235 protein-coding genes, 18 tRNA genes and 1 riboswitch (1 of these 254 running past the window's edge) are annotated in these 230,686 nt (G+C 39.2%); of the genes, 85 read left to right on the forward strand and 168 right to left on the reverse strand.

The annotated features are described in order from the left end of the window. The 20 genes from PF327_RS00270 to gyrA form a co-directional block, all read right to left on the reverse strand. On the reverse strand, positions 1-353 hold the beginning of the coding sequence (locus PF327_RS00270; RefSeq protein WP_289400816.1) for an NAD-dependent epimerase/dehydratase family protein. The gene continues 682 nt to the left of window position 1, outside the view; 353 of the gene's 1,035 nt are visible here — the first part of the coding sequence; its start codon is at positions 351-353; the stop codon falls past the left edge of the window. Further along, a complete protein-coding gene (gene tviB, locus PF327_RS00275; protein ID WP_289400818.1) occupies positions 353-1,612 on the reverse strand; it encodes a Vi polysaccharide biosynthesis UDP-N-acetylglucosamine C-6 dehydrogenase TviB in 1,260 nt (419 codons plus the stop codon). The genes PF327_RS00270 and tviB overlap by 1 nt, the downstream gene beginning before the upstream one ends. Before the next feature lie 272 nt (positions 1,613-1,884). Then, positions 1,885-2,313 (reverse strand): UDP-N-acetylglucosamine 2-epimerase, encoded by a 429-nt coding sequence (locus PF327_RS11440; RefSeq protein WP_353049137.1) that lies wholly within the window; start codon positions 2,311-2,313, stop codon positions 1,885-1,887. Beyond that, the gene (locus PF327_RS11445) at positions 2,229-2,786 is read right to left on the reverse strand and encodes a UDP-N-acetylglucosamine 2-epimerase (protein WP_434481326.1); all 558 of its coding nucleotides are present in this window, start codon (positions 2,784-2,786) and stop codon (positions 2,229-2,231) included. Before PF327_RS11445 ends, PF327_RS11440 begins: the two co-directional genes overlap by 85 nt. A gap of 134 nt (positions 2,787-2,920) precedes the next feature. Further along, positions 2,921-4,066 carry a GDP-L-fucose synthase family protein gene (locus tag PF327_RS00285; RefSeq protein ID WP_289400820.1) on the reverse strand — a complete coding sequence of 382 codons (1,146 nt, stop codon included), beginning with the start codon at positions 4,064-4,066 and terminating at the stop codon, positions 2,921-2,923. Positions 4,067-4,074: 8 nt separating this feature from the next. Next, on the reverse strand, positions 4,075-5,199 hold the full coding sequence (gmd, locus tag PF327_RS00290; protein WP_289400822.1) for a GDP-mannose 4,6-dehydratase: 1,125 nt from the start codon (positions 5,197-5,199) through the stop codon (positions 4,075-4,077). After that, a complete protein-coding gene (locus PF327_RS00295; protein WP_289400823.1) occupies positions 5,200-5,691 on the reverse strand; it encodes a GDP-mannose mannosyl hydrolase in 492 nt (163 codons plus the stop codon). Then, positions 5,678-7,024 carry a mannose-1-phosphate guanylyltransferase/mannose-6-phosphate isomerase gene (locus tag PF327_RS00300; protein WP_289400824.1) on the reverse strand — a complete coding sequence of 449 codons (1,347 nt, stop codon included), beginning with the start codon at positions 7,022-7,024 and terminating at the stop codon, positions 5,678-5,680. Before PF327_RS00300 ends, PF327_RS00295 begins: the two co-directional genes overlap by 14 nt. A gap of 10 nt (positions 7,025-7,034) precedes the next feature. Next, complete coding sequence (galU, locus tag PF327_RS00305) at positions 7,035-7,874, reverse strand: UTP--glucose-1-phosphate uridylyltransferase GalU (protein WP_289400826.1); 840 nt, start codon at positions 7,872-7,874, stop codon at positions 7,035-7,037. Further along, positions 7,856-8,878, reverse strand: a complete 1,023-nt coding sequence (gene galE, locus PF327_RS00310) for a UDP-glucose 4-epimerase GalE (RefSeq protein ID WP_289400827.1) — start codon at positions 8,876-8,878, stop codon at positions 7,856-7,858. Before galE ends, galU begins: the two co-directional genes overlap by 19 nt. Before the next feature lie 397 nt (positions 8,879-9,275). Next, on the reverse strand, positions 9,276-9,965 hold the full coding sequence (locus tag PF327_RS00315) for a hypothetical protein (RefSeq protein WP_289400828.1): 690 nt from the start codon (positions 9,963-9,965) through the stop codon (positions 9,276-9,278). Next, a complete protein-coding gene (locus PF327_RS00320) occupies positions 9,965-10,441 on the reverse strand; it encodes an ORF6N domain-containing protein (protein WP_289400830.1) in 477 nt (158 codons plus the stop codon). Before PF327_RS00320 ends, PF327_RS00315 begins: the two co-directional genes overlap by 1 nt. Before the next feature lie 12 nt (positions 10,442-10,453). Beyond that, on the reverse strand, positions 10,454-10,588 hold the full coding sequence (locus PF327_RS00325) for an ORF6N domain-containing protein (RefSeq protein ID WP_289400832.1): 135 nt from the start codon (positions 10,586-10,588) through the stop codon (positions 10,454-10,456). Between the two features lie 182 nt (positions 10,589-10,770). Next, positions 10,771-10,845: transfer RNA gene (locus PF327_RS00330), tRNA-Asn, on the reverse strand. Between the two features lie 76 nt (positions 10,846-10,921). After that, positions 10,922-11,878, reverse strand: a complete 957-nt coding sequence (locus PF327_RS00335) for a radical SAM protein (RefSeq protein WP_289400833.1) — start codon at positions 11,876-11,878, stop codon at positions 10,922-10,924. Further along, a complete protein-coding gene (locus tag PF327_RS00340) occupies positions 11,868-13,241 on the reverse strand; it encodes an HD domain-containing protein (RefSeq protein ID WP_289400835.1) in 1,374 nt (457 codons plus the stop codon). Before PF327_RS00340 ends, PF327_RS00335 begins: the two co-directional genes overlap by 11 nt. A gap of 19 nt (positions 13,242-13,260) precedes the next feature. Next, the gene (gene hemE, locus PF327_RS00345) at positions 13,261-14,307 is read right to left on the reverse strand and encodes a uroporphyrinogen decarboxylase (protein ID WP_289400836.1); all 1,047 of its coding nucleotides are present in this window, start codon (positions 14,305-14,307) and stop codon (positions 13,261-13,263) included. Between the two features lie 2 nt (positions 14,308-14,309). Continuing rightward, the gene (locus PF327_RS00350) at positions 14,310-14,816 is read right to left on the reverse strand and encodes a YqhA family protein (RefSeq protein ID WP_008243704.1); all 507 of its coding nucleotides are present in this window, start codon (positions 14,814-14,816) and stop codon (positions 14,310-14,312) included. Next, positions 14,816-15,853, reverse strand: a complete 1,038-nt coding sequence (locus PF327_RS00355) for an aspartate-semialdehyde dehydrogenase (protein WP_289400839.1) — start codon at positions 15,851-15,853, stop codon at positions 14,816-14,818. The genes PF327_RS00350 and PF327_RS00355 overlap by 1 nt, the downstream gene beginning before the upstream one ends. Position 15,854: 1 nt before the next feature. Next, on the reverse strand, positions 15,855-18,347 hold the full coding sequence (gyrA, locus tag PF327_RS00360) for a DNA gyrase subunit A (protein WP_289400843.1): 2,493 nt from the start codon (positions 18,345-18,347) through the stop codon (positions 15,855-15,857). Between the two features lie 184 nt (positions 18,348-18,531). Between gyrA and exbB the strand changes: the two genes are divergently transcribed. Together exbB and PF327_RS00370 are read left to right on the forward strand one after the other, a co-directional pair. Continuing rightward, positions 18,532-18,960: a TonB-system energizer ExbB gene (exbB, locus tag PF327_RS00365; protein ID WP_289401301.1), complete on the forward strand. Its 429-nt coding sequence runs from the start codon at positions 18,532-18,534 to the stop codon at positions 18,958-18,960. After that, a complete protein-coding gene (locus tag PF327_RS00370; RefSeq protein ID WP_289400845.1) occupies positions 18,957-19,334 on the forward strand; it encodes an ExbD/TolR family protein in 378 nt (125 codons plus the stop codon). Before exbB ends, PF327_RS00370 begins: the two co-directional genes overlap by 4 nt. A 460-nt stretch (positions 19,335-19,794) precedes the next feature. Here PF327_RS00370 and PF327_RS00375 read toward each other — a convergent pair whose 3' ends face one another. The 3 genes from PF327_RS00375 to PF327_RS00385 all read right to left on the reverse strand — a co-directional run bounded on the left by PF327_RS00375 (position 19,795) and on the right by PF327_RS00385 (position 22,487). Then, on the reverse strand, positions 19,795-20,112 hold the full coding sequence (locus tag PF327_RS00375; RefSeq protein ID WP_289400846.1) for a thioredoxin family protein: 318 nt from the start codon (positions 20,110-20,112) through the stop codon (positions 19,795-19,797). Next, complete coding sequence (locus PF327_RS00380; protein WP_289400848.1) at positions 20,109-20,987, reverse strand: hypothetical protein; 879 nt, start codon at positions 20,985-20,987, stop codon at positions 20,109-20,111. Before PF327_RS00380 ends, PF327_RS00375 begins: the two co-directional genes overlap by 4 nt. A 63-nt stretch (positions 20,988-21,050) precedes the next feature. Beyond that, positions 21,051-22,487 carry a protein adenylyltransferase SelO gene (locus PF327_RS00385; RefSeq protein ID WP_289400850.1) on the reverse strand — a complete coding sequence of 479 codons (1,437 nt, stop codon included), beginning with the start codon at positions 22,485-22,487 and terminating at the stop codon, positions 21,051-21,053. 85 nt (positions 22,488-22,572) lie between these two features. Between PF327_RS00385 and PF327_RS00390 the strand changes: the two genes are divergently transcribed. Beyond that, positions 22,573-23,310 carry a YebC/PmpR family DNA-binding transcriptional regulator gene (locus tag PF327_RS00390; RefSeq protein WP_008243715.1) on the forward strand — a complete coding sequence of 246 codons (738 nt, stop codon included), beginning with the start codon at positions 22,573-22,575 and terminating at the stop codon, positions 23,308-23,310. Positions 23,311-23,377: 67 nt separating this feature from the next. Here PF327_RS00390 and PF327_RS00395 read toward each other — a convergent pair whose 3' ends face one another. From PF327_RS00395 to lolA, 7 genes are all read right to left on the reverse strand, one after another. After that, positions 23,378-23,515, reverse strand: a complete 138-nt coding sequence (locus PF327_RS00395; RefSeq protein WP_155993785.1) for a hypothetical protein — start codon at positions 23,513-23,515, stop codon at positions 23,378-23,380. A 21-nt stretch (positions 23,516-23,536) separates the two neighbouring features. After that, complete coding sequence (locus PF327_RS00400; protein ID WP_289400853.1) at positions 23,537-23,671, reverse strand: hypothetical protein; 135 nt, start codon at positions 23,669-23,671, stop codon at positions 23,537-23,539. Between the two features lie 126 nt (positions 23,672-23,797). Beyond that, a complete protein-coding gene (locus PF327_RS00405) occupies positions 23,798-25,393 on the reverse strand; it encodes an ABC-F family ATP-binding cassette domain-containing protein (RefSeq protein WP_008243717.1) in 1,596 nt (531 codons plus the stop codon). A 108-nt stretch (positions 25,394-25,501) separates the two neighbouring features. Beyond that, a complete protein-coding gene (gene arsC, locus PF327_RS00410; protein ID WP_289400855.1) occupies positions 25,502-25,852 on the reverse strand; it encodes an arsenate reductase (glutaredoxin) in 351 nt (116 codons plus the stop codon). Next, positions 25,827-26,675: a polyphosphate kinase 2 gene (ppk2, locus tag PF327_RS00415; RefSeq protein WP_289400856.1), complete on the reverse strand. Its 849-nt coding sequence runs from the start codon at positions 26,673-26,675 to the stop codon at positions 25,827-25,829. Before ppk2 ends, arsC begins: the two co-directional genes overlap by 26 nt. After that, positions 26,668-28,218, reverse strand: a complete 1,551-nt coding sequence (locus PF327_RS00420; protein ID WP_289400857.1) for a DNA recombination protein RmuC — start codon at positions 28,216-28,218, stop codon at positions 26,668-26,670. The genes ppk2 and PF327_RS00420 overlap by 8 nt, the downstream gene beginning before the upstream one ends. A gap of 2 nt (positions 28,219-28,220) precedes the next feature. Next, the gene (lolA, locus tag PF327_RS00425) at positions 28,221-28,742 is read right to left on the reverse strand and encodes a LolA-like outer membrane lipoprotein chaperone (RefSeq protein ID WP_289400858.1); all 522 of its coding nucleotides are present in this window, start codon (positions 28,740-28,742) and stop codon (positions 28,221-28,223) included. A 200-nt stretch (positions 28,743-28,942) separates the two neighbouring features. On the opposite strand from lolA, the gene secA reads away from it, so the two are divergent. Further along, entirely contained in the window at positions 28,943-31,582 is a 2,640-nt protein-coding gene (secA, locus tag PF327_RS00430) for a preprotein translocase subunit SecA (protein ID WP_289400860.1), read from the forward strand. After that, positions 31,582-32,808 carry an ABC transporter permease gene (locus tag PF327_RS00435; protein ID WP_289400861.1) on the forward strand — a complete coding sequence of 409 codons (1,227 nt, stop codon included), beginning with the start codon at positions 31,582-31,584 and terminating at the stop codon, positions 32,806-32,808. Before secA ends, PF327_RS00435 begins: the two co-directional genes overlap by 1 nt. Positions 32,809-32,836: 28 nt before the next feature. Here the strand turns inward: PF327_RS00435 and PF327_RS00440 are convergent, their stop codons facing one another. Then, a complete protein-coding gene (locus PF327_RS00440; protein ID WP_289400862.1) occupies positions 32,837-35,428 on the reverse strand; it encodes a YhdP family protein in 2,592 nt (863 codons plus the stop codon). Here PF327_RS00440 and mltG point away from each other — a divergent pair. Further along, on the forward strand, positions 35,364-36,308 hold the full coding sequence (mltG, locus tag PF327_RS00445; protein ID WP_289400863.1) for an endolytic transglycosylase MltG: 945 nt from the start codon (positions 35,364-35,366) through the stop codon (positions 36,306-36,308). The two genes, PF327_RS00440 and mltG, sit on opposite strands and share 65 nt — an antisense overlap. A gap of 1 nt (position 36,309) precedes the next feature. On the opposite strand, the gene PF327_RS00450 is transcribed toward mltG, so the two are convergent. Both PF327_RS00450 and PF327_RS00455 read right to left on the reverse strand, forming a co-directional pair. Next, positions 36,310-37,953: a bifunctional protein-serine/threonine kinase/phosphatase gene (locus PF327_RS00450; RefSeq protein WP_289400864.1), complete on the reverse strand. Its 1,644-nt coding sequence runs from the start codon at positions 37,951-37,953 to the stop codon at positions 36,310-36,312. Between the two features lie 236 nt (positions 37,954-38,189). Continuing rightward, positions 38,190-39,470, reverse strand: a complete 1,281-nt coding sequence (locus tag PF327_RS00455) for an MFS transporter (protein ID WP_289400865.1) — start codon at positions 39,468-39,470, stop codon at positions 38,190-38,192. A 230-nt stretch (positions 39,471-39,700) separates the two neighbouring features. Here PF327_RS00455 and cobA point away from each other — a divergent pair, with 230 nt between their 5' ends. From cobA to PF327_RS00470, 3 genes are read left to right on the forward strand one after another with little or no spacing between them, the layout of a single operon-like run. Then, on the forward strand, positions 39,701-40,963 hold the full coding sequence (cobA, locus tag PF327_RS00460; protein WP_289400866.1) for a uroporphyrinogen-III C-methyltransferase: 1,263 nt from the start codon (positions 39,701-39,703) through the stop codon (positions 40,961-40,963). Then, positions 40,960-42,882: a nitrite/sulfite reductase gene (locus tag PF327_RS00465; protein ID WP_289400867.1), complete on the forward strand. Its 1,923-nt coding sequence runs from the start codon at positions 40,960-40,962 to the stop codon at positions 42,880-42,882. The genes cobA and PF327_RS00465 overlap by 4 nt, the downstream gene beginning before the upstream one ends. Beyond that, a complete protein-coding gene (locus PF327_RS00470) occupies positions 42,883-44,898 on the forward strand; it encodes a molybdopterin oxidoreductase family protein (protein WP_289400869.1) in 2,016 nt (671 codons plus the stop codon). A gap of 16 nt (positions 44,899-44,914) precedes the next feature. Here PF327_RS00470 and PF327_RS00475 read toward each other — a convergent pair whose 3' ends face one another. After that, positions 44,915-45,763: a DUF234 domain-containing protein gene (locus tag PF327_RS00475; protein ID WP_289400870.1), complete on the reverse strand. Its 849-nt coding sequence runs from the start codon at positions 45,761-45,763 to the stop codon at positions 44,915-44,917. A 138-nt stretch (positions 45,764-45,901) separates the two neighbouring features. Between PF327_RS00475 and PF327_RS00480 the strand changes: the two genes are divergently transcribed. The 6 genes from PF327_RS00480 to PF327_RS00505 all read left to right on the forward strand — a co-directional run bounded on the left by PF327_RS00480 (position 45,902) and on the right by PF327_RS00505 (position 50,843). Then, positions 45,902-46,636, forward strand: a complete 735-nt coding sequence (locus PF327_RS00480) for a helix-turn-helix domain-containing protein (protein WP_289400872.1) — start codon at positions 45,902-45,904, stop codon at positions 46,634-46,636. Then, complete coding sequence (locus PF327_RS00485; protein WP_289400873.1) at positions 46,617-47,318, forward strand: hypothetical protein; 702 nt, start codon at positions 46,617-46,619, stop codon at positions 47,316-47,318. The genes PF327_RS00480 and PF327_RS00485 overlap by 20 nt, the downstream gene beginning before the upstream one ends. Before the next feature lie 97 nt (positions 47,319-47,415). Beyond that, a complete protein-coding gene (locus PF327_RS00490) occupies positions 47,416-48,723 on the forward strand; it encodes an ammonium transporter (protein ID WP_289400876.1) in 1,308 nt (435 codons plus the stop codon). 37 nt (positions 48,724-48,760) lie between these two features. After that, positions 48,761-49,102: a P-II family nitrogen regulator gene (locus PF327_RS00495; protein WP_008243759.1), complete on the forward strand. Its 342-nt coding sequence runs from the start codon at positions 48,761-48,763 to the stop codon at positions 49,100-49,102. Between the two features lie 215 nt (positions 49,103-49,317). Further along, the gene (locus tag PF327_RS00500; protein WP_289400878.1) at positions 49,318-50,490 is read left to right on the forward strand and encodes an ammonium transporter; all 1,173 of its coding nucleotides are present in this window, start codon (positions 49,318-49,320) and stop codon (positions 50,488-50,490) included. A gap of 11 nt (positions 50,491-50,501) precedes the next feature. Continuing rightward, entirely contained in the window at positions 50,502-50,843 is a 342-nt protein-coding gene (locus PF327_RS00505) for a P-II family nitrogen regulator (RefSeq protein WP_008243763.1), read from the forward strand. Between the two features lie 36 nt (positions 50,844-50,879). On the opposite strand, the gene PF327_RS00510 is transcribed toward PF327_RS00505, so the two are convergent. Together PF327_RS00510 and hemH are read right to left on the reverse strand one after the other, a co-directional pair. Beyond that, on the reverse strand, positions 50,880-51,494 hold the full coding sequence (locus tag PF327_RS00510; RefSeq protein WP_289400882.1) for an IMPACT family protein: 615 nt from the start codon (positions 51,492-51,494) through the stop codon (positions 50,880-50,882). Further along, positions 51,445-52,449, reverse strand: a complete 1,005-nt coding sequence (gene hemH, locus PF327_RS00515; RefSeq protein ID WP_008243767.1) for a ferrochelatase — start codon at positions 52,447-52,449, stop codon at positions 51,445-51,447. Before hemH ends, PF327_RS00510 begins: the two co-directional genes overlap by 50 nt. A gap of 77 nt (positions 52,450-52,526) precedes the next feature. Between hemH and kdsB the strand changes: the two genes are divergently transcribed. Continuing rightward, positions 52,527-53,246, forward strand: coding sequence for a 3-deoxy-manno-octulosonate cytidylyltransferase (kdsB, locus tag PF327_RS00520; protein ID WP_289400883.1), 720 nt, complete (start codon positions 52,527-52,529; stop codon positions 53,244-53,246). Positions 53,247-53,288: 42 nt separating this feature from the next. Here kdsB and PF327_RS00525 read toward each other — a convergent pair whose 3' ends face one another. The 12 genes from PF327_RS00525 to rplI all read right to left on the reverse strand — a co-directional run bounded on the left by PF327_RS00525 (position 53,289) and on the right by rplI (position 65,630). Beyond that, on the reverse strand, positions 53,289-54,536 hold the full coding sequence (locus tag PF327_RS00525) for a type II secretion system F family protein (RefSeq protein ID WP_289400885.1): 1,248 nt from the start codon (positions 54,534-54,536) through the stop codon (positions 53,289-53,291). A gap of 1 nt (position 54,537) precedes the next feature. Beyond that, positions 54,538-56,277 (reverse strand): GspE/PulE family protein, encoded by a 1,740-nt coding sequence (locus tag PF327_RS00530; RefSeq protein ID WP_289400888.1) that lies wholly within the window; start codon positions 56,275-56,277, stop codon positions 54,538-54,540. A gap of 51 nt (positions 56,278-56,328) precedes the next feature. Next, entirely contained in the window at positions 56,329-57,066 is a 738-nt protein-coding gene (locus tag PF327_RS00535; RefSeq protein WP_289400891.1) for a CDC27 family protein, read from the reverse strand. Beyond that, positions 57,059-57,871 carry an ATP-binding protein gene (locus PF327_RS00540; protein WP_289400892.1) on the reverse strand — a complete coding sequence of 271 codons (813 nt, stop codon included), beginning with the start codon at positions 57,869-57,871 and terminating at the stop codon, positions 57,059-57,061. Before PF327_RS00540 ends, PF327_RS00535 begins: the two co-directional genes overlap by 8 nt. Next, entirely contained in the window at positions 57,861-59,513 is a 1,653-nt protein-coding gene (gene mshL / locus PF327_RS00545; RefSeq protein ID WP_289400894.1) for a pilus (MSHA type) biogenesis protein MshL, read from the reverse strand. Before mshL ends, PF327_RS00540 begins: the two co-directional genes overlap by 11 nt. 4 nt (positions 59,514-59,517) lie before the next feature. Then, positions 59,518-59,922 carry a hypothetical protein gene (locus PF327_RS00550; RefSeq protein ID WP_289400896.1) on the reverse strand — a complete coding sequence of 135 codons (405 nt, stop codon included), beginning with the start codon at positions 59,920-59,922 and terminating at the stop codon, positions 59,518-59,520. After that, complete coding sequence (locus tag PF327_RS00555; protein ID WP_289400898.1) at positions 59,922-60,578, reverse strand: hypothetical protein; 657 nt, start codon at positions 60,576-60,578, stop codon at positions 59,922-59,924. Before PF327_RS00555 ends, PF327_RS00550 begins: the two co-directional genes overlap by 1 nt. After that, entirely contained in the window at positions 60,575-62,107 is a 1,533-nt protein-coding gene (locus PF327_RS00560) for a hypothetical protein (RefSeq protein ID WP_289400899.1), read from the reverse strand. The genes PF327_RS00555 and PF327_RS00560 overlap by 4 nt, the downstream gene beginning before the upstream one ends. Before the next feature lie 184 nt (positions 62,108-62,291). Beyond that, positions 62,292-63,200: a GTPase Era gene (gene era, locus PF327_RS00565; RefSeq protein WP_289400900.1), complete on the reverse strand. Its 909-nt coding sequence runs from the start codon at positions 63,198-63,200 to the stop codon at positions 62,292-62,294. A gap of 115 nt (positions 63,201-63,315) precedes the next feature. Then, a complete protein-coding gene (hslU, locus tag PF327_RS00570) occupies positions 63,316-64,644 on the reverse strand; it encodes an ATP-dependent protease ATPase subunit HslU (RefSeq protein WP_289400901.1) in 1,329 nt (442 codons plus the stop codon). A 9-nt stretch (positions 64,645-64,653) separates the two neighbouring features. Beyond that, the gene (gene hslV, locus PF327_RS00575) at positions 64,654-65,184 is read right to left on the reverse strand and encodes an ATP-dependent protease subunit HslV (RefSeq protein WP_008243785.1); all 531 of its coding nucleotides are present in this window, start codon (positions 65,182-65,184) and stop codon (positions 64,654-64,656) included. A 2-nt stretch (positions 65,185-65,186) separates the two neighbouring features. Then, positions 65,187-65,630 (reverse strand): 50S ribosomal protein L9, encoded by a 444-nt coding sequence (gene rplI, locus PF327_RS00580; protein WP_008243788.1) that lies wholly within the window; start codon positions 65,628-65,630, stop codon positions 65,187-65,189. Between the two features lie 138 nt (positions 65,631-65,768). Here rplI and PF327_RS00585 point away from each other — a divergent pair, with 138 nt between their 5' ends. The 5 genes from PF327_RS00585 to PF327_RS00605 all read left to right on the forward strand — a co-directional run bounded on the left by PF327_RS00585 (position 65,769) and on the right by PF327_RS00605 (position 72,336). Next, a complete protein-coding gene (locus tag PF327_RS00585) occupies positions 65,769-66,605 on the forward strand; it encodes an MlaA family lipoprotein (protein ID WP_289400906.1) in 837 nt (278 codons plus the stop codon). 19 nt (positions 66,606-66,624) lie between these two features. Then, the gene (locus tag PF327_RS00590) at positions 66,625-67,188 is read left to right on the forward strand and encodes a Tgt2/MlaC family protein (RefSeq protein ID WP_289400908.1); all 564 of its coding nucleotides are present in this window, start codon (positions 66,625-66,627) and stop codon (positions 67,186-67,188) included. 42 nt (positions 67,189-67,230) lie between these two features. Then, positions 67,231-69,720, forward strand: coding sequence for an efflux RND transporter permease subunit (locus PF327_RS00595; protein WP_289400909.1), 2,490 nt, complete (start codon positions 67,231-67,233; stop codon positions 69,718-69,720). Positions 69,721-69,809: 89 nt separating this feature from the next. After that, on the forward strand, positions 69,810-71,759 hold the full coding sequence (locus PF327_RS00600; RefSeq protein ID WP_289400911.1) for a M3 family metallopeptidase: 1,950 nt from the start codon (positions 69,810-69,812) through the stop codon (positions 71,757-71,759). Between the two features lie 61 nt (positions 71,760-71,820). Beyond that, positions 71,821-72,336, forward strand: coding sequence for a hypothetical protein (locus PF327_RS00605; protein WP_289400913.1), 516 nt, complete (start codon positions 71,821-71,823; stop codon positions 72,334-72,336). A 6-nt stretch (positions 72,337-72,342) separates the two neighbouring features. On the opposite strand, the gene PF327_RS00610 is transcribed toward PF327_RS00605, so the two are convergent. The 3 genes from PF327_RS00610 to PF327_RS00620 form a co-directional block, all read right to left on the reverse strand. Then, entirely contained in the window at positions 72,343-73,614 is a 1,272-nt protein-coding gene (locus PF327_RS00610) for an argininosuccinate synthase (RefSeq protein WP_289400914.1), read from the reverse strand. Positions 73,615-73,699: 85 nt separating this feature from the next. Beyond that, entirely contained in the window at positions 73,700-74,263 is a 564-nt protein-coding gene (locus PF327_RS00615; protein WP_289400916.1) for a hypothetical protein, read from the reverse strand. 164 nt (positions 74,264-74,427) lie between these two features. Next, positions 74,428-74,769 (reverse strand): thioredoxin family protein, encoded by a 342-nt coding sequence (locus PF327_RS00620; RefSeq protein WP_289400918.1) that lies wholly within the window; start codon positions 74,767-74,769, stop codon positions 74,428-74,430. A gap of 94 nt (positions 74,770-74,863) precedes the next feature. Between PF327_RS00620 and PF327_RS00625 the strand changes: the two genes are divergently transcribed. Together PF327_RS00625 and pdxA are read left to right on the forward strand one after the other, a co-directional pair. Further along, positions 74,864-75,646: a pyridoxine 5'-phosphate synthase gene (locus PF327_RS00625; protein ID WP_289400920.1), complete on the forward strand. Its 783-nt coding sequence runs from the start codon at positions 74,864-74,866 to the stop codon at positions 75,644-75,646. A 1-nt stretch (position 75,647) separates the two neighbouring features. After that, positions 75,648-76,568 (forward strand): 4-hydroxythreonine-4-phosphate dehydrogenase, encoded by a 921-nt coding sequence (gene pdxA / locus PF327_RS00630; protein WP_289400922.1) that lies wholly within the window; start codon positions 75,648-75,650, stop codon positions 76,566-76,568. Positions 76,569-76,760: 192 nt separating this feature from the next. On the opposite strand, the gene PF327_RS00635 is transcribed toward pdxA, so the two are convergent. Together PF327_RS00635 and PF327_RS00640 are read right to left on the reverse strand one after the other, a co-directional pair. Next, positions 76,761-76,985: a hypothetical protein gene (locus PF327_RS00635; protein WP_008243813.1), complete on the reverse strand. Its 225-nt coding sequence runs from the start codon at positions 76,983-76,985 to the stop codon at positions 76,761-76,763. Next, on the reverse strand, positions 76,978-77,622 hold the full coding sequence (locus PF327_RS00640; RefSeq protein ID WP_289400928.1) for a tetratricopeptide repeat protein: 645 nt from the start codon (positions 77,620-77,622) through the stop codon (positions 76,978-76,980). The genes PF327_RS00635 and PF327_RS00640 overlap by 8 nt, the downstream gene beginning before the upstream one ends. Before the next feature lie 93 nt (positions 77,623-77,715). Between PF327_RS00640 and msrB the strand changes: the two genes are divergently transcribed. After that, the gene (gene msrB, locus PF327_RS00645) at positions 77,716-78,114 is read left to right on the forward strand and encodes a peptide-methionine (R)-S-oxide reductase MsrB (protein WP_289400930.1); all 399 of its coding nucleotides are present in this window, start codon (positions 77,716-77,718) and stop codon (positions 78,112-78,114) included. A 1-nt stretch (position 78,115) separates the two neighbouring features. Here the strand turns inward: msrB and PF327_RS00650 are convergent, their stop codons facing one another. After that, positions 78,116-78,385, reverse strand: a complete 270-nt coding sequence (locus PF327_RS00650) for a hypothetical protein (protein ID WP_008243818.1) — start codon at positions 78,383-78,385, stop codon at positions 78,116-78,118. A 48-nt stretch (positions 78,386-78,433) separates the two neighbouring features. On the opposite strand from PF327_RS00650, the gene PF327_RS00655 reads away from it, so the two are divergent. Then, on the forward strand, positions 78,434-78,877 hold the full coding sequence (locus PF327_RS00655; protein WP_289400931.1) for a GatB/YqeY domain-containing protein: 444 nt from the start codon (positions 78,434-78,436) through the stop codon (positions 78,875-78,877). Between the two features lie 153 nt (positions 78,878-79,030). On the opposite strand, the gene trpC is transcribed toward PF327_RS00655, so the two are convergent. The 4 genes from trpC to PF327_RS00675 are packed head-to-tail and all read right to left on the reverse strand — an operon-like array spanning position 79,031 to position 82,190. Then, positions 79,031-79,825, reverse strand: a complete 795-nt coding sequence (gene trpC, locus PF327_RS00660; RefSeq protein ID WP_008243823.1) for an indole-3-glycerol phosphate synthase TrpC — start codon at positions 79,823-79,825, stop codon at positions 79,031-79,033. Between the two features lie 57 nt (positions 79,826-79,882). Beyond that, entirely contained in the window at positions 79,883-81,136 is a 1,254-nt protein-coding gene (locus PF327_RS00665; RefSeq protein WP_289400932.1) for a tetratricopeptide repeat protein, read from the reverse strand. Further along, a complete protein-coding gene (locus PF327_RS00670) occupies positions 81,118-81,492 on the reverse strand; it encodes a YkgJ family cysteine cluster protein (RefSeq protein WP_289400933.1) in 375 nt (124 codons plus the stop codon). The genes PF327_RS00665 and PF327_RS00670 overlap by 19 nt, the downstream gene beginning before the upstream one ends. A gap of 2 nt (positions 81,493-81,494) precedes the next feature. Continuing rightward, on the reverse strand, positions 81,495-82,190 hold the full coding sequence (locus PF327_RS00675; RefSeq protein WP_038000195.1) for a tRNA1(Val) (adenine(37)-N6)-methyltransferase: 696 nt from the start codon (positions 82,188-82,190) through the stop codon (positions 81,495-81,497). Between the two features lie 50 nt (positions 82,191-82,240). Between PF327_RS00675 and PF327_RS00680 the strand changes: the two genes are divergently transcribed. Then, positions 82,241-82,996, forward strand: a complete 756-nt coding sequence (locus PF327_RS00680; protein WP_289400934.1) for an arginyltransferase — start codon at positions 82,241-82,243, stop codon at positions 82,994-82,996. On the opposite strand, the gene mnmC1 is transcribed toward PF327_RS00680, so the two are convergent. The 8 genes from mnmC1 to PF327_RS00720 form a co-directional block, all read right to left on the reverse strand. Beyond that, positions 82,988-84,112: an FAD-dependent 5-carboxymethylaminomethyl-2-thiouridine(34) oxidoreductase MnmC1 gene (gene mnmC1 / locus PF327_RS00685; RefSeq protein WP_008243834.1), complete on the reverse strand. Its 1,125-nt coding sequence runs from the start codon at positions 84,110-84,112 to the stop codon at positions 82,988-82,990. The two genes, PF327_RS00680 and mnmC1, sit on opposite strands and share 9 nt — an antisense overlap. 1 nt (position 84,113) lies before the next feature. Then, on the reverse strand, positions 84,114-84,428 hold the full coding sequence (locus tag PF327_RS00690; RefSeq protein WP_289400935.1) for a hypothetical protein: 315 nt from the start codon (positions 84,426-84,428) through the stop codon (positions 84,114-84,116). Then, positions 84,428-86,476: a glycine--tRNA ligase subunit beta gene (gene glyS / locus PF327_RS00695; RefSeq protein WP_008243838.1), complete on the reverse strand. Its 2,049-nt coding sequence runs from the start codon at positions 86,474-86,476 to the stop codon at positions 84,428-84,430. The genes PF327_RS00690 and glyS overlap by 1 nt, the downstream gene beginning before the upstream one ends. A 387-nt stretch (positions 86,477-86,863) precedes the next feature. Continuing rightward, positions 86,864-87,355, reverse strand: coding sequence for a tRNA (cytidine(34)-2'-O)-methyltransferase (locus tag PF327_RS00700; RefSeq protein ID WP_008243842.1), 492 nt, complete (start codon positions 87,353-87,355; stop codon positions 86,864-86,866). Next, positions 87,355-88,191 (reverse strand): formyltetrahydrofolate deformylase, encoded by an 837-nt coding sequence (gene purU, locus PF327_RS00705; protein WP_008243845.1) that lies wholly within the window; start codon positions 88,189-88,191, stop codon positions 87,355-87,357. Before purU ends, PF327_RS00700 begins: the two co-directional genes overlap by 1 nt. 36 nt (positions 88,192-88,227) lie before the next feature. Next, positions 88,228-89,376 (reverse strand): tRNA nucleotidyltransferase/poly(A) polymerase-related protein, encoded by a 1,149-nt coding sequence (locus tag PF327_RS00710; protein WP_008243847.1) that lies wholly within the window; start codon positions 89,374-89,376, stop codon positions 88,228-88,230. Between the two features lie 73 nt (positions 89,377-89,449). Then, on the reverse strand, positions 89,450-90,520 hold the full coding sequence (gene leuB, locus PF327_RS00715; RefSeq protein WP_008243849.1) for a 3-isopropylmalate dehydrogenase: 1,071 nt from the start codon (positions 90,518-90,520) through the stop codon (positions 89,450-89,452). Between the two features lie 4 nt (positions 90,521-90,524). Next, complete coding sequence (locus PF327_RS00720; protein ID WP_008243853.1) at positions 90,525-91,028, reverse strand: 3-isopropylmalate dehydratase small subunit; 504 nt, start codon at positions 91,026-91,028, stop codon at positions 90,525-90,527. 241 nt (positions 91,029-91,269) lie between these two features. Here PF327_RS00720 and rpoD point away from each other — a divergent pair, with 241 nt between their 5' ends. The 4 genes from rpoD (at position 91,270) to PF327_RS00740 (ending at position 95,783) form a co-directional block, all read left to right on the forward strand. Beyond that, positions 91,270-93,123 carry an RNA polymerase sigma factor RpoD gene (gene rpoD, locus PF327_RS00725; protein ID WP_289400936.1) on the forward strand — a complete coding sequence of 618 codons (1,854 nt, stop codon included), beginning with the start codon at positions 91,270-91,272 and terminating at the stop codon, positions 93,121-93,123. Positions 93,124-93,236: 113 nt separating this feature from the next. Continuing rightward, positions 93,237-93,986 carry a competence/damage-inducible protein A gene (locus PF327_RS00730; protein WP_289400937.1) on the forward strand — a complete coding sequence of 250 codons (750 nt, stop codon included), beginning with the start codon at positions 93,237-93,239 and terminating at the stop codon, positions 93,984-93,986. A gap of 5 nt (positions 93,987-93,991) precedes the next feature. Then, positions 93,992-95,188 carry an MFS transporter gene (locus PF327_RS00735; protein WP_289400938.1) on the forward strand — a complete coding sequence of 399 codons (1,197 nt, stop codon included), beginning with the start codon at positions 93,992-93,994 and terminating at the stop codon, positions 95,186-95,188. After that, positions 95,175-95,783, forward strand: a complete 609-nt coding sequence (locus PF327_RS00740) for a tRNA-uridine aminocarboxypropyltransferase (protein WP_051002498.1) — start codon at positions 95,175-95,177, stop codon at positions 95,781-95,783. Before PF327_RS00735 ends, PF327_RS00740 begins: the two co-directional genes overlap by 14 nt. Positions 95,784-95,798: 15 nt before the next feature. On the opposite strand, the gene PF327_RS00745 is transcribed toward PF327_RS00740, so the two are convergent. The 9 genes from PF327_RS00745 to PF327_RS00785 form a co-directional block, all read right to left on the reverse strand. Then, the gene (locus PF327_RS00745) at positions 95,799-96,695 is read right to left on the reverse strand and encodes an AEC family transporter (protein ID WP_289400939.1); all 897 of its coding nucleotides are present in this window, start codon (positions 96,693-96,695) and stop codon (positions 95,799-95,801) included. A 66-nt stretch (positions 96,696-96,761) separates the two neighbouring features. Continuing rightward, positions 96,762-98,717 carry an acetate--CoA ligase gene (gene acs, locus PF327_RS00750; protein WP_289400940.1) on the reverse strand — a complete coding sequence of 652 codons (1,956 nt, stop codon included), beginning with the start codon at positions 98,715-98,717 and terminating at the stop codon, positions 96,762-96,764. A 19-nt stretch (positions 98,718-98,736) separates the two neighbouring features. Beyond that, entirely contained in the window at positions 98,737-99,351 is a 615-nt protein-coding gene (locus PF327_RS00755) for a 3'-5' exonuclease (protein ID WP_008243868.1), read from the reverse strand. Then, positions 99,352-101,178, reverse strand: coding sequence for a putative nucleotidyltransferase substrate binding domain-containing protein (locus tag PF327_RS00760; protein ID WP_289400941.1), 1,827 nt, complete (start codon positions 101,176-101,178; stop codon positions 99,352-99,354). A 42-nt stretch (positions 101,179-101,220) separates the two neighbouring features. Then, on the reverse strand, positions 101,221-102,888 hold the full coding sequence (locus tag PF327_RS00765) for a cation acetate symporter (protein WP_289400942.1): 1,668 nt from the start codon (positions 102,886-102,888) through the stop codon (positions 101,221-101,223). Further along, the gene (locus PF327_RS00770) at positions 102,888-103,208 is read right to left on the reverse strand and encodes a DUF485 domain-containing protein (RefSeq protein ID WP_008243874.1); all 321 of its coding nucleotides are present in this window, start codon (positions 103,206-103,208) and stop codon (positions 102,888-102,890) included. Before PF327_RS00770 ends, PF327_RS00765 begins: the two co-directional genes overlap by 1 nt. Positions 103,209-103,269: 61 nt before the next feature. Continuing rightward, entirely contained in the window at positions 103,270-104,658 is a 1,389-nt protein-coding gene (locus tag PF327_RS00775; protein ID WP_008243876.1) for an OprD family outer membrane porin, read from the reverse strand. 149 nt (positions 104,659-104,807) lie between these two features. Next, positions 104,808-105,470, reverse strand: coding sequence for a response regulator transcription factor (locus tag PF327_RS00780; RefSeq protein WP_289400943.1), 663 nt, complete (start codon positions 105,468-105,470; stop codon positions 104,808-104,810). Next, positions 105,451-107,091 (reverse strand): cache domain-containing protein, encoded by a 1,641-nt coding sequence (locus PF327_RS00785; RefSeq protein WP_289400944.1) that lies wholly within the window; start codon positions 107,089-107,091, stop codon positions 105,451-105,453. Before PF327_RS00785 ends, PF327_RS00780 begins: the two co-directional genes overlap by 20 nt. 206 nt (positions 107,092-107,297) lie before the next feature. On the opposite strand from PF327_RS00785, the gene ppa reads away from it, so the two are divergent. Continuing rightward, complete coding sequence (ppa, locus tag PF327_RS00790) at positions 107,298-107,816, forward strand: inorganic diphosphatase (RefSeq protein WP_008243882.1); 519 nt, start codon at positions 107,298-107,300, stop codon at positions 107,814-107,816. Positions 107,817-107,867: 51 nt separating this feature from the next. Here ppa and PF327_RS00795 read toward each other — a convergent pair whose 3' ends face one another. The 17 genes from PF327_RS00795 to fabD form a co-directional block, all read right to left on the reverse strand. Next, a complete protein-coding gene (locus PF327_RS00795) occupies positions 107,868-108,638 on the reverse strand; it encodes an N-acetylmuramoyl-L-alanine amidase (RefSeq protein WP_008243884.1) in 771 nt (256 codons plus the stop codon). A gap of 32 nt (positions 108,639-108,670) precedes the next feature. Further along, entirely contained in the window at positions 108,671-109,840 is a 1,170-nt protein-coding gene (locus PF327_RS00800) for an N-acetylmuramoyl-L-alanine amidase (protein ID WP_008243886.1), read from the reverse strand. Beyond that, complete coding sequence (locus PF327_RS00805; RefSeq protein ID WP_008243889.1) at positions 109,824-110,933, reverse strand: nitronate monooxygenase; 1,110 nt, start codon at positions 110,931-110,933, stop codon at positions 109,824-109,826. The genes PF327_RS00800 and PF327_RS00805 overlap by 17 nt, the downstream gene beginning before the upstream one ends. Continuing rightward, a complete protein-coding gene (gene tyrS, locus PF327_RS00810; RefSeq protein ID WP_008243891.1) occupies positions 110,933-112,132 on the reverse strand; it encodes a tyrosine--tRNA ligase in 1,200 nt (399 codons plus the stop codon). The genes PF327_RS00805 and tyrS overlap by 1 nt, the downstream gene beginning before the upstream one ends. A 16-nt stretch (positions 112,133-112,148) precedes the next feature. Next, positions 112,149-114,302: a RelA/SpoT family protein gene (locus PF327_RS00815; protein ID WP_008243893.1), complete on the reverse strand. Its 2,154-nt coding sequence runs from the start codon at positions 114,300-114,302 to the stop codon at positions 112,149-112,151. A gap of 6 nt (positions 114,303-114,308) precedes the next feature. Continuing rightward, entirely contained in the window at positions 114,309-114,515 is a 207-nt protein-coding gene (locus PF327_RS00820) for a DNA-directed RNA polymerase subunit omega (RefSeq protein ID WP_038000277.1), read from the reverse strand. Positions 114,516-114,543: 28 nt separating this feature from the next. Beyond that, positions 114,544-115,251 (reverse strand): UMP kinase, encoded by a 708-nt coding sequence (gene pyrH, locus PF327_RS00825; protein ID WP_008243898.1) that lies wholly within the window; start codon positions 115,249-115,251, stop codon positions 114,544-114,546. 70 nt (positions 115,252-115,321) lie between these two features. Then, positions 115,322-116,689 (reverse strand): murein hydrolase activator EnvC family protein, encoded by a 1,368-nt coding sequence (locus PF327_RS00830; protein ID WP_008243899.1) that lies wholly within the window; start codon positions 116,687-116,689, stop codon positions 115,322-115,324. Next, the gene (locus tag PF327_RS00835) at positions 116,686-117,501 is read right to left on the reverse strand and encodes a cell division protein FtsX (RefSeq protein WP_289400945.1); all 816 of its coding nucleotides are present in this window, start codon (positions 117,499-117,501) and stop codon (positions 116,686-116,688) included. The genes PF327_RS00830 and PF327_RS00835 overlap by 4 nt, the downstream gene beginning before the upstream one ends. Beyond that, positions 117,488-118,162: a cell division ATP-binding protein FtsE gene (locus PF327_RS00840; RefSeq protein WP_008243902.1), complete on the reverse strand. Its 675-nt coding sequence runs from the start codon at positions 118,160-118,162 to the stop codon at positions 117,488-117,490. The genes PF327_RS00835 and PF327_RS00840 overlap by 14 nt, the downstream gene beginning before the upstream one ends. Before the next feature lie 3 nt (positions 118,163-118,165). Beyond that, a complete protein-coding gene (gene trmB, locus PF327_RS00845; protein ID WP_008243903.1) occupies positions 118,166-119,350 on the reverse strand; it encodes a tRNA (guanosine(46)-N7)-methyltransferase TrmB in 1,185 nt (394 codons plus the stop codon). 9 nt (positions 119,351-119,359) lie between these two features. After that, positions 119,360-120,025, reverse strand: coding sequence for a fibronectin type III domain-containing protein (locus tag PF327_RS00850; RefSeq protein WP_289400946.1), 666 nt, complete (start codon positions 120,023-120,025; stop codon positions 119,360-119,362). Then, positions 119,976-120,929, reverse strand: a complete 954-nt coding sequence (locus PF327_RS00855; RefSeq protein WP_289400947.1) for an RluA family pseudouridine synthase — start codon at positions 120,927-120,929, stop codon at positions 119,976-119,978. Before PF327_RS00855 ends, PF327_RS00850 begins: the two co-directional genes overlap by 50 nt. A gap of 17 nt (positions 120,930-120,946) precedes the next feature. After that, complete coding sequence (locus PF327_RS00860; RefSeq protein ID WP_008243906.1) at positions 120,947-121,300, reverse strand: SH3 domain-containing protein; 354 nt, start codon at positions 121,298-121,300, stop codon at positions 120,947-120,949. After that, positions 121,297-122,109 carry a tRNA lysidine(34) synthetase gene (locus PF327_RS00865; protein ID WP_289400948.1) on the reverse strand — a complete coding sequence of 271 codons (813 nt, stop codon included), beginning with the start codon at positions 122,107-122,109 and terminating at the stop codon, positions 121,297-121,299. The genes PF327_RS00860 and PF327_RS00865 overlap by 4 nt, the downstream gene beginning before the upstream one ends. Next, positions 122,099-122,800, reverse strand: a complete 702-nt coding sequence (locus PF327_RS00870) for a 5'-methylthioadenosine/adenosylhomocysteine nucleosidase (RefSeq protein ID WP_289400949.1) — start codon at positions 122,798-122,800, stop codon at positions 122,099-122,101. Before PF327_RS00870 ends, PF327_RS00865 begins: the two co-directional genes overlap by 11 nt. Before the next feature lie 2 nt (positions 122,801-122,802). Next, complete coding sequence (fabD, locus tag PF327_RS00875) at positions 122,803-123,744, reverse strand: ACP S-malonyltransferase (protein ID WP_008243909.1); 942 nt, start codon at positions 123,742-123,744, stop codon at positions 122,803-122,805. A 503-nt stretch (positions 123,745-124,247) separates the two neighbouring features. Here fabD and PF327_RS00880 point away from each other — a divergent pair. Both PF327_RS00880 and rd read left to right on the forward strand, forming a co-directional pair. Continuing rightward, positions 124,248-124,724, forward strand: coding sequence for a nucleoside deaminase (locus tag PF327_RS00880; RefSeq protein WP_289400950.1), 477 nt, complete (start codon positions 124,248-124,250; stop codon positions 124,722-124,724). 170 nt (positions 124,725-124,894) lie between these two features. After that, the gene (gene rd, locus PF327_RS00885) at positions 124,895-125,065 is read left to right on the forward strand and encodes a rubredoxin (RefSeq protein ID WP_008243911.1); all 171 of its coding nucleotides are present in this window, start codon (positions 124,895-124,897) and stop codon (positions 125,063-125,065) included. Between the two features lie 9 nt (positions 125,066-125,074). Here rd and PF327_RS00890 read toward each other — a convergent pair whose 3' ends face one another. From PF327_RS00890 to tolB, 6 genes are all read right to left on the reverse strand, one after another. Beyond that, the gene (locus tag PF327_RS00890; RefSeq protein WP_289400951.1) at positions 125,075-126,373 is read right to left on the reverse strand and encodes a hypothetical protein; all 1,299 of its coding nucleotides are present in this window, start codon (positions 126,371-126,373) and stop codon (positions 125,075-125,077) included. 193 nt (positions 126,374-126,566) lie between these two features. Further along, positions 126,567-127,082 (reverse strand): FKBP-type peptidyl-prolyl cis-trans isomerase, encoded by a 516-nt coding sequence (locus PF327_RS00895; protein ID WP_008243913.1) that lies wholly within the window; start codon positions 127,080-127,082, stop codon positions 126,567-126,569. A gap of 207 nt (positions 127,083-127,289) precedes the next feature. Continuing rightward, on the reverse strand, positions 127,290-127,874 hold the full coding sequence (locus PF327_RS00900; protein ID WP_289400952.1) for a L,D-transpeptidase: 585 nt from the start codon (positions 127,872-127,874) through the stop codon (positions 127,290-127,292). A gap of 4 nt (positions 127,875-127,878) precedes the next feature. Further along, positions 127,879-128,691: a tetratricopeptide repeat protein gene (locus PF327_RS00905; RefSeq protein WP_289400953.1), complete on the reverse strand. Its 813-nt coding sequence runs from the start codon at positions 128,689-128,691 to the stop codon at positions 127,879-127,881. Positions 128,692-128,698: 7 nt separating this feature from the next. Then, the gene (locus PF327_RS00910) at positions 128,699-129,214 is read right to left on the reverse strand and encodes an OmpA family protein (RefSeq protein ID WP_289400954.1); all 516 of its coding nucleotides are present in this window, start codon (positions 129,212-129,214) and stop codon (positions 128,699-128,701) included. A gap of 66 nt (positions 129,215-129,280) precedes the next feature. Then, positions 129,281-130,534 (reverse strand): Tol-Pal system protein TolB, encoded by a 1,254-nt coding sequence (tolB, locus tag PF327_RS00915; protein WP_008243917.1) that lies wholly within the window; start codon positions 130,532-130,534, stop codon positions 129,281-129,283. A 133-nt stretch (positions 130,535-130,667) separates the two neighbouring features. On the opposite strand from tolB, the gene amrA reads away from it, so the two are divergent. After that, the gene (amrA, locus tag PF327_RS00920) at positions 130,668-131,222 is read left to right on the forward strand and encodes an AmmeMemoRadiSam system protein A (RefSeq protein WP_289400956.1); all 555 of its coding nucleotides are present in this window, start codon (positions 130,668-130,670) and stop codon (positions 131,220-131,222) included. Between the two features lie 5 nt (positions 131,223-131,227). Here the strand turns inward: amrA and PF327_RS00925 are convergent, their stop codons facing one another. The 16 genes from PF327_RS00925 to obgE form a co-directional block, all read right to left on the reverse strand. After that, a complete protein-coding gene (locus tag PF327_RS00925; RefSeq protein ID WP_289400957.1) occupies positions 131,228-132,031 on the reverse strand; it encodes a TonB C-terminal domain-containing protein in 804 nt (267 codons plus the stop codon). Then, the gene (locus PF327_RS00930) at positions 132,028-132,414 is read right to left on the reverse strand and encodes a biopolymer transporter ExbD (RefSeq protein ID WP_008243920.1); all 387 of its coding nucleotides are present in this window, start codon (positions 132,412-132,414) and stop codon (positions 132,028-132,030) included. Before PF327_RS00930 ends, PF327_RS00925 begins: the two co-directional genes overlap by 4 nt. Positions 132,415-132,416: 2 nt before the next feature. Next, positions 132,417-132,992 (reverse strand): MotA/TolQ/ExbB proton channel family protein, encoded by a 576-nt coding sequence (locus tag PF327_RS00935; RefSeq protein WP_008243921.1) that lies wholly within the window; start codon positions 132,990-132,992, stop codon positions 132,417-132,419. Position 132,993: 1 nt separating this feature from the next. Further along, on the reverse strand, positions 132,994-133,380 hold the full coding sequence (gene atpC / locus PF327_RS00940; RefSeq protein WP_008243922.1) for an ATP synthase F1 subunit epsilon: 387 nt from the start codon (positions 133,378-133,380) through the stop codon (positions 132,994-132,996). A gap of 29 nt (positions 133,381-133,409) precedes the next feature. Continuing rightward, positions 133,410-134,810: a F0F1 ATP synthase subunit beta gene (atpD, locus tag PF327_RS00945; protein WP_008243923.1), complete on the reverse strand. Its 1,401-nt coding sequence runs from the start codon at positions 134,808-134,810 to the stop codon at positions 133,410-133,412. Between the two features lie 14 nt (positions 134,811-134,824). After that, entirely contained in the window at positions 134,825-135,712 is an 888-nt protein-coding gene (gene atpG / locus PF327_RS00950; protein ID WP_008243924.1) for an ATP synthase F1 subunit gamma, read from the reverse strand. 12 nt (positions 135,713-135,724) lie between these two features. Then, entirely contained in the window at positions 135,725-137,239 is a 1,515-nt protein-coding gene (gene atpA / locus PF327_RS00955; protein ID WP_289400958.1) for a F0F1 ATP synthase subunit alpha, read from the reverse strand. Positions 137,240-137,262: 23 nt separating this feature from the next. Next, on the reverse strand, positions 137,263-137,787 hold the full coding sequence (locus PF327_RS00960) for a F0F1 ATP synthase subunit delta (RefSeq protein ID WP_289400959.1): 525 nt from the start codon (positions 137,785-137,787) through the stop codon (positions 137,263-137,265). Continuing rightward, positions 137,787-138,329, reverse strand: coding sequence for a F0F1 ATP synthase subunit B family protein (locus tag PF327_RS00965; RefSeq protein WP_289400960.1), 543 nt, complete (start codon positions 138,327-138,329; stop codon positions 137,787-137,789). The genes PF327_RS00960 and PF327_RS00965 overlap by 1 nt, the downstream gene beginning before the upstream one ends. A 12-nt stretch (positions 138,330-138,341) precedes the next feature. Then, a complete protein-coding gene (locus tag PF327_RS00970; RefSeq protein ID WP_008243928.1) occupies positions 138,342-138,764 on the reverse strand; it encodes a 50S ribosomal protein L20 in 423 nt (140 codons plus the stop codon). Between the two features lie 123 nt (positions 138,765-138,887). Further along, positions 138,888-139,763: a ParB/RepB/Spo0J family partition protein gene (locus PF327_RS00975; RefSeq protein WP_289400961.1), complete on the reverse strand. Its 876-nt coding sequence runs from the start codon at positions 139,761-139,763 to the stop codon at positions 138,888-138,890. A 2-nt stretch (positions 139,764-139,765) separates the two neighbouring features. Beyond that, on the reverse strand, positions 139,766-140,551 hold the full coding sequence (locus PF327_RS00980) for a ParA family protein (protein ID WP_008243930.1): 786 nt from the start codon (positions 140,549-140,551) through the stop codon (positions 139,766-139,768). Then, positions 140,548-141,183 carry a biotin--[acetyl-CoA-carboxylase] ligase gene (locus PF327_RS00985; protein ID WP_008243931.1) on the reverse strand — a complete coding sequence of 212 codons (636 nt, stop codon included), beginning with the start codon at positions 141,181-141,183 and terminating at the stop codon, positions 140,548-140,550. The genes PF327_RS00980 and PF327_RS00985 overlap by 4 nt, the downstream gene beginning before the upstream one ends. Further along, complete coding sequence (gene fmt / locus PF327_RS00990; RefSeq protein ID WP_289400962.1) at positions 141,164-142,078, reverse strand: methionyl-tRNA formyltransferase; 915 nt, start codon at positions 142,076-142,078, stop codon at positions 141,164-141,166. Before fmt ends, PF327_RS00985 begins: the two co-directional genes overlap by 20 nt. Positions 142,079-142,107: 29 nt before the next feature. Then, positions 142,108-142,869, reverse strand: coding sequence for a glutamate 5-kinase (proB, locus tag PF327_RS00995; RefSeq protein WP_008243933.1), 762 nt, complete (start codon positions 142,867-142,869; stop codon positions 142,108-142,110). A 9-nt stretch (positions 142,870-142,878) separates the two neighbouring features. Beyond that, entirely contained in the window at positions 142,879-143,994 is a 1,116-nt protein-coding gene (obgE, locus tag PF327_RS01000) for a GTPase ObgE (RefSeq protein ID WP_289400963.1), read from the reverse strand. A gap of 136 nt (positions 143,995-144,130) precedes the next feature. Between obgE and PF327_RS01005 the strand changes: the two genes are divergently transcribed. Continuing rightward, positions 144,131-144,442, forward strand: coding sequence for a hypothetical protein (locus PF327_RS01005; protein WP_289400964.1), 312 nt, complete (start codon positions 144,131-144,133; stop codon positions 144,440-144,442). Positions 144,443-144,470: 28 nt separating this feature from the next. Here the strand turns inward: PF327_RS01005 and rpmA are convergent, their stop codons facing one another. The 13 genes from rpmA to ileS form a co-directional block, all read right to left on the reverse strand. After that, entirely contained in the window at positions 144,471-144,725 is a 255-nt protein-coding gene (rpmA, locus tag PF327_RS01010) for a 50S ribosomal protein L27 (protein ID WP_008243936.1), read from the reverse strand. A 9-nt stretch (positions 144,726-144,734) separates the two neighbouring features. Continuing rightward, a complete protein-coding gene (gene rplU / locus PF327_RS01015; RefSeq protein WP_008243937.1) occupies positions 144,735-145,040 on the reverse strand; it encodes a 50S ribosomal protein L21 in 306 nt (101 codons plus the stop codon). A 112-nt stretch (positions 145,041-145,152) separates the two neighbouring features. Then, a complete protein-coding gene (locus PF327_RS01020; RefSeq protein WP_008243938.1) occupies positions 145,153-145,542 on the reverse strand; it encodes a RidA family protein in 390 nt (129 codons plus the stop codon). A gap of 13 nt (positions 145,543-145,555) precedes the next feature. Continuing rightward, complete coding sequence (locus PF327_RS01025) at positions 145,556-145,891, reverse strand: hypothetical protein (RefSeq protein ID WP_008243939.1); 336 nt, start codon at positions 145,889-145,891, stop codon at positions 145,556-145,558. A 40-nt stretch (positions 145,892-145,931) separates the two neighbouring features. Then, on the reverse strand, positions 145,932-146,606 hold the full coding sequence (locus PF327_RS01030; protein WP_289400965.1) for a HesA/MoeB/ThiF family protein: 675 nt from the start codon (positions 146,604-146,606) through the stop codon (positions 145,932-145,934). Positions 146,607-146,659: 53 nt separating this feature from the next. Then, positions 146,660-147,463, reverse strand: coding sequence for a carbon-nitrogen hydrolase family protein (locus tag PF327_RS01035; RefSeq protein WP_289400966.1), 804 nt, complete (start codon positions 147,461-147,463; stop codon positions 146,660-146,662). Next, entirely contained in the window at positions 147,463-147,672 is a 210-nt protein-coding gene (gene xseB, locus PF327_RS01040; protein WP_289400967.1) for an exodeoxyribonuclease VII small subunit, read from the reverse strand. The genes PF327_RS01035 and xseB overlap by 1 nt, the downstream gene beginning before the upstream one ends. Further along, the gene (gene metX / locus PF327_RS01045; RefSeq protein ID WP_008243947.1) at positions 147,669-148,763 is read right to left on the reverse strand and encodes a homoserine O-acetyltransferase MetX; all 1,095 of its coding nucleotides are present in this window, start codon (positions 148,761-148,763) and stop codon (positions 147,669-147,671) included. The genes xseB and metX overlap by 4 nt, the downstream gene beginning before the upstream one ends. Before the next feature lie 183 nt (positions 148,764-148,946). Then, on the reverse strand, positions 148,947-150,209 hold the full coding sequence (locus PF327_RS01050; protein WP_008243949.1) for an O-acetylhomoserine aminocarboxypropyltransferase/cysteine synthase family protein: 1,263 nt from the start codon (positions 150,207-150,209) through the stop codon (positions 148,947-148,949). Positions 150,210-150,345: 136 nt separating this feature from the next. Beyond that, positions 150,346-151,791 carry an IMP dehydrogenase gene (gene guaB / locus PF327_RS01055; RefSeq protein ID WP_289400969.1) on the reverse strand — a complete coding sequence of 482 codons (1,446 nt, stop codon included), beginning with the start codon at positions 151,789-151,791 and terminating at the stop codon, positions 150,346-150,348. 16 nt (positions 151,792-151,807) lie between these two features. Further along, positions 151,808-153,151, reverse strand: a complete 1,344-nt coding sequence (gene gatA, locus PF327_RS01060) for an Asp-tRNA(Asn)/Glu-tRNA(Gln) amidotransferase subunit GatA (RefSeq protein ID WP_289400970.1) — start codon at positions 153,149-153,151, stop codon at positions 151,808-151,810. After that, positions 153,148-153,273: a hypothetical protein gene (locus tag PF327_RS01065; protein WP_008243956.1), complete on the reverse strand. Its 126-nt coding sequence runs from the start codon at positions 153,271-153,273 to the stop codon at positions 153,148-153,150. Before PF327_RS01065 ends, gatA begins: the two co-directional genes overlap by 4 nt. Continuing rightward, positions 153,273-156,026, reverse strand: a complete 2,754-nt coding sequence (ileS, locus tag PF327_RS01070) for an isoleucine--tRNA ligase (protein WP_289400971.1) — start codon at positions 156,024-156,026, stop codon at positions 153,273-153,275. The genes PF327_RS01065 and ileS overlap by 1 nt, the downstream gene beginning before the upstream one ends. Before the next feature lie 81 nt (positions 156,027-156,107). On the opposite strand from ileS, the gene PF327_RS01075 reads away from it, so the two are divergent. From PF327_RS01075 to PF327_RS01155, 17 genes are all read left to right on the forward strand, one after another. Next, positions 156,108-156,590 carry a CinA family protein gene (locus PF327_RS01075; RefSeq protein ID WP_289400972.1) on the forward strand — a complete coding sequence of 161 codons (483 nt, stop codon included), beginning with the start codon at positions 156,108-156,110 and terminating at the stop codon, positions 156,588-156,590. An 89-nt stretch (positions 156,591-156,679) separates the two neighbouring features. After that, positions 156,680-156,755: transfer RNA gene (locus tag PF327_RS01080), tRNA-Lys, on the forward strand. A gap of 18 nt (positions 156,756-156,773) precedes the next feature. Further along, positions 156,774-156,850 (forward strand) — tRNA-Asp (locus tag PF327_RS01085). Positions 156,851-156,861: 11 nt separating this feature from the next. After that, positions 156,862-156,934, forward strand: a tRNA-Lys gene (locus tag PF327_RS01090). A 109-nt stretch (positions 156,935-157,043) separates the two neighbouring features. After that, positions 157,044-157,119: transfer RNA gene (locus PF327_RS01095), tRNA-Lys, on the forward strand. Positions 157,120-157,225: 106 nt separating this feature from the next. Next, a tRNA-Lys gene (locus PF327_RS01100) sits at positions 157,226-157,304 on the forward strand. Between the two features lie 103 nt (positions 157,305-157,407). Next, positions 157,408-157,483, forward strand: a tRNA-Lys gene (locus PF327_RS01105). Positions 157,484-157,501: 18 nt separating this feature from the next. After that, positions 157,502-157,578 (forward strand) — tRNA-Asp (locus tag PF327_RS01110). Between the two features lie 11 nt (positions 157,579-157,589). Beyond that, positions 157,590-157,665: transfer RNA gene (locus tag PF327_RS01115), tRNA-Lys, on the forward strand. Positions 157,666-157,680: 15 nt separating this feature from the next. Beyond that, positions 157,681-157,756: transfer RNA gene (locus PF327_RS01120), tRNA-Val, on the forward strand. Positions 157,757-157,787: 31 nt separating this feature from the next. Next, a tRNA-Glu gene (locus tag PF327_RS01125) sits at positions 157,788-157,863 on the forward strand. Between the two features lie 27 nt (positions 157,864-157,890). Continuing rightward, positions 157,891-157,966: transfer RNA gene (locus PF327_RS01130), tRNA-Val, on the forward strand. A gap of 31 nt (positions 157,967-157,997) precedes the next feature. Next, positions 157,998-158,073 (forward strand) — tRNA-Glu (locus PF327_RS01135). Between the two features lie 27 nt (positions 158,074-158,100). Continuing rightward, positions 158,101-158,176: transfer RNA gene (locus PF327_RS01140), tRNA-Val, on the forward strand. Between the two features lie 61 nt (positions 158,177-158,237). Then, positions 158,238-158,308: transfer RNA gene (locus PF327_RS01145), tRNA-Val, on the forward strand. 61 nt (positions 158,309-158,369) lie between these two features. Next, positions 158,370-158,440, forward strand: a tRNA-Val gene (locus PF327_RS01150). A gap of 56 nt (positions 158,441-158,496) precedes the next feature. Next, positions 158,497-158,573: transfer RNA gene (locus PF327_RS01155), tRNA-Asp, on the forward strand. A gap of 307 nt (positions 158,574-158,880) precedes the next feature. Here PF327_RS01155 and hisD read toward each other — a convergent pair. From hisD to PF327_RS01185, 6 genes are all read right to left on the reverse strand, one after another. After that, positions 158,881-160,173 carry a histidinol dehydrogenase gene (hisD, locus tag PF327_RS01160; RefSeq protein ID WP_289400973.1) on the reverse strand — a complete coding sequence of 431 codons (1,293 nt, stop codon included), beginning with the start codon at positions 160,171-160,173 and terminating at the stop codon, positions 158,881-158,883. Beyond that, positions 160,170-161,054 (reverse strand): 1-aminocyclopropane-1-carboxylate deaminase/D-cysteine desulfhydrase, encoded by an 885-nt coding sequence (locus tag PF327_RS01165; protein WP_289400975.1) that lies wholly within the window; start codon positions 161,052-161,054, stop codon positions 160,170-160,172. Before PF327_RS01165 ends, hisD begins: the two co-directional genes overlap by 4 nt. Positions 161,055-161,096: 42 nt before the next feature. Next, positions 161,097-162,170: a class II fructose-bisphosphate aldolase gene (fbaA, locus tag PF327_RS01170; protein ID WP_289400976.1), complete on the reverse strand. Its 1,074-nt coding sequence runs from the start codon at positions 162,168-162,170 to the stop codon at positions 161,097-161,099. Positions 162,171-162,192: 22 nt separating this feature from the next. After that, complete coding sequence (locus PF327_RS01175) at positions 162,193-162,678, reverse strand: hypothetical protein (RefSeq protein ID WP_289400977.1); 486 nt, start codon at positions 162,676-162,678, stop codon at positions 162,193-162,195. Between the two features lie 72 nt (positions 162,679-162,750). Further along, positions 162,751-163,356, reverse strand: coding sequence for a hypothetical protein (locus PF327_RS01180; protein ID WP_008243967.1), 606 nt, complete (start codon positions 163,354-163,356; stop codon positions 162,751-162,753). A 28-nt stretch (positions 163,357-163,384) separates the two neighbouring features. Continuing rightward, a complete protein-coding gene (locus tag PF327_RS01185; RefSeq protein WP_289400978.1) occupies positions 163,385-164,230 on the reverse strand; it encodes a peptidylprolyl isomerase in 846 nt (281 codons plus the stop codon). Positions 164,231-164,345: 115 nt separating this feature from the next. Between PF327_RS01185 and nth the strand changes: the two genes are divergently transcribed. After that, on the forward strand, positions 164,346-164,996 hold the full coding sequence (gene nth, locus PF327_RS01190; RefSeq protein WP_008243969.1) for an endonuclease III: 651 nt from the start codon (positions 164,346-164,348) through the stop codon (positions 164,994-164,996). A 19-nt stretch (positions 164,997-165,015) separates the two neighbouring features. Here the strand turns inward: nth and PF327_RS01195 are convergent, their stop codons facing one another. Continuing rightward, positions 165,016-166,308 (reverse strand): M20/M25/M40 family metallo-hydrolase, encoded by a 1,293-nt coding sequence (locus tag PF327_RS01195; protein ID WP_289400979.1) that lies wholly within the window; start codon positions 166,306-166,308, stop codon positions 165,016-165,018. 55 nt (positions 166,309-166,363) lie between these two features. Here PF327_RS01195 and PF327_RS01200 point away from each other — a divergent pair, with 55 nt between their 5' ends. Next, positions 166,364-166,546, forward strand: coding sequence for a zinc ribbon domain-containing protein (locus PF327_RS01200; protein ID WP_008243971.1), 183 nt, complete (start codon positions 166,364-166,366; stop codon positions 166,544-166,546). Here PF327_RS01200 and PF327_RS01205 read toward each other — a convergent pair. Then, entirely contained in the window at positions 166,543-166,761 is a 219-nt protein-coding gene (locus PF327_RS01205; protein WP_289400980.1) for a DUF1653 domain-containing protein, read from the reverse strand. The two genes, PF327_RS01200 and PF327_RS01205, sit on opposite strands and share 4 nt — an antisense overlap. Before the next feature lie 104 nt (positions 166,762-166,865). On the opposite strand from PF327_RS01205, the gene PF327_RS01210 reads away from it, so the two are divergent. Then, positions 166,866-167,450, forward strand: a complete 585-nt coding sequence (locus PF327_RS01210) for a cytochrome b/b6 domain-containing protein (protein ID WP_289400981.1) — start codon at positions 166,866-166,868, stop codon at positions 167,448-167,450. An 81-nt stretch (positions 167,451-167,531) separates the two neighbouring features. Here the strand turns inward: PF327_RS01210 and metH are convergent, their stop codons facing one another. Beyond that, a complete protein-coding gene (gene metH, locus PF327_RS01215; protein ID WP_289400982.1) occupies positions 167,532-171,038 on the reverse strand; it encodes a methionine synthase in 3,507 nt (1,168 codons plus the stop codon). Positions 171,039-171,160: 122 nt separating this feature from the next. Next, positions 171,161-171,236: riboswitch (cyclic di-GMP riboswitch) on the forward strand. Between the two features lie 78 nt (positions 171,237-171,314). Between metH and PF327_RS01220 the strand changes: the two genes are divergently transcribed. Beyond that, positions 171,315-171,767 (forward strand): PAS domain-containing protein, encoded by a 453-nt coding sequence (locus PF327_RS01220; protein ID WP_289400983.1) that lies wholly within the window; start codon positions 171,315-171,317, stop codon positions 171,765-171,767. A gap of 39 nt (positions 171,768-171,806) precedes the next feature. Here the strand turns inward: PF327_RS01220 and PF327_RS01225 are convergent, their stop codons facing one another. The 6 genes from PF327_RS01225 to ilvA all read right to left on the reverse strand — a co-directional run bounded on the left by PF327_RS01225 (position 171,807) and on the right by ilvA (position 177,465). After that, positions 171,807-172,037 (reverse strand): hypothetical protein, encoded by a 231-nt coding sequence (locus PF327_RS01225; protein ID WP_008243976.1) that lies wholly within the window; start codon positions 172,035-172,037, stop codon positions 171,807-171,809. A gap of 49 nt (positions 172,038-172,086) precedes the next feature. After that, a complete protein-coding gene (gene lpxD / locus PF327_RS01230) occupies positions 172,087-173,046 on the reverse strand; it encodes a UDP-3-O-(3-hydroxymyristoyl)glucosamine N-acyltransferase (protein WP_289400984.1) in 960 nt (319 codons plus the stop codon). A gap of 73 nt (positions 173,047-173,119) precedes the next feature. Further along, complete coding sequence (gene ilvN, locus PF327_RS01235; RefSeq protein WP_289400985.1) at positions 173,120-173,599, reverse strand: acetolactate synthase small subunit; 480 nt, start codon at positions 173,597-173,599, stop codon at positions 173,120-173,122. Continuing rightward, complete coding sequence (locus tag PF327_RS01240) at positions 173,599-175,293, reverse strand: acetolactate synthase large subunit (protein WP_289400986.1); 1,695 nt, start codon at positions 175,291-175,293, stop codon at positions 173,599-173,601. The genes ilvN and PF327_RS01240 overlap by 1 nt, the downstream gene beginning before the upstream one ends. 52 nt (positions 175,294-175,345) lie before the next feature. After that, positions 175,346-176,254, reverse strand: a complete 909-nt coding sequence (locus PF327_RS01245; RefSeq protein ID WP_008243983.1) for a Ppx/GppA phosphatase family protein — start codon at positions 176,252-176,254, stop codon at positions 175,346-175,348. Further along, a complete protein-coding gene (gene ilvA, locus PF327_RS01250) occupies positions 176,254-177,465 on the reverse strand; it encodes a threonine ammonia-lyase (protein WP_008243985.1) in 1,212 nt (403 codons plus the stop codon). The genes PF327_RS01245 and ilvA overlap by 1 nt, the downstream gene beginning before the upstream one ends. Positions 177,466-177,518: 53 nt before the next feature. Here ilvA and PF327_RS01255 point away from each other — a divergent pair, with 53 nt between their 5' ends. The 3 genes from PF327_RS01255 to PF327_RS01265 all read left to right on the forward strand — a co-directional run bounded on the left by PF327_RS01255 (position 177,519) and on the right by PF327_RS01265 (position 181,335). After that, positions 177,519-177,950: a CoA-binding protein gene (locus PF327_RS01255; RefSeq protein WP_289400987.1), complete on the forward strand. Its 432-nt coding sequence runs from the start codon at positions 177,519-177,521 to the stop codon at positions 177,948-177,950. A gap of 11 nt (positions 177,951-177,961) precedes the next feature. Further along, positions 177,962-178,642: a toxin-antitoxin system YwqK family antitoxin gene (locus tag PF327_RS01260; RefSeq protein ID WP_289400988.1), complete on the forward strand. Its 681-nt coding sequence runs from the start codon at positions 177,962-177,964 to the stop codon at positions 178,640-178,642. Positions 178,643-178,971: 329 nt separating this feature from the next. After that, positions 178,972-181,335, forward strand: coding sequence for a hypothetical protein (locus tag PF327_RS01265; RefSeq protein WP_008243991.1), 2,364 nt, complete (start codon positions 178,972-178,974; stop codon positions 181,333-181,335). A gap of 145 nt (positions 181,336-181,480) precedes the next feature. On the opposite strand, the gene PF327_RS01270 is transcribed toward PF327_RS01265, so the two are convergent. Next, a complete protein-coding gene (locus PF327_RS01270; RefSeq protein WP_008243994.1) occupies positions 181,481-182,128 on the reverse strand; it encodes a lipid-A-disaccharide synthase N-terminal domain-containing protein in 648 nt (215 codons plus the stop codon). After that, complete coding sequence (locus tag PF327_RS01275; protein WP_289400989.1) at positions 182,125-182,850, reverse strand: glycosyltransferase; 726 nt, start codon at positions 182,848-182,850, stop codon at positions 182,125-182,127. The genes PF327_RS01270 and PF327_RS01275 overlap by 4 nt, the downstream gene beginning before the upstream one ends. A gap of 306 nt (positions 182,851-183,156) precedes the next feature. Between PF327_RS01275 and PF327_RS01280 the strand changes: the two genes are divergently transcribed. Next, positions 183,157-184,737, forward strand: coding sequence for an ArnT family glycosyltransferase (locus PF327_RS01280; RefSeq protein ID WP_289400990.1), 1,581 nt, complete (start codon positions 183,157-183,159; stop codon positions 184,735-184,737). Position 184,738: 1 nt separating this feature from the next. Here PF327_RS01280 and trmA read toward each other — a convergent pair whose 3' ends face one another. Further along, positions 184,739-185,860 carry a tRNA (uridine(54)-C5)-methyltransferase TrmA gene (trmA, locus tag PF327_RS01285; RefSeq protein WP_289400991.1) on the reverse strand — a complete coding sequence of 374 codons (1,122 nt, stop codon included), beginning with the start codon at positions 185,858-185,860 and terminating at the stop codon, positions 184,739-184,741. Positions 185,861-185,936: 76 nt separating this feature from the next. Here trmA and glmU point away from each other — a divergent pair, with 76 nt between their 5' ends. The 7 genes from glmU to PF327_RS01320 all read left to right on the forward strand — a co-directional run bounded on the left by glmU (position 185,937) and on the right by PF327_RS01320 (position 192,065). After that, positions 185,937-187,229 carry a bifunctional UDP-N-acetylglucosamine diphosphorylase/glucosamine-1-phosphate N-acetyltransferase GlmU gene (glmU, locus tag PF327_RS01290; protein WP_289400992.1) on the forward strand — a complete coding sequence of 431 codons (1,293 nt, stop codon included), beginning with the start codon at positions 185,937-185,939 and terminating at the stop codon, positions 187,227-187,229. A gap of 1 nt (position 187,230) precedes the next feature. After that, complete coding sequence (coaBC, locus tag PF327_RS01295) at positions 187,231-188,478, forward strand: bifunctional phosphopantothenoylcysteine decarboxylase/phosphopantothenate--cysteine ligase CoaBC (RefSeq protein WP_289400993.1); 1,248 nt, start codon at positions 187,231-187,233, stop codon at positions 188,476-188,478. Beyond that, on the forward strand, positions 188,471-189,160 hold the full coding sequence (locus PF327_RS01300) for a di-trans,poly-cis-decaprenylcistransferase (RefSeq protein ID WP_008244011.1): 690 nt from the start codon (positions 188,471-188,473) through the stop codon (positions 189,158-189,160). Before coaBC ends, PF327_RS01300 begins: the two co-directional genes overlap by 8 nt. Continuing rightward, positions 189,157-189,894, forward strand: coding sequence for a prepilin peptidase (locus PF327_RS01305; protein ID WP_289400995.1), 738 nt, complete (start codon positions 189,157-189,159; stop codon positions 189,892-189,894). Before PF327_RS01300 ends, PF327_RS01305 begins: the two co-directional genes overlap by 4 nt. Further along, complete coding sequence (locus PF327_RS01310) at positions 189,887-190,909, forward strand: LptF/LptG family permease (protein WP_289400996.1); 1,023 nt, start codon at positions 189,887-189,889, stop codon at positions 190,907-190,909. Before PF327_RS01305 ends, PF327_RS01310 begins: the two co-directional genes overlap by 8 nt. Before the next feature lie 10 nt (positions 190,910-190,919). Further along, positions 190,920-191,645: a tRNA pseudouridine(38-40) synthase TruA gene (gene truA / locus PF327_RS01315; protein ID WP_289400997.1), complete on the forward strand. Its 726-nt coding sequence runs from the start codon at positions 190,920-190,922 to the stop codon at positions 191,643-191,645. Positions 191,646-191,711: 66 nt separating this feature from the next. Continuing rightward, complete coding sequence (locus tag PF327_RS01320; protein WP_008244019.1) at positions 191,712-192,065, forward strand: c-type cytochrome; 354 nt, start codon at positions 191,712-191,714, stop codon at positions 192,063-192,065. Between the two features lie 16 nt (positions 192,066-192,081). Here the strand turns inward: PF327_RS01320 and PF327_RS01325 are convergent, their stop codons facing one another. The 3 genes from PF327_RS01325 to PF327_RS01335 all read right to left on the reverse strand — a co-directional run bounded on the left by PF327_RS01325 (position 192,082) and on the right by PF327_RS01335 (position 194,939). Continuing rightward, complete coding sequence (locus PF327_RS01325; RefSeq protein ID WP_289400998.1) at positions 192,082-192,831, reverse strand: DUF2231 domain-containing protein; 750 nt, start codon at positions 192,829-192,831, stop codon at positions 192,082-192,084. A 114-nt stretch (positions 192,832-192,945) separates the two neighbouring features. After that, positions 192,946-193,380 carry a protoporphyrinogen oxidase HemJ gene (hemJ, locus tag PF327_RS01330; protein ID WP_038000202.1) on the reverse strand — a complete coding sequence of 145 codons (435 nt, stop codon included), beginning with the start codon at positions 193,378-193,380 and terminating at the stop codon, positions 192,946-192,948. Between the two features lie 2 nt (positions 193,381-193,382). Beyond that, the gene (locus PF327_RS01335; RefSeq protein WP_289400999.1) at positions 193,383-194,939 is read right to left on the reverse strand and encodes an endonuclease/exonuclease/phosphatase family protein; all 1,557 of its coding nucleotides are present in this window, start codon (positions 194,937-194,939) and stop codon (positions 193,383-193,385) included. A gap of 249 nt (positions 194,940-195,188) precedes the next feature. Between PF327_RS01335 and PF327_RS01340 the strand changes: the two genes are divergently transcribed. After that, on the forward strand, positions 195,189-195,584 hold the full coding sequence (locus tag PF327_RS01340; RefSeq protein WP_289401000.1) for a hypothetical protein: 396 nt from the start codon (positions 195,189-195,191) through the stop codon (positions 195,582-195,584). A gap of 113 nt (positions 195,585-195,697) precedes the next feature. On the opposite strand, the gene PF327_RS01345 is transcribed toward PF327_RS01340, so the two are convergent. From PF327_RS01345 to dsbD, 3 genes are all read right to left on the reverse strand, one after another. Beyond that, the gene (locus tag PF327_RS01345) at positions 195,698-196,144 is read right to left on the reverse strand and encodes a YidB family protein (RefSeq protein WP_289401001.1); all 447 of its coding nucleotides are present in this window, start codon (positions 196,142-196,144) and stop codon (positions 195,698-195,700) included. Positions 196,145-196,177: 33 nt separating this feature from the next. After that, complete coding sequence (locus tag PF327_RS01350) at positions 196,178-197,038, reverse strand: CvfB family protein (RefSeq protein WP_289401002.1); 861 nt, start codon at positions 197,036-197,038, stop codon at positions 196,178-196,180. Positions 197,039-197,330: 292 nt separating this feature from the next. Beyond that, complete coding sequence (gene dsbD / locus PF327_RS01355; protein ID WP_289401003.1) at positions 197,331-199,118, reverse strand: protein-disulfide reductase DsbD; 1,788 nt, start codon at positions 199,116-199,118, stop codon at positions 197,331-197,333. A 100-nt stretch (positions 199,119-199,218) separates the two neighbouring features. Between dsbD and PF327_RS01360 the strand changes: the two genes are divergently transcribed. Continuing rightward, positions 199,219-201,150, forward strand: coding sequence for a thioredoxin domain-containing protein (locus PF327_RS01360; RefSeq protein ID WP_289401004.1), 1,932 nt, complete (start codon positions 199,219-199,221; stop codon positions 201,148-201,150). Further along, positions 201,150-202,196, forward strand: a complete 1,047-nt coding sequence (locus PF327_RS01365) for an FAD:protein FMN transferase (RefSeq protein WP_289401006.1) — start codon at positions 201,150-201,152, stop codon at positions 202,194-202,196. The genes PF327_RS01360 and PF327_RS01365 overlap by 1 nt, the downstream gene beginning before the upstream one ends. Here the strand turns inward: PF327_RS01365 and PF327_RS01370 are convergent. The 4 genes from PF327_RS01370 to PF327_RS01385 are packed head-to-tail and all read right to left on the reverse strand — an operon-like array spanning position 202,082 to position 204,800. Continuing rightward, positions 202,082-202,525, reverse strand: coding sequence for an Aq_1264-related membrane protein (locus tag PF327_RS01370; RefSeq protein ID WP_289401007.1), 444 nt, complete (start codon positions 202,523-202,525; stop codon positions 202,082-202,084). The two genes, PF327_RS01365 and PF327_RS01370, sit on opposite strands and share 115 nt — an antisense overlap. After that, positions 202,522-202,995, reverse strand: a complete 474-nt coding sequence (locus tag PF327_RS01375) for an Aq_1264-related membrane protein (RefSeq protein WP_289401008.1) — start codon at positions 202,993-202,995, stop codon at positions 202,522-202,524. The genes PF327_RS01370 and PF327_RS01375 overlap by 4 nt, the downstream gene beginning before the upstream one ends. A 6-nt stretch (positions 202,996-203,001) precedes the next feature. Continuing rightward, the gene (locus tag PF327_RS01380; RefSeq protein ID WP_289401009.1) at positions 203,002-203,529 is read right to left on the reverse strand and encodes an FMN-binding protein; all 528 of its coding nucleotides are present in this window, start codon (positions 203,527-203,529) and stop codon (positions 203,002-203,004) included. Positions 203,530-203,543: 14 nt separating this feature from the next. Continuing rightward, positions 203,544-204,800: a porin gene (locus PF327_RS01385; protein WP_008244063.1), complete on the reverse strand. Its 1,257-nt coding sequence runs from the start codon at positions 204,798-204,800 to the stop codon at positions 203,544-203,546. A 326-nt stretch (positions 204,801-205,126) separates the two neighbouring features. On the opposite strand from PF327_RS01385, the gene PF327_RS01390 reads away from it, so the two are divergent. From PF327_RS01390 to PF327_RS01405, 4 genes are all read left to right on the forward strand, one after another. Continuing rightward, a complete protein-coding gene (locus tag PF327_RS01390) occupies positions 205,127-205,324 on the forward strand; it encodes a YgaP family membrane protein (protein ID WP_289401010.1) in 198 nt (65 codons plus the stop codon). 115 nt (positions 205,325-205,439) lie between these two features. Then, a complete protein-coding gene (locus PF327_RS01395; RefSeq protein ID WP_008244068.1) occupies positions 205,440-206,975 on the forward strand; it encodes a DUF1538 domain-containing protein in 1,536 nt (511 codons plus the stop codon). After that, complete coding sequence (locus PF327_RS01400) at positions 206,972-207,322, forward strand: hypothetical protein (RefSeq protein ID WP_008244070.1); 351 nt, start codon at positions 206,972-206,974, stop codon at positions 207,320-207,322. Before PF327_RS01395 ends, PF327_RS01400 begins: the two co-directional genes overlap by 4 nt. An 11-nt stretch (positions 207,323-207,333) precedes the next feature. Then, complete coding sequence (locus PF327_RS01405; RefSeq protein ID WP_289401012.1) at positions 207,334-207,726, forward strand: CBS domain-containing protein; 393 nt, start codon at positions 207,334-207,336, stop codon at positions 207,724-207,726. Between the two features lie 2 nt (positions 207,727-207,728). Here PF327_RS01405 and PF327_RS01410 read toward each other — a convergent pair whose 3' ends face one another. Both PF327_RS01410 and PF327_RS01415 read right to left on the reverse strand, forming a co-directional pair. Further along, the gene (locus PF327_RS01410; RefSeq protein ID WP_289401013.1) at positions 207,729-208,859 is read right to left on the reverse strand and encodes a sensor histidine kinase; all 1,131 of its coding nucleotides are present in this window, start codon (positions 208,857-208,859) and stop codon (positions 207,729-207,731) included. Between the two features lie 34 nt (positions 208,860-208,893). Continuing rightward, a complete protein-coding gene (locus PF327_RS01415) occupies positions 208,894-209,547 on the reverse strand; it encodes a response regulator transcription factor (protein ID WP_289401014.1) in 654 nt (217 codons plus the stop codon). A gap of 123 nt (positions 209,548-209,670) precedes the next feature. Between PF327_RS01415 and PF327_RS01420 the strand changes: the two genes are divergently transcribed. Next, positions 209,671-209,859, forward strand: coding sequence for a DUF6726 family protein (locus PF327_RS01420; protein ID WP_289401015.1), 189 nt, complete (start codon positions 209,671-209,673; stop codon positions 209,857-209,859). Here the strand turns inward: PF327_RS01420 and PF327_RS01425 are convergent. Further along, a complete protein-coding gene (locus tag PF327_RS01425; RefSeq protein ID WP_289401016.1) occupies positions 209,856-210,155 on the reverse strand; it encodes a chorismate mutase in 300 nt (99 codons plus the stop codon). The genes PF327_RS01420 and PF327_RS01425 overlap by 4 nt on opposite strands. Before the next feature lie 112 nt (positions 210,156-210,267). Between PF327_RS01425 and PF327_RS01430 the strand changes: the two genes are divergently transcribed. After that, a complete protein-coding gene (locus tag PF327_RS01430) occupies positions 210,268-211,548 on the forward strand; it encodes a BamA/TamA family outer membrane protein (RefSeq protein WP_289401017.1) in 1,281 nt (426 codons plus the stop codon). A 143-nt stretch (positions 211,549-211,691) separates the two neighbouring features. Here the strand turns inward: PF327_RS01430 and dnaK are convergent, their stop codons facing one another. The 3 genes from dnaK to rpsO all read right to left on the reverse strand — a co-directional run bounded on the left by dnaK (position 211,692) and on the right by rpsO (position 214,692). After that, positions 211,692-213,566, reverse strand: coding sequence for a molecular chaperone DnaK (gene dnaK, locus PF327_RS01435; protein ID WP_289401018.1), 1,875 nt, complete (start codon positions 213,564-213,566; stop codon positions 211,692-211,694). A gap of 33 nt (positions 213,567-213,599) precedes the next feature. Next, positions 213,600-214,145: a nucleotide exchange factor GrpE gene (gene grpE / locus PF327_RS01440; RefSeq protein WP_289401019.1), complete on the reverse strand. Its 546-nt coding sequence runs from the start codon at positions 214,143-214,145 to the stop codon at positions 213,600-213,602. A 277-nt stretch (positions 214,146-214,422) separates the two neighbouring features. After that, a complete protein-coding gene (rpsO, locus tag PF327_RS01445) occupies positions 214,423-214,692 on the reverse strand; it encodes a 30S ribosomal protein S15 (protein WP_008244083.1) in 270 nt (89 codons plus the stop codon). A gap of 162 nt (positions 214,693-214,854) precedes the next feature. On the opposite strand from rpsO, the gene PF327_RS01450 reads away from it, so the two are divergent. Together PF327_RS01450 and PF327_RS01455 are read left to right on the forward strand one after the other, a co-directional pair. After that, a complete protein-coding gene (locus tag PF327_RS01450) occupies positions 214,855-215,253 on the forward strand; it encodes an RrF2 family transcriptional regulator (RefSeq protein WP_289401020.1) in 399 nt (132 codons plus the stop codon). Between the two features lie 101 nt (positions 215,254-215,354). Then, a complete protein-coding gene (locus PF327_RS01455; protein ID WP_289401021.1) occupies positions 215,355-216,398 on the forward strand; it encodes a DHH family phosphoesterase in 1,044 nt (347 codons plus the stop codon). Positions 216,399-216,418: 20 nt separating this feature from the next. On the opposite strand, the gene recR is transcribed toward PF327_RS01455, so the two are convergent. Both recR and PF327_RS01465 read right to left on the reverse strand, forming a co-directional pair. Further along, a complete protein-coding gene (gene recR / locus PF327_RS01460) occupies positions 216,419-216,988 on the reverse strand; it encodes a recombination mediator RecR (protein WP_008244089.1) in 570 nt (189 codons plus the stop codon). Between the two features lie 80 nt (positions 216,989-217,068). Next, entirely contained in the window at positions 217,069-217,362 is a 294-nt protein-coding gene (locus PF327_RS01465) for a Dabb family protein (RefSeq protein WP_289401022.1), read from the reverse strand. 91 nt (positions 217,363-217,453) lie between these two features. On the opposite strand from PF327_RS01465, the gene dnaJ reads away from it, so the two are divergent. Continuing rightward, on the forward strand, positions 217,454-218,590 hold the full coding sequence (dnaJ, locus tag PF327_RS01470; protein WP_289401023.1) for a molecular chaperone DnaJ: 1,137 nt from the start codon (positions 217,454-217,456) through the stop codon (positions 218,588-218,590). Between the two features lie 3 nt (positions 218,591-218,593). Here dnaJ and PF327_RS01475 read toward each other — a convergent pair whose 3' ends face one another. Continuing rightward, positions 218,594-219,283 (reverse strand): hypothetical protein, encoded by a 690-nt coding sequence (locus tag PF327_RS01475; protein WP_289401024.1) that lies wholly within the window; start codon positions 219,281-219,283, stop codon positions 218,594-218,596. A gap of 142 nt (positions 219,284-219,425) precedes the next feature. Between PF327_RS01475 and PF327_RS01480 the strand changes: the two genes are divergently transcribed. Further along, on the forward strand, positions 219,426-219,941 hold the full coding sequence (locus PF327_RS01480; protein ID WP_008244102.1) for a ferritin-like domain-containing protein: 516 nt from the start codon (positions 219,426-219,428) through the stop codon (positions 219,939-219,941). A 74-nt stretch (positions 219,942-220,015) separates the two neighbouring features. After that, positions 220,016-220,852 carry a zinc transporter ZupT gene (gene zupT, locus PF327_RS01485; protein ID WP_289401025.1) on the forward strand — a complete coding sequence of 279 codons (837 nt, stop codon included), beginning with the start codon at positions 220,016-220,018 and terminating at the stop codon, positions 220,850-220,852. On the opposite strand, the gene PF327_RS01490 is transcribed toward zupT, so the two are convergent. The 4 genes from PF327_RS01490 to PF327_RS01505 form a co-directional block, all read right to left on the reverse strand. Continuing rightward, complete coding sequence (locus tag PF327_RS01490) at positions 220,847-221,647, reverse strand: DUF5718 family protein (protein ID WP_289401026.1); 801 nt, start codon at positions 221,645-221,647, stop codon at positions 220,847-220,849. The two genes, zupT and PF327_RS01490, sit on opposite strands and share 6 nt — an antisense overlap. Before the next feature lie 125 nt (positions 221,648-221,772). Continuing rightward, a complete protein-coding gene (locus tag PF327_RS01495; RefSeq protein ID WP_008244108.1) occupies positions 221,773-222,054 on the reverse strand; it encodes an HU family DNA-binding protein in 282 nt (93 codons plus the stop codon). Positions 222,055-222,504: 450 nt separating this feature from the next. Further along, a tRNA-Leu gene (locus tag PF327_RS01500) sits at positions 222,505-222,589 on the reverse strand. Positions 222,590-222,689: 100 nt separating this feature from the next. Then, positions 222,690-223,001 (reverse strand): F0F1 ATP synthase subunit C, encoded by a 312-nt coding sequence (locus PF327_RS01505; protein ID WP_008244110.1) that lies wholly within the window; start codon positions 222,999-223,001, stop codon positions 222,690-222,692. A gap of 319 nt (positions 223,002-223,320) precedes the next feature. Here PF327_RS01505 and PF327_RS01510 point away from each other — a divergent pair, with 319 nt between their 5' ends. Genes PF327_RS01510 through PF327_RS01525 form a run of 4 tightly spaced genes read left to right on the forward strand, consistent with a single transcriptional unit; the run spans position 223,321 to position 230,671 of the window. Beyond that, entirely contained in the window at positions 223,321-225,369 is a 2,049-nt protein-coding gene (locus PF327_RS01510; protein WP_289401027.1) for a glycosyl transferase family protein, read from the forward strand. Beyond that, positions 225,366-227,795, forward strand: coding sequence for a tetratricopeptide repeat protein (locus PF327_RS01515; RefSeq protein WP_289401028.1), 2,430 nt, complete (start codon positions 225,366-225,368; stop codon positions 227,793-227,795). The genes PF327_RS01510 and PF327_RS01515 overlap by 4 nt, the downstream gene beginning before the upstream one ends. A gap of 56 nt (positions 227,796-227,851) precedes the next feature. Further along, entirely contained in the window at positions 227,852-229,594 is a 1,743-nt protein-coding gene (locus PF327_RS01520; protein ID WP_289401029.1) for a DUF2334 domain-containing protein, read from the forward strand. Positions 229,595-229,615: 21 nt separating this feature from the next. Further along, the gene (locus PF327_RS01525) at positions 229,616-230,671 is read left to right on the forward strand and encodes a glycoside hydrolase family 26 protein (RefSeq protein WP_289401030.1); all 1,056 of its coding nucleotides are present in this window, start codon (positions 229,616-229,618) and stop codon (positions 230,669-230,671) included. The last annotated feature ends 15 nt before the right edge of the window (positions 230,672-230,686 follow it).

Consider the following 230,686-nt stretch of genomic DNA (forward strand, 5'->3'; position numbering starts at 1 on the left):
ACATTGGAACGATTGGAAGTCACAGGATCATCGATGGAACGTGGTACTGAACCAAGTGCTGCTTGATGTAGTACAATGTCTACACTTTCACATGCTTTTGCACAGGTATCAAAATCAGCGATGTCACCCTCTATAAAAGTAAAGTTCTTCGCCGCTTCCTCCCCGACTTGTGCCAGTACATCATCGATGTTATGCTGATAGCCTGTAGAAAAGTTATCTACACCAACTACCTTTTGGTTATGTGAAAGTAAGAACTCTGCTAAATTTGAACCTATGAAACCGGCATTTCCTGTTACTAACCACATTTTTTGCTCTGTTTTAAAACGTTCTAAGAGTTGTTCAAATGCTGTCATTAAAGTTTCCCATCACTCTCTTCAAGCTTTGATTTAATATCATAAACGACAGTACCATTACCATTTTTAAGTTTATCAATATCCAATCCATTAAACTTATCATGTGCAACAGCAAGTACAACAGCATCATAATGAGTAGCATATATATCTTCAATGAGAGAAATATTGTACTCTCTTTGTACTTCCTCTGCATCAGCCCATGGATCATAAACACTCACATCTGTACCAAACTCTTGCAATTCTCTGATCACATCTATCACTCTAGAATTTCTTATGTCTGGACAGTTCTCTTTAAATGTGATCCCCAAAACTAAAACTTTTGCACCAGCAACTTTATGTTCTTTTTGTATCATCAGTTTGAGTACCTGATTGGCTACATACATACCCATGTTGTCATTGAGACGACGACCGGCAAGAATGATCTCAGGGTTGTATCCTACTTCTTGAGCTTTGTGCGTCAAGTAGTATGGATCCACACCGATGCAGTGACCACCTACCAGACCCGGACGGAAAGGAAGAAAATTCCACTTCGTTCCTGCTGCTTGAAGTACAGCTTCTGTATCTATGCCAAGTTTGTTAAAAATGATCGCAAGTTCATTGACAAAAGCGATGTTGATATCTCTTTGAGAGTTTTCGATGACCTTTGCTGCTTCAGCCACTTTAAGAGAAGGAGCCAAATGTGTTCCTGCAATGATCACGCTTGCATAAAGCTCATCTACTTTTTTCCCGATCTCAGGAGTAGACCCCGAAGTCACTTTTAAGATCTTTGTAACCGTATGCTCTTTATCTCCCGGATTGATACGTTCAGGAGAGTATCCACAGAAGAAATCTTCGTTAAACTTTAAACCAGAGAACTTTTCAAGTACTGGCACACAATCCTCTTCTGTCGCACCAGGATAGACAGTAGACTCATAGATAACGATATCATCTTTTTTCAGTACTTTACCAATGGATTCACTGGCTTTAAGCAGTGGTGTTAAGTCTGGACGTTTATGCTCATCAATAGGAGTTGGTACAGTGACCACATAAATATTACAATCAGCTATCTCATCCAAAACATTGGTGAATTTCATACCATTTGCTAATGCTTCATTGACTTGATCTCCACTGAGCTCCAACGTGCGGTCCACACCGGAGTTAAGCTCATCAACACGCCACTGAGCGATATCAAAACCAACGACCTCATATTTCTCTGAAAATGCATGCGCCAGTGGCAAACCAACGTAACCAAGTCCGATAACTGCTATCTTATATGCCATATTTATAATTCCTGATTTAAATTGATGATATTGTATCGAAAAAGGGTTAGAGTCTATTGACCTGACACCTAAAACAAGCTTCACTTTTTTATAAAAATGAAAGTATAGTAAAAAGATGTCACATTCTTATAACATCTATTTCATATGAATGATAATTAGCTTTAAAGTTGCTCAGTTCCAGAAGATACTTCTGACATTTTAAAGACAAAGTAAATTCTCGGTTTTTGACATGTATGCCATCACCATAAGGGTTGCTTGCTTTGCTCATATGCTTATAAGATTTTTAATTGTCTATAAGCTTTTGTGCCGATGAGCTCAGTATCTGTTCCAACAAGTTTGACTATACCTGCATCTAATGCTTCAGGACGTTCCGTCGTATCCTTCATTACTAACACCGGCTTACCTAAAGAAGGTGCTTCCTCCTGCACTCCACCACTGTCTGTAATGATGAAATATGACTTCTCCATCATATAGACAAACTCTTCATACAACCATTGCAGTATGAGGTAGATATTTGGTACATCTGAAAGCGGCTCTTTTACCGGTTTTTGTACATTTGGGTTTAAATGGACAGGATAGACAATATCGATATTTGGATTGGAAATAGCGATCTTTTTCAATGCATTGCAAATATTGATAAAACCTTGACCAAAGTTTTCTCTTCTGTGGCCCGTAACGAGAATGAATTTTGAATGCTGAATGTTGAACTATCGATGGCCTTCTCTATGGTAGAGACAATTTCTTGTTCTAGCTCAGGATTGTTCTGAATCTTCTTTAAGGCTAAGAACAGTGCATCAATAACGGTTTTGCCTGTGACTTCTATATTGCGTTCATTCACATTCTCTTTAAGCAAGTTCTCTTTGGATGTAGCAGTAGGTGCAAAGTGGTGGGCAGTGATCTTTGTTGTCAGTTGGCGGTTTGCCTCTTCTGGCCAAGGTGAGTAAATATCTCCCGTTCTAAGACCTGCTTCAATATGTGCAACACTGATCTGTTGATAGAATGCTGCCAGAGCTGCAGTAAAAGTCGTCGATGTATCACCATGGACAAAAACCACATCAAGTTTAAAATCCGTAAGTATAGACTTCATACCAAGAAGTACATTAGATACCACATCATAAAGATCTTGCCCCGGTTTCATGATATTAAGATCATGATCTGGCACGAGATCAAACAATTCCAAAACCTGGTCAAGCATCTCACGGTGTTACGCAGTCACACACATTTTAGTTTCAAAAGTATCAGAATATTTCTAAAACTTTTTCACAAGCGGCGTCATTTTAATAGCTTCAGGACACGTCCCAAATACAATTAATAATTTTTCTTATACCACTGGTACATTTTCTCAATTCCTTCTTTTAAATCAACACTATGTTCCCATCCAAGTCCATGGAGTTTAGAGACATCTGTCAGTTTCTTCATCGTACCGTCAGGCTTATCGGCATTGAAGTAGAGTTCACCTTGGAATCCAATAATTTCTTTGATAGTCTCAGCAAGTTCTTTAATGGAAATATCAACACCAGTACCAATGTTGATATGGGTATTACGAACTTCCAGGTTTTGTACTTCGTTCGGTGTGCAAGTAGTGTTTGAACCATCAGTTAGTGTGTACGTATCGGCAAAGTCTCTATTTTCCATGAGGAAGACACAGGCATCTGCCATATCTTCTGACCAAAGGAATTCACGCATAGGCTTACCTGAGCCCCAGATCTCTATTTGAGTAGCGTTAAGCGTTGAGCGTTGAGCGTTAAGAGCCTTGATTCCGTATTTATTTAATACATCTATAATTGTTTCCTCTGAAGCTGATCCATCGATGCCTTCAATAGGTAACTTATTTAGATCAGCTCTAATCGTTTTCCAATCGTTATTTTCTAATGCTTTTCCAAGATGGATCTTTCTTATCAGTGCAGGAAGTACATGAGACTTTTCAAGGTCAAAATTATCGTTAGGGCCATAAAGATTTGTCGGCATGACTGAGATGTAGTTGGTGCCATACTGTAAATTGTAACTCTCACACATCTTGATGCCTGCTATCTTGGCTATGGCATATGGTTCGTTAGTGTACTCAAGGGTATCAGTAAGCAAACAATCTTCAGGCATGGGTTGTGGTGCATTTTTTGGGTAGATGCATGTTGAACCTAAAAACATTAGTTTCTTGACACCATTTTTATAACTTTGGTGGATGATGTTGTTCTGTATCTGCAGATTTTCATAGATAAAATCTGCACGATAAGTGTTGTTGGCTACGATGCCCCCTACTTTTGCTGCTGCGAGGAACACATACTCCGGCTTTTCGCTTTCAAAGAAAGAAGCCACTGCCTGTTGATCTAATAGATCAAGTTCAGCATGTGTCTTTCCGATGACATTAGTGTAGCCTTTGGCCTTAAGGTTCGAGACAATAGCAGAGCCTACCAATCCTCTATGACCGGCTACATATATCTTAGCATCTTTATTCACTATACTGCCTACTCGAAGTAATTCATGATAGTATAACCACCATCTTTAAGATACTGGTCTTTTGTCATTAGTTTAAGATCTGATGCCATCATATCATTGACAAGTTCTTCTAATTTATACTCTCTTTTCCAGCCCAGTTTTTTCTCTGCTTTGGATGGATCACCAATAAGAAGATCAACTTCTGTCGGACGGAAGTAACGAGGATCAACACCAACCACCTCTTTGCCAATCTCAACCTGATACTCTGGGTTAGAACAAGAGACTACATAAGCTTTTTCATCTACACCTTCCCCTTTGAACTCCAACTCTATTCCTGCATAAGCAAATGCCATACGTACAAACTCTCTTACTGGAGTCGTAACACCTGTAGCGATGACCCAATCTTCTGGTTCATCTGCCTGTAGGATCATCCACATCATTTTGACATAATCTTTCGCATGACCCCAATCACGTTTAGCATCAAGGTTTCCAAGATAGAGTTTGTCTTGAAGACCAAGGGCTATCTTAGAAGCTGCGCGGGTGATCTTACGTGTTACAAAAGTCTCTCCACGTACCGGTGATTCATGGTTGAACAAGATACCGTTACATGCGAACATATCATACGCTTCACGGTAGTTCACCGTGATCCAGTAGGCATACATTTTTGCTACGGCATAAGGAGATCTTGGGTAAAAAGGAGTAGTTTCTGTTTGAGGTACTTCTTGTACTTTTCCATACAGTTCTGAAGTGGATGCCTGGTAGATCTTTGTCTTTTTTTCAAGTCCAAGGAGTCTGACTGCTTCCAAGATACGTAAAGTTCCTGTAGCATCTGCATTAGCAACATATTCAGGTGTTTCAAATGACACGGCAACATGACTCATCGCAGCAAGGTTGTAGATCTCGTCTGGCTGTGTCTCCTGAATAATACGAGTAAGGTTCATAGAGTCAGTCATATCTCCATAGTGTAAGATAAGGTTTCTATTTTCTACGTGAGGATCTTGATAGAGGTGATCGATACGGTCTGTGTTAAAGAGTGATGCTCTTCTTTTGATACCATGTACTACATATCCTTTTTTGAGCAGGAATTCTGCCAGGTAAGAACCATCTTGACCTGTGATCCCTGTAATTAGTGCTACTTTTTTATTTTCTGCCATTTAACTCTCCTTTTGCTGTGGGACTGTACCCTTTGATACTATAAAATAATCTTTGACATACTTGTGTACTTCATCGCTTTGTATCAGTTCTTCAAGACCAAACCAACGATACTCGTTGTGCTGATCTTCTGGCAGATCTTCAAGACCTGATACTTCTATCTCATAAGCAAGATTTACATAGTGTGTTGAAACATCATCAAAAATGCCATCGTTATAGAGATGTTCAAATACACCTATAAACCTTGGATTTTCAGGTAGAATCATACCTATTTCCATATTACAGATACGATGTATGGCACTCTTAATAGGCTCATTTTTGAGTACCCTGCCACCCAATGTAAACCAGTACCCTTGGGCTGGTTTATTGACCCTTTTCCCAAGTAAAACTTTACCATTATGTTTCACAATAATATCAACAGAGACAAGTGGGGTATTCTCAATAATAGTTTTAAACAGATCCCCTTTAAGATACCCTGGATTATTTTCTTTCAAAATCATCCTCTATACGTACAATATCATCTTCACCCACATACTCGCCTACCTGTGCTTCGATCATCACAAGGTCAATCTTCCCAACATTCTCAAGACGGTGGACTTCACCTATAGAGATATATGTTGATTCATTTGAAGTCACAGTAAACTCTTCTGTACCTTTTGTGACCATTGCTGTACCGCTTACCACCACCCAGTGTTCAGAACGGTGATGGTGCTTTTGTAAAGAAAGACGTTTACCTGTTTTCACAACGATACGTTTCACTTTATAGCCATTAGACTCATCCAGTATGGTATAGGTACCCCAAGGGCGATGTGCCGTGACATGGATATTCGGCAGTTCAGAGTTTTGTTCTTTAAGTGATTTGACTACCTCTTTGACCTTTTGGCTACTCCCTTTTTTAGAAACAAGCAGTGCATCTGCTGTATCGATAATGATCAAATCATCTACATCTATTGTTGCTACTTGCTTAGGTGAGAGAACAAGGTTATTGGTTGAACCAATATTGATAATATTATCACTTGATGCTATCTCTTCATCCAAAGATTCAAAACTTCCTAGGTCACTCCATGCAATGTCTGAAGGTATGACTTTTACCTTGCTACTTTTTTCCATGACGGCATAGTCTATACTGTCTTCTGGAATAGCCAACATATCTTCATAAGTTATACGGATCATCTCATCTTTCTTTGCATTGTTAAATGCTGACAAAGAAGCCTCGTAGATCTCAGGGGAGTCTTGTTTTAACTCTTCAAGAAAGACACCTGCTTTAAAACAGAACATTCCAGAGTTCCAGTAGTAATTTCCTGCATCAAGGTAAGCTTGAGCTGTAAGGGCATTAGGTTTCTCTTTAAACGAAAGCACTGACTCACCATTTGCCTCAATGTAGCCAAACCCTGTCTCTGGGTATTGCGGTGTGATACCAAAAGTCACAAGATTGTCTGATTGTGCTAATATTTTTGCCTTCTCTATAGCTTCGAGATACGCTTGCTCATTTTTAATAAGGTGATCCGATGGTGTCACAAGGACAATCTCTTCTGCATTCAACGCAAAACAAGCAAGTGCTATAGCTGGTGCCGTGTTTCTTCCTACTGGTTCTAAAAGATACCTAGATGTATTAATATTGAGTTCTTCTATCTGATCCACTGCAAGAAAATACTGTTCAGCATTAGATACGATGAACTGTGAGTCACATGCTTTCTGATTACGGGAAACTGTCTTTTGGAAAAGAGATTCACCTTCAAAAAGCTTAACAAACTGTTTTGGCATGAGTGTACGGCTAAGTGGCCAAAGTCTTGTCCCACTCCCTCCACATAATATGATATTTGTCATCGATTTACCCTCACATCTTGTTATAAAAGTGGTTCGTCGCTGCAACAAACCCATCCACAGAACCACAATCAAAACGTTGCCCATCAAATTTATAAGCGATCACCTTACCCCTCTTCGCCTGCTCAAGAAGAGCATCTGTGATCTGGATCTCACCATTTTTTCCTGGTTTTGTCTCTCTAAGTATATCAAAGATGTCAGGAGTCAGGATGTAGCGTCCGATGATGGCCATGTTCGTTGGTGCATCTTTTGGATCTGGTTTTTCCACCATATCTGTCACTCTGTAGGTATCGTCCGTATTATCGACCAGTTTTCCGGCTATGATACCATACTTATATGTCTCTTCCTTAGGAACTTCTTCGATAGCTACAACAGAACATTGATACTTTTCAAAAACTTCGATCATCTGTTTAAGTACACCATCATTCACATTGGTACAGAGATCATCTGCGAGAATCACAGCAAATGGTTCATTTCCTATCAGCGTTTCACCTGTAAGAATAGCATGTCCCAAACCTTTCATCTCTACTTGTCTTGTGTATGAGAAGGTGCATTGGGTGATAAGAGAACATATCTCATCAAGGAGGTGCTCCTTGCTTGTACCTTTGATCTGATGTTCAAGTTCATACATGATGTCAAAATGGTCTTCGATGGCACGTTTACCACGACCTGTAATGATCGCCATCGTATTCAGACCCGCTTCAAGTGCTTCTTCTACCCCATACTGGATAAGTGGTTTAGTGAGGACCGGTAGCATCTCTTTTGGGGTGGCTTTGGTCGCTGGTAAGAAACGGGTACCGTATCCTGCAGCGGGAAATAGACATTTTCTGATTCTCAAATTTTTTTCTCCCATTCGAGTGTTGTTTTGCAGATGACTTCCAGATCATCATATCGCGGTTGCCAATGCATGGTATTTTTGATCTTTGTATTATCAGAGATAAGGATAGCAGGATCTCCTGCACGTCTCTCTTTGATCTCCACCGTAAAATCAATGCCGGAGACTTTTTTCATGGTATCAATGACCTCTTTGACCGAAAAGCCTCGACTATACCCTACATTGAACACATCACTATCATGATCTTCAAGATACTCCAAAGCCTCTATATGTGCCTGAGCAAGATCTACTACGTGGATATAGTCTCGGATACCCGTACCATCATGTGTAGGATAATCGTCTCCAAAGATATACATCTTTTCACGCTTGCCTATGGCAGTTTCTGCAGCTACTTTTATGAGCAGTGTAGCATTTTTGGTGGACTGACCGATACGGCCATCAGGATCAGAACCCGCGACATTAAAATAACGCAGTGCTGCATACTTGAAATCATCATAAGCAAAGGCTGTGTCTTTGAGTACTCTTTCACTCATGAGTTTACTCATCCCGTACGGGTTGATAGGATCTGTTGGATCACTCTCTTTAAGTCCAGTTTCCAAGTTTACAACAGTAGCATCAGGCTCTCCATACGTTGCTGCTGTTGAGGAGAAGATAAATTTCTTTACTCCATTTTCTGTGGCACACTTTATGAGGTTAGCCGTATTGGCAGTATTGTTAAGATAATATTTTAAAGGATTTTCAACACTTTCTGGTACCACAAGTGAAGCAGCAAAATGGATGATCGCATCAAACTGATTTTCATGCATGATATTTTCAATCTTGCTAAAATCGGAAAGGTCTTCTTCCATGAAATTCAAAGTGACATTGTTTTCTTTTGCAATAACAGTTAATGTATCAATAGTCGCTTGAAATCCAGTCACAAGGTTATCTAAAATAGTAATTTTATGATTACTATTTTCAAGCAAAAGTTTTACAATATGGCTACCAATGTACCCTGCACCACCAGTAACAAGAATATGCATTACTTATGTTCCTTCTTCCCAATCCTCTTAGTATGCACTATGCGATATAAAAGGCCTAATTTAAAATTGTTATATTATATCTTAACTTCATTAAGTGCTATGAATGAAAGAGAGATAACCGTCGTATTTACATTCAAGGCAGGATTTTAGTATAAAAATGTCACATCTATGTCATATTGCTTATATAAATTATCAAATAAACCTTCTCATGAAAAAAGGAAATATCACCATTATCTTTTTATCTATAGAGTACTTTTTTATAGAAATCAATCTTATCTTTGTTTCTCTATTGAGCCCACTGCACAATATCGTTCACTGTAATCTAAGAGATTACTTGAATATCCTTACGTTCATCCTCCACATTTGCTTCATTTCTCCTCTTTTCATTTATTTTTCATTACCATCCATCTTTGATATACAGTGAATCCAAAGTTCTTTTAGCTCTTTTTTTTAGATCTTGGTAGGTGTATTGCTTTGCTAATTTTGGATCTTTTGGTTTGTTGTAGGTCAGAGAGATCGATACATACTTGATTTTCGTTTTTATCTCATTAACTTTGAAACATCCATAACTTATTCGCTTTTTTCTATATTTGCTATGGGTTGAAGTTCTTTCGGTACAAGAATAATTTTCTTTTCCAGCACGAAAAGTTTTCAGAGAAATATCCATAATTTCTCCATTATTTTTAACTCTTTTGGGCATTCGAGTTCTTAGATACTCTACATCATTATTTTCTATTACTCTTTCTCGTTCTCCATATTTTAGAACATTTCCAGATGTAGATACTGCAATATGATAAACTATAGAATTTTTAAATCCAAATGCTATCGTTCTACCATCGCGCATACTCATTCCACTCCATCCACCCATTTTAGAAAAATCTGATTGTTTAGCGGTTGGGAATTGAAAAGAAAAACCTTTTCCTTCAAAAACGTAATTTTTCATCGTCTCTACATTGGCAACAGTAAAAAATGCAGGGGGTTTGTTACCACTCATGGCTATTTGTGTCTTAGTAATATTATCTGCTATTTTTGCTCCACTACACCCAGAAATGAAAAGCATTGTTATACATACAATTAAAAATTTCATTATTTACCTCCTGTTATATCTAGTACTGTTTGTTGTTTGCTCTCTATGTCACTTTTTCTTTGAACGTTAGGTAGTAAGTCCAGCTTGACATCTACCTTATCATTACCATTTTCATCTTTGATTCTAAAGTTAGTTTCATAATAGTGTTCTACAGGGAACTCTCTAGGTTCTACAGACTCATTTGGGTTAGCATAGTTTCGAATATCTGGTGTAAAGTTCTCTTCTCCACACCCAATGACGCAGCCGTAGTAGGAGTGTGTTGAACTTCCACCGACACCAAAAAGACGACCAGCAGAAAGTGTGCTTTCTTTCATATTTTCACCTAAATTCTCAGAATTATTAATTCCTGCAGACTGATACCCTAATACTGATCCTACAAAATCACTTTTTAAAACCGTAGCCAACATATACACGCCCTGCTCGGTAAAAGCATAAGGTGCTCTTCTCAGCCCCATTCTATCTGAATTGGAGGTCACAAATTGTGACCTTCAATTTTCAAACTCTTCTTTAGATAACTGAAACATAAAGTCACTTGGGAATCTTTTTATATTTCTTTTTACTGCCTGATTTAGTACTTTTGTCTCAACTTGATATAGTTCAGCCAGATCTCTATCGAGCATCACTTGTTCGCCTATAATAAGCTAAATTACAAAAAGGAATATACTTAGGATACAAATTTCAAGATAAAAAATTTCTATAAGATCTATAATACATGAAGGATGTCACATCTATGTAATATTTTAAACTAAAAAGAAAGTATTTTAAAAATATTGATAAATTTTATTTATGGGATTTTTTTATGAAGTGGCTCCGGCACCAGGATTCGAACCTGGGACCAAATGATTAACAGTCATCTACTCTACCGCTGAGCTATGCCGGAACAATGGTTGAAAGAAGCGTATGCTTGTTTCGTGGGTGAGATTATAGTAAAAAAGTTTTTTAAAGTCAAGGATATTTTAGGCTTTTTTGTAAAAATCTACGCCATTTGTTGAAACTTGCTTTATTTTCTTTTCATGGAGAAGATCTTGTACCCTGTTTTGACTCTCATCATCAAAAAGTGCTTCGATATCTTCTGCAGTCAAAGGACGTTTCGATAAAGTCTCCAATATCTCTTCATCAGAGTAGCTGGAAGCTGAGATCTCCGCTTTTTTTCGCGATGCTATGTAGACGGGCAACGAACTGTCAAAAAGATGGCTGATCTCCAGTAGTTTTTCATAGCTGACAGGCTTTACATCATAGGCAGGCGGTCTGTCTATGGTCCCTATATCTATACGTGTGGGTTGCAGTTTCAGCAGGTATTCATTGAGTTTGGCGATCTCTTCTTTGGAGTCATTGAGTGTTTTGACGATGAGTATCTCTATGACGAGCGGTCCTTCATATCTGCTTTTAAAGGCCAACATCCCTGCTTTGATCTTCTCGACCTCTATACCCTTATGGGAACGGTCAAGTTTTTGCAAGCATTTTTGGGTGGCACAGTCCAGGGAGAGTTTCACTTCATCGAGTTTCAGCAGTGCATCCTGTACATTGACATCATCGATGTTGGCAGCATTGGAGAGGATGAGTGTCTTGGTGCTGCCTTTAAAGCTGTTGATCTCATCTATGAGTTCTGAGAGATAGGGGTAAAGAGTGGGTTCACCATTGGCCGTGAGGGTGATGAAATCTATATCACCATGTTCTTTCAGCGCTGCTTTCAGTGCAGTGGTGACTATTTCTACACTTACGACATCCTCATAGGTATCCATCGTTTTAGCCGGGTCCAGTTCACAGTAGAGACAGTCAAAATTACACTGTTTTTTACCGGGACTCAGGTCAACCCCTAAAGATTTACCAAAACGTCTGGAATGTATGGGACCGAAGATCACCTTTGGTGAGTGTTCAGCGTTAGGCGTTAAGCGTTCAGTTTTATAAGACATGACTTCTCTCTTTGAATAATCTTTGACGCTTCTTTTCCAACTTCTTTTCAAAAGCCTCTACCGTATGCTTATCTACAAGTTTATCACGGTTGCCCAGTTGATACCCCAGTTCTGCTTCAAACTTCAAGAGGGATATCTTCTTATAGAGTTCCATGATCTTTAGATTGGTCAATCCTCCCAGAAAATTCCGCATGAGACTCAACTTCTCTCTCAGATAGACTTCCTCACCTATATTACTCATTTGCAATTCTGTCAGCTTCTCTTTATAGGTATTGCTGTCGATCAGCTCCATCGCGAACTCTTTGTTAATAAAGTAGTCCGCCACCGTCGTAAAATAGTGACTAAAAGGCTTCTTGATATTCTGCACTTTTTTTGAACCCCAAAGATACTTCGCCGCGACCTTCTGGAACTCTTTTCTTAAGGCTTCTATCTCATCATCCACTGGCACAAGTTTTCCGTCTTCTCTTAATCGGAAGTTCCTGTTAAAAGCCATGGAGATAGCGTTCATGGTATTTTGAAACTCCGTTTTGGCATTGCTAGAACGGTTAAGCAGTGCGATAAGCAGCTCTTTGATCTTCATCTTGTCATAATGCACGCTCTCATAGCCAGGCACTGTGAGTGTTTTCAAATAGAGCAGTTTTCGTATATCCTTTACCCGTACTTCACTCTTGATGGAACGCAGTAGGATCTCCTGCAGTTTTTCTTTGGTGTAGATATTGAGCGAATCGATGATATCGGTCACGCGGTACCTGTTCTCATCTGCCAGATCCATCGCCTGACACAAAATGGTTTTACCTGTAATGTTTTGGATCGTGATGCCTTTGGATCCAAGGTACTTCTCCTCCAAGGCAATGGCATTGAGAACATACTGTTTTAAATAGAGATACTCAGGGTACTCTTCCAGTTCATGCACACGCTTTACCAAAGAAGCCAAAGCATACTCTCTGACATCGTCCGGAAGGTTCTCATAGAACTCATACTTGAAGATACGTCTGAAGTTATTGAGGTTTGCGTTGAATCGTAAAGGGGTATCCAAGGTAGCTGAAGCCTTTTGTAACATACTGTCCAAGATAGTTTCTCCATCATGGCTGAATGCCGTATGCCCGATGTCATGCAACAGCCCTACGATCTTTCCTATCTTGAAAAAGTTCAGATCCACATCATTACCAAGTTGTCTACTCAGATGGTTCAGTATGTACTCTGTGCTCAGGCCTACTTCCATGGAATGGCTATAGCGGTTTCTAATACTGTCCTTGGTACGTTTAGAGAGGTACATCGGGATATCTTTGAGACGTACGAACACCTTGTGTCCTACGATCCCCAATTCACATTCCTCGACTGCGATGCGATAATGTTCTCTCATCATCATGCCCTTTCAGGGATTATTTTTTACTGACCCTCTGACATTCACTGACAAAGTGTTTCGCATTTTCTACCGGCACATCAGGGAGGATGCCGTGTCCGAGGTTGAAGATATGTCTTTTACCGCCCATGATCTCTTGGATCGCTTCTACACACGCTGTTGTTGCCTCTTGGGAGTAGAGTCTGCATGGTTCCATATTTCCTTGAAGGACGTATTTATCACCCAGTTTCTCTTTGGCCAAGGCCATAGGTGTTCCCCAGTCCACACCGAATACATCAAAGTTCCCATACACCAAACCACGCTCGATAAAGGCTGCAACACCTTTAGGGAACATGATCACAGGAATATGCGGATACTTCTCTTTCAGGTACTCAGCGATCTCCACCATGTATTTCCAAGAGAACTCGTCGTATTTACCCGGTTCTATAGCTGCTGCCCAGGAATCAAAGATCTGCACGACATCTACACCTGCTTGTATCTGTTTTTCCATATAGAGTTTCACGACATCGGTGACTTTTCTAAGGATATTATGAAGAAGTTCAGGATTGGAGTACATCATCTTCTTACAGATATTGTAGGTTTTGGTTCCCTGCCCTTCTATCATATACGTCGCCAATGTCCAAGGAGCACCGGTAAAACCGATAAGCGCTTTCTCATCGCCTCTTGCATCCAGCTGCTCTCTGAGAAGTGCGATCGTCTCATAGACATAGGTCAGTTTACTTGCCGCCTCGTCACCACCGATGAGTCTATCCAGATCCTCTTGTGAAGTAAGAGGGTCAGAGAATTTTGGTCCTTCCCCTTTTACAAAGCTCAAGTCCATACCCATTTCATCAGGGATCACAAGAATATCCGAGAACAAGATAGCCGCATCCACACCTACGATATCCAGTGGCTGGATCGTCACTTCTGCTGCTTTTTTGGGATCATGACACAAGTTAAGGAAGTTTCCTGCTGCGGCACGTACTGCCATGTACTCCGGCAGATAACGCCCTGCCTGTCTCATCATCCATACCGGTGTATATGGTGTCTCTTTCCCTAGACATGCGTCTACAAAAATTTTGCTCATTACTATTTACCTACTTTCCCTAAAAAATATAATCCTACTGCCAATGCGGTAATAGAAAGTGCAAAATACATCATCTCAATAGGTGTAGCAAAGTTCGTATGCAATACCCTTTGAAAGAAGTTCACCACAAGTACCATGACGATAACTTTTGCGATCTTGTCTTTAAGCTGGTCAAGTGAATGGATCGCCAGTAATTTACTGCCATTCTTCCCGCTTGCCTCATCAATATCTGAAATGAAAAGCTCATAAAGCCCAAACGAGAAAATGAACATTACCACGGCGATCAAATAGAGATCCACCGCACCGATGATCCCTGCTACGATATCTTCATGAAAGTTTTCAGGGTGTGCATGGGTGAGGATCGTATTGAGTGTATAGACACCAACACTCCAGATATCCATTGAAGCAACCACAAAAAGGATCACGGCACCCAGTAAACCAAAAATAACAGCCAAAAGTACGATAAACCTACTTCTCCAGATAGCGCCTTCAAATAGTTTTTCTAACATTAAGCATTTTCCTCTAGCTTGATCCATTTTTGTGCGATTCTTACTGCATTGGTCGCAGCACCGACTCTTACCTGGTCAGCAACACCCCAAAGATGCAGGATATTCTTCGCATAGATATCTTTTCTGATACGCCCAACATAGGTATCATCTGTATCTGTTGCAGTCAAAGGCATAGGATACTCATTTTTAGACATATCATCTACCACCTTGACATTTTCAAAGTTACCTAATGCTTCTCTTGCTTCGTCTACATTCACATCTACATTCTCATTAAATGTGATCGTGATAGATTCAGAGTGGCTTCTTAAAACCGGTACACGCACACAAGTTGCAGATACTGCAAAGTCGCTATGCATGATCTTGTTGGTCTCGTTGACCATTTTCATCTCTTCTTTGGTGTAACCGTTTTCCTGAGGTACATCGATATGAGGAATGACATTGAGTGCAATACGGTGTGCAAATGCTTCGACTTTTGCATCATCGAGTGTAAAGTTGAAAAAAGCCTGCATTTGCCGTACTAGCTCTTCCATCCCTTTTTTACCTGCACCGCTTACCGCCTGATAGGTGCTGACATCCACTCTTTTGATCCCGTAAAGGTCATGAAGAGGCTTAAGAAGCTGTACCATTTGGATGGTAGAACAGTTAGGGTTGGCGATGATACCTGACTCTTTCCAAAGTGCGATATCTCCAGGGTTCACTTCAGGCACCACAAGCGGTATATTCGGATCCATTCTGAAGTGAGAGGTATTGTCAATGACCACTGCTCCAGACTCTACTGCATACTTCGCATAATGTGCAGAGATACTTCCCCCGGCTGAAAAGAACGCGATATCTATGTTGCGTCCTTCAAATACCTCTTCAGTGAGTTCTTCTATCTTGTACTCATTCCCTTGAAACTCTATCGTCTCACCTGCAGATTTTGCACTTGCCAAAGGTAAAAGATTTCCTACGGGAAAGTTTACCTCTTCCAACACTCTAAAAAGCTCTTCACCTACGGCACCGCTTGCACCGACTACTGCTACGTTATATTTCTTCACGCTATTCTAATCCTAATGTATTATCTGTTTCTTCACCGTCATTCTCATCCGGTATCTCTTCTTTTTGGCATTTAGCAATGCTCACCACTCTATCTTTTGCATCTACGTTGACGATCTTCACACCTGACGTATTACGTCCTGCTTTACGGATGGTTTCCATATCTACACGTATCATTTTACCGATACTCGTCAGACACATGAGGTCTTTGTCCTCTTCTACGAACACTACGCCGACCACATCACCTGTTTTAGGTGTGAGCTTCATAGAGATGACCCCTTTACCAGCACGGTTCTGTTCACGGTACTCACTTGCAGTGGTACGTTTACCCAGACCTTTTTCACTGATCATCAGCAATTCATCCTCTTCATTCTCGATGGTCGTAGCACCACATACATGATCACCCTCTATCTTGAACTTGATCGCAGTCACACCACGTGATACTCTACCGATCTCTCTTGCATCTTCCACTTTAAATCTGATACACAGACCCTTTTTCGTTGCAACAAAGAGCCATTTCGTATCTGGCTTCACGATCTTCGCATCGACTAACGCATCATTTTCGTCAAGATTGATCGCTCTGACACCATTGCTTCTGATGTTTGAGTACTCTGAGAGGTTGGTTCTCTTCACGATACCGTTTTGTGTAAAGAAGACCAATCCTTTGTCCGCTTCAAAATCCTCCGTAGGGATGATCGCCATGATCTTCTCATCCTGCTGAAGGTTGATAAGATTCACCACCGCTTTACCTTTGGCGGTACGAGATCCTTCCGGGATACGATAGACTTTGAGCCAGTAGAGCTGTCCTCTGTCTGTAACGAACATGAGTGTATCATGCGTATTGGAGGTAAAGAACTTCTCGATGAAGTCATCATCATAGGTCGTCACAGCGATCTTACCTTTACCGCCACGGTGCTGCTTCTCGTACTGTTTCACAGGTACACGTTTAATGTATCCACGGTGTGTGATCGTCACAACCATCGGCTCATTTGGAATAAGATCTTCAATATCGATATCATCATAGTCATCTACGATCTCTGTACGGCGTGGTGTGGTGTATTTTTCACGGATCTCTACAAGCTCCTCACGGATGATTGCATTGATCTTCTCTTCACTTTTCAGGATCGCTTCAAGTTCTGCAATGAGTTTGAGCAATTCATTCAACTCATTCTCGATCTTCTCAATCTCAAGACCTGTAAGACGTCTAAGTCTCATCTCCAGGATCGCTTTTGCCTGTATCTCTGAAAGCTTGAAACGTGACATAAGACTCTCTCTGGCTTCCACATCATCAGCAGAAGCACGGATGATCTTGATCACTTCATCGATATTATCTACAGCGATCTTGAGACCTTCCAAGATGTGTGCTCTTGCTCTTGCTTTTTCAAGGTCGAAGATCGTTCTTCGGATCACGACTGTTTTTCTATGTTTCAAGAAAAGGTCGAAGAGCTCCATGAGATTAAAGACTTTTGGCTCTTTATCTGCGATCGCAAGCATGATGATACCAAACGTCACTTGCATCTGAGTGCTTTTAAAAAGGTTGTTCAGTACGATCTCACTCATCGCATCACGTTTAAGCTCGATCACCACACGGATACCTTCTCTATCCGACTCATCACGAAGTTCAGAGATACCCTCTATCTGTTTGTCACGTACAAGCTGTGCAATGTTCTCTATAAGTCTGGATTTATTGACCTGGAAAGGCAGTTCATCGATGATGATGATCTCTTTGGAACCTTTTTGTTCTATGTGTGTCTTCGCACGTACTTTGATACGCCCGCGTCCCGTTGTATAAGCATCTGTGATACCCTTACGACCGAAGATAATACCACCTGTCGGGAAATCAGGCCCCTGAACGACCTTCATCATATCTTCTACCGTTGTGTTCGGGTTATCAATACGCATAACCAGTGCATCTACCAGTTCATCCAGTCTGTGTGGAGGAATGTTTGTCGCCATACCGACCGCAATACCGCTTGAACCGTTAAGAAGCAGATTTGGTACACGTGAAGGGAGTACATCAGGCTCCTGGATCGAATCATCATAGTTCGGTACAAAGTCTACTGTATCTTTTTCAAGGTCAGAGAGAAGTTCTTCAGCGATCTTTGTCATACGCGCTTCGGTATATCTCATCGCTGCTGCATTGTCACCATCGATCGAACCGAAGTTCCCTTGTCCATCCACAAGCGGTGCCTGCATAGAAAAGTCTTGTGCCATACGTACAAGTGCGTCATAGACTGAAGAGTCGCCGTGTGGGTGATACTTACCGATCACATCCCCGACGATACGTGCAGATTTTTTATACGGACTTCTATGAGCCAGATGAAGATCATTCATCGCATAGAGGATCCTTCTGTGTACAGGTTTCAACCCATCTCTCGCATCAGGTAATGCTCTACCAATGATGACGCTCATAGAATAGTCAAGATAACTTGACTTCATACTATCTTCAATTAACACTTGTCCGGTATTTTGTTGCTCTTCAAACAGATCGCTCATGCATTTCCTTGTTGTGTAAAAAATTGTATTGATTGTATCTAACATCGGCTTAAAGAAAAAGGCTAAAAAGCGCTTAAAATCGACGCTAGGTATCTTAAAATGGATTTAACATAGTTTTAACACTATATTCTATATAATGCAGGCTAAATTCATATATTGAGGAAAAATAGTGCCAATTGAACAACTGAAAGATATCGTAGATTATGGGATCATAGGATTTCTCTTTTTCTTAAGTTTTATTACCTTTGCCTTTGCTATTGAAAGAGTACTTTTCTACCGTGGGCTCAAAGTAACAGACTATAAAAATAAAACCGCATTGGAACTTGACATTTCAAAACGTTTGGCAACCATTGCTTCTATCGGTTCAAATGCCCCTTATATAGGACTGCTTGGTACAGTACTTGCTATCATCCTTACATTCTATATCATAGGTGACCAACAAGATACGATCAACCCCGGTGAGATCATGAAGCACTTGGCACTCGCATTGAAAGCGACCGCAGCCGGCCTGGTCGTAGCGATCCCTGCAACGGTTATCTATAATGCATTGCTTACAAGAGTGGATACGATCTTGGCCAAATGGGAAATTGCACAGGATCCAAACGTAGTATGAGGAGAGAACGCTTTGACAAAATGAATGTCGTACCATTCATAGATATTGTACTTGTTCTACTGGTCATCGTACTTGCAACAGCTACGTTTGTAGAAAATCGAGCCCTCAAAGTGGACCTTCCAACTGCCAGTTCTAAAAAAAGCGAAGAGAAGAAAAATATACAAATTGCTGTCAATAAAGAAGGGGTCTACTCCTATGAGAAAGAAGTCTTGGGTCTTGACCTCATCAAAGAAAGACTGATGAAACTTGATCCCAAAAAGGATCTTATCTCACTGCGTATGGATAAAAGCAGTGAATTTCGGTACTTTGTGGATATTATAGATATTCTTAAAACCAAAGGGTTCGAGAATATTTCGATCATTACGAAACAGTAACCACTTCAGCAGTTTTGATCTCCGTACTTTGATATGGGGATCCCCACCTTCAAAACGATACCACTTCTGATATTTTAATTGCACTTCCAACCCTCCAAACTGCGGTAGTGTTACCCTCTTCATTTTTTTAGAAAAAACGAAGCAAAAAAGCGTCATAGCTCTCGAAACGCGTTGCTTTCAAGGGCGTTCGCCATGACAAAGGCGCACATTCGTGCGATTAATCATAAGAGAAGCATTAATATCTTTTATCAATCGTACGAAGTACGTTCATCTGACACTACGAACACCCTTGTAAGCGAAGCGATTTGAGAGTAGTGTCGACTTTTGTTTTACTTTTCTAGAAAAGTAAAGAGAGGAACAACGCCACAGTTTAAATGATAGGAAATTCTGTAAAATGTTAAAAGTCTGAGCTTACTTAGAAAAAAATCTATAAATCAAATATGAGAATGAAAAGTTTCCACTATTCAGTCATCATGATATAAGGACGCTTCAATTTCTCAGTCAATTGATGCATACTGACAGAACGTCCCTCTCTGGCAAACTCTCGTCCATCCATAAAGACTATCATTGTAGGCACGGAAAAGACTTGGAAATGTGCAGAGATCTCTAGATTTTCATGTGCATCAAGGTATATCTGCTTGAGCAGGGGAAAATTCTCATCAAACACCTCTTTAAACTTGGGTCTGAGTGCATGACATACACTACAGTGCTCTCCTGAGAAGTAAAGCAGAACACCTACTTCACTTCTTATAGTCTCTTGCAGTTCTTCTAGCGTCATTTTTGTTCCTTTATTTTTGCTAATTTTGATACTATTTCGCCATGTTCATACAAAACTATTTCTCCATTCCTGAACGAAACATAATTCAAAGATTCGAGTATCACTTTTGATTGCACTGAGTACTGAGCACATTCAACATTTAATTCTTCTTCTAAAATTATATCAAACAACCTTGCACTCTCTTGTATATAGTGTTTATATCTGATGCCATAACTAAAAACAATTGTCCTAACGATCATATGTATGAAAAGGACAATAAAATCAAATCCCAACGTAGAGGTCTGTACAAATAATTTAGCTCTGTTCATATCATCTTGCATACTCAAGGGATTATCCAAAAGACCCATTGAGCTCATCCATCCCAGATCCTCACTTCGATATAAATGGCTATGTATATTTTCAACTTTGTGAAGTTCTACATCATAATATGTCAAAGATAGATGATAGATCGTTAATACAAAAAACACGAAATATATCATTGTTAATATAAAATGATTAGCAAACACATACGGTAATACAGCTATCAGCAAAGAGAAAATAAAATATCTTTTTGCTTTTTTAAAATGCTCTTTATTGACCAAATGTAACTTTTTATCTTTAAGATACATGATAAAAAAATAAAAGACCAGTAAAATATTATAGGGTAATAAAAACATTTTTGTATGACTTACCATACTAATCACCCCATGATCAAAAAAGGGTAAATCCGCATAAAACAAAAGTCCCAAAAACAACCAAATTGCCACAGGTATGATCACCATCAATAATATTAAAAAGAAAAACCCAGCAACGAACATCATGTTTTTTTGTTTTTCAATATCACTTTGAATTTCATTATAAATAATTGACGCATCATAATTGTTTTGTTGTTTCATTTTCAAAGACCTTTAAATAGTGCAAAAAGAATACAATATGTTGCGTTAAAGTAGTTTAAAAATTTAAGAACTACAACTCAGCTTCTGATTTTTAAATTCTTCCGGTGTCGCACCTGCCCATCTTTCATCTACCTCATGTTCGGCATAGGGATCTTTAGCGATCTCAAATAATGCATCTACCACGTTAAAGTCGCCATTTTCAGCTGCAGTAATAGCTTCTTGCAGCATGTAGTTCTTGAGCACGAACTTTGGGTTTGTCTGTAACATAGCGCTGTGTCTCTCTTTAGTGCTGGAAGTATTTGCTTTCAGTCTCTCATCATAACTGTCTAACCACTCATTCATCGGCTTATGATAGAGCCCCAGTTTCAAAAGTGCTGTTCTCTCTCCATCATAACGACTAAGGGTTCTAAAAAAAAGTGTATAGTCTATACTCATGCCCTGCATCATACCAAGCAGCTGTTTGAAAAGCTCCAGATCACTATCCTGAAGTTTATCCAACCCTATCTTTTTACCCATAAGTTCCAAGTAGCGTTCAGTATAGACTCTTGCATAGTTGTCGAGGGCTTTTTCCATCTTATCACTATTCACCATCGGTGCCAATGCATGCATAAGCGCCTGCAGATTCCATGCTCCTATATTGGGCTGGTTGCCAAAACTGTAACGTCCGCCTTGGTCTGTATGGTTACAGATGTATTGAGAGTCATAGTCATCCAAGAAGGCATAGGGGCCGTAGTCTATGGTAAGCCCTGCGATGGACATGTTGTCTGTGTTCATCACACCGTGGTTAAACCCTACTGCCTGCCACTCTGCCATGAGTCTAGCTGTTCTACTGACCACTTCTGAAAAAAACTGCAGATATTTGTCGGGTACCTCTACCAGGTGCGGGTAACTCTCTGCAATAGCATAATCAGTCAATGCTTCCAACTCTGCATATCTCTTTTTATGTGCAAAGTACTCAAAAGTACCAAAACGTACCCATGAAGGAGAGACACGAAGCACTATGGCCCCGGTTTCCCACTCTTCTCTGAAGACTTTGTGTTCTGAACCTATAAGAGCCAGGGCTCTTGTACTCTCTATACCAAGTCCATGCATCGCTTCACTCATAAGATACTCACGAATAGAAGAGCGAAGTACAGCACGCCCATCACCCGAACGTGAGTAACGAGTCTGACCTGCACCTTTAAGCTGGAGATGCCACTGTTTGATCGTACCTATATTGATAGCCCGTCCGTCTCCCAGACGTGGCACAAAATGGCCAAACTGATGACCGGCATAACACATCGCAAAAGGATCTGAGCCTTCAAGCTGCCAGGCACCATTGACAAATGTTACAAAAGCATCACTGTAGAGCTCTTCAATATCTATATCCAATAGCTCTGCCACATCTTCATTGGCATGGATCAGAAATACATTCTCCAGTGGTGTGGGTTTGACTCTTGTATAGCACTCGTCCGGTAATGCCAAATAGGGATTGGTCAGTTTTATTTCATTTAGTTTCATAGTTAAATTCTACATAGCATGGCTTTGATGCTACTTAAGCCAAATAGGAGTATAATCACACAATTAAATTTGTAAGGAATCACTAATGGGTAGAGCGTTTGAATACCGTAAAGCAGCGAAAATGAAAAGATGGGGAACCATGTCTAGACTTTTCCCTAAATTAGGAAAGATTATCACCATGGCAGCCAAAGAAGGCGGTCAAGATCCTGATATGAACCCTAAACTTCGTACCGCTATTCTTAATGCCAAAGCGCAAAACATGCCTAAAGACAATATCGATGCAGCGATCAAAAGAGCTTCTGCTAAAGATGCTGCAGATATCAAAGAGTTGACATACGATGTCAAGGCTGTACATGGTGTACAGATGATCGTAGAGTGTGCTACAGACAATAATACAAGAACGGTTGCCAATGTAAAAGCTATACTGGCCAGAAACGGTGGAGAGATGCTTACTTCAGGATCACTCAACTTCATGTTTACACGTAAATGTGTCTTCGTCTTCAACAAAACAGAAGATATGGACCTTGAAGAGTTGGAATTAGAACTCATTGACTTTGGTTTGGAAGAGATAGAAGAAGATATAGAGCCTCAAGAGGTTGGTGATGATATCAAGATCGTGAGAGTCTATGGTGATTTTACTGCATTTGGTGAATTAAGTAAAGCATTGGAAGATATGAATATAGAGGTCAAAAAAGCGACATTAGAGTATATTGCCAATACACCAATAGAGCTCAGTGATGAACAGATGGAAGAAGTCGATGTACTGATTGATAAACTGGAAGAGGATGAAGACGTTCAATCTGTCTTTACGAACATCGCTTAAAGCCTAACATAGGAGGAGCAAGCATATCCGTAATAGCGGATATGCTTAGGAGAGAAAATAGTCTTTCTTAATAAAATGTCATCAATAGATGCGGTGAATCTTCATCAATATTCAACCCCGCAGTGTCTGACTGCGCCATATGGTGTGCTGATGCACTTGAAGCTAAACCGATTGCCAATAGTAATAGTGTTATTAGTTTTTTCATAGTAATCCTTTCTTCTTTTTATTAAAATGTCATCAATAGATGCGGAGAATCCTCATCAATATTCCAACCTGCTGTGTCTGACTGCGCCATGTGATGTGCTGATACATTTGATACCAACGCTGCTGCTAAAAGTAAAATTACTGTTAATCTTTTCATTTGAATCCTTTCTTTTGTAAAGATGAGGAAGTATAAAATAAAAGTATGAAGAGAGTGTGAAATATATCGGAGAGTTGAATGTAAGGACCACAGCCTAGATACTGTGATCACTTGAAAAGAAAAAGCTTACTGTTCGTGTTGTTCCACAAACTCCTCATAACCACCCTCAAAATCGATCACAGTTCCATCTTCATTGAGTTTGATGATACGGTTTGCAAATGCATCGATGAGCTCTCTATCGTGAGAGACACAGATCACACCACCTTGGTAATTATGTAATGCTTCACCTAAAGCAACGATCGCTTCAAGGTCCAAGTGGTTGTTTGGCTCATCCATCACAAGAAAGTTCGAGGCATCCATCATCATTTTAGACATCATGACACGGTGTTTTTCTCCACCCGAACATGCATCAATTTTCTTTTTCTGTTCTTCACCGCTAAAAAGCATACGACCCAATGTTTTTCTGATATCATCGATATGCCATTTAGGGTCAAATCCCTGTATCCACTGTGGCAATTCTTCATCGCCTACGACAAGGTCTGTCGTATTTTGCGGGAAATAACTGGTGGTAATGGTCTGTCCCCATTTAAACGTACCTGCATCAGGTTCAGTCTCTCCCATGAGAATTTTAAGGAGTGTTGTTTTACCTGCACCATTGGTACCGATAAGAGCAATCTTGTCACCTTTGTTTACCTTGAAAGTAAGATTTTCAAAGACTGTCTCTCCATCATAGCTTTTAGAGAGTCCTTCTACTTCAAGGACCTCATTACCGATCTCTCTATGTGCCTTGAACATAATAGAAGGGTCACGTCTTGAAGAGAGTTTGATCTCACTGACATCCAGTTTATCCAATTGCTTTTGACGACTTGTTGCTTGTTTTGCTTTCGAGGCATTCGCAGAGAATCTGGCAATGAACTTTTCAAGCTCTTCTTTCTCTTTCAGCGCCTTACCTCTATCTGCTTCTGCCTGTTTTGCTATAAGGTTAGCCGCAATGTACCACTCATCATAGTTCCCTGTGAACTCACGGATGTTTTGGAAGTCAAGGTCAAGAATGTGCGTCACGACACCGTTAAGAAAGTGTCTGTCGTGAGAGATCACAAGCAGTGTACCTTCATGACGTTTCAGTTCATTTTCCAACCAAGTAATCGTATCCATATCAAGGTTGTTCGTAGGCTCATCAAGCAGGAGGACATCTGGCTTCAAGAAAAGTACCTGTGCCAATAAGATCTTAAACTTGTCCCCACCCGTCAGTGTAGACATAAGCTCATCATGTTGTGATGCGGGAAAACCTAAAGCTTCAAGCAGTTTTTCTATCTTGACATCAGATTCATAGGTAGGGTCTTCATCTGCACAGATCATTTCAAGTTCAGCCAAACGGTTATTGACCTCATCACTCTCAAAGTCACCTTCCATATAGAGTTTTTCTTTCTCTTTTTGTGCATCAAAAAGTTTTTTGTTTCCATAGAGTACAGCATCTTTGAGCGTATAGTTTTCAAATGCATACTGGTTTTGACCCAAAACACCCAGTTTGAGTCCTGGCTGAAGCTGCACTTCACCATCACTTGGTTCTATCTCACCTGAAAGAATTTTGAGGAATGTTGACTTCCCTGCTCCATTTGCCCCGATCAAGCCATAACGTTTACCGGCATCTAAAGTGATATTGATCTTATCAAAAAGCACTCTTTTTCCATAGCGCTGAGTTAAATTAACTGTACTAAGCATTTATCATCCTTGTAAATAATTATCGGCATTTTAACATAATGGTCTGAAAGTGCCAGAAAGTATGGGGTAAAGGGCCTTTAGAGAAGAAAACCCTTTAGATGAGGGAGATCAATCAAGCAGATCTATAATATTCTCTATAGGACGACCGATAGCCGCTTTGCCATCTTTGATGACAATAGGTCTCTCTATGAGCTTAGGATTTTCCACCATCGCTTCTATGAGTTTCTCCTCATCTGTCTCTTCTTTTAAATTCAACTCTTTATAGATCGCTTCTTTGGTCCTCATCAGTTCTCTAGCAGAGATATCCAGCATTTTAAGCACTGCTTTGAGTTCCTCTTTGCTCGGAGGTGTATCCAGGTATTTCACTACCTCTGCTTCAACACCTTTCTCTTCTAAAAGTGCCGCAGCATTTCTTGATTTTGAGCATCTTGGGTTATGCCATATGGTTACATTTGCCATAGTATTCTCCTTTATTATGTAATTTAGCTATTTTTTTATCTACCCCGTTAATGAGACGTTTATCTTTGCCTTTATAAGGTATGTTCGAAAGCAAGTATCGAATTGCATTGAGACGTGCTCTTTTTTTATCGTTGGCATCCAGCTCGCACCATGGAGCATGCTCTGTACCGGAGAGTTTGAACATTTTATCACGTAGTATGGCATACGTGTCATAGGCATCCAGTGAGAGGTAGTCCAATTTAGAGAGTTTCCATCCTTTAAGCGGATCATTTTCTCTGTCTTTGAGACGGTTTTTTTCTGTTTCATGCGTAATGTTCAGATAAAATTTGAAAATGAGCACACCGTCATCTATCAGCATCTCCTCCACACCGTTCACCTGACGGTAAAAGTGGTCGTGTTGTTCTTGTGTACAGAAACCGAAGACCTGTTCTATCCCGGCTCTGTTGTACCAGCTTCTATCAAAAAAAACGATCTCACCCGCATTAGGTATCTGTTTTAAGTGACGCTGGAAATACCACTGTCCCAACTCTTTGGAGTTTGGTTTGGGCAGTGCGACCGAACGCGCTTCTCTTGGATTGAGATAGTTGTTGAACTCTTTAATGGTGGAGCTTTTCCCTGCCGTATCCATACCTTCAAAGATGACTAAAAGTCTTTTTCCATGGTCGATCACCCATTTTTGAAGTTTGACCAGTTCATACTGAAGCCTAAGAGACTCTTTTTCATAAAATTCCCGTTCTATCTTTCCAGATTTTTTAAAGACTTTGGAAGGCTTCTCATGATACTCAGGAAGATCTTTTGTATAATGGATCTTTTGTCTAGTCATCTTTATCTCCTTTCAACCCTTTAGGGATATGCTTGTTTGTCTGTGCACCCATTTCTTTGAGTTGTTCTACTTGTCTTACAAGGTTTCCTTTACCGTCACTCAATTTGTTTCGTGCTGCAGAGAAACTGCTCTGTATACCGTCGATCTGCTTGGATATCTTCATCAAGTCTTCAGAGAAACCGACAAACTTGTCATACATAGCACCTGCTCTTCTGGCAATCTCTTGCGCATTTTGATTTTGACGTTCATATTTCCAAACATTTTCAACCGCTCTCATTGCTACCAGCAGCGTTGTCGGTCCGACAAGCAATATCTTATTTTTGAAGGCATTGTCATAAATACTGCTGTCATGCTCGAGTGCCACAGCCAGTGCACCTTCTATAGGCATAAACATGAAGATGAAATCTAAGGTATTGACTTCTTTAAGTCGTTCATAGTTCTTATTGGCAAGTCCTTCGACATGCGCTCTGATGGAATTTAAGTGTGTCGTAAGATGCAGTGCCCTTGTATCATCATCTGCTGCATTCACAAAACGTTCATACGCCACAAGTGATGTTTTTGCATCTATGATCACATCTCGATTGTCAGGCAGATGGACCACCACATCGGGGCGTAAGATCTCATTGTCATCCGTACGCAGACTCACTTCACGTTCAAACTCAAACCCTTTACGGAGTCCGGAAGCTTCTAATACATTTTCAAGTACCATTTCACCCCAGACCCCTTGCTGTTTGCTGTCCCCTTTCAATGCGTTGGTCAGATTGATCGCATCTTTGCTTATCTTTTTGTTGAGCTCTTTGAGTGAATTGATCTCATTTTTCAACACTGCCCTCTCCTGGCTCTCACTATTGTAGGTGTCCGCTACTTGTTTTTTAAACTCTGAGATCTGTGTTTGAAGCGGTTTGATCATGTTATCTAAGTTCTCTTTTGAGAATTCTGCAAACTTTTGGGAATTTCCGTCAAAGACTTTTTTAGCCAGTGCTTCCAACTCATCTTTGATCTCTTTTTTATGGTTGAGCATCATCTCTTTTTGAGAAGAGGCATGTCTCTCTTCACTCTCAAGTTTCATCAGTAAACGTGCATTGTTCGTACGGTACTTACTGTTCTCTTCAAGAATAGTGTCTTGACGATCTTTGAGGGTATTATACTCCTCCAAGAGTGCTGCATGTCTCTCTTCTGCACTCTCAAGCTTGGCCTTGACCTGACTGAGCTCTTTTTCCAGTTCATTGTATTTTCCCTGCAGTGTGTGCAGTCTTTCATTGGTGGAAGTCAGTGTCTCTTTCGTCTCTGCAAACTGTTGCAACTCCTGCTCATTGCTTGCATTTTTGATCTTATAGGCTTGAAGTTCATGTTCCAATGCAGAGATATATTCCGCTTTCTCCTGGTTATCCACCTTGGTGTTCCAAAATCTGTCTTTGTATATTTTGACCTTCATAGCAGAAACCACAACGACAAGCACAATGACCAAGAGTACGACCAGTGCCAAACCTGCCATCAGCATCAATGTAGAATCATTCTCTATTTTCATCACTAACTCTTGCATACTTATCCTTGAATCATGTCATAGTCTATAGGGTAATTACATTTCATGCTTTGTGCAGGTAAATTTCCTTTTCCATACTTCATCTGTTTGAAGAGTATCTGTACTTTGTTATCCAGATCATCAAAATACGCGATACTGTGTAGTTTTTGTTGCGCGTCGACCTGTATGGTGTATTGTTTGTTTTCATACTCTGCTACATAGATATTTTTACTGTGCAGTTTTGCCTGTTTAACTATCTTAGCGATATTGATACCGTTTGAGATACGATAGGCAGAGACCTGCTCGAGATCATGATCTACCACAAGCAGCTCCAAGCCATCACTACACACCTCTTTTTTTGTAGGTTCTCTATAGCTCCATTTGAACAGTGTTTCATTTGAAAAACGTACTTTACCACTGTAGGTGATCACTTTGTTTTTTGTATTGGTGATTGTCTGTATGAAATCTGCCTGGAAATTTTCTGGCAGTTCTATGCTTGCAGAGAGCAGAGAAGATGCCAATAACAGTAACGATAATAGTCTCATTCTTTTCCTTTTAAATGAACACTCTGATTCACCTTATGTTCATGTTGAAATATACCAAAATAGCACTTGTACCGTGTTAATATCTGTCATATTGTCATAAAATTGTGAAACAAGCGTGTGGGGTACTCACCTTTTCTTAACGGAATATTAATCGCTATTTGGATAAAATAATCACAATTTATGCAAAGGCACAATCTACAATGATAAAAAGCGTACTCAAACTCTTTGGCACACAAAATGACAAGATCGTAAAGAACTATCTCAAAAAAGTAAAAATCATCAATCAACTTGAAGCACAATATGAAGCTTTGGATGATGAAGCACTCAAAGCTGCATTTGAAACACTTAAAAATGAAGTACAAAGTGGCACTAAAACACTGAATGATGTACTCTATGATTCTTTTGCTATCACCAGAGAAGCTGCGAAACGGGCTTTAGGTATGAGACATTATGATGTACAGATGGTCGGGGGATTGGTACTCAACGACGGGAACATCGCAGAGATGAAGACAGGTGAAGGTAAAACACTTGTAGCGACACTGGCAGTTGTCCTCAATGCGATGACAGGCAAAGGTGTACATGTCGTAACGGTCAATGACTACCTTGCGAAAAGAGACTCTGAAGAGATGGGTCAACTCTATGAATTCCTAGGTTACAGCGTAGGATGTATCACCACAGACATCCATGATGATATGGGTAGAAAAGCGCAGTACGATGCGGATATCACCTATGGAACGAACAATGAATATGGTTTTGATTACCTTCGTGACAACATGAAAGTAAGAGTGGAAGAGAAAGTACAGCGTGAACACCATTTTGCCATAGTCGATGAAGTTGACTCCATCCTGATAGATGAGGCAAGAACACCGCTGATCATCTCGGGACCTACACAACGTGACCACAACCATTATGCCCAGGCAGATGCCATCGCTAAGCAGATGAAGCGTGGAAAAAAAATAGAGACAAAACCGGGTGAACCAGAGCAGACTACGGGTGATTTCATCGTTGATGAAAAAAACAGAACGATCATTATGACAGAAGACGGGCTCCAAAAAGCACAAGATCTCTTTGAAGTGGAAAACCTTTACAGTCTTGAAAATGCTGTCCTCTCTCATCACCTTGACCAGGCACTTAAAGCACACTATATCTTTGAAAAAGATGTCGACTATGTCGTACAGAACAATGAGATCATTATCGTGGATGAATTTACAGGAAGACTCTCTGAGGGGCGTAGATATTCTGAAGGATTGCACCAGGCACTTGAAGCCAAAGAAAATGTGGAAGTGCAGGAAGAGTCTCAAACACTGGCTGAGATCACCTATCAAAACTACTTCAGACTCTATGACAAGCTTGCCGGTATGACAGGTACAGCACAGACTGAAGCTACGGAATTCTCACAGATCTATAACCTGGATGTTATCTCTATACCGACCAATGTGCCTGTTGCCAGAATAGACAAAAATGACCTGATCTACAATACAGAACGTGAAAAGCTGGACGCTGTAGTAAGAAGGATCAAAGAGCTCAATGAAAATGGACAGCCGGTACTCATAGGTACAGCTTCCATTGAAAAATCTGAAATGATCCATGAGAGACTCAAAAAAGAGAAGATCGCTCATAATATCCTCAATGCAAAAAACCATGCACAAGAAGCAGAGATAATCGTCAATGCAGGACAAAAAGGTGCGGTAACCGTTGCAACGAATATGGCAGGACGTGGGGTAGATATCAAGATCGATGATGAAGTAAGAAGCCTTGGCGGACTAGTGATACTTGGTACAGAGCGTCATGAGAGTAGACGTATAGACAATCAGCTCAGAGGTCGTTCAGGACGTCAGGGGGATCCGGGAGAGAGTCAGTTCTTCCTCAGTCTTGATGACAATCTACTTCGTATCTTCGGAGGAGAAAAGATCAGAAATATCATGAACAGACTTGGGGTTGAAGAGGGAGAATACATCGACTCCAAAATCGTAACACGTTCTGTAGAGAAAGCACAGAAAAAAGTAGAGAACCAACACTATGAGTCAAGAAAACATATTTTGGAATATGATGATGTGGCCAACCACCAAAGAAAAGCGATCTATGCCTTTAGAAACCAACTTCTCGACCCAGAGTTTGATATTGCTGCCAAGATCAAAGAGAACCGTGCAGAATATGTAGACTACCTTTTAGGAGAAGCTGAGATCTTTGCAGGGATGCCTACAGAAGATTTTGATGTCGAGAGACTCGCTGCATTGATCAAGGAAGAGCTGCGTATTGAAGTGCAAAGTGAGCAGTTCAAAGACAAAGAAGTAGAAGCGCTTACTGCAATGATCACAGAGATGATGGAGAACCTCTATGAACGCAAAATGTCGCAGATCGATCCAGAACAAAGACAAGAGATAGAACGTATCTTATACCTTCAGGTACTTGACCCTCAATGGAGAGACCACCTTTATGAAATGGATGTGCTTAAAACAGGTATCGGGCTCAGAGGCTACAATCAAAAAGACCCATTGACCGAGTATAAACAAGACAGTTATAAACTCTTTACAGATCTTGTCTCACGTATCAAAATAGAAGCTGTGAAGGTACTTCAGCTTGTACAATTTGACTTTGAGTCTCCTGAAGAAGAAGAAGCTGCAGTGGAACATATCAGAGAAGAGTTAGAGAACGATGTTGCAAATACGACACTTAACCAGTCTTATGAAGAGGGTGTCATTGCTGAAGATTCCTCAAAACTCAAGCCTATTACAGGATCGAAAAAACCTAAAAGAAATGATCCGTGTCCATGTGGGTCAGGTAAAAAATATAAAAACTGTTGTGGACAGAGCGGGCCTAAAAAAGGTCTCTTGGCATAATGTCCACGCCTGCCAGAATCTCCTCGCCTAATACAAAGTTCATTAGGCATATCATTAAACACTATCTCAAATACGATAAAGAGAACCCTTTTATCTTTATCTCTGCCATGTTGGCTTTCTTGGGTATTGCTGCAGGTGTGATGGTACTGATGATCGCTATGGGGATCATGAATGGGACACAAAAAGAGTTTACCAAAAAACTTTTTGTGATGAACTACCCTCTTACCATACTTCCATTGGAAGAAAATGCCGTTAATGATACCCTCATAGCATCACTGAAAGAACAATTCCCCCACCTTCAATTCAGTCCCTATTACACCACACAGGTCATCACGAAAAATGACGGTGCTGTGCAAGGCTCTTTGGTCTACGGTGTGGATTTCGATAAAGAGAGCAAGATCAATGCTATCTTTAAAGAAGCAACAGGCCATGAAACAAGCAAATTCAGAGTGGTGATAGGTGAAGGACTCTCTTTTGAGATGAATGCCCCTAAAGGTGAAAAGGTCACACTGTACTTTTCAGAACAGCAGGCAATAGGCTTTGGAACCATGCCGCTTCAAAAACGTTTTATCGTCGATGGTGTTTTCAAATCCGGTCTTAAAGCCTATGACAAAGCGATTATGTACACTTCTTTAGAAGCATTTGAAAAACTGCTTGATCGAAAGCATGGAAGCTATGACGGTCTGCATATCTATACAGAAAATCCTCTCGATGAAATAGATGCTATACGAAGTGAATTACCTGAAATGGTCGTCATAGAAGGGTGGTGGCAGCAGAACGGAAATTTCTTTGCAGCCATGGAAATGGAGAAGAAGGCTCTTTTCCTGGTGTTACTGCTCATCATCCTTGTAGCCTCACTCAATATCATCTCCTCTTTGCTTATGACAGTGATGAGCCGAAGAAGAGAGATCGCCCTGATGCGTACACTTGGTGCCACCAAGGTAGAGATCAAAGCGATCTTCTTTCGGTTAGGGCTTATTATAGGAAGTACAGGTATCGTAGCGGGTACCCTACTTGGCGGACTTGGAATCTGGATACTCACCACTTTTGACATCATCTCTATGCCTGCGGATGTGTACGGTACTTCAAAACTGCCCGTGGATCTCACCTTCAATGATTTTGGATTGATCATTTTGGGTACAAGTATCATTATACTGCTTTCAGCCCTCTATCCTGCAAAAAAAGCATCTCAGACGGATCCTTTGACTGTACTCAGAAATGAATAGATAATCGTCTCTTCATGAGACACCATACCTATTCATTGATAATATGCTCCGGTGACTCCAATGCTCTTTTGAGTATTTTGAGAGGCAGTGAGAGGATATCTCCTCCTGCGGATGTCTTGACCTGAGGATCATCCAGTGTTCCTGTAATTTGGAGTCCAAAGGTCATACTTTTGTCTTCTCCCATCAAGATATACCCTACCAGAGGTAAACTCCCTACCAGTTTACCCAGCTCTCTTGCCGATTGGATAGCAAGATTGAGATCGATGGTTTTTTTCTCAAGATCAATTTCTCCTGTACCTGCGATAGTTGCCGATGTGCCTTTGATATAGATAGAATCAAATATGATCTTCTCTTGTTTGATCATTCTATATTCGGCTACACCCTTCTCTATTGTAAAACCTTTGTCGGAATAACCGGGGTTCTGCAAAGAAGCTAAAGCCGGTATGGTATTGATAAAGGCCAGAGTGTTATTGTAGGCCTTAAAATCCTTCATCACACCACCCTCAACAATGATCTCACCTTTCATGGTCTCTTCAGGATCACCTGAGAATTTTAATGTATAGCGTCCATGCTGCAAACCCTTAAAATCTATGAGAGGGTGGAGGGCTTTATCCTGTATACGCAGTGCCTGTATAGAGAAGATATTGTTCTTTTTAGAAAACTTTATAATGTCTCCTGATGAACTTCCTATGGCTTTTATGTCTCCATTGGGTTTTACTTCCACATCATAACTGTCCGTCACCAAGCTATGATCACCATATCTTAATTGGCTGTTTTCACCCAAAATGATTAAACTTTTCTCTTCTGTAGTTTTTTCCTTCTTCTTCGTCTTTTCGCTTTTTTCTTTTTTTGCTTCTACTGTCAAGAATTTTTTAAGATCAAAATTGAGATTACTGAGTTTAATGCGTGCATTGGCTTTATTGTAATAAAAACGTTTATCAAACGCGTAGAAATCCAACTCTTTCTCTTTCAAGACCCCTTCAAAAGGCACTCTTGTTTTACATTCATCATTTTTTTCATAGAGAAAACATGATTCTCTTTTCAAGATGCCTTTAAATGTATAGGTGTTGAAATCGTTTGTTTTAATTGTCACTTTTCCACCATTATCAATCGGACCCGGATCTGGTAGATAGGGTTTGACCTTATTCAAGTCATTGAGTTGAATGGAGGTTTCATTGGTATCATTTGTAAATTTCATAGAGAGTTTAGGTATCTTGATTTGGATGTTGTTCTCATAGTTGAGTGTAAAAGGAACTGTTTCATTGTTCAATATAAAGAAGGTCTCTTTTTCATCTCCAAGTGTGATACGCTTGGCATCAAAGAGGAAATCTGCTTTTTTCTTTTTCACATCCAACTTACCATCGAGCTTACCTTCATAGAAGGTATCTTTTAAATAAATATTTTTTAAAGTGATCAAGCCTTTGTTATACTGTACATTCCCTTTGGTAATAGGAAATTTGGTTTTACCCAACAACACGTCACTTTTGCTAAAATCCACATTCACAAAAAAATCCTGATAACTGTTCTTCAAAGCTAGATCTGCCATAAACAACACTTTGACCTTCCCGCTTTGCTGGTCTAGGGGCAAGACAATATCATACGCCTTGAGTAAGTTCTGCATGGTATCCTCAAAACGGTGATCAGATTTTATTTTCAGTTTTAAATGCGTATCGGCATTGAGTAGATTAAGTATGCTGACCTTGCTGCCATCTAAACTTATACCTTCATAGGTCGGATCCTTCAGATCAAAATAGAGTCCTCCATTGCGATAGGTCAATATAAAACTCGGTGCCAAGACCGGTGGCAGTTCTTCTTTAAAATGTATCTGCGTATCGGTAAAGAGAACTTCCCCGTTCAGTGCATCAAAATCCATTTTAAAGGTACCATTTTTCAAAGTTCCTTTGCCCGTTAAAGAGCGCAGTTTATACTGGTCAGCTTTGACTTTATCTACGACCCAACTTTGCACATTTTCCTCAAGATCAAACATATCAATGATACTTTCCAGGTCACTGAAACTGTCACTCTCCAGTCCAAAATCGATACTGTTGCCATCTTTGCTCGCGTGAAATCTTCCCAATGCATCATGGAGTCTAAAAAAACCTTCTGTTGACAAGATCTTTTCATGCAGGTCATAGGTCAGTTTTCCACTCATCGTTACATTATGTTTTTTCAAAAAAAGCAGAGGAATCGTTGCCTTTAACATTTTCCCTTCACGTCTTGCTGTTCCTATGATCTCATAGTCTTTACTTGAGAGCCCTAAGAAATCGTCTTTAAACCTGATACTCATGGTATTATTATTGAATGTAATATTTTTCACTACGATAGATTCAAAAAAGGTCAACAGATATTTGATACGCTCAAAGGTATCATGTACACTGGTAAAAGAGGGTTTGGCTTTACTTTGGGGGAGAATGACATGATCTGCTTTTACTATAAGCTTTTTATTGAGTTTAATGTATAATCCCTCTACATTGTAATCAGCGACTTTAACGGTATCCAATTTGATACCTACCATTAGCCACATAAAAAAAGCGATAAAAAGGACAACCAGGAAGATGAGTGTATTACGTAAAAGCACATGGATAGCATGCGCAGAAAACATTATACTGGTTTTGATCATCTCTTTCGCCTTTTATACAACACTGCCCATTCAAACAACGCGGACACTTTTAGTACCGCAGGGATCTATTACGCACATTATATCACAGCTGACACAAAAAGGGTATGCCTTAAGCCCTATTGATAAATATATTTTGGTCTTTCTGGGGAAACCTCAAAGTGGATGGGTGGATATAGGTGCGACCGATTTGAACCGTATCGATTTTTTATACAGACTGACCACAGCAAAAGCGAAGATGGAAGAGATCACACTGATCCCTGGTGAAACCACAGAACTCTTCTTCACTTCTGTAGCTGCTGATCTAAAACTTGATAAAACAAAATTGGATGCCTATTATAAAGAGTTTTCGCACTATCCTGAAGCGGGTATCTATGCAGATACCTATTATGTGCCCTATGGTATCAGTGAAAAACATTTTATTCATTTTCTTCTTTCTGCCTCTGAGAAAAAATATCAAGAGATCTCTAAAAAGATCTATGGAACCTATAATGAAAAACAGTGGTTAAATATACTCATTATTGCTTCTATCATCCAAAAAGAAGCGGCCAATACCAAAGAGATGCCTATCGTTTCATCAGTTATCTATAACCGTCTTAAGAAAGGTATGCGTCTTCAAATGGACGGGACACTGAATTACGGTAAATATTCGCATGTTAAAGTCACCCCGGAGCGCATTAAAAATGATACAAGCAGATTTAACACCTACAAATATAAAGGGCTGCCTCATATGCCTATAGGTGCTGTCTCTTTTAATGCGATCATAGCAGCGATCAAACCTGCCAAGACAAATTACCTTTACTTTATGAAAAATGCCCAAGGGGTACATGACTTTACCGACAGCTATAAAACGCATCGTAAAAATATTCAAAAAGCACGTTAATCTAGAACCACAAAAACTGAACGATATTCAACACGACCATTCCTATAAAACCTATACGACATACCAGAAGTGGATCTCTTTCCATAATAGATGTACTTTTATCAAAGTAGGGTTTTACCTTCAAGGGATTACTGATCTCATAGAACATTTCTGAATAGTTTTTGTAACGTTGATCCGTATCAGTATCCAGTGCTCTTAAAATTACACTTTCAAACCATGCAGGTATTTTAGGGTTTAATTTAGAGGGTGCTTTGATACTTTTTTCAAAAGAGGGATTTTGAAAAGGCTCTATCTCTCCGAACGGAAACTTTTGTGTCAGTACTTCATAGAGTGTCACACCTATGGCATAGATCTCTGTCTGTTCATTGATCGGCGCTTGTTTAAAACGTTCCGGTGCCAAATACGAAGGTGTACCTGCCCGTGTCACATTGGAATAGGCTTCAGTGATACTTCCAAAATCTACCATTTTAAATACCAACTTCCCTTTACGCTCCGTCACGATAATATTTTCAGGCTTGATATCACCATGGACCAGATCGTATTTCATAAGGAAATTTGACATCTTGAGCAAAAAACAGGCCAATGCAACACTCAAATCTACAGAGAGCGGTTTTTTTGCACTGTACGCTTTGAGTGTCTGACCTTCTATAAAACTCATAATATAGTAACGGTGTGTACGATTTTTGGGGATCACTGCTTTTGGGAAAAAGCCTGCTTTGAGTCTCTTTGCCATCCATGCTTCTTTGACAAACAGGTCAAGTATCATCTCATCATCCATCGCTTCATACGGTATGAACTTCATCACGTAATTGAATCCCCGTTTTTCACAAAGCCAGGTACGTTTATTTTGGATCAATGGTTTAATCAGCCTGTAGCCATCGATCACTTCACCTGCTTTATAATGCTCACGTACAATAAGATCACTTTGCTTCAACCTGAACCGGGGATCCACCTCTTTGATCTCCAGGACGATGGCCGTGGTATCATCAGGAAGATCATCATGATGGAGTTTACTTGCTTTTTTTACTAAAAAAGAGGCGCCCATTTTTAGATCTGATTTCAGTTCATCTTCCGAAAGCTCGTGATAGAGTCCATCACTACAAAGGAGTATCAGGTCTCCTGCTGAAAGGTTGTTCTCAAAATAGTAAGGTGAAACACTCTCCTCCAGTCCCATCGCTGCCGTCAGTACATTTTCCATACCCTCTTCATCCATGATATGATCTTCAGAGAGTTGGGTAAGTTGCACATTACCTTCAATATTTCTATGTAAATAGATACGGCTGTCCCCTACATTTGCACCGTACAGTCTGTCACCCTCTATGACAACCAATGCAAGCGTAGTGACAAGTTCTTCACAATCATATTCTGCCATCGAATCAAGATAGAGCACTCTGTTGATATTTTCTATAAAGTGTTTAATGGACTTTTCCATCGTCCAGCTTTTCGGTCTGTTCTTAAGCGCATTGATCAAAAAATTGGTCGTGTGTTTAGCTGCCTGAGCCCCTTGCAGCGCAGACCCCACACCATCACAGACAACAGCGACAGTAATGTCATCCATCACTTTCACTTCAAAAAAATCATCCCCTCTGAGCTGTGTACCCTTAGCAAGTGTGAGTCCTGATGTTTCTATGCTTTGTTTTGACATAGGTTGCCTTTATGATTAGTCTAAATTATAGGATACAAATTATCACATAATTTAAAATAATAACGAAAAGATTATCTCACTTGATGTGATAAAAGCATGAACGTAATGTTCATGCTTGAGTTTAGAGTGTTTGCTAAAAATTTGAGGTTAGCTGTAGCTAATCGATAATTTTTAGTGAATGCTCTAGACTCAATGATGTATATTAATTTTGTGATTTCTATGACATCAATTGAGATTTAGATCATACCACCTGCTTTCAACCCCCAAGTGGTTCTCCATCTGGTCTTCACAAGTGAGATACCTGCGATCGCTACTAAAACAACGGCTGCAAATATCATAAACCCTGTGGTATACCCATCAAAAGCACCTTTTGACCAACCCAGTGTCTTGATCAATGCGGTACCACCAAGACCACCGGCTGCACCGATGATTCCTGTCATAATACCAATGTCTTTACCAAATCTTTGCGGAACCAGTTGGAATACTGCTCCATTGGCCATACCCAAGTTTGCCATTATAAGGAAAAGCACCACTATGGCTAATCCAAACGGTAATGCTATTGTAGCATTCACTACAGCCAGTGTTGCAACAGTACCGAAGAAAATATAAAGAGATTTTACACCACCCATTTTATCTGCAATGGCACCCCCTACAGGTCGAAGTACTGCACCGGCAAAGATACACAGTGCACCAAAATAACCTGCAACGACTTTCACATTATCTTCATCCAATATATCCAGTCCAAACGCACTCATCTCTACTTGATATGTGTTCATCAAATAAACTTTCATATAGCCTGCAAAACCTACAAACCCACCAAAACTCACTGCATAGAAAAGGTTAAACCACCACGTATCTTTATCTTTAAGAAGTTTCCCGTAATCAGAGAGTTTTTTAGGTCTGGCTTTATAGACGGATTCTGGTGCATCTTTAGCAAGAAATGCATATGCTATCCACACTACGATAGCCATAATGGCACCCACTAGAAATACGGATTCCCAACCCCATTTTTCTGCGATCTTAGGCGCAAATAAAAAGTCAATAACTACACCGATATTACCTGCTCCTGCAAGACCAAGTACAACACCTTGTAACTTAGGCGGATACCATTGACCTGCCTGAGGAAGTGCCACAGCAAAAGATGCTCCGGCAAAACCAAGTCCAAGCGCTACAATAAGCAGGACATTGTATGTAATCGTCTCACCCATAAAATATGCCATAAGCAGTGCTGCGATCACTACAGACTGTGCCATAAGCGCTGTCAGTTTTGCTCCGAGTTTATCCACACCAAAACCAAGTAATATTCTTAACAAGGCACCAGATAAAATAGGAAGTGAAAGCAACGTAGCTTTTTCACCTGCTGTGATCATATACCCTGTAGCAGCCAGTGCCTCACTTATTTCTGTAGAGAGTGGACCTAACATGGTCCAAACCATAAAACTCATATCAAAATATAAAAAAGCCATGAACAACGTAGGTATATGTCCCTGCCCTTTCAACGCTTTAAATCCTGCCATTTTTTCTCCTCTAAGATGAATGTTGCGTGAAGTATACAATGATAAGAGAGGTATATTTTCTTATTAATGGTTATTTTTTAATCATTTAATTTCTACATAAATATGGACTATAACAGATATTAAAATTATATATTAAAGACATATTGATTAAAAAATATACAATTTTATGCATAGGTGCCCATCCTTTAGCAGATATAATGACTTCAATCAAAAATAGGATGAACATAGAGATGAAAAAGAGAGAAACTTTACCCATACTACTGAAAGAACAGCATATTCTTTTGATCGGTGGTGGGAATGTTGCATTACAAAAAGCTGAAGTATTGTCAGAGAACAATATCTCTTTTTCTGTGATCTCTAAAGAGATTCATCCTAAGATCAAAACATTATGTTCTGACATACAAATCAAAAATTTCAAAACGAAAGACATTCAAAAGCATCTTATTGTGATAGATGCAACAGGGAATGAGAAAGTCACACAAAAACTTTTAAAGTATAAACAGAAACACCCTCTTTTACTCAATGTGGTAGATAAACCTAAAGTATGTGATTTCTACTTTATGGCACTAACAAAAAATGCACCTCTTCAGATAGCAGTGTCAAGCTCCGGGGCAAGTCCTACAGTGGCCAAATACTTCAGAGATAAGTGTCAGACACTCATGCCCGATAATATGGAAACATTCTTAGAAGCATTACAGGCACAAAGAGACAAAGGTATTATAGAGATCGAAAAAACGCTTGAAGAAATCGAAAAAATGAGAGCGAAAGCATATCTGGTAGGCTGCGGTCTTGGAGACCCTGAACTGCTTACACTCAAAGCCTATAACATTATCAAAGAGGTTGATGTCGTGCTCTATGACCACCTCATCAGCGATGAGATCATGGCTATCGTACCAGAGCGTACTAAGAGAGTCTTTGTAGGTAAAGAAAAAGGATTTCATACCAAACCCCAAGAAGAGATCAATAAACTCATACACAAATATATTAAAAAAGGTTATTCCGTCGCACGATTAAAAAGCGGTGACCCGTTCATCTTTGGTCGTGGGGCTGAAGAGTTGTTCTACCTTTCAAAAAAAGGTATAAACACTGAAGTGATCCCAGGTATCTCTTCTGCAGTCTCAGGACCGTTGATGGCAAATATTCCTATTACGGCAAGGGATTACAGCAATGCCTTTACTGTGGTCTCAGCCCACTTAAAAGGAAATGCCATCAATCTTGACTGGGTACCGATGCTGGAAAACAGAGATCATACAGTCATTGTACTGATGGGACTTACACGGATCAAAGAGATCGTGCAGCAGGCTAAAATATTGGACATAGAGATGGACACACCTTGTGCCATTGTCTCCAATGCAAGCCGAAAAAACCAGACTGTACTCACCACCACACTTGAGAATCTTGAGGAGGTTTCTCTTGGGGCGTCAAGACCTTCTATTCTGGTCTTTGGAGATGTCATACACTATACCAACAGATTGAAAGAGAGTCAAAAATGAGCATTTTAGAAAAAGCCTTTGAGGCAAGAAATAGCAAAGTCAACAAAGTAGAGACAACCAAAGCATTGAAGAAGCCAATGGATGTCTATGCCAAACTCGAAGAGATCGCTGCAGCCGGATATGAAGGTTTAGCCAAAGAGGACAGTGCCTATTTTTTAAAATGTTTTGGACTCTTTGACAAAGGTGAAGACTTTATGCTTCGTGTCCGTGTGCCGGCAGGACAACTGAACTACGAACAGGCGTTACGTATCGGTGAAGTGGCCCAGAAGTATGGGAATGACTACATCGATCTGACGACACGTATGCAGGTTGAACTGCGTTACTTACAAATAGCAGACATTGCCAAAGTCTTACAAGAACTCAAAGAAGTAGGTATCTCTACCTTTCAGACCGGTGTGGACAACCCACGTAACATCGTGACCGATCCATTGGATGGCATCGCTTATGATAACATCATCGAGACAAAACCCATCATCAATGAGCTCCAAGATATCTTTGGAGAAAATCCGGATTGGATCTCTGTATTACCTCGTAAATTCAATACAGGTATCTTGGGATCTCTTTCCAACTCCTGTAACATCTTTGGGCATGATTGTTGTTTTGTCTTGGCACAAAAAGATGGGATATTTGGATTTAACATCTATTTGGGTGCCCGTGTAGGCGTACAGGCCCAAGATGCAGACCTTTTTGTACATATGGATGAAGTGGGTCTTTTTTATCAATCACTTTTGACTGTGTTTAAAACCTACGGATACCGTGACAACCGTAACAAAAACCGTTTGGTATTCCTTATCAATGATGTCGGAATTGAGAACTTTGTCAACGCCATTAAAGAAGAGGCCAATGCCGAGTTTAGTTCTGCAGGTACAACGATGGTACAGTCTCAAAATATTGCATTAGGGTCCAATAAAGTATTGGGACGTAATGGTAAATTTAATTACAAGATCATCGTGCCATCCGGTATATTTAGCGGTACTGACTTGATAGCTGCTGCCCAAGCGGCAAAAAAGTTTGGTACAGGAGACCTGAGACTTACCTATGATCAAAATCTTTATATCATAAACATTGCAAAAGATGTACTAGAAGAGCTTGAAGCAACAGAACTTATCACAAGCTATGAGAAGTTCAATAATCTCTACTTTAATGACATGATAGCCTGTGCAGGAACAGCTACCTGTAGCTTTGGTGTCATACCTAACAAACCCGATGCCATAGAGATGGCACACTATCTTAATTCCGAAATACCTATAGAAAATGCAACCGTACGTATGAACTGGTCTGCCTGTCCTAAAGGGTGTGGCGTACATGGTATCGCTGACATAGGCTTTGAAGGATGTAAGGCCAAAGATGATGGGGGAAATAAAGTAGATGGGGTACACATATTTGTCGGCGGTAAGATCACAAGAAAAGCAAAAGAAGCACATACTCTACACAAAGCATTACCTATCACTGAAGCGAAACATCATGTAAAATATCTGCTTAAAACCTATAGTGCTTTTAAACAAAAAGGTGAAACCTATGAAGCCTTTGATGACAGATATGTATCAGCGAACTACTCTTTTCAAGCCCTTGCATTTTACACAAAGATAAATTATATCCTCAATGAAAAACTTGGATTGGATCTTTGGTTTAAACTTGAAAGTAACCCCAAAACATTTAAAAAAGAAGAGTTTGAACTGTTTACTTTCGGATTGAAGCTCTTTAAACTGCTTACCGGTGAAAAGCGTTATGAATCGGTAGAAAACTTTGAACCTGTACTGACTAAACCCAGAAGCATCACAAGAGATGAAGTGACCAAACTCAATCCAAAAGTCCCAGCTAAGCTCTCAGAAGTCATCTATACTATGACCCATCCAGAGAAAAGAGAACGGGCACAGGTCTTCTCCGAACTGATCGTAGCACTCAAAGAAGTGGATTAGATGAGTCAAACAGTTTGTGCATATTGTGGTGTGGGATGCAAATTTGAACTCATCAATCATAAGCTTAAAGGTGTCAAAGATTATCCTTCAAACCAGGGAATGTCATGTGCCAAAGGTATCTCACAATCCCAAACCATCCATACCAATAGATTGTTAGAGGTACACTATAGAGACTCCATAGAAGAGAGTTTCAGACCATCCACCTATGAGGATAGCTTTCAATTGATCGCTGAAAAAATCAAACAGTCTACCCACCCTGATAAAATCGGATTTTATCTTTCCGGGCAAATGCTTAATGAAGACTATTACGTAGCCAATAAACTTGCAAAAGGTTTTGTTGGAACAGCCAATTGTGATACCAATTCACGAACATGCATGGCAAGTGCCGTTGTAGGATACAAAAAATCTTTCGGTATGGATTATGTCCCTGTAAGAATGGAAGAGATTGAACACTGTCATTTAATGATACTCATTGGTGCCAATACTGCAGAAGCCCATGTTGTCTTGCACAACAAAATCAAAAAAGCACAAAAAAAAGGATTAAAGGTTGTCGTCATTGATCCAAGATTTACACTGACTGCACAAAGTGCTGACCTCTACTTACCTCTTAAGGTCGGTACAGATATCGATCTTTTAAATCTACTTGCAATCAAACTGATAAAAGAAGACCAACTAGATCATGATTTTATCAAGGAGCATAGTAACTATTTCAATAGCTATAAAGAGAAGCTCTTGGCACTTGATGAAAAGGTACTCCTGAAGAGCACACAACTTTCTGAAGAGATTTTTGAAGCCTTTTATAGACTTTTCAAACAAAGTAAAAATATTATCACTGCATGGACCATGGGTATTAATCAATCCGTTCAGGGTGTAGATAAAAATCTTGCGATCAACAATCTACATATACTGACAGGACAGATCAATAAAAAAGGCTCAGGTCCCTTATCTCTAACGGGACAACCCAATGCAATGGGTGGAAGAGAAGTAGGAGGTTTGAGTACAACGTTGGCCGTCCATTTGGACTACAGTGAGGAGAACTGCCAAAAAGTAGCTGATTTCTGGAAGAGTGATAAAATACCCAAAAAAAATGGTCTCACAGCGTTTGAAATGATAGAAAAAGCCGATCAGAATGGACTGGACATACTTATCATCTGTCATACGGATCCTGTCTATCATCTGCCTCATAGAAGGTTTGTTGAAGAAGCATTCAAGAAGATCCCTCTGGTGATTGAGATCAATGCGTATCAGGGAAGTGAAACATCTAAGTTCGCTCATATCCTCATACCAGCTGTACCCTTTGGAGAAAAAGAAGGCACACAGACAAACCTTGACAGAACATTGACACGTGTAGTAGCTTTTGAAACGAAGCATGGTTTACTTCAAGATTGGGAAGTGTTTGCCCAAATAGGGAAGCATTTAGGTCATGAAAAGGCATTTGATTTCAGATCATCCAAAGAAGTCTTTGAAGAGTACCAGGAGATGACAAAATTAAGTTATAGAAAGCACCTTGACATCTATAAAGCACAGTATGATGATCTTGAACATACACCGTTTATATGGGGAGAAACACTCTATGATCAAAATCACTTTTTGACGCCAGACAGAAAAGCGAATCTTTTTTTTATAGAAAACCAAAATCTATCTGAGCAGCCATCGCAAGCGTATCCCTTTATTCTCCTCACAGGACGAACAAGAGATCAATGGCATACAGGAAGTAAAACAGGATATGCAGAAAATCTTTTAAAATATAAAGCACTGGAATTTGTAGAAATGAACCAAAAGGATGCTGCAGCCTTTCAGCTCAATGAGGGTGAAATAGTAAAAATAGTCTCTAGCAGAGGAGAACTTAAAGCAAAAGTTGTTTTCGCAGATATCAATCCCAAGACCATTTTCATCCCTATTTCACATAGAGATATCAATTATCTTACCGATGATACACTTGACCCACTTTCAAAAGAACCTGATTATAACCATAGTGCAGTAAGAATAGAAAAAATAGAGAGCATGATACTCTAATAAATCTAGACATACACTACAATAAATGCTCCAAATCATTCAAGTCGAACAAAAGCAGGTCATTATCCTGTGTTTGTAAGAGTTCATTCGAAAATCCGCTCTTCGAAAATAGTGCATAGACATCAACTTTTATACCCGACTCCACTGCTTTGGCCTTGAGCTTAGTGAGTTCATTCTTGCATACTTTTCTGTCTTTGTACTTACACTCTCCCAAGATGACCTTCTTATCTTGACTCACCGCTAAAATGTCAAATTCACTGTGAATATTCCAAAAACTTCCACTATCTACGATAGTATTATGCTCTGCATAATGCTGTATTAAAAGTGCATCACAAAGTTGTTCATAGACCAGCGAACGTAAACGCTCATAGTGTTTCTCAAAGTTCTTTAAAAAAGCATCACCCTTCCCTAGAGCCAGATCTTTTTTATAATAGGTCACAAAACCAAACCAAAAACGCATAAATGGCTGTACAAAACGGAGTTTATCCTGTACACGGTAAGAGCGTTGCTCTTTCTTAAGTTTATGTTTGGGATGACTGCGCAGCGGAGATTCTCTTGAGGCTTCGACTTTCAGTACATTTAAGTCGACCAATTCCTGGACAATCTTCTCTCCAAGAGCCTCACTTACTTTTGCTTTTCTAAGTACAGAATAAAATTTTCCATCCCCTCTGGCTACTGCCATGAGTATTTCACGATAGGGACTTTCTAAAAGATACGAGGGAGAGACAAGTGCTTGAAATTTTGAGAAATTTTGCACAAAATTTGACTCGACCATAGAAAAGACATCATCAAAATAGTCTAATTCTATATTTTTGCCAATACCGCCCAAAATAGAGAAATACTCAACAGCCTGTTCCAGTTCCAAGTAAGAAAAATGCCGGTAAAACCTTTGAAATGATGCTTTGATGTAATCCCTTTATCCATAAATTAAATTATTTTAACATACTTTTATTTTAATTTTTGTATGATTGATGCCTAATAATTAAACAAACTAAAGAGTATTATGGAAACATTTTTTAGCAAATCAGATAAAATACAACATATCATCAAGAGTTTTACCCTCACAAAGACACTTTTTGTTTCGTCTATCATCATCGGTGAAGCACATACCGGTAAAAAGTCACTTGCACGATACCTTTTTCCAGATACACCTTTGGTTTCAGGTAACAATCAAAAAGAAGTTGAAGAGGCACTTGAACAGAATGATGAGCTGATCATCACCAATTTTGAAAAGCTCAGTAATCAAAATTCTCTTGATTTTACCAATAAACGTATCATTGCCACAGCAGATTATATGGGTAATCCTGAGCTTATTGATGACCTTTTTGCTTTTATCTATACCATGCCATCACTGCAAGAACGTCCTGAAGACATCACATACTTAAAAGATCTCTTCATCAAAGAGGCATGTTCTACTTTAATGATAGATGAGAATACATGTGACTCTGAACACATTCCTCTTAATCTTACTAAAAACACTAAAAGTCTCAAAAGGTCTGTCTATATACACGTGATGAAACAAAGTATGCATGCACAAGATATAGAAGAGATACTTTACCACTATTTACTCAAACACCTTGATGGTAATGATGCGTACAGGGAATATCTTGGCTTATATGAAAAGCCTCTTATAGAAGCAGGACTTCATAAATTTGGTTCACAACTGCAACTTTCGCAGGTGTTAGGAATCAACAGAAACACACTTAGAAAGAAGATACATGAGCACAACATCGATTGATTTTAAATCTTTTATAGAATGGGATAACAATCCATTTATCCTTTTTAATGATCAGGGGAAAATACTCTACCTCAATAACGCTGCAGAAATTTTATTTGGGTATGTGACTAAAAAAGAACTCTATGATATTGCTTTATCTTATGCGCCTCAAACTTTTGGTTATAAGACCACTTCACTCTCACTTAATTATGATACCTATACCTTTCACGCTATTACAGTAGGATATGAGAATGAAGAGCAAATTTCCTTACGTCTATACAACATGCCACGTATTAAACCCGCACGTAAAATAGAAAAAGACAAACTTATTACCACGGATATCAACATTCTGCTTGAGGCTAACATAGCCCTATTTAGAACAAAAAACAGTAATCCTCTTAAGCTTTTAACCGATCAGGATCTACCCGCATTTAAAATAGATCAAAATAATTTTTCTAAACTTCTAAGAAAAACACTCAATGCCTTTAGAGCTTCAGACTCCATTGATATATCTCTTACACTACTTTTTGGTCAGCATGTCATGATAGAGGATCAAAAAGTCTCTATTGCTCAACTTTCTATACTGGCCAATGGACGCTACACAGATACAGATGATGAGATATGTATACATGCAGAAATGAGTCAGATCAAATGTATTCTCAAAGAACACTCTATTAAACTTGAAATACCACTTATTCAATAAAAAACCGTATTGATTAAAATTTAATCATCCACCTATGATAAAAAATTATCATTCATGTTACTATTGTCTTGTAAAAATTAATTTAAAAGGAAATAGCATGAAACTAAAACTTTCGGCTCTAATGGCAATGTTTTTGCCTATCTTCGCTTTTGCAGAAGATAAACTGGACACAGGTGATACAGCATGGATGATGGTATCAACAGCATTTGTACTTCTTATGACACCAGCAGGACTGGCACTTTTCTATGGAGGTATGACAAGAGCTAAAAATGTACTCAATACCTATGCAATGGTAATGGGTGCATTTGTTGTAGCATTTGTTGTATGGATAATTGCAGGGTATTCTATCGCATTTGGAACCAATGAAAGCGCTATGCTTCAAAATGTATTTGGTGGATTTGGTAATGTAATGCTAGATGGTATTAAGTGGACGGATCTATCTGGTTCATACCCTACTTATGTATTTATTGCATTCCAAGGTACGTTTGCCGCTATTACCGTAGCGATTGCTGCAGGTTCTGTGATCGAACGTATGAAGTTTTCAACATGGATGGTAGTTGTGATCCTTTGGGGCCTTCTTGTTTATGCTCCAATAACACACATGGTATGGGGTGGTGACGGTGCACTTCTTTTTGATGCTGGTGCGCTTGATTTTGCCGGTGGTACTGTTGTACACATGAATGGTGGTTTAGCTGGTCTTGTTCTTGCACTGTTGGTTGGTAAAAGAGCTGGTTACCCTAAAGTGGCTATGAAACCATATAGTATCCTTCTTACTGCTGTAGGTGCAGCACTCTTATGGTTCGGTTGGTATGGATTCAACGGTGGTTCTGCATTTGGTGCAAACGCTATCGCTGGTCTTGCTGTAATGACAACAACTGTTGCAACTGCTGCAGCTGCTGTAACTTGGATGCTTCTTGAGTGGTTTGTCTTTAAAAAGCCAACACTTCTTGGAATTGCCTCAGGTATCATTGCCGGTCTGGTTGCGATCACGCCTGCGGCTGGTTTTGTAAGCGTTGGTGGAGCATTTGTAGTAGGTATCGTTGGTTCTATCATTGCATTCTTCGGTGTCGTAACACTTAAGAAAAAACTTGGTTACGATGATTCTCTTGATGCATTTGGTATCCACTTCCTAGCAGGACTCTGGGGTGCACTTGCAACTGGTCTTCTTGCTCTTGATGATAAAGATCTACTTTGGGATGGTCCACTTAAAGAGAGTGGTGATAGAATGGGACAATTCATGGTACAACTTGAGTCAGTAGTCGTTGTTGGTCTCTTTACACTTATCGGAACTGTCATCATTTACTACATCGCTTCAGCGGTTACAGGTGGTGCAAGAGTAGATGAGGAAACTGAGTCAGCTGGTCTTGATGAAATAGTTCACGGTGAAAATGTAGTGAATGCCTAAGACATGCACTACGCTATAATTAATAAAGGATTGAATAATGAAAAAAATTGAAGCAATAATCAAACCATTTAAACTAGAGGATGTCAAAGATGCTCTTGTAGAAGCTGGTATTGAAGGTATGACCGTATCTGAAGTCAAAGGATACGGAAGACAGCAAGGTCACTCGGAGCTTTACAGAGGTGCTGAGTATGTGGTTGAATTTATCCCAAAAATTAAAATTGAGATTGTCGTAAGTACGGATGCCTATGCAGAGACTGCGATCAAGATCATCAATGAATCTGCTAAAACAGGTAAAATTGGTGATGGTAAGATCTTTGTAAGTACGATCGACCATGTTGTTCGTATCAGAACTGATGAAACTGACGCTGACGCACTCTAATCTGTAGAGGGAGGAAAACAATGCCTTATGAACTCTAAGCTTTTACAGGGAGAAGAAAAAACCTTCTCCCTCTCCTTCTGATTAATAATTAATCAATTTTTCCCTAAATTCCTTATTTTCCTTATAAAACTGCCTTATTTTCGAACACTATAGACACTTCCAATATATTCAAATAACCGATACAATACCCATAACTAGAATATAAGGAACTAATTATGGAAATAAATTACGTTATAGATACCCTCTTCGCACTCTTTGCCATGACACTTATCATCTTTATGGTACCTGGTTTTGCGATGCTTGAAGCAGGATTGGTACGAACAAAAAATGTCACTTCAGTACTGACTGTAAATGTAATGATCTATGCGGTCGCTTCTCTGGCATTTTTACTGATAGGGTATGAGCTTGCATTTGGAAGCTGGGAGCATCAAGACGGTATGAGCAAATGGGCATTTTTTATGTTTCAAATGGCATTTGTAGGGAAAGTCGTCAATATAATGAGTGGTGGAGTGAGTGAACGTTCTCGTATCCTGCCTTTAGCTATATTCACCATTGCTGTTGGTGCATTGATCTATCCGATCATCGTTAACCTTACATGGGGAGCAAATTTTTTAGCCGGCACAGCCTTGGATATCTCAGCACTTTCAGATCTTGCAGGATCCACTGTGATCCATTCTACCGGAGGTTGGGCACTGCTCGCAGCTATACTCATTATGGGACCTAGACGAGGAAGATACAAAGACAATATCGTTCGTGTTATCCCCGCATCTAATATTCCTTTGGTCACATTGGGAGCGCTATTGCTTTGGATCGGTTGGTTTGGATTTAACGGTGGTTCTGTGGGAGCGATCTCATCAAAAGAGAATGCGGATACTGTCGCACTCACTATTATGAATACCAATACTGCTGGTCTTGCAGGAGCTATCTCAGGATGGCTACTGACTTACTTTAGATATAAGAAATTCGATATCACGGTCATACTCAATGGCGCACTAGGCGGACTTGTCGCAGTTACAGCCGGACCAGACCAATATGATATCCATACCCCTATACTCATTGGTGCGATCGGGGGAGCTTTAGTTGTCCTATTTGTACCTATTTTTGATAAATTCAGAATGGATGATCCTGTGGGTGCATTATCCGTTCACTTAATCAATGGTATCTGGGGTACACTTGCAGTAGGTATTTTTGTAGCAGATGTAAGCATCTGGACACAATTAAAAGGTATACTTGTTGTAGGTATGATTGTTTTTCCACTTTCATGGATTACAATATACATTATTAACAAAATCTTTGTACTTCGTGCAAATGATGAAGAACAACTTGAGGGAATCGATGCGACAGAGTGTGGTATAGAATCATACCCAGAATTTAAACGTAGTATATAAGGAGATAAGCAATGAAAAAAATTGAAGCGATCATCAAACCATTCAAACTTGAAGATGTAAAGGATGCTCTTGTAGAACAAGGGATAGAGGGTATGACAGTTTCTGAAGTAAAGGGATATGGAAGGCAGCAAGGTCATCCGGAACTCTATAGAGGTGCAGAGTATGTAGTAGAGTTCATTCCTAAAGTAAAAATAGAGATCGTTGTCAGCAATGATGACTATCTAAACAAAGCAATTGAAGCCATTAAAGAACATGCTAAGACAGGTAAAATCGGTGATGGCAAGATCTTTGTATCTGATATCTCTAAAACAATCCGTATTAGAACAGGAGAGGAAGATGAGGAAGCATTATAGGTACTAGGTGTACCCCATAATGCTGACGAAGAGGCTTTATAGTCCTTCCTCTTTAAACTGTTCAATCTTCTTTTCACTCCCAACTAACCTCCAGACCACTTTATCCACACCAAAATCACGTTCATAATTCACTAGACCTAAATGTTTGAGTCTATAGAGTGTCTTATCCACCTCGTTATAGTTCGTCGAAAATATATAGACAATTTCTTTTTCGTAAGGAACCAGTTTAGCTTCTTTCAATACTTCTTTCACTGCTAAAGCATACGCTCTAGCCATACCACCTGTACCAAGCTTTATGCCTCCAAAGTAGCGTACTATGAGTACTGCACAATTGATAAGTGCTTCACCACGCAAAACATTCAGTGCCGGTACACCTGCACATCCTTTAGGTTCTCCATCATCAGAAGCATTTTCAACAATTTGCCCAAACTCATTGAAGTAACGTAAGGCATAGACCACATGATTTGCTTTGGGATGTTCAGCTTTCAGTGCTGATTGTAAACCTTCATACTCTGAAATAGGTACAAGATGCGTAATGAATTTCGAACGATTTACTTCAGTAGTATGAACGATATGAGAAGCGACTGTAACCATCAATCGATTATAAATGCTGTCCTGCCCCACAGCAAAGACATATACTACAGTCAGCACAAGGGTACATAGGTGTTGGTTCTTTCGACACATATTTTACAATAAGGTCTACAAATGTATCACTGTCATTCATACATTCGGCTACGATATAATCATCATATTTAATTTTCTCAGCAATTTCACGATGTTCTATATCCAATTCAAACAGTGTTTCAGAGTTATCGATGGTAAATGCTAAAGGATAGATCAGTACTTTACGATTTACAGGATTACGTAGTACATCCACCAGGTTAGGTTCTAACCAAGCTGCAGACCCCACTTTGGATTGATAGACCAACTTCACATCTTTGAATACAATTCCTTTTAGTGCCAAGAGAGTTTTAATGGCACTGACATTGGATTCAACTTGGCGTTGGTAAGGATCGCCCGCTTTAATAATACTCATTGGTAACCCGTGTGCAGACAAGAGCAGATCATATTCACTCGTCTCCTTATCCCCTATCGCTTTTTCTATCTGAGCTACACACGCATGAATGTAATCCATGTCATCAAAATATTGACATGTCGACATGGTAATCTTTGGATGATAATCCAAGGCTTTACATCTTCCAACAATATCTTCATAAGAAGAGAGTGTGGTAGTTGTCGAGTATTGTGGATACATAGGAAATAAGATAAGCTCCTCTATACCATCTGCTTTACACTGCTTTAATGCATCTCCGGCAAAAGGAGGAACATAACGCATGGCAGCATAAATAGGCATATCCAACTTAGATTTCAGTTTATCAATCAGTTTATGTGTCAAATCGGATAAAGGAGATTTTCCACCCAAATGTGTATAGCTCTCTTTAGCATCATCCAGTCGTTTGGTTATAATAATTTTACGAATGAGTGCACGTGTCATAGAGTTTGTCGGCAAAATGTTTTTATCTGAGAACATATTATGTAAAAAAAGTTCTACTTCATCCAAATCATTGGGGCCACCCATATTGAGAAGAAAAAGTGCTTTGTTCATTGACATCCTTTAAAGTCTTGTATCTTAGCATATAAAGTGTAAAATTCATTAAAGTTATAACATATAAAGGTTAAATTATGATTATTATTCCTGCACGCATAGGATCAAGCCGCTTCCCCAACAAAGTCTTAGCAGATATCGGAGGCATACCGATGGTTGTAAGAACAGCGAAGGCCGTTGAAGATATCGATAAGGTCGTTATTGCCACAGACTCACAGGAAGTCATAGATATCGCACTTACACATGGAGTTCAAGCTATACTCACATCCGATACACATCAGAGTGGTACGGATCGTATCTACGAAGCCGCACAAAAATTGGACCTAGATGAAAATGAGATCATTATCAATGTACAAGGAGATGAACCGTTTATCGAAACTGATGTTGTGCAGGCCATCTACGATCTAACAAAAAAGAACAAAGAAGATGCACGTATCATGATGAACTCCTGTTACAAAACCATTTCAAATCCAGAAGCTGATGATCCGAACATTGTAAAAGTTGTGACAGATGCCAATGACCTGGCCCTCTATTTTTCAAGAGCAAAAGTACCCTACCCAAGAGACCATCATTTTGATGCATACAAAGGACATTTAGGTATCTATGGGTTCACTGTCAAATCATTACATCAATTTTGTATGCTTGAACCTGCACCATTGGAAGATATAGAAAAACTGGAACAACTCAGAGCCCTCTATCATGGCTATGAAGTTGCTATGATAGAGGTAGAGACAGAGAGTTTTGGTATAGACACCATGGAAGATTTAGAAAAAGCCATTAAACACCATCGCTTATGATGTCTAAAACAAAAGAGAAATTCCTCTTTTGTTGACGATGATCTAGTTTTTCACCGCTCTTCCAAGATCCCACATTGGCATAAAAATACCTAGAGCCATAAGCAGTACCAATCCTGCAATAAAGAACATCATAATAGGCTCAATATACGCTGAAAGGTTATCGATCAGATCCTGAAATCGCATATCATAATAATCTGTCACTTTATCCATCATGGCATCTAATTGACCACCCGCTTCACCTGCCTTTATCATCTGAAGCAACATATTCTCATAAAGATTTGTCAACTGGAAAGCTTCAGCCAAACTCATACCACGACCGATATTTGCATTCACTGTTAACAGCTTTTCTTTGATCACAGCATTATCCACCATACCAACAGCTGTTTCCAATGCTTCAGAGACTGGGATACCAGATTTGACCAACTGACCAAAGACCAAATTGTATTTATGCATTGTGGAGAGAAAGATCGCTTTATTAATTAAATAAAATTTTGGGTGTATCATCATCTTATCCATCTGATACTTGAAATCTGCATTGTTTTTATAGAAAAATTTCACAGCGAAAATAGCAGCAAACAAGATAAAAATAATCAATAATCCATAATTGTTAAATGCCCATTCCAATTTAAGAAGTATTTGAGTAGGAATTGGAAGATCTGCTTTAAATTTAGCAAATATATCTTTGAATTTCGGTACAACCACCATAATCAAGATTGTAAATGCAATAGCCATTGCTGCCAAGGTAATCAAGGGTGTTCTAATGGCTTTTTTAAATTTTGCTGTGTTATCTCTAATTGTTTCAAGTATATCTGCAAGCTTGTGATATGATTCAGAAATATTACCCGTTCTCTCACCGAGATTCGTCATAGCGATGGCAACATGTCCAAACTCTTCAGTGTAGGGTTCTATTGCATTTGAAATACTGTTACCTGAGTTAATATCTTTATTGATCGTTGTGTATATCTCTTTTAGCTGTTGATTCTCAGTATTTTCTGCAACTTCCAATAATGTATCATTGATTGGAATACCCGCATCGGTCATGACGGCGATCTGTCGTATTGTTGATATTTTATCATTGAGCGGTATTTTGGATTTAAAGGATTTTTTAAGTCCTGAAAAGAGTTCAGATATACTATCTTCAAGAGGGGCTGATGTTTCCATAGCCTTCATCACCATTGACATAGGGAATTTTTGTTTGGCAAGATTTATGGCTGCCATTTTATTGACAGCTTTGACTAGTTCTTGTCTCTTTTTACCCTTTTCCATGACTGTTACATTAAAATATTTCATCTTATAACCTCGCTACTCTATAAATTTCTGCAATGGTCGTTTTACCTTCCAATGCTTTGTGGACACCATCTTCAAACATCGTAATGAACCCTTCTTCTTCTGCTTGCTGGGTCAGTTCTTCTTTGGATGCATTGTTTGCAATCATACGTGACATCGTTTCACTGACAGTTAATACTTCAGATATCATCTCCCTTCCCGCATATCCGCTATGTCCACACTCTTTACACCCTTCACCCACATAGAATGTAGGGTTTTCAGGAAGATACTCTTCCACTGATTTTCGGAGTGTCACATCAAGCACCGTCTCTTTTTTACAATGAACACATATTTTTCGGACAAGTCTTTGTGCTTGTATCGCAACTAATGCACCACTGACCAGATACTCTTCAATACCCATATCCAAAATTCTGGTCACTGCAGAGATCGCATCATTCGTATGCAGTGTAGAAAGAACCAAGTGACCCGTAAGCGCTGCTTGAATAGCAATTCGCAATGTCTCTTTATCCCTGATCTCCCCGATCATAATTTTGTCTGGATCCTGTCTGAGTATAGATCTCAATGCATCTGCAAAACTCAATCCGACATTCGGATTCACATGTACTTGCTGTAAACCACCCATCTGGTATTCCACCGGGTCTTCCACTGTAATGATCTTATCTTTTACATCTTTGATCGCATTGAGTGCACCATAAAGCGTTGTCGTTTTACCAGATCCAGTAGGCCCAGTAACAAGAACGATACCATAAGGTACCTTGATTGATTCAGAAAACCTGTCATAACAAAATTTACTCATACCTGCTTCTTCAAGCTTGATCATCGCTTTAGATTTATCCAAAATACGAAGAACAATAGACTCTCCAAATATTGTAGGTAGCGTCGAAACCCTAAAGTCAAAATCTTTTTTGGATACGGTTGTAGAGAACCTCCCATCCTGAGGTTTTCTTTTTTCTGCAATATCTAAGTTTGAAAGCAGTTTCATTCTTGAAGCCAACGGATTGAAAATATCTTTATCAAAGGTGAAACTTTGACGTAATATACCGTCTACACGAAATCTAACAATACAGTTTTTTTCCATCGCTTCAATATGAATATCACTGGTACCTGCAAATATAGCCGATTTCAATATTACATCGATCAATTTAAGTACAGCAGGTGATTCATCCGCTTTTTCATCAGCTTTTCCCTCTTGTGCCAGGTCTTTACGAATATCGGCGACCAAACCTTTAATACTCTCATTGATTTCCAAACGCTGTAAATGCTGGTGGATCTGTGATGGTTTAGCAATAGCAATACGTATAGGTTTCTTCGGAAAAAGTCTTTGTATGGCATCTTGGGCTGCCATATCAAGAGGATCATCAAAGACAATAAGAACATTTAGATCACTCTCTTCTATAGGAATAATATTATATTTGAGTAGTTGACTGTATGAAATTTTTGAGAAGAGTTTCATATCAATTTCGACATCATCCAGATCCACATATTCTACATGTAGTGTTTTTGCTACCTCTTCTATAATAGGAACAATGTTTATTCCCTCTATCTTCTCAAGATGTGATAGCGTAATCACACCTTGTCTTATCTTCTTAGCCAGAAAGATCTCTACTGTATGAAGATCTGTCATTTCTTCAGCTAAAAGGTTCGCAAAAGAAATCTTTTTAGGAGGTCTGCTTTTTACCAATGTAGAAATTGCTTCTTTCGTGATAAGATTTTCTTTCAGCATGATTTCAATGAGTTTTACCATTTACCGCTCCCTACACTACTCATAAAGTATACCATAATACTCAATTTAGTTTTACAATTTATCATTTTGAATCCGATATAATAATTTTTTTGCCTCTTTGGAGTCTGATTGTTTTAAATAAGCATTTAGTATAGACAAGGCTTCATTTTTATGACCCAATTTCACTTTTGATTTAACAAAAATAAGTAAACTTTCTTCCTTACTTTCATCAAGTTTATTGGTCTCTAGTGCCCAATATTCTGCTTTTTCATAATTTCCATTTTTATAATAACTTTTCGCTAAAAATAAAGCATCATCAATATCATGTGATTCAAAAAAACGCTTTTCTACATCTTTATATCCTGAAACACTTGTCGAATCAATGATCTCTAGATGTATGTTCTTCCTTACTGCCATTTCTTCTTCAATAGAAGGTTCATTTGTGTCATCGAGTATAGGTATATCAACCAAAAGTTTGTCATGTTCTTTCACCACTCTATCGGCCATCTCAATCATATTGTCTTTTACTTCTAGCTTCTCTAAAGGATCATTAAGTAGTACAGTCTCTTTAGTATTCATCTTATCAAATGTTGCACTATCTTTAGACTCTTCTTGTTTTTCAGAAGAGTGGTTGACTTTAGAGATCTCAAAATAGGTTTTTAATGCACTAAAATTAATTGTGTGATCTGTTTGGAAAAAGATACTAGTAAATGTTAAAACAATAAAAATAACAGTGCCTATATACCAAGGTCTTAACTTTTTCTTTCTATAACGTTTCCATTCATCTTCTAATTGTTTGATCTCATACATGAATATATCCTAACTTTAGTGCTGCCATTTCGATGATTCTGTCAGATATCTTTGCATAGTTCACTTTAGAGGGTTCATTTTTATCATAATATTCACAAATTTCAAAAATAGTGAATAACAGTTTATTACACTCTCTATAATTACCTTTTGTATATTTATGAATACGTTTTATATTCTTTGCTTTAATACTATTTGCTATTTCAAAAAGATTCTTTTTTAAAAGTTTTTTGTGTATATATGCAGTTTGATCCTCTTTTGTAGCATTTTTAAGTTCGATCACTTCCCATATACGAGATTGGAAATGTTCTTTTGCAATGAGGTCTTCATCATCAGTTTTATGTAATGAAACCACAAATTTGACAGCACGACTATCTGAAAGAAGACGTATTTTCTCCATCATCTCTGGACCATACATTTGCGCTTCGTCAAGCAGTATAATGATCTCTCTTTTGCCTCTAAGTTTTTTACAAAAATCAACCAAAGAAGCAAAATTGACTTCAGTGTTGCTTGGTAGATCTTTTTTCGTTAAAACTTTGAAGAGTTTATAAAAAAACTCTTTTTCATTAATTGCAGGTGTATCAAAATAGTGTATCTCTTTTTGGTGTTTTAGTTTTTCCTGGACACGAGTGAGTAAAATACTTTTCCCCGTACCAGGCTTTCCAAAAAGTAAGATCATCTTCAGCGGTTTATTCATGCTATGCTGCAATTGTTGAAACGCCGTTACTGAAGAATCTAGATCAATGTAATCGTCAATATCTACCGAATCAACGAATACATTTTTAGCAGCTTCATATCTACTTTTCATTTAACTTTGAATATCCCAAATCTCTTAATGAAACAGATTTAGAATTTTTAACGATATGTGGTGTAATAATAAATACCAACTCTTCTACTTTATTAATTTTCTCTTGACGTTTAAATAAAGTACCTAGACCAGGAATATCACCCAACAGTGGCACATGATTGTCTTTGAACCCTGTTTGACTTGATATCAAACCTCCAAGAATAGCATGTTCTCCATCTTTTACTTTGATCACAGAAGCAATTTGTCTTCTTATAAGATCAGGTGGGATCGTTCTTTCTGCACCATCTTGACTTGTGACAGGAGCAACTGTATCAGAGACTGATGGATTAATTTTCAGAGTGATCATTCCATTGTCATCAATCTCCGGTGTAATATCCAGGAGAATACCTGCAAATACAGAATCAACTTGTTGTCCTTGAGCAGTATTCTGATTTGTAGTCGCACTTCCACCTAAAGCACCTAGAGTTTCTAATTTATAGAAGAGTTCCTTACCCACACTAATAAGTGCTGGTTGATTGTTCAATGTCATAACACGAGGACTTGAAACACTTTTCACATCTCCTTGCGTTGATAAGAACCTGACAACGTCCTTCACTTCAACATTTGAACTAACAGAGAAATGATGTGCATCAGTTAAATCATTTTGACCTATTTCACCTGTAGTTAATCCACTAGGATCAAAGTCATATTTCGCAATATTTTTTTGTGCGGAGATTAATGTATTTGCTGTAAGATTTTGTAATGAATACAGTTGTGACCAGTCAACACCAGTTGTTACACTGTCATCAAAAGCGACACTAATAATACGTATATCGATCAAAACTTGCGACTTGATTTGCTTTGTTAATGTATGTATATATTGAGATACTCTATTGATCTGTCTATCTGTACCAGTAACTGTAACCATACCAGCTTCTGGGTTAATTACAGGAGCTAAAGGATTGTATTCCCATACTTTACCATCTGGTCCGGTCCAAGTATCATTACTTGATCTTGTATAATGTGTACTTCCATCTGCAGCACCAATCAGGATACGCTGTACCTCTTTTTCCACCGTCTTCCAGAATTGGAACTCATCATTGGTTTCTATGCTGATACCTGTCTTTGACATATCACCACCAGTACCACTCATATTACCATTCATACCACCTGCACCACCTGCACCACCTGCACCACCAGCACCACCAGCACCACTAGCACCACTCATATTACTATTAGTGTCACTTGAACTTGCTATAGTAACATTTGCAGTACTTGTTCCTTTTCTTTGTCCGGAAATATAATGGATACGAAATGTACGTGTGATCAAATATGAAATCGTCAGTTTATTTCCATTTAATGTATAATTCAAGTCATTATCTTTAAGGATCGTATTTAGAAAACCTTTCAATGTACTATTTTTCAATTTTACATAGTAGAGTTTTTTATCCAAACGCAATTTTGCAGCATCATCCTTGATAATAACACTCAACCCACACGTTTCTGCAAGATTATCGATCACATCTCTAATGGATAATTTACTATCTATAGTCACACTAAATAACTTTGTAGAACAACTTCCAGCTGATAGATTATGCGTAAATCCTATGAGCATTGCGAATACTATAAGAAACTTAATCCGTGATATTTGTACTTTTTTCATTCTATTACCTTTCTTCCAACTTTATAAAATTATCTCTTTTCTCTTGAAGAAATAATTTTTTAATGTGATTTTCATTTCGAAGCACCACACCTCTTTCACCTATATATTTTAATGTATACCCCATCACACTGTCATCAAGACTTTTCCATGAATCATTAATATAAGCTTTTCCATTTACAATCGCATGTAGTACTAACTTTGCATCATTTTTATCATGCAGTGCAACTGTTGTCACATTATTCTCTTCTTCTAATCGCACAAATGGGTCTTTGGTACTCTCTAACGTCGCTAAGTTTACACCTTCACGTTTTTCATGTATTTTAAGAATCATATCTTGTATCTGTTTCACAGATAAATCTGCATTTAAAAGCATTGTCAGTGGTAATAGTAATAAAAATATCTTTTTCATTAGTGATTTATCCCCCATACTGAAATATTAATATCTGCTATAGTGTCTGATGAATTACTGTCAGAAACCAAATGAGATTCAAAAATATCTGTAACCAAAACATTTTGCTCAAGTTCATTCATAAACTTAACAATATTCTTATATGGTCCCTTACTACCTATACCTATCTCTAATACATGACCAAAACTACCTGTATTTTCACTGACATACTTATTTGTAATATACTCCAGGTCAACATTGTGTATTTCTGCTGTATTGGTAATAGAATTTAAGAATTTAGACCAACTTTTTTGATTGAATAACATATCTGATAATTTTTCTAAATTAGAGTCTATGAACTTGATCTTGTTTGTTGTATCGACAATCTTTTTCTTTTTGACAATGATATCATTATCAAATTTTTTCACATAATACTCACGATCACCACCCACTGTGATAGAGTTAAGATATGTATTATTATCTGTAATACTTTTTTGTATGCTTTTTTTACTTCGTTCACTTTTTTTGTAAAGGTCTTCTGTATAAGGTAAGAGCAACTCATAGCCGAGATATGCGATAACAGCTGCTAACCCCAAAATCACTACCCATTTTTCACTCTCTTTTTTAGGAGCAAAGTAGATATCTAATGCTTCTAGTTTATCTTCTAAATATTTCATCTTAACACCACCTTTAACAGACCTTTATAGTAGTTGCTAGTTGGGTCTTTTTCGATTCGTTCGATATCTATTTCAATGATTTCATCAAAATGGGTATCAGACATATATTTAATGACTTCTGTAAATTTTCTATCATCTGAACTAAGTAAGGACAACCATAACGTATCCTTCTCACTTTTTAACATGTTTACATGTACTTCAAATTGATCAAGCTCTTTAGCTAGTGTATGGTATATACCGGATTTCAGACGATAATTTACTTTTTTATCATAAATAGAGGTAAGCATCTTTGATTTTCCATCATATGTATCTGATAATACTTTTATCTTTTCATCTAAAACCTTGATTTGGCTTTTCTTCTCGCTAAGAATTTTTTTATACTTATTCGATTCAGCTGTAAGTTCATTATTTTCAATCGTCAATGCATAAATCTTTGCATCATTTACATAAGACCCGACCAGGTAGACCAATGGATAGGCCAAACTCAGAGTAATAGCAGCCGCGGTTGAAATAATGAATTGACCGCTTGCTCTATTCACAAAAGATGGTGCGCGCGGATACGTAGATAAATTGACTAAAGAAGACTCGTCTTCCATATAATCAAATGAACTTAAAAGCATCAAATACTGTAATTGATCTGTATACCATTCATCACTTGATACATTATAATTAAAATTAAAATCAGATGAGTGAAGGCCTAAATAGTTCTGACTATAATCATCTAGCCCAATAATAGGACCTTTTTCACTCCCTATAAATATTTGATCTATACTATCTAACTCAAATGCTCTCTTTACATAAATAATAATATCATTAATAGTAATAAAGACTTCAGCAAAAATTTTCATAAAGGTTTGTTGATAGTCACTATTTGTTGTTTTAAGACCTTCTGATTCTAGAACACTGTAGAACTCTTTTTCATCAACCTTTTCACCGATGGATTCACAATATTTATCATAAATTTGCTCTAATGAAAACTCTATGGATTTCGAATAGAGATATTGACCATTTTCATACACTGTCACAAATGCATCATTTTGCGTAAAATAAACAAAACAGTGTGCTTTATTGTCTTGGAGTATCTCTTTTTTATAAAGTGGTTTATAAAGAAGTGGTGCAGGGACTATGAGATCTATATATTTCGTTTCTTCTTTTAATGGAAGATAGAGTTCATCAAGAGACTCCGGTTCAGCAACGAAGATATGATATTCCCTCTCTTCTCCTGAAGTTTCAACTTCAACTGAAGAGATCGTATATGTATTAGCCTGATCTAAGCCTAACTCTTCATACGCTTTGATATCGATGATATCTACAATATCTTCTTCTGGGATATTTCTACTTATATTTACTTTTGTAGTAATAATATCTTTATTATTCACATACGAGGTAATAAAGTTTGAAGTATTGTAGGTGAGCTTATCTAAAGGTTTAAAGACATCATTTTTAAATGCATAACTTTTACCTGTATATGCATTAACCGTAACAACATTTTTTACAGTCGATTCTGACGATTTTTTTTTCAAAAACATTTTAAACTTCCTTCCTTGTTGACCAATTATATATGTTATAATATTAAAACAATCTTACAAAATGTAAAACTTTCTAAAAATATAACTTTTTTTAATCATTGGTCTTTAATTTAACCAGAAGTGCCCCTAGATAGGCTATTTATACGGTTTATAAAAATGATTCTTTCTCTAATACATAGAAGTTTTAAATAATATAGCCAAACTCTTCTAAGCCATCTTTATTTTTACTCCACCCTTTTTTAACCGCTACATGGAGGTCCAAAAATATTTTTTTACCTGAAAAAAGTTCCATCTGTTCACGTGCAAGTTTTCCTACACGTTTGATCCCTGCACCTTTTTGACCTACGATCATACCCTTTTGTGTCTCTTTTTCAACAACGATCGTTGCATAGACTTTATCGATCGTATCACTCTCGTCGATCTTTTCAATGGTGACATCGCTCTCATAAGGAATTTCATCACTGAGATTCTCAAAAATAGACTCACGGATCAATTCTTTATAGATATTCCGTATATGTTCTGTTGTAAGGATCTCAGGGTCATAAAGGAAAGGAGAGATCGGTAGATGCTTACATATCTCATCAAGCAGCTGTTTTTTACCTACTTTTTTATTGACAGAAAAAGGAATGATCGCTTCGAAACAGTCTTGATATTTCTGATATTCACTCAACTTGGCCAATATATCACCTTGCTTGACATGATCGATCTTGGTAAGCACAACAATGTGCTTGACACCTTTGGCTTGAGTAAGTTTTAAAAACTTTTCATACTCTGTTAGCTTGTCTGTGACAGGTGCAAGGAAAATGATAAGATCACTGTCTCCCATCGCTTTGAGTGCTTCATCCAACATGAATTGATTCAATAGTCTCTCTTTTTCATGAATCCCCGGAGTATCCACAAAAATAATCTGTGCATCATCGTGCATAACAATGATATTCATACGTTTACGTGTTGCCTGCGCTTTTTTTGAAACCATGGCAAGCTTTTCGCCTACTATATGATTAAGTAATGTACTTTTTCCTGCATTGGGTCTTCCCACTACTGCAACAAAGCCAGCTTTTGTATCTATTTCCTCTTTCTCATGCTCAAACATTTCATTTTCCTTTTAAGTGACTCGTGACTTGCATCTACTTCTAAAATCATCCTAGTATAGTGATTTAATAAAACTAGTGCCAATATTATCATTGGTGTTTTATTCTAATACTTATTTATAATATATAACGGGTTGCATCTTCATCTTCAACCACTTTGCTTATCTTCTCTTCTACCAATGCTTTATCCACATGAATACTTTCACCTTTGTGTTCATCCGCAGAGAAACTGATCTCTTCCAGGATTTTCTCCATTACTGTATGTAGACGTCTGGCACCTATATCTTCAGTCTTTTCATTGGCAAGCAGTGAATAGTGTGCAATGGCTCTCAATGCTTCCTCATCAAAGACCAATTCCACATCTTCGACCTTCATCAATGCCTCATACTGTTTAATCAGTGCATTTTTTGGTTCAGTCAGGATACGATACAGAGTCTCTTCATCCAGGCTGTTAAGCTCAACGCGAAGAGGGAATCGTCCCTGAAGTTCTGGCATAAGATCACTGGGTTTACTCACATGAAATGCACCTGCAGCGATGAAAAGAATATGGTCTGTATTGACCATACCCAACTTCGTATTGACAGCGGAACCTTCCACAATTGGAAGGAGATCTCTTTGTACCCCCTCTTTACTAGGGTCTTGCCTGCTTTGTGAGTTGGAGGCTACAGCGATTTTATCTATCTCATCTAAAAATACAATACCGCCCTTCTCTACCTTTTCAAGTGCCAGAGATTTAAGTTCTTCTTCATCAAGAAGTTTTTCACTTGCCTCAGATGCCAATATCTTTTTGGCATCTTTCACAGTGACCTCTTTCTCAGGACCTTTCTTACCCATACCGCCTAGGACCTTTACAATAGACTCCTGTACCTGTATCATCTGCGGAGGAAGTCCCTCTTCTGGCATAGTAGGATTGTTCGGTACTTCTACTTTTATTTTTAGATGATCTAGTTCACCTTTGGTATACTTCTCCTGCATACGTGCAAAAGAGGCATCATACTCTGCTTTCTTCTGTTCACTTGCACCAGCTGGAAGGGGTGGAAGAAGTTTTTCTATGATCTTGTTTTCTATATAGTTTTCTATCTTCTCTTTGTTTTTTTCATTTTCACTCTCACGTACCAGAGTCATAGAGGTTGCAGCCAGATCACGTATCATCGACTCGACATCACGTCCAACAAATCCTACTTCAGTATATTTACTGGCTTCTACTTTGATGAATGGCAGGTTCATCATTTTTGCCAAACGTCTGGCGATCTCTGTTTTACCAACCCCTGTACTACCTATCATCAATATATTTTTAGGCGTGACATCCTGCTGCATCTCTGGAGTGAGCTGCATGCGTCTGTAACGGTTTCTCAGGGCTACTGCGATCGTCTTTTTTGCTTCATTTTGTCCTATGACATATTTATCCAGGTAAGTGACTATCTCTTTAGGTGTTAAATTATCCACTACACTTCCTTACAGTTCTAATATTTTAATATTCTTATTTGTATAGATACAAAGTTCACCTGCGACTTCAAGTGACTCTTGTACCAGTGTTCTTGGATCAAGGTCTGTGTGTTTGTCCAAGGCGCGCGCTGCAGAGATGGCATAGTTACCGCCAGATCCTATCGCTGCTATTTTTCCGTCTTCAGGTTCTACCACATCACCAGTACCCGAAAGTATAAAGATATGTTCCTGGTTCAGTACGATCATCATCGCTTCAAGCTGACGCAGATGTTTGTCTTTTCTCCACATTTTGGAAAAACCAATGACAGACTTGAAAAGATCACCTCTTTTTTCGGCCAATATACCTTCGAACATATCAAAAAGGTTAAATGCATCTGCTGTACTTCCTGCAAAGCCCGCCAATACTTTTCCTTCATGCAGTGTACGTATCTTTGTAGCATTACCTTTGAGTACCGTATCACCAAAGGTCACTTGACCATCACCGCCTATGACTGCTTTACCATTACTTTTATACCCCAGTATCGTAGTTGCGTCAAACATGACTAGACACCTACCACTTCTACTTTGAGTGTCGCATGTATCGCATGTCCCAGTTTTGCGTCTACTTCATGTGTGCCTGTTGATTTGAGTGCTTTTTTAAGATTAATATTTTTTTTGTCAAGTGCTATATTCAATTGTGCTTCTATAGCATTTGATATATCGGCATTTCCTACTGAACCTTTGATACCCACTGGGGCCAATGGTTTTTCAATTTTAATGGTTGCTGCTTCAAGTGTTACTTTTTCAGCTTCAAGTCTGGCCAATTCCTCTTTAAGTTTTTTTGCCATCTCTTCTTGTTCGGCTTTCCAGTTTTCTACAACCTCAGGTGTAGCCAACTTTGCCAACCCCTTGCCTATAAGGAAGTTTTGTCCATAGCCATCTTTCACTTCTTTTATTTCACCTGCTTTTCCAAGTGTTTTCACATCTTTTATCAATAGTACTTTCATTCATTTATTCCTTATTGTGCTATATAGTGTTATAATTTTAACAAACTTTTACTAGACATCGGTTAAAGAGAGACCGGGGTTTCACATAAAGTGACACTATACGAACTATAGTTTATGAAAGATAAACAGGGATTTGTAATGAAACTTTTATACTTCTTCTTTGCTATTACACTTTTTATATTTCAGGGATGTGCTACCAATGACGCCGCTGCACATTTAAATTCTCCACAAGTTGATACGCAAATCACCTCGTCAGAAAAGTTCTCTGAAAGCATCACTGACGACCAAGAACCAGAAACGCAAATAGAAGAGTTTGAAGAAGAATTTTCATTTGAGGAGACAAAGAGTGTCAGTGATCCATTCAGCGGGTACAACAGTGCAATGACATCATTTAATGATCTCTTTATCACCTATCTTTTAAACCCTGTTTCAGAGGGTTATGCAGCTGTCCTGCCTGAACCTTTTCGTATAGGTATCTCTAATGCTTTTGATAACATACAGTTTCCTGTCCGCTTTGCCAATAACCTTCTCCAACTGAAATTTAAAAATAGTTCCGATGAACTCCAAAGATTTCTGGTCAACTCGACCATAGGTTTGGGAGGATTGATGGATCCTGCAAAAGAATATATGCATATTCCTGCGCATAAGGAAGATTTTGGACAAACTTTAGGCCACTACGGGGTAGGTTCTGGTTTTCATATTGTCTTACCGTTCATCGGACCGTCCAATATAAGAGATGTGGTTGGGCTTACCGCAGATGCTTATGCCTCACCTCTTGTCTACACAGAAGGCCTCGAAGAGTATAAAATACCAGACCACCCGGACCACTCGATCGCTATTCTCTCAGGAGAAATGATCAATAAAACCTCTCTACACCTGGGAGAGTATGAAAGTCTTAAAGAAGATGCGATACAATTCTATCAATTTTTACGGGACACGTATGAACAGAAGCGTGATTCTGACATCGCTGAGTAACTAAAGACAGGAGAAACATATGGTAAAAAAACTGATGCTGATATTGCTTCTATCTGTCGTATCACTCTATGCTATAGAAGAGAAAGATATCAAACACGTAATGGATACTAAAGTAAATAAGGTCCTGACCATACTAAAAGACAACACATTATCCCAACACCAAAAAGAACAAAAGTGTATTGCTGTGATCGATGATGTCTTTGACTACGATATCATGGCACAGATCAGTCTGGGAAAGAGATGGAGATCTCTTACAAAAAGTGAAAAAACACTCTTTTCAAAACGTTTTGAAAAAAAACTGAAACTTTCCTATCTCGATAAATTAAGACTCTATAACAATGAAAAAGTGATCCTCAAAGAGGTACAAAAAGTCAAGCCCACCAGGAGTACATTAGAGACTCTCATTATAGGACGTGACGACACTTATAAAGTTATTTATATGTTTTATAAGAAAAGGAACACTAACCATTGGTATATCTATGATGTCAATCTGGTCGGTGTAAGTATCCTGCAAACCTATAGAAAACAGTTTTCTGAATTTCTACAAACAAAAACAGTCCAAGAGCTTATAGAATCACTTTAAGTGATCCTCTATAAAAAACTTCTCATAATACAAAGATGACCTATGCTGCATAAACTATATCAGAAAGTGATATTAAAATATCCATTATCTATTTTGATCTTACTCATCAGCAGCATATTCATTTTTAGTATGAATATTACAAAACTGGAGATTGATGCTTCCGCAGAAACACTGCTTCTTCATGATGACAAAGACCTGGAGTTTTCCAGAACAATAGCAAAACGATTCAAAACCGATGATGTACTTATACTTGCCTATAAACCAAAACAGGGTCTACTTTCAGAACAAAGTCTGGAAACGTTGACACACCTGAGTACTGACCTGGAAAAACTGCCTGGTGTTAAGTCTGTAGATTCACTGATCAATGTACCTCTGTTTTTTTCACCTATAAGAGAGATAGATGACCTCATCAGTGAGACAAGAACACTAAAAAGTGCTGATGTCAATCTATCCCAGGTTAAACAAGAGTTTTTAACCAGTCCTCTCTATAAAGACTTCCTTGTCAACAAAGATTTCACGATATCTTCCATCATCATCCATTTACATCAAGACCCGGAATATTTTGCACTATTGGAAGAACGAAACCGTTTACGTGACAAACAAGCAGTCAACTCTTTGACAAAAGAGGAAAAACAAGCGCTTCATGATGTAAGAATCGCCTTTAAAGAACACAGGGACAAGCAACGTATATTTGATGAGAACAACATTAAAGAGATTCGTGCACTTATAACCAAATACCAGAATAATGCGTTGTTTTTTCTAGGCGGGGCACAAATGATCTCCAACGATATTGTTGGATTTGTCAAAAATGATCTACTCATTTACGGAAGTACCTTGATCCTCCTTATTATCCTCGTTTTAGGTTTTGTATTTAGGCAACCAAGATGGATAATACTTCCTATTCTTATCTGTACACTGTCCGTCATTACCATCACCAGTAGCTTAGGCTTTTTTAATTGGGAGATCACTGTCATCTCTTCAAATTTTATTGCCTTACAACTGATCATCACCATTTCGATCGTTTTACATCTTATTGTAAGATATGAGGAACTTTTAGCACTCTATCCGCGTGCATCCTCCAAAAGATTGATCCTATACACCATGCTTACCAAAGCAACACCCACCTTCTTTGCCATACTTACTACGATAGCAGGGTTCTCTTCATTGCTCTATTCGCACATTTACCCTGTGATCAACTTGGGTTGGATGATGAGTGCAGGGATCAGTATGTCCCTTATCATTGCATTTATTGTCTTTCCTACTGTACTGATGCTGCTGAAGAAAACACCTCCTCGAGATCAAAAGAGATCCCTCTCTTTTATACCTTCTCTGACCGCTAAAATTGTGTTGCATGATAAAAAATCGATCTACCTCATCACATTATTTACTATTATTTTTAGTATTACCGGTGCCTCTCAGCTTATCGTAGAGAACAGTTTTATCAGCTACTTTAAAAAAGATACAGCTATCTACCAAGGGATGAAGATCATTGACCAGGAGTTAGGAGGGACAACACCTTTAGATGTTATCCTTACCTTGTCTGAGGATAACAGTACATTTCCACACGATACTGCCACAGAAGAAAATAGTGAAGCGTTCCTGGACTCATTCGAGGATGAATTCAGTGCAGTAGAGGATCAGGACCAATACTGGTTTACAGATGAAAAGATCAAGCTTATCAAGAAAGTCCATGGGTATTTAACACAACTTCCTCAAATTGGAGAAGTACAATCCTTTGCCACCCTGCTTGATACTGGAAAGATACTCAATGATAATAAACAGTTGGACAGTGTAGACCTTGCTATTATCTACCAAAAACTGCCTCAAAAATATAGAGATATCATCCTGACTCCCTATGTGAACATTGAACATGATCAATTAAGATTCTTTACACGTGTTGTAGACTCTAATGAAACTCTGCGCAGAGATGCATTACTGAAAAAAATACAAAATGAACTAAGCCAAAGCATCGATCCTGATGTTGCAACCGTACGGCTCTCAAACCTCATGGTACTCTACAACAATATGCTCCAGTCCTTGTTCCATTCACAGATCACAATGGTCGGTCTTGTTCTGTTCATTGTGTTTATTATGTTCCTGCTCCTCTTTAGATCATTCAAGCTCACATTAATTGCTTTGATCGTCAATATCGTTCCCATAGGTATGGTCTTTGGATTCATGGGATGGCTACATATTCCGTTGGATATTATGACTATCACCATTGCCGCCATAGCCATGGGTATAGGGATAGATGACACGATACACTATATCCACCGATTTCAAGTAGAATTTGAAAAAGACAACCATTACTACTTGAGTATGCATAGAACTAACAACAGTATTGGAAATGCTATGTACTTCACTACCCTGGTGATCGTAATAGGTTTTTCCATCCTAATACTCTCAAATTTGATCCCTACCATCTATTTTGGTTTACTCACGATGTTGGTGATGGTAGCTGCTCTGATATCAGATCTGGTACTGTTACCTAAACTTTTACTCCTGTTCAAACCATTCAAAAGAGTAAAGTAAACCAATTTAAGACTATCACCTAAGAATTAATATCTCCTTTTATAAAATATGTTACAATCAAAAAAAATAAAACAACGGATCAATCATTTATGTTTCAAGAATTCAAAATAAACAATTTAGAACAATTTCCCAAAGAGTTAGACACCCTTTTAAACGAGCAAAGAGGGATCATTGACGACATCACTTCAAATGCAGAGACAAGCTATGAAAAAGTCCTTAAACCCCTGCAAGACCTAGATGAAGAATTAGGGCTTTTCTTCACCCCGCTTTCTCATCTTAACTCGGTAATGAACTCGGAAGAGACACAAAAAGCCTATGAAGCGTCTATCCCTCTGCTCTCCAAGTTCAGTTCAGAAATGGCACAGAATGAAGCCCTGTTTAAAAAGATAGAGGCTATCAAAGCAGATTCCAAAGAAGCGAAAAAAGTACTGGAACATGAAGTCAGAGGCTTTGTACTCTCTGGGGTCAATCTCCCGGAAGATAAGAAGAAACGTATGGAAGAGATCAGCCTCAAACTCTCTGAACTCTCTAACCAGTTTTCACAGAATCTTCTTGATGCCACAAATGCCTATGAACTCATCATCGAAGATGAAAAAGATGTGGAAGGTATGCCTCAGTCTGACATCGATGCAGCACAAGAGAAGATCGATGGAAAGAGCGTGTACAAATTCACACTTCAAATTCCTAGTTATATGGCCTACATGACTTACGGCCCGAACCGTGAGTATAGAAAAGAACTCTCCAAAGCCTATGCAACCAGAGCACCTGAAAACGCAGAGGTCATAGACCAGATCCTCGCACTCAAACATGAAAAGTCAGAGCTTCTTGGCTTTAGCTCTTATGCAGAGTATGCACTGGAGACACGTGATGCGAGTCATGAAGATGATGTCATCACATTCTTGAATGAACTGGCAGATGCTGCCTTGCCTCAAGCCAAAAACGAACTGGCTGAACTGAAGGCATTTGCACTTAGAATAGATGGTATAGAAGACTTGGCAGGTTATGATGTAGGCTACTATTCAGAAAAACTGAAAAAAGAAAAGTTTGACTTTGATGATACGATGACCAAACCCTACTTCAAACAAGAGAAGGTTTTAGAGGGACTCCTATACATTGTCTCAGAACTGTTTGGTGTAACTTTTGAACCTGCAGAGGTACCGACTTGGCACGCATGTGTCAAACCTTTTGACATCTTCGAAGAGGGGAAACTCTCCGGACGCATCTATTTTGACCTTGAAGCACGTAAAGAGAAACGCGGAGGGGCATGGATGAATGACTGGGAGACACACTATGTGGACGCTAAAGGGAAATTACACCTTCCTTCTGCCTTCATCGTATGTAACTTCTCGCCAACAACACAAACGACACCTTCTTTACTTAGACATGATGATGTGGTAACACTCTTTCATGAGATGGGACATGCGATCCACCACCTCTTTGGAAAATGTAAAGAGCGTTCAGTCTCAGGCATTAACGGTGTGGCATGGGATGTGGTAGAGTTTCCGTCACAGTTTTTGGAGAACTTTGCTTATGAGGCGGCTATCTTAAAACGTTTTGGTTTTCATTATGAAACAGGAGAGCCTATCTCAAATGAGCTGATGGCAAAAATAAAAGAGACCAAAAACTTCCAGGCAGCCCTTGGCATCTTGCGCCAGGTAGAGTTCTCTTTGTTTGATTTTGTACTCCATCAAGACCTTTACCAAGGTGAGGAAGTCCAGAGATTGCTCGATGGTATTAGAGAAAAGACTTCTTTACTCACGCCACCGAGTTACAACAAATTCCAACATGGATTTGCACATATTTTTGCAGGTGGGTATGCTGCAGGGTACTACAGCTACAAATGGGCTGAAGTACTCAGTGCAGATGCGTTTTTCTCTTGCTTGGATAATGAATCAGGATTTAACAAAGAGCGTGCTAAAGGGTATAAAGAGTATATACTTGCAAGCGGTGGTGCGATTGAGATGTCTGAGCTCTACGAGGAGTGGCTTGGACGAAAAGCAGATGTTCAAAGTCTGATCAAACTGTATGAAATAGCATAATGATCTTCTCTCACTCTTAGGCTAGATATCCCAAGAGTGACCATATAGAAAGGAGCCTTTCGTGAGTGAATACCGTTCTCTTGCACTTACCGTGATCACAATCTTTGCAATCACTCTGCTAGCTGCCTACTTCAGTCCTTCATTCGCAGAACAAAAAAACTATCTAGAACTTTTTATACTTTTCGGAAGCCTACTTTTCATCTTTGCCGTGGTAGTGATCTTTGCAACGTTGGGATTTCACTCTTTCGCACTTTTTTTGAGTCTCTTTCTTGCTGCAGTGATCGCAATATACGGGGTATTGGGAGCTTTGCTTATCACGGCTGTCACTTATTTTCTGTGGGGTTCTATCTTCGCGATGGAACTACTTTTGTTCTATAATGGAAGTGAAAGTGCCAAAGCGTGGTTTGTATCCCGTTATGATTTTAAAACATTCAAGATGGAATATATTGCTTTTTATCCGCTGATGGGAATGCTCTATATTTTATTGGAGTTTATACCCTATCTCTTTTCTAAAGAGAAGTTGTTGAAGTTCACCCCTTCAAAAGTCTTGAAGGAGATGGAGATGTTGCTAGAGTAGTTTGATTTACTCTTCATTATTTTTTATGAGAGAAGCGATACGTTCAGGCTGTTTTTTACCCTCAATGATGAATCTCAATGCATTCAGACGGATAAAGCCTTCTGCATCCGCCTGGTTATATACCTCATCCTCTTCAAATGTTGAGTGTGCTTCTGAATAGAGTGATTCATCTGAACTTCTACCCACTACGATCACATTCCCTTTGTAAAGTTTAAGTTTGACTTCACCGTTTACAGTCTCTTGTGTTGCATCGATCGCTGCTTGCATCATCTTACGCTCTGGTGACCACCAGTATCCGTTATAGATCAGTTTTGCATACTTTGGCATAAGCTCATCTTTAAGATGTGCTTCTTCTCTATCCAGTGTGATAGATTCGATCGCTCTGTGTGCTTTGAGCATGATCGTACCGCCCGGAGTCTCATAACATCCACGTGCTTTCATTCCTACATAACGGTTCTCTACGATATCGATACGTCCGATACCATGTTTATTTCCATAATCATTCAGTGTCTTAAGGAGTGTCGCAGGGCTCATTGCTTCACCGTTGATCGCTATCGGGTCACCTTTTTTATACGTGATGGTGATATACTCTGCCTCATCGGGAGCTTCTTCAGGAGAGTTTGTCCATAGCCACATATCATCTTCTGGTTCAGCTGCAGGATTTTCAAGATGAAGCCCTTCATACGAGATATGAAGCAAGTTTGCATCCATAGAGTATGGACTTGCTTTAGGGTTACCATTCTCATCCATATGTTTTTTAGAGATCTCAATACCATGTTCCTTTGCATAAGCAAGAAGCTTCTCACGTGAATTTAGATCCCACTCTCTCCACGGTGCGATCACTGCGATATCAGGATTAAGACCTAGATAACCAAGTTCAAAACGTACCTGGTCATTACCTTTACCCGTTGCACCATGACTCACTGCATCTGCACCGGTCTGTTGTGCGATCTCTATCTGTTTTTTAGAGATAAGCGGACGTGCGATAGAGGTACCTAACAGGTACTCACCCTCGTAGATGGCATTGGCTCTGAACATAGGGAAGACAAAATCTTTTACAAACTCTTCTCTAAGATCCAAGATAAAAATGTTCTCAGGTTTGATACCCATATCCAATGCTTTCTGACGTGCAGGTTCCACCTCTTCACCCTGACCAAGATCAGCCGTGAAAGTAACCACTTCACACTCATACTCATCTTGAAGCCATTTTAAAATAATACTTGTATCAAGTCCACCAGAATACGCCAATACTGCTTTTTTAATTTTTCTTTTTGCCATGCGATAAGCCTTTAATTAATATTGTTGCAATTTTAACGTAAATTTAGTTACGGATGGTTTTATATTCTATGAATTTGAATACATTCTATTCAGTGACATAGGCTCCTCTTGCACCACTTACAGAAGTTTTAGACTTTTCTTTTTTCGTTTTTTCAACAATTTTTAGGTTCATTTCATACTCTTGGGCAACCAAATAATTGCCAAATGTTTCAAATTCATCCTCACCTTTTGCATTGAGCTGTTTTTCAAGTAGTCTGAGTTTTTGCTTCATTTTATCACTCAAAGTAATGATCTCCTGGTAATGTACAGCAGATATTTTGATGGCACCATCGCTTAATGGTTTTTTTCTGCCAAATATACTACTTTTATTCTTGGAGACACATACGTCATATATCTGCATAAAATGGTTATGTATACTTTTCCATAATGCTTCAATTTCATATAGAGTATCCACACAGCTGCTGTCTCTAAAGAGCATAGCCTCCTGCTCAAGCCACTTTCCAAAATCAATGTCAGAGATATTCAATTCTATGTCTTGTTTATTAGTGTCCAACAGTCCGGCAGATAATAATTTTACCATGCCTACCCACCTGGTATGTTCTACTCTTGCTTGATGAAGATGATGAAGATATGTGTCCTTATTTGTCATGCAGTATTCCTTGTCTATAGTATCACTATATGACATGACACAGGTCGTATCTAAGTTCTATAGTGATTTTAATTCTTTCCTCAGAAATATTTTATCCCAAAGGAATACTTATATTTTTTATAACTTGATTAATTTTTAACCAAATAGATACATGTACTGTATTTTTAGTAATCAAATCCATATTTCTTCAAAATGATCTCCAACACAACTTTCTTATAGGCTCCGGTATGACGAAACACTTCTTTCCCCGATGCGTCAAAAAATATCTGCGTAGGCATCTCTTTAAGTTTATAGATATCTCGACTTACCAAACGTTCTTTTTGACCATCTATGGAATAGATCTGAAACTCCGGATGCACTTCCAATACTTCAGCAAATACTTTGGACATCGCTAAACAGCTATAACAGTGTGACATCCCAAATGCTAAAATGGTGGGCTTACCGTTACCGATATTATGTTTTATGTGTCTATATTCGTTCACAGGTAATGGCTTCTTTTCTGACATTTTTACTCCAAGCGTGTAATTAGGGTGATTATACAAATCCTATCTTAAAAACTTTTGCTATAATCAAATTCATATTATTCAAGGAAATCAAACCATGTTATTGGGCGTAAACATAGACCATATTGCAGTATTGAGAGAAGCAAGAAAAGTAGCGGACCCTGATCCACTTGATGCACTGAGCATCTGTAAACGTGCAGGTGCAGACCAGATCACCATCCATCTTCGTGAAGACCGGCGACATATGCAGGATATGGATGCCAAAAATATCATAGAGCTTTCTGCACTGCCTGTCAATCTAGAGTGTGCCATCTCTCCTGAAATGATAGATATCGCTTGTGACCTTAAACCCCATCGTGTCACACTCGTGCCTGAAAAGCGTGAAGAAGTTACTACGGAAGGTGGTCTTGCAGTCACAGGAGAACAACCCAAACTCAAAGAAGCTATCCAAAGACTGAAAAAAGAAGAGATAGAGGTATCGCTTTTCATTGACCCTACCCTGGATGCGGTCAATACATCACTTGACCTGGGTGTAGAGTGGATAGAGTTTCATACGGGAAAATATGCCAACATCTATGCGATGCTATACACAAACCTCTCCAAAACTCACCACACTATCCCTGAACTAGAACTCCCACGAAAAGTGCTCAAAAAGATGCTCAAAGATGAACTCTGCAACCTACGTCTTCTCTCTTGTGATGCGATGGAGTTGGGATTACGTGTGGCAGCGGGACATGGTCTTAATATGCAAAATGTCAAAGAGATCGCAGAGATCGAAACGATAGAAGAGCTGAACATCGGACAAAGTATCATTGCCCGTTCTGTTTATACTGGGTTAGAACAAGCCATCATAGATATGAAATCTATGTTGATAAGATAACATGTCAAGAAAAAAAGTAGCCATATCTGTCGGTGATCTCAATGGTATAGGTATACAGCTGGCTCTTGAGAATCATACCACTATCTCTAAAGAGGTAGAAGTTGTCTACTGCATAGACAGAAACATGCTGGAACAGGCAGCCAAAAAGTTGAACCTGCCCATACCTGCTGATTTTCAAACCATGGAAGATATTGCAGAGCACTTTGAGATAGAGCCAGGAGTTGTCAGTAAAGAGAGCGGTGCCTATGCCTATGCTTCCTTTGTCAGGGCTGTTGAACTTGCACGTAACAAAGAAATTGATGCCATCACTACCCTGCCCATCCATAAAAAAGCATGGGAACTAGCAGGCGTAGCCTATAAAGGTCATACCGATGCCTTGAGAGATTTTTTCGATGCAGAGGCCATTATGATGTTGGGTTCACCTAAGATGTATGTCGCTCTTTTTACCGAACACATACCACTGAAAGAGGTAGCCGGGAGTATCAACGAAAAAGCATTAACAAGATTTCTTATAGACTTTTACCGGACAGCCAAACCTAGTACAGAGGTAGGTGTTCTAGGGTTAAATCCTCATGCAGGAGATGATGGCGTATTGGGTACAGAAGAGCGTATCATAGAAAAAGCCATAGAGAATGCGCACAAAGAATTAGGCACTGAAATATTCAGCGCTCCACTTGTACCGGATGTCGCATTTACACCAAGAGTACGTGCGAACTATACACACTACATTGCTATGTACCATGACCAAGGCCTGGCCCCTCTCAAAGCCTTGTATTTTGATGAAGGGATCAATGTCTCACTGAATCTGCCGATACTTAGAACTTCCGTAGACCACGGCACCGCATTTGATATAGCCTATAAAGGGGTAGAATTAAGCAGTCTAAGTTATCTTAACGCAGTTAAATACATAAGTGATAATTAAGAAAGTATCGGGAGAGCGTTAGCCTATAAAATAAAACTAATAAGAAAATTTATTTTACACCGCCAGGAGTTTCCATTTTTTTCTTTTGGGTTCGTTTTCTCTTTTGTTGCATCAACAAAAAAGAAAAGGAATAAAGATATCATAAAGTAATTTGATTCTATTTCAATCAACTAAGATAAGGCTATAAAAACCTTAACAAAAAAGGCTCGGCGTATCATCCTCGACTACTTCACAGTGCTCATTCATCTGTGCACAAAGTCTCTCTTGACACTCTTTACACAAGTATCGGTAATTTTGCATGTCATAATGGATCGTATCTCCTTCGTGTATATCATCATAACACTCCGCACATACATTCGTTACTCGTAAAAGTATCTCTTCTGTTGCTTCTTGCGTTACAAAACATGCACTACCCATTATTACTCTCCAATTCTTTTATCATTTTTTTCGCTTCATCCAATGTATTATCCAATTTGTATGCCTTTGTATAACCTACCAGTGCTTCTTGTTTACGTCCAAGATCATATAAAGTATTTGCATAGTTAAAGTGGTGCGGTGGATACTCAGGATCCAAAGCAATCGCACGTTCATGGTGTTTTTCCGCACCCTCTTCATCTCCAAGTTTATGGAGCACATTCGCAAGTGATACATGTGCCATATCATCCGTATCATCTAGGGTCAAAAGCTTTTCATAACTCTCTTTGGCTTCTTCATATTCACCTGTCTGCATATAGACGTAACCCATTCTCTGAAGCACTTCAGTATTATTCTCATCGATGATCAGTGCCGAACCTAATGCTTTTTTTGCTTCTTCAAAATCTTCTTTTGCCACTGCTTCATCTGTCATTTGTAACAGTTGTTCCATACGTGTAGGCTGTACTTCAGGTGTAGAAAATGTTTTGTCGGGACGGTTGATACCACCTATTTGTTCATCTGCTACTTTCGCTTCGAAATCCACCCCTCTTTTAGGGTGATTTCCTGAAAAAAGTTGTTTAAAAAAAAGATAAAATACTCCTCCTGCGATAATAAGAAGTAATAGTTGAAATGTTGTCATAGCTTCTCCAATATAGTTATCGAATGATAAGATAATCTAACTTAAATCCAAAGAAAAACTGCTATCATGATGAAAAAGAACCAAAGGATGATTATGGCTTATAGAATAACATTAGATAAAGAAAAATTAGAAAAAGAGTTAACTCCGCTAGAATATAATGTATGCTTGAACCACGGTACCGAAGCACCGTTTCAAAATGAATTCTGGGACTCAAAAAAAGAGGGGATCTACAGCTGTAAATGTTGTGGTACACCACTCTTTTCTTCAGAGACAAAATTTGATTCAGGTACAGGCTGGCCAAGCTACTTTCAACCCATCAACGAAGACGATATAGAAGAGATCGAAGATACCAGTCATGGTATGGTTCGTGTAGAAGTACGCTGTGGTGCATGCGGTTGTCATTTAGGGCATGTCTTCCCTGATGGTCCGGCACCTACCTACAAGCGATACTGTATCAATTCTGCATCTTTGAATTTTAAAGAAAATGCATAAACTATGATGGCTGTAGCTGTGCAGCGATACGCCCGGCAGCTTCATCCATCTCTTCTTTTGTATCAAAAATAAAAGAGTATTTCTCTTCTTCTCCAAGATTGACAAAAATGCCAAACCCTACGACTTCAACCTTGCCTTTTGCCTCAATATCCAACCATTCAAGACTCACTTGTGTTGTCTCATCTTCATATCCTGTTTTGACTACGGCTGCAGGGTAGAGCTGTGTGATCTTAGCTGTGTCGAATTGTTTATCTTCTATTGTGATTATCATAGAGGGATTATAGTATAATCACTTTAAATCTAGAATGGAGCCCAAAAGATGAGTTTAAAAGAACAGATAAAAAATGAAATTAAAGAAGCAATGCGCTCAAAAGAGATCGTCAAAAGAGATACACTGAGAAATATTCAAGCCTCTATCAAGCAGATAGAAGTAGACGAGCGAAGAGATGTAACGGATGCTGATGTTGAAGCTGTGTTAATGAAATATTTAAAACAAAGAGAAGATGCCAAAGTACAATTCACAGAAGCGGGACGAAATGACCTTGTAGAAAAAGAAGATGCAGAGATAGCCATAGTCAAATCCTACCTTCCAGAGCCTATGGACGATGCAGAGCTTGAGTCTGTACTGAAAGAGGTGATTGCTTCTGTGGGCGCTGAAAGTATGAAAGATATGGGTAAAGTAATGGGTGCTGCAAAAGCTGCCATAGGAAGCCGAGCCGACGGCGGACGCATCAATGTAATGGTAAAAAAGTTACTAAGTTAATTAAACTAAATAACTGTCACTGCGAACGCCCTTGAAAGCGAAGCGATTCGAGAGCAGTGACGATTTTTTGCTTCATTTTTTCTAAAAAAATGATGAGAGAAACAATACCTCAACTTTTAATACTAGGTAATTAGAGAAAAATACTATAAAAAATTAATTCCCATACTTCAAAGCTTTAATAGCCGCAGTAATATCATCCTGTCTCATAAAATGCTCACCGACCAAAAATGCATCTGCACCTATTTTGGAAAGTTCTACGACTGTCTCATGATCATTGATACCGGACTCAGCCACAATGATCTTACCATTTGGAATCAACGGTATCAATTTTTCACTCAAACTCATGTCCATCTCAAATGTTTCAAGGTTTCGATGGTTGATCCCGATGATATCTGCCCCAGCGAAGATCGCTTTGACAAGGTCTGTTTTATTATGTACTTCCACCAATACATCCAGACCTAAATGACGTGCATAGTCATGCAACTCTTTGAGCTCTTTACGACTCAGTGCCATAGCGATAAGCAAGATATAATCTGCTCCAAATGCCAATGCTTCAAGTACCTGATATTTATCCACTATGAAATCTTTTCTGAGCAATGGGAGATTGACATAACGGCGTACCATTCCCAGATACTCTTTGTCACCTTTAAAAAAGTGTGGTTCCGTCAGTATGGAAAGAGAATCAGCTCCACCCTTTTCATAGGCTTGTGCTATCTCTACAGGATTGAAGTCTTCACGGATGATCCCTTTACTTGGACTCGCTTTTTTTACTTCAGCAATGATACGGTAAGGATTTTCTTCCGTAGCGCGTAAAGCACTTTTCACATCTTTAGGGATAAATGGGTTAAAAGAGAGAGAACGTCCCAACCACTCTTCTGGGTAGTCTACCTTTCTTTTTTCTAGATCTGATTTTGTTTTTTTAATGATTTCATCTAATATTTGAGCCATATATCACTTTCCATATTTCTATAAGTTTCGCGTATTATATCTAAAAGAAGCTCGAATTTATTTACACTGTCTGATAGCATTCCAATGTTCTATGATCTCAGGTTCTTCCAATCCCTCTTCATCGACGACTCTTTTCATCAGTTTATAGGCTTTATCACACTTACGCTGTTTATAGTATCCCCATGCCAAAGAGTCTAAATAATAGATGTTGTCAGGCTGCTGGATCAATGCATTCTCTATCACATTGATACCTTTTTTAACATTGACCTCTTTATCTATCAGTGTATAGCCATAATAATTGAGGTAAATACTGTCATCATTCCCTAACGCAATCGCTTTTTCAAAATGAGAGATCACATCTTGTATCATTTTTTTATCATTTTTATCTTCTGAGTTCTCAAAAATAAGTACACCCTTCTCTGCTATCCACTTTGAATTCTGATCTTCCTCATAAAGTTTATCGACAAGCGCTAATGCTTTAGAAAAATATTTTTTTGTCTTATAGAGTTCATAAAGTATATCGTTTCTGCTTTGGTCTGCTTCCAAAAAAGTGATAGCACCGTCAATATCTCTTTTGTAGATATAGGCATCTATGATCTTTGTCAAATATTGCTCGTCATTGTCTTGTTTATATAATGCTTTATAGGTCCCTAAAATACCGTCAATATCTTTTTCTTTTTGATAAAGCAAAAGCAACTTCACATAGACATCATGACTCACGATATTCATACGACGATGCGTTTCAAGTAACTGTATAGCCTTTTTACTTTCCCCTGTAAATTCATCCATGATATCAACCATACGGAGCAATATCTCTTCTCTAGGCACTGTTTCATAGACCCTATTTAAAAGATCTAATGCTCTTTTAAATTTTCCGGCATATAAAAATGAATTGGATGCCAGATCCAGATCCATAGGTTCTTTTGACTGTTCAAGTAAATGTTCTGCTTCTATTGTCGCATTTTTCACTTGTCTTATCGTGAGATAAAGAGGAATAAGTAAACGACGCACTTCAATTCTGTTTGGATTTACCTTATCCCATCTTTTTAAACGTGTGATACTCTCCAAAATATGATTTCTGCTCATCAATGCGGAAGTGGCCTCTTTAAAGAGATAGATCTCTTCTCCCGTATCATCATAGAGTCTTTTATAGACTTGATAACTGTTTTCATAGGCTTTATATTCATCATATAAAAGTCCTCTCATGATGAGTTCATCTTCACTGATCTTCATGATCTCTTTGGCAGAGCTCATCACAGTGCTAAAGATAAATACCATCAATAAGGGTAATGCTATACGATACCAGGACACTCTTTACGTACCTCTTCTTCATCATTTTTAAACTGTTCCCAAAAAGGGAAAGTACGACATTGTAAAGGCCGTACAGGATAAATGGAGCAGCGTTTCATCGACTCATCAAAAAATATGCAAGCATAGTTATCTTCTGCCAGTTTCTTTTCTATCAAAGAGTAGCGATGCTTCACTTTTCTGAGATACATTGTAGCAAAATCTTCTACACTAAGGTTAACGAACTCTGCCATTTTCTCTATCTCACAATATTTAGCCCAGATATAGCCGCTCTCTCCCGTACAACAGTGTCCCCCACACGCTTCGCATGCATTGGGGTTAAATTTAAAATTGTACTGTTCATGTGTCATGACTTCCATGATCAAAAATCACCTTTTATACTGTTCGTATTTGCACGTTCAAATGCTTTTAACGCTTTCTCTCTATAGACACTCTTCTCATCAAAGACCACAAATGGGGGAAGTATCTTTGTCATAGATTTTGAGCCCATACGCGCTGCGATCATCACTAGTTTGGATTCTCTGTCTATTTTAGAATGCACAAACTGCATTGTTTCAACAGTTATACCATAAGAAGTTAAATGATGTAATAACAGGTCGACCTGCTTTGCATCATAACAGAAGATAAAATAGCCTCTTGGCTTCAACAGTGTTTTGACCTTGGCTATGAAATCATCTATAGGCAAATGGTGTGCATATCTTGCAATGTTCAAATGCGTATTTTCACTTTGTTGCACGCTTGAGTCATAAAAAGGCGGGTTTGAGATGATATAGTCAAATTTTTCATCCGTCATCCACTCAGTAAAATCCCCGAGATGACTTTGCGCTTCGAGGTTATTAAGTGCATAATTGTGTTTTGCATAATCAAGCATCTTTTCCTGTTTGTCTATAATGCTCGTCTGGATGTTAAAATCCCGGGTCAATAAAAGTGAGATGATCCCTACACCGCATCCTACATCAAGCAATTTACCCTTAGGTTTAAACGAAGAGATGAAGTCGTACAAGAAAATTGAGTCACTGTTATAGCAGTAGCCACTTGTAGGTTGATAGAGAAACAAATAATGCCTTTTTTTATGAATTTTACTATATTTTCAGTATAATCGCGATTATGAACGAAGAACTAGATCTACTCAACCCGCCATCAACAGATTTTTCAATGCTGGACTACGATTGTGCATACATACCTGGAAATAAGGTACGTATGAACTATAAGTATGTTTCCCATGCAAGTAAAAAATTTGCCACTGCTGTAATAGCAAGAGGATGGAGACGTTTTGGAAAGTACTTCTTCCACCCTATCTGTAATGGGTGTAATGAGTGTAAAAGTGTACGTATAGATGTCAATAACTATCACTACACCAAATCACAAAAAAAAGCAATTAAACGGAATGCCGACACGCAGATCATTATTCAAAAACCCAGTCTGACCGATGCACATATTCATCTCTACAATAAATACCACTCTTTTAAACATGAAAAAGACCAGTGGCAGCACCGTAATATTTCACATCGGGAATACCATGAGAACTTTGTAGATGGTGCACATGATTACGGGAAAGAAGTACTCTATATCAGAGATGGTAAACTCATCGGCGTTGACCTCATCGATATACTCGATGACGGTATCAGTTCTATATACTTTTACTATGACCCTGATTATGCGAGACTATCACTTGGGACCTATTCACTGCTCTATCAGATACAATTGGCCCATGTACTTGAACTGCCTTGGATCTACTTGGGGTACTGGGTTGAGGAGTGTAAAGCGTTTGCTTACAAGCCAAAGTTCCAGCCCCAAGAGATACTGGACGGTTTCCCGCATGTTACAGAGGAACCTGACTGGGAAAATTGGGATTTAACGTAAAGCGTCCAACTCCGTACTCTTACGGCACCATTTCAAAAAAAGTCTGTCAGGGGCTACTCTGGCATCCACCTCTTTTCCTTCAACGATACATTCAGCCAAGACCTTTGCCATAAGCGGTGCAAAAACAAACCCTCTTCCCCCTAGACCATTCAAAATATATAAATGATCTACATACTTCATCTCAGGCTTACTACCACGCATGATGGCTGGATATTTTTCTAGCATGAAAGGTACATCTATCACCTTCCCTACCAAAGGAAAATAATCTTTAGACCCTGATCGCATACCACAAAACACTTCTTTGAGTTCCAGGTCCGATGTATCGATCATGGAAGAGGCTTTCTCTTTTAGCAGCAGTGCCTGTTCTTCCTTGCAGGGGACCACTTCTTTCACTCTTTTCTCATGTGTGGCACCCAGTTTGATGATGCCATCTATGTTGGCACCCACAGAGATAGACTGATGCATACTGACACCTAACGAGAGCGTAGAAGTGAAGTCTCCTCTGGTCCCCCATGTACCTTTGATGCCCATATAACGTAAGTCGGCCAGGTCACTCTCATATCCTGTTGCCAACACGAGATTTTGAGCACTGTACTCACCCACATACCACCATCCATCTTTTTGTATGATCTCTTTTACTTCCTGCTTTATGACTGTGATGTCTGAGAGTAAAGCTTCACACACCTCTTTTGCATCACATACCCCCGCCTCGGGGAAATAAAAACTCTCAAACGCAACACCTATACCTTGTGCTTGAAGTTGTTCAGATGAGTACTTTTCATATCTGTTTTCATTAAAAGGTGCATACTCAGTAAACTTTTGAGCATCCGCCTCATCTTTAGGGATGCGTATCACACCGGTCTGATGAAAATGGGAAGGACAGGTCGTAAGATAAAAATCTTTGGCAAAAGAGAAAGCTTCATTCGTAAGTGTCTGGAGAGGCGACCCCTTGCCTATCTTAGGAGAGACAAAAGCCCCTGCTGCTCCAGAGCCACCAGAAGCGATACCTTTTTTATCAAGCACAAGTACTTTTTGGCCTTTTTGTGTCAGTACATAGGCTGTAGAGGCACCTGCGATACCTGCACCGATAATGATAGTATCATAAGCATTTAACATACTATTTTCTATTGACTCGTATAATATTCCAAAAACTGTTTATCATTGCCCCAATTTGATATAGTATAACAAGTGTTGGAATAATAATCAGAGGATAAATAACAAACCACGACAATCCAACAAATAATTTTATATACCCAAGCTCTTGTATAACTGCTAATTGCAGAGCAACAGGAAGCTGTAAAAGAACAAATTTACCTTTTGGATCGGAAACAGTAAAAGCCCAAATCACACAAATTAATGTAAGAATAAGATAGAATACAACAAAAGCTAATCCTACTTTACTATAAGTTAACTTTTGTTGTTTATTTCCCATTAAATTGATATCTCTTTGATATCCGCAATATTTCTAAATGTTTTATAGATAGACCCTATCGTATGAAGTCTATTTTGTTGTAACGCTTCATCTTCTGTATTCACAAGCACATCATCAAAATAAGCATCAAGTTCACGTTTGAGTCCAAAGAGTGCTTCAAGTTCTTCTTTATAGTTACTGTAGGTAGAATTGATCACTTTTTCATACGCATTATAGAGTGTGACTTCAGCATCTTCTTTAAACAATGCGACATCAATTTCCATGCTTGACTCAAGGTCTACATCTTTAGAGATATTCGCTACACGTTTAAAGGTAGTAAACTGCTCTTTAAATGCATCACTGCTTACGATGTTATTGAGTGCAGAGACTTTTTTCGCTATCTCATTGATATCTCTTTCACCTGAAGCAAGTACAGAAGCGATGACCGATGGATTGGCATCTAGTGACTTGTTGATACGTTCTATAATGAATTCACTTAAGAGGTTGGTATCAAACTCTTCATAATTGCCTTTGAGCAACGCGATGATATCATCAATGTTGAAAGGTAGATCATACACTGTCACAATTCGTACAATACCGTTCACCGCACGACGTAACGCAAAAGGATCTTTAGAACCTGTAGGGATTTTCCCCACGCTGAAGAGTCCAAAGAGTGTATCCAGTTTAATACTCATTGCTACAATAGATGAGAATACAGAACTTGGAAGTTCAGCACCCTCACCCACTGGCATATACTGCTCTTTTATCGCGTTATATACCAGCTCTTCTTCACCCAGTGCTTTGGCATAATAATACCCCATGAGTCCCTGCAGCTCTGTAAACTCGTACACCATTTCACTCATAAGGTCTGCTTTTGCAAGGTTTATAGCTTTATCCATGGCTTTTTCAAGTACCGTAGAACTTTTCTCAGTAGTTGATTCTACTCTATCCATGTAAAGGGCTAGCAGTCTGATCGCGATATTGTTTTCTCTTTTGATCTTGTCTGAAAGTGTCCCCAGACCATCGATGAACTGCACTTTTTCAAGGCCATCGATACTCAATCCATTTTTAAGGTCATTTTTGTAGAAGAAGAGTCCATCAGCCAAACGTGGTTTAAGTACACGTTCATTTCCTGCGATTACTTTACTGTAATCATCTGTATAGGCATTGGAAACAACCACAAACTTGTTTGCTATTTTTCCATGTTCAAAGACAGGGAAATAACGCTGGTGTTCTTTCATAGAAGTAATGATCACTTCTGGCGGGAGTTCTAAAAAAAGTTCATCAAAAGATCCTACAAGTGCTTTAGGGTTCTCTGTGATAGCGACAACTTCAGCCAAGAGTTCTCTATCCCGTTCTATAATGATATTATGCGTCGACTCCAAAGCATCGAATTCAGCCAAGATCTTCGCTTCACGATCTTCAGGATACAGCATCACTGCACACTCATCCAATAGGCCTTCATAAGCATCTATCGTAGGCACCTCTACTGCATCATAGGTCACCATACGGTGTACATAGGTCTTTGTATCTGACTTTACACCAAAAAGTTCTACAGGAACAGAGCGCTCTCCGAGTCTTACCTGAAGCCATCTAAGAGGTCGGATGAACTCATCTGTTCTAGATCCCCAACGCATCATCTTTCCAAAGGACATCGAAGCCAGCCATTTACCTAACATCTCCTGAAGAAGAGAAACCGTTTCGGATCCTTTCTCTTCTTTTTTGAAATAAAGTACCTCTTTACCATTCTTTTCTGCACGACCAAGTTCACCAAAGCTTACACCACATTTACGGGCGAATCCCTGGGCTGCTTGTGTAGGCTCACCATCTTTTACTGCAGCAACCATTGGAGGACCAAAAAACTCTACTGTAGTATCTTCCTGACTGACTGGCATTGCAACATGTTTAAGGACCAATCTTCTAGGAGTATAGATAAATTCAAAATCATTACTAAGGTTGTACTCTGTAAGTATGTTTGCCCAAGATTTTTCAATGTTATTCACGATTTTAAGTAGTGGTATAGCCGGTAATTCTTCTACACCGATTTCGATGAGTAGTGCTTGTGTCATTTAGGGTTTCCTAGTGAAATAATAATAACTTTTATTTTACCTAAGAGTTGGTAAAGAGGGGGTTATAACACTAGGAATAGTTATGTATAAAACTAATTTTGTACTACCATAGCAATACATTAGAGTATACTAGGACACATTTGATGGACATCTGTTACCCATTCAACTACAATTTTTCAGGATGTGTGCATTGATGAAATCAAATATAAAAAATGAAAGAATAAGTTGGATTTGGAAAGTTACTTTTAATCCTCTTTATCATCTAACATATCTATGCGTCTACCCTCATCATCAAATTTACTTTTATAATAATTTTTCACTATGCCAAACGTCATAAATACAAATAAAAATATAGCAATGATATAAAGTATATCTCCAAACGACATGTTATTGCTCCAGTGTATTGGCTATGGTGATCTTCTCAAACCCTTCATAGTTTTGACGCAGTGCATCATAGATGACGATACCCACACTCACACCAAGGTTCAAACTTCTGCCTTTCCCACCCATAGGAATGGTGATACACTGCTCTGGATTGTCAAGTAGCACTTGTTCATTGATCCCTCTTGTCTCAGAGCCAAAGAGAATGTGATCACCCTTTTTAAATGGTGCGTTGAAGTAAAGATTATCTGTTTTCGTTGTAGCCATATAACTGTTTTGGGTGATAGGATGTGCTTTAAGATACGCCTCAAAACTCTCCCAAACCACCAAGTCTAAATGCTGCCAATAATCCAACCCAGCACGCTTTACCGCTTTATCATCAATGTCAAATCCAAGCGGTTTGATGAGATGCAGTGTCGCACCCAAATTGACACAAAGACGGCCTATAGTACCTGTATTCTGAGGAATCTGAGGTTCTACTAAAACAATATTAAACATTAAAATACAACCGTTTTATTACCGTTAACAAATACTCTGTCATGAAGTACCAATGACAACGCGCGTGAAAGAACGATCTTTTCCACGTCTCGACCTGCTCTTTGCATATCTCTCCACGAAAGACGATGATTGACCGGAATCACGTCTTGCGCGATGATAGGGCCTTCATCCAGATCATTTGTCACAAAGTGTGCTGTAGCCCCTATGATCTTTACACCCCTTTCAAATGCCTGCTTATACGGATTAGCACCTATGAATGCAGGGAGGAAAGAGTGATGAATGTTAATGATCTTTTCAGGGTATGCTTTGACAAATGCAGGTGTAAGTATGCGCATATACTTTGCAAGTACGATATAGTCAAACTCAAATTCGCTTATCAGTTTCATCACATGTTCTTCATGCTCTTCTCTGCTCATACCCTCTGCCGGGACATGAAAGAACGGGATATCAAATCTCCGTACGAAATTCTCAAGTGTATCATGGTTAGCAATAACACACTCTATCTGTGCATCAAGTTCACCATTTGCATGACGTACAAGAATATCACCAAGAGCATGAGACTCTTTTGTAGCCATAAGGATGATTTTCTTATCTTTTGGTTCTACGACCCGGATATGTGCATCCTCAGGTGCTACTGTTTTCAACTCTTCTAGTAACTCCTGAATATCAAACATACCTGAAACGACTGTACGCATAAAAAATCGTCCCTGTTCTTTGTCAACAAATTCGCGGTTATTATCGATATTTAAATCTCTATCATAAAAGACTTTCGCGATCTGATAGACTAAACCTTTTGCATCTTCACAATCAATTAAAACTCTTGCTCTTGTTACCATATCCACCCTAGTTGCTATTAAATTGTAAAATTATACCTATTTTTCTTTCAAACTCATGATTTTCTCTTCAGTCCGTCTCTCAAGCTCATCACCCAGGGCCTTACCTGAAAAGCCTTCCTCCAATAACTCTGTGGGAGTGACACCTCTGTCAAAAGGTTTATCCCATACATCCAATTTCTTTGCCATCGCTATCACATCCATATGATAGTTCCCTACATACTCTCTAATGCCCTCTCTCAGTGACAAATGTGCTATGAAGGGGATGCTGATCTCTGTAGGTGACGGTGATGCTGCAACCTTTTTATAATAAACAGTGGGTGCACCTAATCTCTCTAAGAGTTCTGTGATATCCAATGAGAAATACGCTTTGCAAATAAAAAGGAAATAATAGGGTCTAAGCTTTTCTACAAAGTTTTTTTGACTCTTTTGCAAAACCCTGCTTAAAGCGATAAATGTCTTTCTCTCCATATGTTCATCAAAAAGCTGTTTCGCGATACCCAGCGCAAGCAGATAATAAAGGCCGTAGTGCAAGTATCTTCCTCTGAACATTTTCTCAAACTCTTTGAATATACGTTCTTTAGGCAGGTCATCCAACGAAATACTCTGACACAGTCTACAGCTCTCTTCATCCACCTTAAACCCAAAACGTGCCGCAAACTGCATAGCACGTAATACACGTAAACTATCTTCCACAAATGTATCTTCATCGACTACCCGAATTACTTTATGTTCTAGATCACCCAATCCGTCCCAAAAGTCGAGTATCTGTTCATTTTGAATATCATACATCAATGCATTGATCGTGAAATCCCGTCTTTTTGATGCCTCTTTTTCTTCTAGTGCCAAAGAGACTTCAAATCCGCGATGCCCCTTGGCTATTTTTTTCTCAGTACGGGGTAAAGAAATATCCAGGTCATGGTACTTATAGACAAAAAAACTTTTCCCCACACCTTGTGCACCTAAATGCTCCATCGCCGTTTCAAAATCATCTATACTGATCCCAAAACACTCGATATCATAATCTTTACACTCATCTCCCAAGATACGATCACGTACAGCACCACCGACGATGTAACATTTGGCATGATACTTTTGTGTCAAATACTCTGTGACTGTTTTGATATTTTGAAGTATATCTGGGTCTGTTTGTGAGAAAAAGTTTGGGAAAGATTTGATAGTGGGCATAGCATCCCTTTTGAAATCATTGGAAGTTAGAAGAGCCAACTATAAAAGTTGGCTCGATATCAGCGTTTAAGTCCTATTTGGATGCATAGTCAGCGATAATATCACCGATCTCACTACACGTACAAATCTCTTTTGCATCGTAGTCACCAATGTCACCTGTACGATACCCTTCGCTCAATGCTTTTTTAATCGCAGCATCTATTTTGTCTGCTGCTTCACTTTCACCTAAAGCATAACGAAGCATCATACTTGCCGATGAAATGGTCGCCAAAGGATTAGCGATACCCTGTCCAGCGATATCCGGTGCAGAACCGTGAATCGGTTCGAACAACCCTACACCCTCACCTGTACTGGCACTCGGAAGAAGTCCGATAGAACCACTCAACATACTCGCAGCATCTGAAAGGATATCACCAAAGATATTTCCCGTCAAGATCACGTCAAACTGCTTAGGATCACGGATAAGCTGCATTGCAGCGTTATCTACATACATATGTGAAAGTTCAACTTCCGGATAATCTTTAGATACTTCTTCTACGATCTCTCTCCAGAACTGGCTTACTTCTAGTACATTGGCTTTATCAACCGAACAGATACGTTTTTTACGTTTCATCGCGATGTCAAATGCCACAACAGCAATACGTCTAACCTCTTCTCTTGTATAGATCATCGTGTTAAATGCATTGTCTTTATTCAGTTCTCTTGGCTGACCAAAATAGATTCCACCAGTCAGTTCACGTACAACCATGATATCTACACCCTTAATGATCTTAGGCTTAAGGCTGGATGCATTCACTAACTCATCATAGACCATAGCAGGTCTTAAGTTAGCAAATGTTCCCATCTCCTTACGGAGACCCAAAAGCCCTGTTTCAGGACGTAAATGTCTCTCAAGATTGTCCCATTTCGGTCCGCCTATCGCACCAAAGAGAACAGCATCACACTTCTTTACACCCTGGATCGTCTCTTCCGGTAGTGGTACACCTGTCTCATCTATCGCAGCACCACCAAGCAGCATCTCTTCATACTTAAGGTTAAATCCTTGTGTGACAGAAACTGCATCCAGTACTTTTATTGCTTCATCAATAATTTCAGGACCAATCCCGTCACCTTTGATTACACCTATTTTATAACTTTTACCCATCTGCTTATGCCTTCGCTTCTTTTTTATTTTCAATCTCTTTTTTTGCAAACGCTATCAAGCCGCCTGCATCTACCAACTCTTGCATGAATTCAGGAATAGGAGAGAACTTATAGGTTTTAGCCTGTGTGACATTGATCACTTCTCCCGCATCCATATCAATTCTCACAACGTCACCTTCATTGATCTCAGACGCTTCTTTAAGTTCAAAGATAGGCAATCCCATATTAAACGCATTTCTGTAAAAGATACGTGCAAATGTAGGTGCGATCACAGCACTTACACCCGCTGCTTTTAATGCGATAGGTGCATGCTCACGACTTGAACCACAACCAAAGTTCTCACCTGCAACGATAATGTCGCCCTCTGTCATTTTCGAAACAAACTCAGGATCTGCATCTTCCATTACATATTTTGCCAATTCCGATGGCTCACTTGTATTAAGATATCTTGCTGCGATGATCAAATCCGTATCGATATTGTCACCAAATTTCCAAACTTTACCTTGCAAAGTATTATCCTTTTTTCTACTATCTCCTTACAAAAAAGACCAATGTCTCTTTGTAACTCCTCTCACTCAAACGCCATTCAAAACAGTTCGACATTTTAGATATTGATACGATAAAAATTTTCGCGATTATAACCAAAAAAAGGAAAATTAACAAATTCCATGCCAAAAACTAATAAAATTTCGGTATAATCCATCTTAATTATCTCCAGAGGATTTTCACCTCACACATCAAAGGTTTTCAATGGCACCAAAAGACAGTATGAAGAGTATAGAAACATTAATTCAGTCTAAGAAAAAAGGTGATGTGGTCACACTAGAGAACATCGCAAAAGAATTTACCAAACAACCCACAGCAGCACAAGCAAAAAAGATCCATAAACTTGCCTCAGATGCCAACATAGAAATCATATCTGCCTCAGAATATGCAAAATTTGTCACAACCAAAGAGAAGAAAAAGAAAGAAGAGGCAAGAAAAAAACTTGTAGAAGGCAGTGCAGAAGATGAGTTCGATCTCCATAAGGAAAAAGAGCTTCTTGAATGGAGCCGTTCAGACAGCCCTGTCAGAATGTATTTACGTGAAATGGGGAAGATCCCTCTTCTGACCAAAGAAGAGGAAGTTGACCTTTCTAAGCGTATCGAAGAGGGAGAAGATATCATCATCGATGCTATCTGTTCTGTCCCTTACCTTATAGGCTACATCATCAACTATAAAGAGCCTTTACTGAACCGTGAAAGACGTGTAAAAGAACTTTTCAAAAGCTTTGAAGATGACAAATCAGATAAAGATGATTCTGATGATTCTGATGACTCTGATGATGAAACAGAAACAAGTGCACCTAAAGATGATAAAAGAGTTAAACAGGTAGTTGACAGCTTTAAACGACTTGAAAAAGCAAAAAAAGAGTGGATGAAGGCACGTGAAGACCTAGATACATTCTTGGAAACAGAGACAGATGAAGTTAAAATCCTTCATGAACGTCTCAAAATAGCCTTTAAAAAGGAAGCACTAAAAGCTGCACTTTTAAATCTTGGACCGACCTCTAAACTGATCAATGAACTTGTGAAAGCTATGGAAACTGCACTCAAAAGTGATGACAGTTTTGAGAAAGAGCTTAAACGTTTAGAATACAAACTCCCACTGTTTAATGATACACTCAAAGCGAACCATAAAAAACTGCTCGATAATATCATTAAGATGGATAAAGATGACATTATCGATGCTGTACCAGAGACAACCATGGTAAGCACTTATGTTGAGATCAAAAAACTTTTTGAAACCAGAGAAGCGAGTAAAGGCGGGTTTGATCTTTCTGAAGAGAAGCTCCAGGAGATCCTAGAACAGATCCGTCAAGGTAAAGCGAAAAGTGAAGTGGCCAAAACTAGAATGGCAAAGTCTAACCTTAGATTGGTTGTTTCTATCGCTAAGCGTTATACGAACAGAGGGCTGCCATTCCTTGACCTTATTCAAGAAGGGAACATCGGTCTGATGAAGGCTGTTGATAAATTTGAATATGAAAAAGGATACAAATTTTCAACCTATGCAACATGGTGGATACGTCAGGCTATCTCTAGAGCCATTGCAGATCAGGCTAGAACCATTCGTATCCCTATTCACATGATAGAAACGATCAACCGTATCAACAAGATCATCAGAAAACACCTTCAGGAGACAGGAAAAGAGCCGGATCTTGATACGATCGCTGAAGAAGTGGGACTCTCTGTAGACAAAGTAAAAAATGTCATTAAGATCACGAAAGAACCTGTCAGTCTTGAAACACCGGTAGGGGATGAGGATGATGGTAGATTTGGTGACTTCATCGAAGATAAAACAACATTGAGCCCAACAGATGTCGTACTCAAAGATGACCTTAACAACCAGATAGATGACGTACTTGACCAGCTTAATGAAAGAGAAAAAGCCGTGATCCGTATGCGTTTTGGTCTTCTTGAAGATGAAAGTGACAGAACACTTGAAGAGATCGGTAAAGAGCTGAGTGTAACACGTGAAAGAGTCAGACAGATCGAATCTTCTGCGATCAAGAAACTCAAGCACCCTAAAGTGGGAAGAAAACTTAAAAACTACATTGAAGAATAATGCTTATTCTTTGTCTACTTTTCTAGACAAGTAGACAAAAGTCGTCACTGCTCTCGAATAGCTTTGCTTACAAAGGCGTTCGCAGTGACATAATTTATAAAAGAGAGAATACTGTGTCTGAACCTAGATTTTTTGCTCTTATCATAGGTACAGAGATCCTTAATCGTCGAAGGACTGATAAGCACTTTGACTTTGTCACCAAAGCATTGGCGGAAAAGGGTCACAAACTCACCGGATCTTTTATTATAGAAGATGACCCTGCACTGATCGTTCAAACGATTACATTCATCGCTTCACAGAAAAATGCTGTACTCTTTTCATTTGGCGGTATAGGGTCTACACCGGATGACCATACCAGACAATGTGCAGCCATAGCACTTAGGGATGGAACCCTACACCTACATGAAGAGGCTAAAGAGATCATCGTCAACAAACTTGGTGAAAAAGCCTACCCTTACTCCGTACGTATGGCGGAGCTCCCCGAAGGTGCAACACTCTTGGAAAACTCTGTCAATCAAATGCCTGCTTTTGCATTGGATGAACGTTATTATTTTATGCCAGGCTTCCCGGAAATGAGCCATCCTATGGTAGAAAAGATACTCACACAGCTGATACCTAATAAAAAAGCATACTATCGTCATACGCTCACTGCACACTGCAAAGAAAATATTTTTATACAATTGATGGAAAGTATGCCTAAGGGTGTGGAATTCTCTTCCTTACCAAAACTCCATAGTACTGGTTGGAAGGTTACTATCTCTGTGGCATCAGAGGATGAAGTATTGGCCAAAGAATCATTTGATAAGTATATTCATCTTCTTGAAAGTAGAAATATCATCTATGCACTGAATGATGGCGAATAACACATATGACCTATCTAGACACACTGAAACACCCTGTTATTAGACGACTTTCACTTATCCAATTCATCTCATACTTTGGTACATGGTTTTCTCAAGTAGCCATCTTCTCCATGATCGTCTCATTTGGTGCAAGTGAAGTCACCATCGCTCTTACTGCCGCAATGGCAATGCTACCTGCAGTCGTACTTGCGCCGATCATAGGACTTATTATCGATCGTATAGAGTTTAAAAAACTTATGAGTGTACTACTGCTGATTGAAATATTAATGACTCTTGGATTTATATTTATAAACTCATTAGAGTATGTATGGATATTGATGATACTTATTTTTATCCGTTCGGCTGCGGCCTCTCTTCTCTTCTCAGCAGAGATGGCACTCTTCCCTAAACTGGTATCCGGGAAGATGCTAAAAAATACGAATGAGATACACTCAGTGATCTGGTCACTTTGTTATGCACTAGGTATGGCTGCTGGGGGAATCGCTACTCATTATGTAGGATTTGACCTGGCTTTTATGATAGATGCGATGCTCTACACTGTTGCGGTACTTTTACTTATAGGGCTACATATCTCTATAGAAAAAATCACCCATGTTGAATCAAATATGCAGATGCTTAAAGATGGATTTAACTACATCATATCGCACAAAAAGATACAACATCTCATATTTTTACATGCTGCCATAGGTCTAACCTCTTTTGATGCACTCATTACCTTGCTTGCAGATTTGCAATATAAAGAGTTTATTGCTGTACCACTTGCTATTGGTTGGATGAATGCTACAAGAGCTATAGGTTTAATGATCGGTCCCTTTATCATAGGAAGGATCATTTCCAAAAATAATTTACACTACTTTTTCATACTACAGGGACTGGCTATTATGCTTTGGTCTTTTTTAGAATTTAATTTCTATCTGGCACTGATAGGACTTTTTATTACCGGTCTGTTCATTACCACATTATGGTCATATACCTATTTGCTCATACAAGAAGAGACAGAAAGTAAATACATGGGAAGGGTCATCTCTTATAATGACATGGTTTTTATGCTTTCAAATGTCACAACAGCACTCTTCATTGGATATGCTGCAAAATGGGGCTTATCTCTTGAAGGTATTACATTTACATTAGGATTTGGCTTTATAGTTTTTGCAATATATTATCATTGGTTTAAAAAGCGATACATTGATGAAAATAACTAACAGAAGCGTCTGCTACACTTGCTACCGTCCACAAACTTCTTGCATGTGCACCTACATCACTCCTATAGAAACCAACACACGATTTGTCATCTTGATGCATCCAAAGGAGTTTAAAAAAACAAAGAACGGCACCGGTCACTTTACCAACCTCTCTTTGAAAAACTGCGAGATCCATGTAGGCATAGATTTTACAAAGCATACAGCTATCAATGCTATCCTCAACGATCCTTCAAATATCTGTTACACGCTCTACCCGCATGAGAATAGTATCAATCTCAATGAAGAACCTATAGGAGAAAATCAAAAAAATACGGTCATCTTTCTTATAGACTCTACATGGCCCTGTTCAAAGGCCATACTTGCTGCAAGCCCCAATATCGATGCTTTACCTAAAGTGAGTTTCATGCATACGGAAGTTTCAAAATTTACATTTAAAGAACAGCCTAAAGAGTACTGCCTCAGTACTATGGAATCTACCTTATGTGTATTGAAACGTTTGAACACGCATCATATTGAAGATATTGAGAGTAAAAAACTGGAACGCTTTTTGCTTCCTTTTGAGAAGATGGTGGAATACCAACTCTCTTGTGTCTAAATAGGAGTGTTCACTCTACAAGAGTTTAAACAGGAGTGCTGTAGTAAAAAAAGAAAACAGTATTCCATAGCCTACGATCGCAGAACTGAGTCTTGGAGCAAGCCCAGATAAAGAAGCCATCGCTCCTGCTGTAACCATCGGTGCCATGCCTGCTTCCATCACAGATACGCTTGCTGCCAAATTTGACCATCCTGCCATAGACACTACAACAAGTGCGATCAGAGGTGCGATCACTAATTTGATAAACAGTGCGATACCAAACGGTTTTATCTCATGACCCGGTAGCTTGAGTTGTAATTGTAATCCCACTGCAACCAATGCGAGAGGTACGATCGTATTGGCCAAAGTTTCTAATACTTTTAATATCTCTTCAGGGAAAGGTGTACCTATAAAAAACAGTGCAATGACCAATGAAATAAATGGAGGAAATGTAAGGATCTTTACTGCCATGATCTGTACATTGATCTCACTTTTATTCGAATAATATGCAGTGACAAATATACCATACGTGGCAAGCGCCAAAAAAGTACCCATTTGATCATAGACCAAGATATAAGGCAGTGCCTCATCACCTAAATACGCATTGATGACAGGAATACCCAAAAAAGAGGAGTTCGTCAATACAGCAACAAGCATGAGTGCACCTGTCACCTCTCTACTAAAATGAAATCTATTGGAAATGAACAGTGTCAAAAGGGCTGTCAATGACATAACAACCCAGGCAATGATCACAGGGATCATTATATCCATCGAGAGCATCAGTTTAGGTATTTGCAGTAAAATCATTGCAGGGAGAGAAATAAATATAACAAATCTGTTTAGTATAGCTGCTGCCTCTTCCTGGAAAATACGTAATTTCCTGAATAGATAGCCAATGAAAATAGCCAATACGATTAAAATAAAATTTTCCATCAATGAAATACCTCTTACCTATGTTGCATCAGCCTCCTTTACAAAAAAGAAGGCAAATTCTTTTTATTATGATGCGTTAACAAGTGCCTCTATCTGACCTACAATAGTTGGATCTTCAAGTGTAGAAGTATCTTGCGTGATCTTTTCGCCTTTTGCCAGTGCTCTTAGGATCCTTCTCATGATCTTTCCTGATCTTGTTTTTGGAAGGTCCGGGACAAAGACCATATCATCACACAGTGCGATGTTTCCGATCTCTGTTTTAATGATCGCGTTGATCTCTTTCATGGTCTCAAGTTCATTGGCTACATCATCTTTAACAGATTTGAGTACAATATAAGCAAAAATTCCCTCTCCTTTAAGTTCATGCGGTTTACCTACCACTGCTACAGCAGCAACATTGTCATGCTTTTTGATCGCTGCTTCTACTTCCGCTGTACCCATACGGTGACCAGATACATTGATCACATCATCGGTACGACCGGTAATCGTAATATAACCATTTTCACCATAGATCGCTCCGTCACCAGTAAAATATACAGGTCTGCCCTCTTTTGTCACGTCACCGAAATAAGATTTTTTGAAACGTTCATCATCACCCCATACACCACGGATCTGTGACGGCCAAGGACGTGTAACACACATATATCCGCTCTCGCCCTCACCTACTTTTTCACCCGTTTCAGGGTCAAGTATCTCAGCCATGATACCTGGCAATGGAAGGGTTGCACATGCCGGTTTGATAGGTGTTGCACCAGGAAGTGGAGAAACAATGTGACCACCTGTCTCAGTCTGCCAGTAGGTATCTACAATTGCACATTTACTTTGACCTACCTCTTCATAGTACCATTTCCATGCAGGGGGATCAATCGGCTCTCCTACTGTTCCAAGTACCTTAAGTGATGAAAGATCATATTTGGCCGGTTCATCTTCACCAGTTTTATGAAGTACACGGATCGCTGTTGGTGCGGTATAGAACTGATTAATTTTATGCTCTTCTACCATTTTCCAAGGACGACCAGCATCAGGGAAGGTAATGACACCTTCAAACATGATAGTGGTTGCACCCATTGCAAGCGGTCCATATACGATGTACGTATGTCCTGTGATCCAGCCGATATCTGCTGTACACCAGTAGGTATCATTTTGTTTTACATCAAAGACCCATTCCATTGTCATTTGTGCCCAAAGAATGTATCCGGCCGTATTGTGTTGTACACCTTTTGGTTTTCCCGTACTACCAGAAGTATAGAGCAAAAAGAGAGGATCTTCACTCTCCATAGGTTCTGCATCACATTGAGCAGATTTGTTCTTGATAAGTTCATTGTACGAATAGTCACGTCCTTCTACCCATGTAACCTCTTCATGGTTTCTCTCGACAACCAGCACTTTTTCAACCGGTGTTTCACCTGTCAGTGCTTCATCCACTACAGGTTTTAGCATATATGGTTTTGTTTTTCTGTAAGCACCGTCTGCAGTGATCACTACTTTTGCCTCAGCATCTTCGATCCTGTCGCGCAGTGCTTCTGAAGAGAATCCTCCAAATACGATAGAGTGGATAGCACCTATACGTGCACAGGCAAGCATTGCATAGGCCGCTTCAGGGATCATCGGCATATAGATCACGACCCTATCACCTTTTTGTACACCGAAATCTTCTTTAAGCAGATTGGAAAATTTGTTTACTTCCTCATAGAGATCAAGATAAGTGATCACTTGCTTGTCCCCTCTGTCACCTTCAAAAATGATCGCTGCTTTATTTTTCTGTGTCTCTAAATGACGGTCTATACACTGGTGTGCAACATTGAGCTTTCCACCATCAAACCACTTTACAAATGGAGCATTCGACTCATCCAACACCTTGTCGTACGGTTTAAACCAATCGATCTTCTCATCAGCAAAAGCTTTCCAGAATCCTTCATAATCATCCGTTGCTTTTTTAACCAGAGCATGGTATTCATCCATATTTTTTATTCTTGCATCTTTTGCAAAGTCTTGGTTTGGTTGATAGAGTTCTTGTAACATTGTTTCTCCTATAAAGTTATTATTTTAATTTCGTTGTATGTTTTAATTTAAGATAGATCAAAGCCGTCATGATGGCATCATTCAATGCATCATGGGCCTGAAGTTTGGGTAGATCCAAATCTTCTAAGATCGTATCGAAACGCAGATCTATATTTCCTTGAGGTATGGTCGAGATCTTTTTATCATAATAGATCGCTGATACCTCTTCTTGTTTATTGGGCAGTGTAATGCCATACATTGGTTTGATATATTTATTTATCATTGCCACATCAAATTTCAGGTAGTAACCTGCTAAGGACCTGTTCCCAACATAAAAAAGAAATCTTTCGATAGCCTCCTCAATTGGTATGGCACCATGAAGATCACAATTCCTGATCTGATGGATCGTAATACTTTTATGATCGATCTCTTTATCTTGATCAACATAAATATGTATGGCCTCATTGGTTAAAATCTTGTTGCCCTTGATCTTTACCGCCCCGATAGAGACAATAGTATCCACAGCTGGATTGAGACCTGTTGTCTCACAATCAAAAACAACTATCTCATCCTCTTCAGAGTCATCAAATAAAAACCTAAAACGTTCATCCTTCAGGTACTTCAGATTCCACTTTTTTTTCAACGATCTGAACATTTACCCTACCATAGAGAGGTGAAAGTGATAACTCACCATCTTTTTAAACTTATTTACTGTTTTAATGGCATCTTTGAGAAGATCACGTTCAAGTTTTCCTATATGAGTCACTGAAATATAATTAGTCATCTTCTCTCCTTTTGACAACTGCTGAAGCTGTGAATGAAGTCTCAAAGTATTGAAAATCTCGAGTGCTTCCATCATCTCTGTTGCATCTTCTTTACTCAAAAAACCACTATTATTGAGCTCTTTGATACGTACAGTCGTATTGGTCGCTCTAATCTTATGCTCCAAGGACAATGAACGTACACCATGTATCAAAGCGAAAAGTGCACCTTTTTTAATGTCTATTTCATGCTTGTGCTCCTTATCATGTATGAATTGTGAAAAGAGTCCCAATGGGGATTCAAAAGTCTCGATCGCCCGTGCAAAATGCATAAGGATGGACGGCATTTGTTCCACTTTACTAAAGAGGTAATCAACCAATTCAGTATGAAGTTCACGCTTACCTGCTACAGGTGTCGAATCAAAGAAAATAGCCATATCCATAAAATGCTCATAGTTTGGTTCTTCAACCCAACGGTAGATATCTTCTTTGTACATGTCAATCGATTTGCACCACTTAGGATTGATCATCATAATATCGCCTTCACAGCGAGGGAAACCAATCTCATCAAGTGTTTCGATAAACCTCTGTGTGACAGATGGTGCATCTTTAGGCATAAAACCTTCTTCAAAGATAAGGGCATTATCCTGGTCTGTTCTAAGAATCTGTGAACCACGCCCTTCACTTCCAAGCAATACAAGTGTACATTTATCATGCCATGAACGTGGGATGATCATTTCAAAGAGCTTGGTATACATTTTTTTGTTGATCTCAGAGACCAACTTGGCTATGTACCTACTTTTCACCCCTTTTGCATGCAAAGCACCTATCATCACATCCAAACGTTTGGCTGCATCAATGACACTTTCAAGATCTTTCGCTCTTTCCATTTGAACGGTAATCAGATGAGACTGGTTAGAGAAGAAACTTAACAGGTCGACAAGTTCAAGTACGCCCGCAACATTGCTCTCTTCATCTAACACAGGAAGATGTTTAATGCTGTGTTCTGTCATCACAAGCAACACATTAAAAAGCAATTCCCCATTCTCGATAGAAATGGCAGGATAGGTTTGTATCTGTGAGATCGTTTCTAAACTTTTTTCTTCTTTTTGCAGAATATAATTTCTGAAATCAGCATCAGTCACGATCCCATATCCTTGATCATTCTGTACCAATAGAGCACTTGCACCCTCTTCATCCATACGCTGAAGTGCTTCAACGATAGGCATATTTGGATCAACCACAACCCCTTGATGCAAAATAGATGCATCCAATCTTGCTATCATCAGATCACTCATAGAGGCATATTCTTTCTTCTCTTTAAGCATTTCGATACGTTCTACGATACTCGAAAAAAAATAGTGTTTGAATGCTTTATTGCTTTCACAAAGTTCTAAAAACAGTGCTTTGGAAATTTCAAAACATATCAATTCTTCTGTAACGATGTAACTATATGAGGACGGTTGATCTTCTATGATCTCTATACCGCCAAAAATATCATGGGTCTGATAGATATCAATTTGTTCATCATTCTCATCAAGTACTTCTACCATACCTTTAATAATAATAAAAAGATTTTGGGGGATATTATCTTGATCGATAAGCACTGTTTCGTTCGGATAGTATGCAATTTGTGCATAGCTTTCTATACGATCAAACTCATGTTTATTCAGAATCGTAAAAGGAAGATATGATTTTAAGTTTTCTAATAATGTTATCACTGACATTCCTAGGCCCAAGGCCAAAGCCTTGGAAAATATTGATTAGTGGGCTACTGCCCCATCAGAACCGATACCTGTCTGACATCTAATATCTTGTGCATCAAACTCCTCTTGACATCTCTTCGCATCTTCACTGCTGTCAGTGATCGAGAAGAACCATATTGCTATGAATGCCATTGGCACAGAGAATACTGCCGGAAACTTGTATGGGACAATCGCTTCAGCATTACCTAGTATCTGAGTCCATACTACAGGACCAAGTATAACAAGAACCAATGCAGAGATCAATCCAACATACCCACCAAGCACTGCACCTCTTGTCGTAAGCTTCTTCCAGAATATCGACATAAAGAGGACAGGAAAGTTAGCGGATGCTGCAATGGTAAATGCCAGTGCCACAACAAATGCAATATTTTGCTTTTCAAAGGCAATACCAAAGAAGATAGCAGCAATACCAATGGCAATAGTCGCCATTTTAGAAACGTTCATCTCTTTTTTCTCATCGACTTTGTCTTTTGCAAATGCATTGGCATAAAGGTCATGAGAGATCGCTGATGCACCTGCAAGTGTCAGACCGGAAACAACTGCCAAGATCGTAGCAAATGCAACCGCTGAGATAAATCCAAGGAAGTAGTCTCCACCTACTGCATGAGCTAGCCATACTGCTGCCATGTTGTTCATCCCTTTAAGTGTTACACCATCTGCCGCCAAATATGTACCAGCCGGATCCCCAAGTACAAGAACGATCGCACCGAATCCCATGATGAATGTAAGTACGTAGAAGTAACCGATAAGTCCAGTGGCAACAAATACTGATTTTCTAGCCTCTTTTGCATCTGCAACCGTAAAGAATCTCATAAGGATATGAGGAAGACCTGCTGTACCGAACATCAAAGCGATACCAAGTGAAATGGCTGAAATAGGATCAGAAACAAGACCACCAGGGCTCATGATCTCCACACCTTTTGAGTGGATCTCTGTTGCTTGTGTAAAGAGTGCATCAAAACTGAATCCGAATTTTGCCATCACCATGATCGACATAAACGTCGTACCTGCAAGTAACAATACTGCTTTAATGATCTGTACCCATGTAGTGGCAAGCATACCACCAAACGCAACGTACAGGATCATAAGGATACCAACAAGTACCACGGCAAACTCATAATCCAATCCAAATAAGATCTCGATCAATTTACCAGCACCTACCATTTGAGCAATAAGGTAAAGAATCACCACTGAAATGGAACCCAGTGCAGCTAAAATTCTTACAGGCTTTTGCTTTAATCTATAGGCAGTCACATCGGCAAATGTATATTTACCCAAGTTTCTAAGCTGCTCAGAGATCATAAAAAGAATAATCGGCCAACCTACCAGGAAACCGATAGAGAAGATAAGACCATCATACCCTTTAAGATAAACCATACCGGTAATACCGAGGAACGATGCTGCTGACATGTAGTCACCTGCAATCGCTGTACCGTTCTGCGTACCTGTGATCCCACCACCTGCAGTATAGAAGTCATTGGCAGATTTTGTTCTTTTTGAAGCCCAGTAAGTAATACCTAGGGTTGCAGCAACAAAAATAAAGAACATAACTATAGCAGGCACATTCAATTCTTCAGCTTTTGTACCAGCCCCCAGATCAGCTCCCGCTGCAAATGCAACTGTAATAGAAGCAATCATAAATAGAGATAAAATTCTACCTAACATTAATTCATCTCCTTTTCAATGTCAATTTTTAGATCATTTAAGAGTCCATCAAATTCACCGTTGGCTCTTCTTACATAAACTCCCGTCATTGCAAATGCAAAAACGATAATAGCAATACCAATAGGTATACCCCATGTAGCCATAGCGTCTGGACTGATTTTAGTTCCCAATGTTTCTGGGCTAAATGCAATAAATAAAATAAATGCATAATAGACCACTAACATAATAATTGTGAGTGTCCAGGCAAACTTGCTTCTTGTACTTACAAGTTTTTGGTACTTAGGATTGTTTTTAATCAATTGTACTTGTTCTTGTGTCATTTTTTCTCCTTTTTATTATCATATGGTATATTGATTCACATACCATAATGTTTAAACTTTATTAAAAGTTATAATTTACAATCAGTCTATACTCATCCCAGTCAAATGGAACATCATTTTTATAACCAAATTTATTTGGGAAATTTCCTCTAAATCTTAGATTCAAGTCTTTTGTTGCTTGGTATTGAATGTCAAAACCAGGCTCTGTTGCTTTTAATCCGGCAGCATAAGCACTTGAGTTTTCTCCAACATCAAATTCTGTATAATAGACAGAAGCTTTCACATCTGCATCAAGTAGTTCATTGAAATTATATGCTGCTGCGATTTTCCAGCTATCAGTATCTGCAAAGAACTGGTGTCTTGTTACCATTGCTTGGGTAAATGCCGGCATTCCACCCCATGGCGTAATGATACCGCCATTCATAAAATTACTATCACCACTCTCACCTGTTTGAGAATAAGCAACATATCCACTTAATGCACCTGAACTTGCACCTAATTTTACACCCCAGTAATCACTGTCAACATTACCTGCGAGTGAACCACCTACATCGCTTTGGCCGATATACTGTGCTGAAGCATTCATTTTTACATTCTCGTTCAACAAACACTTCCAACCATAATCAGCTTGAAGATAGACTGCATTCAAGATATCATGTGCATAATAATCCCATGCCTGTAAAGTGAGTCCATCAAATCCTTTATAGATTACAGCTCCCACCGTTACACCATCTGTTTTATTATCAATACTTCCATCGTTATTAAAATCATTATAACCCAATGCGACAGTACCCATATTAACAAAATCGCCACTTTGTGCCAATGTTGTACCTGCACCGTAACCACTGATAATACCAAGTCCATAACCATCGTCATAAATGTTACTGAATGTACCAGTCGTCTCTCTAGTAATATGTGCCAAGGTCAATGTCGTATCTTCAATGTCAGTATTTGTCAATACCGCTGCTTCAAAAAGATTCGGCAGCATTCTTGCATCATCAGCCCCTGCTAATGGTGTATCAAGTCTTTGACGGCCCACTTTGATGTTTGTATTTCCAAATGCATAGTTAAGGTATGCTTGCCCTATAAATACATAATTCTCTCCATCACGACCAGTCAGTGAAGGGTCATAACTAGCAGAACCACCACCGTCAAGATCTTCATCATGCATATCAAATCCATATACACCATAAGCTGCCACAGTTGCTGTAAATCCATTAAAGTCTGGCGACTTATATCCTATATAACCCCCTGTTGCAAGTGTATTACGGTTATTTTCTATCCCTCCCAAATATGTTCTATCAACATAAAATGTTCTGAATTGTCCAAACACTTCACCATAATCTACTTCTGTTTCTTGCACAGCTACAACCGGTTCTACCGGTGCAATATCTCCTCCCGCCATGAGCAATGTTGATGCTATGACAGATAATGCTAAATGTTTTCTCATTGTGTCTCCTTATATTTATACGTTGGCAGTATGAAGGGTGAACGTAGCATTAACATAGCATTCGATCAAAGAGAGGAAAAGTTGTATTAAAAAAAATTATAGGTGTGTATATTGGTTACAATTAAAGCGATAAAAATGTATCCAGAAGATCATATTTGTTTAGAAAGTGTATATCCTACGCCCTTCAGTGTGGTGATGAGATCTTCTTTAAGTACTTGACGAAGTCGATGTATCTCTGCCCGTATAATGGCATTATCTACAGGGTTGTCATCCCAGGCATAGTGTCTGAGCATTTCAAAATCTACCACTTTGTTTATATTTTTTGCGAACAGGTCCAAGATCTGTAATTGTTTTTGTGTGAGCAGCTGTGCTTCTCCATCAAAAAATAGAGATTTATTTTCTGCATCATAGCTGTACATCTTTGATATCTTTATCAAATCTTTTGCCCTAATATCTGCCATTTTTAACAATCTTTCAATGTGTAAACTTAACTCTTTGAGATGAAAAGGTTTTTTCAAGTAGTCATAGCAGCCCAATGCATAGGCCTGACTGATCTGCTCTATCTCTGTAATAGCAGAGATAAAGATAGTAGGCACATAGATCTTCTCTTTTTGCAGTTTGTCAAGTAAAGAGAGCCCATCCATACTTGGTGTATTGATATCGAAGATAAAAAGATCATAGCTGTTCGAAGCTATATTCTCATAGGCTTCCTTGCCATCTTCAAATGCTGTCACTTCAAACCCGGTATCTGACAGATACTCTTTGATAGCACCCTGGAGCATCAACTCATCTTCAAGTAATAATACTTTCATCCTGCTCCTTTTTTTTGAACCTATAGCAAAACACGGTTCTGTCATCATCAGACTGTACTTCTATTTTAACATTTTCTTTTTGACATATGCTATAGACTATCTCCAGTCCCAATCCGAATCCACCCCTGACATCATTCTCACGTTCGAAGGGCTTAAAGATACGTTCAGTATCTTCTATTTTGGGTGAATTACCTATGAACTCTAAAATGATCTCTTCGTTTTCTTCTTTCAGTACTACCTTTATGTCTGTACCCCGGTTAGCATATTTGATCGCATTGGATAGGTTGTTGTCCACTATTCTTTGCAGCTCTTCTTCACTAAAATAGATCCAAAGGTCATTTTGTATCTCTTCTATGATCTTGTGTTTATTACCTGCTGCAATTTCTTCAAAAAAGTCCACTCTCTCTTTAAGAAAATCAGACATATTAAAATGCTTTTTTCTATAGTCAAAACGGTTTTTTTTCACCATATAACTCAAATCGGCATAGATATTGGAGATGATCTTGCTTGCTGCTTCTATTTTAGTCAGATACCTGTTTTCTCCTTCTTTCATTTTAAACAGATCTATATGGGTCATGATGACTGCCAAAGGTGTATTGATCTCATGAATGGAATGTTTGATGAAACTGTCTTGAGCCTTCACCAGTGAAGCATTGAAGTCTTTTTCCTGTTCCAGTAAGATATTCTGTTCACTCAAATCTTTTGTTTTTTGTTCAACCTTTGATTCGAGTGTAAGATTCAACTCTTTGAGTTTCTGTTTTCTTTCCTGAATAGCAGTGATCATGGTATTGATGTAATGTACCATCTTTTTAAACTCAAAGAGCCGTATATTCTCTTCATCTATCCTTTCATACGTGAATGCAGCTTTTTCAAAATAACGGTTGAATAGTGATATCTCTTTGTTCAGTATATGATTCGTAATGAGAATTCCTACCATTCCTACGATAAATAAAATAACGAGCAGGAGTACCATTTGAAGAGAATAGTGATTGAGTTTATTTTTGAGTGTTTCCCTTTGGTTTTGGATCAGTTTTTCTACTTCATCAAGATAGACACCTGTTCCGACCATCCAACCCCAGGGTTCGAATGATTTTGCATAAGATATCTTTGGGCTTAACAGACCTGTAGTAGGTTTTAACCATTGATACTCAACAAACCCACCCCCTTTGGTCCGTGAGATATCTATAAGATCTTTGATCACCATCACGCCATTGGTATCCTGAGTCTCATAGAGGTTTTTACCTACATTTTGTCTTTGGATAGGGTCAGAAACTACCACACCGTTAAAATCATAGACAAAAATGTATCCTGTACCGTCTTGACGTCCGTAAAGTTCTTCTATGGCATGAAGTATCTGTTTCTTTACAGTTGCTTCATCTTGTGCTTTGTCTCTATAGTCATAGGCATCATTAATAAAGTTAAGTACACGTGTGGTATCAAAAACGATCGTATCTTTTTGTTTCTGAATAAATTCAGCATGCAGACTTTGTGCTTCAATTTCAAAATTTTGATACTCTTTATAGGCAACGATAGCCGAAAAAACTACGATGACCATAAGCATCAGTAGCATACCGGCTACATGTATACTTGCAATGGTTTTATTTTTTAAAAAATTGATCATACGCTCCATCTACAGTGGCAGCATGGGTCAGTCTGTTCGACTTCACTGCCATTCTGCTTTCAAATCATACCAAGAACCAAAAAGCTTTTTTAATATAGGACCCAGTATATTAAGTTTTATGATATGTAAGATAATACCATGATTTGATAAACTATTTATGATATTTATGATAGAATCTCCAAAATTTAACCTATGGAGATGTTCTTATGGATATTACTAAAATCGGACCTGGTGAAAACCCAGATGCTGTAAAAGCAATTATAGAAGTACCACTTAACTCAGCGATCAAATATGAAATAGACAAAGATTCAGGTGCTGTTGAAGTAGATAGAGTACTTTACTCTGCTATGCACTACCCTGCAAACTACGGGTTTGTAGCCAATACATTGTCAGATGACGGTGACCCGGCTGATATCCTTGTACTATGTGACTATCCGCTTCAAGCAGGTTCATATATTAAATGTAGACTTGTAGGTGTACTGATGACAGAAGATGAAAGTGGTGGAGATGAAAAGCTGATCGCTGTTCCTACAGAAAAAATAGATCCAACTTATAAAAACATTCAAGACTTAGGTGATGTGCCGGAGCATACACTCAACCGTATCAAGAATTTCTTTGAAACATACAAAATGCTTGAGCCAAACAAATGGGTAAAAGTATCTGGTTTTCAAGACAAAGCAGCTGCAACAGCTATCTTGGAAAAAGCGATCAAAAACTACAAATAATATATGTTATCATTCTCGGGATATCCCCGGGAATCAATCAATTCTCTAAATTTAAAATCCAATTTCTCTTTTTCTATTATCTAAATACCTGTTCACTCCTTCAACAATACCCTCAGCGATCTCTTCTTGATAATCTGATGTAAAGAGTCTTTTACGCTCTTTGGAATTAGTAATATACCCTACCTCTACAAGAATAGAAGGTCTGCTGGCTCCCACAAGTACATAAAATGGTGCCGGCCTTACACCGCCATCTTTTACATCGTCATACTCACTCTTTAAATGCTTCATAATATTCTGTTGTACATCTATAGCAAGCTTATGAGACTGTATGATCTTAGGTCCGTTCAATACAGAATCAATGATCACCTCTTGACTTAACTTATCAGTGCCTTTGAGAACGGATGCATTTTCTCTTGCAGCAATACGTTGGGACTTTTCGTCTCTTGTTTTTTGTAAAAAATAAGTCTCAACCCCTTCAACTTCATCAAAACGGCTGGTGTCACCAATGGCATTGGCATGGATAGAGATGAACACCTTCGCATCTTTCCTGTCTGCTATTCTTGTACGCTGTCCTAGTGTCAGGAATCTGTCACGGTTTCTTGTAAGATAGACCTTATACCCTTCACTTTTAAATTCTCTTTTAAGTTTTTTAGTGATTTGAAGAACAAGGTCTTTTTCTTTCCTGCTATCGCACAATGCCCCGCAGTCATGCCCACCATGCCCTGCATCTATCACAACAAGACTGTCTGACCTGTCAACACTGGGACCACCACACCCCACTAATAAAAATAGTGCACTAAATCCAACTATGAGTTTTGTCATTTCTTATCCTATTTTAAAATGCATATCATTTATTATAAGTCAATTTCTTTTTTTCGATTATTTAAATAGATATCTACACCCTCGGCAATACCTTTAGCAATCAACTCCTGATAACGTGGGGTAAAGAGCCTCTTACGCTCTTTTGGATGTGAAATATATCCTACTTCCACAAGTATGGAAGGTCTACTGGCACCCACAAGTACCCAAAAAGGTGCATGTCTCACTCCACCATCTTTCACGCCTTTATACCTTGTATGCAAATTGGTCATGATCCTTCGCTGCACGTCAATGGCAAGCTTATTAGACTCAACGATCTTGGGTCCGGAAAGCACTGAATCAATAACAACATTACGACTCAGTTTGTTCATACCTTTCAGTACGGCTCTATTTTCCCGTTCTGCAATACGTTGAGATTTTGCATCTCTTGTTTTTTGTAAGAAAAATGTTTCAACACCGTGTACCTTGTTGCGTTTTCTTTTGGGTACGGAGTTCGCATGGATAGAAATAAAGATTGCTGCATTCTTCTTATCAGCGATTTTGGTACGCTGCGGAAGTTTTAAAAAACGGTCTTTCCTGCGTGTCATATGTACAGAATAACCCTCTTTTTTCAGTTGTCTTTCGAGTCTTTTTGATATTTGAAGCACAAGGTCTTTTTCTCTTTTTCCTCCTCCTATGGCACCCGTATCGTGTCCACCATGTCCAGCATCTATCACAATCAATTTATCTTTATTGGATCGGATCAATGTAGGCTTTTTTGTCACTTTTTTAGTGTTACCATGAGGTTTATGATAGCGTTTAGCAGGAAGCACACTGCTATTTTTAGGTAAAGAAATATGATAACTCTTATTTGAAAAAAATGGTTGATACGCTAGTGGTTTTGACGATCCATACCCTGTGATCACCACACGTACAGTATCGGCTTTATTCTGAGCCAGGCGGACATGTGGTCCCAGTCCCAGCGGTACGCGATTATGCGCGATACGTGTATCTTTAAAGTCGTAAATTTCTCTAGGGGGATTACTGAGTGTAAAGTGTTTGACACTCTTTTTATTAAAATTTTTAGAAAAAAGAAGACGCAGTTCATCTTTTTTGACAATAGCCTTTTGTAACATGTTCCCGCTGGGGAACAGTAGTGTATTCAGTAGCAGCAGTAAAAGAAAAACCCTACTCAACTTAGGCATCGTTTTACTTATCTTCTCCATTCATCAATTTATCCATCAGTTCTTTCACTGTGATGATCTCTGTAAGGCGATACCCGTTGGCACCTGTAAAAAAGAGACCCGTCTCTTTGATACCATCATACGCATCGGTCAGTCTATCTGCAATACAATACCCTACAATTTTCGCTTCTTCACCACGATGACATGGTGCAACACAGTTTGAGATACATGCCACTTTTGGTGCAGTGCCTTTCTCTATATCTTCATGAAGCTGTGTTTTTACACCACGGGCAGGATATCCTACTGGAGATTTGAAGAGTTTAATATCCTCTTCTTTTGCATTAATGATAATATCCTTCATTACTTGACTGGCATCGCATTCCACTGTACCTATGAAGCGTGTACCCATCTGTACACCATCTGCACCCAGTTCCATCATTTTGACAATGTCATCATGATCCCACACACCACCTGCAGCGATAATAGGCATAGAACCCCAGTTTTTAGCTTCCTCAACCACAGGAGGTAGAATCGCTTCCAACTGATTTTCAGGCATGAAACACTCTTCATATTTGAATCCCTGGTGTCCTCCACTGAGCGGACCTTCGACAATAACAGCGTCGGGGAGTCTATTATGTGTCTTTTTCCAACGACGACATAATATCTTTAATGCTTTCGCCGTTGATACAATAGGAACTAATGCAACATCAGGATAGTTCTTCGTTGCTTCAGGCATCGTAAGTGGTAAACCTGCACCTGTGATGATAATATTTGCTCCAGCCTTACATGCATCTTCTACCACACGGTTGTATTCACTTTGTGCATAGAGTACATTCGCAGCTAAAGGCTTATCTCCACAAATTTTTCTTGCATTTTCAAATATTTTTTTGAGTGCTGTATAGGAGTAAAAGTTGATCGCATCAAGTGGTCTGTGCTCTTTACCTACCATCTCTTTAGCATCAAGGTATTTTCTATTTTTATACACACCGGTTCCTACAGCAGAGATAACACCGAGACCACCCTCTTTTGAAACAGTTCCGGCTAATTGATCCCAAGATATACCAACACCCATACCACCTTGCACGATAGGTTTTTCAATGGTATATTTTCCAATTTTTAAAGATTTAAATGCCACTACTTCACCTTCACTTTTGCAAACTTTCTTTTTCCTACCTGCAGGATATACTCTCCTGCTGTAAGATTTAACTTCTCATCAGAGATCTTTTCCTGATCAATGCTGACTGCATTTTGTTTAATATCTCTTCTTGCTTGGGATGTAGAAGGTTCGATACCCGCATCTACCAATGCCTTGCATATCCAGATACCCTCTTCTACTTCTACTTCATTCATATCTGTTGGGAGCTGGTTTGATTTAAATACATTATCAAACTCTCCTTTGGCTAGTGTAGCCAACTCTTCATTATAAAACCTTGTAACCAGCTCAAGTGCCAGATTTTCCTTCACTGTTTTAGGGTGAAGTGTGCCTTTTTGTACATCCTCTTTCATCGTAGCGATATCTTCCAGTGATCTCTCGCTCAAAAGCTCATAATAACGCCACATCAATTCATCTGAAGTTGAAAGTGTTTTTGCATAGATATCATTGGGCTCTTCAGTGATACCGATGTAGTTGTTCAAAGACTTACTCATCTTCTGTACACCATCCAGTCCTTCCAAGATAGGCATCATCAATACAGCCTGCTCTTTCCCTACATTATACACACGCTGAAGGTGTCTTCCCATCAAAAGGTTGAATTTCTGATCTGTTCCACCGATCTCAATATCACTTTTGAGTTCAACAGAATCATACCCCTGAAGCAGTGGGTATAAAAATTCTGAGATAGAGATACTCTGTTCATTTTTAAAACGTTTTGTAAAATCATCACGCTCAAGCATACGTGCCACACTAAAGGTTGTTGTCAATGCAACCATACCCGCAGCACCTAATTTATTGAGCCAGGTAGAGTTAAATACTACCTCTGTCTTACTCTCATCAAGAATATTAAACACCTGTTCCTGGTACGTTTTTGCATTGGCCATGATCGTATCATTATCCAGTACTTTTCTTGTTTCGCTCTTACCGGTAGGATCCCCTATCGTTGCCGTAAAGTCACCGATAAGAAGTTGTACCCTTCCTCCGTGGTTTTGAAATGTTCGAAGCTTTTGAAGAAGGACAGTATGCCCCAGGTGCAGATCCGCACCGGTAGGGTCAAATCCTGCTTTCACTGTATATGTACTGCCATCATTATAATATTTTGAAACCAATTTCTCAATGCGTTCCATATCTATAACTTCTGCAGTACCTCTACTGATCTCTTCTAATGCTTTTTGTACCATTTTTACTTACCCTTGTTTATTTATTATATGCGTCATCCAAACTAATGATCTCGATCAATTTGAACTGACGTGAAATTTTTTCTGCAAGAAGCTGCTTTTTAGACTCATTGCTCTCCACTTCTATCTGGCAGAACTCTGCTTGTTCTGAATTCCTGATCCCCAACTCTATACTCAAAATATTGAGATTAAGATCAGTAAGTTTCACCAGCAGGTCTGCCAAAATACCTTTTTTGTTTTGAAGACTGATAGTGAGTCTATATCTGGAGAGCTTGGAACCACTCCAACTCACATAGACCATCTCTTGCCCCTCTAACATCTTATCGTAGGCTTTCTTGCATAATTTGTGGTGTATAATAGCTTTACTACCCTTATAAAATGCAACGATTTGGTCACCAACTTTAGGATGACAACAATAATCAAACTCTACACCGTCTATAGGCTTGTTCGTAAAGAATCTAAAGTGTTCTAACTCTTTAAGATACGGTTTTTTATACCCTTTTTTGAGTAATTCCCAAAAACGTACGACTTTGGTACCCATATAATCTGCCACTTTGTGTATGGTCTCTTTGTAATAGTCAAGCTGAACCGGTAATTTATAAATGGCATCCATATGCCCCATACTTTCTAAAAGCTCTTTCATAGCACTGCTCTCCTGAGAGAACAGTGTTCCCAGGATATTGTATGCACTTAAGGTATCTGCCTCTTTTATTCTGGCTCTGCATGAGCTTCTAATACCCTCTTTGGCCCTGGATGTTTTTACAGTATCAAGCCATGAACAGTACAAATGCACTTCACTGTCTTTGATAATATTCACAATGTCACCATTTTTTAAAATGGTCAAGAGTGGTACTTTTTGCTTATTGACCAAAGCTTCTGCTGCATTGGCACCAACCTGAGAGTGGACGGCATAGGCAAAATCAAGGGCCACTGATCCTTTCGGTAAGGTAAAGTAATCCCCTTTAGGTGAAAACACAGTAATATCTTCAGAGAAAAGATCGGATTTTGCCAGTTCATAGAACTCTTCTATAGATTCATTTTGATAATGCAAACTCTCTAGCCATGACAGGTTCACACCCATATTTCCATCTTTGTATTTCCAGTGTGCTGCAACACCATACTCTGCCAGTCTATGCATCTCTACGGTTCGTATCTGCGCTTCCACGATCCCCTCCTCGGAGAACAGTGTCGTATGGATGGTCTTATAGCCATTTTCCTTAGGCACTGCGATATAATCTTTGAACCTGGAGATAAGAGGTGTAAACCTTAAATGTACAAGTCCTAAGACCCTGTAACACTCTATGGGCTTTTTCACAATGATACGGATCGCCAGCATGTCCAATACCTCTTCTATACTCACACCCTTACGATGCATCTTTAAATAGATGGAATAGTAGTGTTTGACCCTTCCGATGATCTCAAAATCATCTTCATCAAACCCGTCTTTTAACATCGTATCTTTAACATTTTGAATAAAAGCGTTGAGTTTAAACTTCAAATTTTGTGCATTGGACTTCATATACGTATCTATACGTTTATAATCTTCAGGATAGATATAACGGAAACTCAGATCTTCCAAATGATTTTTAAGTCTTGAGATACCTAGTCTATGCGCAATAGGTGCATATACGACAAGAGTCTCTTCAGAGATACGTTTTTGTTTTGCAAAACTCAGTGCATCCAGTGTGATCATATTGTGCAGTCTGTCACAAAGTTTGATCACAAGTACACGTACATCTTTGATCGATGCAATCAGCATTTTGCGAAATGAAAGCGCGGAGTTGATCAATCTTTCATCGGAGCCTGAAGGAACCAACTCTTCATCACGTATCTCGACGATCTTGGTGAGTCCCTCAACCATATGGGCAACATCGTACCCGAATTCGTCTTCCAACTCTTCGATCGTATAATGTGTATCTTCCACCACATCATGCAAAAGAGCAGCCTGTACCATCATTTCATCATTGGAGATCTTTGCAGTGATCGCTGCAACCAAAATAGGATGGACAATATAAGGTTCTCCACTTTTGCGTGTCTGCCCTTTATGTGCTTCGAGTGAATGTTCTAGTGCTTTGGTTGTTTCAGGTAGAGGAGATGGGATTACTTCCCAAAGAAGGGCACTTGCCTCTTCTATAGTCTTTATCTTTTTAGCTTTATCGAGAAAAGCATCCAAAGGAGTTTAACCTTCTAGGCTGACAGTGATTTTACCTTCAGCTATTTCTTGCAATGCAATATCTGAATATTTCATGCCTGATGTATCGATATCTAAAAGTACTTCAGCACCGTTAGCGATAGCCTCTGCTCTTTTTCCTACTGCATTTGCAAGAAGGTATTTATCAAAATCTACTTTTTCAAGTGCTTTTGCTGTTAATTGTTCTGTTCTCATCATATTCTTTCCTTTATTATTTCATTCTCTATTTTACTACTGAACAAAGGCTCATATCACCTTTGATAATTCTAAGAAGATTGCCCTTTTCAAACATGTTACACACCACGATAGGTAATCCATTCTCTTTCGCCAAAGCGATGGAAGTATCATCCATGACTTTAATATTATCTGCCAATGCCTGATCATACGATAACGTATCAAGTTTTACAGCATCATCGAATTTATTCGGATCTTTATCATAAACACCATCGACTTTGGTTGCTTTGATAAGAAGGTCAGATTCTATTTCAGAGGCTCTCAAGGTTGCCGCGGTATCCGTTGTGAAATATGGGTTACCCGTACCACCGGCAAATACAACAACCCGTCCTTTTTCCAAATGTCTTCTTGCACGACGTACAATGAATGCTTCACCTATCTCTTGCATATCGATGGCAGACTGTAGTCTTGCTTCAAGCCCAGCATGTTCCAATGCTTCTTGGATCGCTACACCATTGATCACTGTAGCCAACATTCCCATATAGTCACCAGATGTTCTTTTGATGATACCATCTGCAGCAGCCGTCACACCACGAATGATATTACCACCGCCTACAACGATACCGACTTCAACACCATTGTCTACAAGGTCTTTGATCTCACCTGCAATAAAATTAAGAATCTGAGTATCTATACCATACCCTTCTTCACCCGCCAATGCTTCACCAGAAAATTTTACCAAAACTCTTTTAGTCACAGATGCACCTTTATATAATTTCGCGATTATATCTAATTGTGGTTTAGGAGGCGTTTAAACTCTTAAATGCCTAAATTGTTATCAGTTTCAAGGGGTTAATATGCTTGGAGTCTTTTGTTGCCTGAAAAATGAGTTTTTCATTCACTTTTCCTACCACATATCCCTTTTGTATCTTTGCCCCGACATGTATCGTAGGCGCAATTTTAGAAAGTCCTGCATAGACTGTATGTATCTTGCTGCTATGAGAAACGACCACCACATTGCCCAACATACTGCTTTTCCCGGCAAAAACCACTTTCCCGTTCAAAATATTTTTTACTTTTGAGTTTGCCACAGGTGATTTGAGTGTAATAGACTCATTAAAGATCTTGATCTTGTAAATAGGATCCACATAGGTACCAAACTTTTTGACGAGCTTTGCTCCCGGTAATGGAGAGATTGTTTTCCCGCCTCTATACGCATAGGTTTTAGACTTTTGATACGAAGAGTTTACCTGTCGTACTTTTTCACTCTCTTTATAGGTTTTTTGCTCTGCTTTTCTTGCTTCAGATGCAGCCAAACGTGCTCTTTTTCTCTCTTGCTCTGTTTTTGCTTGTTTTAAGGCCTCTTGGGCTTTTCTTGCATTGATACGAGCCAATGCCTTTGCTTCACGTATCTCTCTTTGTCTCTGTTTTTCAAGACGCATTGCTTCTTTTTCAGCTTCTGCCCTCTTACGTGCTTCATTAACCTCTTGTGTACGTAAGATATTCAGTTTGGCCAGTGTAGACCGAAGGGAATCCTGTTTATCCACGATCTTTGCAAGTTTTACATTGTATTTCTCTTCATCTGAAGCAAGCTTTTTACGCAACTTCTCTTTTGCTGCTTTTTTTTGCGTAAACTCCTCTCTTTTTTTCACAATACGTGCAATCTCGTTTTTTGTTTTATTGCGCAGATAGACTTTGTCTTCTTTCTGTTTTTTCAGCTTTTCCAGATCTCTTTTTAATTCCGCTAACATTTTGGTATTATGGTTTTTATAGGCAATGTAGACTTCATGAGAAAGTATAGATTCTTTCGTAGGTTCATGTGCTTTTTCCATAGCAAAAACAATAGAGAATTGTTCAGAAAGCAAAGAGACGAACTTTTGATGTTTCTCTTCCAATGCCTGACTTGTAGAATCTAACTCTTTTTCAGATTTAGCCAATTCGGTTTTTAATACGGCATACTGCTCTTCTGATTTTTTTTGCTCTATTTCAAGTTCACCTATTTTATTTTCAAGATAAACGATGTCCTTTTCTGCAACCTGTATATCCTTAGCAATTTTGTCAAGCTGCCTGCTTGTCTTTTTTTGGGCAGCCGATGCAGCAGAGAGTCTCTCTTTGGACTTTTCGATCTTTACAGTCGTTGATGCACTGTGAAGCAATCCTATTGCGACAAAGCAGATCAGAATTAAAGATCTCACTCCTGTACCCCCTTACTGCTAAATACAACCGTATAGACAGCAATTACAACGATCACAATCGAAGAGCCCAACAAAATACCGATATCGCTAACCTTAAAAAGTGCTTCCTGGTTTTGCACCATGATGTCTATCCCGCTTTGGGCAGCCCAGTAAAATTTGGTATAAAAGAAGATCGCAGAGACCAATATCGTTGAAAATATCGCATCTACAAAAGCAACTTTGAAAAGTATACCTGATCTAAGCATCAATGGTGCACCGAATATCTCCATGACCTGCATACGCTCTTTGTGTGCATATTTCCATATCTCCATCTGTTTGATAATAAGGAAGAGACTCACCACGGCCATAAAAACGATAAATATTTTGAGTATAAACTTAATAAATGCAAAAAGTCTGTAATTGGACTGATAACTACTGCCGAATGTCTCGACTTGTTTAATATTGGCATCCGATTCAAGAGTTTTTTTGATCTCTTCCAATCCTGAAGTATGAAGATAGGAATCTAACCCAAGGTTATAAAAATATGGGAGTGCAGCCAATATTTCTTTACTGCTGCTTTGACTGATACCTTTTGCGACCTCGGAGACGATACTCTCACGCTTGATCTTTTCAGCCGTGCTGATGTGGTCGTTCAGTGCTTGAAAATCAGAAAGCTGCATAGGCTTTTTTGTCACAGCAAGCATAAAATAACCCTCTTTAAGCCCTTTTTCATACGTGTTTGTTGTACGTTCAAATACCAGATAAAATTCAATACCCAATAAAATTGCCATCAGCGGCAAAATAAACATAAGATGGTTTTTAATGAACTTCATAGACACCCTTACTCTCTATAATAAAATGTCTGTAAGGTAAAGAGAAGATCGTTGGAATTTTGTGTGTTACGACCAAAACGGTTGTATCAAGCTGTTGACAGGCATTTTCCATGAGGTCCCAGATCACATTAGATGAATAATCATCAAGGTTACCCGTAGGTTCATCTGCCAATATCACCACCGGATTTTTAGACAATGCTCTTGCCACACCCACACGCTGCTGTTCTCCACCACTCAATTCTAACGGATACTTATCGGCATGATCAGGAAGTTTTACATGCTTAAGCAGTCTTCGTGCCTGAGTCTCCTGTATCTCACTATCGTATCCAGCTATCATTAACGGTAAAACAACATTTTTTTTCACGGTCCATTCATTCACAAGTTTATAATCCTGGAAAATAATACCCATATGGGTTCTGAGTTCTTGCAGTTTACGTTGACTGACATGTGCCAGATCCAATCCACCCACAACAAGGTTGCCTTCACTCGGTCTTAGCTTTCCGTACAGTGCTTTGAGCAGTGTAGATTTACCTGAACCACTCGGTCCGGTGATAAAAACAAATTCACCTTTTTTAATGCTGAAGTTGGCATCTTTAATGACCTCTTTCCCTGCTTTTCCATAGGTGAGGGTAAGATGTGAAGCGTGAATCACATTGGACATGCGCTACTCTCCTTTAACGAGCATTATCTGCTCAGCTAGTTTTTGATGTGCTTGAAAGTTGACTGTCGTCTTCACAGGCGGAGAGACAAAATATCTGCAACTCTCTTTTTCTAATAAAACATATTTATGTTCCGGTCTGTCAAAACTTCCAAAAGCGCACTTGATAAGTAGACTCTCTTCAGATATTTTGTACACCCGTTCAAAGTGTATGAAATACCCATCAAATACCAATGCTTTTTTCGGTAAACATTCTTCTATCCCTGACGTATATTTTACATCATTAAAATTAAAATCTATATTCAACGCTTTAGGTGCTGATTCTTGCGTGCATTTGACATAGACATCATAGATATCTTTTTCCTGTCTCAGCCATCTTGCTTCATACTTACTTGTCACTTCCAATGCTTCATTTTTACGTACCTCTACTTCAACTTTAGGGATAGAAAAGAACGTTTCCAACGCATACCAAAAGTATTTGTCACTGTCTGTACGAAGCTCTAAACGCCCGCCTTTTCTTAATACTCTCATTGACTCATCTAAAAAACTGGGACTGATCACCCTTCTGTGAGGCTTCTTGTCCCAAGGCACAGGGAAATGTACAAAGATCTGTTCACAAACATTCGAAGGCAGCATCTCCAAAAAGAGTCTTGCATCGTAGTTCACCACCCAAATATTGTCAAGCTTTTGCAGCTCTATCTGCTTGAGGACCTGTTGTGCTGAAGGTGTATGGATCTCTAACCCTATAAAAAGCGTATCGGGATTTTTTTTCGCCTGATGAAGCAGATGCCGTCCACTTCCAAAACCTACCTCAACGGAGATCTTCTCTTTGGGATAGGTGATGTTTTCAAAATCCTCTATCTTTTTAAAATGTTCTGAAGAGAGTGGACTTTTGGTATTGGATATAGCGATATTGGAAGAGAGCACATCCAGGTTCAACGTTGTGGAAACACTCTCCAGTGCCTCTTTGAGAATGTTCACTTTAAGAGGTCTGGTCACTTTGTCATATTTGAGTAAGTAGGCTTTGTCATCGGGTTTGAGTTGAAGTAAGAACTCTTCTCCTGCATGTTCAATACCGATAAGCATATCGCTACGGTTCAGTGCAGTGGCGCAAAAGGTCATCATAGGACTATTTTTTATCTGCTGTTCTATTATAGATGTATCAAAGGGGGTAACTTTTAAGTGTGGCATTGTTCCTGCTTATAATGTAATTTTGGTTATTTCGCTTGGATAAGCGCGTATTTTGTCATAACTTTGTGCGATGATCCGGTAGCTGTATGTATGTCCGCTTCTTACAAAAGTATCAATGTATTCAACCATCAATTGCCCTTGTACCTGTGAAACAAATTTCCATTCAGAACCATCCACCGATCTCTCTACGATATAACTATTGATACTTGTATTTGCATGCGGTTTCCACAGAAGTTTTACCACAGAGGGTGCGACCCTATAGGCTTTCACAAAAGAGACTGCCGAGAATGGAGGCATTGTTCTTACTTCTATCGGCTCACTGTGTCTGGACTCTTTTCCATATGCAAAGGTACTAAATGAGTAACGGTATGTACTGTCGGCATTGACATGCGTATCCACAAAATGGGTTGCATAAGGGTTACCCACCGTGCCTATACGTTGAAAACCTTCTCTCTCTTTCGAAGCATCACTTCTGTAGATGTTGATCCCGTGTATGCGACGGTCATCTATCTTCTTCCATTCAAAACCTACAGAATTCATCCTTGGTAAAGCATGTACCTGTTCGATCGTCTCCAATGAAGGGTCTGTACCATAGGTCATCAATCCCTTGACAGCACCACACCCGTTAAAGGTAATTAAAGAGGTCACCCAGAGTACGAGGATCGATTTTTTCATCTACTTCACCTTGATCGAAATTTTTAGATAAATACATTTTCATATCATCAAAAAGTGGGGCGACAAACTCCATTCTTTCACCGCTTACAGGGTGGACAAGATACAGTAAATATGCATGCAAATTAACTCTAGAAATTTTATCTCTTTTGCTCTTAAATCCATATAAATCATCGCCCAAAATATGGCGGCCGAGCGTATTTAAATGGACCCGTATCTGATGGGTTCTTCCTGTAAACAGTTTTGCTGCAATGAGCTCAACATTATGTTGGCTTGTCAGCAGTTTTACGAAGGCTGTTTTAGCGTTTCTGCCATTTGGGACCACATCCATTTTGAGTCGGTTCTTAGGATTACGTCCTATCGGTTTGTCTACGACTGTATTCTCTTTGAGCGGATGGTCTATCAATGCCAGATAGTAACGTCCCATACTCTTATCCTGTAGCTGTAAACTCAGTGCTTCATGCACCTTGTTGTTCTTGGCCACGACGAGTGCACCCGTAGTCTCTTTATCGATACGGTGTACGATACCATAACGCTCTTCTCCGCTGATGGTGGAAAGAGATATGCCTTTCTGGATCAGCCAATCTACCAGTGTAGGCTCTTTCACCGAAGGGGCAGGATGGACCACAAGGCCAGCAGGTTTGTTCACCACCAAAAGATACTCATCTTCATAGATCACCTCGACATCAAAGTCCACAGGTGCTACCTCACGTTTCTCAGCCTCTTTGAATGCATAGGCTATCTCATCGTCTTCTTCTACCTTGAAGCTTGTTTTTGTGATGGTCTTACTGTTGACGGATACCAGTCCATCTTTGATAAGTTTTTCGATCTGGTTACGGCTTACGTCCAACTGGTTGGCAAGTATCTTGTCTAGACGGCCTGATGCTGTAGCGGTAAATTGATTCATGCTTTTTTCGAAAAAGATCAGTCTGTCTGCTTACAAGGTTCATCAGAGAGAAACTGCTTGCGGACCCAGCCTCTTTGACCATCTGCATCTACTTTACACCATACAGGGTATTTCCATGCCATATAGCTCCTTCTGGTCGCATTCATCTCATCAAGCTCTTTTTGTGTGACTTCTCTTAAACAGCCGAGGTTTTGGACACACTCCTCTGTCCAGACACGGGTATAGATCTTTTTGGCTTTTCGGTTAGGTTCCACACTTAATGCAAGGGACTCACATCTTTTGATGAGCTTCACGGTAAATTCCCGGGGTTGTATTTGCTCCTCAGCCATCAAAGATGCAAACACGAAGCTTAGTAGCAAGAGGTATCTCACAGTGTTTCCTCTATATCATCTCGGTTCCAGCGTTCAGGGTCAAAGAAGGTATCATCATGGATATGTTTAAAGGAAGCCTTGAACATTTTAAAGACATCTTTATTCTCTTTCTCAAGCTCGGCCAACCATGCTTTAGTCGCAGCTCTTGCATACGGCATCTTTACCTCTTTTAACATGGCAGGACAGGCTTCATCTCCTATGACCTTCAGGTTATTCTCTTCGGCAAAGGCACGCAGTTGTGTCTCACGTGCTTGGATCAGCGGGCGTATCAGGTGAAAACCTCTGCTTGTTTTATAGATAGGTGCCAAGGCTCTCATGCTTCCATTGTAGAACATGTTCATAAAGAAACTTTCTACCGTGTCATCAAAGTGATGTCCCAGTGCCACCTTGGTGAAACCGCCCTGTTCAGCAAAGCTGTAAAGTGCCCCTCTTCTCATACGCGAGAAATAGGAACAGAATGAAGAGTTTTCCCTGATCGTATCATTGGAAATTTCATAGATATTGGTATCAAAAACGGTATGCTTGATACCATACTCTTTACAATGTGCTTCTAAAAAAGCATAATGTTCATCAGGCATACCATATTTCACCGTACACGCTTCAAACTCAAAATGAAAAGGTGCGTGTCGCTGCATGTGTTTCAAGATATGTACAAGCGCCAGGGAATCTTTACCTCCGCTCAGTCCGACCAGTACTTTATCACCCTCACCTATTAGTCTGAACTCAGCATTCGTCTTACCTGCCAATTTGAGCAGTTTTTTGCTTATAGGGATGCTTTTAGAGGCAGTACGTCTTTGGTTATCGTTCAAGGGCATCCACCATACTCAAAATAAAATCGGCAGAGATCTTTGCTGAGCTTTCCAAAAATTCATCAAAATTAAAACTTGCATCCATATCGGCACTGTCCGAGATCGCACGTAGAATGAAGAAAGGTACATTTAACGCATTACACACCACCGCAACACTTGCGCCTTCCATCTCTAAAGCATCTGCTTTAAAGGTAGTTCCTATCCAGTTTTTACGCTCTTCGTTTGCTACGAACTGATCTCCGGTTGCTATCACACCCTCTTTAAGGGTCAAACCTTTAGACTTTGCTATATCTTTAGCAATATTTCTTAAACCTACATCTGTAGAGATGCACACTTCTCCTTCAGGTACATAACCAAAAGGATGACCAAAAGCCGTAATATCCAAATCATGCTGACACAAGCCATCTGCTATAATAAGATCTCCAATACTAAGCTCATTGGAAATAGCTCCTGCCACACCTGAAAAAAGAAGCATATCGCATCCAAATTTTTCTATGAGTGTTGTCGCAGTTAATGTAGCAAAAACTTTACCTATTTTAGAATAGGCTACAACAACTTCTTGCCCATGGTAAGAACCTTCATAGTATTTGTTATTTCCATAAACGGTCGTACCTACATTATCCAGTTTATCTATAATAGGTTCTATCTCTTCAGGCATGGCCCCCATGATGGCAATTTTTTGACTAGTCATGATTATCCTAATTTACTGATCTCTTCGATCGCTGTTTCCAAGGATGCCATATCTGAGACAACAAAGTGAGGCTTTGTTGTTGCTTTACGGTTCAGTCCTTTAAGTACACCGCCATGTCCAAACTCAACATAGCAGTCCACAGAATCATCAAAGTTTGCGATAGACTGCTTATAGAGTACAGGAGAGACCAACTGTTTAGGGAGCAGATCCAAAGCTTCTTCTTTGGTATTGTATGTGTTTGCAGTGACATTTGATACCACTGGCGCAATAAACTCATCTTTTAGCACCTCTGTAAGTTTTTTAGACAATGGAGCAGTTGCAGACTCTAACAGAGGACAGTGACTTGCCACGGACATATTAAGCAGCATCGCTCTTTTTGCTTTTGCTTCTTTCAAAAGAGGCGCTAAAACTTCAAGGTCAGACTTAATCCCTGCGATCACTATCTGCCCTTCAGCATTATAATTTACAGGCCATACTTTTAATCCCGCTTCTCTTTGTGCTTCACAGATCTCTTCAACCACTTCATCTGCAAGACCAAGAGATACCATCATCCCCACATCCTGACCGGCACAGGCTTCAGCCATCAGTTTACCACGTAGATTCACCAGTTCTACCGCATCTATCGCATCTATCGCACCTACAGAGACCAGTGCAGAGAACTCACCCAGAGAGTGACCCAATGCATACACAGGCTTGATCGGCATCTCATTTTCAAAAAGCTTGTGTGCGATAGCAGATACAAGCAAAATAGCCGGTTGAGTAAACTCTGTTTTTTCAAGCTTATCATTCTCTTCAAAAAGAAGGTGTTCAAAATCGATACCTGTTCTTTCACTGGCATCAGCCACCATCTTTTTTGCAATATCAGAATTGTTAAAAAAGTCTTGACCCATCCCTACAGCTTGTGAACCTTGCCCCGGAAATAAAAATGCACATTTGATTGACATACGTGTCCTTTAGAAGTATTAAAATATTTTCAGTATTTTACCATCTTTAAATTATGATATGATAGCAATAGATAACATGCTGGAGAATTATCATCAGTAAAAAGTATATTTTATACTATTTGAAAATGGTTAACTATGAGTAAAGCAAAGTTTCCAGTAAAACTTCATGTACTGATTTCAAACAATAACTATCGTGCAATTGATATTAGACGTAGACCAGAAAATCTACGTGTATTCAATGGGATCATTGGAGTAGAAAATATTATTATTGACATACTCATTATAGATATGATATGATGAAATACTATAAAAAAGAAGAAGGCAAAATCATCTATCTGCTTTGCCGTCATTCATGAAATAGAAAAAAAGATCAGATACGGTGGATTGGAATCTATACTATCAATGTCAACAAATTAAAGTATGGACACTGTCCAAATTAGCAAAGATAGATGGGGGGGGTATAGGAATAAACCTTTCCCCAGAGACAAAGGAACATTTTTTAGATGAAGACCCAAGAGCATGAAAAATTTATTAGACGATGTATCGAGTTAGCACAGGACTCCCTAGACTCAGGAGACAATCCTTTTGGTTCTGTTGTTGTCAAAAATAATGAGATAATAGCCGAAGCACGTAACTCTGCCATGCATGACGACATCACTGACCATGCAGAAGTGATCGCTATGAGAAGAGCCAAAAAAGCGCTCGGGACTTCTGATCTCTCGGAGTGTACACTCTACTCAAACTGTGAACCTTGTCCGATGTGCTCGTTTATGATGCGTGAACAACATATCAAAGAGGTTGTTTTTGCTCTTCGAACACCGCACATGGGAGGATACTCAAGGTGGGATATTCTCCAGGACCATGGACTGGCAAGATATACACCGGTATTTACCTCTCCTCCAAACGTCATCATAGGAATACTTGAAAAAGAAGCAGCAGAACAATTTGAAAAAGCGGGATGGACAATACATAGAGAATGATCTCCAAATTCCAATGTTCTTCTGTTTATAAAACCTTATAATATATAACTTTTTTAGGTTTTAGCCATTACTTCTTTATCATCTTTTAGGGTGAAGATTATAATTTTTATTTACTTTACCATCTTTAAATTATGATATGATAGTAATACAAAACAAACAGGAGGTTTATCATGAGTAAAAAGTATATTTGTACCGTCTGTGATTACATTTATGACCCTGAGATCGGAGACCCGGACTCAGGGATAGCACCCGGAACTGCATTCGAAGATATCCCCGAAGATTGGGTCTGCCCGGATTGTAATGTGGGTAAAAGTGATTTTGAAGTGCTTACAGAGACATAGTCCGTAAGACTATTTTAACTGTAGCTCCTTCTTTATTGCTTCAAGCAGTTTTTGGAGTTCTATGTGATACTTTCCAGGGTAGATAGGCAGCATATCAAGTTTATCATAGACAAAAATAAGACTGAGAGTTTCAGCCAGCTTGAACATACTCTCAGCCCCAATCAGTTTTGCATGTCTTTCAAGATCTATACAGAACTCTTTGATTTTGCTGATTGATCTTTGATTAACGATCTCTCTAAAGTAAAGATCTGAGCGATCAAAAGTATCTAAGAAGAGTTTCAATTCATTGGTATATGTCAGACCTCTGTTCTTTGTATTTGCTTCTCCTATTACTTTATCCAAGATAGGCAAATCCATCTCTCTTCTTTTTTCGATCATCGCCTCAAGACTCTCTTGTATCTTATTGTTTGGATCTTGACACTTTTCATCATCTTTCTTGAAATGAAGGAGTTTTTCAAGGTCAATCACATTCATCTTTGAGTGTGATCTTACGTCTCTTCGAGCCGTTTTATTGTTAAAAAGAGATATGATCAATTCATAGACACTCTCTTCTGTCACAGGTTTGATCAAATTGGTAGAGACACTGATCATTTTCGACTCTACGATATGCGCATCTTTAAGCAGTACATATTTAAGAGGTATGTTCTGCTGTATACGGGCGATACTATGTTCAAACTCTTCCGTATTTAGATGTTCATCTACAATTAAAATATCATAAGGCGTTAGATCACTTCCCTGTGCTTTAAAAACATCAACCCCCACATCGACATCATAAAGGAAATACTTAAACATTTTTTCAATACTGTGGGCTATGGCTTCATTTTGACAGATCAATAAAACCTTTTTACCCAGCATTGAGATATCTGGTAATCTATAGTGTCTTCTATGTCCCAATTCACTGATCATGAACGGTATATCTAACTGTATATCTGCATCTTTCTCATATACGATCTTTCCATCTAGTATCTCAAGATCATCATGTAAATTGACCTCTAAAAATTTCCGGATCTTCTCTTTTCCGATATGTGTCTCATTGATCGTAAAGGAGATAAACTCTTCATAGACAAAATCTTCAGGGGCATCTAAAGAGAGTACGATCTCGTTTTGGTCGGTATTCTCACAAATAAAAGTGAGTACTTTACTGAGTACACGTAACAATGCATCAGGATCACCTCTCAATTCTCTTGGTATTGTCGATTCCATATCATATATCAGTTCAATATTTTTTTCTTCCCTGATCGTCTCCACAGAAGAAAACAGAGTCATCAAAACAATATTAATATCAAAAAGCTTTTCTATCTTATGCATGTCCATCCCTCCAAACTTCCTAAGAACTATCATATCAAAATATCTTATAAATGTGTATTGATTAGGGATATATTTTACTCTGTAAGTGGTTAATTCTGTATAAAAAAGATCTGGAGTGAAAAGTAAATGTACGCTGTTTAAGCAACGTAGCGCCTATCTTTGATCCAAAGATGACGCTAAAGAAAATGAAGGATTAGTGACAACCACATCCTGAACCACAGCTACCGCCAGCTGCAGGTGCACCACCAACTACGCCAGATGTTACTTCATCTGCAGTTGCTTCTCTTGCACTTAAAACAGTAACTGAGAACATAAGATCTTTACCAGCCAATGGGTGGTTAAAGTCTACATTCACTTCTTTATCATCAAAAGATTTTACTGTAACTTGTACAGTCTGACCATCTTGACCTTGACCATAAAGTGTCATACCCTCTACAAGATCCACCCCTTCGAACTGCTCGATTGGAAGTGTTTGGATTGCTTCTGGGTTTACTTCACCATATGCATCCGCAGCAGCAACCATAATGTCTCCGCTTTCACCTTGAGACATACCTACAAGTGCGTTCTCAAGACCTGGAATGATCTGCCCTTTTCCAATGATAAACTCTAGTGGTGCACCACCTTTGTTGCTGTCTACAACTTCTGTTGTACCTGCTTGTTTTACTTCGTATTCGATACCGACTACACAATTTTCATTTGTTACTGTCATAATGTTTCCTATATATTAGATTTGTGCTATTCTAACCAATCAAACTTTAGTGAGCCTTAGGAAAGAGATATTTTTTCTCTTATTTGCCATGAACCAAAGATCTTGCATCTATAAGGTCAATCATCCTGCTATCATTATCTGAGCAGCCTTCATCCATACCATAGAAGATACACACAAAAGAACAAAGGTTATGATACGCTAACACTTTTACCTTTTTCCGTAAATTTTCCTCAAGTCCTCTTTCGCAAAAGGCATATAGGTATGTCTGGTGATAACCACTTTAGTATTATAGGTTGTCCAATGATAGATCACTGGCACATCCTTCGGGTCAATGTGTATACAACCATGGGACATCCAGTCCACACTTCCTTTATGCAAAGCATGTCCTCTTTTGGTAAACTTCATCATATAATCCATATTATTTACACCGCTCTCGTCAGGAAAATCCTTAGACATATGATAACGCTTTTTTTGAAAGATCGTGAAAATACCCGAGGGGCTTCTAAATTCAGGGGCACCTGAAGTCACAGGACCGCTCCACCATACAGTACCATCACGGTCCACGGCATAAAAACGTCCATCACTTCCACGTTCACGTACAGAAACAACGATAAAATCTTTTCCTGTAAGATCCACGATCTTTTCATTCTCATCGCTGATCTGTTTAAAGACCGTTTTAGCGATAGGCATCGTCTCTGTCCCTATGGGTGGCAATATTTCAACCTCTTCACTTGTGATGCCCGCAGTAAAAAGAGTCATACAAATGAAGAGGATTTTAAATATCAAATGCATTGTCCTAAAGTTTTTTCAATCTTTCTTTAGCGATCTTTGCCGTTTTCTTACCCTTGTAGTTCTCTATAATATTCTCATAAAATGCTTTTGCCTGACCTTTATCGCCAGTCTCTTCAAGTGAAACAGCGGTATGCAGTAGCAGTGTATCTATATAGGAAGCCTTGTCATAGATACCTGCACTCTTTTTAAAATAAAATATCGCATCTTCATACTTCTTGGTGTAATAGGCTATTTCTCCCAGGTAATAGTTTGATGCTGCAGGCTTATAGCCTTTTGTATCGGTGATCGTAAATCTTTTTGCTGCTTCATCATAGCGTTTTTTTACAAAATACCGTACCGCTTCACTGTAGAGTTGTGCATTGGTTTTACCCTCAGTGGATCCATTTGCTGTAGGGAGTGTTTCTGTGGTACTTTTTGCCTGACTTTTATGACCCAAAACATTCTGAAACTCTTCTTTACTGACATAGTTCGCGTTGATCTCATCGATCATAGCGGCTAACTTTTGAAGCAAAGCGGTGTTGGATGATTCATTCGTCTCCATAGAAGAGGTGGCTTCGCTTCTGGACTGCTGCAACTCATGGATGGAAGCACTCAATCCCTCTATGATCGTAGTCAGTCCGTCTATTCTTTCATTTTGCTCAGCAATTTGTTGCTGTAGGGAAGCTACACTGGTATTACTGCTTCCTGTAGTCTGTTCATTTACTGTTGGTTCATCCGTTCCAAACCCGTACACAGAAGGTTCGGCATGTACCAAAAGAGTACTTGCAAAAATCATACAAACACTCTGTACTGCAACCCTATTTAGTATACCTCTCATCTCCAGCCTACTTTACTAAACGAATGTCAACTCTTCTGTTTCTTTGATAACAGCTGTCACTGGTTTCAGTACATACGGCATTACTCTCACCAAAACTCACCATTACCATTCTACTTGGATCGATCCCCTGTGCTGCGATACTGTCTCTTACTGCTTTTGCACGCTTTAAGCCCAGGGCATAATTGTACTCATCTGTACCAAATTCATCACAGTTACCTTCTATTTTTATTTTAGAAGCTGCAGTATTGGCTACCTCTATATTATGATTCATATTGTTTTCCATATCCGAAGAGATCGAATAGTCTGCAAAACCAAAATAGATACTTTTGAAACCATCGCTGCTGCTGTTATAATTTGCAGTAGAGCCTGAACCATAGGTATTTTCATCTATACTAACCGTATCACCTTCGATATGGTTTGCATCAGAAATATTGTTTTTACCTGCTAAATCGGGTGCAGGTTGTGCACATCCGATCAAAAGTAATGAAATGAGTGATGTAGTTAAAAGTAGTTTATGTGTCATTGTGTATCCTTTTTGTATTAAAATAGTATCAGAGCAGTCATTACATGACTTTCTGAAAAAAATGTATTACCAATCAATGGATTGAACTTTTCTGTCGTTGAACGGGAAAAGTAAACTCTGCTGACTTGTCAAATTCGTATATCCTATGGAAGAGCTGCGACCTCTCTGTTTAAGGAAGAGTATCACAGATCCATCCGTAGAAAAACGAGGAAACTGATTTGAGCCGGTTGTTGTGATCGGTCTTGTGTCTGAACTTCCTGTAGAGGTAAGGTAAAGATTAAAGGTATTATCCCCAAATGCATTACTGCTCTCCCTGCTGGAGTAGACTATTTTATCTCCATAAGCATCACAGGAATTGTTGTTACGCCCGTGATAGACCACTTGAGAGGTCGGTCCACCCGATATAGACTTTTTAAATACATTTGCATAGCCCAAACGGTTAGAGACAAAGACAATACGACTCTCATCATCTACATACCTGCCGTTCACATCAATACCTTTAAAAGTCGTTATCCTTTTTTTTGATTTGGATGCAAGATCATATTCGTAGATATCTGCCTGTCCTTCAGGTGCCATCGTAAGTAAAAGTTTTGAACCATCATTATTGACATCAGAACAGACCAGCATTCCTTCAGAACTTGCTATCTTCGTTTTTGTCCCATTATAGATGTTGAGCTTATAGAGTGTAGGAAGTGTACCTTTGTAAGAAGTATAATAAATATTTCTCTGTGCTCTGTCCGCCCATTTAGGGAAAAGGTTCAATCCACCTTTGATAATGGTTTTTTTATAACTGAAGGTATAATCAGCCAATCGTATTTCACTGCGTCCTGGTGTTGTATAAACAGCATAGGCAACATAACGATTGATCCAAGAGATACTTGGATATTGCAAAATATTGTTAATATCACTTATCGCTTTATGTATAAGAAACGGCATTTTTTCTTTTGAAGAGATCGCATAGCTTTTTTTAAAGATCTGTGTACCGTTGGATGCTTTTAAAAGCCGTACCAGAAGTTTTGCACCGGATCGTTGGTCCATCGCATACTTAATGACATACTCCTGGCTTTTCAGAGCCGGTATAATATAATCAGAAGAAATCTCACCGATATGGTGTGTATTGTCGGCTAAAAAATGTCCTGAGACCTTAAGATCTGAAAGTAAAATATTAAACACTTTACTGCTCTGTTCAGATGAACCATCCATAAGCGCAATACGTGCACGTTGTTCTACATCTTTTTCTATTTTCAGTGTTGCATCTACCCCGAAAACGTTTAATGTAAAAAAGGTCATTGATGCGAAAATAACTAATAAATATCTCAAAAATATTCCTCTATTTTTAGTGTGTGTTGTGGTCTATATTGTATCCTTGCTCGCTTAAAATATTCATTAATTAATATCAAAATATTTTGAGTGTATTGAATTTATGATAAAATAAAAAATAAAGGAGTATACGTTGAAAGATATAGTGATAGCCTTAGCCAAAGCTGCTATTTCAGCGGCACTGAATCAACCTGCAGATTTTAATCTGGAAGATGCTTTAAAAACCTATCCGGCTCTTAAAGAAAAAGGTGCTGCTTTTGTTACCCTTAACACAAAAACCCATGGACAACTACGCGGATGCATAGGTTCACTGCAGGCCCATCGTCCACTCTATGAAGACATCATACATAATGCACAGGCTGCTGCTCTGTATGATCCCCGGTTTTTACCGCTTAGTACAGAAGAATTGGATCAGATCAAACTGGAAGTCTCTATTCTTTCAGAGCCACACATAGTACAATATAGTGATATAGAGGACTTAAAAAATAAAGTCATTCCTTTTCAGGATGGTGTCGTACTGAAACTAGATGGTAGACAAGCGACGTATTTACCTCAGGTTTGGGAACAGTTACCGCACTTTGATGATTTCTTCTCAAGCTTATGCCTTAAAGCAAACCTTGGCCATGACTGTCTCTCACATCATCCTGAGATCTCTACCTATAGAGTCAAAGTCTATCAGGAAGAATAATCAGTCTATTCAGTCGCTACAAATTCAACCTCTAATTCATAGGCCCTGTTTCCCTTATGCGGACCAAATCCTATCGTTTGCAACTGCTCCAAATAAGCCATAAGGCCACTGTTAAAAGCTTCATTCCCAGATGCAGTGATCACTTTGTATTCAAATCTGCCATTAGGCTCTACTTTGAGCCATACTTTTGCCTTCTCACCTGCATATTCGCTTTGTGCCGGCCACCCTTTGAGTTTCTCCTCTATCTTAGCCAAATAGGCATTCTCGATACCAACATCACTCTTTTTTTGTATCTTTAATGAATCAGAAACCAAATCACTTGCACTAGGTTTCTTTGCAACTTTAGTCATATCAGGTTTTTTAGGCTTTACAGGTGCTGGCTTAACCGGTTTAGGCTTTTCAATTTTCTTTTTAGACGTAATATTTGCAAACAGGTCTTTTGGTTTGTTTAACTTTTTGGGCCTGGTTGTATTAACATCTTTTTTCTTTTTAACAACCTTTGCTTTTTTAACCACTTTTTCTTTAATCACCTTTTTCTCAACCACTTTCTTCTTCACCGCTTCTTTAGGTTTTGGTTTTGGCTTAGGCTTAGGTTTCACTACTTTCTTAGGTACCTGTTTGATCTCTTTTTTTACCTGGGGTTTGGGATCACTCATTGAGACACGTATACGATCTTCATTTTTCTTCACAAAATGCACCGGTTTTTTTTCTTCACGTGTATTGAAATAAAATAGTATCAAAGCGATGACACCTATATAGATGCCAACAGCCAACAATCCTGAAATAAGTGTAGATGACTTTTTGATCATAATGTTATCAGAGAAACCTTCTCGAAACCTGCTGCTTTCACGCTTTTAAGAAGATACATAATATTTTTATATTTCAAACTTTCATCTGCACGTATATAGACTTCAGAGTTTTTATCATACTTGATTGCCTGATTCACAAAATCATCTGCAAAAGTATCTAAAGCGTAGGTATCTTTACCAAGATAGATCTTTTGATCTTTATCCATACGGATCGTAAGTGTTTTTGGTTTTTCGACTTTAACAGTTTTAGAGCCATGAGGCAGTGTAATCTGTTCTTGAAAAGTAATTGTAGGAGCCGTGACCATAAGTATAGCCATCAATACAAGCATCACATCAACAAGCGGTGTAATGTTCAAGTCTGGATCATCATCCCAACTAAACATGACTACTCCTCGTTAACCTGAGAGAGGATCACTTCTGATTGAGAAGAGAGCAGTGAACTTAACTCATAAGCCTTGCGTTTCAGTATCAAATGAAACGAATACGCAAATATCGCTACGGCAATACCAGCTGCAGTCGCTATAAGTGCTTCAGATATCGCTGGTGCTACGACACTCAAAGATGCACTTGATTGTGCTCCTAGTTTTGTAAAGGTTTCAAGTATCCCTACCACCGTACCGAAAAGACCGATAAATGGCGAAGTAGAAGCGATAATTGAGAGCCAAGTAAGTCCCTTGGTAGAGACACGTATAGCATCAGACGATGCAGCTTGGAGTATCGCTTTATTGGGTACATTCACACGAGACAGATAAGTAAAAATAAGTGAGTTACTGGCCACTGATTTTGACTGACCTGTGTAGAGTGCCTTCAGTGATTTTGCTTCAGATGCGATACGTGCATTCAAGATATAAAATCTATCCAAAAATACCCAAAATGTAGCAATAAAATATCCTGAGAGTAAAAGCAGTACAAATATAGTAATTGCACTGCTTTCAAAGAAATAAGTAGCGAGAGAGTTCAAGTTATAAAGACTTTCCGATGTGTTCTACTTTGCTTACCGCAGCTGCGATAGCTGTACTAGAAGATTCAGCACTCTTAAGTAACTCTTTTGCTGCTTCAAGTGCTTGAGCAAGATCACTATCTGCACCAGAAAGCGCTACTGCACCATCTACGATACAAGTTGTCTTCTCTTCATCGACTTTTACATACCCAGAGTTAATAGCAACAGCTACTTCACTCCCGTCTGCTTTATCGATCACAATGACACCTGTATCAAGTAATGATACCAAAGTAGCGTGATGGGCTAAAACACCGAATTCACCCTCTGACCCTGGCAATGTTACCTGTTTTACTTCAGCGTCAAAAATCACACCGTTCGGTGTGACTATTTCTAGCTTCATAAGTTCCATAATTATCCTTTATAAGACAAGAACTAAGATTACTTAGCGTTAATCTTATCGTTTTTAGCAATAGCTTCAGCCATATTTCCTACCATGTAGAACGCAGCTTCATTCATATCGTCATATTTACCTTCGATAAGACCTTTAAATCCTTCCAGTGTATCTTCAAGTGTAACATAAACACCCGGAGAACCTGTAAATACTTCAGCAACGTGGAATGGCTGAGAAAGGTATTTTTCAATCTTTCTTGCTCTTTCAACAACAAGTTTGTCATCTTCAGAAAGCTCATCCATACCAAGGATCGCAATAATATCTTGAAGATCTTTATATTTTTGAAGGATCTGCTGTACGCCTCTAGCGATATTGTAGTGATCTTCACCAATAATTTGCGGATCAAGCATTCTTGAAGTTGAATCCAATGGATCAACCGCAGGATAGATACCTTTTTCAGCAATCGATCTGTTAAGTACTGTTGTTGCATCCAAGTGAGCAAATACAGAAGCTGGAGCCGGGTCAGTCAAGTCATCCGCTGGTACATATACTGCTTGAACAGAAGTAATTGAACCTTTAGTTGTTGATGTAATTCTCTCTTGAAGTGCACCCATCTCTCTGCTTAATGTCGGCTGGTAACCAACGGCTGAAGGGATACGACCAAGAAGTGCAGACATCTCTGAACCTGATTGCGCAAATCTAAAGATGTTATCGATAAACATCAATACATCAAGACCCATTTCATCTCTGAAGTACTCAGCCATAGTAAGACCAGTAAGTGCGATTCTGTTTCTTGCTCCCGGAGGCTCTGACATTTGACCGTAGCACAGTGCAACTTTGTCAAGTACGTTTGATTCTTTCATTTCGTAGTAAAGGTCATTACCCTCACGTGTTCTTTCACCAACACCGGCAAATACAGAATATCCACTGTGTTTCATTGCAACGTTGTTAATAAGTTCCATAATAATGACGGTTTTACCAACACCTGCACCACCGAAGAGTCCAACTTTACCACCTTTGTTGTAAGGAGCAAGAAGGTCAACAACTTTGATACCTGTCTCAAATACTTCTGTTTTTGTACTTTGCTCTTCAAATGCTGGTGGTGCTCTGTGGATCGACCAGTACTCTTTTGCATTTACATCACCAGCCTCATCGATAGGATCACCGATAACGTTGAAGATACGTCCAAGTACTTCTTCACCTACAGGAACTTTGATAGAGTCACCAGTTGCTTTCACTTCTTGACCTCTAACACATCCTTCACTCATATCCATAGCAATTGTTCTAACTCTGTTATCACCTAGTTGTGCTGCTACTTCTAAAACCAATTTTTGCTCTTTACCATCAACCATGAACGTAGTTTCTAACGCTTCATTGATCTCCGGTAGATAGTCTGTAAAATCCACATCGATAACGGGACCTAAGACTTGTACTATTTTACCTGTCATTACTTCTCCTCTAATTATTTCATTGATTCCATACCACTGATGATCTCGATGAGTTCAGTAGTAATCGCTTCTTGTCTTGCTTTGTTATACTTCACAGTAAGGTCTTTTACCATTTGTTTAGCATTGCTTGTTGCCGCATCCATCGCTTGCATACGTGCAGAGTGTTCTGCAGCCAATGAATCGATAAGTGAGTAATACATTGTATACTCAATATAACGCTTAACCAATGCATCAAGTAGTGTATCGTCATCATCTGGTTCTACTTCCAATTCTGAAGTTGAAACCACATCAAGTTTTAATTTTGACGAATCTACTGGTAAAACCTGATCCTCTCTTACTTCTTGAGTGATCATGTTTACATAACCGTTGTGTACCAAAATGATCTTATCTGTCTCACCATTCACATAAGAGTCAGCCACTTCAGAGATAAACTCTGCAGCTTGGCCAAAGTCTGGTGCAGCAGAAAGTCCTACGATTTCATTGTTTAATTCAAAATTATTGAATTTAAAATAATCGATACCCTTTCTACCTACTGCTCTAAGACGTACTTTCACATTTTGTGCTTTATACTCAGCAACCAACTTGTTTACTCTTTTGATTGTTTGTGAATTAAAACCACCACAAAGACCTTTATCTGCTGTAATAAATACAATGTCTACCATCTTAGGATTTTGTGCATCCTTAAAATAGACATTATCTATACCGTCAGCATTAGACTGCTGCATTTTTTGAGCGATCTCATTCAATAGACCCGTCAATTTATCAGCATAGACTCTAGATCTTTTAGCAAGCTCTTCTGTTCTTTTTAGTTTAGCAGAAGAGACAAGCTTCATAGCGTTAGTGGTTTTTTGTGTGTTTTTTACACTTCCAATCTTACGCTTTATCTCTTTTAAATTAGCCATATTAAGCCTTTCTTATCCAGCGAATGAAGCTTTGAAATCTTCGATAGCTTTACGTAATTCTCCATCTGTATCATCAGAGATCTTCTTTTCAGTTCTGATTGCATCAAGAATATTCGCATATTTTGCTTCCATAAATGGCATAAGGTCTGCTTCAAATTTTGTTACAGAAGATGCAGGGATATCATCAAGGTATCCATTTGCACCAGCAAAGATGATCACAACTTGTTTCTCAATTGCAACTGGCTGATAAGGTCCTTGTTTAAGTACCTCTACCATTCTCTGACCACGTTCAAGCTGACCTCTTGTATAGTCATCAAGATCAGACGCAAATTGTGCAAATGCCTGAAGTTCTCTAAATGAAGCAAGATCAAGTCTCAATGTACCAGATACTTGTTTTGTTGCTTTGATCTGCGCAGCACCACCAACTCTTGATACAGAAAGACCTACGTTGATTGCTGGTCTGATACCTGAGTTGAATAGATCAGTTTCTAGGAAGATCTGACCATCAGTAATAGAGATAACATTTGTCGGAATATACGCCGCAACATCACCTGCTTGTGTTTCAATGATAGGGAATGCAGTAATAGAACCAGCACCTAGATCATCAGAAAGCTTTGCAGCTCTTTCAAGAAGTCTTGAGTGAAGGTAGAATACATCACCTGGATACGCTTCTCTACCTGGAGGTCTTCTAAGGATCAATGACATCTCTCTATATGCAACAGCGTGCTTAGAAAGGTCATCATAGAAGATCACAGCATGTCTACCATTGTCTCTGAAATATTCAGCCATTGTTACACCAGCATAAGGAGCTAGGAACTGAAGTGCTGAAGAATCAGCTGCACCAGCAGTTACAACGATCGTGTAATCCATTGCACCATGCTCTTCAAGTTTTTTCACTGTAGCAGCTACTGTTGATTGTTTTTGACCAATTGCAACATAAATACATACTACATCTTGACCTTTTTGGTTGATGATCGTGTCAATAGCCAAAGTAGTTTTACCTGTTTGTCTATCACCAATGATAAGCTCTCTTTGTCCTCTACCAACCGGTACTAGTGCATCGATCGCTTTGATACCTGTTTGAAGCGGTTCATGAACTGATTTTCTAGCCATGATCCCTGGTGCTTTTTCTTCGATAAATCTGTGCTCAGTTGCTTCAACTGCACCTTTACCGTCTACAGGCTCACCAAGTGGGTTTACCACTCTACCCATCATACCGTCACCTACTGGTGTTTTAAGAAGGTCTCCTGCTCTTTTAACGCTCATACCTTCTTTGATACCTGCACTTGAACCAAGAACAACAACACCAACGTTTGCTTCTTCAAGGTTTAATACAAGTCCTCTAGCACCATTATCAAACTCTACAACTTCACCGGCCATAACATTGTTAAGACCATATACTGTTGAAATACCGTCTGCGATACCTACTACTTTTCCTACTTCATTGATGTCAACATCAATTTCAAAATTCTCAATTCTTTCTTTGATGATCGAACTTATCTCATCTGCTTGCAATTTAACTGCCACTGATACTCCTTTCTATTAGATAACTACAAAGATTTCTTAATGAAATCAATTAATTGTTCTTTAACTCTCTGCTTAGAGAAGTTTACCTCTATACCCAAATCATCGACTGAAACACGTACCCCGTCAAAGTCACCTTTTTCTTGTGTCAATTTGATCGTTGAACCTGTATACTTTTTAAGTGTTTCTTCAAGATTAGCCAATTCAGCTTCATTCAATGATGATGCACTTTTTAATACACCTTCATACTCATTTGAAACTCTTTGCTGATCCGAATTCAATACTTTTGTAATAGCAGGGATAAGATCAAGTCTTCCGTTTTCACCTAAAATCTTAATAAAGTTCACAAGTGCTACATCACTCTCACCAAGTGCAGATAAGATCATTTCTGTCTTACTTTCACTTGAAATGATCGGAGATGTCAATGTAGACTTGATCTCTCTGCTGTTCACCACTTCACTAAGTACATTAAGTACTTCTAAAACACCTGCGATGTCTTTAGATACTGAAGAAAGTGCTTTTGCATATCTTTTGGCAATTAACTCTTCCATTACGCCACCTTCTTAGAAATAATTTCAACCACTTTAGCTTCATCCAACATGATGTCATCTGCAGTGATATTCTCACTTAAGATCTCATCGATTGTTTCTCTTGCAGCTTTTCTCTCTTCTAGAGACATTTTCTCTTCAAGTTGCTTATCTAAAAGAGCCAACTCATTTTGATTTGCAGTCGCGATCTTTTCTGCTAAGAGAATCGCTTCTGCTTTTGCATCAGCAAGAATTTCTTCTGCTCTCTTTTTACTTTCATCTAAACGATTCTGCGCTTCTTTTTTCTCATCTTTAGCTGCTTGAAGTTTCTTTTCGATCTCATTCAATTGCTCTGCGATACCTTCACTTCTGCCTTTAAAAAAGTTTTTGATCGGATTCGCGATCAAATAGTAAAGCAAAGATGCAAAGATCGTAAAGTTGATCACTCTTGGCCAAAAGTCTGATTCTCTACCAGTTTGAGCAAAGTAACGGCTTGATTCAGCATCACCACTAGCTAAAAGCATAGCAGGTACCATAAGCAAAGACAATAGTACTATTTTTTTCATCTTCATCCCTTCCTATAATTTGCTAAATTTAGCTTTTAGGCTCTCTTTGAAAAGAGGCATTTGAGAAAGAAGAGAGTTTTTAAGGTTCTCTTTGTCAGAGTTTAGCTTTTCTACGAATTTGTTATACTCAGTTTCTAGTTCATTTTGTCTGGTCTCAATTCTACTTGCAGCCAATGTTTTTTCATCATCAATTGCTTTCTGTCTGATTCCAGCAGCTTCATTTTTAGCATTGCTGATAATTTCATCTGCCTTTGCATTTAGTTCGTCGCTGTTACCGCTAAGACCTTTTGCAGCTTCTAAATCTTTTGCTATAGAGTGATCTCTGTCATCCATAAATTTCACCAATGGCTGAAATAGCATATTATTTAAAAGAACAAGTAGGGTTAGAAACAAAGCCAATACGAACAACATCAATGGTGGTTGTATGTCAAGCATTAAAACTCCTCATGTAATTTCGCGTTATTTTATCATTATTGACATGAGGATATGATTAAAATCTTTGAGTATTTTAAATATAAAGAGGAATTATAGATTTTGTTTAAATAAAGTGTTTATCTTCTACCCATTCTTGGCTTGTAACTGTGCTAAAAACTTTTCAACCTCTTTGTCATTCTCAAAACTGATTTCAATACTTTTTGCTTTGAGCTTATATTTAAAAGGTAGAGTCTCAGATAACACATCAGCATACTTATCCAATAACTTCACAGTTGCTGGTTTGGATATAGGCACAGAACCACTCTCTTTGTGATTCTTGACCATATTTTCTGTATCACGTACACTCAGTTTCTGGCCGATGACACTGTCTATCACAATTTTTTGTTTCTTTTCATCAAGTCCGACCAGGACCTTTGCATGACCTTGTGATATCTTTCCCTCAACAAGCTGCTCCTGGGCATAAGAAGAGAGGCTTAGAAGACGCATGGTATTGGTGATCTGTGAACGGCTTTTGTGTACAATAGAGGAGAGGTCATCATGTGTGATATTATGTACTTCTATCAATTCTGCATAAGAGTTTGCCAGTTCTATTGCATTGAGGTTCTCTCTTTGTATATTTTCGATCAGCGCAAGTTCACGCAGTCTTATTTCATCGATATCCACATTGGCAATAATGGCTTTTATCGTGTTGAGTTTTGCAAGCTTGTGTGCTCTAAGACGACGCTCACCGGCTATAAGAAGATACCCATCCCCTTTTTCTATCACAACGATAGGCTGAAGCAGTCCATGCTCTGCAATAGAGTGACTTAACTCTTTGAGGGCTTGTTCATCAAAATGTTTACGCGGCTGAAAAGGGTTTGCTGCAATACTTTCAACAGCGATCTCTTCTACCCTAGCACCTTGAGACTCAAGCTCAAAACTGTCAATATCACTTAAGTCTCTTTCATACGCCTCTTCTACTTCAGAAAGGATCTCTCCTAGTCCTCTGCCTAATGCCATACCTAACCTCTTGCGATGACGGTTGCAAGATCTCTATAGGCTACAGAACCTTTTGAACTTGCAGCATATGAAGTCACTGGTTTGCCAAAACTCGGACTCTCTGCGATCTTGACATTTCGTGGTACAACGATACACCCTTTCCCTTTTTTTACATGGAAAAGTTTGTCTTTAAAATGATGGCTCAAATCAGCCAGCACCTGTTTAGAAAGATTATTCTGACCAGAGTACATTGTAGGCAAGAAACCTTTGATCTTGAGTTTCGGGTTGATCGTCTTTTTCAAAAGCCCTACCGTATTGAGTAGCTGTGCCAATCCTTCCAATGCAAAAAACTCACACTGGATCGGTATGATCACAGAATCAGATGCACTCAACGCATTAATGGTAATAGGTCCTAATGCCGGAGGTGAATCTATAATAATAAAATCAAATTTAGAAGCAACCTCTTGAAGTTTTCCTTTCAGGAATAATTCTCTGTTTTTTGCCTTAGGATTATAAAACTCTTTTTCTATACCTACCAACCCAATGTTAGAAGGCACAAGTTTAAGGTTTTTAACGTCTGTTTTAAGGATCACTTCTGAAAGTTTTTTACTTCCAATCAGTACATGATAGATATTATATTCATAATCCCCTCTGCTAAAACCTAAACTTGTTGTTGCATTGGACTGTGGATCAATATCAAGAAGAAGGACCTTCTTCCCTTTTTCAGCCAAAGAGGCTGCCAGATTGACTGCTGTTGTTGTTTTTCCTACGCCACCCTTTTGGTTGGCTATACTAATTATCTCACTCATCGTAAACTAAACACCCTCTTCCCCTCTATCATTAAAGAGCCATCTGCACATAAAGTCGCATCTGACAAGCTCTTTTTATCGTTTTCAATATGCACTGAAAACTTTCTGCTTAGTTCAAATTCTATCTCATACTCTCTAAAAACTTCCTTCCATTTTGGAAATTTTTCGAGTGCCAAAAGGTACTTTTCCAGTAGAAATTGAGCTGAAATATCGCATTCTAAGGCTCTGTAGCCATTTTGAGAATCTTTTAAATTTATTCCCATTCCACATACTAACGTATTTTTGAATTTTTTTGTAATTGTACCGCCTATTTTTTCATCATTTAAATAGAAATCATTAGGCCATTTTAACCAGATATTTTCATCATGTGCCTCAAGTGTTTGTTTCATGATAAAAGAGAAATAAATAGAAGCAGATTCAAGCGGTAGATCTTTAGGCAGATCCTCCAAGTTCACGGCGATGGAGGCAAAAAAGTTTCCTTCTCCTCCTGACCAAGAGTTATCACGGCTTCCTATACCGGAATACTGTTGATTGGCAATCACGGCCAAAGGGGCTTGCACGCTTTGCTTCTTTAATTGTTCCAAAAGATAGGTTTGTGTAGAAGCAAGCGTATCAAATGATACTATCTCCAACTTTTAGCCCCCTTCCTACACAATATGCTTTGGCTGACATTGCCTTTTTTGATGCAGGCTGGATCGTTTCGATCTGCAAAGATCCCTTCAGGCAACCAACTACTACACTTTCATCTATAAAAGAGAGAATCTCAAATGCCTTGTTATGTGATTCTGTATCTGCCAGAGATAGTCCGTCAAATTTTGTACCATTCGCAGCAAAAATACCCGGCCAACCTTCAAATGCGCGGTATTTATTATAGATGACACTTGCATCTGAGAAATCTACTTCGCCATCACTTTTTTTGATCTTTTTACAGAGTGTTGCTTCGGTTTCATCTTGTACTTGAGGTGTGATATTCTCAAAATTTCTAATAGTACTGAGTGTCAATCTGCAGGCATCAGAGGTTAATTGTGCCATGAGTGCATGAAGACGCATATCTTCGGGGATAACAAACTCAATCTTTTCAAGCATGGGACCCGTATCCAGTCCTTCCTCCATCAGCATGGAAGTGACACCCGTTTTGGTGTCACCGTGAAGCAGAGATTGCTGTACAGGAGAAGCACCTCTATACTGAGGTAAAAGTGAAGCATGCAAATTAATACAAGGGGCAATATCCAATATACTTTTAGGCAGTATCTGTCCAAATGCCGCCACCACAATAAAATCAGGTTTCAACGCTTTGATCGTATCTTCAATACCTTCATCACTTAAGCGATGAGGCTGAAGGACATCAATACCATGCTTTAATGCCAACTCTTTCACAGGAGGTGCTGTCAACACTTTCTTACGTCCCACAGGACGGTCTGGTTGTGTGAGTACTAGAGAGACCTCCATATCTTCAGCTTCTATCAGTGTCTTGAGTATCTCTTTTGCATAGTGGGGTGTTCCCATGTAAACTATTTTGTATTTCATTCCATTCTTCTTTTTATAACTTCACGTGTTTAGGCTTTAAAAAGTGTTCCACCCTTATGCTCACCGTCTACAAGAAATGCTTTCACATCACCCAGATCAAATCCACTTGCCAAAAACATCTCTCTGCCCTGTTTCATTAAAAAATCTGCAGATTGTAGTTTCGTCACAATTCCACCTGTTGCAAATTCATTATTGGGCGTATGTTCAGCGTTGAGTTCATCCTCTGCTAGTCTATTGACTACTACTCTTCGTTTGGCATCGTCATATTTATTTGGATCTTTATCATAAAAAGCATCGATATCTGAGAGTATGACAAGAAGTGAGGCATCAAAGTAGTGTGCTACATGTGCAGAGAGTCTGTCATTGTCTCCAAAAACCAATTCTTCGATACTGACGGTATCATTTTCATTGATGATAGGTACCACATTATTTTTTAACAATGTATCTATTGCATTTTTCGCATGTGCGATGTGTTCAGGTTCGCCAAACACATCTGCACTCAAAAGTACTTGAGAACAGAGTAAATTAAACCTGGCAAACTTCTCCTGATACATTTTGAGAAGGAGTGGCTGGCCTATCGCAGCCAATGCCTGTTTGTTTGCGACTTGACTTCGATCAAGTGGTAATTGAGTATAACCTGCAGATACTGCACCTGAACTCACCAAGATCACATCATAGTGATGTGTTTTCAGTTCGGCTATCAATTGTACCAGTGCCAGCATACGTGGTTTAGCAATGGCACCATTTTCTGTTAAAACATGGGAACCCACTTTAATGACTATTCTTTTCATTAGACCTACTTACTCAGCTTCTTGTTCTACTTTGACCATTTTGACAAAATCACTGATCGCATAACGCAGTGCTTCCGTATTTAAGTGTGCTACAGATGAGATAGGAAGTACAAAAAATGGTTTCTCTTCTGGCAGTTGTAGACCAAAATCAGTCTTAAATCCATAACTTAGATAGTTTGTATCTGCTTTATATTTCTGTAGTGTATTATTTGCTTCCAAACCTATGTCCGCTAAGAATGTTTCTGTCAAAGCATTCACTTCCTCTTGTGAAAGTGAATCAATTTTGGTAATAGCGATCGCATGCTTTCGTGTAGCAAGTGTTTCAGAATAACGTTTTAATTCAACCAGAAGCGTCTCATACTGATACTTCATCTCTCGGTAATTTGCCGCATCGATCATCAGAAGCAATGTTTTTGTTCTTTCAATATGCTTCAAAAATTCCAAGCCCAAGCCTCTACCATCACTGGCACCCTCAATAATACCAGGTATATCAGCCATCATGAAAGAATCGAAGTCACCTACATGCACCACACCGAGTTTCGGTGTCAGTGTTGTAAACTCATAATTGGCTACTTGAGGTCGTGCATTGGAAAGTGTAGAGATCAATGTGGATTTTCCTACATTTGGATATCCTACTAAACCTACATCTGCAATGAGTTTCATTTCAAGTCTTACATGTTTGGTGATCCCTGGAAGTCCAGGCTGTGCATAGGTCGGTCTTTGGTTACTTGAACTTTTAAAGTGCATATTTCCTAAACCACCCTTACCCCCTTCAAGGAAAAGAACCACTTCTCCTTCATTGACCAGGTCAAGAAGCTCTTCACCTGTCTCCATATCAACGACTGTTGTGCCAGGAGGAACCGTGATAATGGTGTCGTGTCCCTTGCGACCATAACACTTACGTCCTTCTCCGGGACGACCATTCTCTGCTTTAATATGGTTGCGTCCACGAAGTGCCGAGAGAGTATCTGTATTATTGTCTACTTTGAAAAACACAGAACCTCCGCGTCCTCCGTCACCACCATCGGGACCACCTTTAGAGACAAACTTTTCTGTCCAAAAAGAGATGGCACCCGCACCACCTTTACCAGAACTAACTGTTAGTTCTACACTATCTACAAACATTTATAACCTTTAATCTTGTGAAAAAAACTACCATATATACCTTATGTATATGAGTAGAGTATATGAATTATGAAATTATACCTAAATTAGGGGAAGAATCGCTATAATTTTTATATTTGATCTAAAAGGCAAATATATGTTTCATCGAACATCTATCTCATTCTTCATCATTGGAAGTCTATTATTCTATCTTACAGGTTGTAGCTCAAAAAAAGAACCTGTACATCAAAATGGATATTATCACAATGGTATCTATTTTGGTAAAGACTTACCTGTAAACTATCAAAAAGGTATTATTGATGGGTGTACCACATCTAAAGGCACGTATTCAAAATCACATATGCTTTTTAATAACGATCAAAATTATAATAATGGTTGGTTCTTAGGACGTAACAGATGCAAACATCTATTGGTGATAGAAGAGTATGAGGAAAATATGGATAAATAAGCCCGAACCAGTCGGACTTATAAAGGGATTATGCAGGTACTACTGAAACTTTCTTTTGAGTAGCAGATTTGTTATCAAACTTCACTACACCTTCGATAAGTGCAAATATAGTATGGTCTTTACCCATTCCTACACCATTACCTGGGTGAACTTTAGTTCCTCTTTGTCTGATGATAATGTTACCTGGGATAACTGCTTCACCACCAAACTTTTTAACGCCTAAACGACGTCCAGCTGAATCACGATTATTTTGAGTGGACCCTTGTCCTTTCTTGTGTGCCATCTGATCTCCTTATGCTATTTTAGTAATTCTAACTCTTGTAAAGTCTCTTCTGAAACCTCTTTTAAGTTTTGAATCTTTTCTTCTTCTTTTCTTGTAGATGATAACTTTTTTATCTCTACCTTCATTGATTACTTCACCTTTAACTACAGCACCCTCTACGAAAGGAGCTCCTACAGTTAATTCACCGTTGTCTAGCGCTAGAACTTCTTTAAACTCTACCGCCGCTTTTGGCTCAAGATTCATGTTGTCAAAACAGATGATATCACCCTCTTGAACTTTAAATTGTTGGCCACTTGCTTTAATGATTGCGTACATTGCAAAACCCTTTATATCTATTGTTTTTTAAAAAGTTCGTGATTATACCCAAAGTTGTTTTAATATTTTTTTAAACTAAACGACTTTCCTTAGGTATTCCCTACTTTTGTCTCTAGTAAGTATAATCCGCTCCGGCAATTGCTATACAATCTATCTCAACCAGTGCATTTTTTGGAAGTGTTTTAACTGCTACTGTGCTACGTACTGGTTTATGTGTACCAAAATAATGCGCATAGATCGCATTGACTTTTTCAAAGTCATTCATATCTGCCAAAAAGATCGTTGTCTTGATCACATCATTAAAGTGTGCTCCAGCTGCTTCAAGTACATAAAAAAGATTTTTCATCACTTGATGTGTTTGGTTCTCTACATCATCTGCAGCCATCACACCTTCCGGTGTCAATGCGATCTGTCCTGAGGTATAGATGAATCCATTTGCCACCACTGCTTGTGAGTATGGTCCTATTGCTGCGGGTGCTTCGTTTGTCGAAATAAATTTCATTTACTTGTTCTCCTTAATTTCTTTCATAAAATATATATGATGTTGAGTAATCAGAAAATTCAAAATAGACCTTCTTCTCCCCTTCATCTTTTTTACCGTTAAAGTTTAGATCATCAATTCCATACCCGTAACGATAAGGTCTTTGCTTACTGTCACTGCTTCCATACGCGGTTGAAAGTTTATCTATTTTGATGAACTTATGTACCAGTTTATCACCGGCATAGATATCAAGTACACCATTGGTTCCTGTCCAGTTTTGCAGTGAACGGCTCAAACTGTTCTGAGTCTCTTGTGTACACCCGGCAAAGAACAAAATCATTCCTGATATAAATAATGTTTTAAGTTTCATAGTGATCCTTTATCATATTTTAACACTATTTGTTTTAGGTTTACGCCTCTGGCATTCCAAATTTTTGTGTCATAAGCTCACCTTCATCATTAAAATAAAGATAATAGAGTTTATCTTTTGTCACAGAAAGCCCGGCAAGATAGCGCAATGCCAAATTTGCCTGGAGAGATCCGATGTGCATCACGATAGGAGCTGTAATACCGCCAGGTTTATGGTCAGAGATATTGAACACTTGGAAGTTTGCCTGATCAAAGAAACAGACCTGTCCGTTAAACTCTTCAACACTTGCATAGATCCAAGGTGTATGGGTTGCTTTGGCATGCTTGTCTATCTCACTTCTTACAGGAAGGTTATCTGTAGCATCAAGTATCAGGTCATACGTGTTTCCCAATTCTTTGAAGGCATCAAAATCCATATCAAAAGCAAGTGCTTTGACAAATGGGTTTTTAGATTCTATCAATGCAGCTACAGCTTTGGCTTTGTTTTTGCCTTCATCCTTCAGTGTAAATGCTATTTGTCTATGGATGTTATGATTTGAAACGATATCGAAATCTACCATATGTATCTCACCTATACCTGATGTACCCAGTGCCATCGCTAAAGTAGATCCCAGACCACCAGAACCAATGATGGCTATCTTTTTATTTTGAAGCGCCTTTTGTGTAGCCTCACCCCATAATTGTATCTGTCTGTTAAAATATTGCTCTGGTGTCATATCAAATCCTTTTTATACATTTTTATCAAAGTCTTTCTCTTGGCAAGAAAGAACTAACCCATTCTTAACTGCAACTCTTTTTCAAACGCCCATGCTTTTCTGTGTTCCAGCACATCTGCTTTATCTATCACCTCAACCAACATGGATTCTTTATCTTCCAGCATCATTTCTACGTCACCCTCGGGAGAGACAAGCATCGTATCACCATAAAATTTCCATTTGACTTCATTGTCACTGTATTCACCCAAACGATTGGCTCTTAGTATATAGCATCCATGTAAAAAGGCTTTTGTTTTGATGATCTCTCTCCAACGGTTATGAGATCCAAAGGTTGAAGCAGTAGGAAGCAGTACAAGGTCGATCTTTTTTTCAGTTGCTCTTTGCCAAAAATGGTCAAAATGAAGTTCAAATCCAGCCATGACCATCACTCTGAAGCCTTTAATATTGAAAGTCATCGGATCTTTAAGTGATTGAATAGGGTTGGCAAAAAACTTTTTTTCATTCCAGTGCGTATAAGGAAGAAGAATTTGCTGTTCATAATATCTTGTCGTCTTAGGTGTGATCTTCACAATGGTTTTATGATATCCATCTTTTTTTGTGACAATGATAGGTGCAACAAAAACAATATCATATTTTGCTGCAAGATTTTTAAGAAGTTCTGTATGTTTACGTGTCTGTTCTTTCACCATATTGGGTGACATTGTGGCAAACTCTTTAAAAAAATGATTCAGAACATACTCACCAAGAAGCATCACCTCTGCATTTCTCTGCTTGGCTTGTTTCAGATAAAACTCAAGTCTTGTTGCATTCATACCCAATGTTGGTAATTGAAGTGCTGCTACAACAAGTTGCGCCATTACAGGGTATCTCCCGTATTTTGGTTGGCTTGTTCTATCACTGTAATTTTCGTTTTGGCTTCTTCTATCAGTGTTTGTGCCTCTTTTATATTTTTTAAACCCTCTTCATAGAGCTTGACAGACTCCTCAAGTGTGATCTCGGGGTTCATCAGTTTTTCAAGCAATTCTTTTGAATGTTCTAATTTCTCTTCAAATGTTTCATTTTTCATTGTAATACATCCTTGATATGGTCTTCAAATTTGTCTAACTCCACTAAAAAGGCATCATGTCCATAACTACTCTGAACTTCCAAATACGTATGCGACTGTCCATTACGTTCCATCATTTTGGCGATATGTTCCATCTCACAAGGGAAAAAGAGATAGTCAGATGAAAAACTGATCAAGTGTACATTAGCTTTAATACGTAGAACCGCATCATGCAACGAATCATATCCACGACTTAAATTAAATGTATTGATCGCTTTTACTATATATAGATAGGAAAGCGGATCAAATATACGTGAAAAGTTATTGGTATTGTACTCCATGTATCTCTCTACTTCATAACGTCCAAAGAGTTCAAAAAGTCCATCATTGTTCACATAGTTACGTCCAAACTTATTATCCATGGAGTCCGGTGCTAGGTAAGAGATGTGTCCAGCGATACGCCCTATAGCCAATCCATCCAATCCTTCCTCTTTGAATGCATCTTTCTCATAGTTACCATGATTAAAGCGAGGATCTCTTCTGATCGCTTCAACCGCCACTTTGTTAAATGCGATGGTCCATGGTCTTGTCGCATATGTTGCGGCAAGAGAGATGATCTCATCTGCAAAGTTAGGGTAGTCTACAGCAAACTGCAGTGCCTGCATACCCCCCATAGAACCACCTATGATCGCACGTACATGGTAAATACCCAACTGCGAAAGAAGATGCATCTGTGCACGTACCATATCTTTGATGGTCACTACAGGAAACCGCAATCTATAAGGGTCTTCACTGGGATAATTGTTACTCATTGGTCCTGTCGAGCCAAAACATGACCCTATCACATTAGTACAGATCACAAAATATTTGTTGGTATCGACCGCTTTACCATCACCGATCAATCCATCCCACCATCCGGCCTTTCGTTCACCTTCATAGGTTCCGGCTGCATGATGGGAACCACTTAGGGCATGACAGACTAAAATAACATTGGACTTCTCTTCGTTTAACGCTCCATATGTCTCATAGGCGATCTCATACGGTTCTAAGATACGCCCACTCTCGAGGTAGAGAGGAGAGCTAAATTGTGCTGTTTTAGTTGTGATTTCCATAGACTGCTTTTTTATTTATTGGACATTTTTGAGCTAAGCCAAAAATCCTATTGTCACTATGACATACAGAATGATATACTAGCGATAACTTCAACTCCTGGCTCATGCGACGGGGTCACATACAAGCATCAAGTCCATTAATTATATTATTTTGTCGTATTTTATCTAATTTGCGCTTTATAACTATCCAAGTGCTTTTGCCAAATCATCGATAAGATCTTGTGTATCTTCTATACCTACGCTCAGTCGTACTAAACCTCCAGGAACACCAGCCTCTTCAAGCTCCTTGGCTGAAAGTTGCTGGTGGGTTGTACTTGCAGGGTGAGTGATGATCGATTTACTGTCACCAATATTTACAACCACCGCAAAGATCTCTGTAGCATCAGCAATACTCTGTGCCAACTCTTTACTCTCGACTTCAAATGAAAGAAGACCACTTGCCATCCCCTCTTTAAAGTACTTTTGAACTAATGGATTTTGATCACTTGACTTTAACCCTGGATAATTCACTTTTTTCACCTTTGGATGTGCCTCTAAAAACTCTGCTATAGCAAGTGCAGAACTGGAATGCTGTTTCATTCGTAGTGGCAGAGTCTCAAGACCTTGAATATGCAACCATGAGTTAAATGGACTTGGTGCACCACCAAGATCACGTAGAAGTGCCAAACGTACTCTCAGTGTAAAAATAGGAAGAGGTACATCAGAGTACACAAGTCCATGATAACTCGCATCTGGAGTGTTAAAGTGATCATAACGTGCATTACCCTTGATCTTCTCTACCAGATTCTCGCGCTCAACGATAATACCACCGAGTGCTAACCCTTGTCCTGTCGTATATTTACTTGTACTATGTACGCTCAGATCCACACCATGTTCTATGGGTTTACATAACACTGGTGTTGCAACAGTATTATCCACACAAGTCAAGATACCGTGTTTTTCTGCGATAGCCACGATAGCATCAAAATCAGCCACATCTATACTCGGATTTGTAATACTCTCAAAAAGTATGATCTTTGTTCTCTCATCAACCAAAGCTTCTATCTCTGAGGGATTTCTCACATCAAAGTAACGTGTCTCGATACCAAAACGTTTGATCGTATGTCCGGTAAGTGTCGTTGTTCCACCATACACTTGTTTTGCGACGATGATATTATCACCCGCTTCAGCCACGTTTGCGATAGCGTAAAAAATAGCCGACATTCCAGATGCAGTCCCGATCGCAGCCACTCCACCTTCCAATGCCGCAAAACGTTTTTCAAACACATCCGTAGTAGGGTTCATAAGACGTGTATAAATATTTCCAAGCTCTTTCAGTGCGAAGAGATTCGCTGCATGTTCCGTATCTCTAAACTCATACGCTGTACTTTGGTAGATAGGTACTGCCATAGTCCCTTGTGCATCTTTCTCATATCCTGCATGGACGGCCAGTGTTTGTTCGTGCATTACAATTCCTTATTTCATAATATAGGTAAATTATAGCTTGTGCTTGCTTGAAGAGAGGATTAATTGGAAGAAAAGATATCGTATTTATAGACGAAAGGAATCCCCGTATCACATACGGGGATTATGATGAGAATCTTTAAGAAGAATAGTTTGGAGATTCTTTGGTGATCGTCACATCATGCACATGACTCTCTCTAAGTCCGGCAGAAGTGATTTCAACGAATTCCGCTTTTTCCCAGAATACTTTGATCGACTCCGAACCGCAGTACCCCATAGATGAACGAAGTCCACCTACCATTTGATGCACAACATCCGCAATGCGCCCTCTGTAAGGGACACGTCCTTCAATTCCTTCCGGAACAAGTTTATCTGCTGCAGTACCTTCCTGGAAGTAACGATCTGTACTTCCTTTGGTCATCGCACCGATACTTCCCATACCTCTATACTCTTTGAACTGTCTACCGTTAAAGAGGATCATATCACCCGGTGCTTCATAGGTTCCTGCAAGAGCAGAACCCAACATCACTGAGCTGGCACCTACAGCTAAGGCTTTTGCTACATCACCTGAGTATCTGATACCACCATCAGCGACCACAGGTACACCTGCTTTATTTGCTACTTGTGCCACTTCATCAATTGCTGATATTTGAGGTACACCCACACCTGCAACGACACGAGTCGTACAGATCGATCCAGGTCCGATACCCACTTTAACTGCATCAGCACCTGCATCAATAAGATCCTGTGCAGCTGCCCCAGTTGCAATATTTCCTGCGATCACATCGACATCAAGTGTTTTTTTAATGAGTTTCAATGTATCGATGATACCTTGTGAGTGCCCATGTGCAGAATCAAGTACGATCACATCTACCCCTGCTTCTACCAGTGCAGTCGCACGATCAATCTGACCTACACCGATCGCTGCACCTACCCTTAAACGTCCATGCTGATCTTTATTTGCATTAGGGAATCTCTCTTTTTTCTCGATATCTTTAATGGTCACAAGCCCCTGAAGTACGCCATTGTCATCGATGATAGGCAGTTTTTCTATCTTATGCTCTTGCAATACCTTTGCTGCTTCCTCCAGAGTGATACCTACTTTTGCCGTTACCAAAGGAGCTTTTGTCATCACATCAGCAATTTTCAAACTCATATCAGTGATAAAACGCATATCACGGTTTGTGATGATCCCTATAAGTTTCAACTCATCATCCACTACAGGTACACCAGAGATCTTATATTCACCCATCAAAGCATCCGCATCTGCCACAGTTTTATCTGGACCTATGAATATTGGGTCGATGATAATACCGCTCTCAGACTTCTTTACTTTCATAATTTGCTTAGCCTGTGTTGCTATATCCATATTTTTATGAATGATTCCGATACCACCCAGGTGTGCCATAGCGATCGCTGCTTTGTACTCAGTGACGGTATCCATCGCTGCTGAAACAATAGGTGTGTTCAATGTTACACGCTTGGTCAAATTACTTTTTAAACAAACTTCTTTAGGAAGTACAACTGAATGTTGTGGTACTAGTAATACATCTTCAAATGTTAATGCTCTTTTTTTAATTCTCATTTTTTATTTCCTTCGTTTATTTAATATAGTTTACAGCTTTTTCCATGCTTGCGGCACCGTCAAAAAGTGTTTTTTCGTTAAATGCTTTGGCAATGAGTTGTAACCCTATAGGCATTCCCTCATCATTTTTAGCAACTGGCAGTGAAATGGCAGGCAGTCCTGCAAGATTGATAGCGATGGTATACATATCACTTTTATACATTTCAAGCGGGTCTTCAGACGATCCTATCTTCGGTGCAACCGATGGGGCAACCGGTGAAAGTATCAGATCAGCCTCTTCAAAAATAGCGTTGAACTCATCTCTGATAAGGTGTCTTACCTTTTGTGCTTTGACATAATAAGCATCATAATATCCTGATGAAAGGACAAAGTTACCAAGCAGGATACGTCTTTTCACCTCTTCTCCAAAGCCTTCGGATCGTGTATGATAGAAAAGTTCTTCGGTGGTGTTTGATTCAGCCCTAGTTCCATAACGTACCCCGTCAAAACGTGCAAGGTTGGTTGCCGCTTCTGCCGTAGCCAGAATATAATAGGTCGCGATGTCATACTTGGTGTTTTGCATATTTTTATGTACGATCGTATGACCTGCTTCTTCAAGTGCCTTGACTGTCTGAGCATAGGCTTTTTGTGTATCAGTATCTGCTTCAGAGATATAGTTATCGATCACTGCAATCGTGAGTTTAACATCAGGGTCTATGTTATTGGCGATATCTTCTATCTCAAAATCTGCTGAAGTCGAATCTTTTTCATCATGCCCTTTGATCGCATCATACAATATTGCTGCATCTTCAACATTCTGCGTGATAGGGCCTATCTGATCAAGAGAAGAAGCATAGGCTGCAAGACCAAAACGGCTGACTCTTCCATAAGTAGGCTTCATCCCTACTACTCCACAGTAGGCTGCAGGTTGTCTGATAGATCCACCAGTATCTGATCCAAGTGCAGCAATAGCAATGCCTCCGGCAACAGCTGCAGCCGATCCGCCTGAAGATCCTCCAGGTACACGGTCTGTGCCATGCGGGTTCTTCGTAGGGCCATAAAAAGAGCTCTCTGTGGTTGAACCCATGGCGAACTCATCCATATTGGCTCTACCAAATGCCATCATCCCTTTTGATTTCAGGTTAGTGATAGCTGTCGCTTCATAAGGAGCGATATATCCTTGAAGAATTTTAGAACCAGAAGTCACACTCCACCCTTTGACTTGAATGTTATCTTTGATAAGGATCGGTACCCCCTCACCTGAACTTTCAAATCCTACATAAGCATTGAGTCCACTCTCTTTGGCTTTAACTTCAAGTTGTGCTCTTATCTCTTCTAATTCTTCATTAGATTTTGTTAGCGCTTCTTTAAGTGTTATCACGAATTGCTTCCTTTTCTCTTATAATATTCTACTACTGCCAAACCTATCCCCACCAATCCAAAGATAAAAACGATCGAACCAACGATCACTTCCATTTGTATCGGTTGAGTCATATCGAACATCAGGCAACAACCTTGGTACATCTCTCACAGGCACACTCATCGCTGCTGCTTGTAAATCTCCAACATCTCGGACATTTTGAAGCAGTTGCCTTATGTACTGTGAACGTTTTGCCCTCAACTTCAAACGAAGCGACCTCTTCACCCTCACTACTTGATTTCATCGCCGACACAACAAACCAGTCTTCAAGGTCTTTACTGTCCTTAATGTCAAATGCACTTATATCTCCTGCGATCTCCACTTCAAGCGTAGATTTCATCAATTTCTCTTTTTTGAGTTTGTCTACCGCTTCAGAGAATTTTTCACGTGCCGTGATAAGTATGGTATCATCAAAACTTGCCTCAACTGTTGGCACTGCAACATAGACTAGATCAAATACATTCTCCATCCCATCTTTGAAAAGTGCCGGTGCATACTCCAGGATCTCATCTGCTGTATAGGTCAATACCGGAGCCACGAGTCCCAACATCGCTTTTGCAATGTGTGCCATAGCAGACTGTGTAGCTCTTCTAACAGGATCATTTTTATCTTCACAATAGAGTCTGTCTTTTGTGACATCCATATAGATACCTGAAAGTTCATTGGTAATGAAGTGGTTCAATGTTGCAAATCCTCTAAGAAAATCATAGGCATCAAATGAACTTTTGACCGATGCAAATACCTCTGCTGCCTTAGTGAGTATCCATCTGTCCAATTCACCATAGTCATCAGTACTCACATAGGTTTCAAGATCATCCACATTTGCAAGTAGAAACCTGAACGTATTTCTTATCTTTCTATACTGTTCAGCTGTCTGTTTCAAAATATTGTCAGAGATCTTCAAGTCTGACTGATAATCAGAAAGTGCTACCCAGAGTCTGAGAATTTCTGAACCATACTCTTTAACGACTTTGTCCGGAGCAACGACGTTACCTTTGGACTTACTCATCTTTTCACCCTTCTCATCCACAGTAAAGCCATGAGTGATGAGTGTTTTATATGGGGATTTACCTTCGATCGCAGCACTTAGAAGCAGTGAACTTTGGAACCAACCTCTATGCTGGTCACTTCCTTCGATATAAAGTGATGTTGGATACTCTCCTGCATCATAGTTACCGCTCTTGATCACTGAGTTCCATGTTGAACCGCTATCAAACCAAACATCAAGGATATCATTGATCTTCTCTAGGTCATCAGGGTTATATTTACTTCCTTCAGGCAATAGCTCAGCAATACTCATCTCATACCATGCATCTGCACCTTTTTCATCAAAGAATGATGCAATATGTTCAAGTACATCTTCATCCAAGATCACCTCTTTAGTACTTTTACTTCTAAAGAATGCGATCGGTACACCCCAGCTTCTTTGACGGGAGATACACCAGTCAGGACGTCCTTCGATCATCGGCTTGAGTCTGTTCTTAGCTGAAGCAGGGAAGAAAGCTACATCTTCAATCGCATCAAGTGCTGTTTGACGAAGAGATGTATCTTCACCTTTTGCCGTATCGTCTACAGAGATAAACCATTGGTTCGTTGCTCTATAGATCAAAGGTTTTTTCGTTCTCCAACAGTGTGGATAAGAGTGAACAAACTTACTTTGTTTTAGTAGGTTCTCACCAAGCAGTTCCAAGATCGGCTCATTCGCTTTAAAGATATGCATTCCCACAAACTCTTGAGGGTTTGGAAGAAGATGAAGACCTACCACAGATTCATCATAACACCCTCTTTCATCTACAGGCATCACAACATCAAGGCCATACTTAAGTCCTACTCTATAGTCATCTTCACCATGTCCCGGAGCCGTATGGACACACCCTGTACCACCATCCATTGTTACATGATCACCCAATACGACTTTTGAACTACGTCCATTGAGTGGATTGATCGCTAAGACTCCTTCCATCTCTTTAGCCGTTAGCTTTCTACTTGCATGTCCGCTTACCACGCCCTCTTCGATCATAGTATCATATCTAGCTTCTGCCACGATGTGCCCATCATCAGTCAATACATACATCTCTTCAGGATTGATCGCGATACCTGTATTTGAAGGAAGCGTCCAAGGGGTTGTTGTCCAGATCACAAGACCTGCTTTACCCTCAATTCCCATCTTCTCTTTAGCAGCATCACTAAGTTCAAAGTGTACGTAGATAGAGTAGTCTTCTTTATTTTCATATTCTACCTCTGCATCTGCCAAAGCTGTTTGAGCTGCCCATGACCAGAAGATAGGTTTGTGGCGTTCAACCAACAACCCTCTCTTGGCTACTTCACAAAGTGTTCTATAGATATTTGCTTCGAACTTAAAGTCCATCGTTACATAAGGGTGATCCCAGTCTGCTATAACACCCAGAGCTTTAAACCCGTCTCTTTGTATATCTACAAACTTCGCTGCATGCGCACGGCAAAGCTCTCTGAATTTTTCTGTAGGCATCGCTTCTTTCTTGCTCTTACCCAGTTTCTCTTCAACTTTCTGCTCGATAGGCAGACCGTGACAATCCCAGCCCGGAGTCATACGTACCGCTTTACCCTGGAAATAGTTATATTTTAAAATGATGTCTTTAAGTATTTTGTTCAGTGCATGTCCAATGTGAATGTCACCGTTGGCATAGGGAGGTCCATCATGAAGTGTAAACATTTCAGCGCCCGCGCGTTTTGTTTTCATCTGTTCATAAATATCGGCATCAAACCATGCATTGTACTTTTTAGGTTCATTGTTTGGAAGATTCCCACGCATTGGAAAATCGGTTTTTGGGAGGAGGAGTGTGTCTTTAAAATCCATGTTTGATAATACCTTAGTCTTATATTATCCCGTGATTGTACCTAAAAGAGCATTAGAAGCTACTTTTGATACAATTATCTTATGAAAAATATAAAAGAACTTACAGAAAAAATTATTCAAAAATTGACCAAAGAGGGACAAACCATCTCTTTTGCTGAGAGTTGTACTGGTGGTCGGATCGCTGCAGCATTCACTGCAATCTCGGGAGCTTCAGAGGTTCTCCATGGCTCATGTGTCACCTACTCGAACGATATCAAGCATCAATGGCTCGGTGTCACTCAAGAAGTACTCGAAAACCATGGTGCCGTAAGTGAACCTTGTGTCTCACAAATGCTAGATGGTATACAAAAAATGGCAGATTCTGACTATGCTATAGCTGTTTCCGGTATAGCAGGCCCTACAGGCGGTACAGAGTTCAAACCTGTAGGAACCGTATATATCGGGGTACAAACACCTTTTTCCAAAGAGGTGTTTCATTGTAACTTTGATGGCACAAGAGAAGAAGTTCAAGAACAATCTACCCTGTTTGCTATCGAGAAATTGGCTGAAGTATTGGAAATTTAAAAACATTTCCCATAATTCCCTTGACAATCAAAGGTTTCTGAGCTATAATTCCGTCCACTTATTCAAAAAATGAGTGCAAAAAAACGTGTGACCTTTTAGCTCAGTTGGTAGAGCAACTCCCTTTTAAGGAGTGGGCCCATGGTTCGAATCCATGAAGGGTCACCACCATTATTTTTTATAGGTGCGGCGGTAGTTCAGTTGGTTAGAATACCTGCCTGTCACGCAGGGGGTCGCGAGTTCGAGTCTCGTCCGCCGCGCCATAATATCTTATGACCTTTTAGCTCAGTTGGTAGAGCACCTCCCTTTTAAGGAGTGGGCCCATGGGTCGAATCCATGAAGGGTCACCGCCATTATTTTTTATAGGTGCGGCGGAAGATAAGTTGGTTAGAATACCTGCCTGTCACGCTGGGGGTCGCGAGTTCGAGTCACCTCCGCCGCGCCATAATATCTCATGACCTTTTAGCTCAGTTGGTAGAGCACCTCCCTTTTAAGGAGTGGGCCCATGGGTCGAATCCATGAAGGGTCACCACTCTATACGATGTTTGGTCGCTTAGCTCAGTTGGTAGAGCAACTCCCTTTTAAGGAGTGGGCCCATGGTTCGAATCCATGAAGGGTCACCACTATATACGAGGTTTGGTCGCTTAGCTCAGTTGGTAGAGCCACTCCCTTTTAAGGAGTGGGCCCATGGCTCGAATCCATGAAGGGTCACCGCCATTATTTTTTATAGGTGCGGCGGTAGTACAGTTGGTTAGAATACCTGCCTGTCACGCTGGGGGTCGCGAGTTCGAGTCACCTCCGCCGCGCCATAATATCTCATGACCTTTTAGCTCAGTTGGGAGAGCAACTCCCTTTTAAGGAGTGGGCCCATGGTTCGAATCCATGAAGGGTCACCACCATTATTTTTTATAGGTGCGGCGGTAGTTCAGTTGGTTAGAATACCTGCCTGTCACGCAGGGGGTCGCGAGTTCGAGTCTCGTCCGCCGCGCCATAATATCTTATGACCTTTTAGCTCAGTTGGTAGAGCAACTCCCTTTTAAGGAGTGGGCCCATGGTTCGAATCCATGAAGGGTCACCACTATATACGATGTTTGGTCGCTTAGCTCAGTTGGTAGAGCGCTACCCTTACAAGGTAGATGTCACAAGTTCGAGTCTTGTAGCGACCACCATTTTTGACAATTTATGTTTATGGTTCTTGATGACCCTTTCATCTAGTGGCCAAGGATATTACGTTTTCAACGTAAAAACAGAGGTTCAAATCCTTTAGGGGTCGCCAATCTGTCCCAAATAAACATTAAATAGTGGTCGCTTAGCTCAGTTGGTAGAGCGCTACCCTTACAAGGTAGATGTCACAAGTTCGAGTCTTGTAGCGACCACCATTTTTGACAATTTATGTTTATGGTTCTTGATGACCCTTTCATCTAGTGGCCAAGGATATTACGTTTTCAACGTAAAAACAGAGGTTCAAATCCTTTAGGGGTCGCCAATCTGTCCCAAATAAACATTAAATAGTGGTCGCTTAGCTCAGTTGGTAGAGCGCTACCCTTACATGGTAGATGTCACAAGTACCAGTCTTGTAGCGACCACCATGTACATTTAAGTAAGGGTATGTACAAATCATTTCAAACATCTATTTGGTTTAGGTGCGGCGGTAGTTCAGTTGGTAGAGCGCTACCCTTACATGGTAGATGTCACAAGTTCGAGTCTTGTAGCGACCACCATGTACATTTAAGTAAGTTTATGTACAATTCTTTTCAACCATCTATTTGGTTTAGGTGCGGCGGTAGTTCAGTTGGTAGAGCGCTACCCTTACATGGTAGATGTCACAAGTTCGAGTCTTGGAGCGACCACCATGTACATTTAAGTAAGGGTATGTACAAATCATTTCAAACATCTATTTGGTTTAGGTGCGGCGGTAGTTCAGGTGGTTAGAATACCTGCCTGTCACGCAGGGGGTCGCGAGTTCGAGTCTCGTCCGCCGCGCCATTTTCTTCAAATATTCATTTTTAATCTCATAAATTTAAAAAATAATAGCATACACTTTACAATATATTAAGTAATCAAAAATTTAAACAACAAATGGGAATTATTGATTGACGACAGTTCTTTGCATTTTTTTCTTTTCTGAAGAAGTCTTTCCGACGTAAACCGCATCTGCTGACTTTGGGTTCGTTTTCTTGTTTGTTGCATCGACAAAGAAGAAAAGGAATGAAGAGAAACTTACATAATAAAGTATGATTTTATAATTGAAGTATTCGTTGCTACTGAAATCATAGCAACGAAAAAAAGAAGATTAATCCCTAAGTCTGATACGCACAGACTCTTCATGCGCCGTTAACCCTTCTGTATTTGCGATCATGGCACACGCACCACCGATCTCCTGTATCCCTTCTTTACTCATGGAGATAATAGAAGATTTCTTCAAGAAGTGCTCTACACTTAAAGGTGAATAGAATTTCGCCGTTCCACCTGTAGGTAGTGTGTGGTTTGGTCCTGCCACATAGTCACCTATAGGTTCTGGTGTATTTTCACCCAGGAAGATAGCACCTGCATGTTTAATCTTATCCAGTAAACTCATTGGATCATTCGTGATCACTTCCAAGTGCTCAGGTGCGATCTCATTCATCAGTTCGATCGCTTCATCCATATCTTGGGTCACAATGATTGCACCTCTCTCCTCGATGGACTTTCTGGCTATCTCTTCACGTGAAAGGGTCTCAAGGAACTCTTCTACTTTATCACTGACCCTATTCGCAAGTTCTCCATCAGTAGTAATGAGGATAGAACTTGCCATTTCATCATGTTCTGCCTGTGAAAGAAGATCAATAGCAATATAGTCTTCTCTTGCACTCTCATCTGCAAGTATCCCTATCTCAGATGGTCCTGCAATCATATCTATGTTCACTTCACCGTAAACCAGTTTTTTTGCTGTAGCCACGAAAATATTTCCAGGACCGGTAATGACATCCACTTTGGGAATGGTCTCAGTTCCATACGCCATTGCACCGATCGCAGAAGCACCACCTACTTTAAAGACTTTAGTCACTTTACAAAGGTGACAAGCTGCCAGTAACAGTTCATTGATCTCATCATCCGGTGTAGGCGTACATACCACTATCTCATTCACACCTGCAACTTGTGCGGGGATCACATTCATCAATAGTGAACTTGGATAAGCTGCTTTTCCACCAGGGATGTAAAGTCCTGCTCTATCTACAGCAGTGACCTTTTGTCCCAAAATCGTTCCATTGGCCTCTTTGTCCATCCATGTTTTTGGCATCAGTTTCTGGTGATAGCTTTCTATACGGTCATACGCAAGGTGCAGTGCATCACGAAGGTCAGGATCAATCGCATCATAGGCTTTTGCCATCTCTTCTGTAGAAACCAAAAGTGCCTCATCATTTGCCGGTTCCCATCTGTCAAACTTCGCTATCTGACTTTTAACGGCACTATTTCCTTGGGTCTGTATCTCTTTCAGTAACCCGGCTACGATGCTTGTCACACCCTCAATGTCCATTTTACCACGCTGAAGTAATTCATCAAAATTTGCATCAAATGTATCGTCACTACTGTAAAATATTTTCACAATATATCCTTATCTATATCTTTATATTTTCGTTCATATCTCGGGAGCATACTCTCATTGCCTAACACACCACCTTGATGGATGTAGAGTGTAGGGAGAGAAAAGACCTCAGGATATGCAAGTAAAACTCTCCATCCCAAGGGGTCATAAAGGAGGTCGAACTCCACTCCCGTTTGTTGCTGTAATTTTAGCCAAATTTTATAGTTTTCTTTATAAAGTTTAGCAAAATGGTGCTTTTTCTCCAAACTCAATATCACAGGATGAAGATTTTCATCCTTTTCCAACGCTAAAAACTGTTCTTTGAGATAATGCTCATCTCCAACACATGCGGTTGTATATACTTTGTGTGAAGGAAGATATTTTTGTAAAAAAAGTGCTGTTGTACCGGTACCGGAAGGCAAAAATATATTTAATGGTGTCACATCATTATCTTCTTGCCATGATATGATCTCTTCAGCCAATGCCTGTAGTCCAAATTCTGCCTCTTTTTGCCGTCCACCTTCTTCTATAAAAAGAACACTCTCAGGATAGTTGGAAGAAATATTCTCTTTTCTGATGATACTCATGCCATTCTCCAGTGCAGCCTTGTAATTCCCATGAGGGTGCTCTTTCAAATAGTCAGCAATATGGTCTACTGCATACTCAAACTCCCATCCTTTCATCTTTGCCAATACAGAGAGTGAATACATGGCATTGGACTGTGCAGAGCCATAAGAGACAAGTTTAGTTACATTAGGAAAATCATTTTGAAGAAAATAGTAAAATTTTCGTGCTTTATTGCCGGAAAAATCAGCGTCTATCAGATCATCCCGTTTCAGATAAAAATGATGATTATCAAAAGTGATTGATTGGATCGGAGAGGGAAAATGTAAGGTTTTCATTTCTAAATTCCCGGGTAGATCCCCGGGATAATGAACATTATGTTAGTTTCTATTTAAACAGTTAAGGTCATCAAATGCTCTCTCAAGTCTTACAACTGTTGACTCTTCAGCAGCACGTAACCATTTTCTTGGATCATAATACTTTTTGTTTGGCTTATCTTCACCTTCCGGGTTACCGATCTGTCCTTGCAAGTAATCATGATATTTAGCAACATAATTACGTACACCATCCCAGAATGACCACTGAGTATCTGTATCGATGTTCATTTTAACCACACCATAACCTATCGCTTCTCTGATGTCCGAGAGTTCAGAACCTGAACCACCATGGAAGACAAAATTGACAGGTTTTTTAGCGGTATTGTACTTCTCTTCGATATACGTTTGAGAATTATCAAGGATCTTTGGTGTAAGTGAAACATTCCCCGGTTTATACACCCCGTGCACATTTCCAAATGAAGCAGCGATCGTGAACTTGTCAGAGATCTTTGAGAGCTCTTCATACGCATACGCTACCTCTTCAGGCTGTGTATAGAGCAATGCATTATCGATATGGGTATTATCAACCCCATCTTCTTCTCCACCTGTGACACCAAGCTCTATCTCAAGTGTCATACCTATCTTTGACATACGCTCCAAATAGGCTTTACATGTAGCGATATTCTCTTCTATAGGCTCTTCTGAAAGATCTAACATATGAGAAGAAAAAAGAGGGACACCATGTACTTTGTAATGTGCTTCACTTGCATCCAACAATGCATCTATCCAAGGCAGAAATGATCTTGCTGCATGGTCCGTGTGAAGCACAACAGGTATACCATAGGCTTTGGCTACTGTATGTACATGCTGCGCACCTGAGATACACCCTAATATCGCTGCCTCTTCTGAAGGCAATCCTTTACCTGCATAGTATGCACCACCGCCATTTGAAAACTGGATGATCACAGGAGAATTAACTTTTTTAGCAGCTTCGAGTACAGCATTCACTGAAGGGGTACTCACCACATTCACCGCAGGTAAGGCAAACCCGTTCTCTTTTGCAATTTTAAATAATGTTTGGAGATCATTCCCTGTCACTACACCCGCTGGCACTACATCTAGAACTTTTGTAGACATTTACAATTTCCTTTTTATGCAATTATTTTATTTTAATGTTTGCATTTTTCATGAGTTGAGTCACAACTTTTTCTTGTGCAAGTTGCATCTTGATGTTATTTTTCACTGCATCAAATGGTGGTATTGTTTGGGTACTTTTTGCATCTTCGGCTGCTTTTTTCATCTTATTATATGCATCTTCTGCTTCTTTGTCAGTCACTTCGGTTGTTGCCATTTTTTTCTGCATCCAGAAACCTGCAAGTGCCGCTTCTTTTTCTTTATCGCTTAAAGATTTTTTTGATTCTGCCGCTACCAGTTTAGCCGGTGCCATCATTTCAATCAGTTGTTTTTTCTCAGCCGCTGTAAGTTTTTCCCAAGTCTTCTGACCTTTGGTAAGTGTATTAAGTGCACTGTTTGCTTCTTCAACAGTAATGGTTATACCATTCACTGTACCCGCAGCGGTTGCAGCTACTGCATGATGTGTTGTGAATGCCAGCGTAAGACCTAATAGTATAAGAGTTTTTTTCATTCTCTATTTCCTTTTGTATAATGTTGTGTGTATTCTACCTAATATTTACCAATTACTCATTAATAAACGTTCTTACAATACTTCTATCTTTGCATCTTTGATAAGTTTATCGACCAAGGTCTTCTCAATAATTTGGATTTTAAGTTTATCCTTAATGCTTTCAAATGGTGGGATATTTTGGGTAGTATTATTCTCTTCGGCTTGTTGTTTTAACTGATTATACACTGTCAAAGCCTGTTCATCCGTGACATTGATCTTACGTGCTTCTTTTTGCATCCATGCACGTGTATAGACTGCCTGTTTCTCTTCTTCAGACAGCTCTTTTTGTGCAGCATCCAGTACCATCATAGGAAGCGCCAGTTCCTGAATGAGTCTTGAACGTTGTTCCGGTGGCAAATGGTCAAAGTTGGTTACCTTACCCTGTGTACGCTGATCAAGATAACTGTCTGCTTCTTTTTTTATGATCTTATGCCCATTGACCGTAGCGATCACTGCTTTAGAAGATCGTGTTTTTGGCTGTTTTGGCTTTGCATCCAGGTTTATATTACCCAGATCCACCATACCTGATGTCTCTTTCGTCTTTAACATATCTGTTAAACTGTTTTTTAAATCATCTGCAGAGACTGAAGTCATCATTAAACTAAACGATACTCCTACCCCCATAAAAATTTTTGTCATACTCTTTTCCCTATTTTAATGGCTAAAATTACTTAGTTGCATTTACCTCTTCTGTCATATCAACAATTTTGGCTTTACTTTTAAGTTCTTTTGCAACTTCTTTAATTTTAACAGTAAACTGCTGTTGCTTTAGTAAAGTAATGATATTATTTTTAACTTTCTCATAAGAGGCGGGTTTTGCTTCCGTTTTTGTTTCAAGGTAGATCACGTGATAACCAAACTGTGTTTTAACAGGTTTTGTCGTTATTTGACCTTTATCAAGTGCCCACACTGCTTTTGAAAACTCTGGAACCATCTGACCTTGGGTAAATGTACCAAGATCTCCACCATTAGGTGCAGAAGGTCCTGTAGATTTCGCTTTAGCCAACTCGATAAACTTGGCTTTGAGTGCTTCACCTTTCAGTGACTTTAATGTATCAATAATATCTTGTGCATCTTTTTCATTTTCAAGTAAGATATGTCTTGCATGCATCGAAGCTTTTTCCATAAATTTGTCGGTATTTTTATCATAAAATGCTTTTGCTTCACTCTCACTTACGATGGCATTATCCAACTGTTCTTTCATCCACATGTTTACCATAAGTTCATCTCTTATCTTTTCCATGTTTCTTTTAAATTCAGGTTTTTTATCTATACCCTCTTGTGCTGCAAGTTCTGTAAAAAGGACCTTTTCTACTAGTCTCTCTGTAACCATTTTTTTCTCAGCTGGTGGAAGTTCCATGAAATTTGCCTGAGGTGCAGAGGCAGCTACAAATGCTTGTGCATCCTGCTTAGTGATATTTTTACCATTGACTGTTACAAGTATATCTGACGCCACTACTGATGTTGCCATGACAGCGACAGCAAGAAGTGAAGTTTTTGCTAGTTTTAACATATTGAATTATCCTTAATGACTTAAATTTACCCAAGAAGTATAACCCTCTTGGGTAAATCATTTATTAATGTGTTACTATTCTAATTACTATTTTATTAGAAGAAGGCAAATCAGTATGGCAAAAGTCAAAAAAGCAACCAAAAAAGAGATAGAAGAGATAAAAAGTATCTTTCTTGAACACTATCCTGATTCTGTCACTGAATTAGAGTATCGTAATCTTTATGAACTGCTCATTGCAGTCATGCTCTCTGCGCAGTGTACAGATAAACGTGTCAATATCATCACCCCTGCTCTTTTTGAAGCCTATCCTGACCCAGTCTCTCTTGCCAATGCTGATCTGGATGAAGTCAAATCATACATCAATACCTGTTCATTTTTCAACAACAAAGCCAAAAACCTTATCAAAATGGCACAGAGCGTCGTCGAAAACTATGGGAATGAAGTACCACTCGAACGTGATGAACTGGTCAAACTTGCAGGTGTAGGTCAAAAAACAGCCAATGTCGTCATGATAGAGTACACAGGAGCCAATCTCATGGCTGTAGATACCCATGTGTTCAGGGTTGCACACCGTTTAGGACTCTCTGATGCCAAAACCGCTGTAAAGTGTGAAGAAGAGTTAAGTAAGAAGTTTAAAACTGACCTACACCTGCTCCATCAGGCCATGGTACTCTTTGGACGTTACAGATGTAAAGCGGTCAAACCTGAGTGTGAAGGATGCTTTATGGAGGCCCATTGCAAAACGAAACAAACCTTTAAAGTGTAAGAATTCTCTTAGTCATTATTCAATCCCTTTTCTGTTCTTCACTCACTGATCTTATGATCTGTTTCACTACCTTAAACGTACGCTCTACAGATTCTAGATTCACCATCTCTCTGGTAGAATGAGGGTAACGGATCGTTGGCCCGATGGAGGCAAACTTCATGTCAGGGTATTTCTCTGCGATAACGCCGCATTCAAGTCCTGCATGTATCGCCATCATCTTTGTTTTACCGAACACGGATTGCACTTCTTGGCTTACAAGATTGGTAAAATCACTGATATCCGGTTTCCACGCAGGGTATTTATCTTCAAGTTTTACGTGGAAACCGTAAGTGTTAAAGAACGCCAATGTTTCTTGTGAAATATCTTCCAGCTTCACCGCATCCATGGCACGTGCACTGGTTTCCACAAGAAGTCCCCCTTTCTCATCAGCAGTGATAATCGCCAGGTTGATACTGACGTCAGGAATGCCCAGCTCCTCATTCTGTGCATGTACGCCGTGCTTGAATCGATGTATCATCTCTATAGTTTTTTCACCCTCACTCAACACTTTCGGTCTCTCAGTCAGTTCACGTACCTTGACCAACGCTATGTTCTCCAACTTCGATGCACTACGTACAATGGCCACTGCATTGGCTGGAATAGAATTTCGGCGTTCCCCAGCATAGATACTTGCCAACTGTGTGACCTGATGCTCATGTAAATACTCACCCAACACTTTGATTGCCGAAGGGATCCCTTTATCGATATCTACACCTGAGTGTCCACCGACCAGTCCTTTGACCGCCACTTCATAACAGTACCCGCTTCCATCCACATAGTTGTCTTGTTTTGAGGCTGTAATATCCACACCGCCTGCACACCCTATATACACTTCTGCTTCATCTTCACTGTCCAGATTTAGCATGTATGGGCTCTTCAGATCAAAGGCAACTTCATTTGCTCCTATGAGCCCCACCTCTTCATCTGCAGTCAACAGAAACTCCAACTCTTGGCCTTCATCCATAAGCTGCATCATCATCGCTATGGCCATACCATTATCTGCACCTAGTGAAGCCCCTTTGGCTTTCATCCAGCCATCCTCTATATAGGTTTCTAGAACAGGAGCCTTACCCATACAGACCATGTCATAATGTGCCTGAAGACAGAGTGTCGGTCTGCCTTTTGAGAGGTAAATGTTTTTAACATCATCAACTTCAACTTCATATCCTCTTTCTTCAGCAAACGCAACTAAAAATTCCAATAACCTATCTGCTATTTTACTGCAGTGCGGGATCTGTGTGAGGGTTTGAAAGTGCTCGATAATGGATGACATATAGACTCTTTTTTCCAAATTATAGTAAAATCATATAAAAAAACAGGGAGTCTGCATGGAACATTTTTTTACCTGTCCCTATTGCTGGGAACGCATCTCCATGATACTGGACAGTTCGGAGGAAGAGAGTGAGTATATTGAAGACTGTGAAGTCTGCTGTCGTCCTATAGAACTTCATTTTAGGTTTTTGGGGGAAGTGTTAGTGAGCTTTGAGGCCAGAAGAATGGAAGGGATCTAACCTTCACCCTCCAGCTTTTCAAAGCGGGAGATGAAGAGACCATTTACCTCAACTTTTTCCACAAACATTTCATACGGACGCACCCACATTCCTTGATCCCCATATAAAGCCTTATAGACCACCATCCACTCTTCAGTCTCTGAGTGTTGTGCTGTCATAAACACCTCATAAAGGTTTCCTTTATAGTGTCTATACATTCCCTTTTCCAATTTCATTCTAAACATCCTTCTCTTCAACTATTTACTTTAGTCTATACCATTTTCCATTAAAGATACTATAATATACTAATCATTATAGATTTTATGTAAAAGGATAGAAAATGAAACAGTGGCGTTTAGATTTTAGAGTGTGGCACTGGGTACATGCAACGGTTATTTTAGGCCTGCTTGGAACAGTATTTTTACGTAAAACCTTTTTAAGTTGGAGATCGAACTCTGAGCTGCTTACTCAAAAACTTTCAGAGATCAATATTGAAGTCACAGCTGATCAAGCTAAAACACTTGCCACAGCTATCCGTGCACCTATGTGGGAGTGGCACATCCTCTTAGGGTATGCATTTGCAGTTTTACTCCTGTGGAGACTCTTGCTCTTTTTTACCCAAAGTGGCAAAAGCAACTATCAAAACTTCAAAGAAAAGACCTTCCATAAAAAAATGGTCACTATGAGTTATATCGTTTTCTATGCTGTCTTGATTTTTATGGCCATTACAGGATTGACCATTCACTTTTATGAAGCACTTTCTCTTACAAAAGATACAGCCCATGATATCAAAGAGATACATGAACTTGTTTACAATGCCGTATTGATCTTTGTTCCATTACATATCATCGGGGTTATTGTTGCTGAAAACAGAGATGAAAAAGGGGTCATTTCAGATATGATCCATGGAGGAAGTAAAGCTTGATATGTAAAAACATCTGAGTCATATGAACATATGAACCTGATTCCCATATAGATTATGGGAACAAGTTAAAGTCCTCAAAACTTATAAGGAATAATAGGTCGCACTTTTATGGTGTACCACCAGTGCCGTAGTACTCTGTTCCGGTACTATCTGGAATGTCTCAGAGAGTTCGATACCAAACTCTTCAGGTTTTAACATATCAAACAACTCTCTACTCTGTTCAAGGTCTGGACATGCCGGGTACCCGAATGAATATCTAGCCCCCTGATAACGGTTCATACGCACATCACGCAACGTATTGCCTTCATCTTCCGCAGTGATATTCAGATCCAAACGTATCTGTTTATGTACGACTTCAGCCAATGCCTCAGCCAGTTCAACGGAGAGCCCATGTACCATATTGTACTCCAGGTATTTACCTGCATCGTAAAGCTCTTTTTCATAGGCAGAGAATTTAGCACCTGCGCTGACACAGGTAAGCGCGATCACATCGTGCCTGTCATGTCTGAAGAAGTCAGAAAGTGCCCGGTGAGGTTTTCTGCCTTGTCTAGGAAAGGAGAATTTTGTCACTGCCCTGCCGATAACTTTATTTAAAGGTTCACGGTTGGCATTGGCATCGACATTCCACCCTTCACTCTCATCGAACAGGTATAATTCCTGGTCATCACTTCTACATGGATAATACCCATAGATGATCGTCGGTTCAAATAGCTCTTTTTCGATAAACTCTTTTTTCAAACGTTCAAAAGCAGGATAGACCGTCTCATCCATGAGCTTTTGATACGCCTCTTTATCCATACCTTTACTCTTATAGCCCCAGTGCATCTTGAAGACAGAACGTGTATTGATCCACTCGTAGATCATAGAGAGATCCAAGTCTTCTTTTTGTAGTACTCTTCTTCCCCAGAATGGCGGTGTTGGTATTGCCACTTTCTCAGGCATCTCTATCTCTTCAAATGGTGGTATCACCACCTCTTTTACCTCTTTCTCTACACGTTCTACCATATCTCCAGCCAGACGTGTATCCAGTCCTACACTTGGGTCTTCATTGAACTTCTCTATACGGCTCATAGCGATAACGCCGTCAAATGCATCACGACAGTAGAATATAGGGCCTTTATAGATAGGTCTACAGAAATCATCCACAAAAGAACGTGTCAGTGCTGCGCCTCCCAAGAGTACAGGTATCTCCATACCCATCTCGGCCATCGTTTCAAGATTCTCTTTCATCACCGCTGTGGATTTCACCAGAAGACCGCTCATCCCTATAGCCTGTATGGATTGTTTTTCTATCACATCAAGGTACTCTTGAAGTTCAGTTTTGATCCCTACATTGACCACTTTAAAACCATTATTCGAAAGGATAATGTCTACAAGGTTTTTACCCACATCATGGACATCACCTTTGACTGTACCGATCACCAGTGTGGTATCCGTCTCTTTTTCCTGTTTGGTAAGATAAGGGTTGAGGTAGTCTACTGTAGCTTTCATCGTTTCAGCCGACTGAAGTACAAAAGGAAGCTGCATCTGCCCTGAACCAAAGAGTTCACCCACCACTTTCATCGCGTCAATAAGAATTTCGTTCACTATCACATCCGGGTGTATCTCATGACGTGCCTCTTCCACAAGTGGCAGCATCCTTTCTTTGTCACCATCCATCAGAAGTTTTTTGATCTTCTCTTCATGACTCATCGCCTCATAGGCTTCATCTGCACCCTCATCTTCCACCACCGCATCTGCAAAATGGTCGATGAATTTAAACAATGATTTATCATCTGGTGTAAAAAGCAGCTCTTCACAAATCGCAATATCTTCCGGTGTCATTTTAGCGAGTGGAATAATATGCTTCACATTGATGATCACGGATGTCATACCTGCTTGTACACAGTGATGTAAGAAGACCGAGTTCAGGTAGAATCTCGCATGTTTTTCCAGCCCGAATGAGATATTTGAGAGTCCAAGAGTAGAACCTACCTCAGGATAGATCTCATGTATCTCTTTGATGGCTTCATAGGCATTTTTCCCGGCAAACCTGTCTTCTTCTTCACCCGTACCCACAGTAAAGGCCAGCATATCGAACATGATATTCTGCGGTTCCAGCCCATGTGTGTTCACGGCAAGATCATACATACGTTTAGCCACGGCTACTTTCTTCTCTTTGGTTCTTGCCATTCCCTCTTCGTCGATCACAAGACAGACAAGTACAGCCCCATACTTTTTGGCCAACTTACAGTAGGTTGCAAAATTCTCTTCCCCATCTTCCAGGTTCGTTGAATTGATGATAGGCTTTCCACCGATACACTTAAGCCCCTCTTCTATCGTATTGGGTCGTGTTGCATCCGGCATAAGAGGAAGCGGAATCTTCTGATTATAGAGCTCCATAACCGCTCTCATATCCTTGGCACCATCACGTCCTGCAAACTCCACGTTGACATCAAGCATATGTGCTCCATCACGTACCTGTGCCTGACCTACGGTCAGTGTACCTTCATAATCACTGGCCAAGATCAGCTCTCTAAATGCCTTTGAACCTGTCGCATTGGAACGCTCCCCTATGAGCAGTGGTGCCGGTTCCTGAAAAAGTTCAACAGTGTTAAATAGAGATGCCACACTTGGTTTGATACTTCCTGTTGGGACTTTGGGTGTCACCACCTCTACAGCCTTTTTGAGTGCCTGGATATGCTGAGGCGTAGTACCGCAACATCCACCTAAAAAGCTTACGCCATCATATCCTGTAAACTCCAACTGCTTTTCTGTAAATTCATCCGGCCCCATAGGATAATAGGTATACCCTCCACGGTTTTGAGGCAGTCCAGCATTGGCATGGATAGAGATAGGTCTATGCCAGAGTTCAGAGAGTGTTTTGAGATGTTTTTTTACCTGATCCGGTCCAGTACCACAGTTAAATCCAAGCGATAATATATCAAACGGTTCAAGTATGGTAACTATCGTCTCAGCATTGGTACCTATAAGCATCGTACCACTGAGTTCAATGGTCACAGAAATCATGATAGGAAGCTGAACTTCTCTCTCTTCATTTGCATCCTGACAGGCATGAAGTGCTGCTTTGATCTGTAGAGGATCCTGACAGGTTTCCAAAAGAAAAACATCACATCCACCATCGATAAGTCCAAGCGCAACAAGTTTATACCCCTCATACATCTCGTCATAATGAATATGCCCTAGAGAAGGAAGCTTTGTTCCAGGTCCTATAGAACCTAAAACAAACTTCGGTGATTCTTGTGTACCGTATTCATTACATACCTCTTTGACGAGCTGCGCACCTTTTTTAGAAAGTTCATAGGCCCGTTCACCCATATCATATTCATCAAGTACCCATGGCATAGTACCAAATGTATTTGTCTTTAATAGATCGGCACCCGCCATAGCATAACGCTTATGTATACGTCCTATAAGTTCCGGTGCTGTATCATTCAATAACTCATTACACCCCTCTTGAGATATACCTTTGTCATCCAACCATGCTTCAGCTGGAACTTTAAGGTCTTGTATCTGTGTACCCATTGCACCATCGATGACGAGTATACGATCTTGTAAAAGTGATTTGATTGTTTCTGTAATAGACAAAAAACGCCCCTTTATCATAATTCTGTAATTGTAGCAAAGTATGAAGAAAATATGATTAAATCTTAGTTGTAAGGTAGTGTATTATGTCCATATAAGCTATAGATAGATAATATATAATGTATCATATATAAGGCTAAACTCATTGTGAAGTGAGGGCAGAAAGTTATGGGTCTCAATGCAGATCGCCAAACTGCCAAATGTATTTGATCTGCATTTTTACTTCATTGTGTCCTATAAAACCTTTAATACAACATATCTATTGTCCATGGAGAAAAAATGGGAAAAACAGTTAAAAATATTATTACCGGTCAAGAGATCACAAAACCAGATCCTGTAGATGTAGAAGTGCCATTTGATGGTGGTGTTATGATCACGGAGACAGACCCGGCAGGTATCATCACTTATGCCAACCGTAAATTTCGTGAACTTACCGGTTATACGAAAGAAGAACTCATTGGATCACCACACAGCATAAATAGACATCCAGATATGCCAAAGGCTGCATTCAAAGAGTTATGGGAGACAATAAAAGGTGGAAATTACTGGGAAGGTTTTGTCAAAAATATGACCAGTGAAGGTAAATATTACAATGTGGTTGTATGGATCAAACCTAAATTGGATGATGACGGAAATCTCATCGGATATATTGCAGGGAGAAAGATCCCAGATAAAGACCTTATGCAAAGAGCTTTCGATAAATACAAGGTCATGAAAAATGATGAAGTGTAGTTAATGGGACAACCCATTAACCAAAAAGTATATCAAAGGCTATAAAGCCTTTTTTGCCTCTTGCAATGCTGCAATCACTGCATCAATATTTGCTTTAGGAATATGCACTTTCCAATCCGGTTCTTCAGCACCTGCCTGCAGTGAAATACCGATACTTGCTACACTTTCACTCTTTGGACCATAAGGTTCTGCTACTGTCGTAATCGTGATCTTTCCATCTTTTGTACCACTCAAACCCATTTCATCTATTTTTGTCACTGTGCCACTCATATCTTCTCCTTTAAATTATTTATATCAAGATTATATTACAATGAATTGACTATTTTTTACCTTTGAGCAAACCCATCATTTTGGCTTGCAGACGTAACCACATTTTATGATCGATAGCAGGGAAACCAGCATAGGTTTTACCCCCTTCAAGGGACTTGGTGACACCACCTTTTCCTGCGATAGTTGCGAAGGCACCCACTTCCAAATGTCCCGCAGTAGCACTTTGTCCACCCATGACTACATTTCTGCCTAAAGTCGTAGAGCCTGCAAGACCTACTTGGGCAGCACAAAGGGTGTGTTCACCTACATCACAGTTATGTGCGATCTGTATCAGATTATCCAGTTTGGTACCTTTACGTATATAGGTGGTGCCAAATACAGCTCTGTCTATGGCACAGTTTGCCCCGATCTCTACATCATCTTCTACAACAACATTACCATTCTGATAGATCTTCACATGTTCACCAAGCTTTGTATGTGCAAAACCGTACCCATCACAACCAATCACTGTACCGCTATGAATGATACACTCAGAACCGATCTTTGTATGATGATACAAGGTCACATTGGGATGCAATAATGTTCCGGAACCAACAGTCACATTATCTCCAAGGTAACAACCCGGTAAAATGACCACATGATCTCCAAGTGTCACATTTTTACCAAAAGAGACGCTCTTATCTATATCACATCCCTTTCCTAGGGTAGGTTCTGATGTACCACTCTCAAGTTTATGTGCAAAAAATTTAGAGGCAAGTGCCAGTTTAAGATATGCTTCATCTGTGACCAGTGCGATCGTTCCGGAAGGCAGCAATCCAGCATGTTTTTCATCGATCAATACCGCAGCAGCCTTGGTATCTGCCAATTGTGAAGCGTATTTACTGTCCGTAAAAAAACTGAGTTGTGTGGAAGTAGCTTCACTTAAGGTATGTATCCCTTCTATAGTGATATCTTCACCATGAAAATCTACACCGATATCTTCTGTTATTTGAGAGAGTGTGTAAGTCATAAAGTGGTCCTTTTAACTTAAAGTAGATGTCACTCTCCTGTAAGCAAGGAGAGTGAGAGAGGTAGAATAATTTTTATCTTTCTATGGCAACCACACCGCCGCGTACTATCTCATAAGGATTGTAGCGTTGAGCTGCCTCTATAAAATGCTGAATACGTACAGGTTCGTCTGCAACCATGGCAATGATCATCTCTTTACCCACATTGGCAATACCACCATTATAGGCTGCACACAATGCTCCGATATCACTTAGATGTTCGGTAATAGGGAACTTCACCAGTACCATCTCTTTTTCAACCATCTCTTCATGCTCGATAACCTTATAGACAGGTATGAGCTTATGCAGTTGCTTAGTGATCTGTTCCATAACCTTGGCAGAACCATTCGTTTCGATCGTAATATGTGACATTTCACTGTCAGGTATGGGTGCCACAGTGAGTGACGCAATGTTATAGCCACGCGCTGCAAAAAGTGATGTCACACGTGCAAGTACAGAACTCTCATTCAATACGATAACGGAAATAACACGTCTTTCATTCATAGCATTTTCCATTATTTCTCTCCTTTTTGCGGTAACATCATATTAAACAGTGCTCCTCCAGCTGGTACCATAGGAAGTACATTTTCAAAACGGTTCACGGCAACATTCATGAAACACACTTTGTCCTGTGCTATCGCATCTTTGATCGCTGCGTCAAACTCTTCTTTTGTTGTAACGTCATACCCTATTCCACCGCACGCTTCTGCCAAGGCTTTCCAGTTTGGTTGGAATGTCAAGTCTGTTTCAGAGTAGCGTTTTTCATAGAAGAACGTCTGCCACTGTCTAACCATCCCTAAGAAATGGTTATTGAGTATCAGGTTGATGACCGGTATTTTATACTCAGCCGCCGTTACAAGTTCTTGCATATTCATCAGGATCGATCCGTCACCAGTGACATTGATAACTGTCTTGTCCGGGAAGGCTTTTTTAGCCCCGAGTGCTGCAGGAAAACCAAAGCCCATGGTTCCCAATCCACCTGAATTGATCCATTGGCGCGGTCTGTCAAACGGGTAATGCTGTGCTGCCCACATTTGGTGCTGCCCGACATCTGAAGTTATGATGGCATTTTCACCTACCAGTTCACCGATACGTTCTATGGCCCATTGCGGTTTGATGACATCATCAGAATCAACATAGGATTGAGGGTGAAGCTCATCATAGCGTTTGAGTATCTCTCTCCATGCCTGGAATCTGTCCGTATCTATACCATCAAGAAGCGGTAACATCGCTTCAAGTACCTCTGTTACATCACCTACTATAGGATAGTCAACATCCACAAGTTTACCGATATTCGCTGCATCAATGTCTACATGGATAATGTCTGCATATTTGGCAAACTCGGAAAGTTTACCTGTAACCCTGTCATCAAATCTGGCACCCAAAGAGATCACCAGGTCTGTTTCTGACATTGCCATATTGGATGCATAGTTCCCATGCATCCCCAACATACCAAGAAGCAATGGATTCTTTGCACCCATTACACCTCTTGCCATCAATGTTTCAACGGTAGGGATCTGTGTTTTTTCAGCCAATTCACGTACAAGGTCACTTGCATTTGAAAGTACAGATCCACCCCCGATATAAAGCAAAGGTTTCTTTGCTTTTTTCATCGCTTCAACCGCTTTTTCTATCTGCTTTTTGTTTCCTTTGTATGTTGGCTTATACGTAGGAATATTGACAGAGTCAGGATAGACGAACTCACCAATATCTACGGTAATATCTTTAGGAATGTCGATAAGTACCGGTCCTGGTCGTCCAGAACGCGCGATATAAAATGCTTCTTTCAATAAACGCGGAAGTTCTTCCAGCGAACGTACCAGAAAGTTATGTTTTGTACAGGGTCTGGATATACCTACAGCATCTATCTCTTGAAACCCGTCTGTACCGATCAGCGATAAAGGCACCTGTCCAGAGATAACAACCATAGGAATTGAATCCATATAGGCTGTTGCAAGCCCAGTGACAGCGTTTGTAAATCCTGGGCCGCTTGTCACCATTGCAACACCTACTTCACCTGTAGCTCTTGCATAACCATCTGCTGCGTGAACCGCTGCCTGTTCGTGACGGTTCAAGATATGCTCAAACCCTTCTTGTTTGTAAATTTCATCATAAACGTGCATGATCGCTCCGCCGGGATAACCAAATACGGTCTTAACACCCTCAGCGATGATCGCTTCACACACCATTTGTGCACCACTCATTTGCATGGTCTACACTCCATTTAAATTTTTTTTGATTATATCTAAAAAAGATTAGAGTTTAATGGGTCTCGTGCCCGCAAGCTTCTATGGCCACACCCTCGCGCAGACCATCATCTATCACAATGCAACTTCCAAACCCCAATAATGTGAAGAGTTGTTTATAGATAAGTATACCTGCAGCAATCAGATCAGAACGTCCGGTACCTACAGCGATCTCTCTCTTTTCAAATGGCATAGAGAGTAATTTTTTCAAGTAAAAGTCTAACTCATCTATCTCAAGAGAGATACCGTTGATCTTTGATGCATCATAGGTTTCATAGTTTTGTCCGAGTTTCATCGCAGCTACGGTAGTGGGTGTACCGGCTGTGGCTACGAAAGTATTGACTTTACCTTTTTTCTCATAAAGATGGTTACAAAATCGTTGCATCTCAGCCATCTCTTCAGGAAGGACTTTGTCTATGTTTTCCAATGTTTCATGGGTTTGTGCAATAGTTACAATCCCTAAAGGAAAACTTTTAGAGATCGTTTCATCTCCATAATGGAAGATAAGTTCGGTAGAACCTCCACCTATATCAATCAGTACAAAACTCTCTGAAGTATCTTGTAATACAGAGAGTCTATGCTTTACTGCAAGTAAAGTGAGTCTTGCTTCTTCTTCACCCGAAATGATATCAAAATGCACCCCTGTCTCTTTTTGGATCTGAAAGAGGACTTCCTCTGAATTTTCTGCTCTACGTACAGCTTCTGTTGTCACAGCCCTTACTACAGAAGAAGAGAAATCGATCTGTTCTTGTGCTTCCTGTATGCCTGAGATGACCCTTTTTACAGCCTCGTCATTGATCAACCCATACTGCGCTAGACCATCTGCCGTCTTCACGATCTTTTCAAATTCAGCTATCTGTCTGCCCGTGCTACATTCATACTCCAATACACGTAAAGTATTTGAACCTAGATCTATCGCTATCATTAATGCTCTTCTTTAAAAGCAAACCCACCCTCTTTGAGTTGCTCTCTTATCTGTTCCTGATGCTCCACACCTTTGGTTTCCAAGGAGACAGAGACATTTGCATCACCGAATTCCAGATCTATAGAGGTTCTATCATACCCTATCTGTACAATGTTCGCTCCTACTTTTGTGAGTATCTCGGTTAATGCCTGTAACGCCCCCGGTTTATCTACAAGTGTAACAAGCAGTTTCATCTTACGTGCAGACTTCATCAATCCTTTTTCAATGATCAGAGAAAGCATTGTCACATCAATGTTTCCTCCACTCAGTACCACAGCCACTTTTGAACCTTTAGGCAAGTCTATCTTTCCATGTAAAAGGGCAGCAACACCTACGGCACCTGCCCCCTCTACCAACACTTTTTGTTTTTCTAACAAAAAAAGTATGGCAGCAGCGATCTCATCTTCACCCACTGTCTCAAACACATCTACATTTTTTAGAATATACTCTAAAGTGATCGGTGACGTATCTCTTACGGCGATACCATCAGCGATCGTCCTTACCGAAGTCGTATCTATAGGTGTCTTTGCATCATAAGACTGTTTCATCGCAGGTGCTCCTGCTGAAGAGATACCGATGATCTTGCACTTAGGATTCAGTGCCTTACTTGCCACAGACATACCTGAGATCAGTCCCCCTCCACCTACGCATATAACCATAGCATCAAGATCTTTCATCTCTTCAATTATCTCAAGTGCAACTGTACCTTGACCTGACATGACTTCATCATCTTCAAAAGGGTGTACAAATGTATAGTTGTTCTCTTCCCCGAATTTGACGGCATAGGCATAGGCTTCATCATAGTTAGAGCCATGAAGTATCACATTGGCACCAAACTCTTTCACGCCCATCACTTTCGTAAGCGGTGTGGATTCTGGCATGACAATGGTTGCTTCGATACCAAAGTGTTTTGCTGAAAAAGCCACACCCTGTGCATGGTTACCCGCAGATGAAGCAACAACGCCACCTCTGTCACCTGCTTCTATCAAAGAAGCAATTTTATTAAATGCTCCTCTGAGTTTAAATGCACCGGTACGTTGAAGATTCTCTTTTTTAAGGTACACTTCATAGCCACTCATTTGGCTTAAAATAGGGGCATACGAAAAGGGTGTACGGTGTACAACATCCGATACTCTTTCATAGGCTTTTTGGATACTTTTTAAGTCTAACATTATCTTTCCTAGCTATTATATTGTCCGAAGTATATCAAAATTAAGGATAAAGCATGGAATGTGAAATGCCGCTGGTCAACTCTAATCGTGAAGAGATGAAAGAAATCTTTGAAAGTGTCAAGACGATCGCGATCCTTGGTCTTTCACCAGATGAAAGCAAGGCAAGTAATATGGTTGCAAGATATCTTAAAAATGCAGGGTATAAAATAGTCCCTGTATATCCCAAAGAAGATAAGATATTAGGGGAAAAAGTCTACCGTTCACTTGAAGATATCCCTTTTGAAATTGATATGGTGAATATCTTTAGAAAACCCAGTGCATTTGATGCGATTGCAGATGCTTGCATTAGAAGAGGTGACGTTAAAGTATTTTGGGGTCAACTTGGACTAGTGAACAATGCTGCAGCACAAAAAGCTAAAGAGGCAGGAATGAAAGTGGTACAGAATTACTGTAGTAAAATTGAACATCAAGCCTTAATCGCATAACTTGGACCACTATGAAAAAAACACTTTTAATCATACTTACGTTACTTGGTACAGTTGCGCTTCAGGCAGAACTTTTCACAGATCATTTTGAAAATGGTGTGGTCAAATCACAGATCGAATATCTAAAAGGTACAAGAACAGAAACTGCAGAGGGCGTCAAAGATGGACTAGAAAAGGTCTATTATAATACCGGTCAACTGGCATTTGAAGTGAAAAATGTTAAAGGATTAAGAGAGGGACCGCTCAATTGGTATGACAGAGAAGGAAACCATCTTGAAGTGATCCATTATCAAAAAGGTAAACGCCATGGCATCAATCAAATATTTTATGCTGACGGTACACTGCGTATAGAGGTCAATTATATTAATGATCAAAAAGAGGGTTCTGAGAAGTACTACTTCAGTACAGGTAAACTCGCCTCTGAAGTCACGTTTAAAAACGGCAAAAAAGAGGGGTTACAAAAAGAGTATAATGAGGACGGAATACTCGACAACGATGTTATGTATAGACATGGATATAAAGAGGGTGAAAAACGATGGTATGACAAAGATGGGAAAGTGACCAGAATGGAACTTTATAAAATGGACAGGCCTATCAATATCATGAAAAAAGTACAAGCTAAAAAACCCGATACGACCATTGAAGCACTTCATGGTTTAGATTTTAACCCGAACAATAGAAAAGTCAAATAGTACCAGGGAGACAGACTCTGCTATACTGAGATACAAAAGTACCGTTAAGCAGTAAACTGTACCTCTCATACATCCTTTAACCTGTAACAATAAACATTCATAGGATCAAATGGATGCATACACATTTTTCCTCTGTAAACTGACGTACTTATTACCCCATTAAAACCTCATATTCTCATAGTTATTCGAAAAAATTATAATAAATATTCTTAGGAAAAATAATAATCATTTATTATATTAGAAGATTTGTATTTTTACGATAATTTAAAGTTTTATTAACAACACACATGCAAAAATAAAAAGTAATCAATTTTTAAAAGGAGACTAAAATGATTTCAAAAATTCTAAAAAGCACAGTAACCTTGTCACTTCTTTCTACTGCTGCTTTTTCTGCCGCTGATTATGACAAAACGCCGCCGTTTTCGATGGATAAATTAGAAGCAGTAAAAATAAAAGGGAAAACTGCCTATCAACCCAAAGCAGACTATAGCATGTTTGTAAACTATGAACTTGGTATGCACTGTGTTGGTTTTGATATGAGCTACTGCTGTGTCATCCCTCCATACAACTCCATACAGTCACAAGCGATCAGAGTAGGAAAAGGGAGCAGCCTTCCTAAGCTTATGACACCCAATGACAATGTCAAACTTTTTGCCTATACCAGAGACAACTCATACTCTGAAGGGAATAAAATGAAGTACTGGATGGTAGCGAAAGATGCCGATGGGGATGGGCACCTTGATAGTCCGGGTGATAATGTTGCCAACTATGTATGGACACACCTCTTTATCTATAAAGATCTTGAAGGTACCATGCCTGCAGGTGTCACAGAAAAAGACAGACTTAGAGTAGGTCGTCAGATCCAGGTCAAAGTGGATCATGGTCCTTCCGGTGCACCTATGACCGGGTATATGACCTATGCCGGTAAAGATGGCGGTAATGTTGTGATGACCGATACCCTCGTGCCTCCAGTAAAAGATGTTAAACTTGTCCTAACTGCTTCACACTTATGGGATGCACTGGGTCTGCCTTTAACAGCATTCAACGATAGTACAAGAAAAGGTTCACTTCGTACGGTCACAGAAAGAGATTTCCAACCCTTCCAGTACTCCACTGTTGAACTTCATACAGATGCAGGACAGCAGATAAAACAGCCTGATGGAAGCGCGGTTTCTTACTTCGGTACAAACCCGGTGGATATTCCTAACTGTTATTCCTGTCACTCACGTACCGGTAAAGCCGCTCAAATGGCCAGAGATGAAGGTCTTAAACAAGGAGATCAAGAGTATGACTACTGGAAATCCTACCCTGATACATCCGAGTATATGGCAAGACTTTCTGAAGGTTCTATCAACATCCTTTCACTCCACGATAAGCATCATGGTACGACATTTCTTTCAGACTATCGTCCGGATGCGCCTGCACAGCGTTTAGGTAAAGTCGGTTTTGTAAATTGTACAGACTGTCACGGGGATAATGTTTCTGGGAACCTACAAGAGCCAAGAGTAACGGCTAGCGGTTACAAAACGGTGAAAGCAAAACCTCTTTCAGAAGCAGTACACGGATTCCACCTTGCCATGGTGCCTATGCCTGATGCAGCTGGTAGATCACAATCATGTCAATCCTGTCACCCAACACACTTCCAAAACCCTAATATGAATGATGACACGAACCCGTTCCGTGTAACAGACAGATATGGTGAAGCAAGATTCTCTAAAGGTGATATCAGAAAGTCTGGTGGTGGATGTTATGTAAGACGTGATGCACACTCCAACCCTAATGCAAAACCTCCATTCTTCCTTAATGCTTATGGGAAATGGCAGCTTGAGAACGTTGCGACCAAAGATGAGCATGGCAAAGATGCTGGTGAACTTCGAGGTCTATACTGTACGAACTGTCACACGAAAGTGGCGCAAGCACTCTATGCTGCAGATGACTTGACCAATGATTCCAAACAAGAGGGGAAAACACTTAGAAACAAATCTCTTAAAGAAATGGTAGCAGGTATCACAGGTGGAGACATGAAGAAATTTGCTTCCTGGGCAGACCCTAAATCAGCTGGTGAGAAGGATGAAGTCCTTAGTTACTACACAGATCACAAGTCTGCAACATTGGTTAAAAATGTAGGTAAAGACGGTAAACTCGATCTCAAGCCTTGGAACCATAAAACAGGTGGAGATGTACCATATTCAGCAGCTTCTGCTGGTAACGACTGGTGGTTGTCCGCTTCTGAACCTCACTGTGCGGATTGTCACTTAGCACCGTTTGTTGAGCAGGATACCGGTGGTAAATACTTCCCGATCGATCAGCCTAACAAATATTCACTCTATAGATACTCTAAAGCACATGGTAACCTTGCATGTCAAACGTGTCATGAGTCGACGCATGGTCTTTATTCTACAAGATATGACGGTGATGAAAGATCCGTAGATGTGACAACACACCAGCAAGCACTTCAGTATAGTCCTGATGGTAAATATACCGGACCGGTTACCTGTACTGCATGTCACACCGTCAATAATAATGGGGTACCTGTTCAACTTGAAGGAACGGAATATGCAAATGACTATTGGGCTTCAGTTACATTGGCTCACTTCATGAGAGAAGGAGACCAAAAACTTTCAGTCAAAGAATTGGTGAAAAAATACCCTTATAAAAAATCTGCACAAATCGTGAAAGAGGGTTGGAAGTAATTCCCATTCTCTTTGAACTTACTATGAAGATAGTAAGTTCCATTGCCCTTCTTCATTGAAGGGTTGCTTCTCTATTCTCTATTTCTATGCATCATACAATTTTCAGAAACAAAATATATCCTCTATCTCTGTTTAAGACTTCACTTCACTCTTTATTACTATTTTTGAGTCCTATCATAATATTGCGGGTATAAATGATAAACCCAAAAAGTTGTCCTAGAAGCAAAACAGGATCTTTTCTGAAAATGGCATAACTTAATATCATGAATGAACCGGTCAGACTTAACATCCAAAAACCAAGTGGGAGATGAGATATTTTCATACGTTCTGAGTAGATCCACTGGTAAACAAATCTAAACGTAAAAAGAATTTGTCCGATGCTTCCCCAGAGTAAAAGAAACAAAGGGATATCCTCATTTTTAAAGAGACGATGCATATCGATCACGTTATTGTTATAGGCATAAAGAACAATAAATAGAGGGAAAAACCATAAAAAGATTTGTAAAAAATAAGGGATCTTTCTCCAAGATCCTTGAAGCTGCATATTTCTTATATAGATAAAATAGGTGATTGACTGTCCCAACATGATAGCAAAGTCATCACGTAACCACCCATATACAAATAATAAAAAAGAGGCCATAAGGCTCAATTCCCAAAAGAGTTCCGGGGTGAGTACTTTTTTCACTTTTTCTGACTGTATCCATTGTACAAGAAGACGTGCCGAAAAAAGAATTTGTGCACTGAATCCTATAACATAGACAAAGAGTCCATACGAGAGCCATCCACTACTCATACACTAGGATTACTTTCTTCAACTTTATAGGTAATATATCTGCTTTTCATCCAGCGGTAGGCAAAGGCATCCTGAAGAGGCTTAATGGAACGATTAAAGATATTAAATTTTGATACCCCTGCCGTTCGTTCAAAATGTTGAACGCTTTTTTGCTGTATCTGACCGCCTTGAAGTTTGATCAGAGCAGGAATAAAACGATGCATCCCGTCAAAAAAAGGTATTTTTTTTGCCACATCAGTTTTCATGACCTTCAGAGGGCATCCGGTATCGATCACGCCATCATCGATCAAGGCACGTCTGATAGAGTTGGCAAAAGAGGACTGTACTTTCTTACTTAACGTATCTTTTCGTTTACCCCTAAATCCAATAACTGCCTCATACTGGTCTATCTCTTCAAGGAGTAGATCAAAATCAAACGGTGTGGTTTGCAGATCTGCATCGATATACCCGACAAGCTCTGTATCACACACATCAATCCCTGCTTTAATAGCCGTACTCAATCCATAGTTTTTATCGAATTTTATATAGCTGAAATCATCTTTTTTACAAATTTCCATTATTTTCTCAAAACTGCCATCCGTAGAGCCGTCATCGACAAATATGACCTTACTTTTGGTCTCACTGTGAGCAAAATATTCTGTAAAAACAGCCTCTATCCTATCTAGATTGTCCACTTCATTGTAGACAGGTACAATGATACTCATTCTATAGTTACTTTTCATATCATACTATTTCCATATGTTTTTTAATGTAGATTCCCAATATTATAACGTACTATAATATAAAAGCTCTCAATGATTTTCCAGGCATATATATTTACTACTTTTATGGAGGATTTTTATGGATCTTCACATAGGATAGAGATAAAATTTCAACCATTGAGAATGATGTTAAAGAGAATAAGGATATACTTTTCGTCACATACACCATCATACGTTTTAGACTCAAGACAGAGTTCATTCTATCTCAAAAAGTTAAAACGATATGTATTTTATCTCTATCTCTACTGAAGGAAAAAAGTACAAGTCATGATAAAACATCTCTCCATTCCCTTTTTCATACTTATCCTGGTGGCAGCTATCGGCATCTATTTTCGTCCTATTTGGATCATCGATGAAACACGTTATCTAAGTGTCGCATGGGAGATGTGGGATAAAAGCTCCTTTTTGGTTCCACTGCTCAATGGTGAACCTTACCACCACAAACCTCCATTTATATTTTGGTTGGTGCATTTGAACTGGTCACTTTTTGGTGTGAATGAAACCACTGTACGTTTCATACCTATGTTATTTGGTTTTGGGACACTGGTACTGGCCTATAGACTCTATCTTGCACTCTGGAAAGAAGATCTTCAAGGTGCCCAGAACACCCTTTTGATCTTGGCAGGTACCTTGATATTTACTTTTTACAATTCACTGTTTATGTTTGATATCATATTGACATTTTGGGTATTTCTCGGTGTTTTGGGTATCGTACAGGCTATACAAAAACAGACCCCTCTCTCCTTTGGTCTTATCTCACTTTCATTTGGCTTTGGCATACTGACCAAAGGACCGGTTATTTTAGTCCACTTGCTTCCACTCTTAATACTGGCATCCTATTGGAATGCTCAAAAAATAGATAAACGTGTATATCTTAAATTTTCCTTAGCATTTTTAGGGGGTGTTGTCATTGCACTTTGCTGGGCGATCCCTGCAGGTATCGCAGGTGGTGAAGCCTATCAACATGCTATTTTTTGGGGGCAGACAGCCGATAGGATGGTCAACTCTTTTGCACACCAAAGAGCTATTTGGTGGTATCTTGCTCTATTACCATTACTCCTTTTCCCATGGTCGTTCCATAAGGCATTCTATACTTCATTCAAACAGATCACGATGGATCACGGGTTGAAAATGCTGTTGATCTGGATGTTCTTTGCACTGCTGATATTTTCATTTATCAGCGGCAAACAGGTGCATTATATCTTACCCGAAATCGCTGCATTTTCCCTCTTTGCTTCAAGGGTTCTCACGACTACTGATCCTGACATGAAAGGCTATACAAAGTCTCTAGGGTATACCTACCTTTTCTTTGCTATAGTATTTGCCATTGCACCTTTTGTTGCACCAAAATCCATCACATTTCCTGTGGATCACACTGCTTTTCTGCAGTCGGCATTTTTACTGTTCGTTCTTGGATTCTATCTGTTAAAAAAGCATTTCAATCTGCAACACAATGCCATAAAGGCTATGGCATTAAGTATCATAGTGGCTGTTTTTGCCGTACATTTTTCCATTCACAATTTTTTAGCCGCACAAGATATTTCGGACTTTTCACGAAAAATATCATCGTTGCAACAAAAAGGTATACCAGTAGCACAAGATAAAAAATACCATGATCAGTTTCATTTTTTAGGAAGACTCCATGATCCTATCATCGTCTTATCAGGTAAACAAAAGATCTCTAAGTTCATAAAAAAGCATCCAGATGGCATGATCATTACCTACCGTAAGAAAAAGCATATGCATAAGATAGATCAAGAGCTTATTACTGAAAAGACAAGCTTCAAAGGCAAATACGCCATCCTCATCAAGGCTGCTCTCTACGACAACCTAGATCGTGCACCTTGAATCACACTGATCTCTTCTTCAAAAATACACCACTCTCCACATGCTCCGTATGTGGGAACTGATCAAACATCGCTGCTTCAATCACATCATGTGTTTTGGTCAGTGTTGCAAGATCTCTTGCAAGTGTTTCAGGGTTACATGAGATATAGATAATATTTTCTATATTTGAAATAAGCGCTATGGTCCCCTCATCCAATCCTGCTCTTGGCGGATCTACCAAAACCGTACTGAAGTTATAACTTTTCAGATCTATCCCTTTCAGTCTGGAAAACTCTCTTACCCCATTCAAAGCTTCTGTCATCTCTTCTGATGCTAGTCTTGCAAAAGTGATATTGTCAATAGCGTTGAGCGCACAATTCTCCAGTGCTGCATGAATGGATCGTTTACTGATCTCTGTGGCCAATACTCTATCAAAGTAATGAGAGAGAGGCAGTGTGAAGTTCCCCAGACCGCAGTAACTCTCTAAGAAATCCCCATACCCTACCGTTTTGGCTTGCTTAATGGACCACGCAATCATTTTGACATTCACAGCAGGGTTTGGCTGGGTAAAACCGCTTTCATACTGTACATAAGTGAATGTTTGACCCTCTATATCCAACGTTTCTGTAACGAATTCATTCGAAAGGATCACTTTTTGTTTACGGCTACGCCCCATGATCTTACAGTTAAGTTCTGCTTCAAGTTTCTTGGCCTCAGCACTCCACACATCATCAAGTCTTCTGTGATACAACATCGTGATAAGACATTCATCGGTAGTCGTTGCCAAAAATTCCACGGCAAAAAGACGCTGCTTCAACACATCTGTCGATGCATTGATCTTTTCAAGCAGCTTCCACATACGTTTTTCTATAGCTTCGATGACTTTGGGACACTCTTCTACAGTGATCGCACCATTTTTCTCGATGTTCCCCATGGCATAATCACATCTCTCACCCTCATGCCAGATACGGAACTCTGCTCGGGCCCTATAATGGTCGGAAGGCGAATTAAAAACCTCTAAGTCACCCTGATAAAAAGGCTCCAAAAGCCCGGAAACCCACTGCTGTTTCTGCTTTAATTGTTCCTCATAGCCTATCTCATAGAGTCCGCAGGAACCACAACTTCCAAAATGTTTACAATTCAAACTTCATACCTTTAATTTGCATTGGATATAATCACAATAATATTATAATTTCGTAATTTTACCCAAAAGGTCCAAAATGTCTATAAGTGTTGTCATACTCGCAGCAGGTCAAGGTACAAGAATGAAGTCCACGACCCCCAAAGTACTTCATGAAATCTCCGGAAAACCTATGCTCTTCCATGCCATTGATGCCGCACAGAAGATCTCTGATGATATCACTGTGGTACTCTACCATCAAGCGGAACGGATCCAAGAAACCATAGAGGCATACTACAGCGGTATACATTTTCACATGCAGGATGCCGTACAGTTTCCAGGTACGGGTGGGGCTATGAAAGGTGTCACGGTCAAACACTCTAAAGCATTGATACTCAATGGTGATATGCCGCTCGTCACGATGTCTGCACTGGAATCACTGATGCAGGGAGATGCTGACATCAATATGTCTGTGATCAAACTGGACAATCCTACGGGCTATGGACGTGTCGTCATCAACCAAGGTAATGTCGTGGAGATCGTAGAAGAAAAGGACTGCATTCCTGCACAAAAAGAGATACAGACTGTCAACGCAGGTGTCTACTGCGTCAAAAAAGAATTACTGGAACGCTACATCCCGCATCTCAATAACGACAATGCCCAAAAAGAGTACTACCTAACAGATATCATCAAGATGGCAGTAGATGAGGGGAAGATCGTCCACCCTGTCATGGTGGATGAAGAGGAGTTCAAAGGGGTGAATTCCAAGCTCGATCTGGCACATGCAGAAGAGATCATGCAAAGACGTATCAAAACAGAGTGGATGAAAGCCGGTGTCTCTATGCGTTTGCCTGAGACCATTTACATTGATTCACGTGCCACTTTTGAAGGTGAGTGTATCTTGGAAAATGGTGTCAGCATCCAGGGTGCTGCGTATATTATTGCTTCACATATTAAAACGCACTCTGTCATAGAAGATGCACATATAGAGAATTCCGATGTCGGTCCTATGGGAAGGGTAAGGCCGCATTCAACACTCATTGATACACATATCGGTAACTTTGTTGAAGTAAAAAAATCCACACTGACAGGAGTCAAAGCCGGACACCTCTCCTACATGGGTGATGCAACTATAGATGCAGGTACGAACATCGGTGCAGGTGTCATTACCTGTAATTACGATGGAAAGAACAAATACCCAACCAAGATCGGTAAAAATGTCTTTGTGGGTTCTGATACACAACTTGTCGCACCGGTGACCATAGAAGATGATGTGATGATAGCAGCAGGAAGTACCATCAACAAAAACGTTGCACAAGGTGAGCTTGCCATCTCTAGAGCACCGCTAAGAACGGTGAAAAATTTCTTTTATAAATTTTTCGGAGACAAATAATATGCAAATTGATCTAACGGGTAAATCAATACTCTTAGGCGTTACTGGCAGTATCTCTGCCTATAAGGCCTGTGAGATCGCCCGCCTATTTGTCAAAGCAGGTGCAGAGGTACATGTAGCCATGAGCCCCTCTGCCGAGCGTTTTGTCTCTGCACTCACATTTGAGGCCCTGACACGTAATCCTGTGTTAACAGAGAAGAGTGAATCTTGGGCCAGTGAGCTCAATCATATAGAGTTGGGTAAAAAGTGTGATGTGTTTGTTATCGCCCCAGCCACAGCTAATACCATTAACAAAATTGCACAGGGTATCGCGGATAATATTTTAACGCAAACGGCATTGGCATTTAAAGATAAGATTCTCATCGCTCCTGCAGCCAATACACAGATGCTAGCAAAAACTGCTACCTGTAATGCCCTTGCCTTTTTACAGGAGAATAATTATACGATGATCAATCCCCAGGATAAACTCCTTGCCTGTGGAGATGTGGGATCTGGTGCACTGGCAGAACCGACTGAGGTATTTTTTGAAGTCGCCAAAGCACTATATCGTGATCCATTTTGGGAAAACAGATCTGTCATCGTGACAGGTGGAGGTACGCGAGAAAAGCTGGATGAAGTACGCTATATATCAAACTTCTCATCAGGGAAAATGGCCAAAGCACTCTCTGTCGCACTCTATTTGAGAGGTGCAGATGTTTCGTATATCTCTACGATGGGATTCGATGACCTGCCCTCTGCCATTACAACCATAGAAGCTAACGATGCACAAGATATTTTAGAGTCCACGCAGCACGCTATTCAAAAAGTCACAGCAGAAAGCAGCCACAAGATGAAAATACCTTATCTTTTTATGGTAGCAGCGGTTGCAGACTTTACACCTAAAGCACCGCAAAGTGGTAAACTAAAAAAATCCATGCTTGGCGATACGTGGAATATTGAACTCAAGCAGACTACTGATGTACTGGCTTCGATCGACAAAAATGCTATCAAAACGGTGGGATTTAAAGCTGAAATGGATACACAGGAAGGATTAAACAATGCCATAGACCTTTTAGAAAAGAAAGGTGTGGATGCAGTGTGCTACAACCTTTTAAAAGATGCCAAAAGCTTTGGTGGTAATGAAAATGAAATCACCTTTATTACCAAGGAAACACAAGTTTCTCTAGGTCGTGCAGATAAACTCACGCTCTCTACTAAGATACTAGATGAATCCAAAAAACTTATCAATGAAGAAGAGACTAATGTCTGAAAATACAATAAAACATCTTGCTATCATTATGGATGGTAATGGAAGATGGGCAAAAGAGCGTGGTCTGAAACGTACCAAAGGACATGAAGCAGGGGCAGAAATCATTCGTGATATTACGATGTACTGCGCGAAACACCCAAGTATAGAGACCGCTACATTTTACGCTTTTAGTACCGAAAACTGGAAACGTCCTAAACTTGAGGTGGAATACCTCATGAAACTGCTTAACCGATATCTCCAAAAAGAACTGGAAACTTATCAATCACATAATATCCGTTTTCAAGCTATTGGCAATATTGAAGCCTTTAGTAAGTCTTTACAGGATCGTATTAAAACAACGGAAGAACTCACCAAAAACAATACCAGTCTTACACAGGTGCTTGCATTAAATTACGGTGGTCGTGCAGAAATAACCTCTGCGGTCAATAGCCTTATTGCAGAAGGTAAGACAAGTGTAACAGAAGAGGATATCTCTGGAGCATTGCAGACACCGTACAGCGATATAGATCTGCTGATCCGTACCAGTGGGGAAGAACGTATTTCCAACTTCCTGTTGTGGCAGATCTCTTATAGTGAACTCTATTTCACCCCTACACTCTGGCCTGATTTTTCAAGTAAAGAGTTGCAGAAAATTATAGAAAATTTTGAACAACGTAATAGACGTTTTGGAGGTATTAAATGATAGAAACAGTGACAGGCATCCTGGTTTTTATATTTGGCATTATGATAGGATCTTTTTTGAATGTAGTCATCTACCGTATACCAAAAGGTGAAAGTATTGTTTTCCCCGCATCCAAATGCCAAAGCTGCCAAACCCCGCTTAAGTGGTATCATAATATCCCTCTCTTTTCATGGATAGTCCTGTGTGGTAAATGCGGTTTTTGTAAAGAGAAGATATCTGCACAGTACCCGATCGTTGAATTCCTGACAGGTATTATTTTTATAGCACTCTATTTCAAACTAGGATTGGTCTGGTACCTGCCTTTTATTGCTGCTTCATTTGCCGCACTGCTTGCGCTTGTGATGATAGATTTCAAATATATGGCAGTCCCGGACAATGTAAACTTTGCAGCACTCATTTTTGCCCTTGTACAACCTGGATTTCTGATGGCACTTCTCTATGCAAGCATTGCTGCGGGTGGACTTTACCTGATAGGCCTGCTCTCATCACTGATCGCAAGAAAACAAGCGATGGGTGGTGCAGATGTCATTGTTGCTGGAACCATGGGTGCACTGCTTGGATTCCCAAACTTTTTTGTTGCACTCTTCCTCTCTGCCCTGTTAGCCATGATCCCTGCACTGATATGGAGAGATAAAGGCGTACCTTTCGTACCTTTCTTAGCTTTAGCTACCTTTATTGTATATCTCTATGATGTACAAGCCACACAACTCTTGGAAACAATCATTTATGGTTAATGTCAAAGGCTATATATCATCAAACTTTACCAAGTCATTTTTGATGATATTCCTGCCATTTTTCATTATTATATCTCTCGTATTTTTTGTCAAAATATCAGCACTGACCTCCAAAATACAGATCAGTTTTGCAGAATTGATCCTCCTTTACAGTTATTCTATACCAGAAATTATTTTTTATACGATACCCCTCTCTTTTGTCGCCGCCTTGGCAAATGTACTGATCAATCTCTCTCAGGGCAATGAACTTATTGCCCTCTATGCACTCGGACTGAAAGCAAAAAAGATACTCAGCAGTCTGCTGCTGCTCGGTCTTCTTTTTTCACTCCTATTGGCCAGTATCTCTTTTCTAGCTATGCCATTGAGTAAACAATTCTATAAAGCCTTCAAAGAAGAGAAAAAAAATGAAGCAAAACTGAACATCATTCCTGGTGAACTGGGTCAAAAATTTGGAGACTATTATATGTATGTCAAAGAGAAAACAGGGGATACTTTTCATGATATTGTCATCTATAACCGTACAAATAAAGCAGATGAACAGTTCTTTTCATCTCAAACAGGTCACATCAATAACAATGAAAATCTGACTTCTCTACTTCTGCATAAGGGATATGGATATACCTATGCAAAAACAAAATTACAACAGGCAGAATATGAAACCATGGAAGTTTTTGACAGGTCTAAAAGCCAAGGATTTCAATTTCAAAGTATCCTCTCCTATTGGAGTGAAGGGAAAGAAAGCAGAGAGAAGGTAATGCATAGAATCCTATTTTATGTTTTCACAAGCCTTATTCCTTTGCTTTCAGTCTATCTTGTTGCTTCTTTTACCATGATTAATCCTCGTTATCAACAAAACCGTTCATTTCTTATCATCTTTGTCACGACACTGTTCTTCTATGTCATCGCGTCGTCTTTAGAAAAATGGGGAAATCCTCTTATCTTGGTCCTTACTATCAGTGCTGTTACCATACTAGGTCAATGGCTCTTTAAAAAACGTGTAGCCAAGTACTTCTAAGGGGCTTTCTATGCGTGTAAAAGCTGTGATCAGTTATGATGGAAGTCACTATCAGGGCTTTCAAAAACAAAAATCTACCAAAATGACCATTACTGCTGCTATAGAGAAGGCACTTGCCTCTTTACAGATAGATTCACCTATCGTTGGAAGTGGAAGAACAGATGCCGGCGTACATGCTACCGGTCAGGTCATACACTTTGACCTACCGGATTTCTGGAGCGATCTGGAGAAACTCAAACATAATTTAAACCGAAAATTGACGGATATCTCTTTCAAACATATCTCGGTTGCAGCCAATGATTTTCATGCACGTTTCAGTGCGAAAAAAAGAGTCTACCGTTATGTATTTAAAACACACAAACCTTCTGTTTTTGAACATAAATATATTTCATATTATGAAGCATTCGATCCTGCTCTATTGATCAATGCACTCAAAATATTTGAGGGCGAACATGATTTTAATTTCTTTCATAAGACAGGTACGATTACACATACTACTATCCGGAAGATCTATCGTACCGATTATGTCGAACGTAACGGATATCACTTTATCTATTTTCAAGCCAATGGCTTTTTACGCTCTCAGGTACGTATGATGGTGGATGCGGCGATGCGTTGTGCCAGGGGGGATATGAGTATCACACAACTTCAAGAACAACTCACATGCCAAAAAAAACATACCACCAAACTTGCTCCTCCGGAAGGACTTTATCTCTCAAGAATTGTCTATGGATGACCCTTTTCTTTTTCTATCTACAATTTTTTGTTAGAATGTCATAACAATACAGCAAGGATATACCTTTTGAAGAAACTCTTTATTTTTACCGCCATATTATGCTTTTCTCATGCGAATAACGAAATGGAAGCACTCTACCTGCAAAATGGATGCAATGGATGTCATGGAATGTATGGAGAAGGTATGGGTGCATCCCCCAGACTGCAAGGGGTAAGGGAAGAGGTATTATTGAGAAGACTTAAAGATCTACAAAAGGGAAAGACCCGTTCTGCTTTTGGTACGATCATGGTATCATTTGCCAAAGCACTTGATCAAAATCAAACCATAGAGATGGCAAAGTATCTATCAAATCTGGAAACAAAAGTGGATGATGAGCGTTATGAAATAGAGTATACACCCGCCGGAGATGGCGGATCATAAGATAAAAGATGGCTACTTAATGTGTAGCAATTTCCGGTTGTACCATCTCTTCTGGCATGCCTTCTACTTGTAGTGTTTCCACTTCTTTTTTCACTTCAGTTTCAACACTTTCAGTAATAGTTTCAACAGGCGTAGTCTCTACAGCTGTTTCTGCTTCAGTCTGAGTAGTGTTTGTTTCTATGTTCTCTTCTTTCTCTGTTTCTACTGAAGCTTTCATCTCTTCGAGTTCTTCTATCGTTTCATCAAGTTCTTCTTGCACATCAAAGAGTTCATCATCGAGTACTTTAACTTGTGCAACATTTAGCCCATGTTTGTACACAAGTTCTCCACCCTCTTCACCTTGTTCAAAAATACCTGCAACAAATACGATAAGAATGAAGATATATATGACTCTTATAATACTTTTATCTGTAAGCATGGAGATTAATTTGAAAAGTAAAAGAACCCCTGAGGCCAACATCAGGTAGGTCCCTAAATTTTTGTGCGCAGCAAGAGCTTCTTTAGCCGCATCATTCAATGTAGGGTAAGCTTCGCTTCCATCCACCAGTCCTGTAAAATATGCGCCAATCGCTGCGAACACAGTGAAAAGAATCAAAAAGAAAGACATACCGCTGATTGCTTTCTTTCTCAACACTAAATTGACGAGCTCCAACAAGAGGATCACAACTGGTAGAGCGATCACGAAATGGTCTACCACAGGGTGCCATAAAACAGGGATATCAAACGGAAATTCTACTTTTGGTAATGAGATAGCTGGTAATTGCATACTATTCTCCTTTTCTAATATATTTTTGAAGAGAGGTTAAAAGCTCTCTGATGGTACGCACTAAAGCTTTGGTATATACTCAAGATTATAGTGATTGATTATAACACAAATGCATTAAAAGGGCTTAACTACTACCATAATCACAATAAATATCATAAGCAGGGTCGGTATTTCATTATAGATCCTGAAGTATTTGCTGCTTTTATAGTGTGGATCATCGATCAGTGTTCTTCGAATACTCTCTAAAGAGAAGTGATAGGCTATAAGAAACGCAAGAAGCAGCAATTTGGCATGCATCCATCCGCCACTTGAGAAAATGCCTGAATTCAGATAAAGCATAAACGCACCGGAGATGATCGTTGCCCACATAGCCGGCACACCTATATATTTAAAGAGTTTATACTCTTGTATCTCCACAATATCTGTAAATGCTTTCGTATCAGCATTTTCACGATGATAGATAAACAATCTCGGCAGATAAAACAACATCGCCATCCAAGAGACAAAGCTCATCACGTGAAATGCCAAGATCCAACTATAATATGCCATATTTACTCCCATACCTCAAAATCTTTTTTAGTGTATATCACTACTTGTAGCTTCTTATAATAACCAAGATGTGCATAGTGTATCTTTAGACGACTACCATTTTCAGGGGCAAGTTTCTTCTTTTTAAAATAGACTGGAACCTTTTTCTCATTGACATACAAAAAATTATTTTTATACATACCTGAGATCCCTTTAAGCACTTCGTTCTGTTGTATCTTTTTTGACATAAATGTATCACTACTCAGCATATATTGTTCATTATCTACAGCACCATTGTCTTTGACTCTATAGGCATGGGTGATCTCTTTTAATCCGTGATATGTTTTGATACCCTCTACAAGAAGATCATACCTATGCCCCTCTTCCAATCTGTCTGCACAACCGTATAAGTAAATACCTCGTCCATGTATACTCTGTTTCACTACGGCACTACGACCTCTTTTTAATACCACTACGACATTTTCAAGTTTGATCTTCCCTTCCAATGCTTCTATAGTATAGAGATCCTCAATACTCCTTATCTCTACTTTTTGTACATTTCTTTTTTTCTTTTCAGCGATATAAGGCGCTGTATCAAAATAGGCATACACAGGTAAATGGTCAGAATATCCTTTTGCCCTGTGTTTACCATTTTTATACTCCCACTTGTTGATGTACCCTTTCTTTGTAAAAAGATACGATCTCTTAAAAACTTTAAAAGAGTTGTTGACATAATCTACACCCTTCTTGTCAAACATCTGTTTGGGAAGTACGATCTGATCCAAACTGGATTTTTTTCCATAAAACTTATGGCTCCAACGCTGATCAACCGGTAACTCCTTCCACAATGTATAATGCACCCCTTTATCTGCTTTTACCATTTCGTCTTCTTCGACGAGATAGTCACCTACTTTGGTTTTCAGCACATCATTGAATGCTGTTTTACCATGCGTGTCGTTGATCTTATTCTCTAAAGTTAGATAAACATTATGATCACTGTTAAAATCTCCCAATATGATATACTCTTTTGTCTCTGGCATCTTTGCGATACGAGACTGCAAAGCCTTCGCATACTTGATACGTTTACTCTCATACCCTTGATAGGCCTTGGATTTCCAATGGTTCACAAACAATGTTAAGGGTTTCCCTTTTATATCTACCTCCACTTCCAATATATTTCTCACACCTGCAGCCACACTCACCTCAATGTCACTTTGTCTTTTTATAGGATAACGAGATAAAAGAGCCACCTGAATAGATGCATTCTTTTTATGAGTGATTGCCGAATATCTATAGGGGCATCCTACTCTCTTTAACCGGGTCATCAGCTGTTGAAGTATATGAGCATTCTCTACTTCCTGAAGCCCCAGTATATCTGCATCAAGATCACAGATGACCTCAGCAGTATGGTTCAGTTTGATGTCCACCATACGTTGTGTCCAATTATGTTTTACCGTGTAGTCATCATACTCCGTACCGACATACTCTGCATCAAAAAGGTTTTCCACATTATAAGTGGCTACTTTAAAAGGTTTGGAAAAAATTAATAGTGGCAATAAAAATAAAAGCAAGTATCGCACATAAACCCCATAGTTTTAATAACATTCTATCGAAGTATAAAAAAGAATATGATAAGTATGACATATTGCCATACAAAAAGTATAAACATTGAGATTCAAAACCTAATAAAGTTATATATTTTATAAGGTTTTGAAAACAAAATATTTCTGATATACTCTTTGCACTAAAATATTGTAATAGAAGAAGTTTTTATTGTTAAAAGGACTAAAAACTAAAACCTTAAAGGTTAAAAAAAGAGGAATGATAATATGGGAATGATAATTATATTATTTTTAGCAGGGGTCCTAATAATATCTGTAATATCCTTTATAAGAATATTTATATATATTCTAGATAAACAAATCGGATTAAAAGAAATACTATTAGGAATGATAACATCGGTTATAATATTTGGTCTAATTTCTTTAAGTTATATAATTGAAGGACAAGCTTCGGCGTTTAGTCCTGCTTTCAGGTTACCAATTATTATGGTTATTATTCCGTTTATTATCCATACTTTGACTGAGAAAAGTAAAAATACAAAGTTGGCTTATTTTTCACTAGTTCTTTTAGCGAGTATTGGAGTAACGACAATATTAGGAATAGCTTTAATCGACTTATGGCTTGGATTACTTGATCATTTAGGAATAGAAAAATATTATTAAGATTGTTAAAAAGCCAATTTTAATAAATTTTTAAAACCTTATAATCTAACATATTTTATATAGAAGGTTTTATAAGGTATGAGAGAAATTAGAGAAATATCTATCTAAACGGTTTAACGGAACATTTTGCTCAGCATCTCCATAGCCCCATTAGATCCACCTGTATTGGCAAGCATTTCATCCATAATCGTACCTTCTCCTCTTGTTGCCAGATCTACAACCTGGGGTATGACATTGGCTAAAGCACGTGCTGAACTCTCTTTGGATAGACCAAGATCATAAGCAAAGGTAGCCACATTTTCAGCACCCAGCAGTGTCGTGATCTGCTCCATGGAGATAGCTTTGTTCTCGCCGTTTCCTAACCATGATCCCACGATCTCACCCAGACCATTTTGAGACAACCCGCCTACAAATTTCACAAGATCAAGTCCTCCTGCTCCATTTCCTACAAGGGTATTGAGCGCATTAACGATATGATTCTCATCAAGTCCAGCGGTTGTATCATCACCATTGTTTTGTATCATAGAAGCTGCCGTTTTCAATAAATCTGCTAATTCCATATCTTTTCCTTTTCTCTTTCTCTACCCAGTATATTACAACAAAACAATTGCATCATCCAGCAATTCTATCTTTTTAGCTTCGATAAGTTCTGTCAGCGTACGTTTAAAATTCTTCTTACTCATGCCGAAAACCTTTTTGATCTCTTCGGCATCACTTTTATAGGTATAAGGCAAAGTGCCATCCGCTTCTTTCAATAATTGCAAGATAGTGCCTTCAGCTTCACTTATCTTTGCTTGTTTTCCAATGGGCTGTAACGAAAGATCCAATTTATAGTCTTTTCTCACTTTTTTGATATAGACTTGTTTACGGTCACCTACACGTATCTCTTCAAAGATCTCATTATCAAAAAGCATCCCCTCATACTGGTTGTCCGCTACAACTTTAAAACCTAGTGGTGTCTTAGCCAGAACAATGGCATCCAACTTTTTATTTTGATGCAGGCCACTCATGTCTCTGTTGAAATATTTCCCTATTTTCTGCGTACCATAAAGACGGCCCGTTTGTTCATCCAGACAGACACGTAAAAGATACTTTTTGCCGATATTAAAATACTCTTTTTGTTGGGAAAGAGGCACAAAGAGGTCTTTAGGGAGTCCCCAGTTTACAAATGCACCATAAGACTTATAGTCCACCACCGTAAAATAGCCATACTCACCCAATTTGGCATAAGGCATTTTAGTAGTCGCTACAGGGCGGTCTTCACTGTCTGTATAGATGAATACATCTATCAGTGCACCAATAGGCATCTCATCTTCCATGACGTATACATTCGGAAGCAGTACTTCACTGTCATCTTTTGCTTCTAAAAACAATCCGTAATCCGTATCTCTAGCAACTTCGAGGGTATTGATTTTTCCGATCTCTATATGTAAGTTTTTTGATTTTTCATTCATTTGTGTTATTCCGTTTCTTTGTATTGTGATATACTCACAATGTGATAGTGACATTATAGCTGAATAATGCACTAACCTGTACTATAATTTACTGCAGAAAGATAACTATCCTTCTACATATAAACCCCATTAGTATTTGTAATCAAACATCACCCAGTATTTATTCGTATCTACATAACTCGTTGCAGCATCACCTTTCGCATACATTGCACCTTTGAGCATCATAGGGGCCCTATAAGATTCAATAGAAAAAAGAAGAAAAATGCTTTATCATAGCAAGAAGCATGAAAACTTATTGCGTGATACGCTCCAAATGTGTGGCGAAATCTTCAGGAGGGATAAATCCTGTCAAACTTTTTTCAGGCAAGTAATTATTTGCTTTATCAAAAAAGATGATGTTTGGAGTACCGAAGAGTTCAAACTTCTTCAGTAATGCTTTGTCTGCATCCGTATTGTCTGTAAGATCTATCTTGATAAACGTGAATTTTTTAAGATGCTCTTGTACACGTGGATCGGGAAATGTGATCTCTTCGAGTTCTGTACATGCAGTACAAGACTTTTTCCCAAAGTCCACCACCACAGGCTTCTCTGATTCACGTACCTCTTTCATAAGTCGCTCAACACTATAGCCTCTGTGACTCTCTTTGTCTGCACTCATAGATGCAGTAGGTGTGACACTGGTTTGCACCTGTGTAAATTTTTCAAAAGGTCTGATCATTGAACTTGCACCACTGATACCGCCGATGAAGAGTGATACCCCGTAGAGTAAAAATACCATAGCCAATAGCTGAAACAGTTTCTTTGCACCATGTGTTGCACTGCTAGGATTAAATACTCCCATATAGAGTGCTGAACCTATCAACAACAATGCCCACAATATCATCGTAAGACTGTCCGGAAGTATACGTGAAAGCATAAAGATACCAAGACCCAGCATCATCACACCGAACGTTTGAGAAACCGCTGTCATCCATCCACCAGGTTTTGGCATAAATTTACCTGCTCCCAGTCCGACAATAAGTAGTGGCATACCCATACCTATACTCATGATAAAGAGTGCTGACCCTCCCAGAAGTGCATCACCCGTATGGGAAATGAACAGTACAGCCCCGCCAAGCGGTGGTGCAACACACGGCCCGACGATCAATGCAGAGAGCAATCCCATCACAGCCGTACCCAAGATACCCTTACCTTGGGCATTGTCACTTACACTGCTTAATTTCGACTGCCATGAAGCTGGAAGCCCTATCTCATAATATCCAAATAGGGAGAATGCTAAAGCCACGAACATCGCTGCAAAAAGCGTCAAGACCCAAGGTGTCTGCATCGCGGTCTGGATATCTGCACCGACCAGTCCCGCTATGATCCCTACCGCTGTATAGGTCAGCGCCATAGAAACGACATAGACCAAAGAGGTGAAAAATGCCTGGGCTACGCTTGGTTTTTCATTTCTTCCCTGCTGCGAAACGATAATCGAAGACAAGATGGGTATCATAGGGAAAATACATGGTGTCAAAGATAGCAATAAACCAAAAATAAAGAAAAGAAGTAAGATAAATATGGAGCTTTCATTCACTAGTATATCTGCTATTTTCGCTGTATTACCCTCATTGACGAGTTTAGATATCTTATCAAACAGACCGAGTTCTGCTCCTTTGAAATCAAAAGTTTTTTTAATCGGCTGATAACAGATGCCTGCATCTGAACACCCTTGAAACTCGATCTCAAGTGTGTAATCACCTTTAACTTTGGACGCGATCTCTTTGACAGGAATAGTGACAAGTACCTCTTTCTCATACACCATATCACCATCAAAATCATGTGCTTGTGGTTTTGTAACGGTCAATGCAACAGAGGAAGGAGAAATGATTCTATATATTAGTGAATTTTCATACACATGAATTTTATCTGCCATGTTGATCTTGGTTTCTATCACTTCATCTTTGAGTACTGCACTCACTTGGAATGCTTCATCCGGCGATAAAAACTTCTGTTTTTTCAGTACACTCTCAAACCCTGCAGATGCAAATGTACTGAAAAGGAAACTCAATAAGAGTAACTTTTTTACTAAATCATTCATTATTTTCTCTTTTATATTAAACTTTTATAGTATTCTATTGTACTATTCGTGTATACGCTGTGTAATATTACCAATAATTGGTTAACAATAAAGGTTAAAAATGGCAAATCGTCTTAAAAATGAGCACTCCCCTTACTTACAGCAACATGCTGATAATCCTGTAGACTGGTACCCTTGGGGAGAAGAAGCCTTTGAAAAAGCACGAAAAGAAAACAAGGCGATCTTTCTTTCCATAGGGTACAGTTCTTGTCACTGGTGCCATGTGATGGAAGATGAATCTTTTAAAGATGAAGCGACTGCGAAGATACTGAATAAACACTTTGTTGCAGTCAAAGTAGACAGGGAAGAGCGTCCAGATATAGACAAACATTTTCAGGAAGTTTACCAGCTGATGAACCAGCGTCCGGGGGGCTGGCCTACGTCCATCTTTCTCACACAAGAACGAAAGCCTTTTTACTCTGCTACCTATATACCTGATGAGCCACGTTATGGGATGATGAGCTTTTCAAGCCTACTCGAAGTCATCGCTGACAAATACAGCAAAGAAAAAGCTCTGCTTACCGAAAAAGCCGATGAGATACTCCGTTTTCTCAATCCTAAAGAAGATAGAATACAGGCTACAAAATTGGACCTCAGCATCATAGGAAGGGTTTCAGACCAGGCCAAACAACTCTTTGATAATACAAACGGCGGCTTTAACAAAGCGCCTAAATTCCCTCAAGCCTCGATGCTTGATCTACTCTTAGACCTCTACCGTATCACAGAAGATAAAGAGACACGTGACATGGCACTACACTCACTCACCTGTATGGCAAAAGGTGGATTGAGAGATCTTGTGGAGGGTGGTTTTTGCCGTTACTCTACCGATAATGAATGGCTCGTACCTCATTTTGAAAAGATGACATATGACAATGCCCTGCTGGCAGAAGTCTACCTCAAAGCCTATCATGTAAGTGGAAAGGATTTTTACAGATCTGTTGCTTTTGAAACGATAGATTTTATGATAGAAAAAATGAGTGAGGATGGTCTTTTCTACTCTGCCTCTGATGCCGATACGGAAGGAGAAGAAGGCAAATACTTTGTCTATACCTATGAAAAAGCGTTAAAGTCTTTTGATAAAGCAGGTATCCCTAAGGAGGAGCACGCTGCTCTTGCCGAGGCACTGCATATCACAAAAGAAGGAAACTTTGAAGGTAAAAACATTGTACGTATAGAGGATCCCACACATAACGATATCCCTTACTATGATGAAGCGATACAGGCACTTAGAAAACGTAGAGAAAAGCGTACTCACCCTTTCATAGATAAAAAAGTCCTTGTTTCATGGAATGCTATGATGATCAAAACGCTCTTCAAAGCCTCTCGTGCAGATAATGCTTATCTAAAACCAGCGCTCAGATCCCTGGATGCATTACTGAAGAGTATGTACATCAATTCTGAACTCTTTCACTCTACACTGATGGGTAAAAAACCAAAGATCAAAGCATTTTTGGAAGATTATGCCTATCTTGCAGAAACGCTTATTGAAGCCTATGAAAGTACACTTGATGAAACCTATCTTATGACGGCAACCAAACTGACGAACAGTGCCATTGAAAAATACTTTGTCCAGGGAAAATGGAAGTTCTCACGCGGAGAGTTTGAAACCAATGCGGACATCTATGACAGCTCCTATCCCTCTTCCGTTGCTACCATGCTCTCCGTGCTTTACAGCATCTCTTCTTTGGTAGATGTCGTCTATAAAAAGTTTGTCTTTAAAACACTCGAGATCTACTCTTATGATATCATGCGCCAACCTATCTCTACTCCACGTATGAGCCGTATGGTGATCCGTTATCTCAAAGATGATGTCATTATCAAAGCAAAAGAGGATGTCCTGAAAAAACATATAAAAGAGCTAGATACCCTCCCTCATCCTTTCTCTCTCTTGAAAAATGACACCAATGACGGTTTTATGCTGTGTAATTCCAACAGCTGTTTTGGGCATGAAAAAGATTTTAAAGGCATCATAGAAATTTTAGAGAAACGTTAATGCGCAGTCTCTTTGTTCTTTTATTTCCTCTGTTTATACTTGCACAAGAGGAACTGCAAACACGTACACAAGTACTTATGGGTACTTTTGTAAGCATTTCATTACCACCAAAATACAATCAGGAGATCACCCGATCATTTGAACTGCTCAAACGTATAGAAAATTCCCTCTCTACCTATGATGAGACTGCTGTACTGGCAAACTTGAACAAGGACCATCATGTAAAGTATGATCCTTATCTGGCTGAAGCCCTTACACTTTCAAGAGATTATTATGAACAAACTAATGGTTATTTTGATATTACAATTGGATCGATCTCCAAAAAACTCTATCATTTTGGCGAAGAAAAAACCTATTCACCCTCCAGACAAGCATTGCAAAGTGCGCATCTGGATATCCACGGTATCCAGATAGATAACAAGCAGATCATCACAGATAAAAACATCACCATAGACTTGGGTGGTATGGGGAAAGGCTATGGTGCAGATAAGCTTTCCCAATACCTTAACGAAAAAAATATTACAAAAGGGACCATCGCTCTGAGCGGAGATATCAGATGTTTGGATCGTTGTGAGGTTTATCTTCAGTCACCCTACTCTGAACAGACATTTGCCAAAATCCAAAGTAAAAACCCTCAGCTCTCCATTTCTACAAGCGGGACCTACAGGAGATTTGCCACCACACAATCAGAACATCACCTCATCAATCCAAAAACAGCTTCACAGGGCCGTGAATTTGTGTCCGTATCACTTTTTACCACTGCAAACAATGCAAAGATCGATGCCTATGCCACAGCACTTTCTGTCATGTCCAGAACAGAAGCATTGGCATTTTTAAAAAAAAATAAAGAGATTGGTTTTGTACTGGTAGATAAAGAAGGAAAGATACTTTATGGAAATTTAACCAATCTCCTTGACATAGAGTGGTTAGATTATAAGGAAAACCCGACCAGTCCAAGTATAAGTAAAAATAACAGTACAAAACCTGAAAGTGCTACGAGTTTGATCCATCCCGATACCACAAGTCCAAAGGCAATGGCAAAATAAGAAAAGATATCAAACAATGCAAAAACAAAGAGAAACATTGCCACGATCAAAGACAATTTTTGTGAAAATTTGGTACTGAATAACATAAAATGTGCTGTGACAAAGATCAGTGTTCCTATAGCAAAAAGATGCGGCGTAGCTACTTCTATCAGACCTTCTACACTCTTTTCTACAGGAGATGCTATGATATTTTTCAGTGTACTTATCACAGTGTCACTGCACTCTAAGCCCTGAGAAAGTAAAAAAAGCCATATTCCGCTCATTAAGATCAAAAGAACATAAATGAGCATATATCTGATAGGAAGACTATAGAGTGCTATATTTTTCATTTGAACAAGAGTTTCTTTAAAATGATAATAGCAACTATAGAAGCCAGCACATGCCATAGTACAAAACTGATCAACCACATAGCAGTAAATGACGGACTGACAAAATAGGCAAGTAACAATGTCATAGGTGCTAACATTCCCATGATAAAGAGAAGATGTACAACCCATTTTGTCATCACTTTATCCGAATAAAGACGAATATAGATAGAGGAAAGTATTAAGAGTGCAAAGAGTGTCATAAACAGATCAATATGCACTTGAAGCAGCAGTGAATCTATCAGTATTGGTTCTACAAAGTTCTCTACATCCCCAAAAAGTGTCACTGAAGCACTATCGATATCCAAACCGATAACATACGCGTGAAGCACTGCATCAAATCCAAGATAGAGAAATATCGCAAATACAACACTGCCCATCAGATAACTGAGTAAGGTAGAGTGTGCCAGATCTTTTGTCACTAAAAATTTCATAATCGATTACTTCAAAACAATTTCATAAATGGCTCTGGCTACTCTTGCACCTTCTGTGATCGACCTAGCAGAAAGAGTGGAACCACTGATCGTAGGGATATCTTTTCCTACGGTCAGTGTTGCCGACGCATCTCTATTCTGCAGTTGGCCCATCCATGTTTTGTTCGGTATGTACTCCGGTGGTTCGCCAAATGCCATAATTTCCGTAAATTTCAAGGTACCGCAGTTATCAAATGCATAGAGTACTGTGGCCTTCTTTCCTCTTACTTTTCTTGCTATCAATACCGCATATCCTAATCTTTCAGTTTGACTTTTAATATCGTAATAACGGTAAATTTTAGTTCTCACAGCTGCTTTCGCTCTGGACTGTACCTGAGAAAACTGTTTTTTTGTCAGTATAATCTGTTTTGGATCTATGGTAGTCACATCGGTAAATGAAGATTTGATCACATCATCTACAGACGCTTTGCTACCGGCAACACTGCTTTGGGACAGCAGTGTCCCGAGTAGCAGTGTAAACAAGATTTTTTTCATTGTGTATCCACGTATTAAAATATAAAGCCTAGACCGAAAGAAAATGTATTAGTATCTACATTATTCACTTCTTTCATCGCGTAGTCAGCTTTCAAGACCACCTGATCTGCAGGGAAGAAATTTAAACCGATTGTAACAATTTCTGTCTGAAATGTATCTTCATTTGATCCATTCACTGTCTTTTCTACAGGGTTAAAGTCTTGATACTGTGCAAAAACCGGTAATTTATAATCAAGTCCTACTAACGAAGAGACATCATAAGATGCATTCACATAATAACCACTTGCTTTTTCAACTGCATTACCACTTAACTTCTCTGCACCATCCAAGTTTGTCTGTGTGTAAAGCCCGTACATTGAGAATGGACCGTTATCATAGCTTGCATGGATATCAAACATTGTAGTGGTGAGTCCAGATACATCCTGAATTGGATCAGTTGCTTTTGGATCTTTAAGGTTTGAACCTTCGCCATAATATACAGAAGCACCAACCATCAGTCCATTGATACCAGTATAATCCACTCGTCCTACAAATGCAGGTTCAAAAGATGCATCCTTACTCGCACCGAGTCTACCTTCTCTTATCCATTTACTCTGAGTATCATCGCCTCTTGTATATTCACTGTTTAGATTCAATGCATTGATCATACCCACTGTATAGTCAATATCTGCACTGTCGAATCTACCATAGACCAATGCTCCATTTTCATGCCAAGTACTTGGAAGAAGGTGTTTTTCAATATCTGGTCTTTGTACTGTGTTGAAGAGTGTCGGTTCATGTCTGAGGTTTACCAGCCCCATTGGTGTAAGTACATGCCCGAGTCTTAAGTTAGCTTGCTCACTAAGTAAGAAGTCAAGATAGAAAAACTCTACAACTACTTTACCACCATTTCCAGCATCAGCACCATGCTCAAACTCTATCTCTGTGTTCAGTACGATCCAGTCATTGAATTTGTATCCAAAATAGGTAATGAATCTATAGACATCTGCAAAATCATCTCCATTATCAGGATTTGCATAGAACATCTCGCCATATCCACCTATAGAGAGTGGGTTTTTAGAGAAATAGACTTTAGAAGCTGCTGGTCCCATACCGCTGTATGATTTTTGTGTGTCTACCAGTGTAAAACCACCTGTTTGTGTAGCAAGTACCTCTTCTGTAAGTACTGTGTTCTGTTCTTCTAATGCTGTCACTCTCTCCTCTAGTGATGCTGCTTGAACTCCTGTTGCCAATATAGCTGCTAGGCTTAATGCCGTAGTTACTCTTTTCATTTGTATTCCCTTTTCTTTTTTTCATTTAAATTGATAATTATTATCTAAATTATTACCTAGGCGGAAATTTATCAAAAGAATTCTTAAGAGTTTATTAAATTGATAACAATTATTAAAATAAAAACAAAAAAATACTTTTGAATCATTTTCACCATTTCCTGTACCGTAGTTACAAATCAATATCATGTTGAAAATGAAAATATACCGCAAAATCTTTGTAGAGAGGTAAGATTACATATTCTATGCTACAAAGATACAACATGCGTTACACACTTACTCCCCACCACTATGTCATAATGGCATTATCATCATTAAAGGAGTCGATCATGACATGCAATATAGGAAAAGTAGATAGAATCATTAGGATTGTACTGGGTGTAGCACTACTGGGTTGGGGTATCATGAATAGCAATATCATTGCTGATGTGGTTGGAGGCGTACTTCTCTTTACTGCGATCATCGGATGGTGTCCACCCTATGCCCTGTTTGGGATCAATACTGGATGTAAACCGAAGAAAGATTAAGTTTTAAACCCTGAACTGTGAGACTTGAAACCATAGGATACAATTTTACATTTCTATCGAAGAAAATATACTTTTATGGCATATAATAATCTTATAATAGATATAATTTCTTTCTATGAAAGAAAGTTTAAATATATTTTACGGAGATCTAAAAAATTCTTTTAAAGATCTCCTTCCCATTATCATTGTCGTGGCGCTGTTTCAAGGTATTATCATCCGAACTGTGCCTGATAATCTCACTTCGATCATCATAGGTCTTACAATCGTCGCTGTAGGATTGGCGCTTTTTATCCGTGGTCTTGAACTGGGTATCTTCCCTATAGGTGAAGGATTGGCCATAGACTTTGCTAAAAAAGGCTCGGTCTTTTGGCTATTGCTTTTTGCTTTTACCATAGGATTTTCAACCACTGTCGCAGAGCCTGCACTTATCGCTATTGCAGATAAGGCTGCACTGATATCTAATGGTCTGGTAGATGCATTCTGGCTCCGTATGACCGTGGCGCTCTCTGTAGGTTTTGCCATTGCATTGGGGACACTTCGTATCTTATTGGGTCATCCTATCGCCTACTATATCATTACAGGGTACATCTTGGTCGTACTCGTAACATTTTTTGCGCCTAAAGAGATCATAGGACTGGCATATGACAGTGGAGGAGTCACCACTTCTACGGTCACAGTGCCACTGGTTGCTGCACTGGGAATCGGTTTGTCTTCAAGTATCAAAGGCCGTAACCCTGCCATAGACGGTTTTGGTCTCATCGCTTTTGCATCTCTGACACCTATGATATTTGTACAGATTTACGGCATTATTGTCTATAGTTTAGGAGAGACAAGCAGCGCAGCACCCGTTGTTTCAGAAGTAGTTGAAACTGTAAGGTCTGCAGCAACTGCATATACATTTTCTGCAATGGATACCTTTATGGAACTTCTGGGTGTGATCAAGGATGTTGCCCCTATTCTCATAGTCATATTCTTTTTTCAGTATCTCATTATCAAAAAACCTGTAGCACACTTACATAAAATAGCTACTGGTATCATTATGGTGATCCTGGGACTGTATGCATTCATCGTAGGACTTGAAATGGGGCTTTTCCCTATAGGAGAGACGATTGCCTTTCAGCTCACAGATATGGGCAACAACCTGCTTATTTATCTGTTTGCATTTCTCATAGGTTTCTCTACAACGATGGCAGAACCTGCTCTTTTGGCTATAGCAATCAAAGCAGAAGAGATAAGTGAAGGGAAAATTAAACAAAATATACTTAGAATGATAGTCGCATTTGGTGTAGCTATTGGGATTGGTTTAGGCTCATACCGTATCGTTGCCGGTGATCCGATACATTACTATATAATTGTAGGCTATATCTTTGTTATTATATTTACCTATTTCGCACCAAATTACATTATACCTATTGCCTATGACAGTGGTGGGGTTACTACTTCAACGGTCACTGTACCATTGGTGGCAGCACTGGGCTTGGGATTGGCAGAGAACATAGAGGGACGTAATCCATTGATAGATGGATTTGGTCTCATTGCCTTTGCCTCCCTGTTTCCAATGCTTACTGTGATGGGGTATGGTATTCATGCAGAGTATTATAAAAAGAGACAGAAGGTAGAACCATCCAATATTGAAGGAGAAGTATTATGAAATTTACAGCACTGATCGTCATCATACAAGATAAAGATGAAGAAGCCGCTATCGAAGCTGCCAAGGGAGCAGGAGCAGGCTCTGTGACCATCCTACATGGAAAGAATATCGGGCTTGAAGAGAAAAAGGTATTCTTTGGTCTTACACTTGAAGAAAATGTCTCTGTGCTGCTTTTTGTCTTACCAAGAAAACTCTCACTGCAGGTCATGCGATTACTTCGTGAAAAGTTCGATCTGGACAACCCGGAAAACAGTGGCTTGGCATTTACGCTACCATTAACGCATGTTGCAGGTCTTGATACAAAAGAGTTACACAAATTTGAACATGATATCAAATCGATGATATAAAGGAGAAATAGATGTTAGTAGAAAATGTAATGACACCTAAAAAAAAATTGATAGTGATCTCACCGATGTCTACAGTAAGAGAAGCACTAAAGTTAATGAAAGAACATAAAGTACGCTCTGTTATTGTAGATAAAAACACAGAAGATGGTGCCTATGGTCTTTTGACCTTTAAAAATATTTTACAAAGTATTGTTGCAGAAGATGGTGACATAGATCTGCTGAATGTCTATGACATCGCTACAACGCCGGCCTTCTCTGTCTCTGCAAAACTGGATGTAAAATATGCGGCAAGAATGATGGTACAAAACAGTATTAAACGTTTACTCGTCATTGATAATAATGAACTTTACGGTATCCTCACCATGACCGATATCATTGGTATCCTTATGGACAGCGTAGAATAACTTTATTTTTTTACGACAGGAAAAGTAAGTATAAAAGTACTTCCTTCTCCTTTTTTAGACTCCAGGTCTAATTTTATTTTGTATTGTTTACAAATAGCAAGTACGATATTCAATCCTATCCCAAAACCTCCACGTTCATCATTTTCTCTATAATAACGTTTAAAGATATCCTCCTGTACCTTTTTATCTATACCGACCCCCGTATCTTTCACTTTTAAGACATGATCTTTCAACGTAATACCAATGCTATCTCCTACATCAGAATATTTAATGGCATTAGAGAGTAAATTATCTATGAGTCTATATGAAGAGGTTTTAGGCATCAGCACTTCTGTAGGTTCAAGATCCAATGATATATGCAGACGTTTGGAATCAATGAGTTCCTTCACATACTCAACCCTCTCTTTTACCACATCGGAAAAACACAATACTTCTGAGGGCTCTACCTTCCCCTCAAGTCTATAGGTGAGAGAACTGTACATCACAGAAAGCCTTTTGGCACTGGCTTCCAAACGTTGCAATTTTTTAGGCTCGATATCTTTAAGAGACTGTATCGTCATCAATATGGCTGAAATGGGTGTATTGAGTTCATGTGTAGTATCTGAAATAAAATTATCCAATGACTCTATCTGTTCTCTAACAGGTCTTAGAAACAGGCGGCCTAAAAAATATCCTACGATTCCCATCAGTATGAATGATAATACCAGATAGCCTATGATCTTGATACGTAAACTCTGTACATTTTTTGAAAGCGCATTCTCTTTTAACACGATATAATGCACACCTAAATGGTCGCTCTTATCTTCCATAACTGTGTAAGCACTTCCATCTTCAATAAAGAAGCTTTGATCCGTTACTTTAAACTCATCGACTTCCGAGTATATAGGTTGTTTGTCCTTATCATAGTATCCTACTTGAAAACGGCAATGTTTTAAATGTTTTAAAAAGTCATGTTGACTCGCCAAATCCATCTCGTTTTTTGCACCATCGTCCATAGCCTTCATCACGATGGATGATGACAGCATGCGTGCCTGGTACATCATTTCAAATTTCATGGCATTTTGCATAGAAACACGGTTATTTTCAAAGAAAAGGTATCCTATGATAGCAAGTAAAATAAAGACTGATATCAAATAAACAGCTAAAAAACTAAAAAGTGATTTACGCTCATACGATGTTAAAACGATAACCTTCTCCTTTTATGTTCTCAAAATATTCTTTATCAAACATCTTTCTCAGATTTTTAATATACGTACGTATGGTCGCATGGGCAGGAATATTTTCATCATCCCAGACATTTTCTATGATCTCATCACAAGAGATGATCTTTCCTATATTGCGGATAAAGTACTCCAGTACCTGTGATTCTTTCTGTCTCATTTCGATCACACCGTCTTTTAGAAAAATTTGATGTGCTTTGGGAATAAACTTCATTCCGTCAAACTCTATCTCTTCTTGTAATCGGTAAAGTCTAACAATATGTTCAATCCGGGCATTTAATTCTTCAAGTTCAAAAGGCTTTTTCAAGTAATCATCTGCACCCAGATCAAAGCCTTTTTTGAGATCCTCTATCCCTGAAAGAGAGGTGATATATATCGCTGGTGTTGTATTACCGATCTCACGTAGATAGGAGAGTATTTCAAAACCGTCAATATTGGGTACATTCACATCTAAAAGCAGCATATCATAAGAACCGGAACCTATCGCGTCAAGTGCTTTTTCACCATCAAAAAAACTCTCTACTTGATACCCTTTTTCTACAAGAAACTCCTCCATGATCTCCTGTAGTATCACATCATCTTCAAGTAGTAAGATATTCATGCTAACCCTTCTTTTAATTCAATGATATATTTTATCATACTCTTTGTGTAGATGAGTACACAAAGAGTATATGCTATAATCCCGCATCAAAATGACCAACGATTCAGTACAGGGAGACACACCATGCCAGAACTTAAAAGATCAACATCAACACTCTATATACTCATCACTCTGCTGTTATTTTCTGGGTGTACACAAGTCGTAACAGCACCCATCTCTGTTGCAAGTTCTGTCGTAGGTACGACTGTAGATGTAGCGGGTTCAGCGGTCAATGCAGTCACAGACTCAGACGACGATGCGTGTGAAGATTAATATCTCTGGGCATTCTTAAATTCAGAGATCTCACTTTCCACCATCTCATCTATCATTCTTACATAGAGATCATTAATAAGATTAGGAGACAGACCAAGGGAAATGGCTTGTTCTCTTACGTGGGCGATCACATCTGCTATCCTATCTTCTGCTTTGACCTCTTCCACACTGGTTTTAAAATGTGCGATCTGTTTAATATACTCATTGCGTTTAGCAATCAGTTCTACTATCTCTCTATCCACACTATCGATCTCACTTCTCGCTTCTTCAAGTGTGCTACACTTTTTCATTTCCATATTCTATCCTTAAATCGTATCGCTATCATAGATGTATTATAGCCTAAAATATCCAAAGTAATATTTTGGATATAATAGTCAAATGAAGAATAAAAAGTATTTATTATTTATTTTGTTAAGTAGCACACTTTTAAGTGCAGTGGAAAATGACAGTAATACAACAAAATGTAAAACATGGATCTTTTTACCTTATGCATTTTCCAGTGATGCTACAGGATTTGCAGGAGGGATAAGTACAATGAGAAGAAGCTTGTTCCAACCTCAAACTAGATTTACAGCCACACTCTTTACCGGCCTTCCACAAGATGTGACCATCAATGAGCAGCCGGATGAAGCGACCTTTTCCGGAGGATTTATTTCCTTTTCAGACTATAAACTTCCTTACACCGATCGACTCTTTTTTTCTTTTATGGCTTTCAAAAGTTATTTCCCAAAAAACCGCTACTATATAGATGGCTCACATACATCTCATAAAGATGATGTCTACATAAGTTCAGGTGATTCAGATTTCTTTACCACTACCTTCAGATACACACTTCCCATAGGAGAAGGAGTGGACAACCCTGAAGGCCTCTATAGACTGGAAGGAGGTTTTTGTGTAGGTAGAGAGGATTGTGGAGGCAGTGTACCTTTCATAACCGGTAGAACTTCTGTAGGGATAAAAACATTTTTCCAAACAGACAATACAGAGAATACAGAGATGTGGGAAGATTCTATTTGGTGGGAAAACGGGACATCTCGCCCCACATGGAATACCAATGGGCTGAGATTTTTTCTTACACATGATAATACGGATTTTGATATTAACCCCTCTAGAGGATACCAGTTCCAACTGCAATACTCAAAAGATTTTGGCTGGGGAGACTCCCTTCAGAGTTGGGACTTTTTAGAGTTTAAGTATAATCACTACTTTGAACTTGACACTTTTTCTTTCACAAAACAAAATGTCCTGGCTTTAAGTCTATGGACAGGGTACTCATTCTCCTGGGATAATGATACAGAGATCTCTCCCGGGTTTGATGCACATCGTCCCCCTATGTGGGAAGGGGCAAGACTGGGTGGATTTAATAGGATGAGAGGCTATGATCAAGATCGTTTTTCAGACAAGGCAGCCTTCTACGCTGCTGCGGAATACAGAGCTATCATCGACTACAATCCTCTGAAGGACATCTCCTGGATACCAGCAAAAGTAGATTGGTTTCAGGTCGTTCTGTTTGCAGAAGCCGGAAGGGTACATGATCAATACACGATTGATCTTGTCAATGACATGAAATATGATGCAGGGATCAGTCTACGTGCCATGGTATCCGAATTACCGATACGGTTTGATGTAGCAACTAGTGAAGAAGGTACGTACCTATGGTTGATGGCACAGCATCCATTTGACTTTTGATTCATATAACACTTGATTTTAGTCATATTTTATAGAAGAAGTAAAACTCAAAATAAAAAATCTTTATCTCTTATTTTCAATTTTATTCCAATCATAAGAGGCTTATGCCTCCTATGAATAGTATGGATTATCAAAGCAGAGACTTACTCTACTTCAGCATCGATAACATCGTCATCGTCCGCTTTTTTTGCTTCCGGGTTCGCACCGCCTTGTTCTTTAGCATACATCGCTTCAGCTAGCTTATGACTTTTTTCAGTCAATGCTTTTACTTTTTCATCTATCTGCTCTTTTGTTGCAGAGTCATCTTTAATTACAGCTTCAAGCTCTTCGATAGCCGCTTCAATACTTGCTTTTTCTGTCGCATCAAAGTTTTCACCTAGATCACTCAATGACTTTTTCGTCTGATGAACCAATGCATCTGCCTGATTTCTTGCTTCAACTACTGCTTTTCTTTTCTCATCATCAGCTTTGTGCGCTTCAGCATCTTGAACCATTTTTTCGATCTCTTCATCAGAAAGTCCTGACGAACCAGTGATCTTGATCTCTTGAGATTTACCTGTGCCTTTGTCTTGCGCAGATACAGTTAAGATACCATTCGCATCGATGTCAAATGTTACTTCGATCTGAGGTACACCTCTTGGTGCTGCAGGGATATCTCTAAGCTCGAACATACCAAGTGATTTGTTGTCTTTTGAGAACTCTCTTTCACCTTGAAGTACGTGGATGCTTACCGCTGGTTGGTTGTCTTCAGCTGTTGAGAACACTTGTGACTTCTTCGCTGGGATCGTTGTTCCTTTTTCTATCACTTTAGTTGTCACTCCACCTAATGTTTCAATACCAAGAGAAAGTGGTGTTACATCAAGTAAAAGGACATCTTTTACATCACCTGCAAGTACCCCACCTTGGATAGCCGCTCCAAGTGCAACCACTTCATCAGGGTTCACAGATTTGTTAAGCTCTTTACCAAAGAATTTTTTCATCTCTTCTTGCACCAATGGTACTCTTGTAGAACCACCGACCATCACTACTTCATTGATATCTGAAGTGTTAAGACCTGCATCTTTAAGTACACCTTGTACTGTTTTGATCGTACTTGCTACCAAGTCACCGATAAGTGATTCAAATTTTGCTCTAGTGATCTTTGTCACCAAGTGTTTTGGCCCTGATGCATCCGCTGTGATAAATGGAAGGTTGATTTCCGTTTCAGTTGATGATGAAAGCTCTTTTTTTGCGGTTTCAGCTGCATCTTTAACTCTTTGAAGCGCCATCACATCCGCTTTTACATCTATACCAGTCTCTGCTTTGAACTCATTTGCTACGAAATCGATGATCTTGTTATCAAAGTCATCACCACCAAGGAATGCATCTCCACCTGTTGCCATAACTTCAACCACACCGTCACCAGTTTCAAGTGCAGTAACGTCAAATGTACCACCACCTAGGTCATAAACTACGATCTGCTCTGCTTCTTTTTTATCAAGCCCATATGCAAGCGCAGCTGATGTTGGTTCGTTGATGATACGAAGTACATTTAGTCCTGCGATCGTTCCAGCTTCTTTTGTTGCTTTTCTTTGCGCATCATTGAAATATGCCGGTACTGTAATAACTGCATCTGTTACAGTCTCACCAAGATATGCTTCTGCATCCTCTTTCATTTTCATAAGTACTTTTGCAGAGATCTCTTGTGGTGTATATGTTTTACCTGCTACTTCGATAGCACATGCACCAGATCTGTCTATGATGTGGTAAGGAAGTTTTTCTTGTGCTTCTTTAGCCTTATCTTCACTCATCATAAGACCCATAATTCTTTTAATAGAGTAAATTGTTTTCTCAGGGTTTGTAATCGCTTGTCTTTTTGCAGACTCACCTACAAGTACTTCACCTTTATCTGTAAATGCTACGATAGAAGGTGTCGTATTTTTACCCTCTTTGTTTGCAATGATCTTTGCCTCACCATTATCATACACTGCCATCGCAGAGTTTGTTGTTCCTAAGTCTATTCCTAATACTTTTGCCATATTGAATCCTTAACTATTCTTTTTTATTTTTATTTATTTACAGGTCGAAACCATCGCTGGTCTCAATACACGGTCTTTTATCGTATACCCTTTTTGCATCACTTGAACAATATCACCTGTTTCATGCGCATCACTGTCCACTTGCATGATCGCCTGATGTACTTCTGGATCGAATTCACCTTCACACGCCACTTCTTTGATATGGTTTTTTTCCAATATCTTTTTAAGCTGATCATAGGTGAGATTGACTCCCTCTTTCATCTTTTCAAGTACTTCTGAAGTATTCTCTTCATCTGCACTCTCCATAGATGCAAGAGCGTTCTCAAAAGAGTCCATGACGGCTAAGATATCTTTTGCAAAGCTTTCATTTGCATAAGATACAGCATTCATTTTATCTTTCTCTAAACGCTTTTTAGTGTTTTCAAAGTCAGCATGGGCTCTGAGGTACTTATCTTTATAGTCAGCAGCTTCTGCACGTGCAGCTTCAAGGGGATCAACTTCCGCAGTCTCCTCTCCTTCTGTCTGCTCTTCGAGTTCTTCTGCCTGAGGCTCCTCAAGATTTTCATTCTCTTGACTCATATACAGACCTCCTTTTGTTTATAAATTTTATAAATAGTGCATCTTCATATCTAATGCTTGCGGCAATTATACAACATTGAGTGTATCTTTGTCAAGTATTAGTTGAGTTGATATGACTAAACTTAGTAAAAAGTGCCTAAATGTCTATTTGTAAGTTAGCAAATTGATGTGTAACTTGTGTGTAAAATAAAGTGTTTTTGGGAATTGGATGGGAAAAGTATTTGTAGTTTAGTGTGTATAGAATTTATCAGCCCAAAGGCTGATAAGAGATAAAGTATTAGTTTCTAATACCAAGATCTGCTTTGATAGTGTTCCATCTAGCAAGATCTGTATTTTTAAGATATCTCATAAGTCTTCTTCTTTGACCTACTAGTTTAAGTAGACCTAATCTTGAAGAGTGATCTTTTTTATTTGTTTTAAGGTGATCAGTTAAGTATTTAATTCTCTCTGTAATAAGAGCTACTTGTACTTCTGTTGAACCTGTATCGCCGTTTCCTCTAGCATATTTAGCAATAATTTCTGCTTTTTTCGCCTGATCTAAAGCCATAATGACCTCCTGATTGGTATTTAATTTCCAAAATTCTATTTGGGAACGCAATCATAGCATAATAAGCTTAGACGAATATTGATATCTGCTATGCTTACTTTTAATATCATTTTTTAATGTTAATTAGAGTAAAATACTCCTAATTAAGAAAAAGGTTTGATTATGCTATTGACCCGTGCAAGTGAATATGCTCTACTCTCTTTAGATGCTATACGAAAATCTGACAGTCCTATCGGTGCAGAACAGTTGGCTAATGAACTCTGTATCCCTAAAAGTTTTCTTGCAAAGATTTTACAAAGTCTTGCAAAACAAGGTATCCTTGAATCACGCAAAGGTGCGCATGGTGGATTTATCTTAGCCAAAGAGGTAAATGAGATCAGTGTAAAAGATATCATTATTGCTGCTGAAGGTAAGGCACCTGCTGTGTTTGACTGTACCAGCTACATGAGTACCTGTCCGAATGGAACCATAGGAAGTTGTGCTATCTCACCTTTTCTCATCAATTTTCAAACGAAGATAGATGATTTTTTAAATGGTTTAACACTGGGCGACATACTTTAACCCTATCGCCAGTTACATCTCTTCAGGGGTCGATTCTATCGACCTACAAGTACTTCATTGTATAATACATTTATATTTTACCCTCAAAAAGGCATATTTTTATGAAACAACATGTTTACCACCTCTCACATATCGATCTTGATGGTTACGGATGTCAATATCTCTCAGAACAATGTTTCGACACCATCGACTGCTATAATGCAAACTATGGCCCGGAGGTAACGGCAAGACTGGCTGAGATCGTGAAGAAGATCGAACAAGATAAGTTTTTACATGGAGATGAGATCGAAGCACTCATTCTTATTACAGACCTCAATCTTACTACCAAAGAGGGTACCTGGATAGAGAATGAAGCTGTACGTATCGGTGCGAAACTTCAACTGCTTGATCATCATGCTACAGGAGCACCTGCTGCAGAACGTTTTGCCTGGTATAAACTTGACACCACACGTTGTGCTACACTTATTACCTATGACTGGCTGCAGCTACATTATGAATTTGATAAGAGCAGTGATTTCGCTACTATCGTAAATGCGATCAATGCCATCGATATCTGGCTCAGTGATGATACACTGTTCGAATATGGAAAAGTGATGCTTGGTATGATCTCAGGTGCACGAGAGGTCAACCGTATTTTATTTCCGGCAGAGGACAGAGCCTTTAAACTCTCTCTTATAGAAGCTGCAAAACAAAGAGTAAGCGAAGAAGATGCACCCATACAACTGGATGATGATCTACACCAGATCAAAAAAGCATTTTTTAGGCAAGGTGAAAACAACACCAAAGACAACCTGGTTGCCTTTTATGTCACAGACCTGCTTACCAAGGACAAACAACGACTTACCATCCACTACAAAGGCTATAAGGGTATACTTGGCTACAATGTAGGGAATACTTCCCTCATAGGAAATGCCTGTATGGTAGAAAATGATGACTATGACTTCTATATGGATGTGAACTTCAGAGGACATTTTTCACTGAGAAGTAACAACAAAATGGATGTCTCTGCTATGGCTGCTCACATCGGAAATGGTGGTGGACACCCCAATGCGAGCGGTGGAAAAATAGAGGGGTATAAAGATTCTTTTGTCTATGCAGAGGTACGTCAATTTGTGCAGGAGTATATAGACAAGAAGTGCGAATAGACTCTCTATCCGCTACACTGCTAGATCTTCACTCTCGCTTCTAAAGCACGTGAAAGTGACATCACATCTATGTTCTCCAGGTCTACCCCTGTAGGTACACCCTGGGCGATCTTCGTAAAGTTTATCTCAAGCCCCTTAAGCTTATCTTCTATGTAAAGGATCATTGTATCTGTAGCAATGCTCGGAGGAAATGCAAAGATGATCTCATCCACACCTCCTACTGCATAGAACAGATGTGCTTCATCCAGATCGCCTACCTCAGTAACCACATAATAGACACCATCAAACTGTCCACTCTCTTCTATGGTCAAGATGTCTTTAGCACTTTGCACAATACACAGTTTTGTATTATCTCTGTAGGGATCGGAACAAATGGCACAAAGCTCATCTTCACTCATATTGTGACATTTGCTGCATTTTTGTATGGCATTGACACCTGTTTCCAGTGCATGTGCCAGTTTCATAGCCCCAAATCCGTCTTCCATCACTGCATGATAGGCTAAACGAATCGCTGTTTTTTTACCAATGGAAGGTAAAGAACCAAAGGCCTCCACCAGGTTTTCAAAGGCTTCTATCTTGTAGTGTTTCATTAGGACGCCGCCTTCATGGCTATACTCCGTTCCGACCACTTCGGTTCCGAAGCTAAAATCATGAAACTATTCATCATTTCTTAACGCTTCTCATAATCTACAACTTTAGAGTATTCAACCACTGTTTTGATAAAGTCCACAACTTTAAGATGTTCTGGATGTATCGCATAAGCATCCAATCCTTCTTTGCTTTCAAATACCGTAATGATACTGAGATCCATCGCGCGTTCTTCCGTAGAGAAATTCACACCGACATCTATACTTCTTAGTGTCGGTACTGCCCCCATAAGATTTTCCAACATCTGTTTTGCCTGTATGATATTGGCTTTTTTATTTTCTTCTTTAAATTTAAATGTGACGATATGTACAACCATAATAAACTACCTATTATTTATATTTTTGTGATTATAACCAAATTATGGTAGAATTCGCCCCAAAACATTCCCTAGCTATGGAGATATATCAATGACAGATTTAGATTATTATGAAGTACTTGAAGTCAGCAAAGACTGTTCAGGTGCTGAGCTTAAGAAATCATACAGAAAACTTGCGATGAAATATCATCCAGACAGAAATCCTGATGATAAAGAAGCGGAAGATAAGTTCAAAATAGTCAACGAAGCCTACCAGGTACTCAGCGATGAAGAAAAAAGAGCGATCTATGACCGTTACGGTAAAGCAGGTCTCGAAGGCCAAGGCGGCATGGGCGGTGGATTTGGCGGTGCGAACATGGATGATATCATGGATATCTTTAACTCTATGTTCGGAGGCTCTGGCGGTGGATTCGGCGGTTTTGGCCAAGCGCGCAGAGACCCGGGCCAAAAATATGCACTGGACTTTGAGATAGAAGTGCCTTTAAAATTTCATGAAGCGGTCTTTGGCTGTGAAAAGAAAATAGAGATCCGTTACAAAACACCTTGTGGTGACTGTCAAGGTACGGGTGCAAAAGATGCAAAACTGGAAACATGTGACTATTGTCAAGGACAGGGGCAGGTGCTAATGAGACAAGGGCCTATGCAGTTTGCCCAAACATGTCCAAAATGCCATGGTCAAGGACAAAGTATTAAAGAGGAGTGTGGGAGCTGTCATGGTAAAGGGTATCATGAAAAAGAAGATACCGTTACTGTGAACATTCCTGCCGGTGTAGATTCTGGTAACCGCCTAAGAGCACAAGGCTATGGAAACGAAGCCAAAAACGGACAACGTGGTGATCTCTACCTTACCTTCCATGTAGAAGAAGACGAAAACTTCATACGTAATGGAAACGATATCTATATAGAAGTACCTGTCTTCTTCACACAAGCGATCCTAGGAGAAACTATCTCCATCCCTGCGCTTGATGGTGAATTGGAACTGGAGCTTAAACAAAGCACCAAAGATAAAGAACAGTTTGTCTTCAATGGTGAAGGTGTGGCTGATGTACATAGCGGAAGAAGAGGACGTCTTATCGCACAAGTACGTATGGTACTCCCTAAGAAGATCAGTGATGAACAAAAAGAGCTTCTCGAAAAACTCCAAGAGAGTTATGGTGTGGAGAGTAGACCACACAAAAGCACTTTCGAATCAGCATTTGACAGAGTTAAAAGCTGGTTTGGCAACTAGCCTTTAGCTTTTTTTATCTTCTAATAAAAGAACCGGGTCTTCTCCCTGTTCTTTGAGCATTTTCACTAACTCTTTTTTGATATTTTTATCTGTTTTTTCATCCACTACGATCTCTAACATTTTTGTGACCTTTTCATGATGCTGCTGACTTGCTTGCATAAACTCCTCGTGTCTTAAAGAGGCTTCATGCATCTTTGTTTCATGGGCTTTGTTCTTTTTATGGATCCATAGCAGAAGTAGTAAAATAAGCAATACAAGCAACGTACTTACGATGAGTATGATCTGGGACAGTCTGTTTTGATTCCCCTGGTTAGATAGAAGCCGTTCTTCCTGAAGCATAGTAAGTTCTTTCTCCTGAGCAAGTTTCATGCCTTGCAGCTCTTTTTCATACGCTAATTTACTCTCCTGTAATTTAGCTGCCTCTTGCGCTTGTAGTTTTGTCTGCTCCAGTTCCAGTGTTTTAAGTTGCTGAAGTTTCTCTGATTCGATTTTTGCTAAAGCGATCTGATTGGCCCCGACCAGTTTTTGAAGTTCCAAGGTTTCATTCGCTTCTTTATATGCCTGCTTATCAGATGCTCCAGCCTCCTGTTTTTTCGTCGGGTCTTCCATTAAACGGGCTTTAGAAACATTACTCTGTTCACATCCATAAAATATTACCAATACCACTGCCAGAAAAAAATATCTTATTTTCAAATTCTACCCTCTCTATCTCTTTTCAGTATTTTAGCCAATTTTTCGTTAGTACATAAAAAAAGAACTATTTCCCTTTAAGTTTAATAGCGTTACAATGAACAAAGGATAATTTTTTTCCTTAATAACTTTGAAAGGATCTAGTATGGCAAAAAGAGGTAATTCGATTATCAAAGGTTTAGATATCAATGAGATTATTTCAATGCTCAATAAAGCGTATGCGGATGAATGGTTGGCTTATTATCAATATTTCATTGAAGCCAAAGTCATCAAGGGTATTATGAAGGATGCAGCCATAGCAGAACTGACACAGCATGCGACAGATGAACTCAGACATGCAAATATGGTAGCAGACAGGATTCTTCAACTTGGTGGGACTCCTCTCCTCAATCCACAAGAGTGGTTTACGCATACGAACTGTGGATATGAAGAACCAAAAGATTTTGATGTAGTAAGTATACTTGAAGATTCAATTAAAGGAGAACAGTGTGCTATCTCAGTCTATTCAAAACTCGCAGATATGACACGAGATAAAGATATCGTAACGTATGACATCGTCTCAGAAATACTTGCAGATGAGGTAGAACATGAAGAGGATCTTCAGGCACTACATGATGATATCACTGAGTTTATAACAGACCTCAAAAAAAATATGCACTAAAAAGTGATGATTGAAACTTAGGCTGACAGATAGTGAGTATCTCATAATGTAATAAAATATGATGGAGTAGAAAGATGCAAGCATTGACAATCGCAGAGATGTTACCTGCATTTTTGTTAACCTTGTTTGCAGGTCTTTCTACTGCCCTTGGGGCTCTCTTTACTTTTTGGGGCGGTGAGAAAAATACAAAATTTTTATCCGTAGGTCTAGGCTTCTCTGCAGGCGTCATGATCTATGTCTCATTTGTAGAGATCCTTGTCAAATCCCAAGATGCTTTTACGTTAAAATATGGAGAGATTTTAGGTGAAAGCTTAGGCCTTGTTGCTTTTTTTGTAGGCATTGCACTCTCATTTGTCATTGATCAATTAATTCCTGACAATATCAATCCCCACCATACCCTTGATATTGAAAACAGTATAGATAACAAGGATACACAAACTATCCAAAACTATAGAGCACCACTGGCACGTATGGGGTTCTTTACGGCTATTGCCATTGCCTTACATAACTTTCCAGAGGGATTTGCTACTTTTGTCTCAGCCCTAAATAATATGACTACAGGGATATCTATTGCACTAGCCATAGCACTTCACAACATTCCAGAAGGATTGGCCATCGCTCTTCCAGTCTATCATGCAACAGGAGATCGTAAAAAAGCCTTTCTTTATGCCTTGTGCTCTGGATTGGCAGAGCCTGTAGGTGCGATCATTGGATTCCTCATTTTGGTACCTATCATGGGAGATCTGGCATTAGGGATCACATTTGGTGTGGTTGCTGGTATTATGGTCTATATCTCATTTGATGAACTCTTACCTGCTGCTAGAGTCTATGGTAATGACCATACCACCATCTTTGGCCTAGTGATTGGTATGCTTGTGATGTCTGTAAGCCTCATTCTTTTTAAACTATGAGCTTACTTTTTGGTGTAATATAACCTTGTGAGCCGATGGTTCTATACTTGAGTCCTCTGTACGATGGTCATAAGCAATGACATAGACTTCATCTCCACTTTTTAAATAATTCTTTTCACCAAACTCTGCGTAAGCTGTCGCACCTATAGAGATGAGGGCTTGTTTAGGATAATGTGTTGCTTGAAGATGTGCAGCGATGTTTTCCAGAGGTCCGAAATCTTCTTGGGTGTTCATTTTGTCGATCAACCATGTTTTCAGCTTCGTATAGAAGTAAGAGTATCCTAACAGTGGGGCATCCACACCGTAGGGATGTAAGATACCTTCACGTTTTACAAAAGAACATAAATGATAATGATCCATCACACCACCCTCTTCAAATCTGTCAATAGGTATCCATGTATCACCGATACCCTTAGAATTAGGCCCCCATGACTTTTTCTCTGAAATCTTTTTTGCCCCTTCTTTACGAATAGTACAGTCATTGAACGTAGTAAATTTTTGAGCGATGAGATCAATGACCTTTTTCCCCTCATCATAGACTATATCAAAGAGTACAGCGATCTCCGGTTCAACTTGTGCATTGGCTTCATACTCTGGAAGGGTAAGTCTGTCTGTACCTATAGAGTACACTCCTAAAAAAGAATCTGATCCAGGGAGATAAAAAGGAAATATACCTTTGGGTGCATCAGGTTCAGCAGTCATGACATTTTCGAAATCTTTGAGTTCACCTGCTTGTTCTAAATGGTGTGCAAAGTTCCCTGCCACACCTAAACATATTGTATGTTGTAATTGCATAAACATCCTTAGAAAAAATAATAATGTAGTATATCTTAGGGATGGTTATAGGGTGTTTTAAACATGTAAGGGGAAATAACGTGAAGAGTATCTACTACCATTAGGTAGTAGATATGGTAATGAACTTAGTTACCTGCTACAGCGTCTTTAAGTGTTTTACCCATTTTGAACTTAGGTGCTGTGTGTGCTGGTTTTGTATAAGTTTTATCAGTTCCTGGAACTTTACCACTTTTTTCTGCTACGTCTACTGTAGAGAATGTTCCGAAACCTACCAATGATACAGTTTCTTTTTTTACTAATGCTTCAGTTACTGAAGTGATAAATGCTTTTACCGCTCTCTCTGCTGCTGCTTTACTTTCAAACTCACCGTTTTTCTGTACCAATTCTACGAAATCTGCTTTTGTCATTCTACTTCCTTGTTTTTAAGATGGAATCATTATATCACAACTAATTCTTAAAAAAAGATAAAAATATAATAAAAAGCCCTATTTTACGGCATTTCATACACTTTTGTTAAAAAAAAGACTAAATATAATATTATATTATTTAAATAGATAATAGTTAATATATGTATAGATTATATTCTATAGCCTATATCAAGACAAGATCGCCTATAAAAGACGGTGCAAGCATCATTCCATTCATCTGACATAGATCCTTAAAAATAAAATTATGTACCTTTTTGATAATCAAATTAGTTCTCTATATAAACACGAAACACTTCAAAACCTAAACCAATATGTACAATAGCATTTGAATGTCAGAAAATAAAAAAGTGCAGTAATCGAATTTTGTATGGATATCAATACAGTAAAGATACAGGATGAAATATAACTATTTAAAAGGTTTTAGAAAGATGGTGCGTCAGAGAGGATTTGAACCTCCACACCCGTAGGGCACTACCCCCTCAAGGTAGCGTGTCTACCGTTCCACCACTGACGCACATAGACTTGTAGTTTAAAAGTACTACTGACTTTAAAAAATGAGGGTTTGAAAAGTTGTGACGGATTATATCCATCACAACCTTTCAGTGTCTTTAAGATTAACCGATAAATGGGTTAGCGTAAAGAGCGATAAGCGCAATTACCAATGTATAGATAACTTGTGCTTCGATCATTGCAAGTGCAATGAACATTGTAGTCATTAGTTTACCACCAAGACCTGGGTTTCTAGCAGTACCAGCGATAGTCGCAGCAGCAGTGTTACCCATACCAACAGCACCACCAAGTGCAGCAAGACCAAGACCGATACCAGCAGCAACTACTGAGTATGCTTTGATCATAGATTCACCATCTGCTTCACCAGCAAATGCAACAGCACCAAGTGCTAAGAAAAGTAAGAAAAACTTTTTCATTTCATATCCTTTAAATTAATAGATTTTAAGTCTCATGGACTGTTCTAGAAGTCTGTTCGGATAGCGTAAACGATAATAAACTATCGCCAACATAGACATAAATGCCTACATTTCCCTACTGATCACTTCAAATAACGGTGCAATTATATCTAAATATATTTAAAAAAGGCATTGTCTTTCGGTATAAAAATATTCCATACGATTTATTTAATTTTAACTTAAACAATATAATAAATTATGATAGAATTAAATAAGGGATATAGGAAAACAAAGCGTATAAAATTTGTTTTTCCCCTCATAAAAGGACAAGGAAAAGGGAATGGAGTTTGTAGATTATGTTGTAGCATATTGGTTAGTGATAAAATATTTAGTATTTTTTGCAGCTATTATTATTTTACTAAGTAGTATAGATGATTTTTTTATAGATTGTTATTATTGGGTCCGTCGTATATGGCGAAGGTTCACTGTATACAAAAAACATAAACCATTTAATGTTAATGAGCTTTATAAATATAAAGAAAAGCCTATTGCTATTATGGTTCCAGCATGGCAGGAGAAAGGGGTTATAGCAGATATGGCTGCCTTGGCTGCTTCAAGCTTTGAGTATTACAACTATCATATATTTATCGGTACCTATCCTAATGACCCCGAAACACAGCATGATGTGGATATGGTAGTTGAGCATTATCGAAATGTTCATAAGGTTATTACTCGTACCCCTGGGCCCACAAATAAATCAGATTGTCTCAACCACATCATTGAAGACATTTTCTTATTTGAAAAAGAACATAATATAGAATTTGAAGGGTTTGTTCTGCATGATGCGGAAGACTTGATACACCCTTTGGAGTTAAAGCTGTTCAATCACCTCATTGGTAAAAACGATCTCATCCAGATCCCTGTTTTTCCGTTTGAAAGAGAATGGTATGATTTTACTACAGGACATTATGTAGATGAATTTGCAGAAAATCATGGGAAAGACCTTATTGTGAGAGAAAGTATCTTGGGATTTGTTCCAAGTGCAGGTGTAGGAACAGCCCTGAGCAGAAAAGCCATTGATAAACTCAAAGAAATACACAACGGTGACGTCTTCTTAATTGATACACTTACAGAGGATTATAATTTGGGCTACGAGCTGTTTCATGAGGATATGAAGCTCATCTTTGTGAGAATACCTGCTGAACTGGAGTATACAACCAGAAATAGCTATGGTAAGGAAAAAAACAGGAAAAAACAGGTCCTCATCAGCGTTAGAGAATTTTTTCCTTCCACATTCCGTCAAGCGGTCAGACAAAAAGCAAGATGGATTACCGGTATTGCACTTCAAGGATGGCAACAACTTGGATGGTCTAACAGTGTGAAAACCAACTATATTCTTTATAGAGATAGAAAAGCCATTCTTACTAACCTTGCGAATGTACTAGCTTATATTCTTGTGATTAATATTCTTGGGATGACACTGTATACAAAAATCACTCAGGATATATGGTGGTTCCCACCTATCATTGAAAAAGGGGATTTACTCTGGTACCTTCTTATCATTAACGCTTTTTTCTTTCTTAACCGTATCATCCAGAGAATGTATTTTACCCATGAAGTCTATGGTATCAAAGGAGCATTACTGAGTATCCCAAGAATTATTTGGGGAAACTTTATCAACTTTTTTGCCATGTTCAAAGCATTGGCTCAGTTCTTTAAACTTAAAAAAGAAGGGAAGCAGATTCCATGGGATAAAACAACCCATGATTTCCCGCTTCGCAGAAAATTCCATAAAAAACTGGGAGATATTCTATTAGAAGAAAAACTCATTGACCAGGCTACCCTTGAACAGGCCTTGGAAAAACAAAGAAGTAAGCAGAAGGCATTAGGTAGATTACTGTTAGAAGAAAACATTATAAGCGAAACAGATCTGGCAAAAGCGATGTCCATACAAAGCAATCTGAAATATATCCATGGCATATCCCAAGATGAAGTAGACATTGAGACCATGAATAAAGTCGATCACTATTCATTGCTTGAAAATGACATTATTATCCTCAAGACTGTCGATCATGTACAACCTATTATTTCATCAGGGCAGGTAGTCGATGTAGTCGTAGATGAATGTAAAAGAAAGCTATCTGATCGTACCGAACTTTACATCACCAACGAAAGCACCATCATAACTATTCAAAAAAAGGTACTTTTCCATGATCTGAGTGAGACAGAGTTTAGCCAGCTTCGTAGCGTACTCAAGAAAAAAATGATTCCAAGAGGAATGGTGGATGAAATTTTAGAGTATAGAACACAAAACAACCAAGACTTTATTACCAGTTGCCAACATTTCGGCTTTTTACCTGATGACCAACTTACAAGGATCGACGCATGAAACGAATACTAGTATTTATACCTCTTTATTGTATTACATTCTTAAATGCCAATGTTGTGAATAACCCTGTAGATCATGTAAAAGAGGAATTCACTGAATATCGAATCTACCCCAGATTGCAAAAAGCTGATAACTACATTGCTGAAGGCAAGATCAAAGAAGCAAAAGAACTTCTGTTGAAAGTGTTAGAGATTGACCCGAAGAATGCTAGAGCGGGCAATAGAGTCGTTGTACTCTGTATGCAGGATAAAGATTTTAAATGTGCTAGGAAGTATGTTGATCTCGTAGAACCATCTACTTATCAAAAATACTACGAAGGTTATAGCGCTTTTGAACTGCAAGACTATGCTCAAGCCCTGAAAGCAGCATCTTCTATAGAAGATGCTACGACGCTTAAAAGAAGTGAACAGGAACTTAACAATAATATCATTTTAAGATCAGCCATTATGTCTGAAAATAAAGAAGCAACCGATACCGCTTTAGAAAAAATACTCCATCCGAGATATAACATGTCATCTTGTCCGTCTGAATCTTTAGAAATTATCTCTCTACTCTTTGCGCATAAACTCTTCGATGAAGCGTTTGCAGAAACCCGTTTCTACTTAGACCATTGCAAGTCACAAAAGATCCCGGATGAGAAACTTGCTATTTGGTCCGATCTTTTGAGAAAAGAAAACCTGTTTAGTCACGAAGAGAGTATCATTGCAACTATGGAAGAGGTCGATTTGAAAAATGAACATACTTTATCCATGTATATAAAAAGCGGTGATGAAACAAAAGCTATCGAAACAATGGAAAAGATATATCATGCGGAACCTTCTGATGAGAATAAAGCACGTCTGTTATATCTTTATGAAAATGCCAAGATGCAAAATAAAATCATTACACTTTATTCGGAAGTATACGAACTTAAGAAAAACCCGGAAGATCTAAAAAGAGTGCTTTATCTCAAAAAGGAGCCTGAACAGCAGTATCAGTTGCTAGAGAAGTACTACCCTTATGCAGGACTTACGAATGAAGAAAAATTTAACTTTTCAGTCTCACTGATCAAGTTTTATAAAGAAGAGCACAAGGTCAATCAAGTACTCTCTATCGTTGATGACCTCACACTGCTTGAACACTTAACGGACAAACAAGAGCTCTATTTAAGCCATCAGTATAGTGATTATCATCAAAACAAAAAAGCGATCGCACTCATGGAAGCACTCTATCAAAGTGACCCACGTCCTCAATACAAAGAAAGACTGGTGTACTTGCGTAACAGAAACATCATTCCGAAGAAAGCACAACCTCAAACAGTGCAAAAGAAACCACAGATCAAACCAAAACCTACACGTGAAGATAAACTAAGGTCTGAGACACAGTTAGCGTATGATCTCATCCATGAAAAGCGTTATGATGAAGCAAGTGTGCATATTAAAAAAGCTCTTCAATATGAACCAAACAATGCAGTAAGATATGAACAGCTCGGACAAGTGTACTATGCTCAGGAAAAGTATGAAAAGGCAGCTGATGCATTTGAGAAGGCATCAGAACTTAATCCAAGATCAGGCTATTATGAATCATTGGGTTACTGCCAAATTAAATTAAAGGACAAAAAAGGTGCTATAGAGAGTTTTAAAAAAAGTATCGATATCGTGAAGCAGGAAGAACCTGAAAACATTGACAAGCTCTATCAATTAAAATACAGTGTAGCCGAATTGGACCGAAATTTCTTTGGGTATTTGACCTATGGTATGCGGCTTGACTCCTACAATAATACCGGCGGAATATCTCCCATACTTTCTGCCAACTATGGCGGATTTTCTGCATTAGAGCTTCATTATAAACCGGAAATTTTCAATGACTATGCTACAGTCTATGTCAAAGCACTGGCTGGAGTACGAGACCAAAGTTTAGCCATTAGATCAGAGACATGGCAACCATCACTAGGACTACGTTTTCAACCATTAGAAGATGAAAGACTCTACTTCTTTATAGAAAAATTCTTCAAAGGTGGGGATGAGAGTCGTGACGATACCATGCTTAGAGCATCATGGGAACTCTTTGATGGCTATGACTTTTACCCTACTACAACAGAATACCCGTGGAAACATCTGTATATGGATAGTGTCTACTATCTGGACAATGGCACCTACAGTCTCTATGCAAACTATGAACACGGATATGTATGGAAAAGCGGATACCAAGATGCATGGATGCCTTACCTTTGTACTTCTGCAGGATACACTAACGATAACGGTCCAAAAGAGACGCTCAAAAGATTTGATGTAGGTGCAGGGATCTCCTATTTTTTCTGGCGTAATGAACGTGAATATAAATCGCATCAATATACCGGAAGAGCAAGACTGGAATACCGCCATCAATATGCGGGAGATCCGGAAGATGACCATGCACTCAGACTCATGCTTGAGTTTTTCTTTTAAGGAATCCCATGAGATAAACAGCCATTTATGAAGCATCATATGAAAGGAGGCTGACAATGAAAAGAGTATTTAAATTTGGTACATTGCTGATGTACCTTCTGTTTTTCGTTTCTTGCGGAGGTGGCGGAGGCGGCAGTGGTGTGACAACACCACCTGCTGATCCTGATCCGGCACCTATAGCTCTTCCTTTACCAAGTAATAATCCTCCCTTACAAAATGTTCTGATAGTGTACGATACTGCAGGTCCCTATGGTGAACAGGGAAAGATCAATGCACTCTTGCTTGAAAATCTCCTGGGTCACTTTGATCTAAACATTACATCTAAACCGGCTGATACATATATATCCAATGAAATTATTGATAAAAATATTACTACTGTATTCTATCTTGGTACTACCTTTGATGTATTAGGTTATTATGCTAACGGTTCAAACGAATACAATAGCTATATGAACTTCTATAAAGATACCGCAACACAGAATAAAACAGTTGTATGGATCAATTATAACCTTGATCTATTAGAAACAGAATGGGATGCAAATGCAACCAACTGGGGGGTCAGTACATTTGAAGAGTCGACTGGATTTACAAGTTTTGGTACAGACACAGATTATAATCGTGTCTGGTATAAAAATACAGAACTCTATAAGGGTGTTATCCCTTTTGCAACACCAGGTGCAGATACAACAAACTGCTATAATGAGGGGAACAATACCTATGCATGTGCGCTGGAACTTAACACCATTTTAATCTCCAATGAAAATAAAACAACTATCTTCGCTGAAACAAACTCAACATTCAATTTATCTATATCCAATGAACCCTATATTACACAGTCTGGAAATTTCTGGTTTGTAGGTGATATCCCTTTTACATATATGTCCGAAGAGGATAGATATCTAGCCTTTGCAGATCTTTTGCATGATATGCTTGGTATAGACCACAATGAAGTACACAAGGCGATCATGAGACTGGAAGATGTCAATGCAGAAACAAATCCTTCTGATCTGACAGCAATAGCAGACTATATGCAAAGCAAGAACATACCATTTAATGTTGCAACAATTCCTCAATATGAGGATCCATTTGGTGTCTATCATAATGGTCTTGATACTACGATTAAACTATATGAATCACCTATTGGTGAAAAACTAAAAGAGTATTATTTTGAGAGACGTATAGACATTGTACAGCATGGATTCACACACCAACTCTATGATTACATCAATCCATACAATGGTGTTACAGCAGATGATTTTGAATTTATGATCGTAACAGATCTCAATAACGATGGTAACTATACCTATGTAGGACCTTCGGAAAATGATGATGGTGCTTGGGCAAAACAGAGAATCATAGATGGTAGGACTATTTTAGATGTAGTTAGTATACAAGCGTTTGCATGGGAAGCACCACACTACATGGCCGGTCCAGACCACTACCGTGCTATCAAAGAGGTCTATCCGATACAGTATTCAAGGCTAATCTACTATCCGGATGAGAGTGATAAATCTAAATTTGTCGGGCAATTCTACCCCTATATCATCAGAAAAGATACCTATGGATATTATGTCATTCCTGAAAATATACACAATATAGAAGATGCCCCAAATGAAGGATACAGAACGATCACATCTACAGATATCATACGTTTTTCCAAAAAATTGAAAGTCGTACGTGACGCTGTTGCAAGTTTCTATTATCACCCCTATCTTGGAACAGATGAACTTTCAAAGATCATACCTGGATTGCGAAATGAAGGATATGAGTTTGTAAGGGCTACCTCATTGGTAGAGTAGCTGATAAAAATGAAAAGCGTAATGTTTCACCTATTGAAGCTGCCGATTCTCGTTTTCTTTCTGCTTGTTGGCTTTCAGGCAGGATACGGCAATGAACTACCCGGGCATACAAAAGCCCAATGGCTCACTGAAGCTCTAAATGCACTTGCAAATGGAAGATATCCTAATGTCAAAGCGGTTGCATGGTGGAATGAAAACTTTAATGATACAGAGTTAAGGATAGACTCATCCAAAGAGAGTTTACTGGCCTATCAAAAAGGTATCAAATCATCAAACTTTATATCACAGGCACAGATCGTTTCCAACAAACTTCAAATACCTCCACTCGGAGCTATCTATCATGCGGCAAATCCAGATTTTGGTGGAACAGAGGATAATGTTACCTCAGAGCGTATCAAATGTTTTGAAGCTTTGGCGCAAAAGAAGATCGTTTGGGCATATTTCTCCAATAACTGGTATGATCATATAAAATTTCCTCTATCTGAAGTCAAAACCATTCATGAAAGCGGGAACATACCTTTTATCAGGCTCATGCCACGAAGCAACTTTAATGAAGGCGGGCCCGATCCTGAATATACGATGCAAAAGATCATCGATGGAGCGTTTGATAAAGCACTGAGTGCGTGGGCTATGGATGCCAAGGAAATAGACATACCTTTACTTGTGGAGTTTGGAACAGAGGTCAATGGAGATTGGTTTCCATGGAATGGTAGCTATAACGGAGGAGGAATCAAACATCTTTATGGTGACAAAAACAAAGAAGATGGGCCGGAACGCTTTCGTGATGCTTATCGATATATGATAGATCTCTTTCGTGCACATGGAGTCGATAACATTACATGGTTTTTTCATGTAGATGCATTTGGAGAACCGCAAAAGAGCTGGAATAGCATCGAAAAATACTATCCTGGTGACAAATATATAGATTGGATCGGGATAAGTGTCTATGGACCACAAACAAAAGATGAACCCTACCGATCTTTTGTTGAAATAATGGAGACCATATATCCTGCTCTTCGCAGGATATCAGATAAACCCATTGCGATCTTGGAATTAGGTATCACAGAGCTAGAGTAAAGGAAGAGAAGGATT

The sequence above is a fragment of the Sulfurovum xiamenensis genome, from assembly GCF_030347995.1.
In the GTDB taxonomy this organism is placed as follows: Bacteria; Campylobacterota; Campylobacteria; order Campylobacterales; family Sulfurovaceae; genus Sulfurovum; species Sulfurovum xiamenensis.

Excerpts from the sequence above, each read along its gene's own strand:
- PF327_RS00530 (WP_289400888.1), bottom strand. The coding sequence starts at position 56,277 with ATGGTAAAACTCATTGAAATCATGCTGAAAGAAAATCTTATCACGAAA.
- PF327_RS01425 (WP_289401016.1), bottom strand. The coding sequence starts at position 210,155 with ATGGAAATGAAAAAGTGTAGCACACTTGAAGAAGCGAGAAGTGAGATC.
- PF327_RS00925 (WP_289400957.1), bottom strand. The coding sequence starts at position 132,031 with ATGATCAAAAAGTCATCTACACTTATTTCAGGATTGTTGGCTGTTGGC.
- atpD (WP_008243923.1), bottom strand. The coding sequence starts at position 134,810 with ATGACAGGTAAAATAGTACAAGTCTTAGGTCCCGTTATCGATGTGGAT.
- dsbD (WP_289401003.1), bottom strand. The coding sequence starts at position 199,118 with ATGAATGATTTAGTAAAAAAGTTACTCTTATTGAGTTTCCTTTTCAGT.
- PF327_RS00615 (WP_289400916.1), bottom strand. The coding sequence starts at position 74,263 with ATGACAAATAAGGACACATATCTTCATCATCTTCATCAAGCAAGAGTA.
- PF327_RS00440 (WP_289400862.1), bottom strand. The coding sequence starts at position 35,428 with ATGATCAAAACCAGTATAATGTTTTCTGCGCATGCTATCCATGTGCTT.
- PF327_RS00880 (WP_289400950.1), top strand. The coding sequence starts at position 124,248 with ATGAAGACCCAAGAGCATGAAAAATTTATTAGACGATGTATCGAGTTA.
- PF327_RS01030 (WP_289400965.1), bottom strand. The coding sequence starts at position 146,606 with ATGACACCAGAGCAATATTTTAACAGACAGATACAATTATGGGGTGAG.
- PF327_RS01380 (WP_289401009.1), bottom strand. The coding sequence starts at position 203,529 with ATGAAAAAAATCTTGTTTACACTGCTACTCGGGACACTGCTGTCCCAA.
- PF327_RS01310 (WP_289400996.1), top strand. The coding sequence starts at position 189,887 with ATGGTTAATGTCAAAGGCTATATATCATCAAACTTTACCAAGTCATTT.
- xseB (WP_289400967.1), bottom strand. The coding sequence starts at position 147,672 with ATGAAAAATGAAACATTTGAAGAGAAATTAGAACATTCAAAAGAATTG.
- gyrA (WP_289400843.1), bottom strand. The coding sequence starts at position 18,347 with ATGAGCGATCTGTTTGAAGAGCAACAAAATACCGGACAAGTGTTAATT.
- PF327_RS01505 (WP_008244110.1), bottom strand. The coding sequence starts at position 223,001 with ATGAAAAAGTTTTTCTTACTTTTCTTAGCACTTGGTGCTGTTGCATTT.
- PF327_RS00370 (WP_289400845.1), top strand. The coding sequence starts at position 18,957 with ATGAGGAGAGAACGCTTTGACAAAATGAATGTCGTACCATTCATAGAT.
- PF327_RS00540 (WP_289400892.1), bottom strand. The coding sequence starts at position 57,871 with ATGAAAAGTAGATATGAAGCTGCTAAAAATGTATTCGTTGATTCGGTA.
- PF327_RS00700 (WP_008243842.1), bottom strand. The coding sequence starts at position 87,355 with ATGTTTAATATTGTTTTAGTAGAACCTCAGATTCCTCAGAATACAGGT.
- PF327_RS00335 (WP_289400833.1), bottom strand. The coding sequence starts at position 11,878 with ATGTCTTATAAAACTGAACGCTTAACGCCTAACGCTGAACACTCACCA.
- obgE (WP_289400963.1), bottom strand. The coding sequence starts at position 143,994 with ATGTTTGTAGATAGTGTAGAACTAACAGTTAGTTCTGGTAAAGGTGGT.
- dnaJ (WP_289401023.1), top strand. The coding sequence starts at position 217,454 with ATGACAGATTTAGATTATTATGAAGTACTTGAAGTCAGCAAAGACTGT.
- secA (WP_289400860.1), top strand. The coding sequence starts at position 28,943 with ATGATAAAAAGCGTACTCAAACTCTTTGGCACACAAAATGACAAGATC.
- PF327_RS01400 (WP_008244070.1), top strand. The coding sequence starts at position 206,972 with ATGAAATTTACAGCACTGATCGTCATCATACAAGATAAAGATGAAGAA.
- PF327_RS01325 (WP_289400998.1), bottom strand. The coding sequence starts at position 192,831 with ATGCAATTACCAGCTATCTCATTACCAAAAGTAGAATTTCCGTTTGAT.
- PF327_RS00315 (WP_289400828.1), bottom strand. The coding sequence starts at position 9,965 with ATGAAATTTTTAATTGTATGTATAACAATGCTTTTCATTTCTGGGTGT.
- PF327_RS00670 (WP_289400933.1), bottom strand. The coding sequence starts at position 81,492 with ATGGAAGTCATGACACATGAACAGTACAATTTTAAATTTAACCCCAAT.
- dnaK (WP_289401018.1), bottom strand. The coding sequence starts at position 213,566 with ATGGCAAAAGTATTAGGAATAGACTTAGGAACAACAAACTCTGCGATG.
- PF327_RS00770 (WP_008243874.1), bottom strand. The coding sequence starts at position 103,208 with ATGACACAAGAACAAGTACAATTGATTAAAAACAATCCTAAGTACCAA.
- PF327_RS00765 (WP_289400942.1), bottom strand. The coding sequence starts at position 102,888 with ATGTTAGGTAGAATTTTATCTCTATTTATGATTGCTTCTATTACAGTT.
- PF327_RS00930 (WP_008243920.1), bottom strand. The coding sequence starts at position 132,414 with ATGTTTAGTTGGGATGATGATCCAGACTTGAACATTACACCGCTTGTT.
- PF327_RS00840 (WP_008243902.1), bottom strand. The coding sequence starts at position 118,162 with ATGTCCAATGTGATTCACGCTTCACATCTTACCCTCACCTATGGAAAA.
- PF327_RS01350 (WP_289401002.1), bottom strand. The coding sequence starts at position 197,038 with ATGAATGAAAAATCAAAAAACTTACATATAGAGATCGGAAAAATCAAT.
- lpxD (WP_289400984.1), bottom strand. The coding sequence starts at position 173,046 with ATGACTTACACACTCTCTCAAATAACAGAAGATATCGGTGTAGATTTT.
- PF327_RS01360 (WP_289401004.1), top strand. The coding sequence starts at position 199,219 with ATGGCAAATCGTCTTAAAAATGAGCACTCCCCTTACTTACAGCAACAT.
- PF327_RS00590 (WP_289400908.1), top strand. The coding sequence starts at position 66,625 with ATGGTAAAAAAACTGATGCTGATATTGCTTCTATCTGTCGTATCACTC.
- PF327_RS01370 (WP_289401007.1), bottom strand. The coding sequence starts at position 202,525 with ATGAAAAATATAGCACTCTATAGTCTTCCTATCAGATATATGCTCATT.
- PF327_RS01270 (WP_008243994.1), bottom strand. The coding sequence starts at position 182,128 with ATGAGTAGTGGATGGCTCTCGTATGGACTCTTTGTCTATGTTATAGGA.
- rplU (WP_008243937.1), bottom strand. The coding sequence starts at position 145,040 with ATGTACGCAATCATTAAAGCAAGTGGCCAACAATTTAAAGTTCAAGAG.
- cobA (WP_289400866.1), top strand. The coding sequence starts at position 39,701 with ATGAAAAAGAGAGAAACTTTACCCATACTACTGAAAGAACAGCATATT.
- PF327_RS01240 (WP_289400986.1), bottom strand. The coding sequence starts at position 175,293 with ATGCAAATGAGTGGTGCACAAATGGTGTGTGAAGCGATCATCGCTGAG.
- tyrS (WP_008243891.1), bottom strand. The coding sequence starts at position 112,132 with ATGGTACAAAAAGCATTAGAAGAGATCAGTAGAGGTACTGCAGAAGTT.
- PF327_RS01225 (WP_008243976.1), bottom strand. The coding sequence starts at position 172,037 with ATGAGTGGCACAGTGACAAAAATAGATGAAATGGGTTTGAGTGGTACA.
- pdxA (WP_289400922.1), top strand. The coding sequence starts at position 75,648 with ATGTCAAGAAAAAAAGTAGCCATATCTGTCGGTGATCTCAATGGTATA.
- PF327_RS01275 (WP_289400989.1), bottom strand. The coding sequence starts at position 182,850 with ATGAAAAGTAACTATAGAATGAGTATCATTGTACCTGTCTACAATGAA.
- PF327_RS00780 (WP_289400943.1), bottom strand. The coding sequence starts at position 105,470 with ATGAAAGTATTATTACTTGAAGATGAGTTGATGCTCCAGGGTGCTATC.
- hemJ (WP_038000202.1), bottom strand. The coding sequence starts at position 193,380 with ATGGCATATTATAGTTGGATCTTGGCATTTCACGTGATGAGCTTTGTC.
- trpC (WP_008243823.1), bottom strand. The coding sequence starts at position 79,825 with ATGGCTCAAATATTAGATGAAATCATTAAAAAAACAAAATCAGATCTA.
- PF327_RS00500 (WP_289400878.1), top strand. The coding sequence starts at position 49,318 with ATGGAAATAAATTACGTTATAGATACCCTCTTCGCACTCTTTGCCATG.
- PF327_RS00975 (WP_289400961.1), bottom strand. The coding sequence starts at position 139,763 with ATGGCATTAGGCAGAGGACTAGGAGAGATCCTTTCTGAAGTAGAAGAG.
- PF327_RS01265 (WP_008243991.1), top strand. The coding sequence starts at position 178,972 with ATGATTTCAAAAATTCTAAAAAGCACAGTAACCTTGTCACTTCTTTCT.
- PF327_RS00375 (WP_289400846.1), bottom strand. The coding sequence starts at position 20,112 with ATGACGCTAGAAGAACTGCAAGAGACTATAAGAAGTGAAGTAGGTGTT.
- acs (WP_289400940.1), bottom strand. The coding sequence starts at position 98,717 with ATGTTACAAGAACTCTATCAACCAAACCAAGACTTTGCAAAAGATGCA.
- galU (WP_289400826.1), bottom strand. The coding sequence starts at position 7,874 with ATGGGAGAAAAAAATTTGAGAATCAGAAAATGTCTATTTCCCGCTGCA.
- PF327_RS00535 (WP_289400891.1), bottom strand. The coding sequence starts at position 57,066 with ATGTATGAGATCAAACAATTAGAAGATGAATGGAAACGTTATAGAAAG.
- atpC (WP_008243922.1), bottom strand. The coding sequence starts at position 133,380 with ATGGAACTTATGAAGCTAGAAATAGTCACACCGAACGGTGTGATTTTT.
- PF327_RS00960 (WP_289400959.1), bottom strand. The coding sequence starts at position 137,787 with ATGGAAGAGTTAATTGCCAAAAGATATGCAAAAGCACTTTCTTCAGTA.
- PF327_RS01020 (WP_008243938.1), bottom strand. The coding sequence starts at position 145,542 with ATGAAATTTATTTCGACAAACGAAGCACCCGCAGCAATAGGACCATAC.
- PF327_RS00620 (WP_289400918.1), bottom strand. The coding sequence starts at position 74,769 with ATGTCAGAAAAGAAGCCATTACCTGTGAACGAATATAGACACATAAAA.
- mltG (WP_289400863.1), top strand. The coding sequence starts at position 35,364 with ATGAGTGTATTACGTAAAAGCACATGGATAGCATGCGCAGAAAACATT.
- PF327_RS01255 (WP_289400987.1), top strand. The coding sequence starts at position 177,519 with ATGGAATGTGAAATGCCGCTGGTCAACTCTAATCGTGAAGAGATGAAA.
- PF327_RS00910 (WP_289400954.1), bottom strand. The coding sequence starts at position 129,214 with ATGACACATAAACTACTTTTAACTACATCACTCATTTCATTACTTTTG.
- fabD (WP_008243909.1), bottom strand. The coding sequence starts at position 123,744 with ATGTCAATCAAATGTGCATTTTTATTTCCGGGGCAAGGTTCACAAGCT.
- PF327_RS00650 (WP_008243818.1), bottom strand. The coding sequence starts at position 78,385 with ATGATAATCACAATAGAAGATAAACAATTCGACACAGCTAAGATCACA.
- truA (WP_289400997.1), top strand. The coding sequence starts at position 190,920 with ATGCGTGTAAAAGCTGTGATCAGTTATGATGGAAGTCACTATCAGGGC.
- PF327_RS01220 (WP_289400983.1), top strand. The coding sequence starts at position 171,315 with ATGGGAAAAACAGTTAAAAATATTATTACCGGTCAAGAGATCACAAAA.
- PF327_RS00740 (WP_051002498.1), top strand. The coding sequence starts at position 95,175 with ATGAAAATAACTAACAGAAGCGTCTGCTACACTTGCTACCGTCCACAA.
- hemE (WP_289400836.1), bottom strand. The coding sequence starts at position 14,307 with ATGAGCAAAATTTTTGTAGACGCATGTCTAGGGAAAGAGACACCATAT.
- PF327_RS01465 (WP_289401022.1), bottom strand. The coding sequence starts at position 217,362 with ATGGTTGTACATATCGTCACATTTAAATTTAAAGAAGAAAATAAAAAA.
- PF327_RS01415 (WP_289401014.1), bottom strand. The coding sequence starts at position 209,547 with ATGAATATCTTACTACTTGAAGATGATGTGATACTACAGGAGATCATG.
- PF327_RS01025 (WP_008243939.1), bottom strand. The coding sequence starts at position 145,891 with ATGAAACTTAAAACATTATTTATATCAGGAATGATTTTGTTCTTTGCC.
- PF327_RS01385 (WP_008244063.1), bottom strand. The coding sequence starts at position 204,800 with ATGAAAAGAGTAACTACGGCATTAAGCCTAGCAGCTATATTGGCAACA.
- PF327_RS00595 (WP_289400909.1), top strand. The coding sequence starts at position 67,231 with ATGCTGCATAAACTATATCAGAAAGTGATATTAAAATATCCATTATCT.
- PF327_RS00380 (WP_289400848.1), bottom strand. The coding sequence starts at position 20,987 with ATGAAACAACAAAACAATTATGATGCGTCAATTATTTATAATGAAATT.
- PF327_RS01245 (WP_008243983.1), bottom strand. The coding sequence starts at position 176,254 with ATGATAGCGATAGATCTAGGTTCAAATACTTTACGTGTATTGGAGTAT.
- leuB (WP_008243849.1), bottom strand. The coding sequence starts at position 90,520 with ATGGGTAAAAGTTATAAAATAGGTGTAATCAAAGGTGACGGGATTGGT.
- proB (WP_008243933.1), bottom strand. The coding sequence starts at position 142,869 with ATGAAAAGAATAGTCATTAAAGTGGGTTCCCATGTTTTAACAGAAAAT.
- PF327_RS01455 (WP_289401021.1), top strand. The coding sequence starts at position 215,355 with ATGAAACAACATGTTTACCACCTCTCACATATCGATCTTGATGGTTAC.
- PF327_RS00800 (WP_008243886.1), bottom strand. The coding sequence starts at position 109,840 with ATGGAGAAGATAAGTAAAACGATGCCTAAGTTGAGTAGGGTTTTTCTT.
- grpE (WP_289401019.1), bottom strand. The coding sequence starts at position 214,145 with ATGAGTCAAGAGAATGAAAATCTTGAGGAGCCTCAGGCAGAAGAACTC.
- guaB (WP_289400969.1), bottom strand. The coding sequence starts at position 151,791 with ATGAGAATTAAAAAAAGAGCATTAACATTTGAAGATGTATTACTAGTA.
- mshL (WP_289400894.1), bottom strand. The coding sequence starts at position 59,513 with ATGAAAAAAGTACAAATATCACGGATTAAGTTTCTTATAGTATTCGCA.
- PF327_RS00710 (WP_008243847.1), bottom strand. The coding sequence starts at position 89,376 with ATGCCCACTATCAAATCTTTCCCAAACTTTTTCTCACAAACAGACCCA.
- PF327_RS01515 (WP_289401028.1), top strand. The coding sequence starts at position 225,366 with ATGAAACGAATACTAGTATTTATACCTCTTTATTGTATTACATTCTTA.
- PF327_RS01525 (WP_289401030.1), top strand. The coding sequence starts at position 229,616 with ATGTTTCACCTATTGAAGCTGCCGATTCTCGTTTTCTTTCTGCTTGTT.
- PF327_RS00755 (WP_008243868.1), bottom strand. The coding sequence starts at position 99,351 with ATGTTCAGATCGTTGAAAAAAAAGTGGAATCTGAAGTACCTGAAGGAT.
- PF327_RS00465 (WP_289400867.1), top strand. The coding sequence starts at position 40,960 with ATGAGCATTTTAGAAAAAGCCTTTGAGGCAAGAAATAGCAAAGTCAAC.
- rd (WP_008243911.1), top strand. The coding sequence starts at position 124,895 with ATGAGTAAAAAGTATATTTGTACCGTCTGTGATTACATTTATGACCCT.
- PF327_RS00600 (WP_289400911.1), top strand. The coding sequence starts at position 69,810 with ATGTTTCAAGAATTCAAAATAAACAATTTAGAACAATTTCCCAAAGAG.
- ilvN (WP_289400985.1), bottom strand. The coding sequence starts at position 173,599 with ATGGAAAATGCTATGAATGAAAGACGTGTTATTTCCGTTATCGTATTG.
- PF327_RS01200 (WP_008243971.1), top strand. The coding sequence starts at position 166,364 with ATGGAACATTTTTTTACCTGTCCCTATTGCTGGGAACGCATCTCCATG.
- purU (WP_008243845.1), bottom strand. The coding sequence starts at position 88,191 with ATGGTAACAAGAGCAAGAGTTTTAATTGATTGTGAAGATGCAAAAGGT.
- PF327_RS01305 (WP_289400995.1), top strand. The coding sequence starts at position 189,157 with ATGATAGAAACAGTGACAGGCATCCTGGTTTTTATATTTGGCATTATG.
- PF327_RS01395 (WP_008244068.1), top strand. The coding sequence starts at position 205,440 with ATGAAAGAAAGTTTAAATATATTTTACGGAGATCTAAAAAATTCTTTT.
- PF327_RS01510 (WP_289401027.1), top strand. The coding sequence starts at position 223,321 with ATGGAGTTTGTAGATTATGTTGTAGCATATTGGTTAGTGATAAAATAT.
- PF327_RS01490 (WP_289401026.1), bottom strand. The coding sequence starts at position 221,647 with ATGCAATTACAACATACAATATGTTTAGGTGTGGCAGGGAACTTTGCA.
- PF327_RS01075 (WP_289400972.1), top strand. The coding sequence starts at position 156,108 with ATGAAAAATATAAAAGAACTTACAGAAAAAATTATTCAAAAATTGACC.
- PF327_RS01180 (WP_008243967.1), bottom strand. The coding sequence starts at position 163,356 with ATGACAAAAATTTTTATGGGGGTAGGAGTATCGTTTAGTTTAATGATG.
- PF327_RS01405 (WP_289401012.1), top strand. The coding sequence starts at position 207,334 with ATGTTAGTAGAAAATGTAATGACACCTAAAAAAAAATTGATAGTGATC.
- PF327_RS01205 (WP_289400980.1), bottom strand. The coding sequence starts at position 166,761 with ATGAAATTGGAAAAGGGAATGTATAGACACTATAAAGGAAACCTTTAT.
- PF327_RS01185 (WP_289400978.1), bottom strand. The coding sequence starts at position 164,230 with ATGTTAAAACTAGCAAAAACTTCACTTCTTGCTGTCGCTGTCATGGCA.
- PF327_RS01420 (WP_289401015.1), top strand. The coding sequence starts at position 209,671 with ATGCCAGAACTTAAAAGATCAACATCAACACTCTATATACTCATCACT.
- PF327_RS00560 (WP_289400899.1), bottom strand. The coding sequence starts at position 62,107 with ATGTTTTTGAAAAAAAAATCGTCAGAATCGACTGTAAAAAATGTTGTT.
- PF327_RS00890 (WP_289400951.1), bottom strand. The coding sequence starts at position 126,373 with ATGCATAAGATAGAAAAGCTTTTTGATATTAATATTGTTTTGATGACT.
- PF327_RS01365 (WP_289401006.1), top strand. The coding sequence starts at position 201,150 with ATGCGCAGTCTCTTTGTTCTTTTATTTCCTCTGTTTATACTTGCACAA.
- PF327_RS00470 (WP_289400869.1), top strand. The coding sequence starts at position 42,883 with ATGAGTCAAACAGTTTGTGCATATTGTGGTGTGGGATGCAAATTTGAA.
- PF327_RS00585 (WP_289400906.1), top strand. The coding sequence starts at position 65,769 with ATGAAACTTTTATACTTCTTCTTTGCTATTACACTTTTTATATTTCAG.
- PF327_RS00625 (WP_289400920.1), top strand. The coding sequence starts at position 74,864 with ATGTTATTGGGCGTAAACATAGACCATATTGCAGTATTGAGAGAAGCA.
- PF327_RS01035 (WP_289400966.1), bottom strand. The coding sequence starts at position 147,463 with ATGGCGCAACTTGTTGTAGCAGCACTTCAATTACCAACATTGGGTATG.
- PF327_RS00555 (WP_289400898.1), bottom strand. The coding sequence starts at position 60,578 with ATGAAATATTTAGAAGATAAACTAGAAGCATTAGATATCTACTTTGCT.
- PF327_RS00450 (WP_289400864.1), bottom strand. The coding sequence starts at position 37,953 with ATGTCAAAACAAAGCATAGAAACATCAGGACTCACACTTGCTAAGGGT.
- PF327_RS00495 (WP_008243759.1), top strand. The coding sequence starts at position 48,761 with ATGAAAAAAATTGAAGCAATAATCAAACCATTTAAACTAGAGGATGTC.
- PF327_RS01260 (WP_289400988.1), top strand. The coding sequence starts at position 177,962 with ATGAAAAAAACACTTTTAATCATACTTACGTTACTTGGTACAGTTGCG.
- hslV (WP_008243785.1), bottom strand. The coding sequence starts at position 65,184 with ATGTTTGACGCAACTACGATACTGGGGTATAAAAGTAATGGTAAAGCA.
- fbaA (WP_289400976.1), bottom strand. The coding sequence starts at position 162,170 with ATGTCTACAAAAGTTCTAGATGTAGTGCCAGCGGGTGTAGTGACAGGG.
- PF327_RS00405 (WP_008243717.1), bottom strand. The coding sequence starts at position 25,393 with ATGCTTAGTACAGTTAATTTAACTCAGCGCTATGGAAAAAGAGTGCTT.
- PF327_RS00965 (WP_289400960.1), bottom strand. The coding sequence starts at position 138,329 with ATGAAAAAAATAGTACTATTGTCTTTGCTTATGGTACCTGCTATGCTT.
- PF327_RS00350 (WP_008243704.1), bottom strand. The coding sequence starts at position 14,816 with ATGTTAGAAAAACTATTTGAAGGCGCTATCTGGAGAAGTAGGTTTATC.
- PF327_RS00480 (WP_289400872.1), top strand. The coding sequence starts at position 45,902 with ATGGAAACATTTTTTAGCAAATCAGATAAAATACAACATATCATCAAG.
- atpG (WP_008243924.1), bottom strand. The coding sequence starts at position 135,712 with ATGGCTAATTTAAAAGAGATAAAGCGTAAGATTGGAAGTGTAAAAAAC.
- PF327_RS00300 (WP_289400824.1), bottom strand. The coding sequence starts at position 7,024 with ATGACAAATATCATATTATGTGGAGGGAGTGGGACAAGACTTTGGCCA.
- PF327_RS00895 (WP_008243913.1), bottom strand. The coding sequence starts at position 127,082 with ATGACAGTAACAAATGAAAATTGTGTAGTCGGTATCGAATACGAAGTA.
- trmB (WP_008243903.1), bottom strand. The coding sequence starts at position 119,350 with ATGCCACACTTAAAAGTTACCCCCTTTGATACATCTATAATAGAACAG.
- PF327_RS00820 (WP_038000277.1), bottom strand. The coding sequence starts at position 114,515 with ATGAGAACAGAACAATTAACAGCAAAAGCACTTGAAAAAGTAGATTTT.
- galE (WP_289400827.1), bottom strand. The coding sequence starts at position 8,878 with ATGCATATTCTTGTTACTGGTGGTGCAGGGTACATTGGTAGCCATATT.
- msrB (WP_289400930.1), top strand. The coding sequence starts at position 77,716 with ATGGCTTATAGAATAACATTAGATAAAGAAAAATTAGAAAAAGAGTTA.
- ppa (WP_008243882.1), top strand. The coding sequence starts at position 107,298 with ATGGATATTACTAAAATCGGACCTGGTGAAAACCCAGATGCTGTAAAA.
- PF327_RS00735 (WP_289400938.1), top strand. The coding sequence starts at position 93,992 with ATGACCTATCTAGACACACTGAAACACCCTGTTATTAGACGACTTTCA.
- PF327_RS00690 (WP_289400935.1), bottom strand. The coding sequence starts at position 84,428 with ATGGGAAATAAACAACAAAAGTTAACTTATAGTAAAGTAGGATTAGCT.
- PF327_RS01340 (WP_289401000.1), top strand. The coding sequence starts at position 195,189 with ATGGGAATGATAATTATATTATTTTTAGCAGGGGTCCTAATAATATCT.
- lolA (WP_289400858.1), bottom strand. The coding sequence starts at position 28,742 with ATGAGACTATTATCGTTACTGTTATTGGCATCTTCTCTGCTCTCTGCA.
- PF327_RS00385 (WP_289400850.1), bottom strand. The coding sequence starts at position 22,487 with ATGAAACTAAATGAAATAAAACTGACCAATCCCTATTTGGCATTACCG.
- PF327_RS01005 (WP_289400964.1), top strand. The coding sequence starts at position 144,131 with ATGTTTCATCGAACATCTATCTCATTCTTCATCATTGGAAGTCTATTA.
- PF327_RS00970 (WP_008243928.1), bottom strand. The coding sequence starts at position 138,764 with ATGCTTGACATACAACCACCATTGATGTTGTTCGTATTGGCTTTGTTT.
- recR (WP_008244089.1), bottom strand. The coding sequence starts at position 216,988 with ATGAAACACTACAAGATAGAAGCCTTTGAAAACCTGGTGGAGGCCTTT.
- PF327_RS01480 (WP_008244102.1), top strand. The coding sequence starts at position 219,426 with ATGGCAAAAAGAGGTAATTCGATTATCAAAGGTTTAGATATCAATGAG.
- nth (WP_008243969.1), top strand. The coding sequence starts at position 164,346 with ATGGCAAAAGTCAAAAAAGCAACCAAAAAAGAGATAGAAGAGATAAAA.
- metX (WP_008243947.1), bottom strand. The coding sequence starts at position 148,763 with ATGGAAATCACAACTAAAACAGCACAATTTAGCTCTCCTCTCTACCTC.
- hemH (WP_008243767.1), bottom strand. The coding sequence starts at position 52,449 with ATGAACAAAGCACTTTTTCTTCTCAATATGGGTGGCCCCAATGATTTG.
- PF327_RS00525 (WP_289400885.1), bottom strand. The coding sequence starts at position 54,536 with ATGAAATATTTTAATGTAACAGTCATGGAAAAGGGTAAAAAGAGACAA.
- PF327_RS00640 (WP_289400928.1), bottom strand. The coding sequence starts at position 77,622 with ATGACAACATTTCAACTATTACTTCTTATTATCGCAGGAGGAGTATTT.
- PF327_RS01390 (WP_289401010.1), top strand. The coding sequence starts at position 205,127 with ATGACATGCAATATAGGAAAAGTAGATAGAATCATTAGGATTGTACTG.
- ileS (WP_289400971.1), bottom strand. The coding sequence starts at position 156,026 with ATGGATTTTAAAGACACACTCCTCCTCCCAAAAACCGATTTTCCAATG.
- PF327_RS00490 (WP_289400876.1), top strand. The coding sequence starts at position 47,416 with ATGAAACTAAAACTTTCGGCTCTAATGGCAATGTTTTTGCCTATCTTC.
- PF327_RS00400 (WP_289400853.1), bottom strand. The coding sequence starts at position 23,671 with ATGAAAAGATTAACAGTAATTTTACTTTTAGCAGCAGCGTTGGTATCA.
- PF327_RS00435 (WP_289400861.1), top strand. The coding sequence starts at position 31,582 with ATGTCCACGCCTGCCAGAATCTCCTCGCCTAATACAAAGTTCATTAGG.
- PF327_RS01375 (WP_289401008.1), bottom strand. The coding sequence starts at position 202,995 with ATGAAATTTTTAGTGACAAAAGATCTGGCACACTCTACCTTACTCAGT.
- coaBC (WP_289400993.1), top strand. The coding sequence starts at position 187,231 with ATGCAAATTGATCTAACGGGTAAATCAATACTCTTAGGCGTTACTGGC.
- PF327_RS01050 (WP_008243949.1), bottom strand. The coding sequence starts at position 150,209 with ATGCACGAACAAACACTGGCCGTCCATGCAGGATATGAGAAAGATGCA.
- PF327_RS00505 (WP_008243763.1), top strand. The coding sequence starts at position 50,502 with ATGAAAAAAATTGAAGCGATCATCAAACCATTCAAACTTGAAGATGTA.
- PF327_RS01210 (WP_289400981.1), top strand. The coding sequence starts at position 166,866 with ATGAAACAGTGGCGTTTAGATTTTAGAGTGTGGCACTGGGTACATGCA.
- rpsO (WP_008244083.1), bottom strand. The coding sequence starts at position 214,692 with ATGGCTTTAGATCAGGCGAAAAAAGCAGAAATTATTGCTAAATATGCT.
- rpmA (WP_008243936.1), bottom strand. The coding sequence starts at position 144,725 with ATGGCACACAAGAAAGGACAAGGGTCCACTCAAAATAATCGTGATTCA.
- PF327_RS00485 (WP_289400873.1), top strand. The coding sequence starts at position 46,617 with ATGAGCACAACATCGATTGATTTTAAATCTTTTATAGAATGGGATAAC.
- ilvA (WP_008243985.1), bottom strand. The coding sequence starts at position 177,465 with ATGTTAGACTTAAAAAGTATCCAAAAAGCCTATGAAAGAGTATCGGAT.
- PF327_RS01495 (WP_008244108.1), bottom strand. The coding sequence starts at position 222,054 with ATGACAAAAGCAGATTTCGTAGAATTGGTACAGAAAAACGGTGAGTTT.
- ppk2 (WP_289400856.1), bottom strand. The coding sequence starts at position 26,675 with ATGACTAGACAAAAGATCCATTATACAAAAGATCTTCCTGAGTATCAT.
- PF327_RS00745 (WP_289400939.1), bottom strand. The coding sequence starts at position 96,695 with ATGGAAAATTTTATTTTAATCGTATTGGCTATTTTCATTGGCTATCTA.
- PF327_RS00610 (WP_289400914.1), bottom strand. The coding sequence starts at position 73,614 with ATGGCAAAAAGAAAAATTAAAAAAGCAGTATTGGCGTATTCTGGTGGA.
- PF327_RS00680 (WP_289400934.1), top strand. The coding sequence starts at position 82,241 with ATGAACGAAGAACTAGATCTACTCAACCCGCCATCAACAGATTTTTCA.
- PF327_RS00775 (WP_008243876.1), bottom strand. The coding sequence starts at position 104,658 with ATGAGAAAACATTTAGCATTATCTGTCATAGCATCAACATTGCTCATG.
- PF327_RS00870 (WP_289400949.1), bottom strand. The coding sequence starts at position 122,800 with ATGACTAGTCAAAAAATTGCCATCATGGGGGCCATGCCTGAAGAGATA.
- PF327_RS00900 (WP_289400952.1), bottom strand. The coding sequence starts at position 127,874 with ATGCATTTGATATTTAAAATCCTCTTCATTTGTATGACTCTTTTTACT.
- PF327_RS00850 (WP_289400946.1), bottom strand. The coding sequence starts at position 120,025 with ATGAAAAAATCGATCCTCGTACTCTGGGTGACCTCTTTAATTACCTTT.
- PF327_RS00655 (WP_289400931.1), top strand. The coding sequence starts at position 78,434 with ATGAGTTTAAAAGAACAGATAAAAAATGAAATTAAAGAAGCAATGCGC.
- glyS (WP_008243838.1), bottom strand. The coding sequence starts at position 86,476 with ATGACACAAGCACTACTCATCGAAATCGGTGTAGAAGAATTACCGGCT.
- kdsB (WP_289400883.1), top strand. The coding sequence starts at position 52,527 with ATGATTATTATTCCTGCACGCATAGGATCAAGCCGCTTCCCCAACAAA.
- mnmC1 (WP_008243834.1), bottom strand. The coding sequence starts at position 84,112 with ATGTTAAATGCTTATGATACTATCATTATCGGTGCAGGTATCGCAGGT.
- glmU (WP_289400992.1), top strand. The coding sequence starts at position 185,937 with ATGTCTATAAGTGTTGTCATACTCGCAGCAGGTCAAGGTACAAGAATG.
- PF327_RS00785 (WP_289400944.1), bottom strand. The coding sequence starts at position 107,091 with ATGATCAATTTTTTAAAAAATAAAACCATTGCAAGTATACATGTAGCC.
- rpoD (WP_289400936.1), top strand. The coding sequence starts at position 91,270 with ATGGCACCAAAAGACAGTATGAAGAGTATAGAAACATTAATTCAGTCT.
- PF327_RS00905 (WP_289400953.1), bottom strand. The coding sequence starts at position 128,691 with ATGAGAGGTATACTAAATAGGGTTGCAGTACAGAGTGTTTGTATGATT.
- PF327_RS00455 (WP_289400865.1), bottom strand. The coding sequence starts at position 39,470 with ATGGCAGGATTTAAAGCGTTGAAAGGGCAGGGACATATACCTACGTTG.
- tviB (WP_289400818.1), bottom strand. The coding sequence starts at position 1,612 with ATGGCATATAAGATAGCAGTTATCGGACTTGGTTACGTTGGTTTGCCA.
- PF327_RS01450 (WP_289401020.1), top strand. The coding sequence starts at position 214,855 with ATGCTATTGACCCGTGCAAGTGAATATGCTCTACTCTCTTTAGATGCT.
- PF327_RS01175 (WP_289400977.1), bottom strand. The coding sequence starts at position 162,678 with ATGAAAAAAACTCTTATACTATTAGGTCTTACGCTGGCATTCACAACA.
- PF327_RS00395 (WP_155993785.1), bottom strand. The coding sequence starts at position 23,515 with ATGAAAAAACTAATAACACTATTACTATTGGCAATCGGTTTAGCTTCA.
- PF327_RS01280 (WP_289400990.1), top strand. The coding sequence starts at position 183,157 with ATGATAAAACATCTCTCCATTCCCTTTTTCATACTTATCCTGGTGGCA.
- PF327_RS01195 (WP_289400979.1), bottom strand. The coding sequence starts at position 166,308 with ATGTCATCCATTATCGAGCACTTTCAAACCCTCACACAGATCCCGCAC.
- zupT (WP_289401025.1), top strand. The coding sequence starts at position 220,016 with ATGCAAGCATTGACAATCGCAGAGATGTTACCTGCATTTTTGTTAACC.
- PF327_RS00550 (WP_289400896.1), bottom strand. The coding sequence starts at position 59,922 with ATGAAAAAGATATTTTTATTACTATTACCACTGACAATGCTTTTAAAT.
- PF327_RS00980 (WP_008243930.1), bottom strand. The coding sequence starts at position 140,551 with ATGAGTGAGATAATTAGTATAGCCAACCAAAAGGGTGGCGTAGGAAAA.
- PF327_RS01065 (WP_008243956.1), bottom strand. The coding sequence starts at position 153,273 with ATGTTCGATATGACTCAACCGATACAAATGGAAGTGATCGTTGGTTCG.
- PF327_RS01165 (WP_289400975.1), bottom strand. The coding sequence starts at position 161,054 with ATGAAAACCTTACATTTTCCCTCTCCGATCCAATCAATCACTTTTGAT.
- PF327_RS01520 (WP_289401029.1), top strand. The coding sequence starts at position 227,852 with ATGAAAAGAGTATTTAAATTTGGTACATTGCTGATGTACCTTCTGTTT.
- gmd (WP_289400822.1), bottom strand. The coding sequence starts at position 5,199 with ATGGCAGAAAATAAAAAAGTAGCACTAATTACAGGGATCACAGGTCAA.
- arsC (WP_289400855.1), bottom strand. The coding sequence starts at position 25,852 with ATGGCAAATGTAACCATATGGCATAACCCAAGATGCTCAAAATCAAGA.
- PF327_RS00835 (WP_289400945.1), bottom strand. The coding sequence starts at position 117,501 with ATGAAGTTCATTAAAAACCATCTTATGTTTATTTTGCCGCTGATGGCA.
- PF327_RS00855 (WP_289400947.1), bottom strand. The coding sequence starts at position 120,929 with ATGAATCAATTTACCGCTACAGCATCAGGCCGTCTAGACAAGATACTT.
- PF327_RS00635 (WP_008243813.1), bottom strand. The coding sequence starts at position 76,985 with ATGGGTAGTGCATGTTTTGTAACGCAAGAAGCAACAGAAGAGATACTT.
- era (WP_289400900.1), bottom strand. The coding sequence starts at position 63,200 with ATGTTTGAGCATGAGAAAGAGGAAATAGATACAAAAGCTGGCTTTGTT.
- rplI (WP_008243788.1), bottom strand. The coding sequence starts at position 65,630 with ATGAAAGTACTATTGATAAAAGATGTGAAAACACTTGGAAAAGCAGGT.
- PF327_RS01345 (WP_289401001.1), bottom strand. The coding sequence starts at position 196,144 with ATGGAATTAGCAGATTTATTGAAAACGGCAGCTTCTATGATACAAAAC.
- PF327_RS00795 (WP_008243884.1), bottom strand. The coding sequence starts at position 108,638 with ATGACAAAACTCATAGTTGGATTTAGTGCACTATTTTTATTAGTGGGG.
- PF327_RS00420 (WP_289400857.1), bottom strand. The coding sequence starts at position 28,218 with ATGCAAGAGTTAGTGATGAAAATAGAGAATGATTCTACATTGATGCTG.
- fmt (WP_289400962.1), bottom strand. The coding sequence starts at position 142,078 with ATGAAATACAAAATAGTTTACATGGGAACACCCCACTATGCAAAAGAG.
- PF327_RS01300 (WP_008244011.1), top strand. The coding sequence starts at position 188,471 with ATGTCTGAAAATACAATAAAACATCTTGCTATCATTATGGATGGTAAT.
- PF327_RS00390 (WP_008243715.1), top strand. The coding sequence starts at position 22,573 with ATGGGTAGAGCGTTTGAATACCGTAAAGCAGCGAAAATGAAAAGATGG.
- PF327_RS00340 (WP_289400835.1), bottom strand. The coding sequence starts at position 13,241 with ATGAGAGAACATTATCGCATCGCAGTCGAGGAATGTGAATTGGGGATC.